Genomic DNA, 230,686 nt, shown 5'->3' with positions numbered 1-230,686 from the left:
ATCGTAGGCCGCGAACACCACCCCCATGCCGCCCGCGCCGAGGCGGTCGAGCACCACGTAGCGACCCACCAGATCGCCGCGGCGCAGCGCCGAGCCGGTGCGACCTCCGGGCGGCCCGCCCGCGGCCAGCGTCGCCTCGTCCCCGCGCGCCGCCAGCGTGTCCGCGACCCCCGAAGGCGCGTCCGAGCCGGCCAGCGTCGCCTCGTCCCCGGTCGGAGCGGGCGTGTCTTCGTCGCCCGCGGGCGAGGGCGAGCCGGGCAGCGTGGCCTCCGAGCTCGCATGCCCGTCGCGGTTCCGCGGATCGACGCTCTCGGGGATCACGCCGCCGCGAGCCTACCACAGCCGCTCGCCGCCCGTTTAGCGCGCCTGCGCGCACGACCGGCTCGCCGAGGGGCCCGCACTCGCGAGCCTCCGCCGGGGCCCATCTCCAACTTCAGGACATGCTCTCATAAACATGTTCTCATGGGCATGTCCACAAAGACATGTCCTTCGCGACGCACGCGACCGTGGCCCTGCACGACCGCACCGCGCCCGACCCGCCGTGGGTCTGCGGGCGAGCGCCCTCGAAGCGCAGTGACTCTTCACCTGCACCGATGGACATGCCCATCGAGACATGCCCTTTAAAACATGCTCGTTTCCCCGGCTCGACGCGACCCCGCTCGGCCCCCTCGCTCTCACGCTCGCTCCCTGCTCGACGCGGCCCCGCCCGGCGCCCTCGCGCTCGCGGTCGACCCCGGCTCGACGCGACCTCGCCCGGCGCCCTCGCGCTCGTGCGTTCGACGCGGCCCTGCGCTCTCGCGCCGCGGCCCTTTCGTTCAGCGCGGCAGCAGCCCCGCGTCGCGGCTCGCCAGCGCGAACGCTCGCCGGACCTGCGCCTCGCCGGCCTCGCGCGCCGCGGCGCGCGTGCGCAGCCCCGCCAGGCTGTCGTCGTCGAGGCGGTCGAGCACGGCCCTCGCCAGCCGCGCCGCCAGCCCGTTCTGCGCCCGGCGCAGCAGCTCGCGGCACGCGTCGGGCCGGTCGCGCAGGGCCAGCACGGCGCGCCACAGCCCGCGCTGGCGGGCGGTGCCCTGGGCGCCGTCGGCCTCCTCGCACATCGCCTCCGCCGCCGACGCCACCGTGCCCGCGTCGCTCCAGCTCCACGGCGCGCGCACCGGCCACTCGCGCGTCCCCTGCTCCGGCGGCGGCGGCTCGAGCTTGCGCGCCTCCGCGATCCTGCGCTCGAGCAGCGCCTGGAATTCGCCGAGGTCGCGTTGGCTCAGGATCGCCTGCAGCGACTCGATCACCGGCGCCAGCCCGAACGGCGCCGGCTGCTCGCCCGCGAGGAACAGCGCCCGCTGCAGCGCCAGCTCGACGAACCCGTGGTCGACCAGGCGATCGAGCTCGTTCGGCAGCGGCAGCAGGGCCTCGGGCGTCTGCGCCACCCCGCGCGACTTCAGCCGCTCCGCCACCCCGCTGCCCTGCAGGTAGCGGCGGGCCCGCTGGCGCTCGACCGCCAGCAGCGCGTCGTCGCCGGCGTGGGCCGTGCGCTCGACCGCCAGCATCACCCGCATCAGCTCGTCCTCGGTCGCCGCGAACAACTGCTCGAGCCCGGCCACGCGCCGCTGCCAGTACGTCTGGCAGAACCCGCGCCCGAAGTGCAGGAAGCGGCCGGCCAGCAGGCGCCCGAACGGCGGCAGCGGCTGCTCCGGCGGCAGCCCCAGCTGCGCCAGCGCCTCGCGATAGACCCGGGCCAGCAGCGCCGCCGCGCGGGTCCGCTGCTCGTGCGTCAGCCCGCTCGCCGTCTGGGCCCCGATCGCCCGCAGCACCCCGCCGAGCACCGCCTCGTCGATCGGGCTCACCACCGCGGTCACCGGATCGGGCGCCTCCGCCGGGTTCAGCGAGCCCGTCGCCGGGCGGTCGATCGCCGCCAGCCGGGCCAGGCCGGCCAGATCGGGCGCCGCCGCCAGCTTGGGCGCCAGCGCGGCCGCCTCGGCCGGGCTGCCCGCCTGCAGCAGCGCCGCCCGCAGCGCCGCCGGGCTGGCCTGCACCTCCGGACATGTCCAAACGAGCAGCACCGCGTCCTCGCCCGAGCCCGCGGCGGCGGCCGCCGCCAGCCCGGCGCAGTCGCCCTCCGCGCGCGCCGGCGTCGGCTCCCCGCCCGCGCTCGGCGCCCCCGCGCCCAGGTCGGCCTTCACCCCCGGCAGCACCTCGACCGCCGGCGGCCCGCAGCCGAGCGCCAGCGCGACTGCCCCCGAGCACATGCCCCATCGCACCTGCCCCAAAAGCCAGCCAGCGCCGCGCCCCGACCGCCGCGCTGCGCCGCGCTCCCCAGCTCCCGCCCGCTCGCCGGACTCCGCCGGCCCGCTCCACGTCTCCCCGCCGCTCGACCGCCGCGCCCCGCCGCCGTCCGCGGCTCCCGCCCGCTCGCCGGACTCCGCCGGCCCGCTCCGCGTCTCCACGCCGCTCGGCCGCCGCGCCCCGCCGCGCTCTGCTCCCGCCGCCCCGCCCGCGAGCGACCGCAGCCGCGCGAGGGCTGTCCCGAAGACCATGCGCGAACGGACCTGTCCCATCGGGCTCACTGGTCCACGAGGCGGCGGATGACCTCGCGGATCCGCGTCAGCCCGCCGGAGTTGCGGCGCAGGAACTCCACGCCGACGCCCTCGGGGCCCCGGGTGTTGCGCACGATCGACGTCAGCTCGAGCGGTCGAGCCCCGCCCGGGGTCGTGATCTCGATGATGATCTCCTCGCCGAGCGTGAGCCCCGCGTCGGTCAGGAGCAGCGCCCCCGCCTCGGAGATCTCCGAGATCGTCGCCGGCAGGAGGTCGCTGGCGTCGCTGCGGCGCCAGCGGATCTCGACCAGGACCGGCTGGCGCAGGTGCCGGCGGCGCGGCGCCATCGTCGCCTTCCCGAGGGCCACCTCGCGGAGAAACTGCAGCTTGCGCCACTCGCTCCCCGAGCAGCGCAGCACCCCCCCCGCGCGGACCCGGAGGCGCGGCCGCGCCATGTGCCACTTCTTGCCGATCGCGCGGATCAGCATCTTCCCGTTCATTCCGGTGAAGAACACCTCCGCGAGCACCTCTTCGCCGGGCTCGAAGCGCTCGGTCGTGAAGACCTGAAGCGCCTGCTCGTCCCCGGCCGCGCGCAGCGCCGCCGCGAAGGCCTCTCCGGACGCGTAATGGCAGCGGATCCGTCGCACCGTGGCAACCTGGGCGGGCGACACCATAGCAGTCCCGCGCGCGGCCTCGCAACCCTGCGCCGGCGCGAGGTACTCTGCGCCGGCCGCCTTCCCTGCCGCCCGCGCCTCCCGTGCCTTCGCCTCCCCGCCCTTGCTTGCCATGAGCGTCGCCGACAGTCGCCCACGCCCGCTCGTCCTGCTCCCCACCTACAACGAGCGGGACAACGTCGAACCGATCACCGCGGCGATCCTCGCCGCGCTGCCCGACGCGCGCGTGCTCATCATCGACGACGGCAGCCCTGACGGCACCGGTGAGCTCGCCGACGGCCTCGCCGCGGCCGACGCCCGCGTCCACGTCCTCCACCGCACCGCCAAGGAGGGCCTCGGCCGCGCGTACCTCGCGGGCATCGACTGGGCCCTGCAGCATCCGCACGACTTCACCCACATCATCACCATGGACGCCGACTTCTCGCACGACCCCGCGTATCTGCCGGGTCTGCTCGCCGCCGTCGGCGAGGGCGGCGCCGACTTCGCGATCGGCTCGCGCTACGTGGCGGGCGGCGGCACCCGCGGATGGAGCTTCGGGCGGCGCCTGCTGTCGCGCGGCGGCGGCCTCTACGCCCGCACCGTCCTCGGCCTCGGCCTGCGCGACCCGACCGCCGGGTTCGTCTGCTACGGCCGCGCCGCCCTCGCCGCCCTCGATCGCGGCGCCGTGGCCGCCAGCGGCTACGGCTTCCAGATCGAGATGAAGTACCGCCTCGTGCGCGCCGGTCGGCGCGCCCGCGAGCTGCCGATCGTGTTCCCCGACCGCGAGCGCGGCGCGTCGAAGATGACCCCCGCGATCGCCCTCGAGGCCGTCGGCCTGTGCCTCCGCCTCCGATTCCTCCGCCGGTCCTGAAGGACATGCCCGTTTCACCCTGTCCCATTCACCCTGTCTCAACCGACATGTTCTGAAATTATGCCCGCATCCCGCGTCTACCTGTCCACCATCGGCCGCCCCCTCGACCCCGCCGAGGCGGCCGTGCCCGTGCTCGACCGCGGGTTCTTGTTCGGCGACGCCGTGTTCGAGACCCTGCGGACCGCCGGCGGCCGCCCGGTCGCGTGGGGCGCCCACACCGCCCGTCTGCGCCGCAGCGCCGCCGGCATCGGCCTCGACCTGCCCTGGTCCGACGACGAGCTGCGCGCGTTCGTCGACCTCACCCACGGCGAGACCGGCAACGCCGACAGCGTCGTGCGGATCGTCGTCACCCGCGGCGTCGCCCCGCTGATGCTCGACCCGCGGAAGGCGCTCACGCCGACCCTCGCGGTGCTGGCCGTCCCGCTCGACCTGCCCGACGAGGCCGGCTACGCCCGCGGCCTGCGGGCCCGGATCGTCGACGTCACCCGCGCCCCCGCCAGCGCGCTCGACCCGACGTTCAAGACCGCCAACTACCTGCCCAACATCCAGGCCCTGCGCCAGGCGCTGGCCGCCGGCGACGACGAGGCCGTCCTCATCAACCCCGCCGGCCTCGTCGCCGAGGGCGCCACCAGCAACGTGTTCGCGGTCCTGAACGGCGTCCTGTTCACCCCGCCGGTCTCCGACGGCATCCTGCCCGGCATCACCCGCGCCGCCGTGCTCGACCTCGCCGGCGCGCTGGCGATCCCCGCCCACGAGTCGTCGCTCCACCCGTTCGACCTGCGCGCCGCCGACGAGGTGTTCTTGACCTCCTCCGTGCGCGGCCCGATCGCCGTCACCACCCTCGACGGCTTCCCGGTCGCCGCCGGCAACGAGGGTCCGCTGACGAACAAGCTCCGCAACGCCTACCAGGCCGCCCTCCCCGGCCTGTGAGCCGCCCCGAGCGCCTGTCCCCGGGGACATCCTCACGCCGGCCGACGCCGCTCGGCCCGGCGCGCCGGCTCGCTCGGGCGAGCCCCTGTCCCTGAGGACATCCCACGCGCCGGCCACCGCTGCTCGGCCTGGCGCCCGGAGACCCGGGTGCCGAGCTCCTGTCCCTGGGGACATCTCACGCGCCGGCCGGCGCCGCCCTGCCTGGACCGTCGGTTCCTCGTCGAGGACACCCCCCCGGGACGCGGCGCCGCTCGCCCCGGGTCGCCGTGTCCCGAGGAGCATGTCCCTTCGGACATGCTCCTTCGACCCCTACTCTTCAGGCCTGTTCGTTTCGACCTGTCCCGTGCAGCGGTCGCGGGCGATCACCTTCGGCTTCGCCGCCGGCGTCGCCGTGATCCGGGTCGTCGCGCCGCGGCGGGTCCGCAGCCAGCGGGAGTCGGTCGCCCCGGTGCGGCCGTCCTCGGCGGTCACGCGGAGCGGCCCCCCGCGGCGGCGGGGCGACGACGCGCACTCGCCGGGCACCAGCGCCGTGCCGCCGGCGCGGACCACCAGGGCCCGGTCGGGCTCGCCGCGCACGCAGATCCGCGGGGGATCGGCCGGGCGGCAGGCCCGCGCCTCGGTCCGCTCCCAGCCGGACCGGGCGGCGCACCCGAGCGTGAGGAGCGCCGCCGCCCACAGCAGCGCGCTGTGGCACACTGAGCGGCGATGGCCCGCCGTCCTCGCCGATCGTTCGCCCGCGGTCCCCAGCCGCTCGCCGACGCCGTGTGGAAGTTGGTCAAGACCATCGTGCCCGATCACATGATCCGGCTCGTCCACGTGCGCGCCGCGTGGGAGCGGATGGGCATGCCGTGGCTGCGCGGGCGCGCCTATCCGCTCGCGGTCGTGCGGGACGAGGTCATCGTCGTGGTCGAGGACAGTCAGTACCACCACGAACTGATGTACTCGCGGGACGACCTGCTCCACAAGCTCCAGCAGCTCGCCCCCGAGGCGCGCCTGACCGGCCTGCGCTTCCGCCTCGGCGCCGTCCCCCCGCCGGGCCCGCGCAACCCCGCGCAGCCCGCCAAGGCGCCCGGCCCGCCGCCCATGACCGCCGAGCCCAGCGAGGCCACCAGCCGCGCCCTCTCCAGCGTCGCCGATCCCGAGCTGCGCCAGGCCATCGCCGGCGCCCGCGTCATGCTCGGCCGCAGCTGACCGCCGCGGCGGCACCTGCCCCGACCCGTCCCGCAGCACAGCCGGCCGACCTGCTCCGAAGTTCAGCCTGTCCCGAAGTTCATCTCCGTATCCGACCTGTCCCGATGGTCATCTCCCCGCGCACCCCCGCCCTCGCCTGCCTCCTCGGCCTCGCCGCCTGCGGGGCCGGCGAAGCTCCGCCCGCGCCCGCGCCCGCGCCCGCCGTCCAGCCGACCGCCGCGCCGACCGGGTCCGGGCTCGCCGGCCTGTTCGGGCGCAAGCAGCCGGAGTGGCGCTTCGACTTCAAGGATCCCAGGCCGGGACCGCGGGCGCCGGTCACCGCCGCGATGCACGCCGAGGTCGGCCTGCATCGCGTCGCCGACGCCGAGGCCCTGGCCGCGCGCCTCGGCCTCACCTGCGGCGACACCTCGATCCGCGCCAGCATGGAAGGCCGCCGCAAGGCCGAGCGCAAGCGGATCGAGGAGGCTCGCGCGCGCGGCGAGGACGCCGTCACCGCCGCCTCGTGGCTCGATCGCAAGAGCAAGCGCGAGGCCAACCCGCAGGTCCGCTTCAGCTGCCCCAAGACCCGCAGCGAGCAGCTCACCGATCGCCCGCGGCCGCCCTCCGAGGGCCGGCTGCTGTTCGTGTTCGACAGCGCCGAGCACCCGCTGCGCCACGTCTCGTACCAGCGCACCGCCAAGGACCCCGCGCCGGCGCTCGCCGACTACCAGGACGCCGTCGCCCACTACACCCGCGTCTACGGCCCGCCCACCCGCGTCCCCGCGCGCGAGCTGCCCGCGCCCGCGCCCGACGGCACGATCGACATCCCCGTCGCCACCAACTTCGAGACCGAGTGGGCCTTCTCCGACTTGCTGGTGAAGGTCAGCCTGCTGCGCTACGCCAGCCTTATCACCGTCGGTGAGCGCGTCGAGGTGCCGCCCGGGATCCGTCCCGACGCCCCGCGTCTCGGCAAGCCCGCGCCCGCAGACGCTGACCCACCGGCGGCCCCCTCGCCTTCATCCGTGAGCCCGACCTCTCCGCCGCCGCTCGCCGCCGGCCAGTCCGCCGCCCCGAGCCGCCCCGCCGCGACCCCGCCGCCCGCGGCCCCGACCGCCGCGACTGCCGGCTAGCGCCGCGCCGCACCGCCCGCCCCGCCCTGTCTCCTTTAATAAAGATAATAAAGAGTCGACGGCCCGCGCGGGACATTGCGCCGCGCAAGCCGGGCCGCCATCATGCGGCCCTCGTTCGCTCGTGGAGATCTGGATCGCCCTCAACGACTGGCTGACGGCCATCAACGCGGTGTTGTGGCACGACAGCGTGCTCTACGCGGTGATGGCCACCGGCCTCCTCTTCACCGTGTGGAGCGGCTTCTGCCAGTACCACTCGCTCACCCACGGGGTGACGATCATCCGCGGCGCCTACGACAAGGCCGACTCGCCCGGCGCCATCAGTCACTTCCAGGCGCTGTCGGCCGCGCTGTCGGCCACCGTCGGCCTCGGCAACATCGGCGGCGTCTCCGTCGCCATCGCCCTCGGGGGCCCGGGCGCGGTGTTCTGGATGTGGATGGTCGGCCTCGCCGGCATGGCGCTCAAGACCACCGAGGTCACGCTGTCGATGCTCTACCGGCGCACCGACAAGCCCGACGAGCCGAGCGGCGGGCCGATGTGGGTCGCCGACGACGGCCTCGCCCAGCGCAGCCCCAGGCTCCGCGGCGTCGGTCGCGTCCTCGGCGTGCTGTTCTGCATCACCCTGCTCATCAGCACGATCACCGGCGGCAACATGTTCCAGGCGTGGAACGTCGGCGTCGTCACCGAGATGAGCTTCGGCGTGCCGCAGCAGGTCGTCGGCGTCGTCCTCGCGGTGCTGGTCGGCCTCGTCATCCTCGGCGGGATCAAGCGGATCGGGGCCGTCGCCGGCACGCTGGTCCCGGCGATGTGCTTCCTCTACCTCGCCGCCGCGCTGTACGTGCTCGCGGTCCACGTCGCCGACATCCCCGCGATGCTGCGGCTCATCGTCGCCTCCGCCTTCTCGCCGGCCGAGGCCACCGGCGCGTTCGTCGGCGGCACCTCGGGCGCGGCCTTCGTGTGGGGCATGAAGCGGGCCCTGTTCTCGAGCGAGGCCGGCCAGGGCACCTCGCCGATCGCCCACTGCGCCGCCAAGACCGACGAGCCGGTGCGCGAGGGCGTGGTCGCCGGGCTCGAGCCGTTCATCGACACTCTGGTCGTCTGCACCCTCACCTCGCTGGTCTTGCTGGCCAGCGGCGCCTGGTGCCGCGACGGCGAGACCACCCTGCGCGAGCCGCCGATCGCGGTGCAGATCGAACCTGGCTGTTGGGACCTGTCCGATACGCCATTGCCCGGGAAACATCCGAAGGCGCTGGCGATCACCGGCAGCGACTGGCAGCCCGAGGACCAGGTGTTCATGCTCGCGCGCTACGGCGCGATCGATCCGGCGACCGGCGGCGACCTGCAGCGGGTCAGCGGCGTCGTGACCGTCGGCGCGGGAGATCGCCTCTATGTAAATTGGACCCCGGTGGGCTCGCCGGACGCGCCGCTCGCCAGCGCGCCTGCGCTCGCAGGCCTCGACGTCTACAAGGACTACGTCGGCGCCGCGCTGACCAGCCACGCCTTCGATCGCGTGGCCCCCGGCCTCGGGAAGTGGCTGGTCGCGGTCGCCTCGTGGCTGTTCGCGGTGTCGACGATGATCTCGTACGCCTACTACGGCGAGCAGGGCATGGTCTACATGGCCGGACGGCGCTCGATCGTCCCGTACAAGATCGTCTATTGCCTGAGCATCCTGCTCGCCTGCGCAGGCTGGATCAGCACCGAGGCGGAGCTCGACAACATCACCTCGGTCGGCACCGGCGTGATGCTGTGGGTCAACATCCCGATCACGCTGCTCTTCGCGGGCGTGACGATGCGGGCCTACCGCGACTACTTCGCGCGTGTACGCGCGGCACGGCGGCGTTGAGCGTCACACGTGTCCGCGTCGCGCCGCGGCCGTGACTCCACGCGCATCGGCCCCCCGAGGTCGGCCAAAGCCCGCGAATTCGCGGCGCAGCGAGGTCCTGCGCGCGGGCGCGTCCACGCGCATGCGCGCTGGCGCCTGCGCAGCGGCCGGCGCGCCCCGCGAATCGTGGCGCATGGCCGAAAGAACAGCCCAGCAGCGGCTCCGGCCGCCCTCGCCGAACTCGGGTCCGAGCCGCAGCCCGACGGAAAAGCCTGGGCTGAGAAGGGCCCGCGGGCCTTTGTCGCAGCGTCGCCTCGCGATATAAAGGGCGAGCGAGACTGGAGCGCCGCGAATGACCGAGTCCCTGACGCGTTTTGAACTCCCCCAGAGCGCAATTCCGACACGTTGGTACAACATCCAGGCCGATCTTCCGCGCCCGCTCCCCGTGGTCCTGCACCCCGGCACCAAGAGCCCGGTCACTCCCGACGACCTGCTGCCGCTGTTCCCGCCCGAGATCATCAACCAGGAAGTCTCGCGTGAGCGCTTCATCGACATCCCGGAGGAGGTCCGGGAGATCTACAAGCTGTGGCGTCCTACCCCCCTGATGCGGGCCAGGCGCCTCGAGAAGGCGATCGGGACCACGGCGAAGATCTACTACAAGTACGAAGGCGTCTCGCCGAGCGGCAGCCACAAGCTCAACACCGCGATCCCGCAGGCCTACTACAACAAGCAAGCCGGCGTCGTCGGCCTGACCACCGAGACAGGCGCGGGTCAGTGGGGCACGGCGCTGTCGCAGGCCTGCAACTTCTTCAACCTCGAGTGCCACGTCTTCATGGTGAAGGTCAGCTTCCACCAGAAGCCGTACCGGCGGGCGATCATCCAGAGCTTCGGGGCCAACGTCACCGCCAGCCCGAGCGACAAGACCGAGGCCGGGCGGGCGATCCTCGCCCAGGACCCGGACAGCACCGGCAGCCTCGGCATCGCCATCAGCGAGGCCGTCGAGATGGCGGCCAAGAGCGGCGGCAAGTACAAGTACGCGCTCGGCTCGGTGCTCAACCACGTGCTGATGCACCAGTCGATCATCGGCCAGGAGGCGATGTTGCAGCTCGACCGCGCCGGCGACAGCCCCGACATCATCGTCGGCTGCGTCGGCGGCGGCAGCAACTTCGCCGGCATCGCCGTGCCCTACCTGCGCGACAAGATCGTCCACGGCCGCAACGTGCGGGTCGTCGCGGTCGAGCCCGCGGCCTGCCCGACCCTCACCCGCGGCGTCTACGCCTACGACTACGGCGACACCGCCGGCATGGCGCCGATGGTCAAGATGCACACCCTCGGCGCCAAGTTCATCCCGCCGCCGGTGCACGCGGGCGGCCTGCGCTACCACGGCGTCGGCAGCGTCGTCAGCGAGTTGCTCGACCAGAAGCTGATCGAGGCCTACTCGGTGCCGCAGCTCGAGGTCTTCAAGTCGGCGGTGACCTTCCTGCGGGCCGAGGGCATCGTCCCGGCGCCCGAGGCCGGCCACGCGGTCGCCCAGGTGATCCGCGAGGCCATCCGGGCCAAGGAAGAGGGCACCTCCCCGGTGATCCTGTTCAACCTCTGCGGCCACGGCCACTTCGACATGACGGCCTACGACGCCTACTTCCGCGGCGAGCTGACCGACTACGCCTACCCGCAAGCGGCGATCGAGGCGGCGCTGGCCGAGCTGCCCGAAGTCAACATCTGAGCGCGGTATCGTCCGCCCCGAGGTCGACGCGTCGCGGCGAGAGCCGCGCCGCATCGTCGTCGCGACGTCGGTGTGGGCCTGGGCGTGGGCATCCTCGGCGTGGAGATGCTGCGGTGACTCTTGTATTTGCGCCTCGGTTCTCCGACCATGGTGAACACTGTGCAGGCCGACGACGCAGCCAGCACCGCCACCCCGGGTCAAGCGGCCGGGCCTTCCGGGAGCGGACCCGATCCTTCGCCCCGTCCCGAACCGTCGAGCCCGCTGCTGTTGTGCTCGGCGGCCTTCGCCGGCTCGGCGACCGCGGCTGCGTGTCGGCCGGCCGGCGAGCTGCGGCCCGTCGCGCCGCGCGAGCTCGGCACCGCCGTCGCCACGCGCCGGGCCGGTCGTCCGTGCGTCGTGCTGCTCGACGAGCACCTCCTCTGCGACGACGGTCGTGTCGAGCTGCAGCCCGTCGGCCCGACGCGGATCATCAGCCTCCTGCCCGGCTCCGCGGCCGAGACCCTGCAGCAGCGGTTCGGCGACGCGCTCTCCTCGATCCTGTCCCCGGAGCCAGGTGCTCCCGCGCTGCTGGTCGCGATCCGCACCGCCCTGCGCGACGCCGCGGCCGACGATCGTTTGCTCAGCCTCGAGGCCGAGCGTCGCCGCCTCGCCGGCGAGATCACCAAGCTCAACCGGATCGGCATCGCCCTGTCGACCGAGCGTGATCAGGAGCGGCTGCTCAACTTCATCCTCACCACCGCCCGCGACTTCACCTGCTCCGACGCCGGCTCGCTCTACATCGTCGAGAAGGACGCCTCCGGCACCAAGCGGCTGCGCTTCAACAACTCGCAGAACGACTCGCTGCCGCACCTCGAGCTGGTCAAGTTCACCATCCCGGTGTCGAAGAGCACGCTCGCCGGCTACGTCGCCGTCACCGGCGAGCCCGTCAACATCCCCGACGCCTACCTGCTCGATCCGAAGGCCGAGTACAGCTTCAACCCCGCCTTCGATCAGCGCACCGGCTACCGCACGCGCAGCATGCTCGTGCTGCCGATGAAGAACCAGGACGACCAGGTCATCGGCGTCCTCCAGCTGATCAACCGCAAGATCTCGCGCACCGCCACGCTGACGGCCGCCGACATCGACAACGTCGTCCTCCCGTACGACGACGCCGCGCTCGAGCTGACGCTCTCGCTGGCGAGCCAGACCGCGATCTCGCTGACGAACAACCAGCTCTACGAGGGCCTCAAAGAGAGCCTCGTCGAGCTCAAGCAGACCCAGGCGCAGCTGGTCCAGGGCGAGAAGCTGGCCAGTCTCGGCCAGCTCACCGCCGGCGTCGCCCACGAGATCAACAACCCGCTGGCGTTCAGCCGCAACAACACGCACCTCGCCCACGAGCGCGTCACCAAGGTCGCGCGGCGGCTCGCGGTGCAGCGCTGGCTCGAGGCCGGGACGGGCGGCGACCCGCAGGCGCGCGTGGCCGCGGGCCGGGCGATCCTCGACAAGCTCAAGGAAGACAAGGAGCTCGGGCCCGACGCCAAGGACGTGATCGCCGACCTCGGCAGCATGCCGGCGCCGAAGCAGCTCGAGCTGCTGAAGATGTTCTTCAGCTACGTCAGCCAGAGCCGCGAGCAGAAGGAAGGCTCGATCGAGGAGGTCCTCGCGCGCACGCAGAAGGTGCTCGAGGAGTGCTTCATCGGCCTCGATCGCATGGCGGAGATCGTGCTGGGTCTCCGCAACTTCGCCCGCCTCGACGAGGCGCAGTTCCAGAACGCCGACATCGACGAGGGGATCCGGCAGACCCTGATGATCCTCTCGAACAACGCGCGGGACAAGGGCGTCAAGTTGACGTCCGATCTCACGCTGACGCGCCCCTACGCCTGCTTCCCCGCCAAGCTCAACCAAGTGGTACTCAACCTCGTGAACAACGCGATCGACGCCACCCCGCGCGGCGGCGAAGTTCACGTGCACACGCGGGTCAACGGCGCCTGGGTCGAGATATCGGTGAGGGACAACGGCGAGGGCATCTCGGACGCCAACATCTCGAAGATTTTCGACCCGTTCTTCACCACCAAGCCGGTCGGTAAGGGGACAGGTCTGGGCCTGTCGATCAGCTATCGGATCGTGATGGAGCACCAGGGGACGATCGCAGTGACGCGCAACGAAACGGCGGGGGTAACCTTCCTCATTCGGATCCCGACCGAGCCCAAGGACCCGGGCACGAGGACCGAAGGGGCCGCCAAGGCCGCGGAGAGCCCATGAGCAGAGCCAGACAGATCATCCCGTACAAGGCGAAGGTCGTCGAGCCGATCGCGCTGCTCCCTTATGAGGAGCGGGTCCGGCGGATCGAGGCGTGCGGCAACAACTTGTTCCGCCTCGCATCACAAGACGTGTACATCGATCTCTTGACCGACTCGGGCACCGGAGCCCTGTCGGCCGCGCAGCTCGGCCGAATGATGATCGGCGACGAGGCCTACGCGGGGTCGCGCTCCTTCTTCGAGATGGAGCGGCAGATCCGCGAGACGATGGGGTACCGCTACACCATCCCGGTGCACCAGGGCCGCGCCGCCGAGCGCGTGCTCGACTTCGTGCTGATCAAGAAGCACATGATCGTGCCGGGCAACTCGCACTTCGACACGACCAAGGCGCACATCGAGTTCGCCGGCGGCCGCGCGATCGATTGCACGATCGACGCCGGCCGCAGCTCGACGGGCTACCACCCGTTCAAGGGCGACGTCGACCTGGCGAAGCTCGAGAGCGTCATCCGCGAGTACGGCCCGCGCCACGTCGCCTACATCCTGATGACGGTGACGTGCAACTCGGGCGGCGGCCAGCCGGTGTCGATGGAGAACATCCGCGAGGTGCGGCGGATCGCCGACCAGTACGGCCTCCTCGTCATCCTCGACGCCGCGCGCTTCGCCGAGAACGCGTGGTTCATCAAGCACCGCGAGCCCGGCTACGCGACCAAGACGATCCACGAGATCGTCGCCGAGATGTGCAGCTACACCGACGCTGCGATCATGAGCGCGAAGAAGGACGCGCTGGTGCCGATGGGCGGGTTCATCGCCGTGCGCGACGACCTGCTGTACGAGCGCCTCAAGGCCCCGACGATCCTGTTCGAGGGCTACTACACCTACGGCGGCATGTCGGGCGCCGACATGGAGGCGCTGGCGCAGGGTCTGCGCGACGTCACCGAGGAGCCGTACCTCACCTACCGCATCGGCCAGGTCAAGCGCTTCGGCGAGCTGCTGCTGGCCTCCGGCATCCCGCTGGTCGAGCCGCTCGGCGGCCACGCGGTGTTCATCGACGCCCGGCGGTTCTTCGCCAACGTCCCCGAGGACGAGTTCCCGGCGCAGCTCCTGTGCGTCGAGCTCTACAAGGAGGGCGGTGTGCGCGCGGTAGAGGTCGGCAGCGTCCTCATCGGCCGCGACCCCGACACGGGCGAGAACATCCGTCCCAACCTCGACCTGTGCCGGATCACCATCCCGCGCCGCGTCTACACCATGGAGCACCTCGAGTACGTCGCCGACGTGGTGCGCACCGTGTACGAAGAGAAGGGCCAGCGCATGCGCCACGGCCTTCGCTTCGAGGTCGAAGCCCCCGGAATTCGCCACTTTGCGTCCACTTTCCGCTACGTGCGCGGCGCGGACGGTGGTACAGGAGATTTACCGTGACCACTCACGCGCGAAAAGGCCCTAGCTGGCCTCACGGGCCGCTTCCCAGGCCCTCCGGGCTCCACGGCCCCAGCGGCCCTGGCTCGCTCCACCGGCGCTCCAGCGAGCGGCTCCACGGAGCCCTTGCGAACCGGATGCGCCCCTGCCACCATGCGCGAACGGAGCAGACTCTCTCTCGCATCGAGGGTTCCCCGCGCTACGACCGGTTGCCCAGCGAGAAGCGAGGTATTGCATGAGTTGGAAGGAATTCCAGAAAACCGGCACGATCGGCCAAGAGGACAAGCAGGTCCTCTCGTTGCTCATCGTCGACGACGAGCGGGGCATCCTCAACACGCTGGAGGAGAGCTTCCGCGACATGTTCAAGGTCTACACCGCCAACTCGGGCACCGAGGCGCTGCAGATCTTCCGCGCCAACGAGATTCAGTTGGTGCTCAGCGACCAGCGCATGCCGGAGATGACGGGTGTCGAGCTGTTCGGCAAGCTCAAGGAAATCAACCCGACGCCGGTACGCATCCTGATCACCGGCTACTCCGACATCAACGTCGTAATCCGCGGTCTCAACGAGGGTTTGATGTGGCAGTACGTCACGAAGCCCTGGGACACCGAGGATCTCAAGGCGCTGCTGCGTCGAGCTGCGAAGCACTACCTCAAAGAGACGCAGCAAGACGCGCCGCCGCCGATCCGCGGTCTGAGCTTCTGAGGGCGCCGAACTGGGCTTTACAGCCCGGTGCGGCGCGCCGCAAAGCGTCCGTCAGGTGCGTTTGGACGAATGTCCGGATCGTGCAAAAAATGATAGATTGTCGCCCCGCGCCACGGCTACCATGACCTGGCCCCGACTGCACGGATCACGAAGGAACTCGAAATGAATCTCAAAGTCGTAAACCAACTGCTCGCTGAGGTCGAAGACGGTCTGATGGGCGGCCTGGCCGCTTCCGACGTCTTCAGCAAGTCATCCGGCATGTCGGTCGCCGGCATCCGCAGCAGCCCCAAGGCGTGCGCGCTCTTCAACATCCTTTGTGAGCGCATCATGGAGACGATCAAGAAGTCGGGTCTGCCCGTCCCCGACTATTTGAACGAGACCATGCTCCGCCTCGGCGACGAGGGCGTCGTCATGATCGTGGTGGTCGACCTCACCGACAAGTACCGCTGGGGTATGGCGGTCGACTGCAGCAAGGCGCAGCTCGGTATCCTCGTCAGCGTCGTGCTCCCCGACATCAAGCCGCGCCTGCGCGAAGCGTTGCGTTGAACGTCGCGGTCGCAAAAGCTGCCAGATCCGCGGAGCGCAGATGCGCCGCGACCGCCCCGGCGGCCGCGGCGCTTCGCGTTTGGTCCGTCGCCTCTGCAGGTTCGAGTCGCAGGCCCACTCACACATGTCCGTTCGGACAGCCGTGCGTCGTCCCGGTGCGCGAACCCGTCGGCTTGACACTAGCGGCAGGCGCCTAGAACCTTGAACGCGATGGACGATCGCAAACCGCGACTGCTCACTGGTGATCGGCCCACGGGGCCGCTCCACCTCGGTCACCTCGTCGGCACCCTGCAGAGCCGGGTCAAACTGCAGGACAGCCACGAGTGCTTCATCATCGTCGCCGACTTGCACTCGCTCACGACCCGCTCGCGGCGCGATGAGATTGCTCGCCTGCCGAACCACGTACGCGACGTGGTGCTCGACATGCTGAGCGTGGGGGTCGACCCCTCGCGCTCCACGATCTACCTCCAGTCGGGCGTCCCGGCGGTCTACGACATCGCCATCTTGCTGCAGATGCTCACCCCGGTGGCGCGGCTGTCGGGCCTGCAGTCGATCCAGGACATGGCGGTCAACGCCGGCCTCGGCGACGCCGACGTGCCGCTCGGCCTCCTCGGCTACCCGGTGCTCCAGGCCGCCGACATTCTCATGGCCAACGCCGAGCTCGTGCCGGTCGGGGCCGACAACGAGACCCATGTCACCCTCGCGCGCGACATCGCCGAGCACTTCAACGACGCCTACGGCCGCGTGTTCGCTGTCCCCCAGCCCACCGTCTCGGCCACCCCGTCGTTGCCCGGCGTCAACACCGTCGCCGGCGGCGCCGAGCGCAAGATGTCGAAGTCGGCCGGCAACGCGATCTGGCTCAAGGACACGCCCGAGGAGGTCGCCCGCAAGATCCGGACCCTGCCCGGCCCGGCCCCCGGCGAGTCGGACGGCGCGCCGCTGTTCCGCTTCGCCGAGGCGTTCCTGCGCGACGCCGACGAGCTCGCCAACCTCAAGGCCGAGTACGACCGCGGCGCGATCGGCTTCGCCGCCGTCCAGGACCGCGTCATCGAGGCGCTCGAGAAGATCCTCGTGCCGATCCGCGAGCGTCGGGCCGAGTTCGCGGCCGACAAGCACCGCACCGAGGAGATCATCGTCGACGGCACCATCACCGCCCGCAAGGTCGCCTACGAGACCCTCGGCAAGGTCCGCGACGCCATGGGCCTCGAGAACCTGTGGTCCGGCCTCGTGCACGCCACCCAGTCGCGCGCCGAGGAGCGCAAGAAGCCCTTCTACCACCAGAAGAGCTGAGCCCCGGCGCCCGCCGCCGCAGCGACCGCGCCGGGGCGGTCGCGTCGCGAGCGGCGACGCTTTGCCTGTCCCGAGAGACAGATCTCCGCACCCGCTCGGCCGGCCCGGCTCGTCCCCCCGACCTCGCCTCCCGCGTCGGCGCAGCATGTCCCGAAGGTCAGGCCAGCCTCGCCCGCGACCCCGCGACTTGCCGCGCTCCCGCGGCGGCTCGACATGACCCGAAGGACAGACCGCCCTCGCCCGCGGCTCCGGCCGGCGAGGCGTCAGCCCAGCCGGCCCGGCCCGGCCGGCCCGACCCACCGGTACATGACCTTCGCGCCATGTCCTTCGGGCAAGCGAGCCGCCAGCGCGAGGCGGTGGCGCGGCGTCGGGTCGTCGAGGAAGAACTCCCAGCCCGCGCGCGGATCGCCGAGCGACGCGTCGATCGCCAGGTCGATCGCCTGCCGCCCGCGCGACAGGTCGTACGCGAACGCGTCGAGCGGGATCGCCAGGCCCATCCCGCGGGCCTTGATGTACGCCTCCTTGAGCGTCCACAGGTCGAAGAAGCGGGCCCGCCGCTCGGCCTCCGGCAGCGCCATCAGGGCGGCGACCTCGGTCGGCGCGAAGAAGTGGTCGGCCACCTCCTCCGGCCGCGCGCGCCGATCGGCGTCCTCGACGTCGACCCCGATCTCGCCGGCGCGGGTCACCGCCAGCGCCGCCAGCCCGTCGGTGTGCGACAGGTTGAACTCGAGCTCGGCCGTCTGGACCAGCGCCGGGCGGCCGTACTGGTTGGCGACGAAGCGCAGCTCGGTCGCCGGGATCCCGGTGTAGCTCGCCAGGATCTGACGGACCAACACCCGCGCCACCGCGAACTGCCGGCGGTTGCGCTCGAACACGAAGCGGTCCTGGCGCGCCTGCTCCTCCGGGTTCAAAAGCCCGCGCGCCGCTGCCAGCCAGTCGCTGTCGACCTGCGTCTCGGCCGCGCACAGCCACACGTGGACCTCGCCGGGCGCCAGGCTCTGCCGCTCCGTCACCCCTGCACCGTGACGCGCGCGCCGGGCCCGCGTCAAGCCGGCGGCGCAGTTGCGGCCTCCGGCGAACCGCGCCACGATGCGCCCGCGCATGCGCCCCGAACCGAAGCTCGGCGTCCTCCTCGTCAACCTCGGCACGCCCGACGCCCCGCGCGCCCCCGAGGTGCGCCGCTACCTGCGCGAGTTCCTGTCCGACCCGCGCGTCCTCGACATCGGCGCCGTCGGCCGCTGGCTGCTCCTCAACCTCGTCATCCTCCCGTTCCGTCCGGCGCGCTCGGCGGCCGCCTACCGCACCGTCTGGGGCCCCGGCGGCTCCCCCCTGCTCTACCACTCGCGCCGCCTCACCGAGGCCCTGCGGGCCGCCATGCCCGACGTCGATGTCGAGCTCGCCATGCGCTACGGCGAGCCCTCCCTGCAGAAGGGCCTCGACGCCCTGCGCGTCCGCGGCTGCGACCGCATCGTCGCCGTCCCGCTCTACCCGCAGTACGCCGCCAGCTCGACCGGCTCGACCGTCGAGGCCCTCTACCGCGCCGCCGGCGAGCCGTGGAACACCCCGTTCCTCACCATCGTTCCGCCGTTCTACGACCACCCGGCCTTCATCGACGCCCTCGCGCGCGTCGGCGCACCTGTCCTCGAAGACTTCCGCCCCGACCACGTGTTGTTCAGCTTCCACGGCCTGCCCGAGCGCCAGGTCAAGAAGAGCGACCCCAGCGGCGCGCACTGCCTGGCGCGCCCCGACTGCTGCGACGCGATCGGCGTCAACAACCGCAACTGCTACCGCGCCCACTGCGTCGCCACCGCCGGCGCCCTGCGCGACCGCCTCGGCCTCTCCCGCGACGCCACCTCGATCGCCTTCCAGTCCCGCCTCGGCCGTACCCCGTGGATCAGGCCCTTCACCGACGTCGAGCTGGTCGAGCTGGCCCGCCGCGGCGTCCGCCGCCTCGCGGTGTTCTGCCCGGCGTTCGTCGCCGACTGCCTCGAGACCCTCGAGGAGATCGGGATCCGCGCCGCCGAGTCGTTCAAGGCCGCGGGCGGCGAGGACCTGCGCCTGGTCCCCTGCCTCAACGACCACCCGGTGTGGGTCGCCGCGCTCGCCACCATCATCCGCGAGTCCGCCCCCCAGCGCCGCGCCCTGCCTGTCCTCGCGGACAGCCCCGCCCCGCCGCTGTCCGCCTGACCCCGGCTGTCCTCCGGGACATGTCACCGCCCCGCGCCGGACGGCGAGCGCCTGCGCCTGTCCTGCTTCGACGCCCGCGCCGGTCGCCGCGCTCGCCATCGCCCCTGGCGAGCGCGCCGCGCCGCGCTTCAACATGCCCGGAAAGACAGCTGACCAGGCCGAGCCCACGCCCGGCCTGGCCCTGTCCTTCCGGACCTGTCATCGACCCCGCACCGCCGAACGAGCCGTCGACGCCGGCGGCGCCCGCGCCCTGCGTCACAGCCCCAGCAGGTCGGCGTACGCCACTGGCACGATGCTCGCGTCGGCCAGCCCCAGCGCCGCCTGCAGCGCGGCCACCCGCGCGTGGGCCTCGGCGTCGGTCTCGCCCGGCAGCATCACCGCCTCGAACTCGACGAACGACCCCAGCCCCTCGACCTCGTCGAGGTGGATCCGCACGTTGTGCCACATCCACAGCTCGCGCCGCTTCACCACCGCCCCGCGGATCCCGAGCGCCGCGCCGAGGGCCGCCACCAGCGCCTGCGGCTCGATCACCGGCACCACGTGGTAGCGGCTCTCGCGCGCGCCGCCCGTGTCGGAGCGCTCGTACGGGATCAGCTCCGCACCCGACCTGTCCTCTGCGTCCTGTCCCTCGCGCCATGTCCGTTCGCGCAGCTTCAGGCGCCCGGCGCGGGCGTGGAAGAACGTGTCGCGCTGGTGCTCGACGCGGACGAAGCGGGCCCCGTGGCGCTCGGCGGCCGCGCGGGCCGCGGCGAGGTCGGGGCAGCGGGCCTTGAGCTCGATGTTGCGGGCCGCGGTCACGCCGTCACCGCCTCTCCCTGCCGGCTGCCGGCCATCTTCAGCACGCGCACGAAGTGGCGCGGCTCGACCGCCTGCACGCTGAGCCGCTGGCCCTTCTGGACCACCAGCATGTCTTTGAGCCCCTTCTCGGCCTTGAGCGCGTGCAGCGGGACCATCGCCGGCCACTTCTCGACGAACTCGACGTCGACCAGGATCCACCGCGGCGCCTCGGGCGTCGACTTGGGGTCGTAGTACTCGCTCTTCGCGTCGAACTGGGTCGGATCGGGGTACGGCGCGCTGCACACTCGCGCCAGCCCGACCGCGCCGGCGGGGTCGACGCTCGAGTGGTAGAAGATCACGAGGTCGCCGATCTTCATGTCGTCGCGCATCGAGTTGCGGGCGGTGTAGTTGCGCACGCCCTCCCAGGCGGTCTTGCCGAGGCGCTGCAGGTCGTCGATCGAGAACACGTCCGGCTCGCTCTTCATCAGCCAGTAGCGGATCTTCGCGGACTTCTTGGTCATGCCGTCACTCGCATGGACTTCGCAGAGCGCGCGCGAGTTTGCAAGCGGCGCCGACGCGGCGATCGGCGAGGTCCGCCGGAGCGCCCGACGGCCGCGAGCGACGAGCTCGGCGCGGCTCCCCGCGTCCCCCCTTGGCAGCCCCGCGGGCCTGTGCCAGCGTCCGTGGGCCGTGCCTCCCCCCCCGGCCCTCGTCCGCCTGCTCGGCGCCCCGCTGCTCGACTCGCCGTGGGTGCAGCGCCTCGGTCGGGTCAGCTTCCTCGGCACCCTCGACTGGCACCCGCGCAGCCACGACCCCGCCACGCGCCTCGACCACTCGCTCGGCGTCGCCGCGCTCGGCCACCGCTTCGGCGCCGCCCTCGACCTCGCGCACGGCGACCTGCGCCACTTCGTCGCCGCCTGCCTGCTCCACGACATCGGCCACTTTCCGCTGTCGCACGCCGCCGAGCCGGGCTTCGAGCGCGCCCTCGGCGTCGCGCATCACGGCGTCAGCGAGTGGATCGTCCTCGGCAACGGCGCGATCCCCGAGGCGCTGTCGCTGCGCCCCGTCCTGCAGAGCGTCGACCTCGACCCCGAGCGCGTGTGGGCGATCATCGCCGGCGCGGACGACGGCCTCGCGCTCGACCTCTCCGCCCTGCTGCTCGCGCCGATCAACCTCGACACCCTCGACGGCATCGTCCGCACCGCCCGCACCTTCGGCCGCGCCGGCGTGCGCCTGCCGCGGGCCGTGTTCGTCCGCCGCGGCCGCGAGCTGCTGATCGACCCCGACGCCCTGCCGGTCATCGACCGCTTCTGGGCCCTGAAGGACCGGATCTACAGCGAGGTCATCAACCTGCCGTCGAACATCGTGTGCGAGGCCGAGCTGTCGCGCGCCGTCGCCGACTCGTTCGACCAGCGGGTGTTCGCCCGCTTCGCCGAGTTCGACGACGCCGCCCTGCGCGGCCTCGCCGACGCCCACGCGCGCCGCAGCGGCCTGTCCGAAGGGCAAGACGACCGCTTCCAGAGCACCCGCGTCCCCCCCGCCGGCGGCGACGACGTGGTCCCGCGCGTCCACAAGCGCTACTTCGTCGACCCAACCGTCGCCCCCGGCCCGCACGGCCTGTCCCGCCCGCAGTGGTCGCGCCGCTACCGCCACAGCCGCCAGCTCGCGTTCGTCAGCCCGCGCCACGCCGCCGCCCAGCTGTCGCTGCCGATCGCCCTCGACGACCATGTCCATGAGGACATGTCCCGCTGGACAGCCATACCGGGCGCCGAGGGGCCGGAGATCTGACATGCCCTGCGCCCCCCGCATGACCGTCATGACATGTTCTATCGGACAGGCACCCCGGCGGCCGAGGAGGACCTGACATGCGCGGCCCGGTCGACTATTCGCCGCTGTTGACCGAGCTCGGACTGTCCGCCGCCGACGCGGCTCACGTGCTCGCGGCGGCGGCCGGCTCGCACGCCCGCCTCGCCGAGCTGCGGCGCGCGCTCGTCGGCGCCGTCCCGGCCGGCTGCGCCGCCTTCGCGCTCGGCTCGCTCGGCCGTCACGAGTCGAGCGCCCTCAGCGACCTCGACCTGGCCGTCGTCTACCGCCGCGGCGCGCTCGACCCGGCCGACGCCCACCGCGCGCGCGACACCGTCGCCGCGGCCCTGCGCGCGCGCGGCCTCGACGTCGCCGACAAGACCTTCCACAGCGCCGTGGCCCTCGACGATCTGCTCGGCGACATCGGCGGCCGCGACGACTCCAACGACCACCTGACCTACCGCGCCCTCCTGCTCACCGAGGGCGCCTGGCTGGCCAACGCCGCCGACGCCGCCGCCATCGTCGAGCAGGTGTTCGGCGCCTACACGGCCGGCGCGATCACCCGCGGCCGCTACCTCACCTCCCTGAGCAACGACCTCCACCGCTACTACCGCACGATCTGCGTCGACTACCGGTTCAAGGTCGAGAACGCCGGCAAGCACTGGGCCGTCCGCTACTTCAAGCTCCGGCACTCGCGCAAGCTGTGGCACCTCGCCAACCTCGCCGTGTTCTGCCGCGCCGCCCTGCTCCCCGACGAGGCCCGCGACGGCTGGCTCGCCGAGCAGCTGCCCCGCCCGCCGCTCTTGCGCGTCGCCGACGCCCTGCGCCCGCTCGGCGGCCTCCACCTGTGCGCCGGCCTCGTCAACGCCTACGACGCCTTCCTGGCCGCCCTCGCCGAGCCCGACACGCGCCGCGCCCTCGACCTCCTCGCCTACGACCTCCGCGAGGCCTCGCCGGTGTTCCGCCGCCTGCGCGCCGGCGCCGAGCGCTTCGACGAGGCCGCCACCGCCGTCGTCGGCCACCTGTGGCAGCGGTCCCCCGATCACCTCGTCCGCTACGGCCTGCTCTGAAGCGCAGGTCTCCAAGTCCATGTCCTGAGGGACATGTCTTCACGCCCATGTCCGATTCGACACCCCCGCCCGACCTGCCGCTCGTCGCCTTCGACCTGATCGGCGTGCTCGCCGAGCCGTCCTGGCGGGAGATCGACGGCGCCCCCGACCGCGAGCGCTGGCACCGGCTGCGGGCCGGCGCCATCGAGGAGGCCGACTTCTGGGATCCCGCCGCCGCGGCCGCCTACCGCGCCTGCCTGCGCCTGCGGACAGACCGGCTCGCGCTCGTCTCGCGCCTGCGCGCGCGGGGCCACCGGATCGCCCTCGCCACCAACTTCGCCCGCGCCTGGCTGGCCGTCGTCCGCGAGCAGCTCGGCGGGTCCGGCCTCGTCGATCACTGGCTCTGCAGCGGCGAGCTCGGGGTCGCCAAGCCCGACCCGCGGTTCTGGTCGCACCTCCGCGGCCTCGCTCCGGCGGTCGTCGTCGTCGACGATCAGCTCGACAACGTCGTGGCCGCGCGTGCGGCGGGTCTCATCGGCGTGTGGGCCCTCCCGGGCGCCGATCTGGAGGCCCGTCTCTTCGCCGCCCTCGCCGGGGCCCGCGGGCCGCTGCCCTGACCGTTGACGGCACCCTCGCCCCCGTCGATCCTCCCCGCATGCACCGATCGCCCGGCTGGCTGCGCACCCTCCTCGGCCTCTCCATCGGCGCCTTGCTGAGCGCCACCTGCGGCCCCCCGGGCCCGCCCGGCGGCGACTGCCGCTTCGACCCCAACTGCCCCGGCGGGATCGGTGCCTTCTGCGACGACGACGACGAGTGCAGCTCGGGCCACTGCTGCGACAAGAAAGAGTGCGACGGCGGCATGTGTACCTTCGAGTGCGACTCCGACCCCGAGTGCCCCGCCGGCCTCCTGTGCGAGCACAACCGCTGCTTCTACGCCTGCAGCACCGCCGCCGACTGCGCCGCCGGCCAGAAGTGCAAGCACCGCGTGTGCGAGTGGGACTAGCGGCGCGGGACATGTCCTGAAGGACATCCAGAGGTGTCCGGAAGGACATGTCCTTGGGCACCTCCGCAGGGCGACGGCAGATCCTTCGCCTCGCCGCCGCGAGGCGCTGAGACCCAACCCGGTCCCAGCGCGAGCGCCGTCGTTTGAGCTGTCCTCGGGAACATGTCCCCTCGGTCAGCTCTCCGGAGCCGTCGCGCTCCCGCGCTCACGGCTCGCCGTGATCGCAGCGCGCGTGCTTCGGCGGCGCCGCCGTGCTCGCCTGCCCCTCCGCGGCCAGCCAGTACAGCGGCTGCGGCACGTACCCGAGCCCGCCGAGCTCGCGCATGGTCGCCGCCTCGAACACGCGGCCGCCGACGATCACGTGCGTCACCGAGTCGGTGTTGCGGATCTCCGCCAGCGGGTCCTTGGCCAGCACCGCCAGGTCGGCCAGCTTGCCGGGCTCGATCGAGCCGATGTCGGCGTCGAGGCCGAGGTAGCGGGCCCCGTTCAGCGTGCCCGCGCGCAGCGCCTCGTGCGGGGTCATCCCGCCCTGGGCCAGCATCCACACCTCCCAGTGCGCCGCCAGGCCCTCGCGCTGGCCGTGCGCGCCGATGTTCACGCCGACGCCGGCGTCGAGCAGCTTCTTGGCCGTCTGGGCCGCGCGCACGTGGTTCCAGTCGCCCTCCGACGCGGTCACCCGGCGGTAGGCAGCGCCGGCGAACGCGTGCTGCGGCACGAACCGGGTCAGCGCCGCGTTCTTCCACACGTCGGTGGTCGCGTACCAGTAGTTCTCGCCGCCGAGCCCGCCGTAGGCGACCCCGAGCGTCGGCGTGTAGCCGACCTTCGTCCCGCCCCACAGCTGCAGCGCGTCGGCGTAGAGCGTCGCCACCGGCACCGCGTGTTCGACCCCCGTATGGCCGTCGGCCACCATCGTCATGTTGTGGTGGTAGAGCGCGCCGCCCTCGGGCACCACCATCATCTCGAGCTCGCGCGCCGCCGCCAGCACCTGCTGCCGCTGCTCGCGGCGCGGCTGGTTGTAGCTCTTGACCGAGAACGCCCCGACCGCCTTCATCCGCCGCAGGTGCGAGCGGGCGTCGTCGAGCGAGTCGATCTGCGCCTTGAACGGCGCCAGCGCCCCGTAGAGGATCGTCCCGGTCGAGAAGATCCGCGGCGCGGCGATGAGCCCCGCCTTCTGCAGCTCGCTGGCGGCGAAGATCGTCGCCGTGTCGTTGCTCGGGTCGTGCAGCGTCGTCACCCCGAACGACAGCGCCGACAGGTGGTGCCAGTTCTGCTCCGGCACGATGCCCTGCTCGCCGGCCGAACCGTGCGCGTGCACGTCGACGAGCCCCGGGATCACCGTCGCCCCCTTGAGGTCGATCGTGCGCGCGCCGGCCGGGATCGCCACCTGTCCTTCGCGACCGACGGCCTGGATCCGGTCGTCCTGGATCACGATCGTCGCCGGCGCGATCACCTCGTCGCCCTTCATCGTGATCGCCTTCGCCCCGACCAGCGCCACCACCCCCCTGGGGCGCGCCGTCGCCTGCGTGAACCCGATGTCCACCCCCGGCGCGTCGGGCAGCGGCCCCTCGGGCAGCTTGCCGTCGGCGCGCACGAACGCGAACACCTCGTCGAGCGCCCGCGTGTAGAGCCGCGGCCCCAGCGACCAGTGCAGCCGCTTGCTGTCGCCCGACCAGTGCAGCTCGTTGCCCGCGTCCTTCGACACCTTGTACGACGGCACCGCCTCCATCTTCGGCGCCAGGTCGACCGCGCGCCCGGTCGCCGGGAACGGCGCCACGTGGGCCTGGAACCCCTCCTGCCAGGCGATCCACTGCCCGTCGGGCGACACCTCGAACGCCGTCGCCAGCTCGCTGCTCGCGTGGTGATACGGCTCGGTGCCGTCGAGCGCCACGCTCCACAGCTGGACCTTGTCGTCCTTGTCGAGCGCGTAGAACACCCGATCGCTGGCCGCCCCGAAGTGCGGCTGCTCGCCCTCGCGGACGATCCGCTTCGGCGTCCCCCCGCGCAGCGGCACCGCGTACAGCCCCAGCTCGGCCGACCACGCCGGCGAGCGCGTCCACCCGCCCGCGACCTTGCGGTAGACCACCGTCTGCCCGTCGGGCGACACCGTCGGCTCGACGTAATGCCCGGGCTCGGTCGTCAGCACCCGGCTCTTGCCGCCCTTGGCCGGCATCACGCGGACGCTGCCGAAGCCCTGGTCGTCCCACGTCGTGTAGACGATCGACTTGCCGTCGCGCGTGAACGTCGGGTAGAGCTCGACGTGTTCGTCCTGCGCGGTCAGCCGCTTGGGCTGTCCGTTCGGCAATGTCTTCACGTACAGCTTGCCGAGCGCCTGATAGACCACCGACTTGCCGTCGGGGCTGACCGTCGGCCAGCGCAGCATCTTCACCGCGAATTCCGGCGGCGCCACCTTGACCGGGTAGCGGATCGCCGGCTGGATCTTGCGCGTCGTCTTCACGTGAAACGCGATGTCGCTGACCTTGCCGCTGGCGACGTCGACGCGGTGCAGCTTGCCGGCGCTCCAGTACACGATCGCGCGGTCGTCGGGCGTGAACGCGATCGCCGGGTACACCCCGTGGATCGCCCACGTCTCCTGGTTGTCGCGCTCGAGCCCGCGGACGACCAGCCGCTCCTGCCCGCTCTTCACGTCGCGCACGTACAGCGCCGTCGAGCCGGGGTGCTGCGGCGTCGCCCCCACGCGACGGACGAACGCCAGCGACTTGCCGTCGTGCGACGGCGTCGGCCGGGCCGCGCCGCCTGTCCCTCCGACCAGGTCCTCGATGCGCCCGGTGGCCCGCTCGAGCCGGCGGATGGTGTAGATGCCGGCGTACGGGTCCTTGTTGTACTCGAAGTAAGGCCCCGGCGTGGTGTCCTGGCTGAAGTACACGTACTTGCCGTCGGGCGAGAACGCCGGCTCGTTCACGTCCTTCTGGTCGTTCGGCTTCTCGGTCATCGCCAGGCCCTTGCCGCCCGACACGTGGTACAGCCAGATCTCGCCGGTCCCGAGGCTGCGGTGCTTGGTGAAGTGCTTGCGCACCGCGATGAAGTTGCCGTCGGGCGACCAGACCGGCGAGTTGACCAGCCGGAAGTCCTCCTTCGTCACCTGCCGCGCCTCGCCGCCGGCCCGCGGGATCACCCACACGTTGTCGCCGCCGCCGCGATCGCTGGTGAACGCGATCCACTTGCCGTCGGGGCTGTAGCGCGGCTGCATGTCCCACGCCATGCCCGACGTCAGCGCCCGCGCCTCGCCGCCCGCGATCGGCAGCGCGTACAGGTCCCCGAGCAGGTCGAACACGATCTCGGTCCCGTCGGGGCTGACGTCGAGGCTCATCCACGTGCCCTCGGTGACGTCGATCGCGACCTCGGTCTCCTCGCCCGGCGGATCGTTCACGTCCCACTTCGGCGCCTCCTCCTTGCCGTCGGTCCCGACCTTGCCCGCCGTCGGCGGGGCCGCCGGCGGCGCGCCCGGGTGATGCGCCGGCGGCGGCGTGGGAGCCGCCGCGCGCGGGGTGCAGCCGGCGGCGGCGACGGAGGCCACGAGGGCGGGAGAGAGAGTAGTTGCGAGGAGCCGAACGACGCGCGAGCGGGGCATGCGAGAGGGCGCGGATGATACCTCGCGCGCCCACGCGCGTCACGCCCGCCGCAGCCGATGGCCCCGTGACCGCACGCGGTCTTCCTCGCGGGTGGAGCCTTCGCTCGCCTCACTCGCCGCCGCGGCGGTCGCCCGTCTCACCTGTCCCTTGTGACATCTCGCTCGTCACCCCTGCACCCGCAGCCGGAGCGCCGCCCGCCCCTCGCGCGGTCGCGGCGTCCCGCGCCTCACCTGTCCCTCGCGCCATCTCGTCCGCGCCGCCCCCTCGCGCGCCCCCGGCGTCCCGCGCCTCACCTGTCCCTCGCGCCATCTCGTCCGCGCCGCCCCCGGCGTCCTGCGCCTCACCTGTCCCTCGCGCCATCTCGTCCGCGCCGCCCCCTCGCGCGCCCCCGGCGTCCTGCGCCTCACCTGTCCCTCGCGCCAGCTCGTCCGCGCCCTCGCGCTCGGCCGCCCCTCGCCGCCTGTCGTTCGCGCCAGCCGCAGCGTCGGTGCCGTCACCGACCTCGGCTCCCGCGGCCCAGGCGTCGCCGGTCGCGCGGCCCCGCCGCTTGCGCCGGCTTCGCGCCCCGCCTTCCCCGCCCCGCCGCTCGCCACCTGTCTCTCGGGACAGCCGCCACATCTTCGGCGGCGGCACCTTCCGCGGCGGCGGTCCGCCGTCGGCCCGGCCCGCCAGCTCTTCGTCGAGCGTCCACACCCCGACTCGCCACGCCCGCGCCACCCCGGCTGCCAGCCGGCGCATAAACTCCGCCCGCTCGATCGGCGTCGCCCCGAAGCGGCGGAGGTGGGCCGTCTCGACCTGGCAGTCGATCAGCGAGAACTCCCAGCGCCGCAGCTGCTCGACCAGGGCCACGAACGCGATCTTCGACGCGTCGTCGGCGCGGGCGAACATGCTCTCGCCGCAGAACACCGACCCCAGCGCCAGCCCGTACAGCCCGCCGACCAGGCGGTCCCCGTCCCAGGCCTCGACGCTGTGCGCCAGCCCGCGGCGGTGCAGATCGGTGAACGCCGCGCGGATCCCCGGCGTGATCCACGTGCGGTCCTGGCCCGGGCGCGGCGTCTCGGCGCACGCCGCGATGACTGCCTCGAAGGACAGGTCGAGCGAGATCCGGTACGGCCGGCGGCGGATCGCCTTCGCCAGCGAGCGCGGCACCGCGATCTCGCCCGGCACCAGCACTGCCCGCGGCGCCGGCGACCACCACAACAGCGGCTCCTCCTCGCTGTTCCACGGGAAGATCCCGTGCGCGTAGGCCAGCAGCAGCCGCTCGGGTCGCAGGTCGCCGCCGAGCGCGAGCAGCCCGTCGGGCTCGGCCTGACTCGGATCGGGGAACACCAGCTCGTCCGTCAGCGCGAACACCGGCATGGTCATGGCCTACCACGGCGGCCGGTCCGCAGCGTATCCTGTCGCCGCATGAAGGTCGTCTTCTGCCACGGCCTCGAGGGCAGCCCGCAGGGCCGCAAGGCGCAGGCGCTGCGGGCCGCCGGGCTCGACCTCGTGGCGCCCGACTTCACCGGCATGAACCTCGCCGCGCGCGTCGCCGCCCTCATGCCCGAGCTCGCCGCGCACGACGGCTGCGTCCTGGTCGGCTCGAGCTACGGCGGCCTCACCGCCCTCTGCGGCGCGATCCTCCGCCATCGCGCCGGCGGTCGCGTCCGCGGCCTCGTCCTCGCCGCTCCGGCGCTGATCGTGCACGAGCCCCCGGCCGACGCCCTCGAGCTCGCGCCGCCGTGCCCGACGGTCGTCATCCACGGCCGCCACGACGAGCTCATCCCCGTCGCCGCGATCGAGGCCTGGGCCGCCGCCCACCCTGCCGTCCGCCTGGAGCTCGTCGACGACGCCCACGTCCTCGCCCGCTCGCTCGACCGGCTCGTCGCCGCGACCGCGGAGTTCGCCCGCGAGTGACATGTTCGAGGGGACATGCCGCGTAGAGCATGTCCCCTCGAACATACCTTATGGGACATGTCTGGAACGCCAGCGAGCCTCCCGCTCCGGCGCAGCGTCCGCCCGCTCGGCGGCCTCGCCCTCCCTGCCGCCGAGGATGCCTGGCCGGCCCGGCCCACCGAGCGGCCGACGCCGCGTCCCTTCCCGATTCATGGCTTGGACGCCGCTCGTCCGCCCCAGTCGACCTGCCGCTGGTGCCGGCCTCGGTCGAGGGCGCAGCGCGCGGTCCCGGGCGACCGACCGCTCCACGCATCAGCGCCAGCGCCGCTGCGCGGGGCCGTTCGCGTCGGCGGCGACCCCTCGCGCATGAAGCGACGCCCGCTCCGTCGCCGCGTCTCTCGCCTGCGCGGCCGGCACCCCCGGCGCGGACTCGTCGCGCTTCGGCTGCGGCCACCACCCGAGCGCCAGCAGCATCGTGAAGAACGCCACCACGTACGCGAGGACCACCGGCCAGCCCTCCTTCAAGTAACGCCAGGTGTGGCGCGCCTCGGGAAAGTCCTTCGAGATGGCGACGCCGGCCGACGAGCCGAACCAGATCATCGAACCGCCGAACCCGACGCTGAAGGCCACGATCCCCCAGTCATAGCCGCTCTGCTCGAGCGCCAGCTTCGTCAGCGGGATGTTGTCGAACACCGCGGACACGAAGCCGAGCCCGAACGCCGTCGACCACGACGCCGGAGGCAGCGCGCGCACCGGCATCAGCGACGCGCACCACACCAGCGACAGCAGGAACAGCGCGCCCTTGGCCGCGCCGGGCAGCTCGCCCCAGGTCGGCCGGCGCAGCAGCGAGCCGACCAGGATCGCCGCCCACACCCCGTACCACGGCCCGCCGGCGAAGAAGCCCGCCCACGGGCCCGTGAACAGGAAGTTGGCGACGATCGCCCCCGCCAGGATCAGCACCACGATCATCACCTGCACGCGGTCGATCGGCTTCGTCTCGCCGGTCGGGGGATCGATCGCCTGCACGCGCGTCTGCTGCACCGCGCCGAACAGGCCGCAGATCGCAAGCGCCACCGCGCTGGCGACCATCGCCCGCAGCACGGCGAGCGGCGACACTCCGTCGAGCCACATCATCGTCGTCGTCGTGTCGCCGAGCACGCTCCAGGCCCCGCCCGCGTTGCTCGCGGCGACCAGCGCCGCGACGTAGCCGACCGTCACCTTCTCGCGGAACGCCGAGCGCGCCATCACCCCGCCGATCATCGCCGCAGCGATGTTGTCGAGGAACGACGAGATGACCCACACCACCGCGAGCAGGGTGAACGCGCCGAGGAGCGGGCGCCGCGGCAGCAAACGCGAGAGGTTGTCGGGCACGCCCGAGTGCTCGAAGAATTTCGCGAGCAGCGAGAAGCCGAGGAGCAGCCCGCCGAGGTTCAGCAGCGTGTGCTCGCCCTCGTGGAGCAGGTGGCCCCACAGGCCCGGATGCGCCTGCTCGGTCGGCCAGGCGAACCCGGGGGCGAACACCGCCGTGTAGATCGTGATGACGAGCGCCCCGCCGAGCGCGACCTGCAACGTGTGCCCGTGGAACAGCGCCACCCCGAGGAGGACCAGCACGAACAGCACGAACGCGAACGGCACCGCGCCGAGCACCATGATCCCGTCGGGCACCTGGCTGCCGAACGCGCCGAGCGCCAGCGCCACGACCACCGCGGCCGCGAACACATAGCTTTTGGCGCGCCCCGCTGCCTCGGGGACGTCGGGGTCGCGCGCGTCCTCGCGGGTCTCGATGTGCGAATGTCGGCCCTCGTCCATTTTCGGCTCCTGGATCTCGCGTCGCGCCGCGAGCCGGCTCGACCCCGGAGTTAGGAGCCACAACTCCCTCGCTCGCAACACGTCCCCAGCGGAGCGTCGTCGCCGCGCCGCTCGTCGCGCGCGCGTGGCTGTCCGCAACGCTGCCGCTCGTACGGGCGCGCCAGCCGCCCCTGCGAGCCGAGCGGGCCCATCCGCAGCCGCTTCGCAGCGACACCGGGCCGACTTCGCCGCCCTCATCGAGGCGCGCGTCGTGCAACCTCGGAGGTCGCTCGCCTCGCCTTCATCACCCGAGTCTGGCGGCGACTCCGAGGTGACGCGCGCATCGCTGACGCCCGCCCCTGGCACCGAACTCGACGCCGCGCGCGCGCCTCACTCGCCGAGGACGATGCCGCGCTGCAGCAGCGCGATGGCGCGTTCGATCGCCTCGTGGCCGCCGGCCAGCGTCAGCGTGTCGCCGACTTGCAGCCGCTCGTGGGCCTCGGGCAGCACCACGCCCGCAGACGCGCGGTTGATCGACAGCACCGACGCGCCCGTGCGCGCGCGCAGGTTGAGCTCGGCCAGCGTCTGCCCGATCGCAGGGCTCGTCGCGGCCAGCGTCACCGGCGTCATGTCGGGGAAGCCCGGCAGCATCGGCGCCACCTCGACCAGCGACTGGTGCGCCGCCGGGCCGCTCGTGCCTCCCTGGCCCTGGCGGGCCAGCACCTCGACGATCAGCTCGGTGCCCGCGCGCACGTGGCCGTCGAGGTTGCCGACGCTGCGCCACACGTTGTAGCCGAGCGCCGCCACCACCAGCGCGAACACGGCGAAGCCCGAGCTGAGCGGCAGGAACGGCTGCAGCACCGCCACCAGCGGCAGGCCGATCACCAGCGACAGCGCCAGCTCGAGCGCCACCGTGAACGCGCGCCGCGGCGCCGAGCCGAGGTCGAGCTTGCCGTCGTCGCGGGTCGGCAGCACCACCGCCGCCAGCGCGCGGGCCAGCGCCGCCGCGCGCCGGAGCACGCCGACGAACAGCACGCCCGCGAGCGCCAGCGTCGCGCCGACGTAGCCGATCTCGATCACCGTCGGCGACAGGTGCGTCGCCTGGAACATCGCCTGGACCGCCTGCCAGTGGACCAGGCTCGACCCGGCGAGCAGCGCCACCAGCAGCGTCGCGTCGACGGTCAACATCAGCAGCGGCCCGCGGACGCGGCGGCCGACCGCCGCGCTGCGGGGCGCCGAGCGCAGCTGCTCGATCCACGCGTCGTAGAAGGTCACGAACGTCTGCAGGCGGTCGGGCAGCCAGCGATCGACCGCCTCGGCGCCGCGCTCGGAGCGGCGGACCATCACCGGCGTGGTGATCGAGGTCAGGATCGCCACCGCCACCATGATCGGCAGGATGTACTCCGGGATCGCGCCGGTCTGCAGGCCGAGGCCGGCGATGATGAACGAGAACTCGCCGATCTGGGCCAGGCTCATCCCGGCGCGGACCGAGCGGCGCAGCCCGTTGCCGGCCAGGAACGAGCCGAGCGACACGCCGACGACCTTGCCGGACACCACCACCGCCGTCAGCACGACCACCGGCAGCCAGTGCTGGACCACCAGCACCGGGTCGATGGTCATCCCGATCGAGATGAAGAACACCGCGGCGAACAGGTCGCGCAGCGGCTGGATCACGTGCTCGACCTTGGGCCCCTCGCCCGACTCCGACACCAGCATGCCGGCGAGGAACGCCCCGAGCGCGACCGAGTAGCCCGAGGCCGAGGCGAACGCCGCCATGCCGAAGCACACCGCGATCCCGGCGATCAGCGTCGTCTCGGCGCGGCCGATCCGGACCACCCCGCGGATGAAGCGCGGCACCACCAGGAGCCCCGCGGCCAGCATCGCCAGCAGGAACGCCAGCAGCTTGCCGACCGTCAGCGCGAAGTCGACCGGCGACAGACCTGTCCCCGAGGCCAGGCCGGTGAGGATCGCCAGCAGCAGGATGGCGATCATGTCCTCGAACACCAGCACCGCGAACACGACCTCGACGAAGCCGCCGCGCAGGCGCTGCTCCTCGAACGCCTTGGCCACCAGCATCGTCGACGAGATGCCGAGGCAGGCGCCGACGAACAGGCTCGCGGTCGAGTCCCAGCCGAAGATCCGCCCGACCATGTAGCCGAGCGAGATCATCAGCCCGACCTCGATCACGGCCGTGAGCGCCGCCGGCAGCCCGATCTTCACGATCTTGCGCAGGCTGAACTCGATGCCGATGGTGAACATCAGCAGGATGACGCCGAACTCGGACAGCGAGTGGGCCAGGTTCACGCTGCTCTCGCCGCCGATGATGATGCCCGGCACGTGCGGGCCGAGGATCATGCCGGCGACCAGGTAGCCGAGCACCGGCGGCTGGCGCAGCCGCTGCGACAGCAAGCTGGTCACCGCCGCGGTCCCGAGGATCGCGCCGACCTCTTGCACGTAGTGAGCCGCGCTCGCGCTCGCGCTCATGCGAGCGGACACGATAACGCAAAACCGCGGGCTCGCGCGGGCCCGGCCGCGGCTCGCCCGCGCCCGCTCACTCGCCGAGCGTCATCAGGCCCATCCCGGTGAGCCAGTGTCCGCCGTCGATCACCAGCGTCGCGCCGGTCGTGTAGGCGCTCGCGGACGAGGCCAGGAACACCGCGGCCTCGGCGATCTCGCGCGGCTGGCCGAAGCGCCGCAGCGGGATCGCGCGCTCGGCCCTGGTGCGCAGCTCCGGGGGAAGCAGGCGAGTGATCCCCTCGGTGTTGTCGATCGGCCCCGGCGCGATCGCGTTGACGCGGATCCCTGCCGGCCCCCACTCGACCGCCAGCGTGCGCGTGAGCGCGTCGATCCCCGCCTTCGCGCTGGCCGCGTGGACCTGCAGCGGCGTGCCGCCGTAGTGGAGCGTCGCCGAGATGTTGAGGATCGACCCGCCCGCGCGCGACAGCAGCGGCAGCGCCGCCTTGCAGGCGTTGAACGTGCCCTTGAGGTCGATGTCCACCACCGTGCCGAAGCCGTTGGGCGACAGGCTCGCGGCCGGGCACAGGAAGTTGCCCGCCGCCGAGTTGACCAGCACGTCGAGGCGGCCCCAGCGGGCCTCGATCGCCTGCATCGCCGCCTCGACCTGCTCGGGCTTCCGCACGTCGGCCGCCACCGCCAGCGCCTCGCCGCCGGTCGCCGCGATCGCCTCCGCCGTCGCGTCGAGCTTGGCCTGCGTCCGCCCGCACACCGCCACCCGGGCCCCGTGCTCGGCCAGCGTCGCTGCGATCGCGGCCCCGATCCCCGAGCCCCCGCCGGTGACGAGGGCGACCAGTCCCTGCAGCGCGTCCGCGCGAAAGATGCTCATGCCGCGACGATGCCCGGTTTCCGCCCGACGCGGCACCGCCGCCGCCGTGAGCCTGACCACAAGCCGCTCACGCATGTCCGATGCCGCATGCCCTCAGAGACATGCATGTTCGAACATGCCCGTTCGAACATGCCCGTCTGGACATGCCCTCAAGGCCACCCACACGGCCTCAGGCCACCGCCATCTCGACTGCGCGCTTGATGTTGACGCTGACGAGCTTGGACACCCCCCGGGTCTCCATCGTCACCCCGTAGAGGCGGTCGGCGATCTCCATCGTCCGCTTGTTGTGGGTGATGATGATGAACTGGGTGTTCTGCGCCATCTCCTGGACCATCGCGCCGAAGCGGCCGACGTTGGCCTCGTCGAGCGGCGCGTCGACCTCGTCGAGGAGGCAGAACGGGCTCGGCTTGATCAGGAAGATGGCGAAGATCAGGCTGACCGCGGTGAGCGCCTTCTCGCCGCCGGACAGCAGCTCGAGGCTGCGGACCTGCTTGCCGGGCGGCTGGGCCTGGATCTCGACGCCGGTGCCGAGCAGGTCGCTGGCGTCGGTCAGCTTGAGCTGGGCCTGGCCGCCGTTGAACAGGCGCGGGAACACCTGCTGGAACTTCTCGTTGATCTCGCGGAACGTCTCGAGGAAGCGCTCGCGCGTGGTCTTGTTGATCTTGTCGATCGCCTCCTGGAGCTGGGAGATCGCCGACTCGAGGTCGCGCTTCTGCGTCGACAGGTACTCGCAGCGGCTCGAGACCTCCTCGAACTCCTCGATCGCCGTCAGGTTGACCTCGCCCATGCGCGCCAGCACGCGCTTGAGCTCCTGCTGGCGCGCCGCCGAGTCGGGCCCGGCCAGCGGCCGGTCGTGGAAGTCGCACAGCGACAGCTCGAGCTCGGCGTCGAAGCGCTCGCGGATGTCGGCGCACAGGTGCTGCGCCTCCATGCGCTGCTCCTTGAGCACGCTCTCGACCTCGGCCAGGCGCTCGCGCTGCTCGTCGAGCCCGTTGCGCAGCTTGCGGACCGACAGGTCGAGCTCGTCCGTCGCCAGGCGGACCGCGTCGTGGGCCTCGCGCGCGGCCTGCAGCGTCGCGGTCGCGGCGCGGTGGGCCTCGAGCTGCTGCTCGCGCTCGGCCTCGGCGGCCTGCAGCGCCTCCTCGAGCGCCGCGATCTTGGCCTCGCCCTCGACTTGCGCCTGTCCGAGCCGCTGCAGGCGCTCGTCCTCGGCGGCGACCTGGCGCGACAGGCGGGCCTCGGCGGCGGTCAGCGCCCCGAGCTGCTGCTGGAAGCGCGCCAGCGCCACCTTCGCCTCGGTCAGCATCTCCGACACCTGCGCCTGCTGCTCGCGCAGCATCTCGATGCGCGCCTCGGCGTCGACGATCGTCTGCTGCAGCCCCGGCAGCTCCTCCCGCACCTGCGCCAGCTCCTCGGTCAGGCGCGCCCGCTCCTCCTCGCGGCCGCCGAGCGACGCCTGCAGCTTGCCCCGCTCGCGCGTCAGCTGCTCGATGCGCTGGCCGAGCTGCTGGATCTCCCGCTGCAGGCGGCTGACCTCCTGCACGCGCGACAGCCGGACCTTCTCCGACTCGAGCAGCTCCGCCTCGCTCATCTCGCGCTCGGCCTCGAGCTGGCTCTGGCGCTCGACCAGCACCTGGACCTGCTCGTACGCCGCCGCGACCTCGGCCTCGCGCGCGGTCACCTGCTCGTGCAGCTCGCGGATCTCCCGCTTCTGCTGCAGCAGCGCCGAGTCGAGCCCCTGGGCCGAGCCGCCGATCACCACCCCCGAGGGCTCGACGCGGTCGCCGGCCAGCGTCACCAGCGGCGCGGTCGCCCCGGCCTGCCACAGCTCGAGCGCCTGCGGCAGGTCTTCGACCACCACCGTGTCGCCGAGCAGCGCCCGCGCCAGCGGCCGCAGCTCGCCGGGCACCTCGATCGCGTCCACCAGGCGACCGACCACGCCTGGCCGTTGGAGCATGTCGTCGAGGCCAGGGCCGTAAGCGCCGGTCTCCTCGGACATGCCCTCGGAGCCATGCTCCGAGCGGCGCGGCCGGCACTCGCGCGGCAGGAACGAGGTGCGGCCCTCCTGCTTGGCCTTGAGCAGCGCGACCGCGGCCGCGCTGGCGCGCACGCCGTCGACGACCACGCCCTGCAGGCGGTCGCCGAGCACCGCCGACAGCGCCGCCTCGAACTTGGCGGGCGCGGCCAGGTGGTCGGCGAGGATGCCGAGGATCGCCCCGCCGGCCTCGGCGCCGATCGCCTCGCGGTTCTGGATGACCGTCTGCACGCCGCTGGCGCAGCCGCGGTAGCGCTTCTGGATCTCCTCGAGCGACTGCACCCGCGACTGCACGCGCTGCAGCTGGGCGCGGGCGGCGTCGTGGGCCTGCTCGGCGGCCTTGATCTGGCCCTTGAGCGCCTGCTTCTCGCGGTCGCCGGCGGCGCGGCGGTCCTGCAGCGCCGCGACCCGCTCGGCCGCGGCCTCGCGGGCGGCCTCGGCCACCTCGAGGTCGGCGCGGTCGCGCTCGAGCTGGATCCCGAGCAGCTCTGTCTCTTGGGTCAGGGCCGCGATCCGCTGCTCGAGGTCGGACAGGCCCTCGGCGCGGGCCTGCAGCTGGGCCGACGCGGTCGCCTCGCGCTGCTGCAGGCGGTTCAGCTGCGCGCGCCCGCGCTCGAACTCGGACACCTCGCCGCGCAGGCGCGCCGCCAGGCCGTCGTGCTCTTCTTGCAGGCGGGCCGCCACCTCGGCGTGGCCCTCGTCGGCGCCGGCGCGCAGCTCGGCGAGCTGGGTCGTGACCTGCTCGAGCTCGCCGCGCAGCGCCGTCAGCGAGCGCTCGGCCGCGGCCGCCTCGGCGCGCGCCTGCGTGACCGCCTGCCGCGCGCCCTCCTGCTCGCGCCGGCGGAACTGGCCCTCGCTCTCGGCCAGCTTGATGCGGTTGTCGAGGTCGAACACCGCTGTCTGGGCCGCGCGCAGCTCCTGCTCGCGCTGCAGCAGCTCGGTCCGCTGGGCCTCGCCGCGCGCGTCGGCGGCCGCCAGCGTCGCGCGCATGTCGTCGACCTGGACGCCGAGCTCGCTGCGCCGGGCCTCGAGCACGCGGCGCGTCGCCTCGAGCTCGAGGAAGCGGTGGCTGGCGATCCACAGGTCGAGGTCGCGCAGCTCGGCCCGGTAGCGCTTGTAGCGCTCGGCCTTCTGCGCCTGCCGCCGCAGGTTGCCGACCCGCGCCTCGAGCTCCGACAGCACGTCGGACACGCGCAGCAGGTTCTGCTGCGTCTGCTCGATCTTCTTCTCGGCGGCCTGCTTCTGCGCCTTGAAGCGGGTGATGCCGGCGGCCTCGTCGATGATGTAGCGCCGCTCCTCGGCCTTGGAGCTGACGATGCGGCCGACCTGGCCCTGCTCGATGATCGAGTAGCCGCGCGTGCCCGCGCCGGTGCCGGCCATCAGCTCCTGGATGTCGCGCAGGCGGCACGGCACCTTGTTGATGAGGTACTCGCTGGTGCCGTCGCGGAACAGCCGGCGCGTGACCGCGATCTCGGCGAAGTTGAGGTAGGCCGCCGGGACCTGCCCGTTGTTCTGGAAGGTCAGCGTCACCTCGGCCGCGTTGCCGGGGCCGCGCGTCGAGCAGCCGGCGAAGATCACGTCGGCCATCCCCTGACCGCGCAGGTGCTTGGCCCGCTGCTCGCCGAGGCACCAGCGCATCGCGTCGACGACGTTCGACTTGCCGCAGCCGTTGGGCCCCAGGATCGCCGTCACATGGTCATCGACGTGGATGACCTCGCGGTCGGCGAAGGACTTGAACCCGTTGACCTCGATCTTCTTGATTCGCATCGATCGGCGCGCGCAAAAAAACGCTGGCGTCCGCGAGATAGCACCACCCGCCGCCCCGGAAAAGCCCGCCGTGACGATCTCCCGCGGAGCCGATCCCGGGTCCGCTGACGCGGCCCGCCCCCGGCCCTCCGGCGCCCGCGGCCCGCGCCCCCGAGATCTCGCAGATCTCGCGGAGCTACGCCCGAACCCTTCAGGATCGGCCGCGGCTGTGCTACCGCTGCAGTGGCCGTCGCCGATGACCTCGACCGAGATCTACCTGCTCCTCGCCATCCTCGGCGCACTCGTCGTCACCGGCGGCGTCGTCGTCTACGCGCGTCGCCGCGCCCTCCCGCCGGGGAAGACGCCGCCCGAGCTGCCGGCGACCGAAGCGCCGCCGTCGGACCGCGCCCTCGCGCCCGGTGCCCCCGGACGCCGCGCCGAGGCCCCGGTCCGCCCGCTCACGCCGGAAGAGCTCGCCCGCGCCGCCGAACAGGAGCGCTACGTCGCCGGCCTCGCGCGCACCCGCGGCGGCTTCGTCGCCAAGCTCGCGCGCCTGTTCCGCGGCCGCCCGCGCGTCAGCGCCGAGCTGCGCGACGAGGTCGAGAGCGTCCTCTTCACCGCCGACATCGGCGCCAAGGCGGCGCAGAAGCTGCTCGACCAGGTCACCGACCTCCTCGACAAGAGCGACGTCGCCGACGCCGACAAGGTGTGGGCCGTCATCCGCACCGCGGCGCGGCAGATCCTCACCGTCCCGGCCGCTCCGCTCGACTACAGCCCGAACCCGCCGCCGTACGTGCTGCTGATGATCGGCGTCAACGGCGTCGGCAAGACCACCACGCTCGGCAAGCTGGCCGCCTTCCACAAGGCCGCCGGGCGCCGCGTCCTGTTGGTCGCGGGCGACACCTTCCGCGCCGCCGCCGGCGAGCAGCTCGAGATCTGGGCCCGCCGCGTCGGCTGCGAGATCCACCTCGGCAAGGAAGGCGCCGACCCGTCGAGCGTGATCCACGACGGCATCTTCCGCGGCGCCCGCGAGGGCTTCGACGTCGTCCTCTGCGACACCGCAGGCCGGCTCCACACCAAGAAGGAGCTGATGGACGAGTTGCAGAAGATCCGCCGCTCGTGCGCCAAGGCGCTGGCGCGGGCCCGCGGCGTCGGCGAGGCCGAGGTCCGCGGCCCGCACGACACCTTCCTCGTGCTCGACGCCACCATCGGCCAGAACGCGCTCGCCCAGGCGGTCCTGTTCAAGGAGACGATGGACTTCACCGGCCTCGTCCTGACCAAGCTCGACGGTACGGCCAAGGGCGGCGTGGTGCTCGGCGTGTGCGACGAGCTGCGGGTGCCGGTCCGCTTCATCGGCATCGGCGAGAAGATCGACGACCTGCGCCCGTTCGACGCCGACGCCTTCGTCGAGGCCATGTTCGGCGATCCCGACGACGCGAAGGCGTGACTGGCACTTTCTACGATGCCGCGCCGTGTTTGAAATTGAGCGCCGTAGAGGTCGCCAGGTCGTGACGGGTCGCCGACCCCCTGCCGCGGAGATCGTCTTCCGCAATCTCGCGGGACGGCCGGCAGCGGCGTGTCGGGGCCTCACCTGCGAATTCGGCGGCCTTGGGGCCTACGCACCGCCCTGCGTGCCTTTGCTCCAAACAGCGCCCGGCATCAAACAACGCTTGTCCTGTTGTGACCTAGTGGTTGGCTGTGATACCGTCCGACACCCCTAAACCGGTGTCTATCGCTTCGGTTGTCGGGTGCCCTCTGGGCCTGATGATTTCCTACCCCAGCTCTGCGATTCTGATTCCCACGGCCCTCGGGCCTGCTTGTTTCCCGGCCCTTCGGGCCGACTCACTTCCCGGCCCTCCGGGCCTGAGTCCCCAGTTCCCGGCCCTCCCGGCCACTTGAATTCCTGCCTCCCCCGGCCCTGCAGGGCCTCTCCACAGGCCCTCGGGCCTGACCTCCGAGATACCCACGTGCCAGTCGACCTTGAGGTGAGCATGCGACGTTCTTTGACCGGCTCGGCTGTTCTCCTGGCAGCCTGGGCCTTCACTGCTCCTGGAACCGCCGCCGCGGCCGTCGCGGCACCCGCACCCGCACCCGCTGCGACTCCCGCTCCCGCACCTGCGGCTCCGGCCGACGACGACACGATCGTCCTCGACGAGGCCGAGGGCGACACGCCGGCCAAGCCCGCGGGCGAGGCGAAGGCCGGCGGTGAAGCCGGAGCCTCGACCGACCTGTTCGGCGACGAGAACAAGGGCAAGGCACCCCCCACCGGCGAGGCCGGCAAGGTCAGCGCGACCTCCGAAGCCGACCAGTTGAAGCAGGACAAGGCGTTCATCACCGTGGTGCAGCGCCAGCGCTTCCTGAAGAAGAAGCGCTTCGAGCTGCAGCCGCAGGTCGGCATCACGGTCAACGACCCGTTCGTCCGCCACTACACCGTCGGCGCCGAGCTCAACTACTGGATCACCAACCGCATGGCGGTCGGTATCACGGGCACGGCCTTCTTCGGCAACAAGACCTCGCGGTACACCAACATCCGCTTCCAGGAGAGCGTGCTGCTGACCGCGAACAAGACGCTGTGGCAGGCCAGCGTCAACTTCCTGTACAACCCCTTCTACGGCAAGATCGCGGTGTTCAACCGCGCGCTGATGCACTGGGAGTCGTACATCCAGGTCGGCGGCGGCGCGATCCAGACCCAGGTGATTCCGCGGTACGAGGCCATCCACGAGCCGTTCCGCCACCTCACCGGCCAGGGCAACTTCGCCATCGGCGCCCGCTTCTACGGCCCGCGCGTCGACTGGCTCTCGGTGAACTTCGGCGTCCGCACCTGGATCTACCAGGACAAGCTCGAGCCGCCGGAGCGCGGTCCGGGCCCGAACCAGCTCGAGATGTACGACGACCCGGGCGTTGCCAAGGACAACGCGGTCAAGAAGCTCGCCTTCAACGTGGTCTTCTTCCTGGGGCTCAGCTTCTACTTCCCCACCACCTTCCAGTACACCACCCGCCGCTAAGAGCACCTCGACATGCACAGGATTCGATCGCTCACTGTTCTGGCGGCATCCCTGGTCGCCATCACGCTGCTTCCCGACACCGCGCAGGCCAAGCGGAAGAGCCCGCTCGAGGGCAAGCCGGTGGTCGTCCGCAAGCTCGAGCTGCGCAAGCTTCGCTTCGGCATCACGCCGTTCGTCGGCATGAGCCTGTCGCAGACCTTCGTCCACAAGGGCTACGTCGGCGGCAAGCTCCACTTCGACTTCACCGACTGGATCGGCATCCAGGCGAAGTTCGCGTACGGCGTGATCAACCGCGACGCGAAGCTGCTCAAGGCGCTCAACGACGAGGCCGGGGGCCTTCCCCGCGGCATCGACCCGAACTCGGCGGAGAACCCCGAGGCCGCGCCGAAGCGGACGCTGGCCGACTTCAACAGCCCCGCGCCGCTGCTCCACGACTTCCAGTCGGGCCTCACCCGCAACAACTGGCTGGCCAGCTTCGACGTCGTGTTCAAGCCCTTCAGCGGCAAGCTGGGCCTGTTCTCGGGCATCTTCACCGAGTACGACATGTACCTGTTCGCGGGCGTCGGCCTGGCGAACTTCGGGCGTCACTACCCGAACCAGAAGTCGACCAGCGAGCTGCTCGGCCTCGACACCAGCAACCCGAACGACCCCACGACCTACTGCCGTCAGGGCACCGAGACCAACCGCGAGTGTTACCTGCACCCGGTCAAGGCGGACACCGGCATCAAGGTCGGTCCGAGCTTCGGCGGCGGCGTCAACATCTTCCTCGCCGACTTCGCCTCGCTCAACCTCGATGTCCACGACATCATGACCTACAACAACGCGGCCGGTCTCAACGCGACCACGACGGACGTTCCGCCGAAGGTCGACCGGCAGGACGCCAACTGGAACCACAACGTGATGTTCTCGCTGGGCGTCACGTTCTACTTCCCGCCGAAGGCCAAGCGCTCGCAGCTCAAGGTCGGCGGCAAGCCGGTCAAGGCCCAGTAAGCCGCCCGCTCCGGTCGAGTCCTCGCAGGGCCCGTCAGCACGCTGACGGGCCTTCGTGCTTTCGGGCCCCGCCGCTTTCGCCTGCCCTTCCGGCCAGCCCGCACGCCGAACTGCGCGGCTCCTGGCGAGCGCCGGCGCAAGCCCATCTCTTGAGCCGACTTACCGCTTCGTCGCTCGCGCAGTCGTCACCGTCCGCCTCGCGCTCCGACCTGTCCCTTCGACCAGGCCGGTCGTCGCCAGTCCGCCCGCCGAGCCGCGACGCTCGGCGCGCCTCGCTCAGCACTCGTCGGTCTGCTCCATCGTCACCACCGACTTGTCGTCCTCGTCGATGTCGGCGACGTAGAAGCGGTGCTCGCTGACCTGTCCCTCGGGACCTGGCTCTTCGAACCACACCTCGAGGCAGTTGTCGGTGAGGTCGAGCTTGACCGCGTCGAACTCGAACTCGCCGTACGGGTCGGCGTAGACGAAGTACCCGCGGGCCCCGGAGCGGTCGTACAGGAACATCCGCGTGTCGGCCATGGGCGTCTCGACCTCGAGGTTGCCCTTCACGTCGACGTACTGCACCGGGGCCGCCTTGAGGCTCGGCGGAGGCACCGGGACCGAGATTCCGAACTGCCCGGTGAACGGCCGGTCGGTGCGCGTGGGCAGGTGCGTGTTGCAGGCGCTCAGGGCGACGAAGGCGACAACGAGGATGGCGCGGAAGATCATGGATCGAAGCTCCGAGCGGCTGCGACGCACGGCGGGCCCCGTGGGTCTGCGACCACGGTTGCATTTTTGCAAAACTTACACCAACGGGCCAAGTGCGAGATCGCTGGATAAAGCCCGGCTGCCTCGCAACGTCGATGGCGGCGACACAGCGATTTGCCAACCCGGTTGGCAGGCCCGGCGGCTCAGTCCTCGTCCTCGCCGCCGCTCTCGAGTCGGCGCAATTTCTTCTGCAGCCCGAAGCGCGACAGCCCGAGCAGCGTCGCCGCGCGGGTCTGGTTGCCGCCCGCCAGCTGCAGCGCACGGTCGATGAGCTCGCGCTCGAGTCGCTCGACGCGCGGCCGCAGGCGGAGGTCGTCCGGATCGGGCGCCCCGCTCGCCGGCGCCTCGCGGATCGCCGGCGACAGATCGTCGGGCTCGACGCGAGCCTCGCACAGCGCGACCCACCGCTGCACCTCGTTCTCGAGCTCGCGGATGTTGCCCGGCCACGCGTAGCGAGCGAGCAGCCGGACCGCCGCGGCGCTGACGGTGAGCCGGCGCCCGCGGTCGTACTTGCCCAAAAAGTGCTCGATGAGCAGCGGCAGATCCTCGGTCCGCGCGCGCAGCGGCGGCAGCTCAACCTTCACCACCCGCACCCGGTACAGCAGGTCCTTGCGGAACTGCCCGGCCGCGACCATCGCGTCGAGGTCGCGGTTGCTGGCCGCGATCACGCGCACGTCGATCTTGCGCACCGTGGTGTCGCCGACCCGCCGGACCTCGCCCTCCTGCAGCACGCGCAGCAGCTTGGTCTGCATCGCCGGGCTCATCTCGCCGATCTCGTCGAGGAACAGCGTGCCGCCGTCGGCCGCCTCGAACAGCCCCGGCGTGGCCCGCTGCGCCCCGGTGAACGCGCCCTTGGCGTGGCCGAACAGCACGCTCTCGAGCAGCGTCTCCGGGATCGCCCCGCAGTTCTCGGCGACGAACGGCCGCGCCCGCCGCGGCCCGCCGTCGTGGATCGCCCGCGCCACCAGCTCCTTGCCGGTCCCGCTCTCGCCGTAGATGACGACCGGCACGTCGCTGTCGGCCAGGCGGTCGACCAGCCGGAACACCGCCTGGATCGAACCTGTCCCTCCGACCATGCCGCGATAGCCACGTCGCTCCGGCGTGCGGGCCGCCTCGCGCAGGCCGCGGACCTCGAGCTCGCGCTCCTCGAGCAGCGCCGCCAGCTCGCGCCCGCGCTCGGCCAGCGCCGCCACCGCCCCGCGGTGCGCGATCGCCAGCGCCGCCAGCTCGGCGAACTCCTCGAGCCGCGCCAGGTCGGCCTCGCCCCAGGCCCCGCGGCGCAGCCGGTGATCGACGTAGAGCGCCCCGAGCAGCGCCCCGCGGTGCACCAGCGGCACCGCCAGCACGCTGCGCAGGTTGAGGTGGCTGATCGAGCGCGACTGGCCGAAGCGGTCGTCGGTGATCGCGTCGACGCTGAGGATCGCCGTGCCCTCGGCGAGCACGCGGTCGAGCACCGAGCGCGAGAAGGTCCCGCCGGCCCCGCCCGAGAGCTCGCGCGCCACCAGGGTCGGCGCCGCGGCCTCGCCGCTGCGGGCCGGCGTCGGCAACACCGCGATCGCCCCGCGCTCCGCGTCGCACAGCTCCATCGCCGCGTCGACCACCTGCGCCAGCAGGCGCTCGAGGTCGTCCTCGCGGACCAGCCGCCGGTACATCCGCAGCAGCTGGCCCGCGTCCCCGCCGCGCCGCGCCTCCGTCGGCGCGGCCTCCTCGGCGACCGGCTCGCCTGCACTTTCGGGCAGGTCGCTCACGAGCGCCGCGACGGCCGCCCGATCGCCCGACTCCGCGAGCAGGGCCGCGCGGGCGCTGGGCTTGTCGAGGTCGGGGATCTTGCTCATCAGAACCTCCCAGGTGTGCGCGGCGCGACGGGCGAGCGCCGGCCGGCGCGGGTCGCTCGGGCTCAGGATAGCGTGAAGGACATGGTCGTAGTGCCAGGCGAGCTCGAGGCGCCCGCGCGCCGCGAGCTCGCCGGGTCGCGGCAATTCGGCCAGGACACGGCACGCGCGGGCGACTTCGCCGTGCATCCCGCCGGCCGCGGCCGCCAGCACGCGCTCGAGCGCCGCCGCGACCTGCAGCTCCTCGTCGCCGTCGGCGAGGCCGTGCTCGGCCGCCGCCAGCAGCTCGGCCGCGCGCGCTGGTTGCCCGCTGCGCCGCGCCGCCGCGGCCGCCCGCAGCATCGCCTCGCCGGCGTCGCGCGTCGCCCCGGCGCGCTGCAGGGCCTCGGCCGCGGTCGCGAACGCGTGCGCCACCGCGGCGTCGCTGCCCTGGCCGCGCAGCCGCTCGCCCCACACGAGCTCCGCCTGCACCCGCTCGAGCCGCGCCTGCGCCAGCGACCCCGATGTCCCGCTCAGCGTCTGCGCCAGCAGCACGTGCAGGCGCACCGCCTCGGCCTGCGCGCCGGCCCGCACCAGCAGCTGCACGAGGTTCTCGGCCAGCTCCGGCAGCGCCTGCACGCGTCCGAGCGCCAGGTAGCCGCGGAGCGCCTGCCGCCCGTGCTCGAGCCCGCGACCGAGCTCGCCGCTGAGGATCGCCAGCGCCGCCAGGTTGGCCGCCAGCAGCGTGCGCCCGATCGCCTCGCCCGCGCGCTCGAACCCCGCGGCGGCCCGCTCGTAGGCCGCCTCCGCCTGCCCGAGCTGCCCGCGCAGGTGCGCCAGGTTGCCGCGGACCTGATCGATCCGGGCCTGCAGCCCCGCGTGCCCGGGCGCCGCCGCGAGCCGCGCCTCCGCGCGCGCCAGCCAGCCCTCCGCGCGGCCCTCGGCGCCGCCGTAGATCGCCGCCAGCGCCGCCCACAGCCAGGCCTCGGCCGCCCCCGGTCCGCTCGCCGCCAGCGCCGCGCGAAGCCTGTCCTCTGGGTCATACCCTGAAAGACATGTCCTTTGAGTCGAGTCACCGTCCTCGCTCGCGGCGCCCGCGGACGAGCTTCGCCCGACCCGATCTCCCGCTCCACGATGCGCGGTCGCTCCCGTGGCCCGGGCCGCCGCCGTCCGGCTCCGACCGGCGGCGCGGTCGGTCGACGCACCTGTCTCTTCGAACAGCTGCGCTATCTGTCCCTCAGGACCTGTCCCTCGCGCCAGCTCCGGCTCCACCAGCCGCAGCGCCTCCGCCACCGCCTCGCTCGCGCGGCCGAGGTCGGTCAGGGCGCGCCAGCGCAGCCCGAGCCCGGTCGCGCGCAGATCGTCCGGCAGCGTCGGCTCGGCGAGCAGCGCCTCGAGCCGCGCCAGCGCTTCCCCGGCGCGCCCCGTCTGCTCGAGCGCCCGCGCGGCCACCAGCGCGCAGCGCGGCCCCCCGCCGGCGGCCAGCGCCAGTGCCCGTCCGGCCTGCCCGGCGCGCAGCAGCGCCGCCGCTAGCTTGGCCCGGGACGCGTCGGGCAGCGCCGGGTCGAGGCGCTCGAGCAGGCGCGGCAACGCCGGGTCGCGCTCCCACGCCCCGCCGGTCTCCGGGCACGCGGCCAGCCAGCGCGACACCGCGGCCGGCGACTCGGCGTCGACCGCCAGCGCCAGCGTCACGCTTCGGGCTGTCCCTCCGGACATGCCCTCTTCGCCATGTCCTTCGCGCCCTGCAGCCTCCTCGGCCTCGGCGAGCCGCTCGCGCGCCAGCTCGCGCAGCCGCGGCCCGAACGTCCGCCGCGCCGCCGCCAGCGCCCAGCCGAGCGGCACCCCGCCCGGCGCGAACAGGTGCGCCGCCTGCAGCCCCGCCCCTGTGGCCACCGCCGCCTCGCGGCCCTCCGCCGTCCAGGCCGCCTCGAGCACCAGCCGGGCCCGACCCGCGTCGAGCGCCCCGCGAGCCGTCGCCGCGGCCCCGGCGATCCCCTCCGGCGTCGGCCTCACCAGCATCGCCCGCGCGCTGGCCTCGATCGCCTCGACCGTCGCCCCCGGCCAGCCGCCCGTGGCCGCGCGCAGGCCCTCGGCCCAGCCCTCGCGCTCCTCCGGCGGATCGAGCACCGGCTGCAGCGCCTGCAGCAGCTCTGCCTCGGTCCACGGCCGCAGCTCGAGCACCGCGATCGGCGGCTCGCCGCGGCCCGCGGCCTCCGCCCCCGCGCGGGCCAGCGCCGCCCCGAGCGCCGGCGACACCGGCACGATTAGCGTCGTCGTGGCCATCGCCGCCGCCGCCGCCAGCACCGCCGCCCTGCGCCTTGCAACATGTTCTTCGTCACCGGTCTCTTCGGCCAGATCACCCGGCCACGGCGGCGCCTCGGGCAGCCCGAACACCGCCTCCTCGGCCCCCGCGATCCAGGCCTCGATCCACCCCGCGGCCGGGACCTGCAGCGCCGCGCCCAGGCGCTCCGCCGGGCACAGCCGCGCCGGCGGCCCCTCGGCCTGGGCCTGCAGCGTGCCGACCAGCTCCTCGACCACGCGCCCGCGCCCCGCGCCCGGCGGCCCCGCCACCGCGACCAGCCGGGCCCGCGGCCCCGGCAGCAGCATCGCCAGCGCCGGCGCCAGCGGCGTGCCCGCGTACGGCCAGCGCGCCGGCAGCCACCAGGTCGGGCCCGCCTCCGAGGACATGCCCTCGGGGCCATGTCCCTGGCGACAGGTCGCGAGCAGCGCCTGCAGCCGCGCCTGCACCAGCCGCAGGTCGGCCAGGCGGCGCGCCCCGTCGAGCGCCAGCAGCCGGCGCAGCAAGGCCAGCAATTCCTCCGGCACCGCCGCGCCCGCCGCCAGCTCCGCCAGCCTGGCGTCGACCGCCCGCTCGCCGCGGCGCAGCGCGTCGACCAGCCCCTCCGGTCGGGCCCAGGGCGGGGCCCCGAACAGGCGGAAGCACAGCAGGCAGCCGAGCGCGAACACGTCCGCCGCCGGCCCGCCGCCGCCCGCCAGCGCCTCGGGCGCGAGGAAGCCGGGCGTCCCGCAGCCGAGGCAGCCAACATGGCCGAAGTCGGTGAGCACCACCCCACCCTCGCCGGCCAGCACGTTGCCGGGGCTGACGTCGCCGTGATGGGTGCCGGCCTCGTGGATCGCCCGCAGCGCGTGCGCCACCGCGATCGCCTCGGCCAGCGCCTCGGCCGGCGCGACCGGGCCGGCCTGCAGCGGCGCCCCGTCGATCCACCCGGTCACCAGCCACGCGCCGCCGCCTGTCTCATGGAGCAGCTCGAGCGCGGCCGGCAGGTGCGGCGAGCTGACGCGCCGCAGCACGCGGAAGGCCTGCCGGACCTGTCCGACGCGCTCCGGCGGCACCCGCTTGAGGGCGACGCGCCGGCCGCCCGCGTCGGCGTCGAGCGCCGTCCACGTCCCGCCCTCGGCGCCCTCGCCGAGCCGCGCGACCGCGACGAACCGAGGCGGGAGGCCGAAGGCGAGGTCGCGCTCCGCACCGCCCACGGCGCCCTCCATCACGGCCCGGTGAAGCGGTCCGACGCGTCGCTCTCGGCCGCGACGAAGCTGCCCGAGTCGGCCGCCACCCGCGACGCCTCGACCGACGTCGTCACCGACTGCATCGCGGGCACCACGTCGCCCGACGTGCTCGGCCCGTGGTGGTAGCGCGAGCGGCGGAACGCGAACAGGAACAGGGTCTGCAGCATGCTCGCCACCGGCGCCGCCAGCAGCGCCCCGGTTAGCCCGTACACGTGCTCACCGGCCAGCAGCGCGAAGATCACGACGACCGGGTGCATGTGCGCCGCGTCGCCGATGATCTTCGGGTTGAACACGTTGGCCTCGAGCAGGTGGATGCCGGCGATCCACGCCAGCATCAGCAGCGGCGGCCCGAACGCGACCCCGTTCTCGTTCGACACCAGCGCGACCAGCAGGATCGGGATCGACGAGATGATGGTGCCGAAGATCGGCACCAGGCTGAACGCCGCCGCCACCACCGCCAGCAGGAAGCTGTACTTGATGTCGAAGATGACGAGGCCGATGTAGGTCAGCACGCCGTTGACCAGGCAGATCAGCAGCTGGCCGCGGATGACCCCGGCGAGGCCGACGTCGAGCAGCCCCATGATCTCGTCGTAGGTGCGGCGGTACTGGATCGGCACCATCGCCCGCACGAACCCCATCACCCGCTGCGGGTTGACGAGGATGAAGGCCGCGAGCATCAGCGTGATCGTGAAGTTGGTCAGGAACGCCGTGACGCCGCTGACGAGGCTGCGGAGGAACCCGGCGATCTGGCCGGTGTACTCGCTGCCCTTCGTCATCACCAGCTTGCGCAGCGTGTCGGTCAGCTTCTTCTCTTCGGTCGAGCTCGGGGCCGCGATCGTGTAGCGGCCGTCGCCGGCCTCGGAGACGTGGAGGCGCGCGCCCTCGAGGCTGATCGACCAGGAGCCGTCCTTGTTCGGCTTCGCCAGCAGCTCCGACGGCTTCGGCGGCTCCTGGGCCGCGGTCGCCAGCGCCGCCTCGTCGAGCTGGTGGAGCGTGCCGAGCGAGCCGTCGACCCACCGCGACGCCTGCGGCAGCACGTTCTGGTCGAGGTACTCGATCGCCGCCGGCGCCGTGTCGCGCAGGCGCGAGAAGTCCGCCACCAGCGCCGGCAGGAACAGCGTCAGGAACGCCGTCATCAGCCCGAACAGCGACAGGTAGACGAGGATGACCGAAAGGACACGTCCGATCCGGACCTGCATCCGGTTGATCACCGGCGCCATCAGGTACGCCAGGGCGAACGCGAACACGAACGGGACCATCACCTCGCGGAAGATGATGGCCAGCAGCACCGGGAACAGCAGGAAGCCCCACAGCCGGAGGAACTGGCCGATCGACGCGAGCAGCTCGCGCCGGCGCGACGGGACTGGTTCGGTCATGCGCGGCTCCTGCTGGGGTCGTGGCCGCGGCGCGGCCCCAGGTCTTCGACCGCGACGGCGCTGTCCCAGGCCCCGCAGCTGCAGCGGAAGCCGAACCTGGCCATCGGCGCGGCGCACTGCCGGCACACGAGCGTGGGGGGCGTGGTGTCTTTCATCGCGGCGTCGCGGACCGAGGCGTCGAGGGTCGCGTCACGCGGCCCCTGAGCGAGGCGCAAGCGTATCAGTCCGAGCGCCGCCGCGGGGGAGCGAGACGCGACCCGGGCGAGCGCCAGGGCCGCCTGGTCCGGGTCGCGCCGGGCCACCCGCTCGGCCAGCGCCACCACCAGGCTGCTGGCGGTCGCCGTGCGCAAGCTCGCCTGCATGCGCTCGAGCAGCTCCTCCTGGGCGCCCTCCTCGATCGCCCACGACCACGCCTCGCCCGTCAGCGCCTGCGCGCCCGCGGGCGCCAGCTCCCAGGCGCGCTGCCAGGCCTCGAGCGCCTCCTCGCGGGCCCCTGCGGCCGCCGCGACGCGAGCCCGCGCGGTCCACACGTGGCCGCTGTCGGGCGCCAGCTCGAGCGCGCGCTCGACCAGCTTGCGCGCCTTGAAGGGATCGCCCTCGTGGAGGGCCGCGAGCGCCTGGCCGGCGACCGCGTGCCCGCGACCGATCCGCGATTGCCTGCGTCGGCGGGCCGGGGCCAGCTTTTCGTGGCGCTCCCACGCCGCCGCCGCGCGCTCCCAGGCCCCCGCTTGCTCGAGCGCCTGGGCCAGCGACTCGAGCGTCGCCACCGAGCGGGGCGCCAGGCTGATCGCCCGCGTCAGCGCCCCGACGGCCGCCTGCTCGTTGCCCTGAGCCAGCAGATCGCGCCCGAGCCCGACCAGGCCGGCGACCCGCAGCTCGGGCGCCAGCTCGGCCGACGCCAGGACCGTGCGGTGCAGCGCCTTGGCCCGCTCGACCCGGCCGCGGCGGCGATCGAGCGCGGCCAGGGCGAGGAACACGGTGGCGTCGTTGGGCTCGGCCTCGGCGATCCGCTCGAGCTCTTCGGCCACGTTCTCGACGTCGCCCTCGGCGAGCTCGTGGATCACGTGGCCGCGGCGGGCCAGGCGCTCGATCGCCTCGCGTCGCGGCGCCAGCCGCCACCACGCCAGGGCAGCCCCGACTCCGCCGCCTGCGAGCGCGGCGGCGACGATCGCCAGCAGCTCGCTCACCCGACGTCTCCTTCGCGCCTCGCCGGCGAGCCCGACCACGACCGCGTCGCCGCCATGCTCTGGGCCGACGCGCCCAGCATCACCGGCCGGCGCGTGTCGCTGAGATGGGCCTCGCGGGCCAGCAGTTCGTCCTCGTCCTCCTGTCGCAGGGGCAAGGTGCGGAGCTCAAGCACCTCGCGCTCGAGCTCGCGGGTACGCCGCTGCGCGATCGCCGCAGCACGGATGCGAAACGGCGCCCGGATGGCCGCCACGGCCAGGAGCGCCGCGGTGGCGACCCAGCCGGCCATCAGCGCCGCCGAGTGGACCTCGAAGCGGCGGCGGACGAGCGACGGTGAAAGATCGGCGGCCGGCAGGTAGAGCACCACCTCGACCCATCCGGTGTTCGCTCCCAGCGTGACGATCGTCCATACGAGGCCCAGCGCGAGCAGGATGAGGCTGACCAGGAGGTAGACTTTGCCCAGCAGGGACACTTTGATGCGGCGGATGATAACAGGCGGTGTATAGTCCCGGCCATGGGAAACCCCGCTGCGTCCTTTTTCGCCTTCGGCACAGGGATCCTCCGCCGCGGATGCCTCGCCGGGCTCGCGATCGGCGCCTTCGTCGGCGCCTGCGCCAATACCGACCAGAACCTCGAGCGGCAGAGGCTCCTCGACGAGCTCAACTCGGCCGGCAGCAAGCCCGCGCAGTGCAAGCCGAAGATCCTCGAGTCCTGCTACGACGGCCCGCAGGGCACCTCGGGCCGCGGCCTCTGCAAGGACGGCACGCGCACCTGCAGCGACGACGCGACGTGAGGCGCGTGCACCGGGCAGGTGACCCCGGTCAAGGAGCTCTGCAACCGCAAGGACGACGACTGCGACGGCATCGTCGACAACGACTTCGAGCGCGAGGGTGCGACCTGCACGATCGGCAAGGGCGAGTGCAAGACCTCGGGCGTGTGGAAGTGCAACGCCGACGGCAAGGGCGCCACCTGTGACGCCCCCGCCCCGGCGATCAAGGCCGAGGTGTGCGACGGCATCGACAACGACTGCGACGACAAGATCGACGAGGACGTCCCGGGCACCGGCGTCGCCTGCCAGACCGGCAAGGTCGGCGTGTGCGCCCCGGGCGTGATGCAGTGCCTCGGCGGCCGCGTCCAGTGCGTCGCCAACGTCCAGCCGAGCCAGGAGATCTGCAACAACCTCGACGACGACTGCAACAACGTCGTCGACGACCGCTGCCTCACCGCCGACGAGGCCGCCAAGCTCAAGAACAAGTAGACCGCCCCGCGGCCCCTGGCGGCGCGGCGCCCTCCGGGCCCGCGCCGTTCTTGTATGTACTTTCGAGCATGTCCCCGCGGGCAGGCGCTTCAGGACATGCCCCCGAGGGCCTGTCCCGCGGGACGGCGGCCTGCAGCGACCTGTCCGCAAGAACAGCCGAGGGCCCGCACGCGACGCACGCAGGCCCTCGCCGAGGGCCGGGCGCCTCGCCCGGCCCGAGCCGTCACTTCGCGTACTTGACCGTGCAGCCCCACGCCCGCGTGTCGGCCTGCTCGACCGGCTTGCCGGCCAGCACGGCCGCCAGCGCGTCCTCGAACAGCGCCACGCGGGTGCCGCCCTCGGGCTCGTTCATCGGCGCGTTGTCGAGGCCGCCGCGGTAGACGAGCGCGCCCTGGGCGTCGACGATGAACATGTGCGGCGTGTTGGTGGCCCCGTACGCGTGGCCGACCGCGCCTGTCTCGTCGAGCAGGATCGGGTGGGTCATCGACCAGTTCTTGGCCGCCGCCTGATTGGCCTCCGCGCCGTGGCCCTGCTTGCCCGGCGCGCCGGAGTTGATCGCCAGCCAGGTCACCGTCGGCGACGCCGCCGTCGTCTTCGCCGCCAGATCCTTGAGCGGGCCGGCGTCGTGCGCCGCCTTCACGAACGGGCACTCCGGGTTGAACCACTCGAGCACCACCGTCTTGCCGCGCAGGTCGGACAGCTTGACCGTCTTGCCGTCGGCCGTGGGCAGCGTGAAGTCGGGCGCGGGCTTGCCGATCGCCGCCACCGCGGCCGGCTCGGCGAGAGGATTCGCCGGCGGCGCCGGTGTCGGTGTGGCCGCCTTCGCCTCGCCGTCGGCGGGGGGCGTCTTGTTCGGCGTTCCGGAGGGCGCGGGCGGCTTGGCGCCGTCACAGGCGGTCAGAGCGAGGGCGAGGGCGAGCAAGGTTCGCGGGGTCACGGCAGGCTCCTGGGTGGCGCTTTTGCGTATCCTGGGCCGGTGTACCACCGATCGCTGGACCTGTCACACCCGCCGGTATGGACCGTCGACGACGTGCTCACGGCCAGCGAGTGCGCCGCGCTGATCGATCGCATCGAGTCGCTCGGCCCGGTGCGCGCCCCGGTCACCATGTTGCGGGCCCCGGTGCTGCGACCCGAGCTCCGCAACAACAAGCGCGTCACGATCGACGACCCCGACCTCGCCGCCCTGCTCTTCGAGCGCGCCCGGCCCGCGGTGCCGCCGCGGATCGGCGCCATGACCGTCCTCGGCGTCAGCGAACGCCTCCGCTGCTACCGCTACGACCCCGGCGAGCGCTACGCCCCGCACTTCGACGGCGCCTGCGTCCGCGCCGACGACGAGCGCAGCCTGCTCACCTTCATGATCTACCTCAACGAAGACTTCACCGGCGGCGAGACCCACTTCTTGCATCTCGAGCAGACCGTCATCCCGCGCACCGGCCTCGGCGTGTTGTTTCAACACCGGCTCCTGCACGAGGCCCGCGCCGTCGCGACCGGGCGCAAGTACGCGGTGCGCAGCGACATCCTCTACAAGGGACCTCGCGCACCCCGCGAGCGACCGTCCGCGTAGTCTTTCGCGGCGTCCGTCTCGACGTCACGATACCGACCGTTCGCTGCACGCGCCGGTGCGGCGGCGCACGCAGCCTCGGCGTGCTAGCTTCCCCGCCATGAGCAGCGCCGACGAGGATCTCCCGATCGTCAGCCGGATCGTCATCGAGGTCCGCTCCGACGGCACGCGCACGGTCGCGCGCGGCGCCGCCGAGGATCCCTCCGGCAAGGTCGGCCTCGAGGTCCGCGCCGACAGCCCCGTCGAGCTGGTCACCGCCCTGGTCAAGCTGCTCATGCAGGCACCTGCCCTTGCGACCACGTCCTTTCGGACAGGTCGCAAGCGCCAGGTCCAACCGGACAGCCTGCCCGCCGCCCCGCCGCCGCGCGCCCTGGGCCCCGCCGGCCGCGCCCGCGACCTCGCCGCTCGCGTCCGCCGCCGCCTCGGCCTCGGCGAGTGAGCAGCGCATTCGCGGCCCATCGCCACGCCGGCGACCGGACGCACGCGACTCGGTGCTTCGCTCGCGCTGCTGACGAACCCGGGCGTATGGGGCATCGTCCGGCGCGCAGCCCGGCGCCACTTCCCCGCCTCCGGCTCACGTCTGGGTGTCGAGCGAGCGCCAGAAGTACCACGCGGCGGCGCTGCGGTACGGCGAGAACGGCTCCCCCAGCGCGTCGAGCTCGCGCTGGGTCGGCGACTCGGGCAGGCCGAACGTCTGCGCGTAACCCTTGCGGACCGCGAAGTCGCCGACCGGCCACACGTCGGGGCGGCCGAGGCGGAAGATCAGCATCATCTCGACCGTCCAGCGGCCGATCCCGCGGACTTGCGTCAGGCGGTCGATGATCGTCTCGTCGTCCATCCGCGACAGCGCGCGCATCGTCGGGACCACGCCGTCGAGTGTCTTTTGGGCCAGGTCCTTGAGGGCAGCCTGCTTGCCCGCCGACAGCCCCGCGGCGCGCAGCCGCTCCGCCGGCAACGCCAGCAGCGCCGCCGGCTCGGGGAACTTGCCGCCGTCGCCGAGCTGGCAGGCGCGCCCGTAGATCGTCGACGCCGCCGCGCCCGCCAGCTGCTGGAACACGATCGATCGCGCCAGCGCCCCGTACGGGGTCGCCCCCGCGTCGCGCCGCAGCGTGATCGGCCCCAGCCGATCGATCAACTTCTTCATCGCCTTGTGACTGCGGCGCAGGTGCGCCGCCGCAGCGTCGGTGTCGTAAGGGAGCGGTCGCGTCTGCGCCATCGTCGCCTCGCCGGCCCGCAGCGCCCGGGCCTCATCCTCTTGTACGCGCAATCGCCCGCGCGATCCATGGCCCACGACGGGGCCTTGGCCCCGGCGCGCTTGCGACTCGGAGCCCGTCCCGCAAGCGCGGGCGCCTCGACGGCAGACCCCTCGGTCGGACGCGGTCCGCCCCGAGCTCGGCACGTCACGCGTCCGGCTGTCCACGCCGGCGCGCTCGGGCATCGCGGTACCTCGTCGATCGCGGCGCGTGACGCCAAGGCAACCTCACCGAGACGAAGTCGATCCACGCATCGCGCGCTACCCGAAGCGGCCGCGTTGCCGGTCGGCCCGAGTTCGACGCGGCGCTCGCGTCTCTCGGACCGGAGCGCCTCGTGCCCCCTGTCCCAAAGGGCAGCTCATCGCCTCAGCGGGTCGGTGAGCGGGAGCTCGTCCGCGACCTCGCCGAGCACCTCCTCGCGCAGCTGGCCCACCAGCATGTGCGAGCCGCACACCACCAGCTCCCCGCCGGCGGCCAGGTGCTCCTGCCACGCGGCGTGAAACGCCGGCCCGACGCCCGCGGAGAACACCCGCGTATCGCCGGCCTGCAGCGACGCCAGGTCGTAGCCGCCCGGCCCCGGCGACACCAGCCAGATCGGCGCCCTCAACCGCCGCAGCTGCGCCAGCATCCCCGGCGCGTCCTTGTCGGCCAGGCAGCCGAACACGAGCGCCCGCCGCGGATGCGGCTGTCCTTCGAGCCAGGTCACGAGCGCCGCGAGCCCGTGCGGGTTGTGCCCGGCGTCGAACACCACCGTCCCCCCACCGCTCGCCACCCGCTCGCACCGGCCCGGCCAGCGCACCCCGTCGAGGTCGGTCGTCGTCGTCTCGGGCTCGATGACCCGCGCGCCGGCCAGCGCCAGCGCCCCGTTGACCCGCTGATGCTCGCCCGGCAGGCCCTCGGGCGCGCGCGCCAGCGGCTCGACGAAGCCGAGCCGCACCCCGTGCTCGGCCGCCGCCGCGCGCAGCACCGCCGCCGCGGCCGGCTGCTGCGGCGCCGACCACACCGGCGCCCCATCGCGCATCACCGCCGCCTTCTCCGCCGCGATCGCCTCGATGGTGTCGCCGAGGTACGCCTGATGATCGAGGTCGATCGGCGTCATCAGCGTCACCGTCGCCGGCACCACCCCGGTCGCGTCGAGGCGCCCGCCCAGACCTGTCTCCAAGACCATGACCTCGACGCCAGCCTCGGCGAACGCCAGCAGCGCCGCCGCCGTCAGCACCTCGAAGAACGTCAGCGGCCGCGGCAGCGCCGGGCCCTCGAGCCGCAGCACGCGCTCGATCAGCAGCTCCATCGCCGTGTCGGCCAGCGGCACCCCGTCGATCCGGATCCGCTCGCCGACCCGGTGGAGGTGCGGGCTCGTGTACAGGCCGACCCGCCGGCCGCGGCGCCGCAGCGCGTGGGCCACCATCGCCGACGTCGAGCCCTTGCCGTTGGTGCCGACCACGTGGACCACCGGCAACCCGGCGCCCGGCTCGCCGAGCGCCACGTGGGCCGCCCGCACCGCCTCGAGCCCGCGGATCACCCCCAGCGAGCGCCTGGCGAACAGCGCCAGCTGCCAGGCCGGAGGTGTCTTCATGGACATGTCCGATCAGCCAGTCGGCGCCGCCGGCAGCGCGGCGGCCGCCTTGGCCGGCGCGCCGGCCAGCAAGCGCAGCATCAGGCCCAGCTGCGCGCGCAGCTCCAGGCGGCCGACGATGCGGTCGAGCATGCCGTGCTCGAGCAGGAACTCGGCCCGCTGGAACCCGGGGGGCAGCTCCTGGCCGATCGTCTGCTGGACCACGCGCGGCCCGGCGAACCCGACCAGGGCCCGCGGCTCGGCGATGATGACGTCGCCGAGCATGGCGAAGCTGGCCGCCACCCCGCCGGTGGTCGGGTGCAGGCAGACCGAGATGTACGGGATCCCGGCGCTGCGCAGGCGGCCGCGGGCGGCCGACGTCTTGGCCATCTGCATCAGCGACAGGATGCCCTCCTGCATGCGGGCGCCGCCGGACGCGCTGAAGATGACCGCCGGGATCTTGCGCTCGAGCGCCCGCTCGAACACGCGGGTGACCTTCTCGCCGACCACCGAGCCCATCGAGCCGCCCATGTACTCGAACACGAAGAAGCCCGCGCTGACGTCGAGGCCGTCGATGGTGCCGAAGCCGGCGGTGAACGCGTCGGTGGGGCCGACGCTGCGGTCGGCCTTGGCGACGCGGTCGCTGTAGGCCGCCTGGTCGCGGAAGCCGAGGGGATCTCCCGAGCGCAGCTCGAGGTCGAGCGGCTGCCACGAGTCCGGGTCGAGCATCGCCGCGATCCGCTCCTTCGTCGGCATCACGTGGTGGTGCCCGCACACCGGGCAGACGCGGAGGTTCTGCACGAACTCCGCGGTGTACGTGATCTCACCGCACGCGTCGCACTTGGTCCACAAGCCGCGCGGGACGGAGACCTTGTTGCTCTCGCTCGTCTGCTCGAGCGCCTGCTTTTTGCGTCGCCACCACGCCATGCGAAATCCGGCTCCCTTGCCGGGGCGAATCATCGCCGCGACCTGGCGCCTTTTCAAGGCCGTTGCCGCGAGGCCCGCGCCTTGGTACGCGTCATGCCCGTGCAGGAGCGCAAAGACCTTCTCACTTACAAGGGCGCGGGCGTCGACATCAGCGCGGGCAACGAGGCCGTGCGGCGGATCAAGCGCCTGGTCGCCGGCACGCGCCGGCCCGAGCAGATCGGCGACATCGGCGGCTTCGCCGGGCTCATGGGCTTGCCCGCGGGCGTCGGCGATCCCGTGCTGGTCGCCTGCACCGACGGCGTGGGCACGAAGTTGCTCGTGGCGATCGCGCTCGACCGCCACGACACCGTCGGCGTCGACCTCGTGGCGATGAACGTCAACGACCTGCTCGTCACCGGCGCGAGCACGCTCTTCGTGCTCGACTACATCGCCTGCGACCGGGTCGTGCCGGAGCGCATCGAGGCCCTGGTGAGCGGCATCGTCGACGGCTGCAAGCAGGCCCGCTGCGCCCTGCTCGGCGGCGAGACGGCCGAGCTCCCCGGCCTCTACGCCCGCGACCACTACGACCTCGCCGCCTTCGCCGTCGGCGTGGTCGAGCGCAGCAAGATGCTCGGGCCCACCCGCGTGAAGAGCGGCGACGTCGTCCTCGGCCTGCGCTCGAGCGGGCTCCACAGCAACGGCTACAGCCTCGCGCGCAAGGCCCTGCTCGACCCCGCCCACGCCGGCCTTGCGTTCGCCGACCGCCTGCCCGGCGATCCCGCCGGCCGCAGCGTCGGCGAGGCCCTGCTCGCGCCGACGCGGATCTACGAGCCCGCGTTCGCGGCCCTGCGAGGGCTCGAGCACGCCCCGCTGCACGGCGCCGCGCACATCACCGGCGGCGGCCTGCTCGAGAACCCGGCGCGCGCGCTGGCCGACGACCTCGCGCTCGAGCTCGACCTCTCGCCGCTCGAGCTCCCGCCGGTGATCGCCGCGATCGCCGCCCAGGGCGTCGGCGTGCGCGAGCTGCTGCGCACCTTTAACTGCGGCGTCGGCATGCTGCTGTACGTCGACCCCGCGCACGTCGACGTCGTCCGCGCCGCGCTCGCCGCGGTCGGCGAAGAGCCGTACGCGCTCGGCCGCGTGGTCGCCCGCGCCGCCGCCGACGCCCCCCAGGTCCGCCTGGCGGGCGCGAGCTGGATGGGCGGCGCCGTCGAGGTCGAGTAACCGGCTGTCCCTCGGGACGGTCGATGCTGTCCTTCGAGACATGCCCCCGGCGAGCGTGCGACGCCCCCTGTCTCTGGGGACATGTAAGACTCGCCTGCGCTGTCTCCCGGCCTCTGCGCGGGCCCCAACGCGACGTCGCGCTGTCTCGCCGGCTCTGTCTCCCGGCCTCCGCGCGGGCCTCAGAGTCGGCGCGACGTCAAGTTGTCTCCCGGGACAATTGCGACTCACCGGCGCGGCTCGCCGGGCCTCGCGCGACGCTCGGAGCGCGCGGCCGCGTCAGCCGGCCTTGCTGCCGCCGAGGCAGGGCGGGCTCTTGGCCGCCTGCCCGCCGCGAGCCTGCCACTGCTCGGGCGTCAGCGCCTCGATCGCCAGCGCGTGCAGCCCCGAGCGCAGCTCCTCCGCCGCGGCCGCGTTGACCTCGCGGTGACGGGCCACCAGCGACTTGCCGGCGAACCCGGCGCTGACGACGACCACGCGGAAGTGGCTCTCGGCGCCCTTCGGCACCGCGTGCATGTGGCTCTCGTCGCGCACCTCGAGGTGTTCGGGCGCGAACGCGGCCGTCAGCGCCTCCGTGAGCGCCCGCGCTCGCCTGCCCGAAGGGACAGCCTCGTTCACGCGCTCGCCTCCGGCCGCGGCGCCCCGGCGGGCAGCTGGGCGGCGACCACCACCGCGAGGTCCATGACCTCGACGGTCTCGTCCTTGCCGAGCGCCTTGAGGCCGTCGGACAGCATCGTGTGGCAGAACGGGCAGCCGACCGCGACCGCGTTGGCGCCGTTCTCGGCGACCTCCTTGGCGCGGTTGATGTTGACGCGCTTGGCCGGCTCCTCCTCCATCCACATGCGGCCGCCGCCGGCGCCGCAGCAGAACCCGTGCTCGCGGTTGCGCTGCAGCTCCTGGACCTTGCCCTTGCCGCGGGTCGCGTGCTCGAGGATCTCGCGCGGCGCGTCGTAGACCCCGTTCCAGCGGCCGAGGTAGCACGAGTCGTGGTACGTGAACGTGCGCTCGCTGGTGTGGTCGAGCTTGAGCTTGCCGGCCTGCAGCAGGTGCGTGATGAGCTGGCTGTGGTGGATGACCTCGTAGGTGCCGCCGAACTGCGGGTACTCGTTCTTGATCGTGTGGAAGCAGTGCGGGCACGAGGCGATCACCTTGGTGACCTTGGCCTCGTTCAGCGTGTCGACGTTCTCCTGCGCCAGCGTCTGGAACGCCATCTCGGCGCCGAGGCGGCGCAGCGTGTCGCCGGTGCACTTCTCCCGCTTGCCGAGCACCGCGAACTTCACGTTCGCGGCTTGCAGCACCTTGACCAGCGCGCGCGTGGTCTTCTTGGCGTTGTCGTCGTAGGCCCCGGCGCAGCCGACGAACAGCAGGTACTCGGCGTCGGGCGCGTCGTCGATGAGCGGCACCTCGAGCCCCTCGGCCCACTTCATGCGGTCGTCCTGCGGCAGGCTCCACGGGTTGCCGGCGCCCTCGATGTTGCCGAGCACGCGCGTGACCTCGCCGGGCGTGCGGCCCGACTCGTCGTTGAGCACGATGTGCTGGCGCATCTGCAGGATCTTCAGCGGATGCTCGATGAACACCGGGCACACCTCCTGGCACGCCCCGCAGGTCGTGCAGGCCCACAGCGTCGCGTCCTTGACGCGCCCGCCGACCAGCGGCGGCAGGGCCCCGAGGTCGGCCTTGATCTTGTCGATGATCGACTTGTTCGGCCCCTCCGGCGCGTCATCCTTCAGCGAGCCGCCGGCCTTCTGCAGCTTGACCAGCAGCTTGCCGCGCTCCTTCATCTCGTCCTTGAGGTCGTGGATGAGGTGCATCGGCGACAGCGGCTTCTCGGTCGCGAACGCCGGGCAGTACATCGTGCAGCGGGCGCACTCGGTGCAGGAGTAGTTGTCGAGCAGGCTCTTCCAGGTGAAGTCCTCGATCTTGCCGACGCCCCAGTTGTCGAACAGCGGCTCCGCATTGGGGTCGGTCGGCTCGCCGTCGAACAGCTTGGCCTTCGGCATCGCCCCGCGCTGGCCCTGGCGCCGCAGCAGGATGTTCGGCGCCGAGGTCAGCACGTGGATGTGCTTCGAGAACGGCAGGTAGTTGAGGAAGGCCAGGACGATGCCCATGTGGACCCACCAGCACACCTCCGAGGCGATGTGGGCGAAGCGCGGGTCCATGCCCGCGAACAGGCCGCTGAGCGCCGCCGACACCGGGGCCCCGCCCGCGTAGTGCCCGGACCCCGCGATCTCGAACGCATGGTGGCCGAAGTGACTGATGCACAGCAGGCTGATCGCCGACAGGATCAGCATCGCGTCGAGGCTCAGCGGCACGAACGGCGGGCGGATGAAGCGGCGCGTGATCGCGTAGGCGATCGCGGCGACGACGATCACGTTGGCGACGTCGACCACCGCCATGACGGCCCGGTACGCCGCGTCGGGCATCACCAGCGAGAGGTTCATGCCGGGCCCGAACAGGCCGGACAGGCCCATGTCGACGGTGGCGATCGTGAGGATGAGGAAGCCCCAGTAGATCGGCAGGTGGTGCCAGCTCCGCTTCTCCTCGACGACCTTGCCCTGGCCGAAGAAGAACGCCATCAGGCTGGCGATCCGCTGGCCCCAGGTCTCCTTGAGATCCGACGGACGGCCGAGCGCGACGGTGCGGATCAGCGCCGACACGTTGTAGGTAAAGAGGCCGAGCGAGAACGCAACGGCGGCGGCGAAGGCGATCTGCTTGAGCATGGCAGGGCGGGCTTTGGGCAAGCACGCTATACCACAGGGCCGAGGCCAGCGTTCGCATCTGCGCGCGAGACCGCGCTGGGCCGGAATCTCCCGCATTTTCCGTGATGGTCCCGTCCGATCAGCGCCCCGACCGCGAGCCGTCTCCCGGCCCCCGCTCCCGCGCGCCGGACCTGCTCCTCATCAGCGACCTTCACCTCGGATCCCACCTCAAGCCGCGGATGCGCGGCGAGTACGTCCACCTCGCCGTCGACATCGACCGCGGCCTGCCCCGCTTCCTCGACCACTACGCCCGCGGCCCCGGGCGCTGGCAGCTCGTCATCAACGGCGACTTCATCGACTTCTGGAACATCGAGGTCGGCCAGGAGAAGCGCCTCGTCGGCGAGGCCCTCGCGGTCCACCGCCTCCACGCCGTGCTCGACGCCTACCCGGGCGTCGAGGACGCGCTGGTCCGCTTCCTCGCGGCCGGCCACCACATCGTGTTCGTGGTCGGCAACCACGACGCCGAGTTCCTCTACCCCGGCGTCCGCCGCGCCCTCACCGAGCGCCTCTACGCCGGCCTGGGCGAGGCCTCGCTCACGATCACGCGCACCGGCAGTCCGCGCCTCGATCAGGTCGCACGGGTGCGGTTCGTGCCGTGGTTCCTGTGCGAGGCCGGCGGCGTTTGGATCGAGCACGGACACGTGTTCGACGCCGCCTGTCACACGGGACAGATGCTGGCCCCGACGCGCGGCGGCCGCCTGGTCCAGTCCCTCGCCGAGGTGGCGACGCGCAGCTTCACCAACGCCATGCCGGAGATCGACTACGACGCGGCCGACAAGTTCATCACCCCGTGGGACTACGTCCGCTGGGCCTGGGCCCGCGGCCTGCGCTTCATCCTCTACGCGATCACCCTGTACTTCCGCATGGCCTTCCGCCTGCTGGTGCTGTGGGCCCGCACCGGCCGGGTCGACCGCGCGGGCCAGGCGATGCACGCCGCGCGCCTCGAGCGGATCGCCGCCACCGCCGGCCTGCAGATGAGCACCCTGACCGCGCTGCAGTCGATGGCCCCGCCCCCCGCCTCGGCCACCGTCGCCGGTGTCCTCCGGATCACCGCCCTCGACGCGATCCTCAGCGTCCTCGCCTGCCTCGGGATCGGCGTCGGCCTCGCCGCCGCCCTCGGGGCCCCCACCCTCGCCGGCCTCGCCGCCGGCGCCCTGCTCGGCTGGCTGTCGATCCGCCGCCTCCGCAAGCGCCGCCGCCCCCGCGCCGTCGCCGACCACATGGCCCGCGTCGCCTGCGACGTCGGCCGCGCCACCGGCGTGCCCCTCGTCCTCATGGGCCACAGCCACTACGGCGTGATCGCCCGCAACGACGAGGTCGTCTACGCCAACAGCGGCTGCTTCCTCGACGGCTCGCACCTGGTGGTCCGCCGCGACCGCACCACCGGTCGCCTCGCCGAGGTCGAGCTCCGCGCCTGGCGCAACGACGCGGTCGCCGTCCTCGACGCCGCCACGCTGCCCCCGGCCCCGGCCGCGCGCCTCAGCGGCGAGGTCGTCGCCGAGCGTTCGCTCTCGGACATGTCCGTCCCTACAGGTACTTGAGAGCATGTCCTGCACGACATGCCCCGGAGCTCTGGGCCGCACCCGCCGCTTCGAGACGCCGACACGCAGGCCGCGCGCGAGACGCCGTTGCTGGCCCTGAGGACAGCCGCGCGGAGCCAGCCCGAGGAGCCCGAGGCGCCGCTCCGGGCATTCCATGAAGCGTTCTGCGCGCCGCGGCGCGTCGCGCGGTCGGCCCTGCTCAGTACGCGACCGCCGCGCCGCCGTCGCGGGCGACGTCGGCGACCGCGCGGTAGCCCTGCGTCTTCGGATCGACCTCGATCGAGTTGGCGTGGCCGATCGACGGCCACTCGGCCATCGTGTGGCCCTTGGCCTTGAGCCCCTCGACGGTGGCGGGGTCGAGCGTCGGCTCGGTGACGATCCGGTCCGGCATCCACTGGTGATGGACCCGCGGCGCCTTGACCGCCTGGTCGATGGTCGCCCCGTAATCGATGAGCGCGCGCACGATCTGGGTCACCGTCGTCGAGATCGTCGAGCCGCCGGGCGTGCCGACCACCGCGCGCAGCTTGCCGTCCTTGACCAGGATCGTCGGGCTCATGCTCGACAGCATGCGCTTGCCCGGCTCGACCTTGTTCTGCTCGCCCTGCACCAGCCCGAACGTGTTGGGCGAGCCCGGCTTGACCGAGAAGTCGTCCATCTCGTTGTTGAGCAGCACCCCCGTGCCCGGCACGACCACCTTGGCGCCGAAGCCGGTGTTGAGGGTGTAGGTGTTGGCGACCGCGTTGCCGAGCACGTCGACCACCGAGTAGTGGGTCGTCTGCGTCGAGGTCTTGGTGCCGATCCCCGCCGCGATCCTCGACGACGGGGTCGCCTTGTTCAAATCGATGTCCGCCAGCCGCGCCTGCAGGTAGGTCGGGTCGGTCAGCTGCTGCAGCGGGATCTTCACGAACGCCGGGTCGCCGAGCAGGAAGTTGCGGTCGGCGTAGGTGCGCCGCGCCGACTCGACGTACAGGTGCAGCTCGTCGACGCTGAGCCACGGCTTCTCGTAGATCTTCAAGATCTCGCGCGCCGCCAGCAGCTGCCGCAGCACCACCCCGCCGCCCGACGGCGGCGGCATCGTGATCACCTCGTGGTCGCGGTACTTGAAGGTGATCGGCTCGCGGGCGATCGCACGGTACGACTTGAGATCCTCCGCGGTCCAGATCCCACCCAGCGCCTTGACCTCGCGGGCCAGCGTGTCGGCCAGCGGCCCCTCGTAGAACGCCCGCGGTCCCTGGTCCGCGATCGTCTCGAGCGTCCGCGCCAGGTCGGGCTGCTTCCACACGTCGCCGGTCACGAACGGCTCGCCCGTCGGCCGGCGGTAGATCGCCGCCGCCTCCTTGAAGCCGAGCTTCAGCATTCGCTCGCTGCCGGTGGTGAGATCCTCGGCGTGGAAGCTGTCGAGTTCGTGCCCCTCGCGCGCCAGCGCCACCGCCGGCAGCACGAGATCTCGCCACGGCAGCGTGCCGAATTGTTCGTGGGCCAGCGCCAGCCCCGCGACCGTCCCCGGGATCCCCGCCGCCTTGGGACCCTCGACGCTCTCGCGCGTCGGGTTGCCCTTGGCGTCGAGGAACATGGTCGGCGTGGCTGCCGCCGGCGCCACCTCGCGGTAGTCGATCGCCGCGGTGCGCCCGTCGGCCATGCGGATGACCATGAACCCGCCGCCGCCGAGGTTGCCGGCGCTCGGGTGGGTCACCGCCAGGGCCAGGCCGACCGCGACCGCCGCGTCGACCGCGTTGCCGCCCTTCTTCAGGATCGCCACGCCGACCTCGCTGGCGTGGCGCTCGGCCGAGGTCACCGCGCCGTGGATGCCGACCGCCGTGGCGGGATCGCTCGGGTCCTTGGCGGGGAGCGATCTCCCGCTCGCCGGGCCCTGGGCGGGCGATTCTTGCGCATCTACCGCAGTCGACGGGCCGGGGGCCGGGGTCGCCGCAGGGGCGGCGGGCCTGCACGCCAGCGCCCCCACGACGAGCCAGAACGTCAGAGCCAGGGGTGCGGACGATTTTGGAGGCGCGAGCATGGCCGGAACCTTACATGGCCTCCCCCGGACTGTCGCGCCATTCGCACGCTCGGGTCGGCACGAATTCGTGCTTGACACCCGCCGGGCCTTGTCGCATCCTCCCCCCCACCTCGGACGCGCTCAGGGGGCGGCCCAAACCGCTCGGTTCGAGCCACCCAACACCCCCCTCGGCGCCTTGCCCTTCTTCGGGGATCGTCTAATGGTAGGACTGCGGATTCTGGTTCCGCCTATCGGGGTTCGAATCCCTGTCCCCGAACTACCACGTCCGAGAGTTTCTGGCCCTGTAGTCTAGCGGTTAGGACGTTGGCCTCTCACGCCGAAAGCTCGGGTTCAAGTCCCGACAGGGTCACTCACTCGAAAGCCCTCAGCACCCGCTGAGGGCTTTCCTCTTTTGGTCTCACGCACTTCCGCGGCCCAAAAAACGACGCCGCAGCGACTGCTCGCTGCGGCGTGATGGGCCACACGTTGAGGTCGGAGGACCAGCGGGCCGGCGGGTGACCCACCCGGGCACCGGCGAAGGTGCTCGGGGGCGCGCGGGTCGACGCGTCGGCCGTACTCCTTGGAACCCGCTTCGCGGCGATTTTCCGGGCGGCACGAACGGCGACGCGGGCGCGAAAAATTCGTCGGCCCGGACCACCTTGCTATCCTGCGGGCGTGGATCCCGTCGCCTACCGCATCACGTTTCCGCAGCCGGGGGCGCACCTCATCCACGTCCGCCTGGAACTGTTTGCGACCGGGGAGATCTGCCAGCTCTGGATGCCGGCCTGGAGCCCGGGCTCGTACGTGATCCGCGAGTACGCGCGCAACATCCGCACGATCGCCGCCCACGTCGCCGACAGCCCGCGAGAGATCCGCAAGCTCGCCAAGGACCGGTTCGAGCTCGCCACCCGCCCGGGTGAGCGGCTGGTCGTCGACTACACCGTTTACGCCCACGACCTCAGCGTCCGCACCGCCCACCACGACGCCAGCCACGCCTACCTTCATCCGCCGCAGCTGTTCCTGGTCCCCGAAGGCCACGCCGGCCCGTTCCGCGTCGCCGTCGAGCTGCTGCCCGGCTGGTCGGGGGTAAGCCTGGCCGCCGACCCCGCCCGCCAGGAGCGTCGCAGCCCGGGTCACTTCGAGGTCGATCTCCCCGACCTCGACGCCCTCTTCGACACCCCGATCGAGGCCGGCCAGCTCTCGGTCACCAACCTCCCGACGCCGTGCGAGCACGTGCGCCTGGCCGTCTGGGGCGAGCCCTTCCCCGACTTCGTCCTCCCGCGCCTCGCCCGCGTCGTCGACCAGGTCGAGCGCTTTTGGCCCGCGCGCCCCTACGACCACTACACCTTCCTCGTGCACGCCGCCGTCGGCGCTCGCGGCGGCCTCGAACACCTCGCCGGCAGCGTCCTCGGCGTCGAACCGGAGTCGTGGGCGCCGGCTGCGCGGCGCGTCCAGGCCGGCAACCTCGACCGCGACGACGACAGCGAGGGCGGCGTCTACGATCTGCTCGAGCTCGCCAGCCACGAGCTGTTCCACGCGTGGAACGTCAAGCGCTTGCGGCCCCGCGCCCTCGGTCCGTTCGACTACGGCCGCGAGAACTACACCCGCGAGCTGTGGATCGCCGAGGGCTTCACCAGCTACTACGACGGCCTTTTGGTCCTGCGCAGCGGCGAGATCAGCGTCAAGGCCCACCTGCAGCGGCTGGCCGAATCGATCGGCCGCCTGCGCGACACCCCCGGCCGCCTCGTCCAGTCGCTCGAGGAGTCCAGCTTCGACGCGTGGGTCAAGCTGTACCGTCCGCAGGACGACAGCCCCAACGCCTCGGTCAGCTACTACCTCAAGGGCAGCCTCGTCGCGCTGCTCCTCGACCTCTGGCTCCGCGAGCTGCGCCCGCGCGGCAGCGGCCTCGACGGCGTCCTCGCCGAGCTCTGGCGGCGCGGCCCGGGCAGCCGGGACACGCGCGGACCGGCCACTGAAAATACGTATTCCTGTCCAGGATTTACGGTCGAAGATCTCGAACAGGTATTAGGGGACCACAGCGGTCTCGGCGAGGTCCCGGGCGCCGTCCGCGCGCTCTGGTCGAAGCCCATCGACCTGGACTTCGCCCCGCTCGCGCAGCTCGGTCTTCGCCTGTCCGAAAAGCCAGTTCAGCCCGGCCTGATCGACCTCGGATTCACCGTCCAGGATCGAGCCGGCAGCGCCTGGGTCGAATTCGTGCGCACCGACTCCCCCGCCGAGCGCGCCGGCCTCGCCTCCGGCGACGAGCTGCTGGCCGCGCGCCGCATCGACGGCAACTGGCTGCGCCTGCGTTCAGCCCGCGCCGCCCGCGTGTGGGACCACCTGCAGCCCGGCGCGCCGGCCGAGCTCCTGATCAGTCGGCGCGAACGCGTGTTGACGCTCCCGATCGCCTTCGCCGCTGCGCGCGGCGCCCCGCAGATCGAGCGCATCGACGACGCCGACCCGGCCGCCCGCGCTCGCTTCGAAGCCTGGTCCGGCCGGCGCTGGAGCGATCCGTGATCGAACCCGCGCTCGAGCAGCTCACGGCCGAAGACGTCGGCCAGCCGTCGGGGACAGCGTTGCCCTTCCGGTTCATCCCGGCCGAGCACCTCACCCCGCTCGTCATCAGCCTGCCGCACGTCGGCCTCGCCTGGCCCGCCGACGCCTCGCGGGCGCGGCCCGCCGTGGAGTTCGCCCGCAACGCCGATTACGAGGTCCACCTGCTCTACAGCCGCGCCACGGCGCTCGGCGCTGCCGTCGTGCGCGCCGAGTACAGCCGGCTCCTCGTCGATCTCAACCGCGCGCCCGACGACGTGAGCCCCGAGATCGTCCCGGACCATCCCGCGCCGCGCCCCGATCGCCGCGGCTGGTGCGGCCCGCAGGCCAAGAACCGCGGCGTCGTGTGGGGCAACGCCGTCGGCAACATCCCCATCCTCGACCGCCCGCTGTCGTACGCCGAGTTCGCGCAGCGACTCAGCCGCTACTACCTGCCCTACCACCGCGCGCTCGCGGTGTTGCTCGCGCGCCGGCGGGCCCGCTTCGGCCACGCCATCCTGCTCGACGCCCACAGCATGCCGAGCAGCGTCCCCGGCGACCTGATCCTCGGCACTTACGAGGGCGGCGCGTGCAGTCCGGGGCTGCAGCAGCGGGCGCTCGCGGCGCTCCGCGCGTCTGCGGACGGTCGGCCCGCGCTCTCCGTGCGCCTGAACGACCCCTACCGCGGCGGCGAACTCGTGCGCTCGTTCGGCAGACCGGAGGCCGGACAGCACGCGTTGCAGCTCGAGGTGAATCGCGCGCTCTACATGGACGAGGCGAGATCCGCGGTGTGGCCGGAGCTCGCCGCGTTCGCGTCGACCTCCGGAGCCGCGCCCATCCGGTCCAGCCGCCCGCGTTTGGCAGCGTTGATCGACCGTGTGGAATCCCTCGTCCGCGCATTGGCGAGCGCGCAGACCGGCCTTGGCCTCACCAGCGAAAGCGCCGCGCGATGAACATCTTCGCCGATGCACTTCTGCAAACCCTTGTATCGCTCCTGCCCGAGAGGCTAACATCGACCAACCGCTCTCGGCTCCGTTGAAGGAGAGGCACCGTGGCTGCACCCAAGAAGACCACATCCGGCAACGCCGATGCGTTTGACGACCTGCTCGGTCAGCTCGTCGACGAGCTTGCAATGACTCCGACCATGGTGCCGGAGCCCGAGCCTCCGCCACCGCCTCCCCCGCCGGAGCCGCCCCCGCAGCCCGAGACCTTCGCTGCGCCTGTGCAGGAGGCCCCGCCGCCGCAGAAGCCGATCCTCGCGATGGCGCTCGGTGGCGGCGTCGCCGTCGCCGGCATCGCGGTCGCTCTGGCGATGATCTTCAAGCCCGATCCGCCGCCGCCGCCCGCACCTGCGCCCGCGCCCGCGAAGGTCGAGACCAAGGAGCCCACGCCTCCGGTCCAGCCCCCGCCGGTGGCCGCGCCCAATCAGCCGGGCCAGCTCGGCGCCCCCGGCCAGCCGAACGTCCCGGGCCAGCCGCTCCCCGGCCAGCCGAACGTCCCGGGCCAGCCCGGCGTCACCACGCCCGGCCAGCCCGATCCCAACGCGCCCCCGCAGCCCGGCGTCACGCCCGGCCAGCCCGACCCCAACGCCGCCGCCACGCCCGACGCGAAGAAGACGGTCAAGAAGACCAAAAAGCCCAGCGGAGGCGGCGGTGGTGGAGGCGGCGGCGCCAAGAAGGCCGAGCCCAAGAAGAAGAGCGAAGTCGCCGATCCGTTCGGCTGAGCCACCCCAGAGAAACGACCCGCCCATGTCGATCCTGCGCGCCTCGCTGTCTGCCCTCCTCTGCACCACTCTCGCGCTGCCCACCTCCGTCGCCTGGGCCGGTCCGCCGCCCCGCCCCCGCCGGGCGGCAACGGCGTCCAACCCGAGGCGCCGCCCGACCCGAGCACTCTGTCCCAGGAGGAGCGCCTCACCTGGGCCAAGAAGCTGTTCGGCGAGGCCAAGGCGGCCCACGACCGCGAGGACTACTACAACTCGGTCATCCGGTTCGAGCAGGCCTACGCGTTCGCGCCCGACAAGCACATCTTCGCCTTCAACATCGGCCAGGACGCGTGGGAGCTGAAGGACTGCGCCCGCGTCAAGCAGTACCTCGAGCTGTTCCTCGTCAAGGAGCAGAACAACGCCGACCTGCGCAAGAAGGCGCAGGACCTGCTGCAGAAGTCCGAGAACAACCCCGAGTGTGTCACCGGCGGTCCCGCGGCGGCGACCACGCCGACGACGACCAACAACAACACCTCCTCGCGTCCGGCGACCGACGAGGAGGACCCGCTGCTGCAGAAGCGCAAGAGCGGCGGCAGCAGCAGCGCTGAAGAGGACGACGCGCCGAAGAAGCGCGGCGTGTCCGGTCTCTTCATCGGAGGCGTCGTCCTCGCCGTGCTCGGCGTCGGCGCCGTCGGCGGCGGCATCGGCACCCTCGTGGGCGCCAAGAACCGGGCCAGCGGCATCGAAGAGGCCGCCGCTCCGGGCAGCGTCATCACGACCTTCCCGCAGGGTCAGTACACCAGCGACGTCGACGACGACTTCAACTCGCTGAAGACCCTCAACCTCGTCACGCCGATCCTCATCGCGGCGGGCGGCGCGCTGCTGGTCGGCGGCATCGCCATGATCGCCGTCGATCGCACCAACAAGAAGAAGGGCAAGGGCTTCTACGCCGGCAAGAAGCGGCTCGAGGTCACCGGCCTCGGCGCGGCGCCCCTGCCGGGTGGCGGCGCGGCCGGCTCCTTCGCGCTGCGCTTCTAGTCGGCGCGGCTAGACTTCACGCATGGCCGTGAGCGACGAGCGGGCCCTGCTGCGGGCCCGTCTGGACCGAGAGATCGGGACTCTGGGCGTGGGGCGACCTTCCGAGGTCGCCTTCGCCTATCCGAGTCCCTATCGCGCCGGCATGTCGAGCCTCGGCTACCAGACGCTCTACCGTCTGCTGCACGAGCTGCAGATCGGCGCGCACCGGGCCTTCTTGCCCGACGCGTGGGAGCCGATGGCGCTGCCCTGGCCGCAGCCGAAGCGGCCGATCCTCACCTACGAGGGCGAGCGCCCGCTGTCGTCGTACCGCGTCGTCGCCATCTCGGTCGCCTACGAGCTCGAGCTCGCCGGCCTCGTCCGCCTGCTCGAAGGGTCAGGTATTCCGGTGCTGGCCGCCGAGCGCCGCGAACACGACCCGATCCTCGTCTTCGGCGGTCCCCTCACCTTCTCCAACCCCAGCAGCCTGCTGCCCTTCGCCGATCTGCTGATCGCCGGCGAGGCCGAGGACGTGCTGCCCGACGCGATCGAGCGATTGCTCTCGCATCGTCGCCGCGAGCCGGCCATCGCCGCCGCTGCCGAGCTCCCGCACACCATCGTCGGCGAGCTCAGCCCCGGCCTGTGGCACGACTTGCCGGAGCCCGCGCGCGCTAGCAAGGAGCGCGTCCCGGCCTACTCGGCGATCCTCACCCCCGACACCGAGCTCGCCGACATGTTCCTCGTCGAGCCCGAGCGCGGCTGCTCGCGCCAGTGTGCCTTCTGCGTCATGCGGATCCAGCCGGGCGGCGGCATGCGCCTGGTCGAGATCGATCGCGTCCTCGACCTCGTGCCCGAGCAGGCGCGCAAGGTCGGCCTCGTCGGCGCCGCCGTCACCGACCACCCCGACCTCGAGCCGCTGGTCGCCAGCCTCGTCGAGTCCGGCCGCTCCGTCAGCATCTCCAGCCTGCGCGCCGATCGCCTCACTCCAACCTTCTTGCGCGACATGCAGCGCAGCGGTCACCGCACGATCACCGTCGCCTCCGACGGCATCAGCGAGCGCATGCGCCTCCTCCTCGATCGCAAGATCAAGGAAGAGCACCTCCTGCGCGCCGCCAAGCTCGTCCACGAGCACGGGTTCCACCGCCTCAAGGTCTACGAGATGATCGGCGCGCCCGGCGAGACCGACGCCGACGTCGACGAGCTCATCCGCTTCGCCCGCGAGCTGGCCGGCATCGGTCGCCTCGCGTTGACCTTCTCCACCTTCGTCGCCAAGCGGAACACCCCGCTCGACGGCCAGGCCTTCTTCGGCGTCAAGGCGGCCGAGGAGCGGCTGCGACGGATCCGCAGCGGACTCGGCGGCAAGGTCGAGATCCGGCCGCAGTCGCCGCGCTGGGCGCACATCGAGTACTTCCTGGCCCAGCGCGGTCCTGACGCCGGGCACGCCGCGATCCAGGCCGTGCGAGCCGGCGCGCGCTACGCCGACTGGATCCGTGCCTTCGAGACCACGCCGCCCGTCGACCGTCCGCTCAAGTTCGGCGACGAAGCCGCGTGGGCGCGGCGGCGCGGCAAGGCGGCGGAGCGGCGCAACAAGTTCCCGCTGCCTGTCCTTGGCGCCAGCTCCGGCTCCTGAGCCGGTGCGCCGGAATATCCGCCACCCCTCCGCGCGTGGACGACTTTGCGGACCGCGCGCGCGGCCGTGGTAGCGTCTCGCCGTGCAGCTCCTCGTCGCCTGGACCGTCCTCCGCACCTTCGCCGCGCTCGGCCGTCTCGAGCCCGTGGACGAGGCGCGCGAGGGCATCAAGGTCGACGCGGCGCCCGCCGCGATCGTCGAGACCCACTGGCCCGAGACCGGCATTCGCACGCGGCCGTGGTCGCCGAGCAAGCGGATCGCCACCATGGCCAAAGGGACACGTTTGCTCGTGCGCGGCCAGGTCGCCAGCCGCGACAACAACGGCTGCAAGGGCAAGCCGTGGTACGCCGTCTACCCGTTCGGCTACGTCTGCTCTGAGCACGTCAGGCCCGGGCGCGAGCAGCCGGCCGTCGGCCACGCCCTCGGCGAGCGCATGCGCGGCGATCGTCGCCTGCCCTTCGACTACGCCAAGGTCCGCGAAGAGGGCGCCCTCATGTACCGCGGCGTCGACGGCGTGCGCTCCGGCGTCGCCGCGCGCAGCCTCAGCGAGGGCATGAACCTCGCCGTCGCGCGCACGCTCGAGGTCGACGGCGCCGCCTACGTCGAGACCGTCGACGGCCAGCTCGTCAGCAAGTCCGCCGTCGGCTGGCTCGGCCAGGGCTCGGCGTGGCGCGGCGTCTTCATCGACAGCGCCGCCGCCATCGGCCCCGCCTTCGCCTGGTCCTCGCGCGACAAGGTGCCCGTGCTCGCCGAGCCCGACGTCAAGGCCGCCCAGGTCGGCGCCCTCGGCCTGCGCGAGCGCGTCGACCTGCTCGAAGAGACAGGCGAGGCCGACCCCGATCGCTGGTGGAAGATCGGCGAGGGCCGCTACGTCCAGGCCAAGAACCTCAACGAGGTCGTCTTCACCCCGATCCCCGAGGGCGCCCTGCGCGACAACCGGCTCGCCAGCGGCGACGATCAGTGGATCGACGTCGACCTCGGCGAGCAGGTCCTCGTCGCCTACCGCGGCGAGCGGCCCGTGTACGCCACCCTCGTCAGCTCGGGCAAGGGCTCGCCGACACCGAGGGGCAACTACCCGATCTGGGCCAAGGTCGCGAGCATGACCATGGCCAACCAGGACTACGAGGACAACCCGTACATGGTCGAACATGTCCCTTGGGTCATGCTCTTCCAGGGCCACAACGCGCTCCACGGCGCCTACTGGCACGACCAGTTCGGCAAGCGGCGCAGCCACGGCTGCGTCAACCTCGCCCCGCTCGACGCCCGCTGGTTGTTCGAGTGGGTCGCGCCCGCGCTGCCGGCCGGGTGGACCGGCTATCTGCCCGCCGATCTCGAGCGCAGCGTCGTCGTCCACGTCCGCGACTCCAGCCTCCCGCCCGATCAGGCCTTCGTTCAGGAGCGGCCGATCGGCCCGCCGGACCCCGAGGAGGAGAAGCGCAAGCAGGAGGAGGCCGACGAGCGCCGGGCCGAAGCTGCTGCCGCGGCGGCGGAGGCCGTCCCGGCCGCGGCCGCGGCCGGATAGCGCGTCGGATCGGCGCCGGTTGACCGTGCGACGCGCGCCCGCGTATGTTCCGGGCCATGGCCTCCGCCCCTCGCTGGCTCCTCGCCCTCCTCCTCTGTGCTGCTCCGTCGCTGTCCGGCTGCAACACCGGGCCCGGCCTCACCAAGGTCGAGGCGCCGGCCGAGGGCATCACGCTCCGCTACGACCTCACGCCCGGCCAGGTCTATCAGGGCAGCGTGCGGCGCAGCGCCACCATCCGCGCCGCCAGCAGCGCCACCAGCACCTCGCAGAGCTTCAGCTTCGACCTCACCCTGACCGTCCGCGGCCCTGACGAGACTCGCGGCGGCACCGCCGTCACCGCCCGCTTCAGCGGCGTCTCGGTCAAGTGGAGCCTCCCGCCGAGCTTCCCGGTCAGCGTCGCCGAGTTCAACCGCACCGCCAGCCAGCAGCTGCAGGGCCTCGAGGTCGACTTCAACGTCGACGACAGCGGCAAGATCCTCCACATGCCCGAGCTCCCGGACGACCTCTCGGCCGAGCTCCGCGTCGTCCTGCAGCAGGCCCTGGACGCGCTCGAGACCGCCTTCCTCACCGTCCCCGCGCGCCCGCTCAAGGCCGGCGACACCTGGAAGGACGACAAGAAGCGCGGCCGCAGGGGCAAGCTGGGCCGCTACAGCGAGGGCACCGTCACCAGCAAGCTCGACGGCTTCTACAAGACCGGCGAGCCGCCGATCACCGTCGCGCGCCTCGTCACCGACACCGACGAGACCGAGATCACCACCACCTCGGCCGGCAGCCACGAGGTCAAGAAGCAGTCGACGATCACCGCCCTGTTCGCCACCGAGCAGCAGTACCTCTACAGCTACGTCAACGAGGAGCAGATCTTCGACGCCGGCAACACCAACACCTTCGCCAAGACCGAGGTGAACTGGGCCAAACCGGCCAGCCAGACCGGCGGCGCCGCGGCGGCCAAGGTGCAGGACATCAGCGACCCCTGCCACCCCGACTACGTCGGCTCCGAGGAGTGCAACGCCGAGGCCGCCCCGCCCGCGCCCGCCGGCGGCGAGCCCCCGGCCAGCAGCCAGCCGCCGACCACCTCCGCCCCGCCGCCCTCCGGCAACTGAGGGCACCTGTCGGAAGGGACATGCTCGAGAGGGCATGTCCTTTCGTCGTTGTCCCCAGCGACATGCCCCTCAAAGCATGTCCCAAAGCACCTACCCGCGCCGCGGCACCCGCTTCGAGATCCCGCAGCAGATCTCGTACGGGATCACGTCGGCCCAGCGCGCCAGCTCGTAGACGTCGATGCGGTCGCGGCCCTGCGCCCCGAGCAGCGTCACGCGCTCGCCCTCGCGGGCGTCGGGCAGGTCGGTCACGTCGATCATCGACACGTCCATCGTGATGTTGCCGACCACCCGGCAGCGGTGCCCGCGGACCAGCACCTGCGCCTGCCCGCTCATCCGCCGCGGGTAGCCGTCGGCGTAGCCGACCGGCACGATGCCGAGCCGGGACGGCCGGGTCAGCTCCATCCGGTGCCCGTACGACACCCGCGCGCCGGCTGGCAGCTCGCGGATGCCGAGGATCCGCGAGTGGACGCTCATCGCCATCCTGAGGCCCGGCAGCTCGACCTCGCGGCTCGACGCGGCCCCGTAGATCGCCACCCCCGGGCGCACCATGTCGAAGTGCGCGTGCGGCAGACGGACCAGCCCGGCGCTGTTGCACACGTGACGGATCGGCGGGTGGAAGCCGCGGCTGGCCAGCACCGCCAAGCTGTCGCGGAACGACTCGAGCTGGCGCGGGCTCGTCACGTCGTCGGGCTCGTCGGCGCAGGCGAAGTGGGTCATCACCCCTTCGAGGCGGACGTGCTGCCCGTCTTCGCCCTCGAGCCAGTCGAGGAACTCGGGCAGCTGCCCCGGCAGCGCGCCGAGGCGCGACATCCCGGTGTCGATCTTCAAATGGATCGGCAGCGGCGGCGCCCCGCTGCGGCGGACCGCGGCGGTGAGCAGCTGCAGGTGCTCGCGGGCCCACACCACCGGCGTCAGCGAGCGGTGGACGATCACGTCCTCGGAGCCCGGATGGACCCCGCCGAGCACCAGCACCGGCGCGAGGATCTCGGCCTGGCGCAGCTCGACGCCCTCTTCGACCAGGCTGACCGCGCAGCCCCACGCGCCGGCGTCGACGAACGTGCGGGCCGCCTCGATCGCCCCGTGGCCGTAGCCGTCGGCCTTGACCACGGCGAGCACGCGGCAGCGCGGACCGACGGCGGCCTGCACGGTGCGCAGGTTGTGGACCATCGCGCCGGCGTCGACATACGCATAAGTCGGCCGGACTTCGACGATCGGAGCTTGCCTGCGGTCGGCGACCCGACGTTCAGGCCCGGAATAACGCACGGGCCCGAAGTTAGCACGAGGATTCGGGGAGCGTGGCATCGGACGCGTCCCCCAACGCGTCCGGCCCCGCCGACATTCCGCGGCTTCAGGTCGTCTCGTTGACGAGGCTGTCGTTGAGGATCATGCGCCGGCCGCTGCCGCTGACCAGGCCGTTGCGGGCCATCGCGCTGAGCGTGCGGGACACGGTCTCACGACAGGAGCCGACCATGCGCGCGAGCTCCGACTGCGTCGGCACCGGCGCGAGGATCCACCCGGCGCTGGCCGGGTTGCGGCGGCCCTGGCGGCGGGCCAGGCGGGCCAGCGTGCGGCGCAGCCGCTGCTCCACGTCGCACAGCGCCAGGCCGCTGGCCACGGCCTCGACCTCGCGGAGCTTCTCGTACTGCAGCCGCATCAAGCGGACCACGGTCTCGGGCTCGCGGCGGAGGTGCTCGCTGAGCGCCTCGCTGGGGATCCGGAGCATCTCGCTCTGGACCGCGGCGACGGCGGTCGTCGACATCACCATCCCGGGCATCGCGCAGTTCTCGCCGAACACTTCGCCGGGCCCGAGGCTCGACAGGATGAGGTCACGGTTGCCGTCGACGGCGCGGACCAGGTTGATGCGCCCGCGGAGCACGATATAGAGGCCGTCAGCGGGCTGCCCGTCGTGGCAGAGGATGCTGGCGGGCGTCTTTCGGACCCGCACCGCCGTGCGCCCCAGCACCTCCAGTTCGGCGGGGCGGGCAGCGGTGAAGGGCTCGACGCAGGACAAGATATCCTGGGCTTCCATGCGCTCCAGGGGGATGCTAGGGCGGCGGGATTCCGACTCAACGTGCATGCTTGTGGGGGTGAGCACAAAGCGGGCCAAACGCCGGCACGGCGCGTCAAACGCCTAACTCGTTGATTTTCCAATCGTCTTCCAAAAATACGGCGATCATCGCGCCCCTGGAGACCTGTTGCACGATCGCCACAGGTGAGTGAATTGGGCAACGCTGTGATCCATGTCGTGCCGGCGCACATGGCGCCAGCTCGTCCCACCACCGGTTCGGTGTACCTTTCCGCCCGTGCCGACCCTCGTGCTCAACGGTGAGCCCCACCCGTTCGCGCCCGGGACCACGGTCGGGGCGCTGGTCGCCTCGCTGGGCCTGGACCCGCGGCAGGTAGCGGTGGAACGCAACCGAGAGATCGTGCCGCGGGCCACCTACGACCGGACCGAGCTGGTCGACGGTGATCGGCTCGAGGTGGTCACCTTCGTCGGCGGAGGCTGAATTGAGCGACACACACGACACCTGGACCCTCGCCGGTCGCCCCCTTACCTCGCGGCTCATCATCGGCACCGGCAAGTACAAGGACGCCGACGAGACGCGCGCCTGCCTCGCCGCCAGCGGCGCCGAGATCGTGACCGTCGCCCTGCGGCGCGTCGACCTCAAGGTCAAGGACAACCTGCTGTCGTGGATCGACCGCGGCCGCTACACGCTGCTGCCGAACACGGCCGGCTGCTACACCGCCGACGAAGCCGTCCGCACCCTCCGCCTCGCGCGCGAGCTCGGCATCGCCGACCTCGTCAAGCTCGAGGTCATCGGCGACCCGCGCACGCTCCTGCCAGACAACGAGGAGACGCTCAAGGCCGCCAAGATCCTCCTCGACGAGGGCTTCGTCGTCCTTCCTTACTGCACCGACGACCCGATCGTCTGCCGCAAGCTCGAGGCGATGGGCTGCGCCGCCGTCATGCCGCTCGCGGCGCCGATCGGCAGCGGCCTCGGGATCCGCAACCCGCACAACATCCGCCTCATCGTCGAGCAAGCCAAGGTCCCGGTGATCGTCGACGCCGGCGTCGGCACCGCCAGCGACGCCGCGATCGCGATGGAGCTCGGCTGCACCGCCGTGCTCATGAACACCGCCGTCGCCCACGCCCAGGTCCCCGTGCTCATGGCCGAGGCCATGCGTGACGGCATCATCGCCGGGCGCAAGGCCTACCGCGCCGGCCGCATGCCCGCGCGCGTGATCGGCAGCGCCTCGAGCCCGACCACCGGCATGATCGAATGAGTCCTCCCGGGCGCGCTCTGCCGGTTCGCCCTCTCGCAAAATCGCTGGCGCGGCCTTCGCTCGCCGCGCCGGCGTTCGGAGAGCCGAACGCCGCGAGCAGGTCCTCGAGCCCCGCTGCGGCTTCGTCGTGGCCGCCGACCGACCTCGCGGGCTGGTGGCTTCGCCCGCAACGCTCCATCTCCGCACCACGTCCTCAGCGCGAGCGATTCGATCAGCCAGACGGGCGCCTGGAGCTCGCGGGCGCTCCGCTCCGCTTCCATCCACAAACTCGTGACCCCCCCGTTCCACCTGCTCGCCATCACCCCGCCGACCGGCCCCGTCGACCCCGAGCTGGTCGCCGGCTGGCGCGCCGGGGCGGGCGACCTCGCGCTCGCCGTCCTGCTGCGCGAGCCCGGCGCCGCGCCCGAGGCCCTGCTCGACCCCCAGGGACGCCTGGCCCCGCTGATCCGCCGCTGCCGCGACCGCGCCATCCCGCTCCTCCTCGCCGTCGATCCCGAGCACGCCGGGCGCGCTGCCGCGCTCCCCGGCGTCGACGGCCTCCACCTGCGCGGCGACCCCTCGCTCGCCCGCCTGGCCGACCTCCGTCCGCGCCTCCCCGGTTTGCTCGGGCGGGCCGTCCACGGCGAGCCGCAGGCCGGCCACCACCTCGTCGACTACACCCTCGTCGCCCCGATCTTCGCGCCGACCACCGCCCAGCCCGGCGCCCCGCTCGGCAGCAAGCGACCGATCGGCCTCGCCGGGCTGCGCGCCTGGACCGCGGATCCGGCCGCCTGCGTCGTCGCGCTCGGCGGCGTCGGCCCGGCGACCGCCGCCGACTGCCTGGCCGCGGGCGCGCGAGCCCTCGCCGGGATCGGCGTCTTCTTTGGTCCGCCCGCGCGGGTCGAGCAAGATGTCGCCGCGCTGAGCGAGCAGCTCCGCGCCTTGCATGTTCTTTCGCCGCGAGCCAGAGCCTGACGACTACCCCGCGCCGCCGGACCGCACCTGGCCGACGCGGCTCGCCTGGTGCGTCCTCGTCGGCGGCGCCGCGCTGCTGGTCCTGCGCTGCAGCTTCGCCACCGTCGTCGAGATCCACGGCGACGGCATGGCGCCCAACCTCCGCAGCGGCGACCACGTCCTGTTCGTGCGCGGCACGTGGGGCCTCGACCGCGGCGACCTCGTCGTCTACGACCCCACGCCGCCGCCGCCGCCGCCCGAGCCGGCGCCGCTTCAAGAACCTCCCGGCGACAAAGCTGCACCCGAGGCTCGCCCCCGCGTCCCGGGCAGCCGCGATCGCCTGCGCAACACCGCCGTCGTCGACCCCAAGGAGCTCGGCCTCGACGACGAGTGGGAGAAGGTCCAGCGGCGCAGCGGCGTCGCCGGGCAACCCCCGCCGCGCAGCTTGAGGGTCGCGCGGATCCTCGCCGTCCCCGGCGACGCCGTCACCTTCGGCGACGCCCGCGGCGCGCTCGGCCTCGCCATCAACGGCGAGCCGCTCGCGCACAAGCCCGGCGACGGCCCCGGCGAGCCCGGCGCGCGCCCGACCTCCTTCGAGATCATCGGCGATCGCCGCTACCAGGTCCTCGCCAGCACCGCCGGCCCCGACGCCTGGCCCGGCATGGACATCCCGGCCGACGGCGGCCCTTACGAGGTGCCGGCCGACGGCTACCTCCTCGTCGCCGACAACCGCGACGAGGGCGCCTGCTGTGACTCGCGGGCGATCGGCTGGGTCGAGACCGACCAGATCCGCGGCGAGATCGTCCTCCGCCTCGGCGGCGCCCCCGAGGCCGCGCCGGCCGACAAGCGCTGAAGGACATGCCCGACGGGGCCTGCGCATGAGCACATGCCTTATCAGGCATGTCTCTTTCGACATGTCTTTCCCGTCATAAAGGGCGGCGGCACGACCGCTGCAGTCCCTCGCCGAGCACCGCGCGCTCGTCACGGTCGACCGCGCGGGCAGAGCGCGACCCGACGCGCCAGCGTGCGCCCGAGGGCGTGCGCCGAGATCGCCGGCCCCCGCTCCAGCGTCATCGCAGCGGCCGGTCGCCGCGGCGCTGCAGCATCACCAGTACATCACGCGAATCATCAGCGTCGCCCTCCGTGGGGGGACGCCACGTGGCGCAGTCCCTCCTTCTCTCACCTTCCCCCCTCGCCCCGCGCGAAGCCTGCCGCGAGCGCGTTCGAGTTCGATCCCGTCCTCGCCTCGGGCACCCCACCTCGCTCGGCTCGATCGCCGCATCCGGCACGCTGCGGCGGCGCAACCTCGAGTCCCCGCGCGCGGAGGAGTCCGCTCCATTGCGACAGACGCCGCACCTCGCGGCTCGACGCCGAGCTCGCCCCGCGGGCGCTCCGACCGCCCCGACGACGAATCCGGCCCTCCGGCGCGGTGGCGCGTCAACGAGCGCAGGCGCTATCATTCGCGTCCGGCATGACCGCCTCGACCAAGCCCGACCTCGATCGTCCGCTGCGGATCGGAACCCGCGCCTCCGAGCTGGCGCTGTGGCAAGCGCATCACATCCGTGACCGGCTGCGCGCCGAGTGGGGCGACGGGCTGGTCGTCGAGCTCGTCCACATCACCACCGAGGGCGACCGGATCCAGGACCGTCCGCTCAACCAGATCGGCGGCAAGGGCCTGTTCGTCAACGCCATCGAGGAGCAGCTCGCCGCCGGCGCCGTCGACCTCGCCGTCCACAGCATGAAGGACCTGCCGGGGCGCCTGCACCCCGGCCTCGCCATCGTCTGCACCCCGCCCCGCGAGGACGCCCGCGACGCCCTCGTCCTCGGCCCTGCCCTCCGCGCCAGGCTCTGTCCCGAAGGACATGCTCCGAGCGACCTGTCTATTCAGTCATTGCCGGCCGGCGCCACCCTCGGCACCACCAGCCTGCGCCGCGGCGCGCTCGCCCTGCGCCTGAACCCCGGCTTGCAGATCCGCCCGCTGCGCGGCAACGTGCCCACGCGTCTGCGCAAGCTCGACGCCGGCGACTACGACGCCATCCTGCTCGCCACCGCCGGCCTCGTCCGCCTCGGGCTGGCCGACCGGATCGACGCGCGCCTCGACCCCGAGCAGTTCTGCCCTGCCGCCTGTCAGGGCATCCTCGCGCTCGAGAGCCGCGCCGACGACGACCGCGTGCGTGCCCTCGTCGCCCCGCTGGCCGACGCCCACGCCGCCACCGTGGCTGCGGCCGAGCGCGCCTTCCTCGCCCGCCTCGACGGCGGCTGCCAGGTGCCGATGGGCTGCCACGCCGAGCTGCGCGACGATCTCCTGCACGTCCGCGGCGTCATCACCGACCCGGGCGGTCGCCCCTGCTTCACCGCCGCCCGCGTCGGCCCGCCCGCCGAGGCCGCCGAGCTCGGCACCGCCGTGGCCGAGCTCCTGCTCCGCCTCGGCGCCGACGCCGTGCTCGCCGCGCTCGCGCACAAGACCTGAGGGGCATGCTCTCGCAGGCATGTCGTAACAGACATGTCTGTTCAAACATGCCCTCCCCGACATGTCCCCTCGACGCGCCTCTGGCGATGCGAGAGCCCGACCCATGACGAGCTCGCCAGCGCCGGTCCCCGCGCTCTCACTGGCTGAAAGAGCCATCTCCTCTGCTCCTTCGGAGGCGCCGGCCCCTCGCGCTCGCCTTCGCTAGCGCTGTTGGAGCCCCCTCCGCGTCAGCGCAGCTCGCTCGCGCTGCGAGAGCCGGGCGCGTCAGCGCAGCTCGCTCGCGCTGCGAGAGCGCCCCTTGCCCCCTCGGCAACACGTCCGCGCCCGGTCACTCGCGCACGAGCTCGGGCTTCACCAGCGCCGCCGCCTCGGCGACGGCCGCCGCCGACGGCACCTCGAGCCCGAACAGCTGCTGCACCGCGCCGGCCAGGTCCGCCTCGGCGCCCTCGCCGACGGCCGCCTGGCGCAGCGCCGTCATCGGCTTGTGCAGCAGCTTCTGCACGATCCCGTTGGCCAGCGCCTCCACGGCCTTCTGCTGCTCCGGCGCCAGGCCCTGCAGCTTGCCGCGGATCCGGCCGAGCTCCGCCTCGGCGATCGCGCGCGCGTGCTGCTGCAGCGCCTGCACGATCGGCCCGATGCTGCGGGCCCGCTGCCAGGCCACGAACTCGGCGACCTCCTCCTCCACCAGCGACCCGGCGCGCTCCGCCTCGGCCGCGCGGGCGCGCATGTTGTCGTGGACGATCCCCTGCAGGTCGTCGATGTTGTAGAGGAACACCTGCTCGAGGCGGGCCACCTCCGGCTCGACGTCGCGAGGCACCGCGATGTCGACGAAGAAGATCGGCTTGCCGCGGCGGACCTTCATCACCGGCCGCAGCAGCGCGCGGTCGATCACCGGCCGCTGCGCCCCGGTGCTGGTCACGACGATGTCGGCGCGCCGCAGCTCGGCGTCGAGGCTGTCCCACGGCGCGAAGCGGGCCGACAGCTCGTCGGCCAGCGCCCGCCCGCGGGCCTCGCTGCGGTTGACCACCGCGATCTCGGCCACGCCCGCGGCCTTGAGGTGGACGCCGGCCTGCGACGCCATCTCGCCGGCGCCGACGAGCAGCGCGCCGCTGCCGGTGAGCTCGCCGAAGATCGATCGCGCCAGGTCGACCGCGACCGACGGCACGCTGGCCGCGCCGCGGGCCACGTCGGTCTCGCTGCGGACCCGCTTGGCCGCGCGGAAGGCCGTGCCGAGGCAGCGGTCGAGCACCCCACCGACCGTGCCCTCGCGCTGCGCCAGCTCGAACGCGTCCTTCACCTGCCCGAGGATCTGCGGCTCGCCGACGACCATGCTCTCGAGGCTGGCCGCGACGCGGCAGATGTGGCTCGCCGCGGCCCGTTCGCCGCGCACGAACGTGTGCGCCACCAGCTCGGGCAGCGGCACCGCGCGCGTGTCGGCGAGCGCCTGCAGCACGCGCTCGCCGGCGCGGGCCCAGTGGGGCGCGACCGCGTAGACCTCGACGCGGTTGCAGGTCGACACGATCATCACCTCGCCGAGGCCCGCGCGCTCGCGCAGGGTCGACAGCGCGGCGGCGACGTCACCTGCCCCGAAGGCCAGGCGCTCGCGGAGCTCGACCGGCGCCGTCTTGTGGTTGAGGCCGACCGCGACGAGCTCCGTCATGCCCGCACCCCGTACCATACGAGCACGAGCAGCGTGCAGGCGAAGGCCGCGAGGGTGAGCAGCGCCGACTTGCGGCCGCGGACCCCGAGCGCCGCGCGCATCACCAGGATCGCCGCGCTGCACAGCCACGCGGCGGCCGCCATCACCACCTCGATCCAGCGCCCGCCGATCGCCGCCACCCCGCCCGACTTCACCGTCCACAGCACCCCGGTGACGATGGTCAGGGTCAGCACCGGCACGACCAGCATCACCGCATGGTAGTGCAGGCGCTCCAGTCCGGTCAGCGACAGCCCGCCCGGCTGCGGCTTCCAGCGTTTCAGCCGCAGCCGCCGGTCCATCGTCAGGTAGAGCGCGGCGATGCCCGCGGCGATCGTGAACCCGCCGAGGCCCGCCGTCGCCAGGCCGATGTGCGCCTTCGCCAGCGCGCTCGTCGGCGCCGGGAGTGGGTCGTGGACGCTCGCGGCGCCGAACATCACCCCGATCGACAGGCCGAGCAGACCGACCGGCGCCACGATCGCGCCGAGCGTCGCCGCCCGGCGGATCCGTCCGACCACCAGGCCGCCGACCACCGCGATGAGCGCGCCGAAGCTGGTAGCGAGGAACACCGAGCTGAACGGGTGCTCGCCGCCGACGCACTGCGCCCCGATGCAGGCCACGTGCAGCGCCGCCGCGAGCGCCAGCAAGATGCTGGCGCGCGTCTCGCGGGACTGGGCGTCCGCGCGCGCCTCGCTCGCGGGCGGGTCGAGCGCGTACGCGAAGATCGCGGCTCCGTAGGCGAGCGAGGCGAGGATGAAAAGGATCAGCATGCGACGCTAGTTGTCGGACGACGTGCCGAGGGCCTCGATCTGTTGCATGAGGCGGCCCCACGTCGGTCCATCGAGGCGGACCTCGGCGCCGCGCGCGTCGACCACCGTGGCGATGAAGCCGGGCTTCACGGTGTACGCGTAGTCGCCCATCACGACCGAGCTCTCGTAATGGTCGGCGCCCATCTGCGCCAGCTCTTGCGACGTCTTCACCCGGCCGACGACGTCATGAGGATCGGCCTCGCCGCCGTCGATGCGCTCGAACCACACCGCGGGGTTGATGAAGAGATCGACCGACGGTGGACCCGACACGCGGAGGAGGTCTTGCTCGAGGGACACGGTCCCGGTCGAGAGCCAGGTGTCGACGAGGGTCTGAGCGACGAAGATCCGCGGCATGCCCGGCCAGGGTAGCCGCGCGCGCGCGGCCTCACAACCCTTGCGCTGCCGCGAGCCCGGCACCATGCTCTGGCCCGGCGCCGACGCCGGGAGCGCCGCGCGCCACCGCCGCGAGCGGCCCCACTTCCACTGCTGCAAGCCCGTCCAAGCCTGACTGCTTCACGGCCCTCTGGCCTGCACCTCACCCGCCCCAACCACCATGGCATCCGACAAGATCACCAACACCTCGGACCAAACCTTCAAGAACGACGTCCTCGACTCGCAGACCCCGGTCCTGGTCGATTTCTGGGCCACTTGGTGCGGTCCGTGCCGCGCGATCGCGCCCCACCTCGACGCCCTCGCGGGCGAGCTCGACGGCCAGATCAAGATCGTCAAGCTCGACGTCGACCGCAACCAGAACACCGCCGTCGAGTACGGCGTCACCAACATCCCCACCCTGCTGCTGTTCAAGGGCGGTGAGCTGAAGAACCGCATGGTCGGCGGCGGCTCGCGCGGCAAGATCGCCGAGTTCATCAAGACGGTCCTCTGAGCCGTCCCGCTCGCAACAGTCCAGAAGGACAGGTCCCTCGGGACCTGTCCTTCTGTTTTACGCGAGCCGGTCGCTCACGGCTTGACGAACTTGAGCGTCATGCGGTCGCTCTCGCCGATCGCCGCGTACTTGTCGCGGTCCTTGTCGCCGAGCTCGAAGCTCGGCGGCAGGGTCCACACGCCCTTCTCGTAGTCCTTGGTGTCCTTCGGGTTGGCGTTGATCTCCGAGCGGGCCTGCAGCTTGAAGCCGAACGACTCGATGCGAGCGACCACCCAGTCCTCGGGCAGGTAGCCGGTCGCGGCGATCTTCTTCGGGTCGTCGACCGGCTGCGGCTTGGCGCGGTGGGCCTCGACGCCGAGGACGCCGCCGGGCTTGAGCGCCTTGAAGGCCGCGCCGTAGATCGCCGCGTCGATGCCGTCCTCGACCCACCCGTGGGTGTTGCGGAACGTGACGACCAGGTCGACCGAGTTCTCGGGCGCGAGCACCAGCGCCGACGGGTCGGTCACCGTCACGACCTCGACCTTGTCGTAGACCTCGGGCGCGCCGGCCAGCTTCTCCTTGAACTTGTTGCCGCTGCGGGTCTGGTAGGCGTCCGGCGGGCCGCTGGTGTCGAAGTTGGTGACGATGAGCTTGCCGCTGTCGCGCAGCGTCGGCGCCAGGATCTCGGTGAACCAGCCGCCGCCGCCGGGCCACAGCTCGACCACGGTCATGTCCTTCTTGAGGCCGAAGAACAGCAGCGTCTCGAGCGGGTGGCGGTACTGATCGCGGGCCCGGTTCTCGGCCGAGCGCTGCGGGCCGGCGATGGCCGCCTTGAGCGCCTCCACCGTCGCGGGGTCGGCGTCGCGGACCGCCGCGGCTGCGGGATCCTCGCCGCCAGGAGCCGGCGTCTCGGCCGGGGCTGCCGGCTTGGAGGCGCAACCAGGGAGGACTGTCGTCGTGACCAGCGCGGTCAGCGAGAGGGAGCGAAGGGCCGTGCGCAAGAACATGCGCCGCGAACATACTCCACCGCACCGGGCCGGCCATCCGGCGGAGCACCGGTGAGCTGAGCCACGTCATCCTGCCCGGCCGGTCCCCGTCTTTACCTTTCGAAGCCTGCGCACGGGTGTTAAACCGAACATCGCATGAAGCTTCGCGGCAGGATCCTCTGGCTCACCGACGACCCGCAGGGCATCGCGCAGCAGCTGACGGGCACGGATCTCGACGCCCGCGCAGACGCCGCCCCGGCGCTCCACTACGGCGTCAACACCGACCTGATGATCAGCGGCGCCGCCTGCACGCTCGGCTACACCGGCGACATCCTCGGGCCCTACTTCCTCGAGAACTTCAAGGAGCAGGTCCAAAAGGACAGCATCAAGGACGGCGGCTTCCAGGTCGTCGTCGGCGGCGACGCCTACGGCTCCGGCTCGAGCCGCGAGGTCGCGGTGGTCGCCCACCAGGGCGCCGGTATCGAGCTCGTGGTGGCCCGCAGCTTCCAGCGGATCTTCCAGGAGAACATGGTCTACAGCGGCCTGCCGTTCACCACCGACTTCGGGGTGATCGATCGCCTGCAGGCCGGCGAGGACGTCGACCTCGGCGAGCTCGCGGCCGAGCTGCCGCCGTTCTTCCGCGCCGTCGTGCAGAACGGCGGCCTCCTGCGCTACGGCACCCGCCTGCTCGCCGGCGAGATCGAGCCCGAGTACCGCACCGACGCCCCGGCCCGCCCGCTCAATTGCGTCGAGAAGATCATCGCCGCGCGCACCTGGGCCGGCGGCGAGCGCTTCGGCGTCGCCGCCGTGGGGCCCGGCGACCAGGTGCTGTGCGAGGTCGGCTTCCGCGGCGTGCACGAGTACACCGGCGGCATGGTGATGGCGCTCTACGAGCAGGAGTGGGGCAACACGCCGGTCAAGAACCCCGAGCTCGCCGCCGCCTTCGAGGACCACTTCGTCCTCATCGACCAGCCGACGGTCCCGCTGCGCGTCAAGAAGCAGCGGCTCGACTCGGCGAGGCAGCTGCGCGACGAGATGGTCAGCGCCAGCCTCAAGAACGGCATCCGGATCCACGGGCCCGGCCAGAAGTACGACGCCGGCGTGTGCCACCGGATCGTCGTCGAGCAGTACGGCAACCCCGGCACGATCATCATCCTCACCGACTCGCACACCCCGACCGCCGGCGTGCTCAACGCCTTCGCGTTCGGCGTCGGCTCGACGGCGATGGCGTTCGCGCTGCGCACCGGCCTGGTCCCCGTCACCGTGCCGAAGACCGTGCGGATCTGGGTCACCGGCGACGCGCGCGGCGTCGTCTCGCCGAAGGACCTCATCCTCCACATCATCGGCGACCCGTACTTCCGCGAGGAGCAGTGGCGCACCTCGGCCACCGACACCTGCGTGATCCAGATCGGCGGCCCCGGCCTCGATCAGTGGAACGTCGACGAGCTCAGCGTCCTCACCAACATGACCGTCGAGGGCGGCCTCATGACCGGCATCGTCGAGCCGTGCGCGCCGGTGCGGGAGTTCCTGCGCACCCGCCGGCCCGGCGTCGACACCGACGCCCTGTTCGTCGAGCCCGACGAGGGCGCCGAGTACGTGCGCACCATCAACATCGACCTCGCCAAGGTCCCGCTGACGGTCGCCACCCCCGGCGACTCGCGCAACCGCGCCGCCCTGGCCGACGTCGGCGACGTCCCGATCCACAACGTCGTCATCGCCTCCTGCACCGGCGGCTCGCTCGCCGACGCGCGCGACGTCCTCCGCGGCCGCAAGCTCGCGCCCAAGGTCCGCGTCACCGTCACGCCCTCGAGCGCCGAGGTCAGCGCCTCGGCCGAGCGCGAGGGCCTGCTCGGCCTGTTCCGCGAGCTCGGGGCCGTGGTCACCGCGCCGGGCTGCGGCTCGTGCATCGGCAACGGCCCGGGGATCCCGCTCGAGGGCGAGACCACCGCGAGCACGACCAACCGCAACTTCGACCGCCGCATGGGCGCGCCCGGTCCGGTCTACCTCGTGTCGCCCGCGGTCGCGGCGGCCTCGGCCGTCACCGGTCACCTCACCGACCCCCGCAGCCTCACGGGCACACAGGCGTGACCGTGCGCGACGGCGCCGCCCCTCGGCTCCGCGCACGCGACGGGTGACGCGGGCGCGTCACGAACCCGAGTCCGTCCCGTCGCGTCGTTGACATGGAGCGCCGGCCGCTCGCCTCGCTGCCGGCGTTCGCTCCACCCGGCGGACGCGCCGTCACGGCCGTTCCTCCGGTCTCGTCCGGCATGGCTCGCCTCACTCGCGCGCAGGCGTGATCGAACGCGCCGCTCGCCGGCTTGTCGGTCGGGCGCGGCTCGGCGTACCGTCTGCGCCTCTATGCGCGTGATCGAGAGCTTCCTGAACGGCGCCTGGCAGTCCGCGGACGGCCCGAAGACCATGCTCGTCAACCCCGCGACCGAAGAGGTCCTGGCCGAAGCAGCCTCGGCGCGCGGCCTCGGCGACGCCGTCCGCCACGCCCGCGAGGTCGGCGGACCTGCGCTTCGGGCCATGTCCTTCCGGCAACGCGGCGCCCTCCTGCAGGCGATCGCCAAGCTCCTGCACGCCCACCGCGAGGAGCTGCTCGACCTCGCCGTCGTCAGCGGCGGCAACACCCGCGGCGACGCCAAGTTCGACGTCGACGGCGGCCTCGGGGTCCTCGCCGCCTACGCCGAGCTGGCCGAGAGCCTGCCGGAGTCGCCGTGGCTGGTCGAGGGCGAGCCCGCGGTGGTCGTGCGGACCAGCAAGGTCCGCGTGCAGCACCTGCTGCAGCCGCGCCACGGCGTCGCCGTGCACATCAACGCCTTCAACTTCCCGGCCTGGGGCATGCTCGGCAAGGCCGCGGTCGCCTGGCTCGCCGGCATGCCGGTGGTGTCGAAGCCGGCCACCAGCACCAGCCTGCTCGCCCACCGGATCGCCGAGCTCGTCCTCGCCGCGAACATCCTCCCGCCGGGCGCCTTCCAGATCCTGATCGGCTCGGTCGGCGACCTGCTCGACCACCTCGGCCCGCAGGACGTCGTCGCCTTCACCGGCTCGGCCGACACCGGCGCCAAGATCCGCGGCCACCGCAACGTCCTCGCCCACGGCGTGCGCGTCAACGTCGAGGCCGACAGCCTCAACTCGGTCGTCCTCGGCCCCGACGTGCAGGAGGGCAGCGAGCTGTGGGACCTGGTCGTCCGCGACGCCGTCACCGAGCTGACCCAAAAGACAGGTCAGAAGTGCACCGCCACGCGGCGGATCCTCGTCCCCGAGGCCGCCCTGCCCGCGCTGCGCGACGCCCTCGAGGCGCGCCTCGGCGAGCGGGCTGCGCAGACCGGCAACCCGCTGAGCAAGAGCGTCAAGATGGGCCCGCTGTCGACCGCGCAGCAGCTCGCCGACGCCCGCGCCGGCGTCGCCGCCCTGCGCGAGCGCGCCCGCATCGTCCGCGGCGACCCGCAGCGCGGCGAGTTCGTCGACGTGCCCGCGGGCAAGGGCTTCTTCCTCGAGCCGATCCTGCTCGAGGCCGACGCCGCCGCCGTGCTCGATCGCAGCGCCGTCTTCCACCGCGTCGAGGTGTTCGCCCCGGTCGCCACCCTCCTGCCCTACGACGGCAGCGTCGCCCAGGCCGCGGCCATCGTCGGCTTCGGCGGCGGCAGCCTGGTGAGCACCGTCTACAGCGACGACCGCGAGTACGTCGCCCGCGCCGTCGCCGAGCTCGGGCCGCAGCTCGGGCGCCTCGTGCTGTCCGACGAGAAGGGCGCCGGCGGCTCGTTCAGCCCCGGCGGCGTGTTCCCGCAGGCGCAGCACGGCGGCCCCGGCCGCGCCGGCGGCGGCGCCGAGCTCGGCGGTCGCCTCGGCCTCGAGCTCTACATGCAGCGCACGGCCGTCCAGGGCGGCGCGAGCCAGCTCGCGCGCCTGTTCGGCGGCTGACGTCCGCCGGCCGGCGCGCTATCCTCGGCCGGCATGCCGATCCTGGTCGCGCTGGTCGTGCTCGTCGCGGTGCTCGGGGGCGTCGCCTACGCCGGCTTCGCCCGCTTCCTCGAGCACCGCGAGCGCATGGCCGCGCTCGAGGCCCAGCGCCCGCGTGTGATCCTCGCCCTCCCCCCGGGCGACAACCGCGACACCGACCAGCTCACCGAGGAGATCCTCGCCGCCTGCCGCCAGAAGGGCGTCGACGTCGACCTCGACCTGCGCTGACCCGACCTCGTCGCGTCGCCTTCGTGCTCGGGACATGTGCGCCCGGACATGCTCTTCCAGGCATGTCCCATCGGACCTGTCCGGAAGTACACGCATCGCACGAGCTCCTGCCCTGACCCCCGCGGAGGTACGTCGGCGCCGCTGGCCTACCGAGCGCCGGAGCGGACGCGGCCTGGTGAGCGCCCTGTCGCCCGGACACCACGAGCCCCCGTGAGATCGACCGGCACGGTGGGTTCGATCTTCCTCCGATGGCGCTCCCTGGCAGCGCTCTTGCTGCGCGGGAGCGCCTCCTCGCTCGCGGCTTGCCCGGGCGCGCCGGCGAATCGCTTCGCTCGACCGGAGCACGAGTGGCAAGCCATACTGGCCGATCCCGCCGAGGTCTGGCCGCGCATGCCGGACGGCGCGTGCTCGAAGGCCCGGGCGTGCATCGACGGCCGATGTCTGCCCTGCACGCGGGACGCGGAGCGCCGCGCCGTCGAGCGCTGCGTGTTCGGCCACTGCGTGCTCAGCGACCGCATCCAGTAACGCTCCCGACGCGACTGCGACGATCCGGAAGCGCTCTGTCTGTTGTCCGGATACACGCCTCTCGATCCGCGGAGCCACCGGGACATGCACGCATATTGCCGATCGCCCCGCGGAGGGGTCAGAAAGTCCGCGGAGTGAGCAGCGCGCTGCGGCCCTCGCGAACCGCCCGTCGCGTCGCAGGGGGCCACCGAGGCCCGGCGCTCACGAGGTCCAGCCACCCTGCTCCAGTCGCCGAGGGTACCCTCGGCGACACCGCGCACGGCGACGCCCGAGCCCGAACGCCCAGCTCGTCACCGAACCGAACCCATCGCCCGGCCGTCGGCTTCGCTCGCGCAGCGGCTTCACAGTCCCGCGAAGATCTGCATCGGCACCCCGACGCGGGCCGCCCACTCGGCCTCGTTGTGCATCGCGCCCGGCGCGTGGACGTAGAACAGGTCGACCTCGGGCGTGTAGCCGATCGACTGCAGGATCGCGTCGAACTGCGCGTTCTCGCAGTAGTTGTCGAACGAGTCGGGCGCGTCGTCCTCGATCCCGTCGGCGTCCGCGTCGACGCACGAGCCCTCGCCGCCGCTGTCGATGTAGATCGTGAACTCGCGCTTCCCCGCCGCCTCGTACGTCTCGAGGATCGTCTCGTTGTGCAGCTCGAGCGAGCCCCAGCCGACCGTGCCCGACAGGCTGATCGCCATGTCGTAGCGGTGCGGGTACAGGTCGGCGATCGCCAGGCTGATGAGCCCGCCGAGCGACGAGCCCATCGTCCCCACCTTCTGGGGCACGCCGTACGCCGCCTCCATGCGCGGGCGGATCACCGAGTCGACCAGCTCCGCGTACACCGCTCCGTCGCCGCCGACCGGCTGGCCGTCGAGCTCGTCGGGCACCTGCGTGTACTCGTCCATGCGCGCCGGCGTGTTCGTGATCCCGACGACGAGCGTGTTCGGCGGCGCGCTCGTCGTCAGCTGCCAGCCGCCGAAGAAGGCCGTCGGGTCGAACAAGTTCTGCCCGTCGTGGACGTACAGCGCGTGGGTGAACGCGCCGTCCTGCGGCACCAGCACCTCGAGGTCGCGCGGCAAGAGCCCGAGGTCCGGATCCTCGATCGCGTACCAGCGCTCGAGGTGAGCCGCGCTCGCGCGCACCAGCGAGTACACGCCGAAGTCGTCGTAGCCGTGGCGGCGCCCGTACGGGTCGGCGATCCACTGCATCGAGCCCGGCTCGTGGAACTTGTAGAGGCTGCCGTCGGGCGCGGCGATCGGCTCCTCGATCCACCACAGCGGACCGGCCTGGCTCATCGGCGCCGGCGCCCAGTCGTTGTGGTCGCCGGCCAGCCCCCACGCGCCCTGTCCGCAGAGACAGGCGAACAGGAACCCGCCCGAGGCCGTCGCGACCGGGAAGCCGCCGCGATCGGCGATCGTGCGCATCGCCTCCTCCGCGTCGACCTCGCCGGCGATCGCCTGGCGCAGCAGCGCCTCGTCCTCCGACTGCTCGGGCCCGCCGCTGGTCGCGTCGGTCTCGGACGTCTCCGACGTCTCCGCGCCCGACGTCGCGGTCGCCGCGCCCGTCGAGGTCGCCTCGCCCGTCTCGCTCGTCGTCGGCGTCGGCTCGGTGCCGGGAAAGCTCTCGCCGAACGACGTCGCCGGGTTCACCGTCGTCGCCTCGCTGTCGGTCTCGGCGCCCGCGTCGGGCCGACAGGCGAGGACGAACGCGACGAGCGGAGAGCAGCGAGGGGAAGCGCGCATGCCCGCGAAACATACGCCAACGGCGTCCGGCGTGCGACGGCCTCCCCGGGGGCGCTTCGGAACGATGATTCCCCGTCGCGTGCACGCGCGACGACGCCCTGCGCTGCCGACCGGGTCGCCCCCCCCCCCCGCAGGCGTCCTGCCCTGCCGCAAAGAGGACCGCCTATCCTGTCCTCGAGGACAGATCACAGAGATCTGGAGACATGCTTCCAAGGACATGTCTCATCATTCTCTTTCGCCGAGCACCCTCGGCGCACGAGCACCCCGTCAGCTCGCCGGCGCGTCCTTGCGGGCCGCCTCGGCCTCGGCGGCCAGCGCCTCGCGCAGCTCGAGCGCGGCCGCGTCGTACGCCTTCACCTCCGGCCCGCGGTACACCAGGGCCGTCAGCGGCGGCAGGTCCAGCGTCGCCGCGCAGGGCAGCGCCCCGCCGGCCGAGTGGTCGGCGATCAGCCGCTCCGGCCCGTCATGGCCTGCCCCGCCGAATTGCGCCTCGTCCGAAGACAGCATGCGGATCCACTCTCCCGGCGCCTCGAACGGCACCGTGTAGTTCGTCCACGTCATCGGCGTGAAATTGAGGATCACCAGGATCACCGCGCCGTGGCGCGGGCGGCGGAGGAACGCCAGCGTGCTGCGCTTGTAGTCGTCGACCACCGCCCAGCGGAACCCGATCGGGTCGTGGTCGAGCTCGTACAGGGCCGGCTCGGCGCGCAGCAGGTGGCCGAGGCGGCCGACCCACTTCATCAGCCCCGCGTGTTCGGCCTCGGCCAGGAGGCCCCAGTCGAGCTGCCCGTCGTGGTTCCACTCGCGCACCTGGGCGAACTCGTCGCCCATGAACAGCAGCTTCTTGCCCGGCAGCCCGAACATGTAGGCGTAGAGCAGGCGCAGGTTGGCCAGCCGGGCCGACGCTCCGCCTGTCCCCGGGGACATCTTGCGGACCAGCGAGCCCTTGCCGTGGACGACCTCGTCGTGCGACAGCGGCAGCATGAACCGCTCCGAGTAGGCGTACATCATGCGGAACGTGACGTCGCGGTGGTGATGCGAGCGCGTCACCGGGTCGCGCCCGAAGTAGCGCAGCGTGTCGTGCATCCAGCCCATGTCCCACTTGAAGTCGAACCCGAGCCCGCCGTCCTCGACCTTGTGCGACACCCCCGGCCAGGCCGTCGACTCCTCGGCGATCACGATCGCCCCCGGCACCTCGCGGTGGATCGCCTGGTTGAGCGCGCGCAGGAACTCGATCGCCTCGAGGTTCTCGCGCCCGCCGAGGTGGTTCGGCAGCCACTGGCCCTCCTTGCGCGAGTAGTCGAGGTACAGCATCGACGCCACCGCGTCGACCCGCAGCCCGTCGACGTGGAACGCCTGCAGCCACATCAGCGCCGAGCTGAGCAGGAAGCTGCGGACCTCGTGGCGCGCGAGGTTGAAGATCATCGTGTTCCAGTCGGGGTGGACCCCGCGGCGCGGATCGGCGTGCTCGTACAGGTGCGTGCCGTCGAAGTGGACCAGCCCGTGCCCGTCGTTCGGGAAGTGGGCCGGGACCCAGTCGAGGATCACGCCGATGTTCGCCTGGTGCAGCGCGTCGATCAGCGCCATCAGCTCCTGCGGCTCGCCGTAGCGGCGCGTCGGCGCGAAGTAGCCGGTCGCCTGGTAGCCCCACGAGCCGTAGAACGGGTGCTCCGTCAGCGGCATCAGCTCGACGTGGGTGAACCCGAGCGCGCGCACGTGGGCGATCAGCTTCGGCGCGATTGCCCGATAGGACAGGTGCTCGCCGCCCGGCCCGCGCAGCCACGAGCCGAGGTGGACCTCGTAGATCGCCATCGGCGCCGCCGGCCCCTGCCGCTCGGCCCGGCGCGCCAGCCAGCTCGCGTCGCCCCAGTCGTACGCGTGGTCCCAGACCACCGAGGCCGTCGCCGGCGGCGCCTCGCTCATCAGCGCGTACGGGTCGGCCTTGTCGTACGCCTCGCCGCTCGCGCCGACGACGCGGAACTTGTAGAGCATGCCGCGCCGGGCCGTCGGCACCAAGCCGGTCCACACCCCGCCGCGCGTCGCGTGCAGCGGGTCGCGCGCGGGGTCCCACGCGTTCCACTCGCCGATCACGCTGACCGCCCGGGCGTTCGGGGCCCACACCGAGAAGTGGGCCCCCTCGCCGCCCGCGACCAGCTGCGCCCCCATGCGCTCCCACAGCCGCAGGTGCGTGCCCTCGCCGAACAAGTGGTAGTCGAAGTCGCCCAGCGGGCTCGCCGGCTCGACCGGCAGGGCGGTCTCTTGGGACATGTCCTGAAGCGCCTGACCTTCCGTACCGGATCGATCGAGCATGTCCTCGAGTTCTGCCGCGGGCCCCGGGATCGTCGCGCTCGCCAGCGCCTCGCGCTCGAGGATGGCCGCCTCCACGGACACCGCGTCGGCGACGGCCTCGGCCGCCTCGACCTCCTGCACGCTCGACTCCCCCAGCCCGCCGGCCTGGGTCGGCGGGCTCGCCGACGCGGCCTCACGCGCCTCGGTCCCCTCGCGCGCGGGCGCGACCGGCTCCACGGGAGCGCCCGCCTCGACCGTCGAGCCCGTGTCGTCCTTGCGCTCGTTCGGCGTCGGCGACTCGCTCGCGTCGGTCGCCGGCGGCCTCGCCTCCGCGGGCGCGCCGGCGTCGACCGTCGCGCCGCCGTCGTCCGCGCTCGTGCCCGGCGTCGGCGACTCGCTCGCGTCGGTCTCCGGCGGCCTCGCCTGCGCGGCCGGCGGCGCGCCGGTCTCGTCCGCTTCACGCGGGGCTGCTGCGGCCTGTTTCGCGCTGCCGCGCTCGGGCGCGCGGGTCTCGTCGCGGCGGCTCGGGGTGGGTTTGCGCGGCGCGGAGCGTTCGGGTTTGCGAGGGCGAGGCATCCTGGCCGGCGGCTTTTACCGAGGAACGCGCGCCGTGCAAACCGCCCGCGGCCGCGGGACCGGAAGGCCGCGCGTGACCTTGCCGGGGCGCGGATCCGTGGGTCTCCGCGCCCCCGTGCGTGCGTCGACTCGCATCCTCGTTCAGCCCGACGACGCCGTCCCACGCGCGCGGCGCAGCTTGCACCTCGGACCGCCGCGACGTCCGACGCGCGTGCCGACGGCCCGTGCGGTCGAGGTCGGCACCGGCCGGATCGCCGTTCACGTCGCGCTCGTCACCGTCCCGTCACGCCCGCGACCCGTCCGCGCCGCCCTCAGCTCGCGCTGCGCGGCTCGTCCGCGTGGGGGACCAGCACCAGCACGGCCATCGCCGCCGACGGCAGCTCGTGGCTGTCCGCCGAGGCCGGCAGGATCTCCTCCTCCGCCGTCGGCCACGCCGTGTCGACCACCCGCTGCCAGCGGCCCATCTCGCGGCACGGCAGCGCGAACCGGGTCGGCACCTCGTCCGCGTTGAGCAGCACCAGCAGCGTCGCGCCCGTCACCGGCTCGCCGCGGGCGTCGTGGATCCCCGTCGCATCGCCGCCGAGCAGCAGCGCCAGCGCGCGGGTCGACGGCGACACCCAGTCGCCGTGGCCCATCGGCCGGCCGTCGGGGCGCAGCCACGAGATGTCGCGCAGGCGGCTGTGCGGCCCGCTCGTGCCGGAGAAGAACCGCGACCGGCGGAGCACCGCGAAGCGCGAGCGCAGGGCCAGCGCCCGGCGGGCGAACGCCAGCAGCGCCTGTCCTTCGGGACCTGTCTCCCAGCACAGCCACGACGTCGGGTTGTCCTGGCAGTAGGCGTTGTTGTTGCCGCGCTGGGTGCGGCCGAACTCGTCGCCGGCGCACAGCATCGGCACGCCCTGCGACACCGCCAGCGTGGTCAGGAAGTTGCGGATCGTGCGGGTGCGGATCGCCACCAGCCGCGGCTCTTCGCTCGGCCCCTCGACGCCCCAGTTGCTGCTGTGCTCGTGGTTGTTGCCGTCGCGGTTGTCTTCGCCGTTGGCGTGGTTGTGCTTCACGCTGTAGGCCGTCAGGTCGGCCAGCGTGAAGCCGTCGTGGCAGGCCACGTAGTTGACGCTCGCCGTCGGCCCGCGGTCGGTCGCCGAGAACAGGTCCGACGAGCCGGTCAGGCGATAGCCCAGCTCGCCGGCCAGGCCGAGGTCGCCGCGCCAGTAGCGGCGCACCGCGTCGCGGTAGCGGCCGTTCCACTCGGCCCACGGGTGCGGCGACCCGCCGAGCTGATAGCCGTGCGGGCCCACGTCCCACGGCTCCGCGATCAGCTTCAAGCGCGACAGCAGTGGGTCCTGCCCGATGGCCGCGAGGAACGGGCTGTGGCGGTCGACCTCGGCCCCGCGGCGCGACAGCGCCGGCGCCAGGTCGAAGCGGAACCCGTCGACGTGCATGTGCTCGGCCCAGTAGCGCAGGCTGTCGAGCACCAGCTTCAGCGTCTGCGCGTGGCGCAGGTTGAGCGTGTTGCCGCACCCGGTGTAGTCGGCGTAGTAACGCGGCGCCGCGGCGTCGAGCAGGTAGTACGCGCGGTTGTCGATCCCGCGCAGCGACAGCGTCGGCCCGAGGTGCCCGCCCTCGCAGGTGTGGTTGAACACCACGTCGAGGATCACCTCGATGCCGGCCGCGTGCAGCGCCTTGACCATCGCCTTGAACTCGGCGATCTGCCCGCCGGGCCGCGGGTCGGCGGCGTAGCGGGCCGCCGGCGCGAAGAACCCAAGCGTGCTGTAGCCCCAGTAGTTCACGAGGCCGCGGCGGCGCACCTCCGGCTCGTCGTAGATCTCGTGGACCGGCAGCAGCTCGACCGCCGTCACGCCGAGCGACTTCAGGTGTTCGATGACCGGCGGCGACGCCAGCCCCGCGTACGTCCCGCGCAGGTTGGGCGGCACCTGCGGGTGAAGCCGCGACACCCCCTTCACGTGAAGCTCGTAGATCAGCGTCTCGGTCCACGGCGTCGCCGGCCGGCGGTCGTCGCCCCACTCGAACGCGTCGTCGGCCACCACCCCCTTGGGCGCGTCGGCGGCGTTGTCTTCGCGGTCGAACGCCAGGTCGCCCGCGGCGTCCCCGAGGCGGTACGCGAACAGCTCGGCCGCGTTGCCGCTCCACGCCACCGCGCGCGCGTACGGGTCGAGCATCAGCTTGTGCGGGTTGTGGCGCAGCCCCGCGTGCGGCTCGTAGGGGCCGTCGACGCGGTAGCCGTACAGCTGCCCCGGGCGCAGCCCCGGCACGTAGCCGTGGAAGATCCGACCTGTCCGTTCGGGCAGCTCGATCGTCTCGCGCGGAGGTCGGTGCGGCGCGTCGAACAGGCACAGGAACACGCGCGTCGCGGTCTCGGAGAACAGGGCGAAGTTCACGCCGTCGTCGTCGGCGTACGCCCCGAGCGGGTCCGGTCGGCCGGGCCAGATCACGGAAGACACCCCGTGAACGCTACAACACCCGCCCCAGCGCGCGGGCAACGGACGCGCTCGCTCGGGCCGGCGAGATCGGCGCCCTCGGCGTTCAGCGCGGCCGATCCGCGCGCGGGTTCCGCTGTTGGGACTTCGCAGCGCACGCGCGGCCTGCTACTTGGAAGGTGACGCTCGGCCTCGCCCGGGCGCGCCGCAGCCATGCACCAAACCACCTCCTCGTCCGCCGGGCGCGTCGCCGGCGTCACCGTCCCGCTGTTCTCGCTGCGCTCGGAGCAGTCGTGGGGGATCGGCGAGATCGGCGATCTGCCCGCCTTCGCGGCCTTCCTCGCCAAGGCCGGGATCTCCCTGATCCAGGTCCTTCCGCTCAACGAGATCTCCATCGGCAACACCTCGCCGTACGCCGCGCTGTCGGCGTTCGGCATCGATCCGATGTTCATCTCGCTGGCGCCGGTGGCCGACCTGCAGCACCTGAGCACCCGCGACGTCCTCGGCTCCGCCGGCGTCCATGCGCTCGCCGCCGCCAAGAAGCGCGCCACCATCGACTACGACACCGTCCGCGAGCTCAAGGGCAAGGCGCTGGTCGCCGGCATGAAGCGCTTCGTCGACCACGAGCTCGCGGCCGGCACCGCCAAGTCGCCGCGGGCTCGCGCCTTCCTCGAGTTCTGCGACGCCCAGCGCCACTGGCTGCCCGACTACGCCCTGTACCGCGCGATCAAGGACGCCCACGAGGGCGCCGCCTGGTGGCAGTGGGAAGGCCCGCTGCGCGAGCGCGACCGCGGGGCCCTGCGCGCCGCCCAGGCCCGCCACGCCGAGGCCATCCTCTACTACGAGTACGTGCAGTGGCTCGCCCACGCCCAGTGGGCCGCCGCGCGCGGCGAGCTCGCGCGGCTGGGCGTCGAGCTCATGGGTGACCTCCCGTTCATGGTCGATCGCGACAGCGCCGACGTATGGGTCCACCGCGGCGAGTTCCGCATGGACATGTCGGTCGGCGTCCCGGCCGATCAGTTCGACGAGGACGGCCAGGACTGGGGGCTCCCGCCCTACCACTGGCGGGTCATGGCCGCCGGCGACCCCGACTTCGCCTGGCTGCGGCGGCGGGCCGCCTACAGCGCCACCCTCTACGACCGCTTCCGCATCGATCACCTGGTCGGCTTCTACCGCACGTACATGCGGCCCTACGAGCGGCGGCGCGACGACAAGGGCAAGCTCGTGCCCGGAACCTTCGACCCGCCGACCGAGCCGGAGCAGCTCGCCCACGGCGAGAGGGTCATCGGCGCCATCATGGCCAGCGCCGGCGAGCGCGGGGCCAAGCTCATCGCCGAGGATCTCGGCTCGATCCCCGCCTACGTCGGGCCCTCGCTGCAGAAGCTCGGCGCCCCCGGCTACAAGGTCCTGATCTGGGAGAAGGAGGGCGACGCCTTCCGCGACCCCGCGGGCTACCCTGCCCTCTCCGTCGCCACCTTCGGCACCCACGACACCGCCCCCGTCGCCGTGTGGTGGGACGAGCTGTCCGAGGCCGAGCGGGCCGAGGTCGTGAAGCTCCCTGTCCTGAAGGACATGCCCGACATCGGCAAGGAGTTCACCCCGGCCGTCCACGCCGCCCTGCTCCACCTCATCCTCGGGGCCGGCAGCGACCTCGTCCTGCTCCTCTTGCAGGACCTGCTCGGCGTGCGCGACCGGATCAACAAGCCGGCCACCCTGGGCGACCACAACTGGACCTGGCGGCTCCCGAGCCCGCTGGAGAAGCTGCGGAACGACCCCCAGGTCACCGCGGCGCTGTCCCGGGTGCGTGCCGCCGTGACGGCCAGCGGTCGGCGCATGCCCGCCGCGCCTTGATCGAACCGCGCTCGCCTTCCTCGCGGGCCGCACCGTCGACATACGCGCTGTGGTAGCCTCGCCGCGCATGTCGCTCCGCCCCCGTCTCCGCGCCCTCTGTGTCCCGCTCGCCGCCGCTGCGCTGCACCTCTTCGGCTGTCAGCCGGAAGGCAGCAAGACCGACGCCAAACCGGCCGCCAAGACCGAGGCCGCGCCGACCAAGACCGACGCACCGCCGCCCGCGCCCGTCGCCGCCGCGCCCGCCGCCGAGCCGGCGACCCCGGCCGTCGCGCCCGACGCTGCCGCCACCGCCGGCAATGGTTCGGTCGTCACCCTGATCGAGGCCGGCGCCGAGCCGCGCGAGCCGCTGCGGCTCAAGCTCACCGCCGGGCAGGAGCAGGCCATGGTCATGACCATGCGCATGGGCATGGCCATGCAGGTCGGCCCCAACGCCATGCCGAAGACCGACATCCCGCCGCTGCAGATGACCATGAACCTCAAGGTCGCCGAGATCACCGGCGAGGGCGACATCCGCAGCGAATTCAGCCTCGCCAAGATCGAGGTCCTGCCCGACCCCAAGGTCCCGGCGGCCATGGTCGACCAGCTCAAGACCGTGCTCGGCACCATGAACAAGATGTCGGGCACCTCGCTCATGACCCCGCGCGGGATCGTCAAATCGGCCGACTTCGACCTGCCGGCCGACGTGAACCCGCAGCTCAAGCAGACCGTCGAGAGCATGCGGCAGCAGATCAACCAGATGTCGGTGCCCTTCCCCGAGGAGGCGCTCGGCGTCGGCGCCAAGTGGACCGTCACCCAGCAGCTCGAGCAGCAGGGCATGAAGCTCGAGCAGGTCGCCACCTGGGAGCTCAAGGGCCGCGAGGGCAGCGTCGTCAAGCTCGCCAGCACCATCGTCCAGACGGCCGCCCCGCAGACGATCACCGCCCCCGGCATGCCCCCCGGCGCCACGGTCAGCCTCGACCGCCTCGACTCCAGCGGCACCGGCACCACCGAGGTCGACCTCACCCACGTCGCCCCGATCAAGGGCGACATGAGCCTCAAGTCCTCGCTCGCCATGACCACCGACGCCAACGGCATGAAGATGCCGATGACCATGGACATGGACATGAACCTGCAGATCAGCGGCAAGTAACCCCAGCTCGCGCTCCCCGACGAACGGCGCCCCCCGCGGGCGCCGTTTTTCGTTGGGTCCCGCCGTCGCACCGCCAGCGCGATTTCACCCGAGCGCAAAAGACGCGAGTCCGGTCCCGGCGCTGGCGTCCGCCCGCTGACCGGGTAAACCCAACAATCGACACCATCAAACTTAAATTCCTTGCGTTGGTTTCGGAGGTTGCATAAGATTTGTTGCAAGGATTAACTGTTTTGCAGCTTTATCACATGCCTACCTCGCTTTGCGGACGCCTGCACCTGCGCAGGCGCGCGGGGGCGAGCAGGCGGCTGCCGGCGGGAGATCCAAAGAACATGTCGCAACGTGCATGTCCATAAGGACATGTCGCTGCTCAACCGGCTCTACCGACGCGAGGAAGGTGCGAAATGAAGCGAGTATGGACGACCCTCACCGCCGCCCTGGTTTTGATGGCGTGCGAGAACGGCAAGGACCCGAAGGACCCGACCGCGGGCGTCAACACCACCTCGTCGGGCGGCGAGGACAGCGAGAGCGAGAGCGAGAGCGAGAGCTCGACCGCCGGCGCCATGACCGAGCCGCCGCCGGCGACCAGCGAGACCCACGCCACCAGCGAGGCGGAGACCGAGACCTCCGGCGACACCGGCGACACCACGTGCACCTTCATCGCCTGCGAGACCACCGGCGACGGGCCGATCGCCCCGCAGTGCGACAACTGGTCCCAGGACTGCCCTGACGACCAGAAATGTGCCGCCTACGCCGACGACGGCGGCAGCTCGTGGAACAACCTCAAGTGCGTCCCGGTGGAGGAGAACAGCGGCGCGCCGGGCGACCCGTGCACCGTCGAGGGCAACGGCGTCAGCGGGGTCGACTCGTGCAGCTTCGGCTCGATGTGCTGGAACGTCGACGGCGACACCGGCCAGGGCACCTGCGTCGCCCTCTGCACCGGCTCGCCCGAGGCCCCCGACTGCGCCGACCCTGCGACCACCTGCGTGATCGCCAACGAGGGCGTGCTCAACCTGTGCCTGCCCTCGTGCGACCCGCTGCTGCAGGACTGCGCCGGCACCGACCTGTGCCTGCCGAACCCCGACGACGAGGGCTTCGTGTGCATCCTCGACGCCTCCGGCGAGACCGGCGTCGCCTTCGACCCGTGCGAGTACGCCAACGCCTGCGACAAGGGCCTCGTCTGCCAGGACCCCGGCTTCGCCACCGAGTGCGACCCCGCGGCGCTCGGCTGCTGCCTGCCGTACTGCGACACCACCGCGCCCGACTGCCCCGGCGCCGGCCAGGAGTGCATCGCCTGGTACGACCCCGGCACCGCCCCGCCCGGGCTCGAGAACCTCGGCCTGTGCGGCATCCCGATGGGTTGATCGCTTCGCTTGACCTTACCGCGGGGACATGTCCGAGCGGACATGTCCCCGCGGTCCGTTCACACCGCCGCCGCCGCGCCGAGCGCCCGCGCGACGAGGACGCCCATCCACACCAGGCAGACGACCTGCACCGCGAACGCCGTGAAGCGGAGGTTTATCGCCGCGCCGGAGCCCGACGCGACGTGGATCACCGTCTGGGCCACGCGGGCCGCCAGGTAGGTGATCGCCAGCGTGTCCATGCGCGGCGAGCCGGCGTGGACGACCGCGCCGGTCAGCACCACCGCCGCGAACAGCGGCAGGTTCTCGACGCAGTTGAGGTGGGCGCGCATGGTCCGGCGGTAGCGGTCGGAGCCGTGGGGCACGTCGGCCGGGAAGCCGCCTTCGGGCGCGGTCCCCATGGCGATGGCCAGCACGCGGGGTGTCACGATCCCGAGGACGGCGACGAGGAGGGTCCACGCCCCGAACCCGAGCAAGCAGAGCAGCGGTGTATGCATCGTCGCGATGATATCGACTCCCGGCCGTGACCTGGAGCGACGCGCGCGAGCACCGCCTGGAGCGTCGAATCGACGAAGTGAGCAGCGTTCGGCCCGCGGCGCTCCCCCGGGGGGCGGCGCCCGCGGGCATGACCTGGACCACGCCCGCCGCCACCCGGGCCCGGATTGCGCGAACGCGCGGGGCCTGTTACCTCTCGCCGGGACCCGTGCGGAACTCGCGTCTATCGATCGCCCTCGGCCTGCTCGCGAGCCTGTCGCTCGGCTCGTGTCTTTACGACTCCAACCCGCCCGACCTCACCGGTCAGGACGTCCGCCTCACGATCCTCCACACCTCGGACGTGCACTCGCGGATCTTGCCGTACGACCACGATCCTCTTTACACCGAGCAACAGCTCGGGCTCGCGCAGGGCCGCGGACCGTACGGCGGCGTGGCGAAGATGGCCTACATCGTCAAGCGCGAGCGGGAGAAGGCCGGTCGCTCGCTCTGGCTCGACTCCGGCGACCTGTTCCAGGGCGCCCCGATCTTCAACATCTTCGGCGGCGAGGCCGAGGTGCGGGCGATGTCGATGGCCGGCCTCGACGCCATGGCGCTCGGCAACCACGAGTTCGACCACGGCCCGGAGAACGTGCTCGAGCAGTTCTCGAGCTTCGGCGACTTCGACCTTTTGGCCGCCAACTACGAGTTCGAGGACGACGCCAAGCCGTTCGCCACCAAGTTCGACATCATCGTCAAGCCGTTCGTCGTCTACAACGTCGACGGCCTCAAGCTCGGCATCATCGGCATGGGCAACCTGAGCTCGATGAACAGCCTCGAGGACGGCACCAACAACATCGGGGTCCTGCCGAAGGAGACCCTGCAGACCGTCCAGTTCTACACCAACTTCCTGCGCGACTCGGTCGACCTGGTGGTCCTGCTCGACCACCTCGGCCTGACCGAGGACGAGGTGCTGGCGCGCAACATCTGCGGCCTCGACCTGATCCTCGGCGGCCACCACCACATCGCCCTCAGCCCGCCCAAGCTGATCGACTACAACCCCGACGCCAAGTACATCTCGGCCCGTCCCGACATGGACGCCGAGGTCGTCACCGTCGACAGCGAGGGCGTGGACGAGGACCCGGAGGTCGGCGGCGAGCCCGACGGCACCGACCCGCCGCGCGGGATCGGCGAGTGCAAGCCGGAGCACCGCCGCCAGACCCTGCTGGCCCACCCGAACGCCTTCGCCAAGTTCGTCTCGCGGCTCGACATCGTCGTCCGCGACAAGCGGATCGTCTCGCACAAGTTCAAGCTGTTCCCGATCGACGCCACCGTCCCCGAGGACCCCGAGACCCGCGAGGTCCTGCAGGAGTACCTCAACGAGATGCAGCAGACGCTGCTGCTCGACCGCGTGATCACCACCGCGACCGAGCCGCTGCGGCGCTTCGGCAACACCGGCGGCGACAGCATGCTCGGCAACCTGGTCGCCGAGGCGATGCAGTACCGCCGCTACATCGAGACCGAGTTCTGCGTCACCAACTCGCTCGGCATCCGCACCGACATCCTCGCGGGGCCCATCACGTACGAGCAGATGTACAACGTGATGCCGTTCGAGAACACGATCACGACGATGATCCTGAGCGGCCTCGAGGTCCAGGAGCTGCTCGACTTCGCCACCCGCTCGAGCGCCGAGCGCGGCTGCAACTCGCAGATCCAGGTCTCGGGCATCAGCTTCACGATGAACTGTCGCACCGGCAAGGCCGAGGACATCCACGTCAACGGCGAGCCGCTCGAGCCCGCCCGCGCCTACGACATGTGCACCAACGACTACATGGCGTGGGGCGGCAGCGGCTTCCGCATGCTCAAGCGCAACACCACCAAGGTCAACACGGGCATCCCGATCCGCGAGGCGATGATCCAGTACATGCGCGACATCCCGCAGCTGCCCGCCTGCTACGACGCGAACACCCCGCTCGACCTGTGCAAGGCCGGGTACGCCGTGCCCGACGGCCGGATCGTCACCAAGTACTAGGAACGAGGCTGCGTCATGAACTCGAAGCACCCCGTCCTCGCCCTCGCCCTGCTCGTCGCCGGCGGCTCCGCCTGCGTGCAGGAGATCGACAAGAGCTCCGGCAAGGTCGCGCCGCTGACCTTCAAGGTCGACATCGTCGGCGAGGTCGGCAGCGAGAAGAACCCGCTGCCGTACAGCAGCACCGGCCGGCAGTTCGTCCTCGACATCCGCGCCGTCGACGACGCCGGCGAGCCGGCGACCTGGTTTTCGGGACAGGTCCAGCTCGACGTCGCCCCGCGCGGCCGGCTCGCGCCGAACCAGCCCGGCACCGTCACGATCCAGGACGGTCAGGCGCTCGGCGTCCCGGTCGAGATCGTGCGGGCCCACGGCGCCACCAACATCTGGGTCGAGGACCGCGGCAGCGACGAAGCCCCGGGCAGCTACGCCACCGGCCTGTCGCCGACGATCCACGTCGCCCACCCGACCCTGCGGGAGATCAACGAGACCGACATCCCCGCCAGTTCGCCGCTCGACGGCGACTTCGTCAAGGTCAACGCCGAGGGCCGCACCCTGGTGGTCACCGGCATCGCCGTCGACGGCTTCTACCTGACCGACCTGTCCGATATGACAGCCGGCTTCAACGCGATCTTCGCCCATACCCACTCGCGGCCGAAGGGCATCGAGCAGGGCTCGGTGATCGAGGAGATCATCGGCACCGTGGTCGAGTTCTACGGCTTTACCGAGCTCGGCTTCCCGACCTATCGGGTCGGCGGCAAGGTGTCCAACCTGGTGCCGTTCCAGATCACCGGCGATCTCGTCGAGGACGACCAGGCGATGGAGACGCTGGAGAGTCGTCTGGTCGAGGTGCGAGACGTCACGGTTTGCCCGCTCGGTGACGGCTACGCGACGTTCGGCCAGTGGGTGGTGCTCGTCGACCCTGCCGGCAACTGCAACACCGGTCAGGGCGGCGTCAACGTCGTCAGCGCCCTCAGCGCGACCGGCTTCGACCCGGCCGACCACGTCGGCGGCAAGCTGCACATCGTCGGCGACCTGCGTTACCACGCCGCCGCGCGACCGTCCTGGCTGCTCTACACCCGCAGCGACGACGACATCCAGGTCGTCTCCGACTAGCGCCGCGACTCGCTCCTCGCGGGCGTCGTGCCGCCGTGGCGCCGCCGCCGATGATGGGACGCGCGCTGCGCCGACATCGGCCCGTCGCGCGTGGTTGACGGCCGCGTCACAGCGTTCGCTGGGGGATCGCCTCACAGAGACGGCCCCGGGACCGAACCTCGCTTGCTGCGATCACGGGCGCCCGGCTTGACATCGCGCATGGCCGCAAAGTAAGTGTCCGGGCGCACGGAACGCCTCTCTGGCGGCACGCGCCGCGAATCACTGCACGGCCTTGCGAGGCCTCGAGATGCGAAGGAGCTGGATCATGCGTCGACTCGTCCCCTGCACCGCGCTGTGTCTGTTCGCCTGCAACGCGTTCAACAACACCACCGCCGGCGACGACGCCACCGCCACCGAGGGCACCGCCGGCACGACCGACACGCCGCCGACCACCACCAACCAGCCCACCGACGGCGGCGGCTTGCAGGACACGACCATCTACGACCTCCAGCAGGACAAGGTCACCCCGAACACGCTGGTGCGCGTCAAGGACGTCGTCGTCGTCTCGCCGACGAAGTTCAGCGGCAGCGGGGCCGGCACCGTGTTCATCCAGGAGCTCGACGGCGGCGAGTACTCCGGCATCCAGCTCTACATCTACCCGGACACGGCCACCGAGCTGATGGCCCAGGGCAAGGTGCCGAAGCCGGGCGACAAGCTCACCGTGATCGGTGAGTACGTCGAGTACAAGGCGATGGACGACACCGGCACCGAGACGTTCAGCGAGATCAACATCTCGCTCCCGGACGACATCATGATCACCGGCACGGCCGACGCCCCGACCCCGCCGGTCGTCTCGCCGCCCGACATCGCCAACGGCGGCGCGCTCACCGAGGTGTGGGAGAGCGTCGTCGTCACCGTCGAGAACGTCGACGTCACCAACGCCGACCTCGGCTTCGGCGAGTTCGAGGTCACCGGCGGCCTGCGCATCGACGACCTGTTCTTCCTGCCCGAGGGCGGGCCCAAGCCGCCGATGGGCACCACGCTGACCCTCACCGGCCCGCTGCTCTACAACTTCGGCAACTTCAAGCTGGCGCCGCGCAGCTGCGACGACTACGTCGGCTTCGAGTGCGAGGGCGGCAGCACCACCGACACCGACACCGAGACCACCGGGCCGATGGGCGCGGTCACGATCTTCGACATCCAGCAGGGCATGGTCCCCGAGGGCAACGTCGTCACCGTCGAGAACGTGGTCGTCACCAGCCCGCTGACGTTCAAGAAGGACGGCTTCTTCGTCCAGGACCCGGCCGGCGGCGAGTACTCGGGCATCTACGTCTACATCAACCAGAACCCCGACATGCTCGCGGTCCAGCCCGGCGACGTCGTCACCATCAACGGGCTCTACACCGAGTTCTACGACATGTCCCAGATCACCGCCGGCCAGGCCGGCGACGTGATCGTCACCGGCACCGACGCCGTGCCCTCGCCGATCGTCGTCGCTCCGGCCGACATCGCCACCGGCGGCGCGATGGCCGAGAACTACGAGTCGGTCCTCGTCTCGGTCGAGAACGTCACCGTCGCCGCCGAGGCCGACATGTTCGGCGAGTGGACCATCGACGACGGCCTCCGCCTCGACGACCTGTTCTTCGCCACCGCCGACTGGCCCAAGCCGATGGTGGGCGACACCTTCACGTCGATCACCGGCCCGCTGGTGTTCAGCTTCGAGAACTTCAAGCTGGCCCCCCGCACCGCCGAAGACCTGGCCCCGTAGCCCTTGCCCGCCACCTCGCCGAAGCCCGCAGCCCTGGCCCCGAAGCCGAGAGCGACCACGTACCCCATGCAGTGGCCCCTTCCCGCCGCCGTCCTCGCCGTCGCCTGGCTCGCGCCCGGCCTCGCCCTCGCGCTCCAGCCCAGCTCCGGCACCGAAGGGCCGCCGCCGGGCTCGAGCCAACCGCCGCCCACCGCGACGCAGGCGCCCACGCTCGAGCCGCCGGCCCCCTCGGCCGCCCCGCCGCCCGCGACCACGGAGGCCGGCAGTCCCGAAGGACCTGTCCCTCCGACCAGCACCCAGGCCGTCGACGTCGAGGCGCTGCAGAAGGAGCTCCGGGCCCTGCGCACGCGGGTCGACCGGGCCGAGAAGCGCCTCGAGATCCAGGAGCAGCGCCGCGGCGTCGACGCGCTGCGGGCCATGCCGTCGTCCGGCTACAACCAGTGGACCGCCGGCAACGCGATGGCGACGCGCATCACGTTCGCCATCTCCGACGACAACCTGCTCGCCGGCGCCAAGGACCGCTCGCCGGCGGCCGGCTTCAAGCTGGCGGCCGACCGCCTGTTCTACGACGCCATCGAGCAGGAGAAGCGCGGCTTCGAGACCGAGACGCAGCTGGTCGTCTACAAGCGCATGCCGACGTTCTTCAAGCGGATGGACGCGGAGGCGGCGTTCGTCACCGAGATCGAGCAGTGGCACGACGGCAAGACGTTCCAGAACTACACGACGCTCAGCGACGACGGCTCGTACGGCAAGCTCAACTTCTACACCAAGCGCAACGACTACACCGGCGACAACATCTCGCTGACGATGTTCCCGGTCGACTCGCAGCGCTTCCTGCTCGGGTACACGTACGCGGTCACGTGGGGCGGCGAGCGCATGTTCCCCAACAACACCGGCCAGACGCCGGGCCTCCGCCTGCGCTACGACTGGAACGTCGGCACCGGCAAGGACAGCTACGTGTTCCTCGGCGCCAAGTCGGCGCGCCTGCTCAACGAGAAGCTCAACGAGCCCCAGACCTACTACGCGGCGCTCGGCGGCTTCGGCATCGGCTTCACCCCCTGGCTCGCCTGGGAGGTCAACGGCGGCTACTACCAGTCCGGCGCGTTCCCGATGTTCTCGCCGAACTCGCGGATCGGCGGCAAGACGGTCCAGACCTTCGGCGGCTCGACCCGCCTCACCGCGCACTGGGGCGTCCCGATCGGCACCTCGATCGACTTCCAGCTGTTCCGCTATAGCCCCGACGCCAGCTTCCTGCTGACGCAGAACCAGATCTACGACAACCGGATCGCCGGCTCGGCCGCGATCGAGTTCACCACGGTCGGCCAGACGCTGCAGAAGTTCGAGGAGCCCGACACCACGCGGATCCAGCCGGCCAAGGCGGCCGCGTTCCTCGGCAAGCTGCGGATCAAGAAGCTGCGCCTGTTCGCCAACGCCATCTACCGCGACCTGGCCTTCGTGGTCCTGTCGATCCCGGGCGTGTTCCCCTACCAGACCTTCCCGAAGGAGGCGCAGGTCTCCCCGGAGCTGTGGGGCTCGATCGGCTTCGACTACTACTTCGAGCGCTCCAAGCTGACGCCCGGCGCGGTGCTGGCCTACAAGTCGCCGGCGTCGATCAAGGTCGGCGACACGACGAACGTGTACCGCGAGTACTGGGACCAGGAGGTCCTCCCCGCCGGCGAGAACCCGTTCGACATCCTGTCGGGCAAGCTGACGCTGAAGTGGGACATCGCGCCGTTCTTCGTGGTCGTGTCCGAGCTCCGCTACACGCTCGACAACAACCGTACGAAGTTCGTCAAGGCGAGCAACGAGTCGGGCCGGATCCGCGTGTTCGAGGACCCGAACGTGACGAACCGCCTCGGCTTCTTCCTGCTGGCGCAGGCCCGCTGGTAAGCGGCGCTCGGCGACTTCCGGGCCGCGCGGCGCTCGCCGTGCGGCCCTCGTCGTTGGGTCGTCAGGGCGCGCTCGGGTCGAGCACGCGACCGAACCACAAGAGCGTGTCGGTGCCGCGGTCGCGGATCGCGAACAGGAACGGCCGGTCGGCCGTGAAGCTCACCTCGGCGCCGCCGCTCGCCTCGGTGTCCTGGAGCACGATCGCGGTGGCGGCGGCCGCCTCGACGCCCTTCTCGTCCACGCCGAGGAAGGTGTTGTGATAGACGTCGTGGATCGCCATGTCGACGTTCGACATGCCCAAGAAGTCGCCGCCGCCGAGCTCGAACGAGTTCGTCATCCCGAGCGCCTGCAGGGGCTTCCTGAGCGCGAATGCGTTGGCGAACGTGAAGCGGGGGACGCCGAGCTCGAGGTTCTGCGGGCTCAGGCCGGCGAGCACCTCGCCCAGCCCGGCGCCGTCGAGGCCCTCGACGTAGGCGTCGAACGTGCCCGCTTCGGGCAGGATGAAGACCATCGACAGCTCGCTGCCCCGCAGCGGCAGTTCGGCCGCCTCGACGCCCGCCCCCTTGAAGTAGGAGGTCGTGTCGAACACGCCGCGCATCATCGCCACCTCGACCTCGCCGGCGTCGTTGCGCGTGAACTTCGCCCCCTCCTCCACGGACTCGAAGGGCTGCTCCCAGGGCGCCTTGAGGTAGAGGGCGTTGACGAGGACGGCGGTGACCGTGGAGAAGATCGAACCCGGCGGCAAGAGCTCATCGATCCGGCCGGCGGTCTCGCCTGCGACCCATGCGTTGATCGCCACGCGCGACCCCTCGGGATCGCCGCGGAAGTCGAGCGCATGCACGGCGCTCCCGTAGTGAACGGCGAGCACGTCGAGGAAGGGCGCATGCCACTGCATGTCCAGGCGCCCGAACATCTGATTGACGAGCCTCAGCTGCACCGAATCGTCGCCCTCGACCTCGCCGGACTTCGGCAGCTCGCGCGCCGCGAGCTCGAGGTCGATGTGGTTCATCGCCGCGTGCAGGCGCGGCTTGGCGAGCGTGAAGTGGAGCGCGTCGGCGACCTCGGCCTCGCTGACGGTGCGCGCGCCCTCGTAGAGCATGCCGAACGCGACCCGCAAGCTCGTCGGCGAGATCGCACGGTTGCCCTCGGAGGCCGGCAGGGCCTTGAACAGCTCGAGGGCGAAGTCCCGCTCCTCGGCCGCCAGCGTGGCGAGCTCCTGCGCGGTGACATCCGGCGCCAGCTCTCGCGGCTCGTCCGAGCCCACCGCCTCGCCCGGCGGTGGATTCCCTTCGCCAGCAGTCCCCGTCGTGGTGCTCGTCGGGTCGTCGGTGGTGCCCTCGGTCTCACTCGCGCCCTCGGTCTCGGCCGGGTTCGTCGTGGTGCAGGCGGCCATTCCCAGGAGCAGGACCAGAGTGGGCAGGGCGGAGAAACGGTTGCGTGGCATGGACGGCATGTTCGAGAAGTCGGAGGAGCAAGACGCATGCCAACCCGAGGGGTGAGACGCGTCGAGACGCGCCCGGCTCCCCGTGACGCCGAGGCCATGTGACCGTGACACGGGGGTCGTGGCAGCGTCCTTCGCAGCACCGCGAATGCCGCCGCATGCGCGGCTCCGACGAATTCGGCTGCGCTCGTGCAACGGCGCATCGACGAGCGGCCTCTGCTCGATCGTCGCGCTCCGCGACGGCCTCGTCGTCGCCGACGTCGCGCGCTCCGTGGCACTCACTTCGGGAGTCGCGGCAGCGTGCGGGCCCGCTTGACCTGCTGCGCGTGCGCGGCGACAGCACGAGCCGCGCGGGTCACGGCGAGGCTGCCTGTCCCGAGGGACAGCCTCGCCTTCACCTCCGGCCCGTGTCCGCCAGCGCGGCGCAGCCGCCCTCACGGCAGCTCGTGGAGCAGCGCCGTCAGGGCCTCGGGCGCCGAGGCGAACGGCGAGTGGCTGGTCTTCAGGGTCTTGCGATCGAAGCGGTTGTCGGGCGTCCAGGCGTCGGCCTCGCGGATCATGAGGTCCTGCAGCGCGATCGGCAGGGCGCGATCCTCCGTGAGTCGGATGTACGTCCGCGGCACCCGGCCCCAGCGCTCCTTCGTCGCGCCGACCTCGGTGGTCCAGTAGCCGAGCGGCAGGTCGGGCGTCAGCGCCAGCGCGAAGGCGAGGAACTCTTCCGCCGGCACGTCGTGGTAGAAGGCCGCGTGGAGGGTGTCGCGGTACCTGGCGTCGCCGCGCGGATCGATGCGGACGACGCCGGTTTTGGCCGGATCGCCGAGCATCAAGCCGTCGAAGTGTAGCTGCTTCGCCTCGGGCAGTTGGCCGTAGGCGCTCGGCGGGCCGCGGCGCACCGGGCAGTAGGCGCTGAGGTAGACGAGCCGGCCGACCAGCTCCGGGGCGCGCTCCCCCACCCGCGTGATGACGGTGCCGCCCATGCTGTGACCGACGACGATCGGCCGCGACTCGCCCTGCAGCTCGCGCAGGGCGGCGAGCACGACGTCGGCGCCGTCGTCGAGGCGGATGTCCTTCTGCGGCGAAACCTCGGCGGCGAACGCCGCGCGATCACCGGTGAGGTAGGCGCGCGGGAACCGGGCCGACAGGCCGTGCCCCGGCAGATCGATCGCCACCACGCGATGACCCCGGGCGCTGAGCAGCCGGACGACGCGCGCCCAGTGCAGCGAGCTGTGCCACGCGCCGTGGATCAGCAGGTACGTGCGCCGCGTGCGGGACGGGGCCGCGCCGGCCCGCGCCTGGTCGTTCATGGTTAGCGCCGCCGCGCCGGCGGCGAGCCCGAGGTTGGTTCGCAAAAAGTGTCTCCGTCTCATGGTCCAGTCGCCTCCTGGTTGCGACTCGCGGTCCTCGCCGCCTCGGCGCTCTGCTGCGCCGCGGCCTTGAGGGTCGCGAGCAGGCGATCACGACGCTCCTCCAGCTCCGCGATCAGCGTCTCGATCTCCTCGAGCTTGTCGCGGTGCGCCTGCATGGCGACGGGACAGATCACGGCGGCGCCGCCGGTGAACATGCAGGCCGGAAAGGTCGCGATCTCTTCGAGCGAGAAGCCGAGCCGGATCATGCGCACGACGTGCTTCACCTCGGCCACCGCCTCGTCGCCGAAGTCGCGATAGCCATTGAGGAGACGGCCGGCGCTGAGCAGCCCGGCCTTCTCGTAATGGCGGATCGCGCGGGGGCTGACCCCCGTCCGCGCTGCGAGCTCTCCGATCTTCATCGACTCCTCCCGGACGGCACCCTAAACCTTGACGTCGGTGTCAAGGTCAAGCGGGAAGCGTGGCGCCCGGCGATCCGGCTCGCCCGGCCCGACCGCGACCGCAGAGGTCGCCGCGGCGCGCGCGTCCACGAGGCCCTCGCCGCGACGGCGCGGCGGCGAGAGCAGCCGCGCCGCCGAAGTCGCGCGTCAGTGCTCGTCGAGCCCGCTGACGCCGCCGATCCGGCGCGGGTCGGCGGCGCCGTATTGCTGACCGCCGCCCGGGTAGGTGACGATCGCCTGCACCGCGCCGATCGAGCTGGTCGAGTCGAAGTCGTAGCCCATCTTCTCCAGGCTCGAGCGCACCTGCGAGCTGAAGCCGGACTCGATCTCGGTGTCCGTCCCGCTGCCGCCGCCGTCGAGCGACAGCCGCGGCCGCAGCACCGCCGTCCGCAGGCTCATGTCGTGATCGATGAGGTTGAGCGTCACCTGCAGGATCGCGTTGATGATCCCCGTGCCGCCGGGCGAGCCGTAGGCGGCGACGAGCTCGTCGCCGAGGAACACCAGGGTCGGGGCGATCGTCGTGCGCGGGCTCTTGCCGCCCTCGACGTCGTTGGCCGCCGGGTCGGCCGCGGTGCCCTGGGGGTCGTCGTTGAAGTTGGGCAGCTGATTGTTGAGCATGAACCCGCGGCCGCGCACCATCAGGCCGCTGCCCCACAGGTCGCTGATCGTGCTGGTGACGCTGACGACGTTGCCGGCCTCGTCGATGACGGTGAAGTGGGTGGTGTCGACGCCCTCGCGCTCCTTCGCCGACCCGTTGCCGGGCTTCTTCTGGGCGATCGGCCCGCTCGGCGGGCTGCCGGCGGAGAAGCTCGAGCGCCGCTTCCCCGGCGTGATCAGGTTGGCGCGGGTCTGGATGTAGCTCGGCGCGAGCAGGCCGGCGACCGGGACCGGATAGAAGTCGGGATCGCCGAGCCAGCGCCCGCGATCGGCGAACGCGGCGCGCATCACCTCCTGCATGACGTTGAGGGTCCCGACCTCGCCGAACTCGTAGTTGCCGCTGCCGATCGAGAAGCCCCACTGCGCCTGGAGCCGCTCGAGCAGGTCGAGCATCTGCACGAGGAAGACGCCGGACGACGGCGGCGGGGCGGTCACGATCGTGTGGCCGTGATAGCTGCCGATGACCGGCGCGTGGTTGAAGTCGGGGTTGGCGTGGTCCGGATCGAACACGCCGAGCCGGTAGTTGGCCAGGTCGGCGCAGGTCATGCGCCCGCGACCGCCGGAGTTGCTGCTGCGGGTCGCGGTCTGGGTCTCGACGATCGCCGCCGCGATCCCCGACGGGTCGGCGCAGCTGTAGAACGCGGTGGCGCCGCGCGCCGCGATCGCCTGCAGCGTCGTCGCCAGCCTGGGCTGCCTGAGCAAGGCGCCGGTGGGCAAGCTGTTGCCGCCCGGGCGGAACACCGCGCGGGCCTCGGCGTAGTAGCCCTTGTTGAGCGCGTTGGCGGTGGTCTCGAGGCGCAGCTGCGACGACCCGGTGTCCCCGGCCAGGCGCGAGCTGATGTTGAAGCCGTCGCCGGCCGCCGCGATCGCGGGGGCCAGCACGGCCGCGCGCGACATCGTGCCGTACTGCTCGAGCGCGTAGAGCATGCCCTTCACGGTGCCCGGCACGCCCACCGCGTAGCCGCTCGAGCCCTTGACGTCGGACGAGTGCGAGGTGTCGAACATCCCGATCGTGGCGTTCGCGGGCGCGACGTCGCGGAAGTCGACCACGATGGTCTCCTCCGGCAGCGCGTCCGCGAGGTGGATCAGCATGAAGCCGCCGCCGCCGATGCCCGAGGACTGCGGCTCCACGACGCTGAGCATGAACTGCACGGCGACCGCGGCGTCGACGGCGTTCCCGCCCTGCGCGAGGATGTCGCGGCCGGCGGCGGCGGCCAGCGGCTCGGTGGTCGTGACGACTCCGCCGTAGAAGGCCGGTCCGGGCCCGATCTGATTCGGCGACGTGGGTAGCCGGGCGTCGGGCAAGGCGCGGAACTCGACCTCCTCGGCGTCGGCGGCCGCGGCCTCGTCCGCGTCGATACACGCCGTCTGGCCGACGAGCGCGGCGGCGAGCAACACCCACGCGCCCCATGACACTGTCCATCGATCTGGTAACGACATCAGAACCTCCTGCGGAAGCGGAGCACCCGGACACACGACCGATCGCGGTCCGACACCGGCGCTCCGCGTCGACCGAGAAAGCTAGCGCGTGATGATCGGGGCGTTCGCGGGGCGTGTGACGAACGGCTCGACGTCGCGGGCGGCTCTCGCTGCCGCGGCCAGGCCGTGTCATTCACGACACACGGCCCGCGTGATCCACGGCCGCTCGCAAGCCGTGTCGCGGCCATGAGATCGTGATCTCCGCGGCACGGTCCTACTCTTCTCGCGAATGTCCGCGATGTGGTCGCGACTGCCGCGTCCGAGCGAACGCCGTCGTGCGCGGAGCGGGCTGCCGGGGCGAGCAACCGGCGCCGACCGGCGGGGTACGACAGGACATGCTCGATCGAACATGTCCATGCCGGCATGCCTCATCGGGCATGTCTCATCGGTCATCCGCGGACGGGTCCCACCACTTCGACAGCTTCGCCCCCGGGCGCGCGGGGTGGGCCGCGTAGTGCGACACGTCGTTATAGAGCATCAGGCGGGCGCGCACGACGTCCTTGAACTCGAGGATGTTGAGGCACGCGGGCGCCTGGTCGAGGCGGTCGCGGTAGCCGCGGGCGTCGATGCCGAGGAGGCTCGACAGGACCAGGCGGATGGTCGCCTTGTGCGAGACGACGGCGACGGTCTGGTCGGGGTGCTGCAGCACGATCCGGCGGATGACGGGCAGCGCGCGGGCCATCACCGCGAGGCCCGGCTCGCCGCCCTCGGGGGCGAAGGTGTACGGGTCCTCTTCCCACGCGGCGTACTCCTCGGGGAAGCGCGCCTCGACCTCCGCGCGCGTGCGGCCCTCCCAGCGGCCGTGGTCGATCTCTCGCAGGCCGGCGTCGGCGATCGGCTCGCGCCGGCAGGCGGTAGCCACCAGCGTGGCCGTCTCGAACGCGCGGCGCAGCGGGCTCGCGTACACGGCCGCCAGCGCCTGATCGGCGAGGCGCTCGCCCAGGCATCGGGCCTGGCGCCGCCCCTCGTCGGACAGCTCGACGTCGGTCGAACCGGCGAAGCGGTCCTCGGCGGACAGCACGGTGGCGCCGTGGCGGATGAGCAAGATCCGGGTGGACATGGGCTCCGAGGGTCGCCGGTTCCGCGCGAAGTGCAAGTCGTCGGCCGCCTCCGACGTCGTGTGCGGGCGCGGAGCGGGACGGTAGCCCGGTCGCTCGGATCGCTGCCGACGCGCCGTCGAAGTCACCCGGCGATCGGCGGTGACCGCTCGGAGCGTCGCTCACAGATCGATGCCGCCGTCGAACTCCTGCAGCTCGGGCTCCTTCGCGGCCTTCGGCTCCGGCGCCCGGGTCGGCGCGCGCGGGCGGCGAGCGGCGGGCGGGGGCGTGGTCGCGGGCTTCTCGCCGCGCTCGATCCGCGGCGCCGGGTCCAGCTCGCCCTTGAGCATCGGCCCCGGGTCCAGCTCGTCCTCGACGGTCGACGGCGGAGTCGGAGGCTCGATCGCGTGGGGCGCGTCGACCCCGCCCTCGGCCGGGCGCATCAGGATCTCGTCCTCGCTCGCCAGCTTCTCCGAGCCCTTCACCGGCCCGCGCGGCGTGCAGGCGCTGAGGACCGCGGCCACGCCGGCCGCTGCCGCCGCCTCGGGCAGCCAGCGCCGGCGCAGGCGCGTCACCGGGACCAGCGCGGGCGGGCGCGGGCGCGCCGGCGAGTCGGCGTACTGCAGCTCTCCATCGGCGTCGCGCCGCAACGAGACGCACACCGAGCGGCCGCGGTTGGCGGCCAGGAACGCCTCGGCCTCGGCGCGGGGCCAGTTGGCGAGGACGTGGACGTCCTTCTGACAGTGGTGACAAAAGAATTGCCGCCCGCTGCGGTCGGCGTCGAGGTCGATGGGGCAAGGCCGGGAGATCTTCAGGGTACGCGTGTCCATCGTCGCTCCCCGAAACGCCGCCCCGGCGCTCGCGACTTACACCGGATCGCGAGCCCGCCCCCGCAAGTGCGGGCGGAGGCCGCCCCGCTCCCGCGCGCCCGCGGCGGACCTCTCATGTGTCTCATCGGACATGTTCATTCGGGCACATCAGTACCCGACGGGCTCGCGCCGCCGGCAGCGCGAGCCCTCCCCTCGCTTCGCCTCGCCGGGGACGAAGCCGGCGAAGAACCTGTCGAGCTCGGCCCGCTCGACGGCCGAGTGCTTCGAGCGCTGCGGCTTCGGGAACCAGACGCGCGAGCCCTGACCCACACCTTCGACGTGCATGCGCTCGCGGCTCGTCGGCGCGATCTCGTGCCATTGGCAGGCGCGTCCGCATCCACGACACTCCCGCCATGCCGGCCCTGCCCCCTGGACCACGCTCGACCTTGCTGACCAGCTTCGCGGTGATGCGCGAGCCCATCGGGGCGATGACGCGGGCTCGCGACAAATACGGCGACCCCTTCACGCTCCCGCTGGCCCACGGGAAATTGGTCCTCACCGCCGATCCGCGGCTCGCCCGCGAGATCTTCGGCATCCAGGACGTCGAGCTGTTCGACACCTTCGGGGCCACGACGCTGATCCCGCTGTTCGGCCAGCACTCGCTGCTGCTGATGGCCGGCGAGCCGCACCGGCGCGAGCGCAAGCTGCTGCTGCCGCCGTTCCACGGCGAGCGCATGCGGGCCTTCGGCGACACGATGGTCTCGGCGACGCGGCGGGCGCTCGCCGGCGTCGCCCCGGGGCAGGAGTTCAACGCGCTCGACCTGGGCCTGCAGATCTCGCTCGAGGTCATCGTCCGCGCGGTCTACGGCGTCGAGGAGCGCGCGCTGGTCGAGCGCCACACGCAGGCGATCGTCGCCATGCTCGACGCGGCGCTGCCGATCTTCATGGCCGCCGAGGCCTTCCAGCGGGCCCCGTTCGGGCTCGGCCCGTGGGCGCGGTTCCTGCGGCGCTCGGACGACGTCGATCGCCTCCTCTACGAGCAGATCGACCGGATCCGCGACCGCGCGAGCGAGCGCGACGACATCCTGTCGATGATGCTGAGCGCGCGCTACGAGGACGGCTCGAGGCTGACCGATCGCGACGTCCGCGACGAGCTGCGCACCCTGCTGATCGCCGGCCACGAGACCACCGCGACGACCTTCGCCGCCGCGCTCGAGGAGCTGCACCGGCCCGAGAACGCCCACGTCCGCGCCCGCCTGCTGGACGAGCTCGCGGCGGCCCCGGCCGCGCCGGAGGAGCTGGCCAAGCTGCCGTTCCTCGGCGCGGTGATCGACGAGACGCTGCGCCTGCACCCGGTCGTCGAGATGGTGCTGCGGCGGCTGCGACGGCCGTGGCGCCTCGGCGACTACGAGCTGCCCGCCGGCACCTCGATCGGCGTCGCCCTGCCGCTGGTCCACCAGCGCGCCGACCTCTACCCCGACCCGACGCGCTTCGACCCGCAGCGGATGCTCGACCGCAAGCCGAGCGCGTCCGAATTCGTGCCGTTCGGCGGCGGCATCCGCCGCTGCCTGGGCGCCGCGCTGTCGCTCTACGAGCTGCGGATCGCGCTGGCGGTGCTGCTGCGGGAGGCCACGCTGGCGCTGCGCGAGCCCCGGCCGGTGCCGATCGTGCGGCGCCGGATCACCCTCGGACCGCAGACCGGCGTGCGCATGCAACGGGTCGCCTGAAGCTCGCCGCGAGTTTGCTATCGTCCCGCCGTCATGTCCGCGGACCTGCCTCGCACCCTCGCCGTCTCCGTCTTGCTCGCCGCCTCGGGCTGTCGCTCCGGCGAGACGACCCCGCCCTCCTCGCCGTCGCAGGACCAGGCCCCGCCGGTGCTGGTCGGTCCGCTCGAGCGCGCCGAGGTCGAGCGCCAGGTGCCGGGCTGGATCAGCGACGCGGAGATCGACGGCGAGGCCGCCGCGAAGCTGGCGAGCGTGCCGCCCGGCGCCGAGGTGACGGTCATCTTCGGCACCTGGTGCGGCGATTCGCGGCGCGAGGTCCCCCGGCTGTGGAAGGCCCTCGACGTCGCCGGCCCCGACCTGCCGTTCACGCTGAAGTACGTCGGCGTCGACCGCCAGAAGACCGCGCCCGGGTTCGACAAGGAGGGGCTCGATCTGCGCTACGTCCCGACGGTGATCGTCGTGCGCGACGGTCGCGAGGTCGGCCGGATCGTCGAGAGCGCGCCGAACGGCATCGAGCGCGAGCTGCTCGCGCTGCTCGACGGCAGCAAGACCGGGCTCGTCACCGGGCGCACCGACCTCGGTCCCTCGTCCTGACGCGACGCTCGGCCGCGAGCGCACCGACGCATGCGACGGCCCGCGCGCGCAGGCGTATCCTCGGCGGCGATGCCTGGGACCGCGAGCGCCGAGCGCGACTTCATGGCCGAGATCGTCGCCGCCCCGCGGGACGACGCGCCGCGGCTGGCCTTCGCCGACTGGCTGACGCAGCGCGGCGACCCGCGCGGTGAATTCATCCGGCTGCAGTGTGCCTCGGCGTCCGCGACCCCGAGCGCCGCGCAGGACCCCTGGCAGCGGGCGGACGCGCTGCTGCGGCGGCACGAGGCCGCGTGGGTCGGCGAGCTCCGCGAGCTCCTCGGCGCCGCCGGTCAAGCCAACTACCGGCCCTACACCTTCCATCGCGGCTTCGTCGAGGAGCTCCACGTCCCCGCCGACGTGTTCGCCGCGGCCGCCGATCGGCTGCTGGCCCTCGCGCCGCTGCTGCGCTCCGTCTGCTTCATGCGCCCCCCGCGAGGCGGCGCGTTCGACGGCGCTCTCGCCCGCGCGGTGGCGAGTCGCCCCGAGCTCGCGGTCCTGCGGCGGCTCCGGCTGTGTCACCTCGAGCTCGGCGACGAGGCATGTACCGGCTTGTTGCGGTCGCCGCATTTGCATGCACCGCTCGAGCTCGACCTCGCCAACAACGCGCTCGGTCCGGCGTCGGTCGCCGCGTTGCTCGCGGCGCCCTTCACCGCCGGGCACGAGGCGATCGATCTGTGGAAGAACGACATCGGCGACGAGGGAGCCGCGCTGATCGCCGCCTCGGCGCCACCGCGGCTGCGCCGGCTTCGCTTGACGTACAACCGGATCGGTCCCCGCGGCGCCATCGCGCTGGCGAGCTCGCCCCGCCTCGGCGCCCTCGAGGCGCTCGACCTGGCGTACGATCCGATCGGCGACGACGGCGTCTGCGCCCTCGTCGGCAGCGAAACGCTCACCGCCCTCCGCGGCCTCCAGCTCTACGCGGTGGGCCTGAGTTTCGCGGGCGTATCGCGGCTCGCGGCCGAGCCGCTGCTCGCGCGGATCGAGGACCTCAACCTCGGCGGCAACGAGCTCGGCGATCGGGGGCTGGCGCTCCTCGCGGCCTCGCCCCACACGCGCGGGCTCGTGCACCTCGACCTCGAGTGCTCGTCGGTCGGCGACGCCGGCATCGAGGCCCTCGCGCAGGCCCGCGACCTCGGCCGCCTCGAATCGCTCGAGCTCCGCTACAACCGGATCGGCGACGCCGGCGCCCGCGCGCTCGCGACCTCGGCCCGCCTGCCCCGCCTGCAAGAGCTCGACCTCGCCTACAACGACATCCTCCACGAGGCCGAGCTCCTCGCCCGCTTCCCCTGCGCGAACATCGTCGGCCAGAGCATGCGCGAGGAGCTGCGCTAGGTCTGCCGAGCTGCCCGCGGGGCAAGCGCGGGCCCTGTTCCGCCTGGACGCCGAGCAGCGCGCCGCGGGTCTCCCTGCATCCAAGGAAATGACCGTGAGGACAGCTCGGTGCGAGCGATCGCTCTCGCGACCGGGCCGAATCACCATGTCTCCGAAGACATGTCCGAACGGACATGCCGCTGCGAAGCCTCGCCCGCGGCCGAGGTGCTCCGTTACCCGGTCGTATCGTCGGTGGTCGCCGTCGAGCCCGCGCCGGTCGTCGGCGCCGTCGTGCCTGTCGCGTCCGTCGTCGTTGCGTCCGTCGTCGACGCGTCCGTCGTCGTCGCGTCCGTCGTCGACGCGTCCGTCGTCGACGCGTCCGTCGTCGTCGCGTCCGTCGTCGTCGCGTCCGTGTCGGTCACCTCCGTGCCCTCCGAATCGGTATCGGGGCTGCCGTATTCGGGCTGCGGAGTGCCGCAGGCGGCGACCGCGAAGGCGGCGGCCAGCGCGGTCAACGGGCCCGAGCGCTCCGATCGGGACCGCGATACCCCGCAGTGGGGGCAGACCGGATCGGCGACGCGCACCAGCTCGTCGCACCGGGCGCAGGGGAACAAGTGAGTCTCGGGGACCAGAGCCATGCGCGATCCTTCGCCCCCTCCGCGGGCCGTGTCAATGAGCGCCATTGCCGGCATGGCTTGGAGGGCATGTCCGATCGGACATATCCCGCTCGAGGCGACCGGCCCATCCGTACCGCGATCGACCGCTCTGGGACAGGGAAGGCTCGCGGACTCCGCGTCCGTAGCCCGGCTGCGACGAGTCGGGCCAATCTCGCCGATCGTGGTCGGTGACCGCAGCGGCGCTCCCGATGCGCGAGAGGCCTGATCCGCGCCCGGTGGCCCAGCGAGCGCGAGACAGACGCGCGGCTCTCCGACAGGCCGCGCGCGCTCCTCGGGCGACCTCGGCGACGCCTCGCGAACACGCCCTCGGTCGCTCCTGCCCGCGGGTCGCGACCTCGGCGACGCCTCCCGAACACGCCCTCGCCCTCGCTCGCCTGCGCATGGGCGGCACCACGCATTCGCCTCTTATGCGGATGAAGCGAGCGTCCTTGGCGTTCGCCGCTCGCTCGACCGGCCTGCCCCGGAGCGGAGGCCCGCGCGACGATGGAGGCCGGCGGACAGCGCCCGGCCTGGCCCGACGGGCCGGCGGGCGGCGTAGAATGGGCGCGTGCTCCTGGCGCTCGCAGGCCTGCTCATCGCGTTCGCGTCGCCTCCGGAGGCGCCGCGGGTCGAGCTGACCTGGCGGGCCGCAGCCGGGTGCCCGGACGCCGGCGCCATCCATCGGCGGCTGCGCGAGCTCGTGCCTGCGCCCGCTCCCGGACCGGTCGTGCGCGTCGAGGCCGACGCGAAGCGCTCCGGCGCCGGCTGGCGCATGCGGCTGGTGTTGCGCGGGCCGCAGCTCGACGACCGCCGCGCGATCGAGGCCCGCGACTGCCACAGCCTCGCGGACGTCACGGCGCTGTTGATCGCCCTCGCCGTCGCCCCGGCGGACGTCGTCGCGCGGATCGCTTCCGGCACCGACGCCGCGCCGCGGGGCCCGCCGGCTCGCCGGCCCCCGCCCCTTCGGCCGGCCTCCCGGGACCCTCGACCGCGCCCGACGCCTCGGCCCGCCCGACCTCCGCGGCCGACGTACCCGGCCTGCCCGTTCCTTCGGTCGACGCGCCCGGATCCCCCGCCGCGTCCGGAGATGCCTCGACGCGCGCCGGCCCGCCTCCCCCCGGCGCGCCTGGCTTCCCCGCCATGCCCGCCGACACCCCGACGCGCGCTGGCGCCCCTCCCACCGGCGCGCCTGGCTTCCCCGCCGCGCCCGCCGACGCCCCGACGCGCGCCGGCGCCCCTCCCACCGGCGCCCCTGGCTTCCCCGCCACGCCCGCCGACACCCCGACGCGCGCCGGCGCCCCTCCCACCGGCGCCCCTGGCTTCCCTACCACGCCCGCCGACACCCCGACGCGCGCCGGCGCCCCTCCCACCGGCGCCCCTGCCACGCCCGCCGACACCCCGACGCGCGCCGGCGCCCCTCCCAAGGGCGCCCCTGGCTTGCCCGCCTCTCTTGCGGACGATCCCGCCCTCGACGCCCCCGCCTCCACCTCGGCAGCGCGCCCCGCCGCTCCGGTGCCGCCCCTTCGGGCGGCAGTCCGACTGGCCGGGGGCGCCGAAATTGGCGGCATCCCTGCCTACAGCCCGGTCGCCGGCCTCGTCCTCGGCCTCTTCCGCGGCGCCTGGCGGGTCGAGCTGGCAGGCACCTACGCCGCGCGGGCGGTCACCTACCCCGAGCCGGCGGCGATCGGCGCGCGCATGCTCGTCGCGGCCGGGGCCGTGCGCGGGTGCGGCGTCCCGCGCTGGCGGCGGCTGGAGTTTCCGGTCTGCGGCGGCCTCGAGCTCGGCTACGTGCGCGCCGTCGCCTGCGGCGTCGCCGATCCGCGGCCCGCCGGCGACCTGTGGATCGCCGCCCAGCTCAGCCCCGGCCTCGCCTGGGCGCCCACGCGCGTCCTCGCCGTCAGCCTCGGCCTCGACATCCTCCTCGCCCTGCGGCGCCCCGGCTTCCACGTCGCCGGCCTCGGCGAACTCGCCCGCGCTCAGCCCGTCGGTCTGCGGCCCATGCTCGGGATCGAAGCCCGATTTCCGTGATGGGGCGACCGGCATGCGGGCACCCAGGAGCACCGTGAGCGGCCCTTCCTTCCCCGAGCTCTACCAGGACCACTTCGAGTACGCCTGGGCCTGCCTGCGCCGCCTCGGCGTCCCGCCGGAGGTTCAGGAGGACGCGCTGCAGGACCTGTGGAGATTGCGCAGACCCTCGGCGTCAATGTCAACACCGTGTATTCGCGGATCCGCCTGGTCCGCGAGCAGTTCGATCGCACCTTCGCCGCCGCCGCTCCGGCCGCGCTGCGGGTCGCCAGGGCTCCCGACCGCCCGCCGCCGGGCGTCCAGGCGCGCGTCTGGGCCGGCCTCTTGCTCGCCCTCGGCAGCGGCGCCGCGGCGGCGGCTCCGGGCGCCGCGCTGGCCCATGGCACCGCCGCCGCCGGGCATCACGCCCTCGCCTAGGCCTTCGGCCTCGCCGTCTCCGGCGCCCTCGTGGTCCTCGCGGCCGCGCCGCGGACCGGACCCGCCTCGCCCGCCGTCGCTGCGGAGCACCCGACCGCCGCGGCCCGACCACGGCTCGCAGGCGGGCCCGCATCCCTGGCGACCACCGTCGAGCCTGCGCCGCCTGTCGACACCCGCGAGTCTGCTCCTGGCGTCACCGTCGAGCCTGCGCCCTCGGTCGTCACCCGCGAGCACGCGCCACCGGTCGTCACCGGCGAGCCTGTCGGCGCCGAGCGTGCTTCGCCCCTCGCCACCGCCGAACCCGCGGCTCTCCTCACCACCGCCGAGCCTGTCTCGCCCGTCGCCACCGTTGAGCCCGCGGCGCCCGTCGCCCGGCCGCGCGACGGAGGGACCGTCGGCGAGCCCGCGTCGAGCCCCGCCGCCGACCCGCTCGCCCGCGAGGCCGAGCTGATCGCCGGGGTGCGGGCCGCGATCGACGCCGGCCGCACCGACGACGCCCTCGCCGGCTTGCGCCGTCACCAGCGCGACTTTCCGGCCGGCGTCCTGCTGCGCGAGCGGCTCGGCCTGCGGGCGCTCGCCCTGTGCCGCTCCGAGCGCGCGTCCGAGGGCCGGAGCGAGGCCGAGGCCTTCTTGCGCGCGCATGCGGACAGCGCGCTCGCGGCCCGCGTGCGGCTCGACTGCCACCTCCCCGCGCCGGCGGAACCTCGCCCGCAAAAAAATTCGTCGGCCCCGTGATGGGCCCCCGAGCACCCGGGCACTCAGGGGCAAACGAGCTTTCACCATGCACTTCCGATCCCTTCTCTTGCCTTGCCTCGCCCTCTCCACCCTCGTTTACGCCTGCACCCCAGACTCGAAGAACATCGGCGACACCCTCGAGACCGACAGCGACTCGACCGCCACCTCGGGGGACGAGACCGGCGACCCGCCCGTCACCGCCAGCACCCCGAGCACCTCGGACGGCACCAGCGGCGCCAGCTCCACCGGCGACGACGACAGCGCCAGCGATCCCTCCGTCAGCGGCACCAGCGGCGCCAGCTCCACCGGCGACGACGACAGCGCCAGCGACCCCTCCGTCAGCGGCACCAGCGGCCCCGACGAGACCACCGGCGCCAGCGAGGGGTTCGAGCGCTTCACCCTGCGCTCGGTCTCCGGCCTGTGCCCGCCCGAGTCGGACTGCGACGGCTTCGTCGAGCTGCTGTCGACGGGGCTCTTGCGGGTCGAGAAGGTCGGCGACCTCGGCAACCCGGTGACCGAGGTCGAGATCGACACGGAGGACTTCGCCCTCGCGCTCGAGGTGTTCACCGACCCCGCGCTGATCGAGGTGCTCGACAGCCCCGATCCGTTGTGCGACCCGCCGACCGACATGTTCGAGGAGATGGAGCTCGAGCTCGACGGCACGCTCCACGAGGCGACCACCACGGTATGCCCGCAGGCGCCGCTGCAGGCCGCGCGCGAGGCGGCGGAAGAGCTTCGCCTGAAGTACGTGCCCTGAGCGCGCCGCGGGTCTCGCCGACGCGCGCATGCAGTCGTCGCCACCGAATGCCTCGCGGGCAGGAGCGACGAGACCATGCCCCACGGCGACGCGAATCGTCGCAGGGCAGAACCCGACGCCCGCGAGACACGGTGCATCCGCGACGTCGCCGCGGGTGCACCGCTGCGACCGCGGCTCGCCTCACACGAATGGTGAGCCGTCCGCGCAATCACGTCTTTTATAACACTGCAGCCGGGCCTCGCCCCGACGACGGCGAGTCGACCGCGCCGGGAAGCCGTCCGAATCACGGCCGCCGCCCTCGTCGTGCGAATGGCGGGTCGTCGGCCACGTCCTCGGGCCGGGGTGAGCACGCCGCTCTCTCATGAGAGCGGGGCGTCGACAACGTCGACGTGCTCGCGGCCAAGCTGCACGGCTGAGTCGCGACGGCCGCGGGTCGCCGGCGATCGCCCTCGCTCGCGCGACATGCCGCGCCGCATGAGCGGGTACAGCCGCTCCCGGTCGCGGACCTTGCGCCCGCACGCGGCGCCTCGCGCGACGAGCGACGGCTGCGGGCGCCTACGCGAGCGGAACCACTTCGATCGCCGCCACCCCGAGCCGCAGCAGCCGCGTCCCGGGCCTGCGCTCGATCAGCGCCGCCGCGTCGGCCACGCCGGCGCGGGCCAGCTGCGCGCGTGCGCCGTGGATCAACACGCCGAGCCGATCTTCCTTCATCCCCAGCATCGCCAGCAGCTCGCCCTGGCGCAGCCAGCCCTGCTCGCCCGCCGGCACTCCGGCGGCAACATCGGCCACGCGCCGGCGCGCCAGCAGCAGCAGCAGCGGGTAGTGTGGCGCGCGCGCCTGCAGGTCGAGGCGGCGCTCGCCGCTGCAGGCGACCAGCTCGACCTCCTCCTCGTCGTCGCTCACCGCGAACCGCAGGCGCAGCTGCGCCACCGTCCGTAGCGACGCACCGTCCTCCCGCGGCCCCGCCGCCCTCGCGGGCAGGCACACCCGCCACAGCCCGTCGGCGTCGATCACCGTGCGGTCCTCGACCTCCCGCGTCGCGCCGTCCTGTTCGAGCCACCAGCGGCCGTCACCGGTCTGGTAGATCGCCGCGCGCGGCTCCGACTCGTGCGGCAGCGCCAGGTAGCCCCCCTCCGCGGCCCGCCGCGTCCCGTCGACCAGGGCCACCGCCAGCGCCCGCGGCGCGCCGGCGTCGATGAGCTGCCACGTCCCCGACTCGTGCCCGAACTGCAGCGTCGCGCCGGCCGCCAGCGTCGCCCGTCCCCCGGGCGTCAGCCGCACCTCGCCGACGTACGAGCCGTTGCGGCTGCCGAGGTCGCGCAGCTCCCAGTGCGTCGCCGACCACTGAAGCACCGCGTGCTCGCCGGACACGTCGCGCGCGGCGAGCACCAGGTCACAGCCGCGCGACCGCCCGATCAGGCAGCGCTCCGGCAGCTCGACGTCCCCCTCGGGCCCGCGCAGAACACCCATCAGCCGCCCCCTCGCCCCTTTCGCACGCGCCCGCGAGACTAACACGCCCGCGCCCCGCCGTCGCCGACGAAGGGCTCGGCACCCGGGCGCGGGGCTCCATCGCGCGCGCAGGACGCACCGGTTGCGTGCTCGATGCGTACCCGCGAGCGCGTGCGGCGGCGCTCGCGTCCTGACCTGCAGGACATATCTTCTTGGACATGTCCATAAAAACACATCAAGCTCGCTCGCGCTGCGTCCGCACGCGATGTCCGGGAGGACATATCTTTTCCGACATGCCCTCCAAGACACACGCATGCCCGCCGTCCATCGTCTGCTAGACACGGCTCACGACCGCTTCGCCCATCCTCCCGGCATACCGCGGCCCCGCGGCGAGCGAGCCGCAGTGCCAGCATTCCCCCCGGCGCCGCCCCTCCTGCATCGGCCAGCCCGCGGCGCCCTCGCGGGCGCGACGCCGCCGCGGCCCACCTCGACGCCCGCCCGCCTGCACGTCCACCGCGTCGCGCCGGCCGCGCCGTCGTCTCCCACGGGTCGCAGCGACGGCGCGTGCGTGAATTGCCGCGAGCGCTTCACTCCGGCTGCTGCTCGAAGCAATACAGCCGCCGCTTGCTCGCGCAGCTCGACGCGTTCGCGGCCCCCGTATCGACCCACTTCGCGTCCGTCGCCGTCGTCCTGCCGACGCGGCCCGTCGTCGTCGGCATCGTCCAGCCGGCGCAGTTCTCCGCCGCCGGGGACAGGTTCGCGTTCATGCCCGTCCACACCGCGAACTGGCCGAGCGTGTGCCCCCATTCGTCCACCACGATCGGCGCGTCGATCGTCCCGTCGAACAGGCCCCCGAGGCTCGCCCCGATCTCCACCCCGTCGACGCGCGCGTAGCCGTACCACGAATCGTCGATGTGCAGCCACACCGGCGACGTGGGGGTGGCGATCCACGCGCGCCAGATCCCGCCGAGGCCGGCCGCCTCGGCGCGCTCCTGGCACTTCGCCGCCGCGCCCTCGACCCCGCCGAGATCGCCGGTGTAGGTCGCGCTCGTCACGAACACCCGCAGCGGCACCGTGCAGTCGGCGTTGCAGAGGTCCCCGTCGAGGGTGTTGCCGTCGTCGCACGCCTCCTCCCCGACCCACAGCAGACCGTCGCCGCACGCCGCGACATGGCACGACTTGGTGCATTCATACCAGTCGGCGTTGCTCGGGCCCCCGTCGCACTCCTCGCCGGCTTGCTCGATGCCGTCGCCGCACATGGGGAAGCGGCAGCTGTCGGTACACCCGTCGTCGTTGTCGTCGTTGGCGTCGTCGCACTCCTCCAGCGGATCGATCTCCCCGTTGCCGCACAGCGGCAGCGTGCAGTCGCTGTCGCAGGCCCCCTCGGGCCCGTTGTTCACGCCCTCGTCGCACGCCTCGACCCCGGCCCACAGGTAGCCGTCGCCGCACCAGGCCATCTGGCACGCCGGGGTGCAGGGGCCGAGCTCCTCGTTGTTGGGCCCGGGGTCGCAGGCCTCGCCGAGCGCCCAGTGCGCCAGCCCGTCGCCGCAGGTCGGGCCCGTACACCAGTCGGTGCATTCGTCGAACCAATCGCCGTCCTTGCCGTCGTCGCACTGCTCCCCGGCGTCGATCACCCCGTTGCCGCAGGTCTCCATCGTGCAATCGGCGACGCAGCCGTCGCCGTCGAGCGTATTGCCGTCGTCGCACGCCTCGCCGCCGCCGACGTACCCGTCGCCGCACACGTCGAGCGTGCAAGCGCCGCTGCAGTCCGAACCCGTACCGTTCGCCGGCCCGAGGTCGCACGCCTCCGCGCCGCTGCCCGCGGTGTGCAGCAGCCCGTCGCCGCAGGTCGCCGGCTCGCAGGACAGCGTGCAGTCGCCGTCGTCGGCGTTGTCGTCGCCGTCGTCGCAGCCCTCGCCGTTGTCGGGCTGGACGAACCCGTCGCCGCACGCCGCCGCCAGGCACGCCGAGGTACACAGGTCGGAGTCGTCGGAGTCGCCGTCGTCGCACGCCTCCGGGGCCTGGACCACCCCGTCGCCGCAGCTCGCCGCCACGCACTCGTTGTTGCACGCGTCGTCGTCGACCTCGTTGGCGTCGTCGCAGCCCTCCATCGGCCCGACCAGGCCGTCGCCGCAGACGTTGAACGTGCAGTCGAGCTTGCACGCGGCGGTGTCGCCGTTGCCCGCGCCGTCGTCGCACTCCTCCTCGGGCCCGACATCGCCGTCGCCGCAGACATTGAGCATACAGTCGGCGAGACAGCGAGCGCCCGGGCCGTTGTCGATGTCGTCATCGCATTCCTCGCCGGGCTGCAGCGCCCCGTCGCCGCACACGCCGGGCGCCGCCGGCACCTCGACGTGGACCGTGATCTCGACGGCGGCGTCGCAGGCCGGGCCCAGCATCACCGTGGCCAGCGCGAGCGAGGAAATGGTGAGAGGAGGAGGAACGATCTTCAATTGCATGTGCTCGTGGCTCCGATCGCCGCAGGCGATCGAACATGGCCGCCTCACCGCGGACGCACGCGGCGCGACGACCGGACCGGACAATCGACAGCGTCGACGATCCAACCGCCGCTCCGCGGAATGATTCCTCCGCCCGCGTCGCCGGTCGCGAGCCCCGTTTCACCGACCGATCGACCCCGTGCTCGTCCGCCAAGCCGGCGTCACCGCGGGCACTTCTCGCCGCGGGCCCATGACATGCAAGCAGCGCGGCGCCGCGGTCGACGACGAAATCGCGCCGACGAATTCTTCCTCGCCGCTGGCTCGCCGACGTCGCCGGCGCCCGCCGATCTCGATCCACCGTCAGAAGCGAACGCCCACGATCGCTCGCACGCGGAACAGCAGCCACGGCCGCGGCACCGACGCGTCGAACGCCGGCTCGACGCCGAGGAGCAGCCGCCGGTGCTTGCCGAGCGCGCCCTGGAGACCGGCGCCGACCTCGGTGACGAACATCTGCGCGAGGTTCGCCTCCGGCGTGCCGACCACCAGGTCGAGGCCCACGCGCAGGAGGCCGTAGCCGAACACGCGCTCGTTGCTGGCGCCGACCCGCAGCTCGGGCCCGAAGCGCACGAAGTTGAACGTCGCGCCGGCCCAGCTGTCCTTGTAGGGGTTGACCCACAAGAGGTGCTCGAAGAACCCGCCGAAGGCGAGCGCCAGGCGCTTGCGCAGCGTCCAGTAGCGCCCCGCGCCGAGCCCCCAGCCCCACGTCTGGAAGCCCGGCGACCGCACGTCGAGGCCGAACAGCGCCGGCGAGACGTGCAGGTACACGCCGGTCGCGCGCAGGCCCTGCGGCTTGACGAGGAACGGGTCGACGAACGTGCCGACCGGCGAGACCCCGTCGCCGGCCAGCGCCGGCGCGCTCTCCAGCGCCGCGCGCAACAACGCCGCAGCGGGCAGCAGGGCGAGCGAGCGGCGTCGTGGCGTCACGCGCCCTTCTTGGCACGGGTCGGCCCCCGACGCCGCGCCGCCCCCCTGCAGCGCCCCGGCTCCTGGCCCACGAGCGCGCCCGTCCGCCGCCTACGCGCCCGTTCGCGCCAGTCCCGCGCCGACCGGCAGCGCGTCGCGGACGTCCGCCCGCAACCGTGACGATTCCTTTTTGAAAGAAAGAGACATGCCCGAACCGGCATGTCTCTCGGAGCATCTGCATCGACGCGGCCGTCCGCCCCGGTCCCGCCGGCGGGCAGACGTCCCGGGCGATCGTCCTCGACATGCTCTTCAAACCATGCCCGAAGAGCCATGTCCCTCAAGACATCGACGCGCCAGCCCGCGGCGGCCGGCCGCCCATCCCGGACGGCCGCCGCGATCACCACATGTCTTTAAAGACATGCCCGAACCGGCATGCCCTCTGCAAAAAGTTCGCGGCTACAGCGAGACCTTCGAGATCCGGTCGCGGTGCAGGTGGCCGAGGTAGAGCGCCCCGTCGCGCTCGTGCACGCTCGTCACCTGGTGGACCGAATCGCCCGACGGGTCGTGCAGGCTCTGCAGCACCTTGCCCTCCTCGTCGATCTCGATCACGAGCCCGTACGGCGCCGGCTTCGGCCACAGCGCGCGCGGCAGGTTGGCGACCATCCGCTTGAGCAGCGGCCGCGGGGCCAGGAAGTCGCCGGCCGCGTTGCGCACGGTGAACATGGCGATCCAAAACGTCCCGCGGCCGCTCTGGGCCACCCCGTCGGGGAAGCCGGGCAGGCCCTCGACGAGCACGTCCGTGGCGCCCGCCTTGGGCCCCTTCAGCCAGTGGCGGGAGATCCGGTAGCGGTACGTCTCGTTGACGGCGACGTACGACTCGTCGCGGCTCAGGGCCACGCCGTTGGCGAAGTACAGGTCCCTGGCCAGCACCGTCGACGTCTTGGTCTGCGGATCGTACTTGATCAGGCGCCCGTGCGGTCGGCCTTCGAGCAGGTCGAGCATGTGGTCGCCGAACCCGAACTTGTCGCTCGCGTCCGTAAAGTAGATCGTCCCGTCGGCCGCGACCGCGACGTCGTCGGTGAAGCCGAGCCGCACCCCGTCGACCGTGTCGACCAGCGTCGACACCTCGCCCGCGGGGCTCACCGACAGCAGGCCCTTCTTGGCGTCGGCGACGATCAGCGCCCCCGACGGCGCGAAGTCGAGGCCCAGCGGCCGGCCGCCGGTGTTGGCGAACACCTCGAGCGCCTCGCCGTCGACGCGCAGCACCTCGCCGGCGTTCGTCCCCCCGTACACCCGGCCCTGCGCGTCGGTCTCCACGTCCTCGGGCCCGTCGATCTTGCCCGCGGCCAGCAGCGTCGCCCCCACCATCCGCTCGTTCGGCGCCAGCGGCCCCGTCATCTCCGGCACCGGCGGCGGCTCCCACGCCACCGGGTCGATCGGCGCCGGCGTCACCACCAGGTACGCCGCGAACAGCCCGAGCCCCAGGACCAACAGCAACACCAGGCGCAGCAGCAGCTTCATGGAGATCGCCATCGTAGGCCATCTTCGCCGGCCCCGCGACGCGCGTCGACGCACGTCGCGGGCCGGTGCGACACCCCGCGCCGCCACTCCTGCCCCGCCCGTCTCATCGCGTAGGCTGAGGCCGGGCTCCCGCGGCCCCCTCGGGGGGCTGCGGCGTCCGGTGACGCATGGCCGCCTCTCCCCTGCTGCTCGCCCTCCTCGGCGGCCTCCTCATCGGCGCCGCCGCGCTCCCGTGGCCCGTCGCTGCCGGAAGGATCGCCGGCGCCCGCGGCATCTGCAGCGCGCTTCGCCGCCGCGCGGGCGCTCGCGCGAGGCGGCTCGAATTCGTCCTCACCGGAGCTGTCCTTCGAATCCTGTCCCCCGAGACATGGCCCAAGAGACTCCCGCAATCCGCCCCCGCGGTCGCCCCCGCCGGCCTGCTCCTCGGCCGCGGCGTCGTCGCCTGGTACGTCGCCGGCAGGTCCCTGTCCCCTCGCATCGAGGCACCCTCGCCATGAAGATCGAGCACTTCTACGACGCGCGCACCAACACCCTGTCGTACCTCGTCTACGACGAGCGCACGCGCGACGCCCTCGTCATCGACCCCGTCCTCGACTACGAGCCCGTCGGCTCGAAGGTGTGGGAGGAGTCGGTCGGCGCGATCGCGGCCCGGATCGGCGCCCTCGATCTGCGCCTCGGCCTCCTGCTCGAGACGCACGCCCACGCCGACCACCTGTCGGGCTCGCAGGTGCTCAAGCGGCGGTTCCCCGGCGTCCCCCTGGCCATCGGCGCGGCCATCACCGAGGTCCAGGCCGTCTTCCGCGACATCTACGACCTCGGCCCCGAGTTCCGGGTCGACGGCAGCCAGTTCGACCGCCTGCTGCACGACGGCGAGCGCTTCGCCGTCGGCGCCCTGCACGTCGAGGCCATCGCCACCCCCGGCCACACCCCTGCCTGCATGAGCTACCGGATCGGCGACGCCGTGTTCGTCGGCGACGCCATGTTCATGCCCGACTACGGCGCCGGCCGCTGCGACTTCCCGGCCGGCAGCGCGCGCGCCCTGTGGCGCTCGATTACCCGGCGCCTCTACACCCTCCCCGACGACACGCGGATGTTCGTCTGCCACGACTACCAGCCCGGCGGCCGCCCGCTCGCCTGGCAGACCACCATCGGCGAGCAGAAGGCCGACAACGTCCAGCTGCCCGCCGGCCGCGAGGAGGACGACTTCGTCGCCTTCCGCACCGCCCGCGACGCCACCCTCGACGCCCCCAAGCTGCTCTACCCGAGCGTCCAGGTCAACATCGACGGCGGCCGCCTGCCCCGCCCCGCCCCCAACGGCCGCAGCTACCTCAAGATCCCGCTGGACATCCGCGAGTCCTGATGGTTGAACGGACATGTCGTTTCGAGCATGTCTCGTAAAACATGCTCGTTCGAACATGCCCCGAAGATCCGCTCCGGCGGACGCCGCGCTCGGGCCGTGATCCCCTGACCGGAGCGCGGCGACGCCGACACCCGCCGAGCCGCGCTGCCCGCTCGCGCGCGCTCGGGAAGCGTCAGCAACATGATCGATCCGACCTGTCCTCACCGGCACGTCGATTCAGCCGCCCGTCGGCGCGTCCGGCCCGGCGAACTGCTCGCCCCACTGCAGCCGCGGCTCGGTCGCGGCCTCGGCCGTCGCCTCGCGCAGCTCGGCCAGGCGGGCCAGCGCCCCCGGGCGCGAGGGGCCGAGGAAGCGCAGGAGCGCGCGCGTGATCAGCCCCGTGCGGTGTAGCCCCGCCGAGCAGTGAATATAGATCCTCGCCCCGCCGGCGAGCAGCGCCTGCAGCTCCGCGAACAGGGCCCGGATCTCCGGGCTGCGCCCTGCCGGCGGCGGCTCGGCGGTGGCCAGCGGCAGGCGCAGCGGCGTCCCGATCGCCGCGCTCGCGCCCTCGTGCTCGGCCAGGAGGCTCAGCACGTGCGTGCACCCCGACTCTGCCAGCGCCGCTCGCAGGTCGCGTCCGGGCTTGTGGCCGATGGCGAGGTGCCCGCCCGCGAGCGCGCGCCAGGTCAGGCGATAGCTACCCATGTGTCGTGCCAGCGTAGCAAGCCTCGCCGCGCCCTGCTCTGCCTCTGCCGGCGCGCTCCTGCGCGCCATCGCCCCGCGGCCTGGCCTACCATGCCGGCATGAAGCGCCGCGCCTCCTCGCTCGCCCTGCTCGTCGTGCTCGCCGCCGGCTGTTCGGTCGGCTCCTTGCTGGACCAGATGGACGCCGAAAACCAGAAGGCGATCGACACCGTGTGCGACTGCACCAACGTGTTCCCCGACCGGGCCGCCTGCGAGGCGCAGTTCAACTCCTTCTTCAGCGCGCTCGACCGCGACTGCCTCGAAGACGCGCTGAAGGTCGACAAGAAGGCCTCCAAGAAGAGCCTCGAGTGCCTCGTCGACCGCCAGAAGGACTACAACGACTGCCTCGAGGACATGCTCGACTGCAACGACCCGAACTCGTTGCAGGGATGCCAGCCGCTGCTCTCCTTCGACGATTGCCCCCAGCTGCCCGAGAATGTGCAGACCCGGGTCAACGCCTGCGGCGGCGGCGGCGACGACTGAGCGACCGCGACCGCCGTCAGCCACGGTCGTCGGACAGGCGCACCCGCGCGCCCCAGCGCGCCTGCAGGGCCGTCTGCAGCGCCGGCGCCAGCGAGTTGCCGACCAGCCACAGCTCGCGCAGGTTCGGCCAGTCCGCCGTCAGCAGCGCGCCCCAGCCGGCCGCGCTCGGCTTCCCGTCGCAGAACGACAGCTCGATCGACTCGAGCCGCGACAGCTTCCCCGTCGCCAGCGCGGCGAGCCCGCGTCGCCGAACAGGCCGCAGCGGAGCGCGAGCTCGGTCAGCCCCGCGAGCCCCGGCGCGTTCGCCAGCGCCGCCAGCCCGCGGTCGCCGATCGCGTTGAGCCCCAAAATCGAGGTGTAACAGCCGCCGCGTGTGCGGCGAGACCGCCAGCGCCGCGGCCTCGTCCTCGCCGAGCAGCTCGTCCGCCCCGTCGTAAGCGTAGCGGCCGCGGACCCCGAGCATCGTCACCCACTCGAGCAGCGGGCACGCCGTGAGCCGCTGCCAGTCGCCCGGCGCGAGCTGGGCCGACCACACGGAGATGTCGATGAAGCGGATCCCCGGCGAGCCCGCCAGCAGCTCGGCGTGGGCCAGGAACTTGCTCACCGTCGTGTCGACGCCGAGCAGCCCGCGCCACCAGGTGAAGCCGTCGATCGCCGGCCGCAGCGGCGCCAGCTACTCCTGCTCGTGCGCCGCTCGCAGCGTCGCCTCGCGCGCGACCAGCTCGGCCTGGGCGTCGCCCCCGCGCGCGCCGACCGCCAGCGCGCACTGGACCCGGATGAACTCGCCCAGCGGATCGCCCTGGCCCTCGAGCCATGTCGCATAGGCCAGCAGCTCGTCCTCGTCGCCGGGCGCGTCCCGGATCGCGCAAAGGTGCTCCCGCGCCTGCATCGCCGACCCGGTCATCGGGCCCTGCGAGCGCGCGCACGACTCCGACATGTTGGTTCGGAGGTGGTGGAGTCGCGGCGCATGGCGGATCGCAGGACATGTCCCGGAGGACAGCTCGTCGCCTCACCGGCGGGCCGGCCTCACACGCCCGCGAACAGGCGCGCGCCGAAGCTGTCGGACAGCCGGGCGTCGTTGAAGATCTTCCGCGCCGCCGCGCCGACATCGTACTCGACGCGCTTGAACTCGAACTTGCCGCGGCCGGAGTCGTAAATCGTGTAGCTGGCGCGCGGGTCGTGGTCGCGGGGCTGGCCGACCGAGCCGACCGAGACGATGTAGCGGAACTCGGGGTGGATCTCGAATTCCTTCGTCACCACCTCGTACACGCGCTCGCGGCCGATCGCGAACGCCTTGCACAGGTGCGAGTGGCCGATGAACGTGATCTGGCCGAGGCTGTCCCAGATCGGGATGCAGGTCGCCGCCTGCTCGACGCTGAAGATGTACTCGAACTCCTCGAGGTCGACCGGCGAGCCGTGGCAGAAGTGGGTCGCCCCGTCGCGCTCGAAGTAGTTGAGCTTGCGCAGCCAGTTCATGTTCTCGGACGTCAGCTGGCGGGAGTGCCAGTCGAGCGCCTCGCGGGCCGCGTCGTAGTAGTAGCTGTAGTCCATGCGGCCGGCGACGGCCGCGTCGTGGTTGCCGAGGATCGTGTATCGGGTGACGCGCTTGACGATGTCGCAGCAGTCGTTGGGCTGGGCGCCGTAGCCGACGGTGTCGCCGAGGCACACGAGCGCGTCGATCTTCTCGCGTTCGAACGCGCGGAGGACCGCCTCGAGGGCGTCCAGGTTGGCGTGCACATCACTGAAGATCCCGTAGCGCATCAGTCCCCGACTTCCACTTCGACTTCGTCGATCTCGTCGTCCTCGGCGGCGTCGAGCTCGGGCGCGATCGCGTCCGACGCCAGGCGAGAGAAACGGCGTGCCGCTTCGGCTTCGTCGCCATCGACCTCGTCCCGCACGGCGCCCAGTGTAGCAAGCGCGCGCCTGGCCGCGGAGGATACCGAGAGGTCGCCGACCTCCAGCAAATTCTCGACCGCCACCCGGGCCGAGCCGCCCGGCCCCGCGCCCTCGGCCCTGATGAGCTCCGCGAGCGCGCGGGCGACCCGCGCCCCCACCAGCTCCTTGCGGCCGGTCGGGGCGCTCCGGAGCAAGTTGCACAGCGGCCCGACCACCCGCGGCCCGAGGTTGCCGAGCGCGCGGGCCGCGTCGACCCACGCGGCGGTTGGTTCGTCGCCGAGCATCGTCACCAGCGGGCCCTCCGCTTTGCGTTCGCCGAGGTGGCCGAGCAGGATGGCCGCGGCCTGGCGCACATGTCGCTGGGGGGCGCGGAGGCAAGCGAGCAGCTCCGGTCCGACCCGCGCTCCGAGCTCTGCCAGCGCCGGCAGCAGACTGGCGACGTCCGCTTCGGATAGTTCGGGCAGGTTGCCGACCACGGCCCGGATGTCGCCGTCGCCGGGCGCGCCGCGGAGGCGGCCCGTCAGCTCGCGCAGACGCGCCTGGGACCGCGCCTCCTGCACCGGCGAGGTCACCTCCGCGGCCGCCTTGACCTGCGGCTGGCTGGCGCGGCGGCCGGTCGTGACCTTGCCGAGCCCGAGCGCCTTCGACAGCTCCGGCGGCGGGGTCAGGTTCTTGTGCTGGCAGAGGTCGAGGATCCCGCGCCAGGCGGCCTCGGCCTGTTCGGCGCTGAGGTCCTCGCCGCGGGCGATCGACGCGGTGCGCGCCGCGATGAGCTTCTGCACGAAGGGACCCACCTCGCGCGCCTGGTCGGAGCCGAGCCAGCGGCGCCAGAAGCGGGCCGGGGCCGGCAGCCCGAATTCGATCGCCGCCGCCAGCACCGCCGAGCGGATCTTCTCGTACGTGTCGACGCTGAGCCCGTCGACCTCGAGCAGGCGCGCCAGGTTCTCCTTGCGCGATCCCTGGTCGAGGCGCTCGAGCGCCACCCAGGCCGCCCCCGCGGAGTCGCGGCAGGTCTCCGCCAGCGACTCGCCGATCGGCGTGCGCGCCGGCTCGAGCCGCTGGGCCGCGTTGCGCCCCGACAGCAGCTCGCGGGCCGTGCGGTAGGCGTCGGGCGGGAACTCGCCGGTGCCGAGCTGGGCCTGCGCGCTCTCGAGGCACGCCGCCGCGTTGCGCTGCAGCTCCGGCGCCGCCAGCTCGCGCTGGTACCCGGGCAGCGCCAGGCGGATCTTGAACTCGCGGGTCAGCTGCTTGAAGAGGTCGAGCGTGATCGGCTCGCCGACGTCGACCACCGCGTCGATCACCAGCGCCTCGCCCCCGGCGTCGGCGACCACGCGCACCCCGACCAGCGGGTAGCCGAGCCCCCGCAGGTGGATCGGCCGGACCTTGAGCGGCGCCGTCGCCCACACGCGGGCGGTCGCCTCGTTGACGTTGGCCGTCACCTGCACCACCGCGCCCTCGCGGCCGAGGCTGGCCAGCGCCGCGCGCTGGACCTCGCTGCCGAGGCGCACCGGCGGCGCCGGCGCGCGGCCCGGTCGATGGCTGCGCGGCGGCTCCTCCTGCGGCCGCGGCCAGCCGGGCCCGCTGTCGCCCGGCCCGTCGAAGATCTGGCGCTTGGGCCAGGTCCCGGTCACCGCCGCGTCGCTGACCTGGCGGCTGTCCGCGCCCTCGAGCTGGCGCCGGGCCGCCGCGTCGGCCGCCTCGACCTGGCGCCGCGACCACGTCCCGCTGCTGTCGGCCGCGCTCGCCTCGGCCGTCGGGCCCGGCAGCACCGCCGCGGGCCGCGGGGTCTCCGGCGCGGTCGGCGTCAACGCCCGGGCCACCGCCGCCCGCAGGGCCGAGCGCTCGGGATCGGCGTCGTTCGCCTCGACCGCCGGCGCCCGCCGGCTCGCGTCGTCGCGACGGCCTGTCCCGAGGGACATGGCCCCTGAATCCTGTCGATTCGGACCTGTCCCTTCGAGCACCGCCCCCGGCCGCCGCGGCCCGTCCGCCCCTTCGAGCGCCGCCCCGGCCGCCGCAGCCCGTCCGTCCCCTCGAGCACCGCCCCGGGCCGCCGCGACGACGCTCCATCCGGGCCGCCCTCGAGCGCCGCCCCCGGCCGCCGCGGTCCGTCCGTCCCTTCGAGCGCCGCCCCCGGCCGCCGCGGTCCGTCCGTCCCTTCGAGCGCCGCCCCCGGCCGCCGCGGTCCGTCCGTCCCTTCGAGCGCCGCCCCGGCCGCCGCGGTCCGTCCGTCCCTTCGAGCGCCGCCCCCGGCCGCCGCGGTCCGTCCGCCCCTTCGAGCGCCGCCCCCGGCCGCCGCGCCGACGCGGCGTCGGTGCCTTCGAGCACCGCCGACGGCCGCCGCCCGGACTCGTCTGATCCTCCGGCGCCCTCGTTCACGGCCCCGGGCCGCCGCGCCCCGTCGCCCGGCGCGTCCGCCCGCCGACCTGCCCCTGCGGACATGCCCGAAGCGTCCTGTCCGTTCGCACCTGTCCCTTCGAGCACTGCGCCCGGCCGCCGCGCGTCACCGGCCCCGTCCGCCCGCCGACCTGCTCCGGCGGACATGCCCGAAGCGTCCTGTCCGTTCGCACCTGCCCCTTCGAGCACCGCGCCCGGCCGCCGCCCGGCCGGCTCGTCGCGCCGGCCCGCCGCCTGGGCGCTGGCCTCGAACGAGCGCCGCGCCGCCGACACCAGGCTGCCCGGCTCCTCGAGCCCGACGTCCTCGGCCGAGCGCCCGCGCCGGCGGCCCGGGAACGTGTCCTGCAGCGCCGACTCGCCGGCTCCCGCGCCGCGCCCCGAGCGGGCCGGGCTCTTCGCCTCGGCCTCGTTCGGCCCCGAACCCTCGCGCCCCCGGCCCACGGCCGCCTCGACCGGACCCGACCCCTCGCGCCCCCGCTTCGCCGCGCCGTCGCTCGGCGCCGAGCCCTCGCGCCCGCGCGCCAGGGCCGCCGCCCCCGGCCCCGAGCCCTCGCGGCGCCGCGTCTGGGCCGCCTCGCTCGGCCCCGACCCCTCGCGCCGGCGACCGTCGGCCCCGCCCGCGCTCCTGGCCGCCGGAACATGCCCCTTCGACCCTGCCTCTTCGGCCCTGGCCGGGGGGACATGCCCCTTCGAACCTGCCTCTTCGGCCCTGGCCGTCGCGCCAGGCCCCGGCTCGTCGTGGCCGCGGCCCGGCTCGCTGGCTCGCACGCCGGAGTCCTGGGCCCGCGACCCGAGCGCCGGGCCCGGCCACGGCGACAGCTCGACCGCCGCCTCGCCGTCCTCCTCGGCCCACGGGGGCGGCACCGGCACGAACGCCACCGCCGGCTGCAGCAGCCACGGCGCCGCCAGCTCCGGCCGGGCCTGCAGGGTGGCGAGGTGGGCCTGCAGGGCCGCGATCAGATCTCCGCGCCGGTCGGCGCTCAGCACCAGCGTCGCGGCGCCGCGGTCCGGATCGACCTCGAGCCACGCCCCGCCGCCGGTCACCGGGCGCCGGCAGCGCGAACACGCGCCCACGAGGGGTCCGCCGCCCCGCAGCGTCGCCACCAGCTCGGGCCGCGCCTGACGATCGAGCCAGCGCCACCTTCGGGCCGCCACCAGCGAGCCGCACGGGCACGCATAGAGGGCCTCCTCGGACCAGCTCCAGTCGCCTTGATTCGACACGCGCGCGACCATAGCGTCGGCGCGCGGACGGTGTAAAGCTGCCGCGCCGATGACCGACACGCCCCCGACCCCACCGGTTGCGACCCCCCGGACCTCCGGCCCCGACGCCGCCGCGCTCGACGCCGCCGTGGGCGATCTCGACCGACAGCTCCGCGAGCAGGTGAAGCGCGCCCTCGGCGTCGAGCTCGACGGCTCGGTCACCTCGCTGGCCTTCCTCGACCACTACCTCGGCCTCGCCCGCAGCGAGACGCGCGCGCCGATCCTCGACCTCCTGGCCGCCTCGGCCGGGGCCTACTTCGGCGAGCTCGTGCGGCGCGAGTTCGGCGGCACCTGGGTGGGCCGCGCCGGCGAGCCGCGAGGGTATCGCCTCCTGCTGGGCGCCGCGTACCTCCACTTCACGCCGGTCGCGCTCGCGCTGTCCGCGATCCTCGGCCGCGAGCCGGACGACGAGGACGTCGACTGCGGCCTGCACCTCGACATCCGGAGCGGCTCCGAGCCCGACGGGGCCAGCGACGCCGCTTTCATCGAGGAGCGGCTGATGGCCGTCCCGCCGGTCCCCGAGGATCAATTCTACACGCTGACCACGCGCTACGAGACGATCGCCCTCATCGTCGATCTCCTGGCGCAGCGGCGAGCGCAGGGCGGGTCTGAGCCTCACACCTACACCCTCGACGATTATTCCCACGCCCTGTCCTAGGTATTCCGGCCGCGCGCCCCGGTGTAGACTGCGCCCGAGCGATGCCCGAAACCGCCGAGATGCCCCTGCTCGAGATGCTGCAGGTGCTGTCGCGGACTCCGACCAGCGAGCCGCAACTCCGGGCCGTGGTCGCCGTCACGTGTGCGCGTTGGTGTGTGGTGCGCGGCGAGGACGGCGAGGCCCAGCGACTGCTCGCCCACGCCTTGGAGCTGGTGCCGGACCTGCGGCCGGCGATGCGCCTCCTCTACCGGATCTTTCTCCGGCGCGGCGACATCCGCAACTCCGTTCGCTACCTCGATCTCGAGATCCGGGCCACTCGCCACCCGCGCGAGGCGGCCGCGCTCTACCGCGAGCGAGGTCAGCTCGTCGAGACCCACTTCAAGGATCGCGCCGCCGCATTGCAGTGTTATCAGGCGGCCCTGCGCGCGACCCCGAAGGACCTCGCGGTGCTGCGCTCGGTCGAGGCCGTCACCCTCGTGCAGGGCAATCTCATGGCGCTGGTCGCCAACCTCGAGGCGCAGCTCGAGGTCCTGCACGACCCGCGGGCCGTCGCCGCCGTCGCGCGCGACCTCGCGGTGCTCGAGACCCGCCAGGGCGGCGACCTCAACCTCGCCGCCGCCCTCCTGATCGCCGCCAGCGAGGAGCAGCCGGGCAACCTCCTCCTCATTCAAGACCTGTTCCGCGTCGCCGAGGCCGCCGGCAACGCCGAGCTGATGCTGCGCGCGCTCGAGGCCGAGGCCGACGCGCGCCCGCCCGAGCAGCGCGCCGGCCCGCTGGCCCGCGCCAGCCTGGTCCTGCGCGAGGTCCGCGAGCGCGCCGCCGCCGTCTCGCTGCTGCACGCGGCCGCCAAGCTGCAGCCCGACAACTTCAGCCTGTGGCGCAACCTCGAGGAGCTGGCGATGGCGACCGCGCGCTACGACGTCGCCGTCGAGGCCTGCGCCGGCCAGCTCAAGGCCATCGGCGGCTCGGACCCCGGCACCGAGGCCGAGCTGTTCTACCGCCTCGGCAAGCTGGCGATGATCCGCCTCGACCGCGTCAGCGAGGGCCTCGGCGCCATGCGCCGCGCGCTCAAGCTGTTCCCCGGCCACACCCCGGCGCTCGAGGACGCCGGCCGCTACCTCATCGCCAACGAGTCGTGGCACCAGCTGCTCGAGCTGCTGAAGCTCCAGGTCGCGACCGCCGAGGCCGCCGGCCTCAGCCCCGAGGAGCGGGCCCAGGCCCAGCTGCGCGCCGGCCAGGTGCTCGAGGAGAACCTCAAGGAGCTCGAGGGCGCCCGTCAGCTCTACGAAGAGGCCGTCGCCTCCTCGCCCACCTATCGCCCCGCGCTCGATCGCCTCGAGCGGGTGCTCCTCCAGCTCGGCCGCTTCGACGGCCTGCGCGAGCTCTACAGCGGCGAGCTGCAGCGCGGCGTCGGCGGCCCGCGGCGGGTCTTCCTGCTGTCGATCCTCGCCCGCCTGCACGAGCGCCAGGGCGATCCGTCGGCCGCGATCAAGTGCCTCGTCGCCCTGCTCAAGGAGTTCCCGGAGCACCTGCCGTCGCTGCAGCAGCTGGCCCGTCTGCTCGCCAAGGCCGGCCGCGCGCGCGAGCTGCTGCAGGTCACCGAGCAGGAGATCAAGCTGACCATCAGCCCGCTGCGGCGCGCCAAGCTGCTGTTCCGCAGCGCCGAGCTGGCGCTGCAGATGGGCGACACGGGCCACGCCGAGGCCAGCCTGCAGGAGTCGCTCGAGGAGGTCCCCGACCACCCGCCGACGCTCGCGCTGCTCGAGCGGATCCTCCGCGACCGCGGCGACGACGTCGGCATCATCGACCTGCTGCGCCGCCGCCTGCAGCGCGCCGTCGATCCGGCGCAGCGGCTGTCGCTGCACCTCGAGATCATCCACCGCCTGCTCGCGCTCGGCGAGCTGCCGCAGGCGCTCGACGAGGTCGACCTGGTCCTTCAGACCTGGCCCGACCACCTCTCGACGCTGCACACCGGCGAGCGCCTGGCCGCCGCGCTCGGGCGCACCGAGGCGCTGCTCGGCTACCTCGCGCGGCACTTCGATCTGTCGCGCGGCCAGCGGGCCCGCGCCCTGCTGATCTACCGCGCCGCGCTGGTGCGGGCCTCCGATCCCGCCGGGATCTGGGCCGACCCCGGCCAGGCCGAGCAGGCCACCGGCGAGCTGCGCCGCGCCCTCGCCCAGTGGCCGAGCCTCGGCGGCGGCTGGACGACGCTGCTCGAGCACTGCGCCGCCAACGGCGACGGCGCCGAGCTCCGCGTGGCCGCCCGCGGCGCCCTGGCCCACGAGCGCGGCCTCGGCAACCGCCAGGCCGCCGCGCTGCTCCTGGCCGAGATGTCCGACTCGCCCGCGCTCGGCGTGCAGTACCTCGAGGCCGCCGCCGAGGCCCGCCCGCGCGACCTCAACACCCAGCTCCGGCTCGCCCGCGCCGCCCGCTTCAGCCGCCGCCCCGACCTCGTGCGCGCCGGCATGACCGCGGCCCTGGCGATCACCGCCGCCGAGGAGTCGGGCGATCCCACGTTCACCCACAGCCTGCGCTACCGGGCCGCCCGGGCCGCCGAGTCGGCCGGCGACCTCGACGCCGCCGACGCCGGCTACGCCGAGATCCTGGCCAAGGACGCGCGCTACGAGCCGGCCCGCCGGGGCCAGGCCCGGATCGCCGCGCGCCGCAACCTCGCGCCGACCCGCCGCGCCGCCGCCGACCTCAACACCGCCGCCGCCGCCGAGAAGGACTACGTCGAGCGGGCCGCCCTGCTGTGCGGCAGCGCCGACCTCTACGTCCGCGTCGGCGACCTCGACGAGGCCCTGTCGCGCCTCAACGCCGCCCTCGTCACCTGGCCCAAGTACCTCCCGGCCCTGCACGCCAAGGCCTGCTTGATGGAGCAGCGCGGCGCCCCGGCCGACCTCGTGGTCGCCGCCGACCTGCTGGCCCAGATCGCCATGCTCGTCGGCGATCCCGCCCACCAGCTCGCGCTGTGCGTGCGCGCCGGCCTGCTCGCGGTGCGGGCCCGCGACCCGGCCCGGGCCTGGCGCGCCCTGGCCCGCGCCCTCGACATCGAGCCCGCCTCCGATCCGGCCTTCTCCGCGCTGTGGCGGACCCGCGAGCAGCACGGCCGCGAGGGCGCCCTCCCGCTGCTCGGCCCGCTGACCCGCCGGTTCGACGCCCTGCAGGCCGCCAGGTCGCTCACCCCCGAGGCCGCCCGCGCGATCGCCCGCATCGTCGAGGTCAGCGACGGCAACGCCAGCGCCGCCGGTTTGCTCGAGCGGGCCGTCGGCTCGTTCCCCGAGCACGTCGCCCTCCGCGTCGACCTCGCCCGCCTCTACGCCCGCGCCGGCCGCGGCGGCGAGGCCGTGGCCCAGCTGCAGCAGGCCCTCCAGCGCGAGACCTCGCCCGAGCTGCGGGCCGTGCTCGAGTTCCTGCTGGCCGACGCGCACGAGCGCAACGGGGCCCCCGACGCCGCCTTCGAGCACTACCTCGCCGCCAGCCGCGGCGGCTTCCAGGCGTTCGTCGCCCTGCGGGCCGCCGATCGGATCGCCTCCGCGATCGGCACCGTCGACCAGCGCGTCGAGGTGCTGCAGCGCCTGCTCGAGCTCGGCGACGCCGACGAGCGCGTGCGCAGCCTGCGGGCCCTCGCCGACATCGATCGCCGGGTCCGCGGCCGCCCCGAGGAGGCCGCCGGCCTGCTCCGCGAGCTGCTGCGCCTGCGCCCCGCCAACACCGACGTCATCCTCGAGCTGCACGCCCTGCTCATCGAGCTCGGCCGCGCCGACGAGGCCCGCGTCGCTTTGCAGGCCGGCATCGCCGCCCAGCGGGCCCTCCTGCGCGACCGCGGCCTCGTGCGCCCGCACAAGGCCGGCCGCCCCGAGACCGAGGTCGTCGTCGACGCCGACCCGATCGCCGGCCTCCTGCGCCTGTTCGACGCCGCCGAGGAGTCGGGCGGCGTCTACGTGTGCGCCGCCGTGCTCGAGACCGTCGACCCCGACCTCGTCCCCGCCGGCCGGCGCTGCGAGGTCCTGCAGCCCGCCCCGTGGCCGCTGCCGACCGCCCCCGACAAGCCGCAGCCGTTCTTCACCGTCGACGACCCCGCCTGCGCCGCCGCGGTGCACCTCCTGCAAGCCGGCGTCAAGTACATGTCCGGCATACCCGGGGCTCCGCCGCCGCCGGTCAACCTGGCGCAGCGCCACAGCTTGCCGGCCGCCAGCTCGGTCGCCGTCGTCACCCGCGCGCTGGCCCGCACCCTCGGCGTCGGCGAGCCGCTGCTGTTCCTCAACCCGAGCGACGACAACGGCGTCGTCGCCCACGTCGGCACCGCACCGGTGCTGCTGATCGGCCGCAAGATCAACAGCGCCCCGTTCTCGCCGACCTCGCGCGAGGCGATCGGGCGGGCGCTGTTCCGCCTGTCGACCGGCGGCGACCACCTCCACCACGCGATGGACGACGTCGGCGTCATGGCCGTCCTGCACGGCCTGGCCAGCTGCGCCGGCGTCGAGCTCGACGACATCCACCCGCGCGACGAGAGCGTGTCGGACGCGATCATCGAGGGCCTCGCCGGCGCCGGCGTGGCGGTCGACTTCGGCGACGACGCCGAGGTCCTGGCGCGCAACCTCCAACAATTCTCCATGCCTGTCCTTCGGGACACCTTGCGTCAGGGCGAGGACCGGGCCGGCGCGATCGCCTGCGGCGACCCGCGGGTGCCGCTGCGCCGCCTGTCTGCCCGGCCCGCCGGCTCCGAGGCCGCCGCGCCGCCCAGCCTCGCCGTCCCCCGCGCCGCCGCGCTGGTCGCCTACCTCGTGTCCGAGGAGCACCTCGCGCTGCGCCGCGCCCTCGGTTACAACGTCGAGCTCGAGCTCGAGCTGAGCGACGTCGAGGAGCTCCCCGCATGACCGGCCCGCGCAAGCCCCTCCCTCTCGACGAGTGCGGTCGCCCGCTCGACCTCGGCGCCGCCCCGGCCGAGCGCGTCACCGGCAGCGGCCCGCCGCCGTCGCTGCTCGACCTGCCCGACGCCTTCTGGCCGCTCGACCTCCCGCTCGCCCCCGGCGCGCTGGCCCTGCCCGCGGTCGACTGGTGGCTGCTCGCCGACGTCCTGGCCGCCGAGGCCGCGCGCGAGCAGAGCCCCGACCTGCGCGCCGCCCTGACCGGAGAGACAGGTCGAGTCCAGCGCGAGCGCCTCGGCCTGGTCGAGGGCGACGAGGCGCTGGCCGCCGGCAGCGCCGCGGTGCGCCAGGTCGCCGCGGCCGTACAGGCGGTCCGGGCCGACCTCGCCGCCGAGCTCGCCGAGCTGTTCCGCGAGGCCAGCGAGGAGACTCAGCCGCCGGCCGTGCGGGCCGCCGCGTGGATCGAGCACGGCCAGCGGATCGAGGACGCCACCGGCGACGTCGGCCGCGCCTACGCCAGCTATCAAGCCGCGCTGGTCGCCGTGCCCGACCACCCGATCGCCCTCGCCCTCGCGGTCGACGCCGCGATCCTGCTCAAGCGCCACAGCGACGCCCAGCGGCTGCTCTCGACCAACGTGCGCAAGATCGACATGGCGAGCCTGCGCGCCGCCCGGCGCCTCGACCTCGCCCACGTCACCGACGACCCGCGCCAGCGCCGGAGCTACCTCGAGCTCGCGCACACCGACGACCCGACCAACGCCACCGCCCTGCGCCGCTTGATCCGCACGATCCGCCACGACGGCGGCGGCACCCCCTCGGCGCTGTCGGAGCTGTACCGCCGCCTCGCCGGCCTCGCCGAAGATCCGATCACCGCCGCCACCGCGCTGCAGCTCGCCGTCGTCGTCCTCGGCAGCGAGCCCGTGCCCGCGCCGCTGCTCGCCGACGTGCGCGCGTGGCTGGACCGCAGCGCCGACGAGTCGGCCGCGCAGGGCCTGCTCGACGCCCTCGCCTACGCCCTCGCCGGCCAGGCGCTGGCGCGGCACGGCGGCGAGCCAGACCCCAACTACATCGAGATCCTGGCCCGCCTCGCCCCGCTGCTCGACGACACCCGCGAGCAGGCGATCGTGCGCGAGCAGATCGCCCGCATGCGCTGGAGCGCCACCCCGCTGGCCGCCCGTCAGAGCGCCATGAGCGACGACGGGACTCTGCGCCGCCTGCAGGACAGCGGCGACGACGACATCCAACCCGACCCGCTGACCGACGACGAGGCCGCCGCCTACCGCCGCCTCGAGGTCGACCTCCGGTTCGTGCGCACGCACCTGCCCGAGCAGCGGTGGGTCTGGCAGGCGCTGGCCGACATCCTGCGGGCCACCGGCGACATCCCGGCCCTCGTCTCGCACCTCACCGAGTGGGCCCAGCACCAGCCGCACGGCGCCGAGCGGGCCGCGATCCTCGTCCGCCTCGGCTTCGTCCACGAGGAGCTCGAGCGCAACCTCCCGCGCGCCGCCGAGGTCTACGAGCTCGCCGTCGCCGAGGACCCGCGCAGCGCCCACTGCCTGCGCGCGCTCGGCAGCGTCTACGAGAAGATGCGGCGCTGGGCCCAGGCCGCGGCCACCTTGCAGCGGCAGGCGCGGGAGTCGACCGAGGGCAGCGAGCGGCTGGCCGCGCTGCGCCGGATCGCCGCCATCGCCGAGAACGAGCTCCACGACGTCGACCTCGCGATCGCCACCTTGCAGGAGATCGCCCAGCTCGATCAGGACGACGTGCTCGCGCTCTACCAGCTCGCCGGCCTGTGCCGCACGCACGGCCGCACCCCGGTGCTGATCGCCACCCTGCAGCTGCTCGTCGATCGCCTCGAGGAGAACACCGCCCGCACCGCGATCCTCGTCGAGCTCGGCGAGGCCCAGGAGTTCCACCTCAAGCACCGCGCCGCGGCCCGCGAGGCCTACGAGCGGGCGCTGGCGATGACGCCCGGCTACACCCCGGCGCTGCGGGCTCTGGCCCGGATCTACCGCGACAGCGGCGACCTCGACGACCTCCTGCGCCTGCACGAGCCCGAGCTCGACCCGACCAGCGACCCCGCCGTGCTCGCGCTCAAGGCCGGCCGGATCTGCTTCGAGGAGGTCGGCGACATGGACCGGGCGATCGACTACCTCACCCGCGCCTACCGCCTGAACCCCGACCTCGTGCCGGCGCGCGAGGCCCTGCTGCAGCTGCTCTCGGCCAACGGCCGGATCCGCGAGGCCTACGACCTGCTGCGCGCCCAGGATCTGCCGCACAGCCCGGCGCTGCTGGCCGACTACCACTACCGCCTCGGCCTGCTCGCCGAGACGCTCGCGCGCAAGGACGCCCGGCCCGACCCCGACACCGCCCTCGTCGACGAGGATCGGGCCCTGCAGCACTACCGGGCCGCGCTCGCCGTCCAGCCGCTGCACGGCCTCGCCAGCGAGCGGGCGCGCCGGCTGCTGGTCGCCAACCGCGACATCGGCAACCTCATCCGCCTGCTCGAGGATCAGAGCCAGCACCTGAGCGGTCCGGCCAAGGCCGGCGTGCTGGTCCACCTCGCCCGCCTGCACCTCGCCGAGCGCAACCTCGACGAGGCGCGGCGGACCTACGAGGAGGCGATCGAGCACACCCCCGACGACGCGATCCTCCTGCGCGAGTACAAGAACCTGCTGCGCAAGGTCGGCGACACCGAGTCGTTGCCGAATCAACGGCTCCGGCTCGCGCGCGTCAGCGAGGACACCCACTACAAGGCGACCCTGCTGGTCGAGTCGGCCGAGGTGCTCCTGCGCTCCGCCGCCCCCGAAGATCGCGAGTTCGCCGCCAACGCGATCCTCGGCGCCCTGCGCGAGGACCCCGGCAACCCCTACGCCGTGCGCCTGCTCGAGGGCCTGCTGTCCGACCCGAACAACCCGCTGGCCATGACCGACGCCGTCGGCGCCCGCGCGGTGCGGGCCCAGAGCGACGGCGAGCGGGCCATCTTCTACCTCGAGAGCGCCGAGCTGCTCGAGCAGGCCGGCGCCGTCAACGAGGCCCAGCGGGCCTACCGCGCCGCGCTGCGGGCCATGCCCTCGCTGGCGCCGGCCGAGCTCGGCCTGCAGCGCGTCTCCTCCGGCGCCGCGCGCGAGTCGGCCGCGCCGAAGACCAAGGCCGTCAGCGTCCACACCCTCATGGCCGAAGCTCGTGACGCGGCCGTGCGGGCCGGCAACACCGGCAAGCCGGCCGACGCCGAGGTCGCGCTCGGGCTCCTCGGCCAGATCTTGGGCCGCGACCCGCACTACCGCGACGCCATCGGCCTCGCCCGCGCGCTCGCCAGCCAGCTGCCCGAGCCCAAGCCCGCCCTCGACCTCCTGCGCACCGTGTTCGGCCGGATCAGCGACGCCGGCCTGCGCTACGAGCTCGGCGTCTACCTCGGCGAGCAGAGCACCCGCGACGAGGACGCGCTCGCCTACTTCACCGTCGCCGCCCAGGCGAGGCCCGACGGCAAGCAGGCCCTCCGCGGCCTCGTGCGCTGCTACCAGCAGCTCGGCAAGGAGGCCGAGTCGGCCCGCGTCATGGAGCAGCTGCTCGCGCTCTACGACCCCGCCGATCCGTCGGCCGTCGACCTGCGCCTGATCCTCGCCGGCTACCTCGCGCGGTCGCCCGAGACTCTGGCCCGCGCGCTCGACCACGGCCGGATCGTCCTCGCCTCGCGCGGCGACGACCCGCGGGCGATCACCCTCATGGCCGGCCTGCTCGAACGGACAGGTCAGCCCGCCGAGGCCGCCGAGCTGCTCGATCGCCTGTGCGCCCGCGAGCGCGACCCCGATCGCCTGCACGAGCTCTACTTCCGCCGCGCCAGCCTGCTGGCCGAAGTGCCAGGTCGCGAGGCGCAGGCGCTGGCCGCCGTCGAGCGGGCCGCCGAGCTCGGGCCCGGCAACCGCACCACGATCCTCCTGCTCACCCGCCTGCTCGAGCGGCTCGGCCAGACCGAGCGCGTCTCGACCTTCCTCGAGCCGATCCGCCTGGCCATGCTCGGCGGCATCGGCCGCGGCGCGCTCAACCCGAGCGACATCCGCCTGCTCGCCGAGGTCGCCAACCGGCCCAACCCGGCGCTGGCGCAGATGGCCCGCCTCCTCGTCCACGCGCTCGAGCCCGCCGAGTCGACCAGCCTGCCCGACGGCTTCATGCGCCCCGCCTCGGCCCAGGGCCTGCAGGCCGCGTTCGCCACGCCGGCCCTGCGCCAGCTCTTGTTCGCCCCCGGCGAGCTGCCCGACATCAACGACCTGCTGACGTGCGTCGAGACGGCGATGGACCGGATGTTCCCCGAGTTCACCGGCCTCAACGGCGACGAGACGGTGCCCGTCCCGCCCAACGTCGACACCGGCGCGATCCGCAACAACCTGCAGCAGTGGTGTCGCCTGCTCGGCATCGAGGACATGGCGATGCGCGCCACCTCGATCAACAACACCGTCGCCGTCCTCGACGAGGGCGAGGAGCCGACGCTGCGGCTCGGCGTCAACCTGTGGCTGCGCGGCGACCCGATCAGCTGGCGCGGCCTCGGGGCGCTGGCCCTGGCCCGCCGCGCCCTCGGCGGCGGCCGCGTGCGCTCGCTGGTCCCGGTCGAGCTCGACCTGATGATCGCCGCCAGCTTCGAGGTCACGAAGGTCTTCAACGCCATCACCGCCGACCCCGACGCCCGCCGCCTCCGCGACGTCGCCAACAACCTCGGCAAGAACCTGCCCCGCCGCCAGCGCCGCCCGCTGCTGCGCGTCTGCCAGGCCCTCTCGAGCCACCACTTCGAGCCGGCCGCGACCGCCCGCGCGACCCTCACCACCGACCTGCGCATGGCCCTGCTGCTGTCCGGCGACGTCGCCGGCGTCCTGTCCGCGGCCTGCCTCCTCGACGGCTTCGCCAACGGCAACATCAAGCAGCGCATCGTCCTCAGCCGCAACGCCCAGGACCTGTGCGTGTGGATGCTGAGCGACGCCTACCTCGCGCTGCGCAAGGCGGTCGCCTGACGGTCGCCTGACGCCCGGGGACATGCCGGTCCGGGCATGTTTGTCGAGACATGTCCGTGCGAACATGCTCCCGGGGACCGGTAGGTTGAACGGGCGCATCGAGCGCGGCGAGGGCCGCGGAGCCAGCGTGCCCAGGGCCCGGAGGGCCCGTTCACCCGTCATCCGAACCTCCAGGCCGCGGACGGGTGCCGTTCGCTGCCATGACAGTGCCGGCGACCGCCCACGCCGCGCCGCCCGTGGCACCGAGCAGGACGAGTGCCAGGCCGCGCCGATGGCATCGAGGCGCGCACGCGCGGTGTCGGCGGGGGTGTAATGCTCCTGGGGGTCCAGCGTCTTGCTGCAGCCCCCGTGCATCTGGACCACATCTTCGAGGAACCCGACGTGCGACCGCTCCACCCATCATCCTGCACTTGCCGCGAGCACCCGCTGCCGGCGCCGATGCGCGTCCGCGACGCCCGAGACGCTTACCTGGCCGAGAACGGATTTACGACCGGGTCCTACGACGCGCCGACGACGGCAGGTTCGTTGTTCGGCCTGAGGTTCTCCGTGCCCAATCCGCCGGCGCATCGACGGGCGATCCGCCTGCACGACCTGCACCACGTCGCGACCGGCTTCGGTACGGATCACGCCGGCGAGGCCGAGCTCTCGGCGTGGCAGGCACGGCGCGGCCTGCTGTCGGCGGGCGCGTACGTGACGGCGATCGTCCTCACCAACGTGGCCATGGGGGCCGTCGTCGCGCCGCGGCGCACGTGGGCCGTGCTGCGGGCGCCGAGCACGGGTCCGTCGCTTTTCAGCGTCGAGGTCGACTACGACGCGCTGCTCGAGCGGACCGTCGGTGAGCTGCGCGCGCTGCTCGACGTCCCCACGGACGGCCTGGCAACGCATCGGCGCGAGCTCCACCCACACGCGCCGCGCTCGGCGTGACTCTGCTCCGCGCCCTGCGCGTCGGACGCCCGCTCGGGCGCGTCAGCGGCTCCCACGTTCGACCGTCATGCTCTGCAAGCTGGTGCTTGCGTGCAACCTCGGCCACCGCCTCGACCGTCGCACTTCGCCCTGCCCGCCTCGCTCCATCCGCCGCTTCACGGCAGGGCGGGCCGGGCGCTCAGCGGCGCGCCAGCAGCTCGGCGTGGTGGCGCAGGTGGTCGCCGATCATCGTCGCCACGAAGAAGTACCCGTGGTCGTACCCCGCGTGGCGATGCATCGCCACCGCCTGCCCGGCCCGCGCGCAAGCGGCCGCGAACACCTCCGGGCGCAGCTGCTCGCCGAGGAATTTGTCGGCCTCGCCCTGATCGATGCGAATGAGGTCCGCGCGGCGGCGGCCGTCCTCGACCAGCGCCGTCGCGTCGTACGGGCGCCAGCGCCGCTCGTCGGGCCCGAGGTAGGCCGAGAACGCCTTGATCCCCCACGGCACCTGCGACGGCGTGGCGATGGGCGCCAGCGCCGACACCGAGGCGAACGTCGCCTGTTCGCGCAGCCCGAGGACCAGCGCCCCGTGGCCGCCCATCGAGTGGCCCATGATCCCGAGCGCCCCGGCCCGCAGCGGGAAGTGGCCCGCGATCAGGGCCGGCAGCTCCTCGGCCACGTACGAGTACATGCGGAAGTGCCGCGCCCACGGCGACTCGGTCGCGTCGACGTAGAAGCCTGCCCCCTGGCCGAGGTCGTAAGCTGGGTCGTCGGCCACGCCGGGCCCGCGGGGGCTCGTGTCGGGCGCGATCACGATGAGGCCGAGCTCGGCCGCGTAGCGCTGGGCGCCGGCCTTGACCGTGAAGTTCTCCTCCGTGCAGGACAGCCCCGACAGATAGATGACCGCCGGCAGCGCGCGGGAGCGGCCCTGTTCGGGCACGAACACCGACAGTCGCATCTCCGTCCCGGTCGTCGTCGACGCGTGGCTGTAGGTCCCCTGTACGCCGCCGAAGCAGCGGCTCTCGCCGATCGTCCGCAGTTCCATCGCCTGCGAAGCTAGCACCGGGCGCCGCCGCGTGAAAGCCTGCCGGCGGCCTCGGCCGCGGCGCGCCGGGGGGGCCGCCTGGAGGCGCCTGCCCGCCCGCCCGCGAACACCGACGCCCGGGTCCGCGAGCACGGGCGACCTACGCCTCGGCGCACGAGCTCCGGCCGCGACGCCAGGATCATCTGTCCGCAAAGACAGGCCCGCGGCCGCGCTCGTCGGCCCACGCATCGGCCCGCGAGGTTCCTCCGCGACCACAGGCTGACCTATCCGGAAGGACAGATCCTCGCACCTGCTCGCGCGAAGGCGGCTCGCCGACGGGCTCGCCTATCCACAAAGACAGCTCTCGAGCGCCCGTCCCGAGCCGGCCTGCGCTGCGGAGCGAGCCGGGCCGCCGGCCCCGCGCGTACGCACCTGTCCTCGCAGACAGCTCTACCCGCCCGCGGGGCGAGCCCGGCCGCCGCCGGGTTCGAGCGCACCTGTCCTCGCAGACAGCTCTACCCGCCCGCGAGGGCGAGCCCGGCCGCCGGCCCAGGTTCGAGCGCACCTGTCCTCGCAGACAGCCTACCTGTCCTTCAGGACAGGCGTCAGAACCGGCCGCTGAGGCCGAGCCCGCCGCCGCCGGGCGTGAGGGCCGGGAACACCGACAGCACCGACGCGCGCTCGCGGTTGATCCGGCGGTGCTTGGCCAGCTTGACCGAGCCGAGGATGATCAGGCCGAGGCCGGCGGCCGCCAGGAACACGCCGGCGGCCAGCGCGATGTCGGCGCGGACCTTGGACGACAGCTCGATCTGCGTCGCCGCCGTGCCGGTCGTGCCGGTGTCGGTCCCCATATCGCCGGTGTCGGTCCCGGTGTCGCCGGTGTCGCCGGTGTCGCCCTCGTCGCGGAAGCCGATCAGGGCCGATTCGGCGGCCCCCTCGGCGGCGAGCTCGCTCGAGCTCTTCTTGAACTCGTGGGTGCGGGACCAGTAGATGAGCGCCGCGCCGCCGCCGCCCGCCACCACGCCGACCGCGAACGCGGCTCCGATCCAGGCCGGCGCCGCGGGTTGGGTGATCTCGCGGTTGTAGGGGCGGCCGCCCGGGGCCGTATCGATCTCGGGCGGGATCTTCTTGATCTTCGGCTGCGCCTCGTCGATCCGCTTCATCACCTCTTCGAGGCGCTTGCGGGCGTCCATCGTCTCCGGGTAGCGGTCGCAGGCGCTGCCGTAGCGCTTCTTGCAGGCCTTCAGGTAGTCGGCGATGATGAGCTGCCCGCGCTTGAGCATGTCGACCTCGCCGGTCTCGACGTAGAGCTGCTCGTAGGCGGTGACCGCGTTGAGCAGCATGGCCGAGCGGATGGCGTGGTTGGTCTCGTTCTCGGACAGGGCGTCGAGCGCCTTGACCCACAGGCGGGCGGCCTCGCGGTAGTTGCCCTCGTCGAAGCGGGCCGACGCCTCGGCGTCGAACTGCAGCGCGAGCGTGTCGCTGCCGACGTTGGGCTTGCGCGACATCGTGATCCCCGAGCTGTTCTTCGGGCCAGATCCGGAAGTCGCCCGGGCGCCGGGGGCGACCTGCCCCTCCTCGAGCGGGGCGTCGGGGATCGCCTCGTCGCCGGCGTCCGGCATGTCGGGGTCGATCGGCCGGCTCGTGCTGGCGGTGCCGGCCGGCGCCGCCTGTTTCTTCGCCGGCTTGGCGGCCACGGGCGGCGCGATCAGCGAGGCTGCGAGCACGACGCACAGGCCGTGGAGCGGACGACGCGAGAGCTGCATGGACGTCCGTGAGGATGACGCGACCCCCCCGGCTCGCGCAAGGCCTCGTGTTCAGCGTCAAAAAGCCCTTCCAGGCCCGCCCCGGCGCCATTTGGGCACGACCGGAGGTCAAGTTGACACGCCACCCTGTCAACCTGGCGCTGCGCACCTGCGCACCCCCCCGGTTTGCGCCGAAAACTCGCCTCGCGCGCGCACATGTGCGAGGGGCTGGGCGTGACCCCGAGCGAGACCGCGGCCCCGGACCCGGGAGGCGACCTCGTCGCCGAGCCCGCGGAGGGTTCGCCGTCGCCCGTCGCGGACGAGGGCGAGGAGCGGCGGGCCATGGACCCCTGGCTGTTCTTCGCCGCCATGTCGCTGGCCTGCCTCGGCCTCGTCATGGTCTACAGCGCCAGCGTCTACACCGCGCGCGTGCGCTACCACGACTGGGAGTACTTCCTCGGCCGCCAGAGCGTGCTGTTCGCGCTCGGCACCGGCGTCATGGTGCTCACGTCGCGGCTCGACTACCGGATCTTCCGCCGCTTCGCCCCGCACCTGATGGGCATCGGCCTCATGGGCCTGCTGCTCGTGCTCGCCGTCGGCGACGAGGTCAACGGCGCCCGCCGGTGGATCCGCGCGCCCGGCATCAACATCCAGCCGAGCGAGCTCGCCAAGGTGTTCCTGGCGATGTTCCTCTCGGCCATGCTGGCCCGCCAGGGCGAGCGCGTGCGCCGCTTCAAGGCCGGCTTCCTCCCGCCGCTGCTGGTCGCCTCGCTGACCATGGTCCTGGTCCTGCTCGAGAAGGACCTCGGCACCACCATCCTCCTCGGCGCCGTGACGCTGACCGCGTTGTTCGTCGCCGGCACGCGGATCACCTACGTCGTCGCCGCGATGATGCTGGCCGCGCCGCTCGCCTGGTCGCAGATCGTCGGCGTCGGCTTCCGCAAGGGCCGCCTGCTCGACTTCCTCTCGGGCGAGCAGTCGTACCAGATCCAGCAGTCGCTGATCGCCGTCGGCTCGGGCGGCACGTGGGGCCTCGGCCTCGGCGCGGGCCGGCAGAAGCTCGGGTTTTTGCCCGAGAACCACACCGACTTCATCCTCGCCAGCATCGCCGAGGAGCTCGGCCTCGTCGGCGTGTGGACCGTGATCGGCCTGTTCTGCCTGCTGGTCTGGCGCGGGCTCGTGGCCGCGCGCGGCGCCCCGGACCGCTTCGGCACCTACCTCGCCGTCGCCCTCTCGGCCCTGTTCGGCTTCCAGGCCTTGATCAACATCTCGGTGGTCCTCGACGTGATCCCGGCCAAGGGCATCACCCTGCCGTTCCTGTCGTACGGCGGCTCCTCGCTGCTCGTCAGCATGGGCGCCACCGGGGTCCTGCTCTCGATCTCCCGCCGCCCGCGTCCGTGGCGGATCAGCGACCAGCGCAACCGCGCCCCCGCCCCCGAGCGGCCCGCGCGGACCGACCGCCGCCAGCGCTCCGCCGAGCCGCCGCGCAAGTCGTGGTGGCCGTGGAAGCGCACCCCGGCCGCGCCCGCCGGCCCGCGCCGCAACGCCCGGATCGCGCGCGGCTGAGCGCCGGCCTCGCGCGCGGCGAGACGCGAGGCGCAGGCGAGCCGCGCGACGGTCTCGCCCGCCTGGGCACCGTCGCCGCGCCGCTGAAGCCGCGCGGCGCCTGGGACATGGAAGGCCCGCTGAACTCGCCGTCGGTCGCCCATACGGGCCGCGACGGACTGGTTCAACCTCGGCGCGAGCGGAGCCCCGCGCGAGGGCACAGGCGAGCCCGCGACGGATCCGCCCGCCAAAGCCCGACGCCGCGCCTGGCGGCGTGCGGTCGTCCGCACGCCCGGGCCGCCGCGCTCCGCATCGCTGCCGAGCCCCGGGCGCCCGGCCGCGAGGTCGTGCCCACGCCCGGCATTTCGCGCCCCGGCGCCGGGCGGGTGGCGAGCGCCGGAGAAATCGCCAATACTCCCGCGCAAGTGCCCCTGCGCGCCCTGCCCGAAGCGCTCACCTACCGCGTCGACCTCGCGCCCGCCGAGGTCCTGGCGCGGCTCCGTGGCGACGCCGACATCCAGATCGTCGAGGGCTTTCCGGCCCGCAGCCGAACCCGGCGCCGGTTCCTCGCCGAGCTCGGTGCGCGCAAGTTCCGCGTCTGTCAGAACCAAACCGCCGGCGTGGTCGACACCGGGCCCGCCGTCATGCGCCGCATGACCCTCGAGGCCGAGCTCGTCCCCATGCCCCAGGGGACAGCCGTGCAGGTCCGCTTCACCCGCGGCCCGTTCGCCCGCCAGGCCAGCTTTTGGATCATGTGGGCCACGAGTTTTGCCTGGCTCGGCCTCACCGGCATCACCGGCGCCAAGCTGGGCCTCGTCGCCGTGTTCATGGCGCTCACCGTCCCCGCCTTCATCTACGACCTCGCCCGCGCCCGCGGCACCGACGAGGAGCGCATCGAGCTGCTCAACCTGATGGAGCACCTCCTCGGCCCCTCGCTGGTCGGCGACAACCCGCTGGAGAACACCCCCTACCGCCGCCCCCGCCGCCTCCCCCAGGCCACGAGCTGAAGCCGGCAGCCCCATCGACTGCGCCCCGGCATGGAGCCCCCTCGCCCGGCGACGACGACTCGTGAACCCGCTGGAGTGCCCGCGCCCGTCCGCGACGACCCGTGGCACCGCAGGCCTCCGCTGAAGTCGACTGTGCCACCGCATGGGGCATCCCTCGCCGATCCGCGACCACCCGCGGAAGCGCCCCCGCTGAAGTCGACTGTGCCACCGGATGCAGCACCCCTCGCCCGTCCGCGACCACCCGCGGAAGCCCCCCGCTGAAGTCGACTGTGCCACCGGATGCAGCACCCCCTCGCCGGTCCGCGACTGCCCGCAGAAGCCTCCCCGCCGCCCGCAGGCCGCCCAGTGAAGTCGGCGGCCCTTCGAGGGGCTCCAGCCATGGAGCACCGCCCTTCGCGTGGCCGCGGTCGATCGCCGGGTCGACCTCTCATCGCCGCGCAGGCCCCCGTCGCAGATCGGGAATTTACCGTCCGCAGCGCGCCGGCGCGCCGTCGGCGGGGCGGTCGCCTTTATTCCCGGGGACCCCGACCCGTCGTCTCACGTCGCGCGTGATGCATGCACGCAGCGGCGTCGGCCGACGCGCCGGGCCGCGCCTCGACACTCGAGGCGCGCGCGGCTAGGTTTGCCGGGCCATGCTCCGCGTCGTCGTCGCGTCGTTCGTCCTCGCCGTCTCCGGCTGCATCTTCTTCCCGCCTGCGGGCGAGACCGACAGCGACAGCGGCACCGGCGGTCAGACCGGCGGCGACCTCTTCATCGCCGTGGGTGACGCCGGCGCCATCGTGCGTTCGACCAATGGCGCCGAATGGGTCATCTCGACCTCCGGCATCACCACCGCCCTCAACGACGTCGCTTACGGCGGCGAGATGTACGTCGCCGTCGGCCAGGCCGGCAAGATCCTCCACTCCGAGGACGGCGTCGAGTGGAGCGCCTCCTCGAGCCCGTCCACGCGCGACCTCTACGCCGTGCGCTGGCACGGCACCCGCTTCATCGCCGTCGGCGGGGACTACAGCGCCGGCGCCGAGACCCTCGAATCGGAGGACGGCATCACCTGGACCCGGCCCGACCTCCCGGCGCCCAAGCACATGCTGATCGACCTCGCGGGCGACGGCGTCACTCTGGTGGCGATCGGCAACTACCAGGCCGACGCCATGAACTTCGGCGCCTTCAACTGGCAGGACGGCGTCGGCTGGGTCCAGCGCGTCGACGGCAGCCCGACCGGCGACCGCTACAGCGCGCTCGGCCACGGCGCCCCCAACTTCGCCATGCTCGGCCCGATCAAGAGCGCCTACTCGGGCGACGGCCTGACCTGGAATTACGCCCCGCTGTTCAACCTCGCCGCCGACCCGCGCGGCCTCACCTACGGCCCCGGCGGCTGGATCGCCGTCGGCGGCGGCGGCCAGATCCTCGCCAGCGCCGACGCCATCACCTGGCTCGTGCGGGCCTCCCCGTTCATGACCACCCTGAACGACGTCGCCAGCGACGGCCAGCGCCACGTCGCCGTCGGCGTCGGCGGCAACATCGCCTACAGCCCCGACGGCCTGACCTGGACCGCCGTCACCCCGCCGCTGACCGCCGAGCTGCGAGGCATCGCCCACACCCGGCAATAACGGCAGTCGTCCGCGCCGGAGCAGGCTGGCTCTCGGGACAGGAGAGCCGGACCCGTCCGCGCGTCACTGGCACGGCCCCTCGCGCGGCTCGCGGAGGTGGAACTCGACGATCTTCGCCGGCGCGGTCGCAGACAGCCTCAGCCGCAGCGTCGGCGCCCCGGTCTCGCACTTCAGGGCGAAGGTCGCCTCGAGCGGGCCCTGCACGCGCGGCGGACCGACCTCGCAGCGTCCCCACCGCCGCGCCGCCTCGGCGAAGTCGACGCGCGTGCCTGCGGTCGCGAACGGCTCGGCGTACAGGCGGCCGAACTCGCGCTCGTCCCAGCGCCGGAGCAGCCGCAGCGTGCGCTCGGCGGCGTCGACCAGCGCCGGCGCGGCCGCGAGACCGGTCGCCTCCGCGGTGAAGCTCGAGACCGGCGCGCCGGCCCACGGCGCGACGCGGAGCTCGAGGCGGAGCACCCCGCGCGCGCACGTGCTCTCGAAGCTGCCGGCGCGCGGGTCCTCGATCGCCAGCGGACGCGGCTCGCCGCAGGCGCCGACGAGCGCGTGCCACCCGGCGAACTTCGCCGCGAGCGCCGCGGGCGGGTTGCTGTCGCGGAAGTCGGGCGAGAACAGGCGCGCGTGGGCGGCGTCGTCCCAGCGACCGACCAGGCCGGCGAGCTCGGCGGCCGCGGCCGTCAGCGCGGGCGCGGGCGCGTGCCGGCGCGGCTCGAGCGCGCCCGTGTCGGCCAGCAGCTCGAGCACCCGGGCCCCGTCCTTCGGCAGCACCGTGCTCGGGATCGACGATTGATTGGTCAGCAGGATCACCGCGACCCCGCGGCTCGGCAGCAGGTGCAGCGAGGCGCGGTAGTTCAGGGTCTTGCCGACGAGGACGACCACCTGGTCGAAGCGACAGGTCGCCTGCACCCCGAAGCCGAGCCCGCTGCCGGAGATGTTCAGGCGGGCCGGCGCGGCCGGGACCGACGCCGCCGAATAGCTCGACAACGCCGCCAGCGCGTGCGCCTCGCGGACCGTCGCGCGGCGCAGCGGCCCGGCCTCGGCCTCGTCGCGGGCCGGCCACGCCGCCAGGTTGAAGGCCGCGTAGCGGGTCAGGTCCTCCACGCTCGAGTACAGCCCGCCGGCCGCGTCCGCCGCCCCCGGTCGCCAGTGCGGCCGCGGACGCGACGCCTGCTCGGGCGTGCGCTCGTGGCCGATGGCCAGCCTGTCCCCGGGGACATCCTCGGGCGTCCACACCGTCGAGGTCATCCCGAGCGGCGCGAGCAGCTCCTCGCGCACGTAGCGGCGATGATCGACGCCGGCGACCGCCTCGACGAGCGGCCCCAGGAGCTGGAACCCGAGGTTGGAGTACACCCGGCGCTCGCCCGGCGGGCGGTCGAGCCCGACCCCCGCGAGCGTCGCCAGGAACTCGGCGCGGCTCGGCGGCGTCTCGGGGTACTCGGCGAAGTTGCCCATGCGCGGCAGCCCGGCCGTGTGCGTGAGGATCTGGCGGACCGTGAAGCGCGGGCTGTCGGCGGTCGGATAGGCGATGTCGTCGAGCGCGGGCAGATAGGTCGCGGCCGGGCGATCGAGGTCGAGCCGGCCCTCGTCGCGCAGCTTGAGGATCGCGAGCGCCGTGAAGCTCTTGGTGATCGAGCCGATCCCGAACACGCTGTCGCGCTCGACCGGCAACCCGCGCGCCGGGTCGCGCTGGCCGTACCCGCGGAACCACGCCAGCTCCCCGTCGATGACCACCCCTGCCGCCAGCCCGACCAGCCGGTCGCGCGCCACGGTCTGCTGCAGATACGCGTCGATCGCCGGGAACGCCGCCTCGAGCTTCGCGCGCCGCGCCGGATCGAGGAACACCGGCGGCGGATCGGTCGGCTGCGTCCGCCGCGGCTCGCGTGGTCGCGGCGACACGGCGACGGGCGGCCCAGCCGTCACCGGCGGGGTCGCAGGACGTGGCGGCGGCGCGTTGGCGCAGCCGAACAGCAAGGCGAGGACGACCACGACCGAACGCATCGCCGGATCTTACTGTCCTTTCCCGGCGCAAGGGAAGCGCGGAACGAAGGAGACGCACGATCTGGCTTCACCCCTGCACCTCATCTTCGCGCCTCGCCGCGTCACCGCCTCCAGGTCCGTCCGCGTCCCCGCGCCCCTCCAACGTCACGTCCTCGCGCTCGCTCCGATGTACCGCCGACGACGAACGCCGCTACGGGCAGTTCTGCGACGTCACCTTCTCGCCCGTCAGCGGCACCCCGTCGTCGCCGACGTCGGCGAACCGCAGCGCATCGACGGGCACTGCGACAGCCCGCAGTCCGCCTGACGGGCCACGTGCGCGTGCGGCCCCGCGGCGACGCCGGTCGCCCCGGACAGCCCGATCGCGGCCCTGCGCGGCACCCCCTGCCCGGCCTCGACCATCACCGCGTTCAGGTGGCGGTAGTGCGTCGCCGTCCCGTCCTCGTGGCGAGGCGTGACGAAGTTCGCCTTGTTGGCGCACTCCGGCCCGCCGCCGGTCCAGCACGGCTCGCCGCTCCTGGTGTTGGCGAACAGGTGCGTCACCGTGCCAGCGTCGGTGGCCACGAGCGGCGTGTCGACCGGCACCGCGAAGTCGAACGCGAACGCTGCCGCGTCCGTGTGCTCGCCCTCGCCGTTGCCCAGGCTCACCGCCACGCGAGGACATGTCCCTTCGGACATCTGACTCCCGACCCTTCGCCATGCGCGCATCGTTCCGACGGATCGACATCGTGACCGCCGACCGATGACGCGAGCCGCGCTCCTCCGCGGCGTCGGCCCGCAATCCCCGGCTCAGCCCCCGCGCACGGCGGCCCGGCTGCGCGCCGCCCAGTCGAGCAGATCCTCGCGACAAGCCTGCGCCCGCTCCGGCAGCTCGCGCGAAAGATCGCGGCGCTCGCCCGGGTCGCGCGACAGATCGAACAGCCGCACGCGCCCCGACTCGGCCTCGACGATGCACTTCCAGCTCCCCGTGCGCAGCCCCAGCAGCACGCCGTTGTAGTCGCTGAAGAAGCGAGCCGTCCCGGGGACGGGCGTCAGCAGCGAGCGCCCCGTCCACGACGGCGGCGCCGGCACCTCGAGCAGCGCCGCGATCGTCGGCGCCACGTCGACCGCCCCCGCCACCTGCGGCGCGCGCACCGGCGTCGCGAACGCCCGCGGCGGTACGATGATGAGCGGCACGTGGACGTTCTCCTCGTACACGAACAGCGAGTGGGCGAAGTTGCCGGCGTGCTCGTGGAACGCCTCCCCGTGATCGCCCTCGATCACCCACAGCACCTCGTCGAGCCGGCCGCGCGCCGCCAGCCCGTCGATGAGCGCTCCCAGCGCCTCGTCGCCGGAATAGAGATCGTTGCGGTAATGCTCGAGCTCCGACGAGGCCGCGAACGGCCGGCTCCCGCGGCCCGGGCTGCGGTACGGGTGATGACCCGCGATCGGCATGTACAGCGCGAAGAACGGCCGCTCCGGCGCCTCGTCGATCCATTGCAACAACCGCCTCGCCGTCGACGCGTCGTCGGTGCCGAAGCTGACCGCGAACTCGCCGCCGATCGTCTGCGCGTCGTGCAGCGCCTCGAAGCCGCGCCCCTCGACCAGCGCGCGCATCCCCAGGTACACGAAGCGCCCCGAGTGGAACAGCCCCGTGCGGTAGCCACGGCCGCGCAGCAGCTCCGGCAGCGCCTCGCACTCGGCCCGGCCGGCCGCGTAATCGGCCGCGCCGGTGTTTGGCGCCGGCGGTCGCCCGCACAGCAGCGCGTACAGGCTCTTGATGCTCTCCGGGTAGCTCGTGTACGCCGATTCGAACACCACCCCGCCGCGGGCCAATGTCGACAGTCGCGGCGTCGCCTCGACCTCCGCCCCGTACGCCGACAAGTGGCGGGCCCCCGTCGACTCGAGCAGCACCCAGATCACGTCGCGCCCGCGGCCGGCCCCGTTCAGGTGCGTCAGGTCGATCGCCGGCCCCTCCGCGGCCACCGCCGCCGCCTGTCCCTGCGGACCTGGCCGATCGGTCATTCGTGCCAGGCGCGTGGCCACCAGCGCCGCGATCGCGTTGCGGTGCAGGCCCAGCGTCTCGCAGCGGCGCACCCCGATCGGCCCGAGCGCCAGCAGCAGCGCCGGCAGGGCCGCCCACGCGAGCCGCGGCGGCCGCCGCACCAGGCGCGGCAGCGCGGCCACCCAGAGCAGCACCAGCCCCACCGGCGCCGCGTTGCCCGGCGTCACGTGGGCCGCGATCGAGTCCCACAGCGCCCCGCCGGTCGCCTCGACGAACGCCCACGTCAGCGGCGTCCCGAACTGGCGGGCGATCGGCACGTTCGCCGCCGTGTACAGCCCGGCGAGCGCGTAGCCGGCCCAGGCCGTCCTGCGCGCGCCCACGCGGACCAGCCCCCCGCCAGCGCGAGCGCGGCGAGGGCCGCCCACACCTCCTGATACAGCATCGCCGACAGCGCCCACGGCGTCGCCAGGCCCGCGGCCGCTCCATCCAGCGCGCGCAGCCCCACCAGCACCAGCTTCGCCCCGGCCCCCGCGAGCAGCAGGCACAGCGCGATCCGGACGGGCTCCACGGCGCTCGACCCTAACACGGCGGCCGCGCGCGCGACCACGCCCTCCGGCCGTCCTCTGACGGGGCCCTCGCGCTCCTCCTGCCGCGCGGGCATCCTCGATGTTCGGGGGTGAGGGCGATGCGAGGCGAGGCCGCGGCGTACGGCATCATCATCACGGCGCTCGCCGGCGCCTGTCTGTTCCACGACGATCCGACCGGCCCGGCCACCGACACCGCCACGAGCGGCTCGACCGGCTCGACCACCGACGCCGTCCCGACCGCCGGCGAGGATCAGTGCCCGAACAGTTGCCCCGCCCCGGGCCCGTGCAAGCAGGTCACCTGCGAGGGCGGCGTCTGCGGCGTCGCCGACCTGCCCGAAGGGACAGTTTGGCCGAGCACCCCCGGCGACTGCCGCCACGACGTGTGCGACGGCCAGGGCGGCCTCGAGAGCGAGCTCGCCGACGACCCGCCGAGCCAGGTCGCCGGCGACTGCCGGCGGTTCGTGTGCGAGGCCGGCGACGCCGTCGTCATGCTCGACGCCTCCGACGTCCCCGACGACGCCAACGATTGCACCGACGACACCTGCGAGGACGGCACCCCGACCCATACCGTCAAGGCCATGCACACCGCCTGCGGCCCCGGCGGCGACCAGTATTGCCACACCGACGGCGCCTGCCGCCCGTGCAAGCAGGTCACCGACGCCTGCGAGGATTACGGCCAGGAGCCGCACGACAACCAGGAGACCGCGCAGAACCTCGGCAAGATCAGCGACGCCGACGGCGACGGCTCGTTCGTGTGCGCCACCATCAAGGGGGCCAACGACGTCGACTGGTACACCTTCGCCGGCGACGACGCCTTCCTCAACTACGTCGACCCGGTGCGCAGCCTCGTGCAGCAGGACGGCAGCGGCGGCCGGGTCTGCGTCTACCTGCAGTGCGACGGCGGCGGCACCAGCATCGACTGCAACGGCGCCGCGCCGGACACCGCCCCGCTGGGCCAGAAGGGCTGCTGCAGCGCCACCACCGTCGCGCCCAAGCTCGACTGCGACGGCCTCGACGACAGCGCGAAGGTGTGGATCCGCGTCGACCCCCCCGACAACCTCGCCTGCGTGCCGTACCAGCTCGACTATCATTTTTGAAATGGGGTCACCGGTCGCGCGAGGGCCTCGCGACCCTCCTCGAGGCTCGCCATTTGCAGCCAGCCGCTTGCCGCAGGCGCCGCTCCGCCTTGCAGCCAGCCGCCTGCCGCACGCGCCGCCCGCGAGCTACGCTGGCTCGCATGCCTACCCTTAGCCTCACTCGGCTCGCGCTCGCGGGCGCCGCCCCTGCTCGCCTGCGGCCCGACCTCCGACGAGACCACCGCCGCCACCGGCGGCACCGCCTCGACGACCGCCGTCACGAGCGAGCCAGACCCGTCGACCGGCGCGACGACCGACCTCACCACCACCGACCTCACCACCACCGCGCCCCCCCCCCCGGCACGACCCTCGTCTCGACGGGGACCACCGATCACGAAGCGACGAGCACGACCGGCAGCCCCGGCCCCGGGTGCGGCGAGGGCTGGTGTACGGCCAAAGACCTCCTCAACGTCCTCATCCAGGACAATTACGATTCGCCGCACGAGCTCGTGATCCCGGCCGTCGACGTGGCCGCCTGCGAGGCCCGCACCTACGAGTTCACCGGCCTCGCCGTTCACACGCACACGGTCACGCTGACCCCGGAGCACATCGCCACGATCGACCAGGGCGGCTCGGTCGAGATCGAGTCGAGCGAGGCCCAGGGTCACATCCACACGGTCTGGAGCGACTGCGGGTAGCCGAAGCCGCCCTGTCCCGAGCGCCAGCCCCCGCCCCCGCCCGCGCGCCTGTCCGGGAGCCAGCTCCCCGCGCCCGCGGTCGTTCTCGCCTGTCCCGAAAGCCAGCTCCCCGCGCCCGCGGTCGTTCTCGCCTGTCCCGAGAGCCAGCTCCCCGCGCCCGCGGTCGTTCTCGCCTGTCCCGAGAGCCAGCTCCCCCGCGGTCGTTCGCGCCTGTCCGAGAGCCAGCTCCCCCGCGCCCGCGAGCCTCGCCCACCGCCTGCCCCGAGGGACAGCCTCGTCCGCGCCGCGCGCACGCCTGCTTTCATGTGTCCCAAGAGACATCTCGGGACGACGAGGTCCTCGCGACGCGATCACGCAGATCGGCTCGCCGCAGCGGCGCGCGGGCGCCGGGTACGCGCGCGCAAAAGCGGCCATCGTGGCCGTAAGCCCCCACGATATCGAGCCGCGTGCGGCTGAGCCCGGTCGATCCGGCACCTCGGAGCCGAGCCCTGGGCGCGCGGCCCCCCGCGACGACGTCGGCAGGCGACAGCGCCTCGCGGGCGCGCTCGTGCGCGGCGATCTGCGGCACCATGCCTCCAGGAGCGAGTTCATGCAGCGAGTCCCCCGCACCTTCGTCGTCTGCGTCGCGCTGGTCGGCTGCGACGCCGCGGCGACGAAATCGGAGCCCGCCCCGATCGCCACGATCGCCGCCCCGGCCGCCATCCCCACCGCCCCGCCGACGCCCACCCACGCCTCGATCGACAAGGCCGCCCCCGCGGCCGAGGCCAGGCCCGCCGAGGCCAGGGCCCCCGAGCCGAGCAAGCCCGCGCCGCCGGCCGGCAAGGGCACCAGCGAGCTCAAGCAGGCGCTCGGCCGCAGCATCAACGACTTCACCATCGACCTCCAGCGCAAGCTCGCCAAGCAGCCCGGCAACCTGCTCGTCTCGGGCATGAGCGTCTCGGTCGCGCTGGCGATGCTGCACGCCGGCAGCAGCGGCGCCACCGAGCGCGAGCTGGCCGAGGTCCTGCACCTCGACGGCCTGACCGGCGACGTCCACGCCGCCCTCGCCCACCTCGCGGCCCGCTGGAACCACCCGAGCGACCACGTCACCCTCGTGACCGCCGGCCGCGTGTACGGCGATCGCAAGTACGAGTTCAAGCCCGAGTACCTCGACCTCACGCGCAAGGTCTTCGGCGCCGAGCTCGGGGCGCTCGACTTCGCCGGCGACCTCGGCGGCGCGCGCGACCTCATCAACGGCTGGGTGCGCGAGCAGACCCGCGCCGAGATCGGCGAGATCGTGGCCGCCGAGACCCTCGACGCCGCCACGCGCCTGCTCGTCACCGACGCCGCCACCTTCAAGGCCGACTGGCTCGAGCCGTTCGACCCCGCCGCCACCCAGCCGGTGATGTTCTACGGCCACGAGCACCGCCAGCCGGTGCCGATGATGCGCAGCGTCCAGCGCGTGTCCACCACCCTCGGCCTGGCCGGCAAGCTGCGCCTGGTCGAGCTGCCGTACCGGGGCGGCGAGTACAGCATGGTGATCCTGCTGCCCGCGACCCGCGGCGGGCTCGAGGACGTCGAGAAGGGCTTCGACTTCGAGCGGCTGCAGAGCTGGCTCGACGCCGCCAAGCCGGCCCCGGTCGACCTCCAGATCCCGCGCTTCAGCCTCGACAGCAACCTCGACCTCGCGCCGTTCGTCTCCAGGCTCGGCGCCGCCCGGGTGTTCGACGCCCGCCGCGCCGAGCTCGGCGAGATGGCCAGCGAGAAGAAGCTCGCCCTGTCGGCCGTGCGCCACCGGGCCCGCCTCAGCGTCGAAGAGCGCGGCGCCGACGCCCCGGCCGCCCCCGCCATCGAGATCTCGGTCGGCAACGCGGCCACCGACCCGCTCCCGTTCATCGTCGACCGCCCGTTCATCTTCTACGTCCGCGACGTCCGCAGCGGCGTGCTCCTGTTCTACGGGCGCGTCGTCGATCCGGCGTGAGCATGAGGGCATGTCCTCTCGGACATGCTCGCCAGCCCATGTCGTTTCAAGCATGTTTATCAAGACATGTCCATGGGGCCACGGGCGGCCGGCGTCGCTTCCGTCGACAGCGGCGACCTCGCCCGCGGGCGCGAGTGCGCGGCGGATCGCTCGGGGTCGCGCCGGCTCGCTCCGTGCCGCCGACGCGAGCGCCCGTGGTGTTCGCTCGCCTGCGCGCGCCTCGACCTCGCGCGTTGCGAGCGGCCGGCGGCGCGGGCTATAGGGGGGCGCATGCGCAGCTTCCGATACGTCCTCGTCCCCGCGCTCGTGGCCGCCTGCCAGGGCTCGTCGGGGGACAGCACCGCCAGCGAGGCGACCGCCGCGACCGAGACCGCCACCGCCGCGACCACCGACGACGCGACGGCCACGGACACGCCGACGACCGCCGGTCCGAGCACCGACAGCGAGGGTGAGACGCTCACGACCGTCGGCCCGACCACGGTCGAACCGACCACCGCCGGCCCGGGCACGGACACCACCGACGCCACCACCGAGACCACCGACGTCACCACGAGCACCACCGACGCCGCCACCGACGCCACCACCGAGACCACCGCCGTCGGTCCCGGCACCGACACCGACACGACGACCACCGGTCGACCGGGCGAGTGCGTCGCCGGCGAGGTGCAGGACTGCTACGGCGGCCCGCCGGGCACCCAGGGCGTCGGCCTGTGCCAGGCCGGCCAGCAGACCTGCGGCGACGACGAGATCTGGGGCCCGTGCGAGGGCGAGGTGTTGCCGGCGGCCGAGGACTGCCGGTCGCCCGGCGACGAGGACTGCGACGGCGTCGACCCGTGCAGCGGCAAGGGCGCGTACGCGTGGAGCCGCTACGCCGGCGGCAGCTCGTACGACGAGGGCGTGCGCGTCGCGTTCGACGGCGCCGGCAACCTCGTCCTCGCCGCCCGCGGGATCAGCGACCTCGACCTCGGCGGCGGCCTGCTCGACAACCAGGGCGGCTACGACGTCTACCTCGCCAAGTACTCGCCCACCGGCGTCCACCTGTGGAGCAAGCGCTTCGGCGCCGGGCAGGACCAGGCCAACGACGTCCTGCGCCTCGCCGTCAGCCCCGACGGCGACATCGCCATCGCCGGCGACTTCAAGTCCACCATCGACTTCGGCGGCGGCGTCCTGACCTGTGAGGGCTCCGATGACGCGTTTTTGGCTCGCTTCGATCCCGACGCCGGGCACCTGTGGAGCAAGTCGTTCCACTCGGTACAGTACGTCTACCCGCACGAGGTCGCCTTCGACGCCGACGACAACGTCCTGCTCGCCGGCCTGTTCGTCACCAACCTCGACCTCGGCGGCGGCGTCCTGACCGGCGCCGGCCTGGCCGACGCCTTCCTCGGCAAGTTCGACCCCGACGGCGAGCACCTGTGGAGCCTGCGCTTCGGCGACCCGAACGGCCAGTACATCCTCGGCATGAAGCCCGACGCGGCCGGCAACGTGTACGTCACCGGCGGCTTCCAGGGCACGATCAACCCGGGCAACGGCCAGCTCACGAGCGCCGGCGCCGAGGACGTGTTCCTCGTCCGCTACGACCCCGACGGCAACGCCACCTGGGCCGAGCGCTTCGGCGCCGCCGGGCAGCAGATCGCCCGCGCCATGGCGATCGACGGCGCCGGCCGGGTGACGATCGTCGGCGAGATGGACGGCGCGGTCGACTTCGGCGGCGGCCCCGTGGTCGCGCCCGAGACGGTCGGCTTCGCCGCCCAGTTCGAGAGCGACGGCACCCACCGGTGGAGCAAGCTGCTCGGCGACGGCGACACCCAGCCGGCCGCGGTCGCCACCGACGGCTTCGCCAACGTCCTCGTCGCCGGCAACTTCTACGAGACCGCCGACTTCGGCGGCGGCCCGCTGACCTCCGAGGGCGGCGCCGACGTCTTCCTGCTCAAGCTCGCCCCGTCCGGCGCGCACGTGTGGAGCAAGCGGTTCGGCGACTTCCAGAACCAGTACGGCATGGGCGTCGCCGGGGCCGCGAACGGCCGCGTCGGCGTGTCCGGCAGCTTCGAGGGCGGCATCAACCTCGGCGGCGGCCCGAAGACCAGCCAGGGCGTCAAAGACCTGTTCGTCGGCTCGTTCGGGCCGTGAGGCGCGAGATCTTCGCATCGCATGGCGTAAAGGGCACGCCCGCTCGGGCATGCCCTTTTGCACATGCCCGTTCAAACATGTCCTTTCGCGCGACCGCCTCCGCATGGGAGACAGCACGGCGACGGCCCGGCCAGGCGCGGGCGGTCGAGGTGGCGCTCGCGCTCACTCCGGCGCGGCGATCCACGGCTCCACGTTGCGCTGATCGGGCCCGGTCCCGCGGCCGTCGTTCTCCCAGCCGGACGTGGAGTCGGCGACCGCGAGCGTGCGGCCGAGCTCGGCCAGCGGGTCGTCGTCGGTGATCATGTCGAGCGCGCGGGCCTGGATCGTCAGCGCCCCGTTGTCCTGGTCCCACACCTCGATCACGCGCATCTGCGACGGGAAGTCGTTGAGCGACGGCGTCACCATCTCCCAGTACGCGTGGCCGCCGACCGGCTGCAGCGGCTCGACCATCAGCCGGTGCGTGTGCGCGGCCAGGTGCAGGATCACGTTGTCGTAGCCGCCGAGGAACTCCTGCCATTGCGCCGTCGTCAGCGCGTCGTCGTACTGGGTGCCGATCCCGAACTCCTGCCCGTCTCCGAGGCTGCCCGAGCGGTGGTGCGACGTCACGATCACCCACTTGTCCGCCGCCAGCGCCTCGTCGAGCTGCGGGCCGATGACCGTCTCGAGATCGACCGGCCGGATCAGCCCCTGGCTCGAGCCGGTCAGCGACGACGTGTTCATCACCAGGAACCGCAGCGGCGTGCCCGCGACGTCGAAGGTGTAAAACGCCCGTCCGAGCGCGACCGCGGCCGCATCGAGCCCGTGGCCGTCGCCGTCGCCGGCCACGATCGCCACCTGCTCCGGCTCGGTGAGGAACGCCCGCGCCGGGTCGGCCGGCACCATCCCCTTGACGATGGGCGCCGTGCTCGCATTGCGTTCTTCCTCCGTCGCACAGCAAGAGCGGCACGAGCAGCTCGCACGCTCCGCAGGGCGGGACCGTCGCGCCGTGCTTGAACTTATGCCGTCTCACTGCGGCCCGTCGGTGGGCCGCGTGCCGAACAGCTGGAAGCTCGGGATCGGCGGGCGCTTCGGCGGGCTGCGGATCTGCGTCGGCGGCTCCGGATCCGCGTCGTCGCCGCTGAACGTGATCACTTGCGCCGTCGGGTCCTGCTTCGCGGGCCTCGCCGGAGGCTCGGCCTCGACCTCGCCCTCCTCCGGCCCCGCCTGCCGCGATCCCGCTGGCTCCGGCGCCTGGGCCACTTCGGGGGCCCCCGTCGTGTAGCGACAAGCGGGCAGAACAAGGGCGAGGAGGAGCGCGGCGCGGACGGCGGGCATGCCCGGGTGCGAACGCGCCGACGCGGCCGAAGGTTCGACCCGGCCGGGCCGGCCGCGCGGGCCGCCCTCCGCTCCCCTGCGCCCGGCCCGCCGGCCCGTCCATCCTCGTACGACAAGTACGAAAGGACATGCCCATGAAGCCATGTCCTTTGCTGCATGTACGCAATTCATGCGACAAGTACGAAAAGACATGCCCACGAGGCCATGTCCTTCGCTCCATGGACAAAGAATCAACCCGCCTGGCGATGCTGGTGGAACCGCGCCACGCGCTCGAGGATCGCCTCGAACCCCAGGTGCTGCGACGGCGCCGCCGGCACGTAGTGCAGCATCCCCGTGGTCGGGTCGTGCTCGAGCGCGAGCAGGTTGACCTCGCCGTGCTCGTTGAGCAAAAACGCCGCCCCCGCGGCGAGGTCGTGGTAGAGCTCCATCCCCTCGGCCCGCATCGGCCGGGTCGGCGCCGCGTGCTCGACGTTGGCCAGCGGGAACGCCCGGCGCGGCGGCTCCGCGGGCATCTCCGGGTAGCTGGCCCCCGGCGCCCCGCGCAGCGGCTGCCGGGCGACCTGGTGCCCGGTGAAGAAGCCGCGCAGGTACTCGTTGGTGAACGTCGCGCCGTCCGGGTCGATGCGGTCGCGCACCGCCAGGAATTGCTCGAGGCGGTTCGCTCCTGCCCCTCGCTTCGCCGTCAGCAGCGAATGCACGTATTCGTCGATGCCCGGCACGCTGTCGAGGTACTTGCCCCAATTCGGCAGCCCGCCCCACTTCTTCCACCCGAGCCCGTGCTCCGGCGCATAGAACTCGCGATTGAACGCCAGGTACGTGTCCGTCAGCTCGCCGTGCGAGTAGCTGAGGTACTCGAAATAGCAGGTGTGCTGCGACGAGCCCGCCGGCGCGTAGGCGGGCGACAGCGTCGCCTGGCTGTTGCGGACGAACCGGGCGTGGGCGTTGAGGTTCACCGGGTACGGCGTGTCGCCCTCGCTGCCGCTGCGCCACGCCTCCATGCGGTCGACCAATTGATAGAACGCGGCGACCACGTCCGCGAAGCCCTGCGCGCCGTCCATCGGCATCGTGAACTCGAGGTCGAGGAAGCCGCGGAAGTAGTGCTTCTGATAGAGGAACGCGTCGGGAGGGGTGAGCACGACCGGGTCGCTGAAGTGGTTCTTCCACTTCATCGTGTGCAGCGCGAAGTTCGACATCGCCGGCACCACCCGCGGCAGGCGGTCGACGAGGGGGCCGATCGCCCCGCCCGCCAGCGCCAGCACCCCGAACGCGTCGTTCCACAGCTCGACGAAGGTCGCGTCGCCGCTGACCGGATCGCTCGTCCGATCGAACATCATCACCCACAGGGTGTCGTGCTCCGGCCCCTCCGGCACCGGGACCAGCCCCTTCATCTTGTAGGCGTTGTACGGGAACCAGAAGATCTCGACGTAATCGTGGCCCTCGATCAAACGCTGCAGCTTGCCCGGGTCGGCGCGGTCGAACACGTCGGTGACCGGCACGAACGCGTTCGACACCCGCAGGTTGAACGGCTCGGCCGGCAGCTGGAACACGATCCGCGCCAGCACGCCGAGCGCGCCCTGATTCACGCGCACCACGTTCATCAGCTCGGCCGGGCTCAGCCCGAGGTCCTCGAAGCCGGGCGGGCTGGCGTCGGCGGTGAACGTCAGCACCGAGCCGTCGGGTGCCACCAATTCGAGGCCGTAGACCAGCTCGGCGACCGTCGGCTCGGACCAGCCGGTGCCGTGGCAGCCGTTGGCGACGAAGCCGCTGAGGGTGATGTCGGGCGCGGGCCCCTGGGTCGGCAGCGGCGCGCCGAGCTGCTGCGCCAGCCTGGCGAAGTCGCCCTGGCACATCCCGGCGGGGACGCTGATTCGCCGGTAGGTGCGGCCGTCGGCGCCGGTCACGGTCGCGTGCGTGACCTCCATGCAATTGCCCTGCCCCGCGGGCGCGGCGCCGATGACGTCGCACACGCAGGCGTGCTTGCCCTCGGGCGTGAGCCGGCTGGTGTTCACCGAGCAATCGGCGGTGGCGATGGCCGGGTTCCACGAGTGGCCGCTGCCGCGCGCGCGCACCTGCTTGCGCGCGGCGTGGGCCAGGCGGACGACCTCGCGCAGCTCGGCGAGGCAGCGCGGCGACGCGGCGGTCGCGGGCGTGAACGTGAGGGTCTCCGACCAGTTGGTCTGGGTCGAGGGCGACGAGGCGGCCTCGGGCGCGGCATCGAGGGTGTCGGCGGTGCGATCGTCGGTCATGGCATGGTCTCTCTTTTCGCTCGACTCACAGCAGCTCTCACGCTTGTTGAGCGAACGACGCCACCGCGGTGTTGAACCAGCCGGCAGCGTCGGCGCGCGTAGGTTCGGATCCTCGGCAGCTCCGGAGGGACGCTGGCCGATTCAGTCGCGCGCGAACTCCAGCAATTCGCCGAGCGAATCCACGATCCGTCGAGCCGTCTCGTGGTCGCCGTCGAGGCCGTAGATGTCGGTGACCATGGCCATGTCGACCTCGATGCCGACGTAGCCCTCGATCGGCGGCAGGTCGCCCGCGAACGCCTGCACCGGAAAGTACTTGTCCCAGTACGGATCCGTCTGCAGATCCTGCGGCGTCAATCTCTTCCGCAGGAAATCGCGGGTCGCCAGGGCACGGACGATCCGCGGGTCTGCGCTGCCGAGGGCAGCGATCGGGCGGACGGCGAACTCGCAGCGCGAATGGCCCTCGGTCTGCTCGAGATCGCCGTTCTCGTGGACCCGCAGCCAGATGTGCCCGCAGCGGGCGTCGTGGGACGAGCGCAGGCGCAGCGCCAGGGGGCTGCCCTGGCGCGAGGTCGCGGCGAGTCGGTGAAAGGGCGGCGGAAACACCGGAGGATGCGCGCGACGGGACCACGTCGTCGTCGTCACGCGCGGGCCCGACGGGACTTCGAGGGCGCCCTGGTCGCGTTCGGCCCCACGCCCGACGCGCGCTGGATCGTGGTGAGTCTTGAGATTGTCGAGAACGAAGAGATGGCGACGCGCCTCGAGCGCCTGCGCGGCCGCCTCGGCGGTGCGCGACATCCCGCGCTCGCGCGCCTGCCGCAGCACGACCAAGAGGTCGGCGGCCGGAGCGGGTGACGCGGCGATCATGTCGACGAGCGCCGCCCAGAAGCGCATCCAGAGGGGCTCGGGGTCGTCGCCCTCTCCAGCGCGCTCGGCGATCCCGCCGAGCGCTCGCACCCACTCGGGCGTGGTGCTGGTGGCCCAGCCGGCGACCGTCGCGGCCTCGTCGAGCGCCGCGGCGCGCGGATCGTGCAGCGAGACGTGGCGAAACGCGCCGCTTCCGCCGAACAGCGGCCCGCGCTCGCGCAGCGCCGGCTCGAGCACCGCGAGCGCCTCCTGGACACGTCCGGCGCGGAGGAGGGCCGCGCCCCGCTGTCGCGTTGCGACCATGCTGCGCGCTCGATCGCCGAGCTGCTGCGCGAGCGCTTCGGCCTCGTCCGCGGTCGCCAGCGCCTCGTCAATTTCACCGTCCTCGAGGGCCCGGCGCACCAGCAGGACGAGCGCGTCGATGTGCAGGCGGCTCCCGGGCTGGGCGCGCCAGAGGTCGCCGGCGAGCGCGCGCGCCCCGAGGAGCGCGTCGTCGCTGGTATCGCGCAACGCCGACTCGTAGCGCGCGCGCAGCACCGAATCGTCGCCTGCCGGAGGAACCGTCGCTGACACGCGCGACCGTGCGGGCCCCAGCGGCGCCCTCGGACGCTCGCCGGCGAGTTCCCACAAAGCGGCGAGACGCCGCCCCGCGTATGCGTCCTCCCAGGCGATCCTGGCGGCGCGCGCGATCCACCCGCCGTCCGCGGAGCGCTCGACGAGCTCGGGGGTCAGCGCCGCGAAGAAGAGGGTGACCGCGTCCATGTGCGGGATCCCGCTGTCGTCGTCCAGGTACGGATCGTCGTGCTCGCTGTTGACCAGCAGCTGATCGATCTTGCGGACGAGTGCGCGGTGCTCGGTCTCGAGGAGGTCCTGCGGCGCCGCGAGCTCTTGCAGCCGGCGGAGGCGATTCGCCTGGTTCAAGACGCGGCGGTACTGGTCGTGGAGCTTGCGCGGAGAGAGCCAGCCCTCGTCGTCGCGTCGCAGGGCCTCCTCCTGGTCCTTCGCCCGAAGCCCGGGGGCGATGACCGGGAGCGACCACCACACGAGCTGTCGCGGTCGCCAGCCCTGAATCGTCCGTCCGTCCGCCTCGGCGCGCTCGACTCGCGCGACCAGGCCGTCCGGATCGGCGATCGAGAGGTCGATGAGCTCGTCGTCGGACGAGCCCAGGAGCGCGGTGAGGAGCGGGCGAGCCGGCCGCGGGACCACCGGCGAAGGCAGCGCGACATGGCCGGCGCGGCCCAGGTCCTCGCCGAAGATCGAGGCGCAGAGCAGGCCGGCAGGGCGCGGCGCGCCGGTCCGATAATCGATCGTCTCCGGCACCATCACCTGGCCCGAAGACCAGGACGGCGAGCGCTCCGCGGCCGCGGCCTCGGGGCCCAGCACGAGCGCGCCGTCGTCGACGACGATGCCGAGCCCGAGCAAGCGAGCGACGGCCCGCAGACGCAGGAACAGGAGCGCTGACGGGGGATCGACGGAGGCGATCGCGTTCACGGCCATGGCCTCCGTTGTGCGCGAACGGGCGAGGCCCGTCAACACGGGCGCTCGCCGAGTCGACGCCGCGCGGCCTCCGGACGTCCAGGCGCTGCTGCGGGTCGGCGATCCGATCGGCCTGTCCGTGGAGCCAGGCGGCCCGCCTCCCCTCCCCGCCGACCGCGTTCGTCCGAAGGGCAAGGGAAGGGTCGAGGGACAGCTCCGCGCACGACAGGCCCGGCCGTCCGGCGCAGGGCGGAGCGTGAGACCCCGAGCGCGCTTCCGTGTTCATGTCGCCCGGCCCGGCGTCCAGCGGCACACGGATGGCACAGTCGAGGTCGTACGTGTCGCAGGGGTCGGCTCCCCCTCAGAAGCCCGGCCGCCACACGGCGCGCGGTTCGTTGCTGATCGCCCGCGCGGCCAGCATGCCCGAGGTGGTCGCGGCCTCGACGCAGCCGCAGTTCAGATCGGTGCGGGTCCAGTCGCCGCACAACAGCAGGCCCTTGACCCCCGACTCGGCCTGCCCGAGGCGCAGCGCGGTCGAGCCCGGCTGGCTCAGCACGTAGAGGTTCGAGGGCTCGACGTCGGCGATCAAATGCTGCCACTCGAGCCGCGCCGGGCCGGTGATCGATTCGCCCTCGACCACGAGGTCGTCGAGGAAGCCGGCGAAGGTGCGCGGCGCGGCGCCGCCGTCGTAGAACTTCGCGTAATTCTCGCCGAGCCACTGCGTGACCTTGGCGACCCACTGGGCCTGGATCCGCTGCGGATAATCGGGCCCGCAGTCGGACGGCAGCGGCGGCTTGCCGGCCACCGAGGCGCCGGTGAAGTACGACAGCAGGTGCGGCCCCGGCGGCTGCCACTCCTCGTGGGCGACGAGCGGGGTGAAATCGCCGTAGCTCGGCTCGGGCTGGGCGAAGCAGGTCAGAAGGCCGCGCTGCGCCCCGGCGATCAGCGCCCCGGCGTTCGGCTTCAGCCACAGCTGGAACGACATCGTCTGCGTCAGCGCGATGCCGTCGATCATCCGCTTCCACACCGGGTCGGCGTCGGGCCGCGACGGCTGCGTCAGCGGCGACTCGATCAGCGGCAGCGCCCCGAGCGGGACGCCGAGCACGCACAGGTCGAAGTCCTGCCCGTGCTCGAGCCGGACCGGCTGGGCCTTCGTGTTCTCGCCGGCGCGCCAGCTGTCGAAGAAGTCGATGTGGTGATCGCGGTACCAGTCGCCGTCGACGAGCTGCGACCAGTCCGGGTCGAGCGGCCAGTCGTGCAGCTCGGGCGGGTTGTTGGCGAGGTCGGGGACGACGAGCGGTTGATAGTTGCCCGGGCCGCCCTTGACCTCGGCCTGTCGTTGCAATTGCACGCCCACGAGCCGGCGGTGCTCGCCGGCGCCGGCGAGCTCGAGGCCGGTGACGGTGTGGAAGAAGTTGACCTGGGCGCCGAGCCGCTTCAGCGCCAGGTAGTACGGCGTCATCATCGTCTGCGCGCAGCTGTACTCGAAGCGGTAGGCCGGCGCGCCGCGGTAGCCGAGGCTCTCGAGCAGGAACCACCGCGTCGCCACGCCGGCGGCCAGGTTGGCCGGGCGCACGTCGGTGTCGAGCAGCTTGCACGCGTCCTTGCTCGGGTCGGCGTTCTGATGGGAGAACAGGGTCTCGTAGACCTGGTCGATGACCTCCCACGACTCGCCGGCGGGCTCGTGCAGGCCGTTGGCCTTGAGCCACGCGCGGAAGTCCCAGCCGTCGAGCTCGGACAGGCTCGAGACCGGGTTCTTGAGCAGGCCGAAGAAGATCGTCAGCATCGTGTCGGCGCCGGTCCACAAGAACCACAAGTACGTCGACAGCGAGGTGTCGGCCTGCACCCGCGCGGCGAGGCTGTCGCGCACCTTCTCGACCTCGCCGGCGAAGCACCCGTCGATGCCGCCGAACCCGGTCTTGTAGACATCCTCCGCGGCGTCGACGACGAGCCCGACGATCGCGCTGCGCAGCCGCTGCAGCACCGAGGCATGCGCGTCCATCCCGTCGGCCAGGCCGGGGTGCGCGTCGGCCATCGCCTTGAAGTGATCGAGCACGCGCCGCGCCAGCGCCTCGACGGCCATCAGCAGCGCGTGCCCGCCGGTCGCCGACGCCGTCGACGATGGCATCGGCGCCGCGGCCGACAGGCTCGGGAGCGGGCAGTACGACCATTCACCGTTGTGACGGACCATCAGCCCGTTGTACTTCTCCGGGTAGAACGCGTGCTGGTACAGCGCCTCGCCGATCTCCGGCGTGGCAAAACCGTCGTGATAGGCGTCCTGCACCGCGGTGAAGGCGTTGTGATAGAAGCCGAGGAACGCGTGCAGGCCGTGCTCCTCGACCCGCCAGGCCTTGGCCGGGTTGCGCCACGACTGGCACTTGCCGCCGAGGCGATAGCCGGTGGTGTAGAGCGAGACCTCGTAGCGATCGGTCTGGCGCGCCAGGTACAGCGCGGTCGCGCAGGCCGACGGCCCGCCGCCGAGCACCGCGACCTTGAGCTTGCGCGTGGCCGGCGGGCGCGGATAGTCGGCGTGGGCGCACGAGCCCGGCAGCGAGATGGCCTGCGGGCAGCGGATCCGGAACGCGCCGAGCTCGGCGTCGACCAGGCTCGGCACGCGGTAGGTGCCCGGCGGGATGCCCGGCGGCGTCAGCCCGCCGTGGATGGTGATCGTCGCCGCGAGCGGCTGGATCGTCGCGCCCGGCTGATCGGCCTCGAGGATGTTGTTGGCGGCCAGGAACGGCCCGGGGATCGGCGAGTTGAACGCGTTGGGATCGACGATGTGCAGCGCCTGCGAGATCGTCGGCTGCTCGAACAACTGGCGGACGATGAGGAAGTTCCTGACGTCGGCCGACGACTGCGGCCCCACCCCGGGGAGCTCGGTGAACTCGCCCGTGACCGCCGGCGCGCCTGCCCCCTTGGGGGTGACGGTGAATTGCACCGTCGGGGAGCCGTCGCCGACGACGTTGATCGTCCCCATCTGCTTCTCCCACCCGTACATGTGCACGCCGAGCTCCATCGGCACCGCCTCGTTGAGGTACAGCCGCGGCATGTAGACGAACGGCCCGGGATAGGCGGCCTTCGGATCTTTGATCTGCACCCACGGCACGCCGATCAGCAATTCCTCGTAGTCCATGGTGCCGAACCACGCGCGGAAGATCTCGTGCGAGAAGAACAGATAGACCGGGTGATACTCGGCCGGCACGACCGGCTGCGGCGCCAGCTCGAGCCCCGCGGGCAACAATCGCCGCACCGTCGCGGCCGGCAATACGAGCACCGCGACGCGCGCGTCGAGGTCGCCCTTGGCCTCGTATCCGGCGGCCTTCGGCCCCGCGCTGCCGGCCGGGTGATTGAACAGCGACGCCAGCTCGCCGGTGAGGGCGGCCGCACGCGCGTGGGCGCCGGCGCCGCCCGGGTTACGAGAAAGCGCAATTGCGATTTCACGCGCTCGCGAGAGGTCCTTCATCGCACTCCTCCAGATTGTCGGTGGTGGTCTACGTCTGCCGGTCGAAGCCCGGCGCGATCATGTCGGTGAACCGATCGGGGCGCAGGATGTCCTGCGCGGCGAACCAGGCGTCGGCCTGCTGCTGCTGCCCGCGCCCCTCGTCGCCGCCGAGCAGCGCGGCCAGCCGCCGGCGACTCGCCGCGAGGTCGCTGCCCATGGCCAGGCGCTCGAAGATGGCGACGGCGCGGCGCAGCTCGGAGACCGCGACGTCCTGCACGCCCTCGAGCGCGGCCGCGCTGGCGAGCGTGAGGCGGCCGTAGGCGTCCGACATCGGCAGCGGCACGCGGAAGCACTGCTTGGCGGCCGCGCGGGCGATCTTGAGCAAGGGCGCCGGGTCGCGCGACCTCGCGGCCAGGGCGAGGGCGTTGGCGGCGCGCGAGCGGTAGAACTCGGCCTTCACGAACGGCACGCGGAAGAACGGGAATTTCTCGACGATCGCCGAGTCGGCCTGGTTCTGTTGCCACGCCGCCTCGGCCTCGCCGCGGTAGCGCAGCAGCTCGGTCTGCTTCGACGCGCAATTGAAGAAGTGCGCCTCGAACCGCTTGGGCGCGTGGCGCCGGTACAGCTCGAGCTGCTCGTGGGCGGCGTCGACCTGGTCCTGCGCGAGGTAGACGTGATTGCCGAGCACCCCGCGGGCGAAGCCCTCGACGTACGGATTGGGCCGCTCCGCACATTCGCGCAGCAGGCGGAACGCGACGTCGCCGAGCTCGCCGATCCGGCCGAGGTACAGCAGGACCATCATGCGATGGGCGTCCATCTGCGCGACCTCGTCCATCACGCCGGTGCACTGCTCGCGCAGGATGGCGATGCCGCGCTCGTAGGAGGCCATGGCCGGCTCGAACCGGCACAGCATGTGGTGCGCGCCGGCGCGGTACTGGGCCAGCATGCCGCGGACGTACGGGCTCGCCTGGATCTCGGCCGAGGCCTCGAGGCTGTCGAAGATCGCGGTCGCGGCGGCGTCGGCGGCGCCGCCCTCCATCAACGCGCGCACGTAGGCCTCGTAGCCGATCGCCCGCGCGGCCCGCAGCGGGTCGCCGCTCGACAGCGCGAGCCGCAGGTGACGGGCGTGGAACAGCGCCGAGCTGATGCCGTCGCTGTAGAGGAGGCCGCGCGTCGCCGTCCAGCAGACGTCGAGGCGCTGGGCGTCGAGCTCCGACAGGCGCGGCCCGCCGGGCGGCGGCAGCACCAGCTTGCGGGTGGCGAGCAGCGCCCGCTGGCCGAGCAGCGCGACGATCGTCGAGGCGGTGCCGCGCGGCAGCGACAGGCCGACGCGCGGCAGCAGCTCCTCGAGCACCGCGCGGCCCTCGTCGTGGTGCCCCGTCGACAGGAAGTGCGCGGTCGCCAGGCGCAGCCACTCGGTCCGCTGGGCCTCGCTGGCGGAGGTGTCGTCGGCGTGCGCGGCGTCGGTGTAGACGCGCGCCGCGGCGTGCAGGCGGCCGGCGTTGGCCAGCGCCGCCGCCAGGTGCGCGCGCGTGTGCGTGGCCGTGGCGGCGTCGATGCCCCCGATCGACAGCGCGGCCCGGAACAGCTCGGCGGCCTGATCGAAGGCCAGCGCGCGCGCGGCTTCGAGGGCGGCCGCGAGGGTGAACTGCGTGGCCCGTTCGGTGTCGCCGGCCGCGCGGAAGTGGTGCGCCAGCGTGGCCGCGTCGGTCGAGCCGGTGCGCAGCAGCGCCTCGCCGATCGCCCGGTGGATCGCCGCCAGCTCGGACCCGTGCGACTCGGCGGCCTCCTGCGCCGCGGCCTCCCGCACGCGATCGTGGTAGGTCTCGAGCACGTCGTCCTGCGACGCGTCGGCGATCCGGATCAGGTGCTCGGCGCGCAGGCGGGCCAGCGTGCCGCGATCGACCGGACCGGCCGCGGCGGCGACGATGTCGACCGCGAGGTCGCGCGGCAGCCGACCGCCGGCGACCGCGAGCACCTCGACGAGCCGCTTGGCCGACAGCGGCAGGCGCTGCAGGTGCGCGCGCAGCAGGTTGTCGAGGCTGAGGCCGGCGTCGTCGAGGCCGCCGTGGGCGAGCGCGTGGCGGGCCAGCTCGCCGATGAAGAACGGGCTGCCGCCGGCCTCGCGGGCGATCCGCGTGACCACCGGATCGTCGACCGGTCCGCCGAGCAGGCGCGCCGCCAGGGCCACCGACTGCTCGTCCGACAGCGGCCCGACCAGCACGCGGCGCAGGCCGATGTGCTCGGCCGCCTCGAGGCTCTTCCACAGGTGCGCCAGCGGGGCCCGCGTCGCCTCGGTGCCCTCGCGGTGGCTGCCGAGCAGCGTGACCGGCGGCGGGTGCTTGCGCAGCAGCACCGACTCGAGCAGGAGCACGCTGTCGAGGTCGGCCCACTGCAGGTCGTCGAGCGCCAGCACCACCGGCCGGCGGGCGGCGATCCGCGTCAGCACCTCGGCCAGCGAATCGGCGGCGCGGCGGCGGATCTCGATCGGGTCGAGGCCGTCGAGCCGCGCGTCGTCGACCGCGCGGATCGCCGGCACCGTGCGCAGGATCGGGAACAGCCGGGCCAGCGCCGCGAGGTCGTCGGGGCGACTGATCGCGGTCGCGTCGGCGTCGGTGTTGCAGAGGTAGAGGCTCAGCGCGTCGATCGCCGAGTCGAGGGCCTTGAACGGGATCGACTCGCGCTCGGAGCAGCTGCCCGAGAACGCGACCACGCTGTCCTCGCGGCGGACGACGTCGAGCACGTGCTCGACCAGCGTGGTCTTGCCGAAGCCCGACGGCCCGCTGACGAACACCGCGCCGGTGCGGCCGGTCTGGACCAGCTGGTCGCGCAGCAGCCGGGCCTCGTGTTCGCGGCCCAGCAGGCCCTGGACCGTGAGCTCGATCGCCACCAGGTCGCCGCGACCGAGGCGCACCAGCACGTCGCCGGCGCTCGGCCGCGCGGCGGGCTCGCGCGCCAGCAGGTCGACGCACAATTGATCGAGGTGGGGCGGCACGCCCGGGCGCCGGCGCGACGGCGGCTCCGGCGGCTCCATCAGCTTGCGCTCGAACACCTCGACCAGCGGGCGCCCGGCGTGGCGCGACTCGCCGCCGAGGCACTCCCACAGCACCTCGCCGACGGCGTACCAGTCGGCGGGCGGGCCGGCGTCGTCGGAGCGGATGACCTGCTCCGGGGCCATGTAGAGCGGCGTGCCGAGCAGCGGCGCGTTCTCGCCGAGGCTGTCGAACGAGGCGACCCGGCTCTCGCGCACCAGCCCGAGGTCGAGCACCACCACGCGGCCGGTCGCGGTGATCATCACGTTCGACGGCTTGATGTCGCGGTGGACCAGGCCGTGGCGGTGGACGCACGACAGGCCGCACGCGAGGCCGACCAGGCCGTCCTGCAATCGTCGCAGGCCGGCCTCGTCGAGCGCGGCGTCGTCTGCGGTCTCGTCGCGCACCGCCGCGACGAAGTGGGCGCCGCGCAGCAGCTCCATCGTGAAGAAGGCCAGGCCCGGGCCGCCGCTCTCGTCGACGTGGACGAGGTCGTAGAGTGCGACGATATTCGGGTGGACCACCGCCGACAGCGCGCGGAACTCCCGCTTGAAGCGATACAGCCGCTCCGGGCTGGTGCCGCGAATGATCTTGAGCGCGACGGTGGTGCCGTCGGGCGCGCGCGCCTCGAACACCTGGCCCATGCCGCCCATCCCGAGCGGGCGCACGAGCACGTGGCGGCCGATGTTCATCGGCATCGACCGCGCCTCGAACACGCTCGAGTCCTGCGACGACGTCGAGTCGAGGTGCGGGGGCAGCCGGGCCCGCCCGGTCGAGCCGCCGCCGGTCATGCCCGCGCTGGGGCCGTCGACGGTGTCGGAGTCGACCGTGGCCGCGAAGCCGAAGTCGCCGCGCTCCGGCGCGCCTCCGGCGACCTCGCCCGCCTTGGCCCCGGGCGATCCGCCGCCGTGGACTGCCATGCGACCTATCCGTACCCCAAGGCCCCCGGGCCCGTCAACGGCCGCCCAGGGGCAAATCCCCGCTGGCGCTGGCGAACGCAGGCGTCCGCCGCCATGCCGCGCGGCTGAAGCATTTCGGGCCGCGACGACGGGCGCGATCCGCCGACCGGCGAACTCGACGACGCGCCCGCACGCCTGCCCGCGCGACTGTCCGCGCGAACCCCTGCGCGAGCGGGGCGCGCTCGATCGTGCGCGCCGCGGGCCGCGGGCCGCGGGCGCCTTCCCGACGAATCACCACAGTGCGGACGGCGGCTGCAGTCATCATTGCGCTGCTGCAATTCGCCCGAGGGCCGCCCGTACGATTTATGCGATGGTTCGCTTGACGGCGGGACACGCCCATGATACATCGTCCGCATGTTCCCTCGTCGCAGCGACCGGACCCGGAGTCCTCGATCCGTCAGCGGATTCGGGCGCTCCAGTTCGCCGTCACGCTAGCGTGAGCGCCCGCCCGGCGCTCACGCGTCAGCGGCTCGAAAGGCGGCACAGAGCTCCTCCGCGGGCGTTTCTCGCGGTCTTCGACCGTCGCTCGTGCGTCCGCGCGTGAGCGAGCGGCGAGGCCGCGCGAAGGCTCGTCCGACCCCGGCACACGTGCGATTGGCGAATCGCTCGTGAGCCGGCGTCCGCGGGGACTCGTGCGAATATGGAAGGATGGCCGAGAGGCAAGGCTCCGGGGTGCTAACCCGTGGACGGGCCTGAAAACCCGCGCGCGTTCGATCCGCGCTCCTTCCGTCGATTCCACGCCCACGAGCCGCGAACCACATTGTCCATTCGGAGCGGTCGTCCAGCGGTCGAGGACACCAGCTTGGAAAGCTGGCGGGCGCACGCCTGCGAGGGTTCGAATCCCTCCCGCTCCGCACATTTGGGAGAGAGGCCATTTGGTCTGGCAACCGGTCCCGAAAACCGTCGCGGGTAACACCGTAGCAGGTTCGATTCCTGTCTCTTCCGTCGATTGTGCCGCTCGGCCTCGCCGCCGGGCGTCCCGCTTCGCGCCACCGGACGCGTCGCCACGGCCGCGCGACCGAGCCGCCCGGCGGCGGCCTCGCAATGTCGGTCCTCGATGCTCGTGAACGTGGTCGCGGCCTCGCCGAGTGACGTCGGCCGCGCGGCGAACCGGTGTGATCACTGGCTCGCCTCGAACAGCTCCTGCACGAACGCCGGCGGCGCCGGCTCCGCCTTCCAGTCGACCTGCTTGCGCCCGCGCGTCCAGTCCCAGCGGTACAGCCACGACACCCCCGAGTTGCCGGTGAAGCGGTCGGCCTCGCGGTAGGCCGGGTCGGTCAACGCCTCGTCCAGCGTGATGAAGCGATAGCCGCGGCGCTTGTAGATGGCGACCACCTCGTCGAAGTGCGCGGCGTTGATCTCGTTGGCGTGGAGCAGCAGCACGTGGCGGATCGGCCGGCCGAACAGGGCCTCGGTCGCGCGCTCGTGAAACACCAGGGCCGCCTCCATCGAGGCCACGAACGCCTCGCCCACCCGGCGCATCGTCTCCTCGTCGCCGCGCGACTTCGCGTCGGTGTAGACGAAGTTGTAGAGCCAGTCGGAGTTGTCGACCGTCACCGGCGCGACCGTGTAACCGCGCGCGGCGAGGAAGCGGTCCACCTCCGCGCGGACCTCGAGCGACGTGCCCGTGTGCAGGTACGGGTGGCGGAACCACCGCAGCCCCAGCCCGAGCTTCGCGTTGAGCGCCCGGATGTCCGGCTCGCCGCGGACGATGTCGGCCTCGTACTCGGCCACCGGCGTCGCGTGCAGCGACGGGTGCGAGAACGTGTGGTTGCCGAGCTCGATGCCCGCCTCGGTCCAGAGCTGCAGGATCTGCAGGCGCTCCGGCTTCGCCGGCCCGTCCGCCAGCTTGGCCGCGTTGACGAACCCCAACACCGGCACCGCGCCGTCGCGGATGTGCCCGAGCAGCGCGCGCGTCATCGCCTCGGTGCGCGCGGGCTCGAGGTCGCGGCCGCCGACGATCAGGTCGTCGAACGTCACCGCCACCGCGGGCGTGTCCGCCGGCGCGTCCGTGGGTGTCGTCACCGGCGCCGGCTTCGGCGTGCATGCGATCACGAGGGTGAGCAGGACGGCGACACGGGATCCGGCAAACACGTCCGCACCATACCAGCCCGTGGCGCCGCCGGTGAGACGCCGTGCACGTCGGGCACGTGCCGTCCGCGCCATCGGCGATAAGAACAGCTCATGCAGCTTCGCCTCGCCTCGCGGGTCCTGTCGCTCTCCTCGCTCCTGTGCGCCTGCGTGGGCGACGACGACGGCGGCGGAGCCAGCGCGACCGTCACCGTCGGGATCACCACCGTCATGCCCGGCAGCGGCAACAGCACCGTGCAGGACTTGCTGCCGACCGAAGGCGACGGGGGGAGCGACGGCAGCGGCAGCACCGACGACGGCGTCGGCGGGACCACCGAGGCCGTCAAGCTCGACCTCGGCAGCTCGGCCGACTTCGGCAGCACATTCGATGCCGGCTGCGAGTACATCGACGTCCTGTTCGTCGTCGACATCTCGGCCTCGATGAACGAGGAGAAGGCCAACCTCGACGCCAACTTCCCCGGCTTCGTCAGCGTCCTCGACGCCTACATCGCCGACCCCAACACCGAGGCCGTCGGCTATCGCCTCGGCGTCACCAACTCCTCGATCGTCGCCAACAAGGACGGCAAGTCGAGCATGGGCCTCGACGGCGCCCTGTTCGACGGCAACAACCTGTTCGACGACGACTGCGAGCTCGGCGGCAAGCTGTGGATCGACGGGCCCGACCCGGCGGTCGCCTCGACCTTCAGCTGCCTCGCGCCCGACCCGAAGTCGAGCTGCAACCTCTGCACCGACCTCGGGCGCGAGCGGCCGCTCGACGCGATCGAGATGTTCTTGGCGAAGATGGCCCCCGGCGGCGTCAACGAGGGCTTTTATCGCGGCGACGCCTCGCTGCTCGTGATCGTCCTGTTGACCGACGAGGACGACGACGTGGGCAACACCACCACGACCCCGGCCGCCACCAAGGCCGCGCTCGACGAGTTCACCGGCGGCGAGCAGCGCTACGTCGTCGTCACCATCGCCGGCCCGCAGGCCGCCCCCTGCGACTCCGCCTTCGGCAGCGCCGACGCGGCCCCCACCCTGCACGCCTTCACCTCCATGGTGCCGAACGGCCTGATGGGCGACATCTGCCAGGGCGACCTGGCCCAGGCGCTCGACCAGGCGCTCACCCTGATCCAGCTGTCGTGCGACACCCTCCCGCCCCCGGTCGGCTGACGGCCAGCATGGCCTGGAGGACATGCCTGCTTGAACATGTCCTTCGGTTTCATCCCGAGAGCCGCTCGCGCGCTCCTGCCCCGCGGACCTACCCCGGCCGAAAGCGCGTCGTCGGGCGACGACCGCCGGCGGTCGCGTCCCTTCGCATCCTCCAGGGATCCACCCGACCCTGGCCCAGCCGTTTCCCGATCTCCCTGCCTGCTTCCCACGAGGTCCTCCGCTCCAGGCTCGTGGGTGCTTCGCCGGGAGATCGCCGGCCCGCCCCGTCGACGACCGCGAGCTTTCCGGCGCGCGAGCCGCAGGGCCTGCGAGCGGAGGTGCTCTTCGGGACACGATCCGCATATCCGGCCCCAAGAGACAGGTCTACCCGCCGGCCTGCGGGCCACCTCCCGCGGCCGCGCGCGCTCGCGGCCGCGCCCCGGGGTTGCCCTCGCTCGCACCTGCGCGCACGGGTGGTTCTTTCGCCTTCAGGATAGAGAGGATCCACTCACGACCGAGCGCGAGAAACCACGGGTTCGGCGCTGCCGGATCGCCGGGTCTTTCGCACAATCGCCGCATGACTTCGAAGTACAAGCGGTGGTTCGCCCTCCCCGTGGCGGTGGGGCTCGCGGGGTGCGGTGATTCCGGCAACGTCACGGCCAGCGACTCCGGGACGATGACGCAGGGCACGGTGGACCCGACCGTGAGCCCGACCGGCACCACGGCGACCACCGCGGGCACCGCGAGCGACAGCGACGGCAGCGACGGGTCGATGTCGAACGGCATGACGATGTCGACCACGGTCGCGCCGACGACGACGATCGGGCCGACGACCTCGACCACCACCGACGCGACGACCTCGACGACGGACACGACGACGACCACCACCGCGACCACCGACACGACCACCGTGCCGGGCACGGACAGCACCGGCATGACCACCGGCGGCGTGTGCCGGCCGGGCGACACCGACGGCATGGGCATGGCGGAGAAGAGCTACATCTTCATCCCCAGCCAGGACCTCGACGACGTCGCCAAGGTCAACACCCAGACCTTGATCGAGGAGGCGCGCTACAAGATCGGCCCCGGAGGCGAGAGCGCCTCGCGCACGGCCGTCAGCGCCGACGGCCGGTACGTCGTCGTCAACAACCGCCAGACCGGGCGCAGCACCATGCTCGCGGCCAACGTCGAGGACTGCGTCGACGTCAACGGCAACGGCATGATCGACACCTCGCAGAACTCCGGCGACGTGCGCCCGTGGGGCCAGGACGAGTGCATCCTGTGGCACATCCAGTGGCCGTACGGCGGCGCCTGGGACGACGGCCCGCGCGGCGTGACCTGGACGCCCGGCACCTGGGATCCGGTCCAGTGCAAGTACGTCGACCCCAAGGTGTGGATCGGCTACATGGCCCAGGACCAGAGCAGCGTGCACCTCGTGCGCGTCGCCGTCGACGGCACGGTCGAGGAGACGATCGTCGTGCCCGGCTGGAACGGCAGCGGCTTCGCGCCCTACGGCGCCGCGCTCGACCCCGACTTCAAGCCGTGGTTCTCCTCGCTCCGCGGCGAGTTCGTGCGCGTCAACACCGACCAGAACCCGATCACCGTCGACCGCTTCACCCCGCCGGGCAACGTGCAGTCGTACGGCTTCACCGTCGACCCCGACGGCGACCCGTGGTTCGGCGGCAACTGCGGCCCGATCACCCGCTTCGACCCCGACACGCAGACCTACACCGCGATCGCAGGGACCGAGGGCGGCTGCTGGCGCGGCGTCACGGCCGACGAGAACTTCACCTGGGTCGCCAACAACTCGCCCTGCGCGCTGGCCCAGGTCGACCGCGCGACCAACACCCTCGTCGCCCAGCACAACACCAACCCGTGCAGCACCGCGATCGGCCTCAGCGTCGACATCGAGAAGTTCGTGTGGCTGGTCGACCAGGGCGGCTGGGCGTGGAAGATCGACCCCGACAACGTCCCGGCGATGCAGCAGGTCATCGTGCCCGGCAGCCACTACGTGTATTCGGACATGACGGGCGGCCAGCTGAAGAGCATCCTCCCGCAGTGACGCGGCGAGGGCCGCCCGCAGCGACGCCGCGTCACTCCTCGTCGGCTTGCTCGCGCGGTCGGTCGCAGCGGTCGCGCGGCGCCGACGAGATCGAAAATTGCTGGAGTCGTCCGTCGCCGTCGAGCTTCCCGGCGACGAGCCGCAGCTCGCGGCTGCCGCAGCGGAGCTTGAACGTGGCGCTCGCCGGGCGCACGGCCTCCACCTCGCCGAGCGAGCAGCTCGCGCGCTCGGGGTTGGCGCGGGCCAGGAACTGGCGGAAGCCCTCGCGCGCGTATTGCCTGGAGAACAGGGCGGCGAACCGCTCCGGGTCCCAATTCGTCAGCAGCTCGACGCTCTGGCGGGCGGCCGCGGCGATCCGCGGATCGGCCGGCACCCCCCGCGCCGCCACGTCGATGCCGGCGAGCCCCGGCGACCGCGAGGTGGTCACCCTGATTTCGAGCGCCAGCTGGCCGCGCTCGCAGGTCGCGGCGTAGCCCGCGTGATCGGGCGCCGTCGTGCGCGTGCGGGACCAGTCGCCGCACGTGCCGACGGTCGCCCGCGCCCACGCCAGCTCCTGCTCGAGCTGCTTCAGCCCGCCGCTCCGCTCGAAGTGCAGCGACGCGAGCGGCCGGGCTCGCTCGGCGTCCCACGCCGTCACCAGCCCCGTGACCCGCTCGACGGCGGCGGCGAGCGCGGGCGACGGGACCGCCTCGCGCCGCGCCAGCGCGCCGGTATCGTCGAGCACCGCCAGCAGATCGGCCGCCAGCCGGTCGATCGGCGCGGCGGTGCGATTGGCGAGCAGGACCACGCCGACGCCGCGCTGCGGCAGCAGCCGGAGCGCCGAGCGATAGCCGTCCGTGCCGCCGGTGTGCGCGAGCACGTGCTCGAACCGGCAGTCCTGCGTCACGCTCCAGCTCAACCCCTGGGCGCCCAGCTCGACCCGCGGCTCCGTCGTCGGCGTGTGGACCTGGAAGCCCATCACGTGGCCCGCCCGGGCCATCTCGCGCAGGCTCGAGCGGCGCACCGGGCCGGTCTCGAGCCCGTCGCGCGCGGGCCAGGCGTCGAGGTGGAACGCGGCGAAGCGCGCCAGGTCGGCGGTGTCGAGGTAGAGCCCGCCGGCCCCGGCGCTGGCGCCGTGGTTCCAGTGCTCCTGGCGGACGAAGCCGACCGGCTTGCGGGTGTAGCCGGTGGCCAGGCGCGGGCCGGCGCCGGCGGGCGACCAGGCCGCGTGCTCGAGCCCCAGCGGCTGCAGCAGCGTCCGGTCGATCACCCGCGGGTACGCGTCGCCGGCCACGCCCTCGATCACCAGGCCGAGGAGCGAGAACCCGAGGTTGGAGTACGAGTGGGACGCGGCGGGATCGCTGCGCAGGCCGAACTGCTCGAGCGAGTCGACGATCTCGGCGCGGTCCGGCGGATCGTGCGGGTCGGTGTAGATGAAGTCGCCGAGGCGCGGCAAGCCGGAGGTGTGGAGCAGCAGGTCGCGGATCGTGATCCTGCGGGCGTCCGCGGTGGGATAGACCAGGCGCTCGAGCTCGGGCAGGTGGCGGCTCGCCGGATCGTCGAGGGACAGCCGGCCCTGATCGCGGAGCGCCAGGATGGCGGTCGCCGTGAACACCTTCGTGATCGAGGCGACCCGGAACACGGTGTGCTCGGTGACCGGGGCGCCGCTGTCGAGGTCGGCCACGCCCGCGCCGACGAACAGCGCGAGTTCGCCGTCGATGACGACGCCCGCGGCCAGCCCCGGCAGCTCCTCGTCGGCCGCGAACGCCTCGACCCGGCGCCGCAGCTCGGGGAAGGCGGCCGCGAGCCGCTCGCGTCGTCGCGGGTCGGCGAACACGGGCGGCGCGTCGTGGCGCACCCGCATCGCCGCCTCCGGCGCGGGCGAAGGCGCCTGCGCGGCCGCGCTCGCGGGGCTCGGCGGGGCCGTCGGCGCCGGCTTGCAGGCCGCGGCGAGCAGGGCCGTCAGCGCGAGCGCCCGGCGTGCAGCGCCTCGCGGTTCATTCATGGGAGCCATGACGTCAAGCGAGACCATTGGTAGATCCTTTCTTATCAAGCGCGGTCTCCCGCGCGGAGATTGACAGGACCCCCGTTCAAACCGTGCGTGCCGATCTCCCGCACACGGCTTACGGGTGGTCTCTCGGGCCGTCGCATTACGCGGCCTCCGGGTACTTCACGGTGCCACGCAGGCGGTGGAGACCGTGGTTGTGGAAGAAGGTGCGAGTCCAGACTTCGGCTTCACCCGCGTGAAGATGCCGGCCCTTACGCTTCACCATGAAGCTGTGGAGCCGCTGCCACACGGAGGTGTCGATTTGGTTGAACTTCGCATATGCATTCCCTGTGCGGAAGTAGTTGCCCCAGCCGCGCAGCACCGGGTCGATGTCGCGGATGATCACCCGCACATCCTTGACTCCGTTGCGGTTACGACCGGTCAGTTCCTTCACGCGCTGCCGCACCCGCGTCATGCTGCGCGCCGAGGGCCAGCGCTGGAGGAAGTACACCCTGCGGTGTTCTCTCTCCCAGATCGGCCCAGACATGCGCTTGCGCAGGTGACAGCCGAGGAAGTCGAAGCCTTGCCGTCCCCAGCGCAGCTCGACTCGCCTCGTCTTCTCGGGATGCAGCTCCAGCCGTCGCAGGATCTCGCGGACCCTGCTCTCGGCTCCCTCGCACGCCTTCCTGGTCCTGCACAGGATCACGAAGTCGTCGCAGTCGCGCACGAGCTCGCCCAGGTGGGCGTGCCGTCGTCGCCACAGCTTGTCGAGGACAGCGAGGTCGATGTTCGACAGCAGCGGCGAGATCACGCCGCCCTGGGGTGTCCCCGAGAGCATCGCCGTCACTTCGCCGTCTTCCATCACGCCGGCTTCGAGCCACTGCCGCACCAGCTCGAGGACCCTTCGATCCGAGATCCGCATCTCGACGAGCTTTATCAGTCGCTCGTGATCGATGCTGCCGAAGTAGTCGCGGATGTCGGCGTCGAGCACGTGGTTTCCACCGCGTGCTCCCAGGACGCGCAGGCGCTCGAGCGCCTGCGTCGCGCTGCGCTTCGGCCGAAAGCCGTACGAGCACGGAAGGAAGTCCGCCTCGAAGATCGGCTCCAGCACCAGCTTCGCCGCCATCTGCACCACTCGGTCCCGGACTGTCGGGATCCCCAGCGGCCGCTCCTTCCCGTCCGCCTTCGGGATGTACCGCCGCATGACCGCGCTCGGTCGGTATGTCCCCGCCTTGAGGTCGTCGGCGATCGCTTCGAGGAAGCGATCGACGCCGAGCTCTTCCACCTCGGCCAGCGTCTGGGTATCGACGCCCGCTGACCCCCTGTTCCTCTTCACCCGCTTCCACGCTTCTTCCAGGACGTCACGCCTGAAGATGCGGTCGTACAGCGCATGGAAGCGTCTACCCGGTTGCCGCTTGGCTGCGGCCCACAGTCGGCGTCGAAGTTCTCGCACTTTGTCACGCGGCCTGCGCCGCATGGGGTTGTTGGGACCTGTCCTGCAGGCCATGCCCTCGCGCTTACCTTCTTCTCCGACACGACCACCCCAGGGGCCCTTCCCTCCGACGGCGTTGTTCTGCGCCGCCATCGCCGGTACTACGACCCCCTCGGACTCCCGCTGCACAGCGCTCGACTTCGCCTTCGGCTGATACGAGCCGCCTTGCCCCGACATGGGCCGTGCAGACGGGCCTCTCCTGTTCCGCATCGCTCCTTGAACGCGTGCTGCGCCCCGTACCCCGGGAGGATCCACCGCGCTTTCTGATCCGGATGACTGCGCGGTGGACGTGGCCTTCACCGTGACATGAGCGGCTCGGCTCCTCCATTGTTTCTCTGTCGAGGCTGCAGGCTTCACTTGATGTTGCGGCCCGCGTTCTTGCTCCCTCCGTAGAGGCTCTTGACGCCCCGCTCGGGCCGCGAGGATCTCTCCTCGCACCTGGGGCCTGCTACCGGGCGCTCCGGCGCCTACCCGGGCGGGACTCTCACCCGCTGGAACGGTGCAGCATGACGCGGCCGAGCCGCCCCCTTCGGGGTCGCGCTCGTCCGCGTCGTCAGGACGCACCATGCCGGCAGGGTATCAGAGCCGCGGCCGGACGGCGCCCGAACCCGGCGCCCGGCTCGTCGTCCCGAAGCTCGTGCCGGGCAGCGGGCCCCGAGGCCGACAGGCTCACGGCCGGCGACGCCGCGGGCCGCCGCGCAGCGCGAGCGGCAGCCCTTCGTCCAAGGGCTGCCCCGGGCCTCCCGGCTCGCCGGAGTCCCGTCGCCTCGCTCCCGCATGGACATGTCTTCAAGAACATGCTTTGAAGGACATGCTCTTCGAGACCGGACGCACCGCGACGGCGACTGCGCTCATGGACATGTCTCATCGGACATATCATCTAGAACATGATCAATAGGACATGTTTCCCGCTCAGGCCGAACGCGTGCGCGTCGCGCCCCCGCGCGGCGCCACTGCCCCCCTGGACGTGCCGCGCACCTCCAGCGGGCGCTCGCTCCGGGGCCGGCCGTCCGGCGCCGCGGATCGCGGCAGGCCGTCGAGCAACTCGCGCGACGACCGTCGTCTGCTCCTGCACCCCCGGCGGGACCTGCCCGTGCCCCGGCGGCGCGGTGGAGCGAGGCGTGCGACGACTCCGGCGGGACCGGCGGTCGGCGAAGGGCGTTCCGCAGGGCCGGCTCCTCGGGCTCGCCCGCGCCGGCCCCGCTCGCGCGGGCGCGGAAGCGAGCCCGACGTCCGCCTGCCGATCGCCGGCGCGGCGAGGCACACTGAGGCCCGCATGGCCGCCGGCGACTACGAGCTCGCGGAGCAGCTGCACGACGGACGCACGTCGCAGGTGTTCCGCGGCTTCCGCCGCCGCGACGGCGCGCCGGTGATCCTCAAGGCCCTGCGGCGCGAGTACAGCGACGCCGCCGGGACCGCGCGGCTGCAGCGGGAGGCCGAGCTGCTGCGGCGCTGCGCCGGGCCGGCGGTGCCCGAGGTCTTCGGGGTCGAGCGCTGGGACGGCTGCCCCGTGCTGGTGCTGCGCGACATCGGCGGGCTCTCGCTGCACCGGTTCCGCCAGGGCCGCCGGCTCTCGCTGGTGGCCCGCCTCGACCTCGCGCTCGAGATCTGCGGCGCGCTCGCGCGGGTCCACGCCGCCGGCGTCGTCCACCGCGACCTCAAGCCGGCCAACATCGTCGTCCACGGCGACGGCGAGCGCGTGCAGCTGATCGACTTCGCCGGCGCGGCGGCCGGCGAGGGCACGCTGCAGTACATGTCGCCGGAGCAGACCGGCCGGACCGGCCGCGACGTCGACCCGCGCAGCGACTACTACGCGCTCGGCGTCACCCTCTACGAGCTGTTCACCGGCCGCCTGCCGTTCGCCAGCGACGACCCGCTCGAGCTGGTCCACGCCCACCTCGCGCGCGTGCCCGCGGCCCCGGTCGCGCTCGCACCTGACCTCGGGGACACGTTGTCGCGCGTCGTCCTGCACCTGCTCGAGAAGAGCCCCGAGGCCCGCTACCAGAGCCTCGACGGCCTGCGCCACGACCTCGCCCGCTGCCGCGACGCGTTCGCCCGCGGCGAGCTGCCGCGCTTCGACCCGGCCGCGCGCGACCGTCCGCCGGGCCTGCAGCTCCCGGCGACCCTGTTCGGCCGCGAGCGCGAGCTCGCCGAATTGCTGTCCGTTTGGACAGCCGTTCGCGCCGGCGCCCGCGCGCTCGCCCTCGTCGCCGGCCCCTCGGGCGCCGGCAAGTCGGCGCTCGTGCGGGCGCTCGCCGGGGCGGTGCGCGAGGCCGGCGGCGTGTTCGTCAGCGGCCGCTTCGAGCAGGGCGAGAAAGCCACCCCGTACGCCGGCCTGCTCGCGGCCCTCGACCAGCTGCTGCGCCGCGCCCTGGCCGAGCCCGACGAGCGCCTCGCGGCCGTGCGCGCCGCCCTCGACGCCGCCCTCGGCGACGGCGCGGCCGGCCTCGCCGACGTCCTGCCCGCCCTGGCCCTGGTGATCGGCGCCCGCCCGCGCCCGACCGCCGCCGTGCCCGCCGAGGCCGCCGGCCGCTTCCACGCCGCCGTCACCCGCCTCGTGCGCGTGTTCGCCGGCCCGCACGCCCCGCTCGTGATCGCCGTCGACGACCTGCAGTGGGCCGACCCGGCCAGCCTGCGCCTCTACGACGAGCTCGCGCGCGAGCCCAGCCTCGACCACCTGCTGCTGGTCGGCAGCTACCGCGACGACGAGCTCGCCCCCGGCCACCCGCTGCGCGGCCTCGCCGCCGACGTCCGCGTCGTCCTCGGCCCGCTCGCCGGGGCCGACGTCCAGCGGCTGATCGGCGAGACGCTCGCCTGGCCCGAAGGACAGGCTGCCGAGCTGGCCGCGGTCGTCGCCGCCAACACCGACAACAACCCGCTGTTCGTGCGCGCCTACCTGCGCTGGCTGTTCGACCAGGGCCTGCTCGTGTGGTCGCCCGAGCGCGACGGCTGGGCCTGGGACGCCGCCGCCACCGCCCGCGCCGCCCCCGGGGCCGACATCGTCGCGCTCATGACCCGCCGCCTCGCCGCCCTCGACGCCGACGTGCGCGCCGCCCTGCAGGCCGCCGCCTGCGTCGGCGCCCGCTTCGACCGCGACCGCCTGGCCGGCCTGCTCGGCTGCGACCCCGCGCGCGTCGACGCCGCGCTCGCCCAGGCCATCGACCGCGGCCTCGTCCTCGCCGTCGACGTCGGCGTCTACGAGTTCGTCCACGACCGCGTGCAGCAGGCCGCCTACGCCGGCCTGCCCGCCGGCGAGCGCCAGCGCCTCCACCTCGAGCTCGGCCGCGGCCTGCTCCGCGGCGCCGATCCGGCTGTCCTCGAGGACATGCTCTTCGAGATCGTCGGCCACCTCAACCTCGCGGCCGCCAGGATCGTCGCGCCCGCCGAGCGCCTGCGCCTGGCCGAGCTCGACCTCGCGGCCGGCCGCAAGGCCATGCGCGCCGCCGCCTTCGCCACCGCCGTCCAGCTGCTGCGCCAGGGCCTGGCCCTGCTGCCCGACCGCGCCTGGTCGGAGCACTACGACCTCGCCTTCGCCCTGGCCCGCGACTGCATGGAGTGCGAGCACTTCGCCGGCGACCCCGACGCCGCCGCCGCCCGCTTCGCCCCGCTCCTCGCCCGCGCCCGCGACGACGTCGACCGCGCCGCCGTCCACGACCTCAAGGTCGCGCTCGAGACCGACCGCGCCAGCATCCACGCCGCGCTCGCGGCCGGGCGCGCCGGCCTGGCCCTGCTCGGCGTCCACGTCCCCGCCAGCGCCTCGCGCCTGTCGATCCTGCGCGAGCTCGCGGCCGTCCGCTGGCTGCGCGGCCGCACCTCGCTGCACGACCTGGCCGCGCTGCCGGCCGTCCGCGACCCCGGGATCGCCTGCGCCTTGCGCATCCTCTGCACGATCTGCGTCTCCGCCTACCACCACCAGCCCGACCTCTCCCTGCTCTACGGCCTGCGCGCCCTGGCCCTCGCCCTGCGCCACGGCGTCATCGGCGAGTCGGCGATCGCCGTCGCCCTCTACGCCTTCGTGCACGTGCACATGTTCGGCGACGTCGCCGGCGCGCGGGCCCTGCAGGACGTCGCCTACGCGCTCGCCGACCGCTTCGCCGACCCGCGCCTCGGCCCCCAGCTCGCCAACTACTGCGGCGTCTACGTCGCCGCCTGGCTCGAGCCGACCGCCGCCACCGTCGCCCGGCTCGAGCGCGAGCTCGACCGCGCCACCCGGCTCGGCGCCACCTCGATGGCGCTCTACATCTCGGTCGGCATCATCCACGCCCGCTGGCTCGGCCTCGGCGACGTCGACCAGCTCCTCGTCAGCGCCCGCGCCCACGCCTCGATCGGCGTCGGCATGCCCGGCTTCGATCAGCGCCACTGGCACCTCCTGTTCGTGCGCCTGTGCCTGGCCCTGCGCGGCGAGACCGACGGCCCCACCTCGCTCGCCGGCCCCGACTTCGACGAGGACGGCCTCGTCGACGAGCTCGGCCCGCACAGCCGCGCGCTCGCCTCGGTCTACCACCTCGCCAAGCTCGCGCTCCTCTACCACCACGGCGCCATCGATCAGGCGCTCGCGCTGTCGAAGCGGCTGCGCTGGGCCCGCGCCGAGGGCACCCTCCTGCTGATCGACCAGATCACCCTCCCGCTGCTCGTGCTCACCGCCCGCGGCCAGCCGCTCGCGCCCCAGGCCCGGCGGCGCGCCCGGGGCTGGCTCGGCCACCTGCGCCGCTGGGCCGCGCTGTGCCCCGACAACATCGAGGGCCGGCTCTTCCTCGTCGAGGCCGAGCTGGCCCGCTGCCGCGGCGACCACGACCAGGCGGCCCTGCTCTACCCGCGCGCCGTCGAGGCCGCCCGTCGCGCCGGTCACCTGCGGATCGAGGCCCTCGCGCTCGAGCGGGCCGGTCGGCACGCCGCCGACCGCGAGTCACATGTCCTCTCGCACATGTACCTCGGGGCAGCCGTCGCCGCCTACGACCGCTGGGGCGCGCCGGCCCTTTCGGCCCGGCTGCGCGCCGAGTTCCCCGGGCTCGCCGCGCCCGCGCCCGTCGCCGTCCCCGTCGCCGCGCCGGGCCCCATCCCCGCGCCGACGAGCTCCGGCGCCGAGGCGATCGACGTCGCCGCCCTCTTGCGCAGCACCCGGGCGATCACCGGCGAGCTCGTGCTCGACAAGTTGCTGCGCGCGCTGGTCCGCACCGTGCTCGAGGTCGCCGGCGCCCGCCGCTGCTTCGTCCTCCTGGCCGGCGACGGCGGCCTGCAGATCGCCGCGGCCGCCGACGTCGCGCGCGAGCGGCTCGACGTCTTGCAATCTCGGGCCATGTCCGAAGAGCCAGGTATCCCGCAGTCATTGGTCCACTTCGTCGCCCGCACCCGCCGCGACGTCGTCCTCGGCGACGCCGCCGTCGACCACGACTTCGCCGGCGACCCCGCGCTGGTCGGCGTGCGCTCGGTCCTGTGCGCGCCGATCCTCGGCCACGGCGAGCTGCTCGGCGTCCTCTACCTCGACAACGACCTGGCCCCGCACACCTTCGGCAGCGGCCGGCTCGCGCTGCTGCGCCACCTCGCCGCCCAGATCGCCACCTCGATCGACAACGCCCGCCTCTACGAGGACCTCGCCCGCGCCCGCGACGCCGCCGTGCGCGCCGACCGGCTCAAGACCCGCTTCCTGCTCAACATGAGCCACGAGCTGCGGACCCCGCTCAACGCCGTGCTCGGCTACGCCGAGCTGATCCGCGAGTCGGCCGCCGAGGGCGACCTGGCGGCGATCGACGGCGACACGGAGAAGATCCGCCGCGCCGCCGCGCGCCTGGTCCGCACCCTCACCAACATCCTCGAGCTCTCGCGGGTCGAGGCCGACGTCGTCCGCCCCGCGCGCGTCGCCGTCGACGTCGCCGCGCTGGTGGGCGAGGCGGTGGCCGCTTGCGAGGCCGAGGCGCGGGCGCGCGGCGACGCGCTCGCGGTCGAGCTCGACCCGGCCCCCTTCGTGTGCCTGACCGATCCCGGCATGCTCGCCCACTGCATCTCCACTCTGGTCGACAACGCGGTCCGCTTCACCGACCGCGGCCGCGTCGACATCCGCCTCGCGGCCGTCGCCCGCGGCGACGACCCGTGGCTCGAGCTGCGGGTCGCCGACACCGGCGTCGGCATCGCCGCGGCCGACCTCTCGCGCCTGTTCGTCGCCTTTCAGCCGCTCGACGACGCGCCCACGCGGGCCCAGGAGGGCAGCGGCGTCAGCCTCGCGCTGGCCGACCGGTTCGCCCGACTCCTGGGCGGCGACATCGACGTCGTCAGCGCCCCCGGCCGCGGCTCGACCTTCGTCCTGCGACTCCCCGCGCCGCGCGAGTGATGCCCGCCCACGCCCTGCCCCCGGCTCGACCTTCGTCCTGCGACTCCCGGCGCCGCGCGAGTGATGCCCGCGCCCACGCCCTGCCACCCCGGCCCCGGCATCCCGGCGCTCGACAACCCGAGGCGCCTCCGGCATCCTCGGCCGGCATGGTCTCGCGCGGTCGTCTGCGGCCTCCGGACGGCGCCGGCGGCCGGCCCCGCGAACACGCGCGGCCGCGCGCCTGGGCGCTCGTCGGCCTCCTCGCCGCGACCGGCCTCGGCTGTCGACCCGAGCAGCCGGTGCCCGACCAGCCTGTCCCTGCGAACATCCCCGCGTCGAACCTCACCGTCTACAAGTTCGCCCGCGTCATCACCGCCCCGCACCAGGTCGTCGAGGGCGGCGCCGTGGTCGTCGACGGCAAGCGCTTCCACAGCGTGCTCGCGGCCGGCGAGCCGCTGCCGGCCGGGGCCCGAATCGTCGATCGCGGCCGCTACACCGCGATCCCCGGCCTCATCGACGCCCACACCCACATCACCTTCTGCTGGGACCCGGCGTGGGGTTACCGGGCGCCGACCGACCCGTTCCAGATCGCCCAGTCGAAGGCCCAGCTCGAGCCGCTGGTCGAGGCCAACGGGCGGACCCTGCTGTCGCTCGGCGTCACCACGATCCGCGACCTCGGCTCCGACAACCAGCTCGACCTCGAGACCGCCGCGCGGATCGAGGCCGGCGAGCTGGTCGGCCCCCGGATCTTCGGCGCCGGCGACGGCGTGTGGTCGTCGCGGCTCGCGCCCAAGGAGTCGACCCGGCCCGGCCAGGCCGACGGCCCCGAGCAGGTCGCCGCCACCGTGCGGCGCGAGATCGAGGCCGGCGTCAAGGTCGTCAAGCTGTGGGCCACGACCGGCAGCGACGACGACCTCAGCGGCGAGCGCACCTACTCGTACGAAGAGATCAAGGCCGCCGTCGACATCGCCCACGCCCACGGGATCCCCGTCGCCGTCCACGACACGCTCGGCACCGTCACCGACGACATCGTCCGCGCCGGCGCCGACAGCGTCGAGCACCCGCGCAAGCTGTCCCCCGACACGCTCGCCGCCATGCGCGAGCGCGGCGTCGTCTACGTGCCGACCATCCATCACAACCGCTACTACCGCGACAACATCGACCGCTTCGGCTTCTCGCCCGACAAGCGCGCCGCCTTCGACGCCTTCATCGCCGACAACATCGCCACCGCCAAGGCCGCCCGCGCGGCCGGGGTCACCATCGTCATGGGCTCCGACGCCGTCTACACCGGCTTCGGCGAGAGCACCCGCGAGCTCGACGTGTTCGTCCACGACGTCGGCATGACGCCGATGGAGGCCCTCGCGACCGCCACCACCGACGCCGCCAAGCTGCTGCGCGCCGACGACCGGATCGGCGCGATCCGCCCCCACTACCTCGCCGACTTCGTGGTGATCGACGGCGACCTGTCGCAGATCGAGCACATCCACAACGTGGTCGAGGTGGTCAAGGAAGGCGCCGTGGTGTTCCAGGCCGCGGCGGCCGGCAACTAGCCCCGCGAGCGCGCCGCGGGCCTGGAGCGCCGCCCCATCACTGGAGCAGCGGCGGCGGCTTGACCGTCTTGGTGTCCGTCAGCGTCTTGAGGTACGCCACGAGCGCCGCCTCCTCCGCGAGCGTCAGGTCGAGGTCGCCGAACTGGACGCCGATCGCGAGCGTCCCGGTCTCCTCCGGCTCGGGCCAGCAGTTCGCCGCCAGCGCCTCCGCCTCGGTCCAGTCCGGCTTGCTCGGGTCGCACCGCGTGACCCCGAACTTCGCCGCGGTCGCGCCGGCGCTGCTCACGTCCGCGGTGTTGTAGAAGTGGACCAGGCTCTCGAGGCTCTTGAACCATCCGTTGTGGGTGTACGCCTTGACGAAGCCCTTGTACGGGCGCTTGTCCACGTTGCGCAGGGTCGGGGTCTTGTGGAGCCCGAGCTGGTCCGGGTCGCCGGTGCGAGCGCCGAAGCCCGGGCTGCCGGGCGGACCGGGGATCGAGGGATTACGCGGCACGCCGATGTTGTGATAGGCGGCGTCGGTGTAGAGCTCGCCCGGATCCAGCCCCTCCTTGTTGGGATCTTCGGCGCCGAGCACCGGCGTATTGCTGTGACACGCCGCGCAGCCCGCCTTGCCGTAGAACAGCTCGTGCCCGAGGTTCTCCTGGGCCGTCAGACCCTCGAGCGGAAACGCCACGTTCTCCCCCTCCAGCCCGATCTCGGCGGCCAGGGCCTTGTCCCGCTTCGAGCTGAACGAGTTGACCTCGTCCGACGATTGCCAGGCCGAGAGCGCCACCGCGATTCGCTTGAAGCTGAGCATGAAGCCGCCGTCGGTGCAGTCGATCTTCTCGCCCCAGGCCAGCCGGTACAGCAGCGAATAGGGCGCCTTGGCCACGTGGGCACAGACCTGCTTCGGGCTGATGTTCTGCTCGACCGGGTTCGGGAACGGCTGCAGCGCCTGATCGGCCACCGGCCCGAGGAACTGGGCGAACAGGCCCTCCAGGACCGCGCTGCCCTCGAAGACCTCGACGCCGGCGTGCGTCGTCGCCCCCGCGATCACCGGATCCACGTTGCCCTCGGCGCGGCCGTCCCAGAAGGCCCCGCCGCAGGGCAAGCCGGACGGGTCACACTGCTCCTGCAGCGGCAGGTTGCGGACATACGCATTGGTCGGGGCCTTGATACTCCCCACCGCGCCCGGCACCGCCCCCGGGGCCGCCACCTGCAATTGGTTGACCTTGTCGTCGGGGAACGTGAAACCGGCCGCCGGATCATGACAGCTGACGCAGCCCTGCTTGCCCTTCGGGACCGAGATCTTGTCGAAGAAGACGAACTTGCCGAGCTGCTTCAGGCTCAGCTCCTGCTGCTTGAAGGACCGGGCCGCCGGGACCTCGCCGTCGAACAACGACTCCAGAGCAATTATTCCTTCCGCGTCGGCGTCGGCGTCGGCGACCCATCCCGGCTCGTCGCTCGGCTCGACGCTGTCGCACTGTAAAAACCCTGCGATCGGGCTCGTCAGCAACGAACCGATCATGATGGTGTGCATGGAAATGTTCATGCGTAGATCTTCCTCCGTACAACTCTGACCGGGTCTACCTACCGACGATGCAGGGACTCCATACCGCGAGCAAGCAGCGACGGTGCTGGCTATCACCCGCAGGGCCCCGCGTGGAGCGCCCCGAAACGCCGCGGATGCAGGGCTCGCGCCTCCGTTCACGCGACCCCCGGAACACGGCGTCACACACCTGTGCGATCGCCCGTCACTTCTCGGGCCCGATCGCAGTGGCACCAGATCCGCCTCGGCGTCGAGCGATGATTGGACGATCGCCCGCTCCTCGGCGTGTCACAAAGGTCCGTGGCCTCCTCGGCGCGCCCCTCGTCGCCCGCGGCGAGACAGCAGCGGCTCGAGCCGGTGGTAGACCGCGAACGACGACGGCGCTGACACGTCCGCGCCGTCCGAATCGGCGCACCCGCCCTCCGCGGCGCCGGCCCGTCCGCCTGTCGTCCGCGACCGCGACGAGGCGGATGGGACACCGGCTCGAAGGCCGCAGGTCGAGAGAAAACACCGCGACGTGTCCGCCCACGCTTGCATCATTATGGCAACTGCCGCAAATCCGCCCCATTTCGCTGTTCTGAGCGGCGTCCAACCCGCACCCGGGGAAGTCCCGATTTAACGAGGGTCGACAAAGGTTGTCGGGCTCCCACCCCCGAGCCCTGTGTGAGCCAATCCTCCAAATCGCGGATCACGCGACGAAACAATGTTCGATCGCCGCATCGGCGAGTTCCCCGCCGATCGGTGGACCACGACCGGGGCCAGGTGCGGCGAGTCCACCCATTTCGCGGACCGTCGGTCGAATCAGCGTTTCACCGGCAGGGAGGCGCGTATTGGGGTCCGTGGACCGACTGTGATCGGGGACAAGGCCGCGTCGTGCTCGCCCCGCGGTTCCCCTCAGACTTGCCCTCGCCGACGCTCGCGCCGTAGCGCCCGCGTCCACGAGCTGAAGAAGAGCCGAACTCCCCATGCTATTCAATCACACCAGTATCCTCCTCACCGCTATCACCCTGGGCTTCGCCATCCCCTGGACGGAGCCGACGTGCGATTGTAATCCGCACCCCGATCCCGAGCCCGAGTGCAAGTACAACGAGGATTGTTCCGGCGACGAGATTTGCGTCAATTATGAATGCGTCTCCCCGCCGGAGTGCCAGGTCGACGCCGACTGCGACCCCGGCGAGATCTGCAAGGACTACGTCTGCGTCACTCCTCCGGAGTGCCAGGTCGACGCCGACTGCGACCCCGGCGAGATCTGCAAGGACTACGTCTGCGTCACTCCTCCGGAGTGCCAGGTCGACGCCGACTGCGACCCCGGCGAGATCTGCAAGGACTACGTCTGCGTCACTCCTCCGGAGTGCCAGGTCGACGCCGACTGCGACCCCGGCGAGATCTGCAAGGACTACGTCTGCGTCACTCCTCCGGAGTGCCAGGTCGACGCCGACTGCGACCCCGGCGAGATCTGCAAGGACTACGTCTGCGTCACTCCTCCGGAGTGCCAGGTCGACGCCGACTGCGACCCCGGCGAGATCTGCAAGGACTACGTCTGCGTCACTCCTCCGGAGTGCCAGGTCGACGCCGACTGCGACCCCGGCGAGATCTGCAAGGACTACGTCTGCGTCACTCCTCCGGAGTGCCAGGTCGACGCCGACTGCGACCCCGGCGAGATCTGCAAGGACTACGTCTGCGTCACTCCTCCGGAGTGCCAGGTCGACGCCGACTGCGACCCCGGCGAGATCTGCAAGGACTACGTCTGCGTCGATCCCCGGCCTACGTGCAAGTACGACTCCGACTGCCCCGACCATCACGTCTGCAAGTACGGCAAGTGCAAGGAAATCTGCAAGCGCTTCGTGGATTCCCAGTGCGAGTGACGGTCGCCCCACCGATATCGCAGCGCGAGCACCCGTCCCGACGTACCCGAGGGGAGCGACACGACCTGCGCGTATCGAGCCCAGGGGGCATCAGGAGCGGTCGAGCCGGCGGAGAGCGCCGCGACCACCGAGCTGGAGCTCCCGGCGGTCATGGACACGCACCCTGACCGGGCGTGCTGACGAGCGAGCCTCGCCCGCGGAGCATCTCCGCGGGCGATGCTCCGCGCCGGCGCGCCCGGCGTCGATGATGACCGCCGCCAGCTTTGCCCCGCGGCGGCACAGGGCCCCGGCAGCACCGGGCCCCGGCATCGCTCGGAACCTTTGCGTCTCGAGCGGACCGAGGCCGCGCAGCGAGCCCCGGTCGCGCATGCTTCTCTGGACATGTCTCTTCATGCATGTCCCCTGGGCCATGGCAGCTCGGCGCCGTCACGCCCCGCCCGCCGGCGAAGCGACGAGCGCCTACTCGGCCGCTGCGTCTTCACCGAGGGTGAAGTCCGGCGGCGGGGTCCACACGAACTCTCGCCCGTCCGGATACTTGACGCGATACGGCGCCGTGCCGTCCTTGCCGAGGGCTTCGATGACATCGCCCTCCTCGCCTGAAGGGGTCGTAACACGAGTGCCTACCGGTACTTTCATGGCGTCGTCCTTCCAGAGTCGGCGACGGTCCAGCGCGCGAACCGTGCTCCTCATGTGTTTTGCGGTCCCCGCCATCGGCAAGCCCGCACGCCCGGGGGGATCGGCGCCGGCCCCGGAGCGCTCTCTGCCGCTGTACCGGCGCGCTGCTGAGGCCGCCGCGACGGACCGGCGCGGAGCGCGAGGCAGGCCCTCGCCCGCACCTCGCGCACCGCGGGTCGTCCGGGCGGGGGGACGCCTACGCGTCCTCCCTCGCTCGCGGCATCAACCGCCGCAGCGCCTCGTCGTCGAGCTCCTCGAGCGCGAGCACGGCGAGGTACGGATCGTCGCCCGGCAGTCGCAGCCAGCGCGCGAACGCCGGCTCGGTCTTCATACCCTCGCGCTTCCACTGCGTGATCGTCGCGACCGCCGCCTCGCCCGCCAGCGCCAGCACCCGCGCCTCGATCTGCAGGTGCCGCCAGCCGTGCTGCTGCGCCACCGGCTGCGGCTGCCCGAACAGCTCGACCGCGAACTCGTCGGCGGCGAACCGCACGATCGTCGACGGCACCCCGCGCACCGGGGCCTGCTCCGTCGTGAACCCGGGCCGCGTCGCGTACGGCGAGCACGCCGCGACGAACGCCGCCGGGTCATGCACCTCGCACAGCACGTCGAGGTCGCTCGCCTCGGTGTGGATCGGCAGCGGCAACGTCCCTGCCAGCGCCGGCCGGAACGCGGCGAGCCGCTCGAAGATCGCCAGCGACTGCAGCACCGCGTACGCCCGCCGCTGCCGCGGCGCGCCCGTCCGCAGCGCCTCGAGATCGGTCGTCGCGCCCCGCATCGACGCCAAAGCCTAGCCGAACCGCCGCGACTTCGCGCCGCGAGCGCGGGCACCACCTCACCCCGCCGCGCGCCGGCCCAGCGCCTGCGTCACGAACGCCACGAACGTCCGCTCGAGCCGGCTCGGCACCCGGTCGAGCAGGCGGACCAGCGAGATCCGGTTCGTCAGCGCCCGCTTGCGCGTCGTCACCGCCACCAGCTCGCCGGCCGCCAGCGCCCGCGCCACCGTGTGCGCCGGCACCACCCCGAAGCCCATCCCGTGGCTCGTCGCCGCGATCACGGCCTGCACGCTCTCGACCGCCAGCGCCGGCTCGAGCCGCGGCGGCACCCGGCCGAAGTGGTGGCGGAACCACCCGCGCACCGCCGGCGCGCTCGCGTGGTAGTCGACGAAGCGCTGCCGCGACAGCCGCGCGAACGCCCGGCTGCCCGCGAGCGTCGCCGCCTCGTGGCCCGCCGCCGCCACCAGCACCAGCGCCTCCTCCATCACCTCGGCGACCTCGAAGCCCGCCAGCCGGCGCGCCGCCGCACCTGGCCCTTCGAACAGGTCGGCGAACCCGAGGTCGAGCCGGCCCTCCTCGAGCAGCGGCACGATCTCCGACGGGTGTCCCAGGCGCAGCGAGAAGCGCACGCCCGGGTGCACGCGGGCGAACGCCGCCAGCACCTCGGGCAGGCGGTGCGCCCCGAACTCGACCGGCGCGCCGATCTGCAGCGTCCCGGCCAGCTCGTGGCGCGCGCGGTGGATCTGCCCGACCCGCTCCTGCAGCCCGGCGACGAACGGCGCGACCACGGCGAACAGGGCCTCGCCTGCCGCCGTCGGCACCACCTCGCGGTGGCGGCGGACGAACAGCTGCGCCTTCAGCTCGTCCTCGAGCTTGGCCAGGCTCTGGCTCACCGCCGACTGCGTCACGTGCAGCGCCGCCGCGGCCGCGCTGACGCTGCGCGCCTCGTGGACGTGGAAGAACACCCGCAGGCGGTTGAAGTCCGGCAGCATTAGTCTCACTTATACCACGGCATAGAAACACGAACGTGACTGATGCGTCGCCCTCCCGCATCTTCGCCGGCGGGAGGCCCCGCGAGGCGGGGAACGTGTCCATGACCACCACGACGAGAGACATCAGCGACGAGACTCTGGCCCCGCGCGGGCGCGACAAGATCGAGTGGGCCGAGCGGGCCATGCCGGTGCTCGCGGCCATCCGCGAGCGATTCTCCCGCGACCGCCCGCTCGCCGGCGTGCGCGTGGCCGCCTGCCTGCACGTCACCGCCGAGACCGCCGCGCTCGTGCGCACCCTGCGAGCCGGCGGCGCCGACGTGCGCCTGTGCGCCAGCAACCCGCTCAGCACCCAGGACGACGTCGCCGCCTCGCTGGCCGTCCACGACGGCGTCGCCGTGTTCGCGCGCGCCGGCGAGGACCGGCCGACCTACTTCGCCCACCTGGCCGCCGCCCTGTCACACCGGCCGCAGCTCGTCATGGACGACGGCGCCGACCTGGCCACCCTCGTCCACACCCGCCACCCCGCGCTCGGCGACGCGATCGTCGGCGGCACCGAGGAGACCACCAGCGGCGTCACCCGCCTGCGCGCCATGGCCCGCGACGGCGCCCTGCGCTACCCCGTGATCGCCGTCAACGACGCCGTCGCCAAGCACATGTTCGACAACCGCTACGGCACCGGCCAGAGCACCATCGACGGCATCCTGCGGGCCACCAACCGCCTGCTCGCCGGCGCCTGCTTCGTCGTCTGCGGCTACGGCTGGTGCGGCCGCGGCCTGGCCGCCCGCGCCGCCGGCATGGGCGCGCGCGTCGTCGTCACCGAGGTCGACCCGCTGCGCGCGCTCGAGGCCACCATGGACGGCTACCAGGTGCTGCCGATCGCCCGCGCCGCCGCGATCGGCGACGTCTTCTGCACCGTCGCCGGCAACCGCGGCGTGATCGGCGGCCCCGAGTTCGCGCTGATGAAGGACGGCGCCGTGGTCGCCAACGCCGGCCACTTCGACGTCGAGCTCGACCTCGCCGCCCTCGCCGCCCTCGCCCCGCAGCGGCGGCGGATCCGGCCCGCCCTCGACGAGTTCGTGCGCCCCGACGGCCGCCGGATCTACCTCCTCGCCGAGGGCCGCCTCGTCAACCTCGCCGCCGCCGAGGGCCACCCCGCCGCCGTCATGGACCTCAGCTTCGCCGACCAGGCGCTCGCCGTCGAATTCGTGCTCGCCTCCGGACGCGAGCTCGCGGCCGACGTCCACGCCCTGCCGCGCGCCCTCGACGAGGAGGTCGCCCGCCTCAAGCTGCGCGCGCTCGGGGTCGAGATCGACGTCCTGAGCCGCGAGCAACGCGACTACCTCGCCGGCTGGCGCGCCGGCACCTGATCACGATGTGTGGAGCGCGAGCGCTGCGGCCGACGCCTCGAACCGGGGTCGACGGATCGAAGTCTGCCGCGCTCCGCCCATTCGCCGCGCCGCGGTACGAACCGAGGGCCTGCCCCTATTCGCCCGACTCTCGCGGCCCCGCGGCCGTGCGCACCGAGTATTCGGTCCCGGCGCGGATCGGCATCGTCATCGATTGGAAGCCGTTCCGCGGCTCTCGCAAGTACGCGACGTATTCGCGGTAGTTGCCGCGGAAGTGGCCGACGTTGTCGGTCAGCACCACCGCGCCCCGGCGCATGTGCGGCGCGACGAGCTTGAGGATGTCCAGCGCGAGCATCGGGAACCCGTCGTTGAGGAAGAAGTCGACCTCACCGTCGATCGACCGCAACGTCTCGCGCGCGTCGCCCTCGCGGATCTCGACGTAATCGCCGAGCCCCGCCTCGTCGACGTGCTCCCGGGCCCGCCGCGCCTTCGCCGGCACGAACTCGGTGCCGATGACCTTGCCCCCGCCGTTGTCGCGCACCGCGGCCGCCAACCAGATCGTCGAGATCCCGAACGACGTCCCGAACTCGACGACCTGGCGGGCCCGCAGCGCCCGCGCGGTCAGATAGCAGAAAGCCGCCTGCTCGCGCCCGAGGGCGATGTACTTGTCGGCGTAGAACTCGCGGGCCTCGTCCTTGAAGTCGATCCGCTGGCCCAGGAGCAGCCGCGGAAGCAGCGGCAAGTACTTCAACAGCAGCCGCGGCATCTGGCGATCCGCCTCGGCGTGCAGCCGCCGGAGGACGCGCGCGGCCCGGCCGTCGAGCAAGTCGAAGGATGCTTGGCTCATGCAATGGCCTCTCTCGTTCGCATGATAAAATGATAACGATTTTCAATATCACCGTCAAGCCGCGAATTCCGCCCCCAATCTCGACTCTGAAGCTTCACCCCGACCCGCTCGCGACGAGCGGCCGCGCGTGCGGTCCGCCGCGCCTCGAGCCGCGCGGCCCGGATGCCTGTCGACCACGCGACCCCCGAACCGCGCCTGCCCGTCCGGGGATCGCGGCACGTTCGCCGCCGCCGGCGTTCTTCGTGAACTTCCAGTCGGTCGCCGCGGCGTCGACCTCGCAGGCGAGCCCGTCCTCGCACGGATCGCAGTGCTCGCCGGCGCAGTCGACATCCGTCTCGTCGCCGTTCTTCGCCCCGTCGTCGCACAGCGGAATGGCGCACAGGCCTCGGTCGCACACCCCGCTCTGACAGCCCATCGCGACCTCGCAGCCGAGCGCGTCGCCGCAGGGGCCGCACATGGGCCCGCCGCAGTCGACCGCGGTCTCCTCGCCGTTCTCGACGCCGTCGTCGCACGGGCGCTGCGCAGGCCCCCGTCGACGCAGCTCTGCGACGCGCAATCGACCGCGTCCACACACGCTTGCGACTCGCCGCAGGCCGGGCAGTCGGCGCCGCCGCAGTCGACGTCGCTCTCCGTGCCGTTCTGGACCGCGTCGTCGCAGCTCGCCGGCGGCAATCCGCAGACCTCGCCCACGCAGCTCGTCCCCTCGCAGTCGCCGTCCGCGACGCAGGCCGAGTTGTCGGCGCAGCCCGGACAGGCCGGGCCGCTGCAATCGACGTTTGTCTCGCTCCCGCTCTGCTCGCCGTCCTCACACGATTCGACGACCCCGGTGGTCGTGTCGCTCGTGGTGCTCGCGTCCGTCGTCGACGAGCTCGTGGTCCTTCGCGCCGAGACGTCCTCGTGACGCGACCGTGACCTGCTCCGCGGTTTGTGTCGCTCGGCGCAATGTCCATTGCGGATCGGAGCCGGCTCGCAGCATCGACCCCGCCGTCGGGGGTTCGCCCGCGCGGCCCGGCTCGCCCGCCCGTCGCTCAGATCCACGGCGGGTTGACGCGGCAGGCGCCGCAGATCCGGTGATCCCCGCGGCGATCGTGCAGATGCAGCGCGCGCAGCGCCGCGTAGCCCGGCCCGTGGTAGATCTGCCGCAGGGTCTGCACATTCGTGTCGCCGAGGATCAGCTGGCGCAGCGCCGCGTCCTCGCAGCACGGCGACACGCGGCCGTCGGCGTACACGTACATCTTGCGCCACGGCGCCGGGCACGGCGTCTGCGGCTGCGAATCGTCCATCACCCGCAGGCGTCCGCGCACCGGCACCGCGCGGTCGGTCTTCCTGAGCTCGCCGAGCCAGTCGGTGCGGTCGGCGATGCTCACGCGATCGACCCGGGGCCGCCAGAAGCGCACGAACTCGGGCAGCTCGTGGACGTTCTCGGCCAGGGTCACGCACGACACCGTCACCCTCGGCACCTCGCCCTCGTGGGCCCGGCGCAGCTCGAGGAACCGCTCGATGTTGGCGTACACCCGGTCGCGCGACAGCGGCGGCATCACGGCCTCGTAGACCGGCTTCGAGAAGCCGTTGACGCTGAAGTTGACCTCCGTCCAGCCGCCGAGCTCGAGCATCGCCGCCGCCAGCTCGGGCGTCAGTATGCTCGCGTTCGAGAAGAAGCTGTACGTCATCCCCGCCATGCACACGTACTGCAGCCGCTCGAGCCAGCGCTTGTCGACCATCGGCTCGCCGTAGATGCTGAGGCACACCGAGTCGACGCCCCACGCCGACGCCTCGTCGACCAGCCGGCGGAACAGGTCCATCGACATCACCCCCACCATCTTGCGCTCGCTGTGGACGCACATCGAGCAGCGGGCGTTGCACGTCAACACCGTCTCGAGCCACAGCTGCGGCGGCGCCCCGGCCTGCACCGCCGCCTCGGCCCCGGCCGCGCGGCTGCGGACGAACCGGCGGAACGCCGCCGTCTGCTGCAGACGCGGCGAGCGGTAGACCCGCTTGGCCAGCGCCACCGCGGCCGGCGAGCGCGCCACCAGCCGCCGCGCCCGCGACAACAGCGTCCCCGGCACCGTCGCGCCGCTCATGACCTCGCCTCCTCGCAGAGGCCGCGAATGCGTTTACATGTCCCTTGAGACATACTGAAAGCTCCTCCGCGACGCGCGTCGCCGGCCCGCAGCAGGCCCGCGCTCGCGTCTCTGATCGTTGCAGTGGCCGGCCCTCGCGACGTCCGTCTCCACCGCGGCGCGCCCTGCCGGCCAGCGATCGCAACCGTCTCGCCTGGCCAGCGGGCCCGCCCTCCGTCTCCGCCGCGACGCACCCGCGGCTGCCGCATCCGAATTCGCGTCGGTGGCCGGTCGACGCGCCATCCGTCATTGCCACCGCAGCGGTACGGCCCGACCCCGCGGCTCGCGCCGCCGCGGAGCTCAGGCCTCCGCCCCGCTCACAGCGCCGGGCAATCGAGCGACGGGTTCGGCGACACCTCGCAGGTCGCCTCGAACGTCGCGCCGCTCGGCACCGGCGTGCTGCGCACCACCACGAACTCGAGGTTGAAGCCCTCGGCGACGCACACGGGCGACATGTCGTCGATCGCGCTCGGCGTCTGCCCGCCCTGGTCGACCAACTCGGCGAAGCACATCGTCGAGCCGGCGGGGATGATCCAGTTGCCGCCGACCTCCTCGCACTTCGGCAGCGGCACGCGGGTCTGGGCGCCCGGATCGACCTCGAACACCTCGCAGTTCGGATCGACCACGGGGGACTCCGGCGCGACGTCGGCGACGCACAGCGGCATGCAGGCCGGGCGGAGCTGGTCGGCGATCCGCGACGCGATCGCGGCCATCGTCGCGCTGTAGTCGTCGTCGCAGATCGAGAAGATGTCGCGGTCCTCGCCGACCGCGAACGCCTCGGCGACCTCGCGCTCGCGCACCGGCGGGACCGCGCCGAGCGACTCGGCGTCGATGCAGCCGTGGCCGATGCCGAAGTCGTTCTGGACCTGCGGGTCGAACGAGTCCTCGTACACGATCTCGGCCTGGTGCGACTCGTAGCCCCGCGGCACGCCGGCGATCATCATCACCCGCACCTCGGCGAACGGGTCGAACTTCCGCTTCTCGTCCTCGATCGCCTGCAGGAACGCGGTGTAGTGCGACACCGGCCGCAGCACCGCCTTCTCGTCGCTCACGCCCGGGTTGCCCTCGAGGTCGTGGTTCTCGGCCGAGCAGCCGGCGTACGTCGGCCCGGCGCCCTCGCAGCGCACGCCCGCGTTCCAGCACAGCGCGCTGGTCGGCGCCGGCGCGTCCGGGTCCTCCCAGAACACCTTGTTGGTCGTGAAGATCTCCTCGAAGTCGGGCTGCGGCGAGCAGTCGGTCTCGTCGCTGAACAGCACCACCGACAGGCTGGCCTGCGGGCGCAGGAACCCGAAGTTGCTCGCCGAGGCCTCGTCGGCCGTGCGCGCGATCGCCCTGAACATCGACTCGAGGTGCGACTCGAAGCCGCAGCCGGTCACGCCCTGCGGCATGAAGCACTGCAGCGCCTGCGCCGGCGAGACGCCCTCGGGCAGGTTGCTCGCGCCGCCGCCGTTGCCCTCGACCTCGACCCACTTGCGCGGCGCCAGCTCGCCGTTCGACGCGTGCGTCGCCGTCGGCTTGATCGGCAGGTCGGCGTCGCTCAGCGAACACGTCGCCGTGCACGCGGCCGACACGTCGTCGAGGATCCCCGGCACCTCGAACTCGCCCGCGGCCACGCGCTCGAGGCAGCTCGTCAGCACCAGCTCGCCGCGCTCCGGCGTGGTGTCCATCGGGCAGCGCGGGTTGCCGTTGTCGGTGGTGGTGATGCCGATCCGGTAGCTGAGGCCGCCGAGCGCCTCGACGAACGCGGGCATCGCCGCCGCCAGCTTCGCCTGCCGGGTCGCCATCGACAGCGAGTTGTCGACCACGAACAGGATGTCCGCCTCGAGGCTCGAGCCGATCGGCACCGTCGGATTCGGCTCCGGCCCCTCGGTGTCCGACATCGGCCCGTCGGTCGGATCGGTGGTCGTCGGCGGGTCCGTCGTCGGCCCCTCGGTCACCGGCCCTTCGGTCATCGACCCGTCGGTCGCCGGCCCGTCGGTCGTCGTGTCGCTGTCGGTCTCGTCGCCCGGGTCTCGCTCGGTACACCCGGAGGCCGCGACGAGCGCTGTCAGGAGGCCGAGGTTACGCGCCCAAAAAACCCAAGGATAAGCCTGCATCCCTCCGTTATAGCGCAGGCCGCGGCCGGCCACCGGCTCGCCCCCGACGCGCGACCGCACGACGCGGACGCCCGGCACCCACACGACACGCGAGGACCGCTGCGACAGCCGCGTCGCAGTCCGGGCGGTCTCGCCCGGCCCAGCAATAATATGTCCGGAAGGACATGTCCATCTCGCCATGCGCCCGCCGCGGACGGACCCATGTCGCCGGCACGGCGTTCAGCGCGAGCGGGCGAGGCGGAACCCGAGGTCGTCGACGCGGAAGGTCGGGTGACTGCGGCGGCGGCACGCCGCCCGCAGGCCGCGCGGCCGATCGTTCCACCCGCCGCCGCGGAACACGCGATACGGCCCGTAGACCTTCGCGTCGTAGACGTCCCAGCACCACTCCCACGCGTTGCCGATCGTGTCATAGAAGCCCCACGCGTTGGGCTCGCGGGTCGCCACGTCGTGCGGCGCGCCGCCGGAGTTGCCGTGGTGCCACGCGATCGCGTCGAGGTCGCCGTAGCGCTCGCCGGTCGTCCCGGCCCGGCACGCGTACTCCCACTCCGCCTCGGACGGCAGGCGGTAGCCGTCGGCCTCCCAGTCGCACGTCACGTCGCGCGCCTCGGGATCGTCTCCGAACGCGTAGCACGGCCGCAGCCCCGCCTGCAGCGACAGCTCGTTGCAGAACCGGATCGCGTCGTTCCACGACACCTCCGTCACCGGCGTCCGCGGCCCCGCCGACGACGGCGGCGCCGTCCCTCGCACCGCGGCATAAAGCTCGCGCGTCACCGGCACCGCCGCCAGGCGAAACGGCGCCAGCGCCACCGTCCAGTTCGTCTTGGTGCCCTCGTCGCGGAGGATCACCTCCGCCGCCGGCAGCGCGATCATGCGCGCGTCCAGTTCGTGGAGCAGTGTCTTGTCGAGGGTCATCGCGGCCGCGCCTGGTCGAGGACGGGTTTCCTACCGACCGCGCCGGCGGGTGTCAACGCGACCTCGCGCCGCAAGCCAGCATGGCCGCGGTCTCGCCACCGAGCGCGCGCCTCCCTGGCGCGACGCGCCTCGGCGTGTGCTTCACCCGCTCACGTCACGTGGATCACCACCTTGCCGGTCGTCTTTCGCGCCGCCATCGCCGCGTGGGCCTCGCCGACGGCAGCGAGCGCGAACGTCTGCCCGACCACCGCGTCGACGCGTCCGCGGACCACGAGCGCGATCACTTCGGCGAGGGCCGCCTGTCGCTCGGCGAGCGGCAGCGTGAACGTCGCGAAGCCGACGATCGCTTGATTGCGGATCATCAGCCCCGCCGTCTGCTCGCGGCTCCACTGCGTCGTGCCCAGCGTGTCGGCGCCGAACAGCACCAGTCGACCGCGGGGCGCGAGCGCCTCGAGGCTGCGGGCCGCGGCCTCCCCGTCGCCGGCCACGAACACGACGTCCGCCCCCTGCCCTGCGGTCGCCTCGCGCACGCGCGCGGGCCACTCGGGGTCGGCGGGATCGATCGTCGCCGCCCCGAGGCGCCGCACCAGCTCGCGCTTGCTCGCGCTGCTCGCCGCCCCGATCACGCGCCCCGCACCCATCTCGCGGGCGAGCTGCACGAGCAGCGTGCCGACGCCGCCCGCGGCCGACGGCACGAACACCGACTCGCCGCCGCGGAGCTGCGCGGCCCGTCGCAGCCCGAGCAGGGCCGTGGGCGCCTGGGCCGGCAGGGCCACCGCCTGCGCGAACGACATGGCCTCGGGGATCGCCAGCACCGTCGTCGCCGGCGCGACCGCGAACTCGGCGAGACCGCCCTGGTTCGGCAGCAGCGCGACCGCGCGGTCGCCGGGCGCGAACCCTCGCACCGCCGGCCCCACCGCGTCGACGACCCCCGCCGCCTCGAACCCGGGGATGAACGGCAGCGGCGGCGCGCCCGAGAGGCGTCCCGCTCGCAGCCCGAGGTCGGTGTAGCTCAGGCCCGCCGTGTGGACCCGCAGCCGGATCTCGCCCTCGCCCGGCGTCGGCGTGGCCACCTCCTCGCAGCGGAGCACCTCGGGCCCGCCGAAACCGTGAATTCGTACCGCTTTCACCGCAACACTCCTCTCGCGCCCCGGCCCCGGCGAACCCGCTCGCCGCCGGCCGCGTCGCCGCGATCGGTCTATAGTCCGGGGCGACGGGACGAACATGCGCCAAAAGTCCGGTTCTCTGGTCCAATCGTCCGATCGCCGGCCGGGTCTCGACGTCCTCGCCGACGTCCTGCGCGGCGTTCGCCTGCAGAGCCGCGTGCATGCGCGCTACGAGCTGACCGCGCCGTGGGGCATGCGCGTCGACGGCTCGCCGCACCCGCTGTTTTATGCCGTCATGCGCGGCAGCTGCCTGCTGGCCGCCGACGACCACGAGCTCGCGCTGGCGCCCGGCGACTTCGTGTTCATCCCCGCCGGCACGCGGTTCAGCCTGCGCGACCGGCGGGGCACCCGGGCCCTGCCGATCGCCGAGGTCTACGCCACGCGGGTGCCGTTCCGCTGCGGCGGCGTGCTCCACTACGGCGGCGGCGGGGTCGAGGTCACCCTCGTGGTCGGCTCGTTCACCTTCGCCGGCGAGGCCCTGAGCCCGCTGGTCGAGGCGCTGCCGACCCTGCTGCACGTGCGGAGCGATGCGCCCGACTCGCCGCGCTGGCTCGAGGCGACGCTGCGCTTCCTCGCCGCCGAGATCGAGGCCGAGCAGCCGGGCCACGAGACGGTCGTCAGCCGCCTCGCCGACGTCCTGTTCGTCCAGGCGCTGCGGGCCCACATGACCTCACGGACAGGCGAGAGCGGCTGGCTGGGCGCGCTCGTCCACCCGCGGATCGGCGCCGTGCTGCAGCGCATGCACGAGAGGCCGCAGGCCCCGTGGACGCTGGCGAAGCTGGCGCGCCTGGCCGGCATGTCGCGCTCGGTGTTCGCCGCGCGCTTCAAGGCGCTGGTCGGCGAGGCGCCGCTGGCCTACCTCACCCGCTGGCGCATGCATCGAGCCATGGCCTTGCTGCGCGACCGTGACGCCTCGCTCGCGGACATCGCCCGCGCCGTCGGCTACGAGACCGACAGCGCCTTCGGCAAGGCGTTCAAGCGCCGCGTCGGCGTGACGCCCGGCGAGTTCCGGCGCAGCGGCCCGCCCCCGGCCCATTGACCGCGCCGCGCCTCACCCCACCGGCTCGGTGACCGGCCCCGTCGCGTCGCCGCAGTGCCACTGGAAGTTGTCGACCAGCACGAAGCTGTCCCAGTTGACGTCGTCGAGGTCGAAGATCGCCAGCACCAGCTCGATCGTCTCGCCCGGCACCACGTCGGCCGTGGTCGTCAGCCACTTCGTGCCGGCGCTGTAGCGCATGCACGTCCCGGCGAACTCGGGCAGGTCGCCGCCGTCGTCGTACAGCTCGAGGAACGCCGCGTTGAGCGACAGCGCCTTGCCCTGATCGTCGAACGAGATGTTGCCGGTCCAGTTCGTCGACTCGAGCCAGCCGATGAACATGTCGTTATACGGCTGGTCCTGCCAGATCGGGTACTCCTTGGTGAAGAACGCCAGATCGAAGCTGAACGACTCCGCCCCGGGCGGGACCACCGCGGTGAAGCGCAGCTCCTGGTAGTCGTACTTGAAGCCGCTCTGGTCGAACTGGTCCTCGATCGTCTTCGAGCAGTCGCCGGTGCCGACCAGCGACGGGTCGACCAGGCAATCGCCCGCGACCGGCTGCTTCGTGATCGGCGGCGGGAACTGGGTCGTGTCCATGCCGTCGCCGGGCGTAAACCACGAGTTGCAGTGAGAGGCGACGTCGCCCTCGTCGGCCGGCACGTCGTGCATCTCCGCCAGGTCGCCGGTGCTCAGCACGAGGAAGCTGCTCCCCTCGCGCGGCGTGAACGTGTCGGCCTGGCCCCACTGCGAGAGGACCCGCAGCCCGGCCGGGTTGCCGTCGAAGCCGCCGGTGACCGTCCACTCGCCCGGGCAGTTGAGGCCGATCGCCTGCAGCGGATCGCCGTCGACCGCGTCGCAGGCCGCGTGCTGCTCCGCCGCGCACTCGCTCGGCCCGCCGAAGTCGGGCATGCCGACGTCGAGCGCCGGCCCGCCCGTCACCGCGCCCGTCGACGTCGGCGCCGCGGTGCTGTCCTCGCTGCTCGTCGTGCTCGCCTCGCCCGTCGTCGCCGCGCCGGAGGTCGGCGCCGCGGTCGTCGACGTCGTCGCGAGCGACGTCGCCCCCGTGACGCCCGTCGCGCTCGTCCCCGAGCCGCCCCCGTCGTCGCCGCACCCCGGCGCCAGCACCGAGACCGACGCCACCAGGAGACCAGGCCAGGACAAAGATCGCACCATGCCGCACCGTATCACGCCGCGTCAGTCCCTCGCGCCTCCGAGCTCTCCCCGCGGAGATGCCTGAAGTCACTGCCTCTCGCCCGCGACCTGCAGCGACCCGCGGATGCCCGCAGCCACGGTCCTCGCCGGGGATCTCCGCGGCCCGTGGCACCCGCCGCGGAGCGGGCGAGATTCACGGCCCTCGCCCGTGCCCCGCCGCGGTCTGCCTTCCGCTCGCCCGCGGGACGCAGGTCCGCTCTACCTGCGTGACGGCGTGTGGGACGGCGCGCGGATCCTCCCCGAAGGCTGGGTCGAGTACAGCCGCACGCCCACCCGCACCGGCCCCGGCGACTACGCCGCCCACTTCTGGGCCAACGCCCCCGACCCCGCCGACCGAACAAGCGCCGCCTGCCCCACGTGCCCCCCGACGCCTACCAGGCGTCCGGCTTCCAGGGCCAGGCCGTCCTCGTCGTGCCCTCGCGCGACGCCGCGATCGTCCGCCTCCGCATGACCCACGACCGCGCCGCCTGGGACCTCGACGCCTTCGCCGCCGCCGTGCTCGCCGCCCTGCCGCCCGCGTGAGCGCCGCGCCTGCGCTCTTCGACATGCTCTCGCGGTCATGTTCGTCCGATCATGTTCATGACGACATGCTCTCACCGACATGCCCATCCGGACATCCTCGTCGATGCCGCCGGCCTCCGCCCCTCAGGGCAAGTTGCGCTCCTGCTCGAGCGCCCAGCGCCCGTCGCGGCACCACAGCGCCTCGCTGTACCCGCCCGGCTCGCCCCACGACAGCACGCAATAGCCGTCGTCCGCGCGGCACGGATCGCCCGCCTTCGGCGTCGGCTCGCAGCCGCCGTCGGCGCCGCGCCGCACCTCCGGCGTCACGACAGCCTCGGCCTGCTCCGCGCCCGCGGCCTCCGCTCCTGCGCCCGCGGCCTCCGCTCCTGCGCCCGCGGCCTCCGCTCCTGCGCCCGCGGCCTCCGCTCCTGCGCCCGCGTCCTGGGCCGGCGCCGCTGCGCTCGCCGTCTCTGTCGGGTTCACCACCGCCGGCGACACGCTCGCCGGCTCGCCGCGCACGCAGCCGCCCAGCAGCGCCGCGATCACGATCGCCGGTCTCGCTGTCACAGGTCCTCCAGCGCCTCGCTCGTGCACGCCGGCGGCGCCGTCACCGGGTTGCAGCGAGCCGGGTTGCCGTCGGGGAAGTCGAGGAAGTAGCGCATCCCGTCGACCGGCGCCGGGAAGTCGTCCTTGAGCATGTGGATCCCGGCAGCCTTCGCCGCCTCCGCCTTCGCCTCGCACGCGGCGTCGTCCTCGCCCGCCCCGCACACGTTGGTGGCGATCAGCAGGTTGGCCGCGTGGGCCTGCGCGATCGCCTCGTCGTCGTCGATCCCGAGCTTGGCGAGCGCCGCCCACGGCGCCGAGAACTGGCCCGGCGTCGCCCGGGCGAACATCGCCCGCCCGGCCAGCGACGTGTACCCCGCCGTGTAGTCGTCCGCGTGCCCCTCCTCGACGTTGAGCAGCACCAGCAGGATCTGCCCGCGCAGCTGCGCCAGCGTCGGCCAGCCCTCGGCCTCGAGCGCCGCGCGCACGCTCGGATGCCCGGCCTGCAGGTCGTCGGGCGTGAACAGCTGCTCGGGCGGCAGCACCTCGCGGATCGCGTCGTCGAGCGCGTCGAGGTCGGACGCCCCGATCGGCAGCCCGCCGGTCGAGTCCTTGATCTCGACCCACACCACGATCGGCAGGTGATCCGGGTGCGCCAGCGACCAGTCGCGGATGAGGCCCAGGCAGTCGGGCACGTTCGTGCAGGTCGCGGACGCATCGATCACGGTGATGTGATAGACCTCGAACTCGCTGACGCCCTTGTGGACGTCGAGCTCGAACGCCCGCACGCCCTGCTCGCCGAGCTGCACGTCGAGCGGCGCGTGGCTGTACTCGTGGCTCGGGTCGAACGGCAGCAGCGGCTCGACGTGATAGCTGTTGTGCGTCCCCTTGACCTGCACGTGCTGCAGCGTGAGCACCTCGTCGAGCGAACCGCCGCCGGTCGTGTCGGTCTCGCCGGCGGTGGTGTCGCCGGTGGTCGACGTCGACGTCGAAGTCGTCGTGGTCGTCGACGTCACCGCCTCGGTGGTCGAGCTCGACACCTCCGACGTCGAACTCGTCGAGCCGGTCGTCGTCGTCTCCCCGCCCGATCCCGAGCCGGCCGTCGGCGACTCCGTCGTCGTCGGCGCCCCCGCCGTCGTCCCCGTGTCGTCCGCCGAATCGCTGCCCGAGCTCGTGCTCGCGGAGACCTCCGTCGCGCTCGTCGACCCGCCCGGCCCCGGCGCTCCGCACCCCGCCATCGCCAGCGCCCCGCACAGCAACCCGCGGATGAGCCCGTTCGCGCGCATGCGAACATCCTCGCACGCACCCCGCGTCGCTGTCACGATCGGTCGCCCGACGATCCGCGATCCGATGCACTCGCGCCGGATCGACCCGAACCTCCTCGTGCCGTCGCCTCCGGCAGCTCGCTCCGGTCCACGAGCGCCCTCGTGCCGCCCCGCCGGCAGTTGAACCCGCCCCGCGAGCGCCTTCGTGCCGCCCCCGCGGACCTCGGTCCGCCCGCCCGGCCCGCACCACCGCGCCGGTGCGGCCGCGTGCCTCGCACCCGCTCGTCCCACACGGTCCCCGTCGCGCGTGCCATCCTCCTGACACCGGCCCGCATGACCCCGCAGCCCTTCCCCGTGGTCCGAGAGTTCGTCCGCGACCGCGACCCGGCCTTCTTCGGCCGCTATCGCCTGTGGTTCCAGCAGGTCGCGCCCTGGTTCGACGACTATCGCGCCCTGATCCCCGTGCGGCCCGGGGCCACCGCGGAGCTCGACGCCGCCATCGCGGCCCTGCCGGACCAGCACTGGCCGCTGCACCGGATCGACCGTGATCGTCACGCCCGGGGCTGGTCGCTCGATCGCGGCGAGCCCGGCCAGGACCTGCTCTCGCTCGAGCAGCTGTCCGACGTCTGCTACATCGACGCCCGCAACCTGCACTGGGCCCTCGACCGGCTCGCCGTCTTCCTCGCCGACGCGCGCCTGTTCGTGCGGTCGACCGGCGACGCCGACGACCGCTGGCTCGACGAGTACACCCTCGCCGAGGGCTGCGCCGAGGTCCGCCGCTGGCACCTCCCCGAGCCCGGCTGGCCGGGCGTGTTCGCCGTCTACGAGGCCCTGGTGCGCGAGCGGCCGGCCGACCGCGAGCTCCGCCGCTTCGTCGCATACGCCCACCGCGAGCGGGCCGCCCCCCTCGACCCGGCCGACCGCCTCGCCCGCGAGCACCTCGCCCGCGCCGCCGAGCTCGAAGAGGCATGACCCCCGCGACATGCCCTCCAGGACATGCCGAGGACGACATGCCCGATGGAGCATGTCCTGACATTCACGCCCGCCCGCGCGAGCGCCAGATCACCGCGTCGACGACGTAATGGTGGAAGTTGACCGTCTGGTGACAGACCAGCACCCACGGCAGCACCTCCCACGCCATCCGCCCGGTCGCCTGCCCGAGCGCGAAGTAGAACGCGGACGACAGCGCCAGGCACACCAGAGCGTAGCGCAGCGCCTGGTCCGGCTGGCACAGGCGCGACAGGAACGGCCGGCGCGGGTCGACGCCGCCGCGGAACCGGCGGACGTTCATCGCCCACACGAACAGCAGGTACTGCGCGTTGTGCCAGATGTTGATGAACAGCCAGCCGAGCGTGATCTCCGGGACCACGAGGTAGCTGACCGCCGTGATCACCACGTGCGACAGCACGAACAGCGCGTGCCCCGGGCCGCGCGGCCGCCCCGAGCCGAGCGCTCGCAGGTGCCGCGCCGTCCACAGCGCCAGCGCCCCGAGGGCCACCGCCCCGGCCGCCACCACCAGCGCCTTCGGCACCGACGGCAGCCAGATCGGCCCGCCGTAGAACCGGCCCGGCTGCTGGTGCGCGCGGTGCAGCAGCCCCCACAGCGGCCAGGCGAACACCACCAGATCGCTGAGGCGGTCGCCGGCCGGATCGATCCCCGCGCTGCGGTGATAGGCGCGGGCGATCCCGTAGCTCTGGCGGGTGTAGTGCCACGACTGCCACAAGAAGTAGATCGTATGGAGCGCCAGCACCCCGCCGAGCGCCGCCGCCCCGGCCGTGGCCGCGAACACCAGCGGCGGCAGCCCGAACAGCAGGAACGCGTGGGCCCGCGCGCCCTCGCGGTCGAACGCGATCCGCGTGAACGTCGACGCCGCGTGCGGATAGGCCAGGAGCCAGAAGTCGACCGCGAGGACCGCGGCGAACAGCGCCGGCGAGGCCATCGCCGCCCCGCCGAGCACCAGCGCCAGCGCCAGCACGCCGACGATCAGCGACAGATCGAAGCGCGGCCCGCGGAGCCAGTCGACGGACCCCGCGCCCACGGACTCGACGCCCGCCACCGTCACGCTCCCTCGCGGCCCCCCTCAGGTCGGCGGCGGCAGATGCGGCCGCGGCTCCGGCTGCGGGTCGGGGGTCTTCGGCTGCGGCTCCGGCCGCGGCTCCGGCTTCGCCGTGGGATCGGGCTGCAGCTTCACGTCGGGGGGTGGCGGCGCGTACGGCTGGTTCTCCGGCGTCTGCGGGGGCGGCGGCTGCTTCGGCGCCGCCTCCTTCTCACCGGTCTTGGCGGCAGGCGCCCCGCCGGTGCAGCCGCTCAGGGCCACCGGCGCGAGCGACAGCCACGCGGCCGTCCACGACGCGGCGAACCGCGCGCGGCCGGACGGGGGAGCAGAGGAGCGCGATTCGGGCGGCATCGACATGGGCCCACGCTACCACGCCGGCGCGCCGCCACACCCGGGCCGCCGCGCGCCCGCGCCCGACGCACCGCCGCGCCCTGCTGTCCTTTCGGACCTGCCCGACCAATCATGCCCTCTGCGACATGTCCCTACGAGCATGTACTTCATCCCATGCTCGATCGGGCATGTTCTCGCGGACGCCCGTCGCCGCTCAGGTCACCGGCGGCGCCAGCTCGGGCGGTCGCTGCACCGGCTCCGGCTCCGGCTGCGGCTGCGGCTGCGGCTTCGCGTCCGGCGCCGGGTCGGCCTCGGGTCCAGCGCGGGCTTCGGCTCGGCCGCCTGGATCGGCTTGCTGCTGCCGCTCTGGGCGCAGCTCTCGAGGCCGAGGAGCGCCGCGCCGCCGAGGAGGACCGTCACGGCGGCCGCGGCGACGCCCCGCGAGGCCAGCCGCTGCATCGAGTCGGAGTCGGGCATTGGTAGATCCTATGACTTTCTGGGCGTTGCACCGCCCTGAGGTTGCCCAGGACCCCCTGTCAAACCGTGCGTGCGGTTTTCCCGCACACGGCTTACCGACGGTCTTGGAGGAGTGGCGTGCGCCGGATAGCGCACGGATGTGCGGAGTTGGTGGAGGCCCATCTCGTAGAGGCGCTCGTGGGTCCACTTGCTCGGCCGACAGCGCGGGCGTTGTCCGCCACGTCGCCATACCCAGCGCGCGATTCGGGCGCGCACGTAGTGGTCGACCTGGTTGAACTTCGCGTCCGCGTTGCCTGTCCTGAAGTATTCGGCCCAGCCACGAAGCACAGGGTTCAAGGCCGCGATGATCTGCTTCACGTCCTTGGCCTGGTTGCCTCGCACCGAGGTCAGCGTGTGGACCTTCTCGCGGATCCGCTTCATCGCGCGCGGCGAAGGCCACCGCTGCATGAAGTGGAACTTCGGCGCACGTTGGATGCTGCGCCGCTTGCGAAAGGTGCAGCCGAGGAAGTCGAAGCTCCCGCGGCCGTACCGCATGTCCACCAGGCGCGTCTTGTCCGGGTGCAGCTCGAGTCGCAGTCGCGCGAGGAGCTCCCGCGCCTTCTGCATCGCCGCCTTCGCCGCCGACTGTCTGCGACACATGATCACCAGATCGTCGGCGTAACGCACGAGCAGGCCCAGGTGCGAGCCCTCGGCCTCCCACGCACGGTCGAAGGCGTGCAGGTAGATGTTGGCCAGCAGCGGCGAGATTACGCCGCCCTGGGGCGTTCCCGCGAGCGTCTCGCGGATCCTCCAGTTCTCCATCACACCCGCTTCGAGCCATTTGCGGATCCGCTTCAACACCCGCCGATCCGATACACGCTCCTTCACCAGCTCGATCAGGATCTCTTGGTCGATGTTGTCGAAGAAGCTCCGGATGTCCGCGTCGACGACGAAGACGTGGCTCTGGTTGCCGGCCTCGCGGACGACCTCCATGGCCTGCTGCGCGCACCTCTTCGGACGGAACCCGTGGCTGCACGCCAGGAAGTCCGCCTCGAAGATCGGCTCCAGCACGATCTTCGTCGCTGCCTGCACCACTCGGTCCCGTACAGTCGGAATCCCGAGCGGCCGCTGCCCCCCGTCGCCCTTCGGGATGTACTGCCGCCGCACCGGCTGCGGGCGGTAGCGTCCCTCACGCAGATCGACCGCGAGCTCGCCGAGCCACTTCGTGACCCCCGTCTGCTCGATCGCCTCGATGGTCACCCCATCGACGCCGGCCGCCCCGCGGTTCCTCCGCACACACTTCCACGCCTCCAGCAGGACGTCATCCCTGTGGATCCGGTCGTACAACGCGTGGAAGCGCCGTGTCTTGCTCGACTTGGCACACTCCCCAAGCTTGCGCTGAAGTTCTCGTACTTTGAACGCGGGGTCGTTGGGCCTCGCGGCCATGCCCTCGCACTTACCCTCAGCGTCAAGCGCGACCGAAGCAGGGGCCCTTCCCTCCACGGCGTTGTCCGCCGCTTCGCAGGTACTACGGCCCCCTCGGACTCCCTCCTGGCGCGACAGGACTTCACGCTCCGCGCTTATACCTGCCGCTTCACCCGACGCAGGCCGCCAGGGAGGGTCTCTCCTGTTCCGCACGGTTCCTTCGCTACGTGCCGCCGCCACTACCCCGGGGAGGTCCAGCGCACTTTCCGGAACTGACACGCTGTCCGTCGCCTTCGCCCTGTCATGACGGGCTCGGCCCTCCCGATCACCTTTCGGCTGAGAATCTGACGAGGCTTGCTCGGCGTTCACTGCGCGTTGCGGCCCGCAGCTTCGCTCCCTGTCTCCAAGGACAGGCTTTCGACACCCCGCTCGGGCCGCAAGGATCTCTCCCTGGACCTGGGGTCTGCTTCCGGGTGCTCCGGCGCTTACCCGGGCGGGACTCTCACCCGCTGAAACCGTGCGACATGATGACGAGTCCTCGCCCCCTGCGGGGGTCCGATCCTCGTCGTCGTCAGGACGCACCATGTTCGTCACGCTAACACGCCCGCGGCCCCCGGGGCGCGCGCCGGGCGGCCCCCGGCGCCGCGCGATCCCGGGCGCCCGTCCCCGATCTGCGGGGGGCCTCCTGCCGCGGCCCGGCCGGGCGTATAGTGTCCCGCCTCGATGCTCCTGTCCGAGCTCACCCCGCGCGTCACGGCCCAGGTCCGCATGCTCGCGGCCGGACTCGCGCTCGACCCGGCGACGCTGGCCGTGCGCCACGTGCCGGAGCGAGGCGACAGCGCGCGGGCCTCGTTCACGATCGCCGACGCCCGCGCCCGCTACGACCTGGAGCTCGCCGCCGACGCGGCCGGTCACGCCGCGCTGCGTCGCTGGCACGACCTCGGCGCGCCGCTGGTCGCCCGCTACCACGCGCCGCGGATCTGCGGCTGGCTCGAGATCGTCGACACCCCGTTCGCCGGCCTGGTGCTCGAGCACATCGACGGCGTCGTCGTGCGCGACCTGTCCGAAGCGCCAGATCTGGCCCGCGCCCTCACCACCCTCGTCGGCCGCCTGCACGCCGACCGCGACCTCGCCGCGCGCCTGCCCGGGCCGCCGCACACCTGCTGCGACGCCTACCTCGCCGATCGGTTCACCCGCTGCACCGCCGCCTTGCGGGCCGCTCGCGCCGCCCTCCCGCCGTTCGTCGAACCCGCCACGCTCGCCTGGCTCGCCGGCGAGGTCGATCGCGTCACCGCCCTCGTGCGCAGCTCGCCCGCCTTCGCCGTGCCGGCCGACCTCCCCGTCCACGGCGCCCTGCAGCGACCCGGCAACCTGCGCGTCACCCCGGCGGGCGCCTGGTACGTGCTCGGCTGGGACGCGCTCCGCCTCGGCGACCCCGCGCTCGACCTCGCCGCCCTGCCGCCCGTCACCCCCACCATCGATCCGAGCGCCGACACCATGCAGGCCACGCGGTCGATCCGCGAGCCGTGGCTGTCGCAGCGGATCGCCTTGCTGCGCCGCGCCAGCGCCCTCGCCGGCGCCATCGAGCCGCTGGCCGACTGGATCGCCGCCGCCGGCTGGGCCGAGCACCGCGAGCGCGCCCAGGCTCGGGGCCAGCGCGCGCACGAGTCGGCGCTGGCGACGTACCGCCAGGACCACGCGTGAGCCGACCGCGCCCCGCCCCGCCGGCCGCCAGCGACCTGCCCGCGATCGACAGCCTGCGCTGCTTCGTCGCCGCCGCCGAGCACCTGAACTTCAGGACAGCCGCGCGCGCCCTCGCCCTCACCCCCGCCGCCGTCGGCCAGCGGATCCGCCTGCTCGAGCAGCAGCTCGGCGCCGCCCTGTTCGTCCGCACCACCCGCTCCGTGCGGCTCACCGACGCCGGCCTGTCCTTGCTCCCGCGCGCGCGCGCCTGCCTCGGCGAGGCCGCCGCGTGCGTCCGGGTCGTCCGCGGCGAGGACGACCCGCCGCCGGTCGAGCTCACGCTCGGCACCCGCTTCGAGCTCGGCATGTCGTGGCTCGTCCCCACCTTGCCGCGCCTGCGGGCCGCCCTGCCGCGGGTCACCATGCACCTGTTCTTCGGGTCAGGTCAGGAGATCGTCGACCGCCTGCGCAGCGGCCTCGTCGACTGCGCCGTCACCTCCGCGCGCATCGACGACAACCGGCTGCTCGCCGAGCGCCTGCACGAGGAGCGCTACGCCTTCGTCGCCGCGCCCGAGCTGCTCGACCGCCTCCCGCTGGCGCGCCCCGAGGACGTCGCCCGCCACGTCCTGCTCGACATCGACGCCCGCACCCCTCTCTTCAACTACTTCAGCGGCGCCCCCACGGCCCCGGCCCTGCCGCGGTTCGGCGGCCATCGCTGGCTCGGCCTCGGCGCCGCCGTCAAGGTCCAGGCGCTCGCCGGCGAGGGCGTCGCCGTCCTGCCCCTCTACATGATCGAGGCCGAGCTGCGCGCCGGTCGCCTGCGCCGGGTCTTCCCCACCGTCGCCCTGCTCATCGACTACTTCCGCCTCCTCTACCGCGACCACGACCCCCGCCAGGCCGTCTACCGCGCCCTCGCGGCCGAGCTCGCCCGCACCCCGATCGCCTGACGGCGCCGCGGCCTCACGGCCGTGGAATGTCGCAAAAAACATGCTCGAAAGAGCATGTCCTGAGATACAGCAATCCCCGCGCGCGAGCACCCCTCGCCGGAGCAGCGCCCCGATCGCTCGAGCGCGCCGCGGCCGAGCTATCGTAAAATGTTCCGAAGGACATGCCCGAAAGACCATATCCCGCCCCCGGCAGCTCGCGCAGCAGCCTCGGCCCAGCTCCGGCCGGTCCGACGCGCCGACGGACCGACCGGCGATCGAGCGCGAGCTACCGCGCGCCCGCCATCGCGCCGGCCCAGGTGCCGGTCGCCTGCGCCGCCCGCCAGGCCGACAGCGCCGGCAGCCCCGACGCCTGCAGCCCCGGCACGATCACCTCGTGGACCGTGGCGAAGAACAGCCGGCGCGCCGCGTGCCCGTCGCACACCCCGACCGCCTCCGCCGCCGTCGACGGGCTCGCGCGCGCCGGCAGGTGCGACAGCTCGTGCGTCGCCAGCTCGTCGAGCGCGATCACCAGGTAGTCGCCCAGCCGCTCGCGCAGCGCCGGGGACAGCGACGGCGCCAGCTCCTCGAGCAGCCGCCAGCCGAACCGCGCGTGTCCGACCTCGTCGGCGAGGATCTCCGCCAACAATCGCTGCAGCGCCGGCGGCCCCGCCGACCGGCGCTCGGCGTCGATCAGCGCCACCGCCACCGTCTCGCTCAGGCACGACACGCTGATCACGTTGCGCAGCACCGCCTCGAGCGGGTCCGCGTCCTCGTGCTCGGGCACCGGCGGCAGCGACGGCAATTCGATCACCGGCTCGCCGCCGAGCACCTCGACCACCGCCGCGCAGCGATCGGCGTGGCGCCACTCCTCCGCCACCATCGCCGCCACCCGCGCGCGCCGATCGCCGCGGATCCCGGCGCGCTCGAGCTGTCGGGCCAGCGCCGAGAACACGCGCGCCGACACGTGCTCGTTGAGCATGCGCCCGCGCCACGTCAGGATCGCCGACCTCCGGTCGACCTCGTCGAGCTCCGCCAGCGCGCGCGCGTCGAGGCGCAGGTCGGCGCGATCGGCCGCCCCGCGCAGATCGAGGCTGCTCATACCCACCTCCCGCGGGCCGCCCGGGCCTGCTGCAGCCGCTCGCGCAGCGCCGCCGGCGGCGCCGGCGGGCCCCACGGCGTGCATTGCGGCGACGGCTGCCACATCTGCCGCTCGCAGCAGGCCCAGTCGACCTCGCCGGTGCGCATGTCGACGCAATCGTCGAGCCCGCCGGTGCTGCTGTCCGTGCCCGTCCCGGTGTCCGTCGCCTCACCCGTCCCGGTCTCGCCCGAGGTCGTCGTCGTCGAGCTCGCGAACGTCGTCGCGTCGGTCAGCAGCGTGTCCTCGCCGCCGGTCGACGTGCTCGCCTCGCCGCTGCCGGTCGTCCCCGTCGTCAGCGCCCCGCCCGTCCCCGTCGCCCCGCCGGTCTCGTCCGCGCCGCCGCTCGTCGTCAGCGCCGGCGTCGTCGCCTCTGCGGCCGTCGACCCGGTCGACCCCTCGCCAGGCGCCTCCGTCTCCCCCTCGCTCGGCCCCGGCCCGCACGCCGCGACCAGCGTCAACATCAGCCCGAACCGCAGCCGCGGCCGCCCCACGAGCCCCGCCGCGGCCGCCAGCGCGCGCTCGTGATGAGATGTCTTAAGAGTCATATCCAATCATCCTCCCACCAGACGATGAACCATTCGCCGCGCGGGCGGAAGCGATCTTGCGTTGGCTGCGCTGTCAACGGCCGCTTTACAATCGCCGCGCGGCCCGCGAGCGCGGCCGGTGCCCCGCCACCTCCCGCCGCGACGGCGAAGTGGACGTGGTCCCGGTGCGTGGCGAGCGTCATGTCATCGTATTCGTGCCTGGCGCCGAGCTCGTCGTTCCCTCCCTTGCGATCGGCCTCCCCGGCGACGCTCGCGTCGAAGATGCTCTCATCGATCGCCCGGGCCGGCTCCCGCCGTCGCTGCTGCAGTCCTCGAGCAGGCGCCGACGATTCGCAAGCCGGCACAGGGTCGGGCAACCCGCATTCGCCGGACCGCGACCATCGGCTCCGAAGCCTCGCGCGCGCCCTGTCCACGATCGTGCTCCGCAGCCCCAACCGTGGCAGTGAAGCACGGTCGAGCCAGCACGAACGACGTCGTCGCCGAGACAGTCCACCGCACACCGCCACGGCGCGACGCCGCCCGCGTCGGATCCCAATTCAGGCGCGCGCGGCCACGGGTGGTGCACCGGCGCGGGAGTCTGCGGGAGCTCTCGCGCTTCTGGCCTCGCCCCCGCGGGTCCGACGCGAAGACGTGCCGGACCACAACGGTCCCGCTTCGGACCCCGCCCGAGAGTGACAGCGGGCGCGACGAATACGACGCCGAACTGCCGACACCCGCGGCAGCGATCGCACTATCCATAGAATAAGCAGCTGCTCGCCGGCCCGGCCTCGCCGCGCCCTGGCGCAGGCGTCGACCCCCGCGCTCGCCCTCGCACGTCCGCGCGACTCCGACCGTTCGGCAGCGCGGCGCTGCGGTCCGAACTCACATGGCTCGAAGTTCAGGTCGACCGATTTCGGCGCCGGCCCTCGGCGAATATCGCCCCGGCGAACGAATCGCTATCGGCCGGAGACCCGCTCGCGGCCGAAGCTGTCATGCCGGTCCTCTCGCTCGCGCCGCGCCTGATCGTCGCGGCGAGGGTCGGCCCTTGTCCAACCAATCGATCGGAGTAGAAAAAGCATGGAGAACACGAAGTCCCGCGAGGCTCGTCGCACGTACACGTGTGTACTTGCGACGGCGCTGCACCTCCTGGCCGCCGGCTGCGACGGCAGCGTGGAGGTCTCGATCCACATCACCGACCCCACGCCCGAGCAACCGTGCGGCGACGGCCAGCTCGACCCCGGCGAGGAATGCGACGACGGCGCGGCCAACGGCAACGCCGCCGCCTGCAAGCTCGATTGCACCCTGAACGTCTGCGGCGACGGCCACGTCGGCCCCGGCGAGGCGTGCGACGACGGCGACGACGTCGACAGCTGCGCGTCGGGCCCCGTCTGCGGCGACGGCCACGTCGACCCCGGGGAGGTCTGCGACGACGGCAACGACGTCGACGACGACGCGTGCAGCAACGAATGCGCGCTCCCGGCCTGCGGCGACGGCGTCGTCCAGCTCGGCGAGGCCTGCGACGACGGCAACGACGTCGACGGCGACGCCTGCACCAACGCCTGCGTCCTCGCCTCCTGCGGCGACGGCATCGCCCAGCCGCCCGAGACCTGCGACGACGCCAACGCCGTCGACGACGACGCCTGCAGCAACCTGTGCGTGGCCGCCACCTGCGGCGACAGCGTCCTTCAGGCCGCCGTCGGCGAGCAGTGCGACCACGGCCCCGCCAACGGTCCCGGCGGGGCCTGCCGCGCCAACTGCCTGCTCAACGTCTGCGGCGACGGCGATCTCGGCCCCGGCGAGCAGTGCGACCACGGCCCGAACAACGCCGACCACGCCGTGTGCACCCTCGATTGCACGATAGGCGTCTGCGGCGACGGTCACGTCGGGCCCGGCGAGGCCTGCGACGACGGCGACGGCGTCGACGACGACGAATGCACCAACGCATGCACCGTCCCGACCTGCGGCGACGGCATCGTCCAGGCCACCGAGGCCTGCGACGACGGCAACGCGATCGACACCGACGCCTGCACCACCGCCTGCACCGCCGCCGCCTGCGGCGACCACTTCGTCCAGGCCGGCGAGGCCTGCGACGCCGGCGCGGGCAACAGCGACGGCGGCGACTGTACGCTGGCCTGCAAGCACGCCATCTGCGGCGATGGCCTCGTCCACGACCAGGGCAGCGGCAGCGAGGAGTGCGACAACGGCCCGGACAACGGCCCCCAGAAGGGCTGCCTCGCCGGCTGCCACCTCAACGTCTGCGGCGACGGCGATCGCGGCCCCGGCGAGGGCTGCGACGACGGCAACCTCGTCGGCAACGACGGCTGCAGCCCGCTGTGCGCGCTCGAGGAGTGCGGCAACGGCGTCGTCGACCCCGGCGAGCAATGCGACGACGGCACGAATCACGACCAGGACGACGGCTGCACCGACCTGTGCCGCCTCCCCGCGTGCGGCGACGGCTTCATCCAGCCGAGCCTCGGCGAGCAGTGCGACGTCAGCAACCTCAACAGCAACAGCGGCGCCTGCACCCTGAGCTGCAAGCACGCCGTGTGCGGCGACGGCCTCCTGTGGCTGTCCGTCGAGCAGTGCGACGGCGGCGAGGACAACGGCGAGGACCAGCCCTGCAAGCCCGACTGCACCGGCGCCATCTGCGGCGACGGCTACACCGGCCCCGGCGAGGCCTGCGACGACGCCAACCTCGTCGACGACGACGGCTGCACCAACGCCTGCAAGCTGCCGAGCTGCGGCGACGGCTTCGTCCAACCCGGCGAGCAGTGCGACGAGGGCGCCGGCAACGCCAACAACGGCACCTGCACCCTCGCGTGCAAGCTGCCGGCCTGCGGCGACGGCTTCGTCCAGGCGGGCGAGGGCTGCGACGACAAGAACCTCACGCAGACCGACGGCTGCCTCAACCACTGCCAGCTCCCCACGTGCGGCGACGGTTACGTCTGGGCCGGGCAGGAGGGGTGCGACGACGGCAACAACGTCGAGGGCGACGGTTGCTTCGCGTGCATGCCCGGCAAGCGGGTGTTCGTCACCAGCACGACGTACAACGGCAACCTCGGCGGCATCAGCGGCGCCGCGACGAAGTGCCAGGACCGGGCCAACGCGGTCGGCCTCGGCGGCACCTGGGACGTGTGGCTCAGCACCGACGCCAGCGCCCCGTCGACGCGCTTCGTGTCCCCCATCTCCGGCTATCGGCGAATCGACGGGGCGCTCATCGCCAACACCTTCGCCGATCTGACCGACGGCGCGATCGCCACCCCCATCAACCTCACCGAAACCGGCACCACGGTCTCGGCGGACGTATGGACCAGCACCAGCGAGGCCGGCCTGGTCTCCCTCCCCAACTGCAGCAACTGGACCTCGAGCAGCTCCGTGGTCAGCGCGATCTTCGGACGCAGCAATTTGGCCACGAGCGCCTGGACCTTCAACCCCACCGCCACGTGCAACGGTGCGCGTCGCCTCTATTGCTTCGAGATCTAGCCGTTGATTCCGGTCGCGCCCCCGAGCTCGTTGGCGGGCTCGGGGGCGCGTCCCTGTCTCTGTCCGAGTGACCGCCTCGCCGGCGCGCGTCACGGCGCATCGGCGAGCGCGGGCGACGCTCCACCTTCATCGCAACGCGCCGGCTCTGCCTTCACCTTCCCCGGCCGGACCGACGCTCACGGTTCGCTCATGCTGCCGCACAAACGATCGGAGGGCCGAACGAGCCGCCCTCGACGCGGCAGCGGCGGCGGAACGCGCCCGGGGCCTCGCCCGTGTGGCGCTTGAACGCGCGGCTGAACGCGAACTCCGAGTCGTACCCCACCTCGGCCGCGATGGCTGCCAGCGAGTCGTCGCTCTCGACCAGCCGCCTGGCCGCGCGCTGCATGCGGACCGCCGTCAGATGGCGCAGCGGCGGGACGCCCTGCTCGGCGAGGAAGCGCCGGGCGAACGCCGCGCGGGACAGCCCCGCCGCGCTCGCGAGCGCCGCGACCGTCCAGCGCTCGGTCGGCTTCGCCTGCATGAGCTGGAGCGCCCGGGCGATGCGCCGATCGACCGTGCCTGCCCCTGCGTGCGCGCGGCGGTGGCAGTGCAGCGTGTAGGCGAGCAGCGGCGGCAACAAGGAGCGCGCCAGCGCCTCCTGCCCCGCACCCGGATCCGCGAGCGCGGCGCGCAGCAGGTTCACGATCGCCGAGAGGCCCGCCGAGCGTCGCACCTCCGCGGCCGGCAGGTGAACCACGGACCCCGGCAGCTCCGCGGGCACCCCGGCGTACCGCGCCGACAGCAGCTCGGCCTGCGGCGCACGGGCCCCGGGCGGCGGCGGGAGGCACCGCAAGCGCGGCTCGCGGGGCGCTGCGCCGGGCGGTCCGGCGCCGACGAGCACGACGTCGCCGGGCGCGAGCTCGAGGACCCGCTGCTCGCCGTGCACGAGCCGAAAAAAGCCCTCCACGACCACGTGCAGGCTCGGCAGCTCGCCCGCGTCCACCTGCCAGGGCGGCGCCCCATGACGCCGGGACACCGTCACGCCGCGAGGGACCTGCTCGTCGATCTCGTCCGCCATGGCTCGATGGTGACTCGCGCCGGGCCCGCCTGTCCAGCACGCGCCCTCAAATCGAGACGCCCGGGCATGACGACGCGCCTCATGGACATGGCGAGCAGGCCGCGGCCGCCGGATGCTCGGATCGTGCTGGACCCCGATCCCGACCCGAGCGAGCCCCACGAGGACCGGCCGCGCGTCCCCGCGTTGACCGACGAATTGCGCCGAAGCCTGCTGAAGAGCCGCACGGTGCTGATCTTCGGCGAGATCACCAGCGAGCTCGCGCAGGCGACCACGGCGCAGCTGCTCGCGCTCGCCGGCGAGAGCGAGCAGCCGATCCGGGTCGTCATCCACTCGCCCGGCGGCCACGTCGAGTCGGGCGACACGATCCACGACGTAATTCGCTTCATCCGACCCGAGGTCAAGATGATCGGCACCGGCTGGGTCGCCAGCGCGGGCGCGCTGATCTTCGTCGCCGCCCGGCGAGAGAACCGATTCGCGCTGCCGAACACGCGTTTTCTCCTCCACCAGCCGAGCGGCGGCCTGCGCGGGCCCGCGGCGGACATCGAGATCGAGGCCGTGCAGATCGCCGCCATGCGCGAGCGCCTCAACCGGATCTTCGCCGCCGCGACCGGCCAGGACCTCGCCACGCTCGCGCGGGAGACCGAGCGCAACCTGTGGATGAACGCCCGCCAGGCCCAGGCGTACGGCCTCGTGCATCGCGTGATCGAGCGCGGGGAGGAGGTCTGAGCCGCCGGTCCGCGGAGGATCGCCCTGGCGCTCGCGCCGGACGCCCGTTCACGGCCGGATCGCGCGCAACGCCGGCAGCTCGTGCGGGGCAGCCGCCGCCAGCATCGCGTCGATCAGCGTCCGCGGCTCGCCGAACCCCGCCGCCCCGCTCTTGCGAATGGCGGGTGACCGACTGATCGACCACAGCAGCGACGCCAGCAGCCGGATCGGCATTCGGCTGAACAGAACCATCAGCGCCGGCGTGATGACGTTGCCGAGCCGGCGCACCAGGCCGAAGCCCTCCGCGGTCGCCCGCGCGAACGTCATCGCCTCCGCCCACGACACCCCTGCCTGCCGCGAATGGCTCCTCCCCCGCGAGCACCATCACCGGCGTCACGACGGCCGCGTGCGTGCGCAGCCAGCTCTCCATGTCGCTGTGGACCACGCTGGGGATCCCCGCCGCCGAGAAAACCTCCGCCCAGCGCGGGTCGGTCACCGTCGTACGCAGCGGTCCGGCGAAGATCTCGGTCGCCAACACCCCGTCGTCGACGCTCGCC

173 protein-coding genes, 5 tRNA genes and 1 pseudogene (2 of these 179 cut by a window edge) are annotated in these 230,686 nt (G+C 72.8%); 92 read left to right on the top strand and 87 right to left on the bottom strand.

Features of this window, described 5'->3' with window-relative positions; translation table 11 throughout:
* The 3 genes from NAEX_RS54110 to NAEX_RS40395 form a co-directional block, all read right to left on the bottom strand.
* Nucleotides 1–321, bottom strand: partial view of a serine/threonine-protein kinase gene (locus NAEX_RS54110; RefSeq protein ID WP_096332789.1) — the start only. 2,751 nt of this gene lie to the left of the window's left edge; the window shows 321 of its 3,072 coding nt (coding positions 1–321); its start codon is at nucleotides 319–321; its stop codon lies off the left edge, out of view.
* Nucleotides 322–815: 494 nt separating this feature from the next.
* Entirely contained in the window at nucleotides 816–2,240 is a 1,425-nt protein-coding gene (locus tag NAEX_RS40400) for a hypothetical protein (RefSeq protein WP_096332788.1), read from the bottom strand.
* Nucleotides 2,241–2,554: 314 nt separating this feature from the next.
* A complete protein-coding gene (locus NAEX_RS40395) occupies nucleotides 2,555–3,175 on the bottom strand; it encodes a PilZ domain-containing protein (protein ID WP_170136422.1) in 621 nt (206 codons plus the stop codon).
* A 139-nt stretch (nucleotides 3,176–3,314) separates the two neighbouring features.
* On the opposite strand from NAEX_RS40395, the gene NAEX_RS40390 reads away from it, so the two are divergent.
* A complete protein-coding gene (locus NAEX_RS40390; RefSeq protein WP_096332786.1) occupies nucleotides 3,315–4,052 on the top strand; it encodes a polyprenol monophosphomannose synthase in 738 nt (245 codons plus the stop codon).
* Nucleotides 4,053–4,112: 60 nt separating this feature from the next.
* Nucleotides 4,113–4,982 carry an aminotransferase class IV gene (locus NAEX_RS40385; RefSeq protein ID WP_096332785.1) on the top strand — a complete coding sequence of 290 codons (870 nt, stop codon included), beginning with the start codon at nucleotides 4,113–4,115 and terminating at the stop codon, nucleotides 4,980–4,982.
* A gap of 309 nt (nucleotides 4,983–5,291) precedes the next feature.
* On the opposite strand, the gene NAEX_RS40380 is transcribed toward NAEX_RS40385, so the two are convergent.
* Nucleotides 5,292–5,678: a hypothetical protein gene (locus tag NAEX_RS40380; protein WP_096332784.1), complete on the bottom strand. Its 387-nt coding sequence runs from the start codon at nucleotides 5,676–5,678 to the stop codon at nucleotides 5,292–5,294.
* 9 nt (nucleotides 5,679–5,687) lie between these two features.
* Here NAEX_RS40380 and NAEX_RS40375 point away from each other — a divergent pair, with 9 nt between their 5' ends.
* The 9 genes from NAEX_RS40375 (at nucleotide 5,688) to trpS (ending at nucleotide 17,013) form a co-directional block, all read left to right on the top strand.
* Complete coding sequence (locus NAEX_RS40375) at nucleotides 5,688–6,173, top strand: DciA family protein (protein WP_096332783.1); 486 nt, start codon at nucleotides 5,688–5,690, stop codon at nucleotides 6,171–6,173.
* Between the two features lie 104 nt (nucleotides 6,174–6,277).
* Entirely contained in the window at nucleotides 6,278–7,282 is a 1,005-nt protein-coding gene (locus NAEX_RS40370; protein ID WP_096332782.1) for a hypothetical protein, read from the top strand.
* Nucleotides 7,283–7,403: 121 nt separating this feature from the next.
* Nucleotides 7,404–9,122 carry an alanine/glycine:cation symporter family protein gene (locus NAEX_RS40365; RefSeq protein WP_096332781.1) on the top strand — a complete coding sequence of 573 codons (1,719 nt, stop codon included), beginning with the start codon at nucleotides 7,404–7,406 and terminating at the stop codon, nucleotides 9,120–9,122.
* Between the two features lie 331 nt (nucleotides 9,123–9,453).
* On the top strand, nucleotides 9,454–10,824 hold the full coding sequence (locus tag NAEX_RS40360) for a TrpB-like pyridoxal phosphate-dependent enzyme (RefSeq protein ID WP_096332780.1): 1,371 nt from the start codon (nucleotides 9,454–9,456) through the stop codon (nucleotides 10,822–10,824).
* A 147-nt stretch (nucleotides 10,825–10,971) separates the two neighbouring features.
* The gene (locus tag NAEX_RS54105; protein WP_096332779.1) at nucleotides 10,972–13,065 is read left to right on the top strand and encodes a GAF domain-containing sensor histidine kinase; all 2,094 of its coding nucleotides are present in this window, start codon (nucleotides 10,972–10,974) and stop codon (nucleotides 13,063–13,065) included.
* Nucleotides 13,062–14,477 carry a tryptophanase gene (locus NAEX_RS40350; RefSeq protein ID WP_096332778.1) on the top strand — a complete coding sequence of 472 codons (1,416 nt, stop codon included), beginning with the start codon at nucleotides 13,062–13,064 and terminating at the stop codon, nucleotides 14,475–14,477. The genes NAEX_RS54105 and NAEX_RS40350 overlap by 4 nt, the downstream gene beginning before the upstream one ends.
* Nucleotides 14,478–14,709: 232 nt before the next feature.
* Nucleotides 14,710–15,177, top strand: a complete 468-nt coding sequence (locus NAEX_RS40345) for a response regulator (protein WP_096332777.1) — start codon at nucleotides 14,710–14,712, stop codon at nucleotides 15,175–15,177.
* Nucleotides 15,178–15,339: 162 nt separating this feature from the next.
* Nucleotides 15,340–15,723, top strand: coding sequence for a hypothetical protein (locus NAEX_RS40340; RefSeq protein ID WP_143140639.1), 384 nt, complete (start codon nucleotides 15,340–15,342; stop codon nucleotides 15,721–15,723).
* Between the two features lie 210 nt (nucleotides 15,724–15,933).
* Nucleotides 15,934–17,013, top strand: a complete 1,080-nt coding sequence (trpS, locus tag NAEX_RS40335; RefSeq protein ID WP_096332775.1) for a tryptophan--tRNA ligase — start codon at nucleotides 15,934–15,936, stop codon at nucleotides 17,011–17,013.
* A 263-nt stretch (nucleotides 17,014–17,276) separates the two neighbouring features.
* Here trpS and NAEX_RS40330 read toward each other — a convergent pair whose 3' ends face one another.
* On the bottom strand, nucleotides 17,277–18,026 hold the full coding sequence (locus NAEX_RS40330) for a 4'-phosphopantetheinyl transferase family protein (RefSeq protein WP_170136421.1): 750 nt from the start codon (nucleotides 18,024–18,026) through the stop codon (nucleotides 17,277–17,279).
* An 88-nt stretch (nucleotides 18,027–18,114) separates the two neighbouring features.
* Between NAEX_RS40330 and hemH the strand changes: the two genes are divergently transcribed.
* The gene (gene hemH, locus NAEX_RS40325; RefSeq protein WP_096333890.1) at nucleotides 18,115–19,200 is read left to right on the top strand and encodes a ferrochelatase; all 1,086 of its coding nucleotides are present in this window, start codon (nucleotides 18,115–18,117) and stop codon (nucleotides 19,198–19,200) included.
* 255 nt (nucleotides 19,201–19,455) lie between these two features.
* On the opposite strand, the gene NAEX_RS40320 is transcribed toward hemH, so the two are convergent.
* Nucleotides 19,456–19,998, bottom strand: coding sequence for a class IV adenylate cyclase (locus NAEX_RS40320; RefSeq protein ID WP_096332773.1), 543 nt, complete (start codon nucleotides 19,996–19,998; stop codon nucleotides 19,456–19,458).
* Nucleotides 19,995–20,498, bottom strand: coding sequence for an EVE domain-containing protein (locus NAEX_RS40315; protein WP_096332772.1), 504 nt, complete (start codon nucleotides 20,496–20,498; stop codon nucleotides 19,995–19,997). The genes NAEX_RS40320 and NAEX_RS40315 overlap by 4 nt, the downstream gene beginning before the upstream one ends.
* 169 nt (nucleotides 20,499–20,667) lie before the next feature.
* Between NAEX_RS40315 and NAEX_RS40310 the strand changes: the two genes are divergently transcribed.
* From NAEX_RS40310 to NAEX_RS40295, 4 genes are all read left to right on the top strand, one after another.
* Entirely contained in the window at nucleotides 20,668–21,765 is a 1,098-nt protein-coding gene (locus NAEX_RS40310; protein WP_170136420.1) for an HD domain-containing protein, read from the top strand.
* A 77-nt stretch (nucleotides 21,766–21,842) separates the two neighbouring features.
* Nucleotides 21,843–22,850: a DUF294 nucleotidyltransferase-like domain-containing protein gene (locus NAEX_RS40305; protein ID WP_096332770.1), complete on the top strand. Its 1,008-nt coding sequence runs from the start codon at nucleotides 21,843–21,845 to the stop codon at nucleotides 22,848–22,850.
* 47 nt (nucleotides 22,851–22,897) lie between these two features.
* On the top strand, nucleotides 22,898–23,446 hold the full coding sequence (locus tag NAEX_RS40300; protein ID WP_096332769.1) for an HAD-IA family hydrolase: 549 nt from the start codon (nucleotides 22,898–22,900) through the stop codon (nucleotides 23,444–23,446).
* 38 nt (nucleotides 23,447–23,484) lie between these two features.
* Entirely contained in the window at nucleotides 23,485–23,832 is a 348-nt protein-coding gene (locus NAEX_RS40295) for a hypothetical protein (RefSeq protein WP_096332768.1), read from the top strand.
* Nucleotides 23,833–24,037: 205 nt separating this feature from the next.
* Here the strand turns inward: NAEX_RS40295 and NAEX_RS40290 are convergent, their stop codons facing one another.
* Nucleotides 24,038–27,421, bottom strand: a complete 3,384-nt coding sequence (locus NAEX_RS40290) for an amidohydrolase family protein (protein WP_096332767.1) — start codon at nucleotides 27,419–27,421, stop codon at nucleotides 24,038–24,040.
* Nucleotides 27,422–28,100: 679 nt separating this feature from the next.
* A pseudogene (gene aat, locus NAEX_RS54820) lies at nucleotides 28,101–28,781 on the bottom strand (leucyl/phenylalanyl-tRNA--protein transferase); the annotation flags it as partial.
* 48 nt (nucleotides 28,782–28,829) lie between these two features.
* On the opposite strand from aat, the gene NAEX_RS40280 reads away from it, so the two are divergent.
* Nucleotides 28,830–29,321: an alpha/beta fold hydrolase gene (locus NAEX_RS40280; protein WP_096332766.1), complete on the top strand. Its 492-nt coding sequence runs from the start codon at nucleotides 28,830–28,832 to the stop codon at nucleotides 29,319–29,321.
* 291 nt (nucleotides 29,322–29,612) lie between these two features.
* Here the strand turns inward: NAEX_RS40280 and NAEX_RS40275 are convergent, their stop codons facing one another.
* The 4 genes from NAEX_RS40275 to smc all read right to left on the bottom strand — a co-directional run bounded on the left by NAEX_RS40275 (nucleotide 29,613) and on the right by smc (nucleotide 38,233).
* Nucleotides 29,613–31,109 (bottom strand): citrate transporter, encoded by a 1,497-nt coding sequence (locus NAEX_RS40275; RefSeq protein ID WP_177325927.1) that lies wholly within the window; start codon nucleotides 31,107–31,109, stop codon nucleotides 29,613–29,615.
* Between the two features lie 369 nt (nucleotides 31,110–31,478).
* On the bottom strand, nucleotides 31,479–33,572 hold the full coding sequence (locus NAEX_RS40270; protein WP_096332765.1) for a monovalent cation:proton antiporter family protein: 2,094 nt from the start codon (nucleotides 33,570–33,572) through the stop codon (nucleotides 31,479–31,481).
* 67 nt (nucleotides 33,573–33,639) lie between these two features.
* Complete coding sequence (locus NAEX_RS40265; RefSeq protein ID WP_096332764.1) at nucleotides 33,640–34,431, bottom strand: SDR family oxidoreductase; 792 nt, start codon at nucleotides 34,429–34,431, stop codon at nucleotides 33,640–33,642.
* Nucleotides 34,432–34,600: 169 nt separating this feature from the next.
* Entirely contained in the window at nucleotides 34,601–38,233 is a 3,633-nt protein-coding gene (gene smc / locus NAEX_RS40260) for a chromosome segregation protein SMC (RefSeq protein WP_096332763.1), read from the bottom strand.
* 235 nt (nucleotides 38,234–38,468) lie between these two features.
* Between smc and ftsY the strand changes: the two genes are divergently transcribed.
* The 3 genes from ftsY to NAEX_RS40245 all read left to right on the top strand — a co-directional run bounded on the left by ftsY (nucleotide 38,469) and on the right by NAEX_RS40245 (nucleotide 42,207).
* Nucleotides 38,469–39,659 carry a signal recognition particle-docking protein FtsY gene (gene ftsY / locus NAEX_RS40255; RefSeq protein ID WP_096332762.1) on the top strand — a complete coding sequence of 397 codons (1,191 nt, stop codon included), beginning with the start codon at nucleotides 38,469–38,471 and terminating at the stop codon, nucleotides 39,657–39,659.
* A gap of 544 nt (nucleotides 39,660–40,203) precedes the next feature.
* Nucleotides 40,204–41,217, top strand: coding sequence for an outer membrane beta-barrel domain-containing protein (locus NAEX_RS40250; protein ID WP_143140640.1), 1,014 nt, complete (start codon nucleotides 40,204–40,206; stop codon nucleotides 41,215–41,217).
* A gap of 12 nt (nucleotides 41,218–41,229) precedes the next feature.
* The gene (locus NAEX_RS40245) at nucleotides 41,230–42,207 is read left to right on the top strand and encodes an outer membrane beta-barrel domain-containing protein (protein WP_096332760.1); all 978 of its coding nucleotides are present in this window, start codon (nucleotides 41,230–41,232) and stop codon (nucleotides 42,205–42,207) included.
* Between the two features lie 276 nt (nucleotides 42,208–42,483).
* Here the strand turns inward: NAEX_RS40245 and NAEX_RS40240 are convergent, their stop codons facing one another.
* The 5 genes from NAEX_RS40240 to NAEX_RS40220 form a co-directional block, all read right to left on the bottom strand.
* Nucleotides 42,484–42,915 (bottom strand): hypothetical protein, encoded by a 432-nt coding sequence (locus tag NAEX_RS40240; RefSeq protein ID WP_096332759.1) that lies wholly within the window; start codon nucleotides 42,913–42,915, stop codon nucleotides 42,484–42,486.
* 182 nt (nucleotides 42,916–43,097) lie between these two features.
* Entirely contained in the window at nucleotides 43,098–48,260 is a 5,163-nt protein-coding gene (locus NAEX_RS40235) for a sigma 54-interacting transcriptional regulator (protein ID WP_170136419.1), read from the bottom strand.
* An 11-nt stretch (nucleotides 48,261–48,271) separates the two neighbouring features.
* Complete coding sequence (locus tag NAEX_RS40230) at nucleotides 48,272–49,669, bottom strand: AI-2E family transporter (RefSeq protein ID WP_096332757.1); 1,398 nt, start codon at nucleotides 49,667–49,669, stop codon at nucleotides 48,272–48,274.
* Complete coding sequence (locus NAEX_RS40225; protein WP_096332756.1) at nucleotides 49,666–50,856, bottom strand: tetratricopeptide repeat protein; 1,191 nt, start codon at nucleotides 50,854–50,856, stop codon at nucleotides 49,666–49,668. Before NAEX_RS40225 ends, NAEX_RS40230 begins: the two co-directional genes overlap by 4 nt.
* Nucleotides 50,853–51,326 (bottom strand): hypothetical protein, encoded by a 474-nt coding sequence (locus NAEX_RS40220; RefSeq protein ID WP_096332755.1) that lies wholly within the window; start codon nucleotides 51,324–51,326, stop codon nucleotides 50,853–50,855. Before NAEX_RS40220 ends, NAEX_RS40225 begins: the two co-directional genes overlap by 4 nt.
* A gap of 42 nt (nucleotides 51,327–51,368) precedes the next feature.
* Here NAEX_RS40220 and NAEX_RS40215 point away from each other — a divergent pair, with 42 nt between their 5' ends.
* Nucleotides 51,369–51,647 carry a hypothetical protein gene (locus NAEX_RS40215; RefSeq protein ID WP_096332754.1) on the top strand — a complete coding sequence of 93 codons (279 nt, stop codon included), beginning with the start codon at nucleotides 51,369–51,371 and terminating at the stop codon, nucleotides 51,645–51,647.
* An 18-nt stretch (nucleotides 51,648–51,665) separates the two neighbouring features.
* Nucleotides 51,666–52,112, top strand: coding sequence for a MopE-related protein (locus NAEX_RS52500; protein WP_100793016.1), 447 nt, complete (start codon nucleotides 51,666–51,668; stop codon nucleotides 52,110–52,112).
* A gap of 223 nt (nucleotides 52,113–52,335) precedes the next feature.
* Here the strand turns inward: NAEX_RS52500 and NAEX_RS40200 are convergent, their stop codons facing one another.
* Complete coding sequence (locus NAEX_RS40200; RefSeq protein ID WP_096332753.1) at nucleotides 52,336–53,049, bottom strand: redoxin family protein; 714 nt, start codon at nucleotides 53,047–53,049, stop codon at nucleotides 52,336–52,338.
* Between the two features lie 39 nt (nucleotides 53,050–53,088).
* Between NAEX_RS40200 and NAEX_RS40195 the strand changes: the two genes are divergently transcribed.
* Nucleotides 53,089–53,676 carry a prolyl hydroxylase family protein gene (locus NAEX_RS40195; RefSeq protein ID WP_100793017.1) on the top strand — a complete coding sequence of 196 codons (588 nt, stop codon included), beginning with the start codon at nucleotides 53,089–53,091 and terminating at the stop codon, nucleotides 53,674–53,676.
* A gap of 97 nt (nucleotides 53,677–53,773) precedes the next feature.
* Nucleotides 53,774–54,112 (top strand): hypothetical protein, encoded by a 339-nt coding sequence (locus NAEX_RS40190; RefSeq protein ID WP_096332751.1) that lies wholly within the window; start codon nucleotides 53,774–53,776, stop codon nucleotides 54,110–54,112.
* A 135-nt stretch (nucleotides 54,113–54,247) separates the two neighbouring features.
* Here NAEX_RS40190 and NAEX_RS40185 read toward each other — a convergent pair whose 3' ends face one another.
* The 3 genes from NAEX_RS40185 to accD all read right to left on the bottom strand — a co-directional run bounded on the left by NAEX_RS40185 (nucleotide 54,248) and on the right by accD (nucleotide 57,408).
* The gene (locus NAEX_RS40185; protein ID WP_096333887.1) at nucleotides 54,248–54,889 is read right to left on the bottom strand and encodes a DNA-3-methyladenine glycosylase family protein; all 642 of its coding nucleotides are present in this window, start codon (nucleotides 54,887–54,889) and stop codon (nucleotides 54,248–54,250) included.
* Nucleotides 54,890–55,284: 395 nt separating this feature from the next.
* Nucleotides 55,285–56,502, bottom strand: coding sequence for a bifunctional folylpolyglutamate synthase/dihydrofolate synthase (locus NAEX_RS40180; RefSeq protein ID WP_170136418.1), 1,218 nt, complete (start codon nucleotides 56,500–56,502; stop codon nucleotides 55,285–55,287).
* Nucleotides 56,503–56,514: 12 nt separating this feature from the next.
* Entirely contained in the window at nucleotides 56,515–57,408 is an 894-nt protein-coding gene (gene accD, locus NAEX_RS40175; RefSeq protein ID WP_096332749.1) for an acetyl-CoA carboxylase, carboxyltransferase subunit beta, read from the bottom strand.
* A 93-nt stretch (nucleotides 57,409–57,501) separates the two neighbouring features.
* Between accD and purM the strand changes: the two genes are divergently transcribed.
* Nucleotides 57,502–58,611 carry a phosphoribosylformylglycinamidine cyclo-ligase gene (purM, locus tag NAEX_RS40170; RefSeq protein ID WP_096332748.1) on the top strand — a complete coding sequence of 370 codons (1,110 nt, stop codon included), beginning with the start codon at nucleotides 57,502–57,504 and terminating at the stop codon, nucleotides 58,609–58,611.
* 276 nt (nucleotides 58,612–58,887) lie between these two features.
* Here the strand turns inward: purM and NAEX_RS40165 are convergent, their stop codons facing one another.
* Both NAEX_RS40165 and NAEX_RS40160 read right to left on the bottom strand, forming a co-directional pair.
* The gene (locus NAEX_RS40165; RefSeq protein ID WP_170136417.1) at nucleotides 58,888–59,226 is read right to left on the bottom strand and encodes a BolA family protein; all 339 of its coding nucleotides are present in this window, start codon (nucleotides 59,224–59,226) and stop codon (nucleotides 58,888–58,890) included.
* Nucleotides 59,223–61,328, bottom strand: a complete 2,106-nt coding sequence (locus NAEX_RS40160) for a (Fe-S)-binding protein (protein ID WP_170136416.1) — start codon at nucleotides 61,326–61,328, stop codon at nucleotides 59,223–59,225. The genes NAEX_RS40165 and NAEX_RS40160 overlap by 4 nt, the downstream gene beginning before the upstream one ends.
* Before the next feature lie 104 nt (nucleotides 61,329–61,432).
* On the opposite strand from NAEX_RS40160, the gene NAEX_RS40155 reads away from it, so the two are divergent.
* Nucleotides 61,433–62,908, top strand: coding sequence for a metallophosphoesterase (locus tag NAEX_RS40155; RefSeq protein ID WP_096332746.1), 1,476 nt, complete (start codon nucleotides 61,433–61,435; stop codon nucleotides 62,906–62,908).
* A 199-nt stretch (nucleotides 62,909–63,107) separates the two neighbouring features.
* Here NAEX_RS40155 and ggt (NAEX_RS40150) read toward each other — a convergent pair whose 3' ends face one another.
* Nucleotides 63,108–64,703, bottom strand: a complete 1,596-nt coding sequence (ggt, locus tag NAEX_RS40150) for a gamma-glutamyltransferase (protein ID WP_245913906.1) — start codon at nucleotides 64,701–64,703, stop codon at nucleotides 63,108–63,110.
* Between the two features lie 407 nt (nucleotides 64,704–65,110).
* Here ggt (NAEX_RS40150) and NAEX_RS40145 point away from each other — a divergent pair.
* From NAEX_RS40145 to NAEX_RS40100, 9 genes are all read left to right on the top strand, one after another.
* A tRNA-Gln gene (locus NAEX_RS40145) sits at nucleotides 65,111–65,181 on the top strand.
* A 21-nt stretch (nucleotides 65,182–65,202) separates the two neighbouring features.
* Nucleotides 65,203–65,274, top strand: a tRNA-Glu gene (locus NAEX_RS40140).
* 305 nt (nucleotides 65,275–65,579) lie between these two features.
* The gene (locus NAEX_RS40135; RefSeq protein WP_096332744.1) at nucleotides 65,580–67,421 is read left to right on the top strand and encodes a M61 family metallopeptidase; all 1,842 of its coding nucleotides are present in this window, start codon (nucleotides 65,580–65,582) and stop codon (nucleotides 67,419–67,421) included.
* A complete protein-coding gene (locus tag NAEX_RS51495; RefSeq protein ID WP_170136415.1) occupies nucleotides 67,418–68,389 on the top strand; it encodes an N-formylglutamate amidohydrolase in 972 nt (323 codons plus the stop codon). Before NAEX_RS40135 ends, NAEX_RS51495 begins: the two co-directional genes overlap by 4 nt.
* Nucleotides 68,390–68,487: 98 nt before the next feature.
* Complete coding sequence (locus NAEX_RS40125; RefSeq protein ID WP_143140641.1) at nucleotides 68,488–69,159, top strand: hypothetical protein; 672 nt, start codon at nucleotides 68,488–68,490, stop codon at nucleotides 69,157–69,159.
* Between the two features lie 615 nt (nucleotides 69,160–69,774).
* Nucleotides 69,775–70,176 carry a hypothetical protein gene (locus tag NAEX_RS40115; protein ID WP_096332740.1) on the top strand — a complete coding sequence of 134 codons (402 nt, stop codon included), beginning with the start codon at nucleotides 69,775–69,777 and terminating at the stop codon, nucleotides 70,174–70,176.
* Nucleotides 70,177–70,198: 22 nt separating this feature from the next.
* Entirely contained in the window at nucleotides 70,199–71,782 is a 1,584-nt protein-coding gene (locus tag NAEX_RS40110) for a B12-binding domain-containing radical SAM protein (protein ID WP_096332739.1), read from the top strand.
* Nucleotides 71,783–71,864: 82 nt separating this feature from the next.
* Entirely contained in the window at nucleotides 71,865–73,304 is a 1,440-nt protein-coding gene (locus NAEX_RS40105; protein WP_096332738.1) for a L,D-transpeptidase, read from the top strand.
* Between the two features lie 56 nt (nucleotides 73,305–73,360).
* The gene (locus NAEX_RS40100; RefSeq protein ID WP_143140642.1) at nucleotides 73,361–74,404 is read left to right on the top strand and encodes a hypothetical protein; all 1,044 of its coding nucleotides are present in this window, start codon (nucleotides 73,361–73,363) and stop codon (nucleotides 74,402–74,404) included.
* 90 nt (nucleotides 74,405–74,494) lie between these two features.
* Here the strand turns inward: NAEX_RS40100 and alr are convergent, their stop codons facing one another.
* Together alr and NAEX_RS40090 are read right to left on the bottom strand one after the other, a co-directional pair.
* Nucleotides 74,495–75,706 (bottom strand): alanine racemase, encoded by a 1,212-nt coding sequence (alr, locus tag NAEX_RS40095; RefSeq protein ID WP_096332736.1) that lies wholly within the window; start codon nucleotides 75,704–75,706, stop codon nucleotides 74,495–74,497.
* Between the two features lie 46 nt (nucleotides 75,707–75,752).
* Nucleotides 75,753–76,433, bottom strand: coding sequence for a Crp/Fnr family transcriptional regulator (locus NAEX_RS40090; protein ID WP_170136413.1), 681 nt, complete (start codon nucleotides 76,431–76,433; stop codon nucleotides 75,753–75,755).
* A gap of 274 nt (nucleotides 76,434–76,707) precedes the next feature.
* On the opposite strand from NAEX_RS40090, the gene thiS reads away from it, so the two are divergent.
* The 5 genes from thiS to hemC all read left to right on the top strand — a co-directional run bounded on the left by thiS (nucleotide 76,708) and on the right by hemC (nucleotide 81,092).
* Entirely contained in the window at nucleotides 76,708–76,911 is a 204-nt protein-coding gene (gene thiS / locus NAEX_RS40085; RefSeq protein ID WP_256254053.1) for a sulfur carrier protein ThiS, read from the top strand.
* A gap of 1 nt (nucleotide 76,912) precedes the next feature.
* Nucleotides 76,913–77,689 carry a thiazole synthase gene (locus NAEX_RS40080; RefSeq protein WP_096332733.1) on the top strand — a complete coding sequence of 259 codons (777 nt, stop codon included), beginning with the start codon at nucleotides 76,913–76,915 and terminating at the stop codon, nucleotides 77,687–77,689.
* Nucleotides 77,690–77,959: 270 nt separating this feature from the next.
* Nucleotides 77,960–78,643: a thiamine phosphate synthase gene (locus NAEX_RS40075; RefSeq protein ID WP_170136412.1), complete on the top strand. Its 684-nt coding sequence runs from the start codon at nucleotides 77,960–77,962 to the stop codon at nucleotides 78,641–78,643.
* Complete coding sequence (locus tag NAEX_RS40070) at nucleotides 78,615–79,475, top strand: S26 family signal peptidase (protein WP_096332731.1); 861 nt, start codon at nucleotides 78,615–78,617, stop codon at nucleotides 79,473–79,475. The genes NAEX_RS40075 and NAEX_RS40070 overlap by 29 nt, the downstream gene beginning before the upstream one ends.
* Nucleotides 79,476–80,093: 618 nt before the next feature.
* On the top strand, nucleotides 80,094–81,092 hold the full coding sequence (gene hemC / locus NAEX_RS40065; RefSeq protein WP_096332730.1) for a hydroxymethylbilane synthase: 999 nt from the start codon (nucleotides 80,094–80,096) through the stop codon (nucleotides 81,090–81,092).
* A 328-nt stretch (nucleotides 81,093–81,420) separates the two neighbouring features.
* On the opposite strand, the gene hemA is transcribed toward hemC, so the two are convergent.
* The 3 genes from hemA to NAEX_RS40050 are packed head-to-tail and all read right to left on the bottom strand — an operon-like array spanning nucleotide 81,421 to nucleotide 83,951.
* On the bottom strand, nucleotides 81,421–82,752 hold the full coding sequence (gene hemA, locus NAEX_RS40060) for a glutamyl-tRNA reductase (RefSeq protein ID WP_170136411.1): 1,332 nt from the start codon (nucleotides 82,750–82,752) through the stop codon (nucleotides 81,421–81,423).
* Nucleotides 82,749–83,558, bottom strand: coding sequence for a cytochrome c biogenesis protein CcsA (gene ccsA / locus NAEX_RS40055; protein WP_096332728.1), 810 nt, complete (start codon nucleotides 83,556–83,558; stop codon nucleotides 82,749–82,751). Before ccsA ends, hemA begins: the two co-directional genes overlap by 4 nt.
* Before the next feature lie 6 nt (nucleotides 83,559–83,564).
* Nucleotides 83,565–83,951 carry a hypothetical protein gene (locus tag NAEX_RS40050; protein WP_096332727.1) on the bottom strand — a complete coding sequence of 129 codons (387 nt, stop codon included), beginning with the start codon at nucleotides 83,949–83,951 and terminating at the stop codon, nucleotides 83,565–83,567.
* A 199-nt stretch (nucleotides 83,952–84,150) separates the two neighbouring features.
* On the opposite strand from NAEX_RS40050, the gene trxA reads away from it, so the two are divergent.
* On the top strand, nucleotides 84,151–84,480 hold the full coding sequence (gene trxA, locus NAEX_RS40045) for a thioredoxin (protein WP_096332726.1): 330 nt from the start codon (nucleotides 84,151–84,153) through the stop codon (nucleotides 84,478–84,480).
* A gap of 74 nt (nucleotides 84,481–84,554) precedes the next feature.
* Here trxA and NAEX_RS40040 read toward each other — a convergent pair whose 3' ends face one another.
* The gene (locus NAEX_RS40040; RefSeq protein WP_096332725.1) at nucleotides 84,555–85,466 is read right to left on the bottom strand and encodes a class I SAM-dependent methyltransferase; all 912 of its coding nucleotides are present in this window, start codon (nucleotides 85,464–85,466) and stop codon (nucleotides 84,555–84,557) included.
* Between the two features lie 135 nt (nucleotides 85,467–85,601).
* Here NAEX_RS40040 and NAEX_RS40035 point away from each other — a divergent pair, with 135 nt between their 5' ends.
* The 3 genes from NAEX_RS40035 (at nucleotide 85,602) to NAEX_RS40025 (ending at nucleotide 89,639) form a co-directional block, all read left to right on the top strand.
* Nucleotides 85,602–87,533, top strand: a complete 1,932-nt coding sequence (locus tag NAEX_RS40035; protein WP_096332724.1) for an aconitase family protein — start codon at nucleotides 85,602–85,604, stop codon at nucleotides 87,531–87,533.
* Between the two features lie 270 nt (nucleotides 87,534–87,803).
* The gene (locus NAEX_RS40030) at nucleotides 87,804–89,372 is read left to right on the top strand and encodes a 3,4-dehydroadipyl-CoA semialdehyde dehydrogenase (protein ID WP_096332723.1); all 1,569 of its coding nucleotides are present in this window, start codon (nucleotides 87,804–87,806) and stop codon (nucleotides 89,370–89,372) included.
* A 33-nt stretch (nucleotides 89,373–89,405) separates the two neighbouring features.
* On the top strand, nucleotides 89,406–89,639 hold the full coding sequence (locus tag NAEX_RS40025) for a hypothetical protein (protein ID WP_096332722.1): 234 nt from the start codon (nucleotides 89,406–89,408) through the stop codon (nucleotides 89,637–89,639).
* An 866-nt stretch (nucleotides 89,640–90,505) separates the two neighbouring features.
* On the opposite strand, the gene NAEX_RS40015 is transcribed toward NAEX_RS40025, so the two are convergent.
* From NAEX_RS40015 to glgX, 3 genes are all read right to left on the bottom strand, one after another.
* Entirely contained in the window at nucleotides 90,506–91,894 is a 1,389-nt protein-coding gene (locus NAEX_RS40015; RefSeq protein ID WP_096332720.1) for an alpha/beta hydrolase, read from the bottom strand.
* A gap of 267 nt (nucleotides 91,895–92,161) precedes the next feature.
* Nucleotides 92,162–94,759, bottom strand: coding sequence for a 1,4-alpha-glucan branching protein GlgB (gene glgB / locus NAEX_RS40010; RefSeq protein ID WP_096332719.1), 2,598 nt, complete (start codon nucleotides 94,757–94,759; stop codon nucleotides 92,162–92,164).
* A gap of 311 nt (nucleotides 94,760–95,070) precedes the next feature.
* The gene (gene glgX / locus NAEX_RS40005; protein WP_096332718.1) at nucleotides 95,071–97,218 is read right to left on the bottom strand and encodes a glycogen debranching protein GlgX; all 2,148 of its coding nucleotides are present in this window, start codon (nucleotides 97,216–97,218) and stop codon (nucleotides 95,071–95,073) included.
* Between the two features lie 189 nt (nucleotides 97,219–97,407).
* Here glgX and malQ point away from each other — a divergent pair, with 189 nt between their 5' ends.
* The 3 genes from malQ to NAEX_RS39985 all read left to right on the top strand — a co-directional run bounded on the left by malQ (nucleotide 97,408) and on the right by NAEX_RS39985 (nucleotide 101,535).
* Entirely contained in the window at nucleotides 97,408–99,045 is a 1,638-nt protein-coding gene (gene malQ / locus NAEX_RS40000; protein WP_096332717.1) for a 4-alpha-glucanotransferase, read from the top strand.
* 67 nt (nucleotides 99,046–99,112) lie between these two features.
* Nucleotides 99,113–100,174 (top strand): DUF6263 family protein, encoded by a 1,062-nt coding sequence (locus NAEX_RS39990; RefSeq protein WP_170136410.1) that lies wholly within the window; start codon nucleotides 99,113–99,115, stop codon nucleotides 100,172–100,174.
* Between the two features lie 401 nt (nucleotides 100,175–100,575).
* The gene (locus NAEX_RS39985) at nucleotides 100,576–101,535 is read left to right on the top strand and encodes a ribulose phosphate epimerase (RefSeq protein WP_143140643.1); all 960 of its coding nucleotides are present in this window, start codon (nucleotides 100,576–100,578) and stop codon (nucleotides 101,533–101,535) included.
* Between the two features lie 59 nt (nucleotides 101,536–101,594).
* Here NAEX_RS39985 and NAEX_RS39980 read toward each other — a convergent pair whose 3' ends face one another.
* On the bottom strand, nucleotides 101,595–102,029 hold the full coding sequence (locus NAEX_RS39980; protein WP_096332713.1) for an MAPEG family protein: 435 nt from the start codon (nucleotides 102,027–102,029) through the stop codon (nucleotides 101,595–101,597).
* A gap of 206 nt (nucleotides 102,030–102,235) precedes the next feature.
* On the opposite strand from NAEX_RS39980, the gene NAEX_RS39975 reads away from it, so the two are divergent.
* From NAEX_RS39975 to NAEX_RS39960, 4 genes are all read left to right on the top strand, one after another.
* Nucleotides 102,236–104,035 carry a bifunctional metallophosphatase/5'-nucleotidase gene (locus tag NAEX_RS39975; protein WP_170136409.1) on the top strand — a complete coding sequence of 600 codons (1,800 nt, stop codon included), beginning with the start codon at nucleotides 102,236–102,238 and terminating at the stop codon, nucleotides 104,033–104,035.
* A gap of 15 nt (nucleotides 104,036–104,050) precedes the next feature.
* A complete protein-coding gene (locus tag NAEX_RS39970; RefSeq protein WP_096332711.1) occupies nucleotides 104,051–105,145 on the top strand; it encodes a hypothetical protein in 1,095 nt (364 codons plus the stop codon).
* Nucleotides 105,146–105,449: 304 nt separating this feature from the next.
* Entirely contained in the window at nucleotides 105,450–106,892 is a 1,443-nt protein-coding gene (locus NAEX_RS39965) for a hypothetical protein (protein WP_096332710.1), read from the top strand.
* A 66-nt stretch (nucleotides 106,893–106,958) separates the two neighbouring features.
* On the top strand, nucleotides 106,959–108,782 hold the full coding sequence (locus NAEX_RS39960; RefSeq protein WP_096332709.1) for a hypothetical protein: 1,824 nt from the start codon (nucleotides 106,959–106,961) through the stop codon (nucleotides 108,780–108,782).
* A gap of 61 nt (nucleotides 108,783–108,843) precedes the next feature.
* Here NAEX_RS39960 and NAEX_RS39955 read toward each other — a convergent pair whose 3' ends face one another.
* From NAEX_RS39955 to NAEX_RS51490, 7 genes are all read right to left on the bottom strand, one after another.
* A complete protein-coding gene (locus tag NAEX_RS39955; RefSeq protein WP_170136408.1) occupies nucleotides 108,844–110,226 on the bottom strand; it encodes a serpin family protein in 1,383 nt (460 codons plus the stop codon).
* A 431-nt stretch (nucleotides 110,227–110,657) separates the two neighbouring features.
* Nucleotides 110,658–111,590, bottom strand: coding sequence for an alpha/beta fold hydrolase (locus tag NAEX_RS39950; RefSeq protein WP_096332707.1), 933 nt, complete (start codon nucleotides 111,588–111,590; stop codon nucleotides 110,658–110,660).
* The gene (locus NAEX_RS39945; RefSeq protein ID WP_096332706.1) at nucleotides 111,587–111,988 is read right to left on the bottom strand and encodes a MerR family transcriptional regulator; all 402 of its coding nucleotides are present in this window, start codon (nucleotides 111,986–111,988) and stop codon (nucleotides 111,587–111,589) included. Before NAEX_RS39945 ends, NAEX_RS39950 begins: the two co-directional genes overlap by 4 nt.
* 186 nt (nucleotides 111,989–112,174) lie before the next feature.
* Nucleotides 112,175–114,082, bottom strand: a complete 1,908-nt coding sequence (gene ggt, locus NAEX_RS39940) for a gamma-glutamyltransferase (RefSeq protein ID WP_170136407.1) — start codon at nucleotides 114,080–114,082, stop codon at nucleotides 112,175–112,177.
* A gap of 463 nt (nucleotides 114,083–114,545) precedes the next feature.
* Nucleotides 114,546–115,223, bottom strand: coding sequence for a histidine phosphatase family protein (locus NAEX_RS39935; protein WP_096332704.1), 678 nt, complete (start codon nucleotides 115,221–115,223; stop codon nucleotides 114,546–114,548).
* A 159-nt stretch (nucleotides 115,224–115,382) separates the two neighbouring features.
* Nucleotides 115,383–116,030 carry a hypothetical protein gene (locus NAEX_RS39930; protein ID WP_096332703.1) on the bottom strand — a complete coding sequence of 216 codons (648 nt, stop codon included), beginning with the start codon at nucleotides 116,028–116,030 and terminating at the stop codon, nucleotides 115,383–115,385.
* Between the two features lie 147 nt (nucleotides 116,031–116,177).
* Nucleotides 116,178–116,354 carry a hypothetical protein gene (locus NAEX_RS51490; protein WP_170136406.1) on the bottom strand — a complete coding sequence of 59 codons (177 nt, stop codon included), beginning with the start codon at nucleotides 116,352–116,354 and terminating at the stop codon, nucleotides 116,178–116,180.
* A 68-nt stretch (nucleotides 116,355–116,422) separates the two neighbouring features.
* Between NAEX_RS51490 and NAEX_RS39925 the strand changes: the two genes are divergently transcribed.
* From NAEX_RS39925 to NAEX_RS39890, 8 genes are all read left to right on the top strand, one after another.
* Complete coding sequence (locus NAEX_RS39925; RefSeq protein ID WP_096332702.1) at nucleotides 116,423–117,736, top strand: cytochrome P450; 1,314 nt, start codon at nucleotides 116,423–116,425, stop codon at nucleotides 117,734–117,736.
* Between the two features lie 33 nt (nucleotides 117,737–117,769).
* Nucleotides 117,770–118,327, top strand: coding sequence for a TlpA family protein disulfide reductase (locus tag NAEX_RS39920; protein WP_096332701.1), 558 nt, complete (start codon nucleotides 117,770–117,772; stop codon nucleotides 118,325–118,327).
* 69 nt (nucleotides 118,328–118,396) lie between these two features.
* The gene (locus NAEX_RS39915) at nucleotides 118,397–119,698 is read left to right on the top strand and encodes a TIGR02996 domain-containing protein (protein WP_170136405.1); all 1,302 of its coding nucleotides are present in this window, start codon (nucleotides 118,397–118,399) and stop codon (nucleotides 119,696–119,698) included.
* Between the two features lie 159 nt (nucleotides 119,699–119,857).
* On the top strand, nucleotides 119,858–120,295 hold the full coding sequence (locus NAEX_RS39910; RefSeq protein WP_096332699.1) for a hypothetical protein: 438 nt from the start codon (nucleotides 119,858–119,860) through the stop codon (nucleotides 120,293–120,295).
* A 1,550-nt stretch (nucleotides 120,296–121,845) separates the two neighbouring features.
* Entirely contained in the window at nucleotides 121,846–122,361 is a 516-nt protein-coding gene (locus NAEX_RS39905) for a hypothetical protein (protein ID WP_096332698.1), read from the top strand.
* A 147-nt stretch (nucleotides 122,362–122,508) separates the two neighbouring features.
* Nucleotides 122,509–122,775 (top strand): hypothetical protein, encoded by a 267-nt coding sequence (locus tag NAEX_RS39900; protein WP_096332697.1) that lies wholly within the window; start codon nucleotides 122,509–122,511, stop codon nucleotides 122,773–122,775.
* A gap of 30 nt (nucleotides 122,776–122,805) precedes the next feature.
* Nucleotides 122,806–123,510: a hypothetical protein gene (locus tag NAEX_RS39895; protein ID WP_096332696.1), complete on the top strand. Its 705-nt coding sequence runs from the start codon at nucleotides 122,806–122,808 to the stop codon at nucleotides 123,508–123,510.
* Between the two features lie 46 nt (nucleotides 123,511–123,556).
* Nucleotides 123,557–124,267: a hypothetical protein gene (locus NAEX_RS39890; RefSeq protein WP_143140644.1), complete on the top strand. Its 711-nt coding sequence runs from the start codon at nucleotides 123,557–123,559 to the stop codon at nucleotides 124,265–124,267.
* Nucleotides 124,268–124,822: 555 nt separating this feature from the next.
* Here NAEX_RS39890 and NAEX_RS39885 read toward each other — a convergent pair.
* The 4 genes from NAEX_RS39885 to NAEX_RS39870 all read right to left on the bottom strand — a co-directional run bounded on the left by NAEX_RS39885 (nucleotide 124,823) and on the right by NAEX_RS39870 (nucleotide 130,638).
* Nucleotides 124,823–125,737 (bottom strand): FHA domain-containing protein, encoded by a 915-nt coding sequence (locus NAEX_RS39885; RefSeq protein ID WP_170136404.1) that lies wholly within the window; start codon nucleotides 125,735–125,737, stop codon nucleotides 124,823–124,825.
* Nucleotides 125,738–126,303: 566 nt separating this feature from the next.
* Nucleotides 126,304–128,175, bottom strand: a complete 1,872-nt coding sequence (locus NAEX_RS39880; RefSeq protein WP_096332693.1) for a DUF4215 domain-containing protein — start codon at nucleotides 128,173–128,175, stop codon at nucleotides 126,304–126,306.
* Nucleotides 128,176–128,514: 339 nt separating this feature from the next.
* Nucleotides 128,515–129,138 (bottom strand): hypothetical protein, encoded by a 624-nt coding sequence (locus NAEX_RS39875; RefSeq protein WP_143140645.1) that lies wholly within the window; start codon nucleotides 129,136–129,138, stop codon nucleotides 128,515–128,517.
* A 435-nt stretch (nucleotides 129,139–129,573) separates the two neighbouring features.
* Entirely contained in the window at nucleotides 129,574–130,638 is a 1,065-nt protein-coding gene (locus NAEX_RS39870; protein WP_096333885.1) for an SMP-30/gluconolactonase/LRE family protein, read from the bottom strand.
* A gap of 167 nt (nucleotides 130,639–130,805) precedes the next feature.
* Here NAEX_RS39870 and NAEX_RS39865 point away from each other — a divergent pair, with 167 nt between their 5' ends.
* Nucleotides 130,806–131,135 carry a hypothetical protein gene (locus NAEX_RS39865; RefSeq protein ID WP_096332691.1) on the top strand — a complete coding sequence of 110 codons (330 nt, stop codon included), beginning with the start codon at nucleotides 130,806–130,808 and terminating at the stop codon, nucleotides 131,133–131,135.
* Nucleotides 131,132–131,998: an MBL fold metallo-hydrolase gene (locus NAEX_RS39860; RefSeq protein WP_096332690.1), complete on the top strand. Its 867-nt coding sequence runs from the start codon at nucleotides 131,132–131,134 to the stop codon at nucleotides 131,996–131,998. Before NAEX_RS39865 ends, NAEX_RS39860 begins: the two co-directional genes overlap by 4 nt.
* Before the next feature lie 216 nt (nucleotides 131,999–132,214).
* On the opposite strand, the gene NAEX_RS39855 is transcribed toward NAEX_RS39860, so the two are convergent.
* On the bottom strand, nucleotides 132,215–132,682 hold the full coding sequence (locus tag NAEX_RS39855; protein WP_096332689.1) for a protein-tyrosine phosphatase family protein: 468 nt from the start codon (nucleotides 132,680–132,682) through the stop codon (nucleotides 132,215–132,217).
* A 98-nt stretch (nucleotides 132,683–132,780) separates the two neighbouring features.
* On the opposite strand from NAEX_RS39855, the gene NAEX_RS39850 reads away from it, so the two are divergent.
* Entirely contained in the window at nucleotides 132,781–133,203 is a 423-nt protein-coding gene (locus NAEX_RS39850) for a hypothetical protein (protein WP_096332688.1), read from the top strand.
* Nucleotides 133,204–133,219: 16 nt separating this feature from the next.
* Here NAEX_RS39850 and NAEX_RS39845 read toward each other — a convergent pair whose 3' ends face one another.
* From NAEX_RS39845 to NAEX_RS39830, 4 genes are all read right to left on the bottom strand, one after another.
* The gene (locus tag NAEX_RS39845; protein ID WP_096332687.1) at nucleotides 133,220–133,807 is read right to left on the bottom strand and encodes a hypothetical protein; all 588 of its coding nucleotides are present in this window, start codon (nucleotides 133,805–133,807) and stop codon (nucleotides 133,220–133,222) included.
* Nucleotides 133,808–133,876: 69 nt separating this feature from the next.
* Nucleotides 133,877–134,140 carry a TIGR02996 domain-containing protein gene (locus tag NAEX_RS39840; RefSeq protein WP_211302555.1) on the bottom strand — a complete coding sequence of 88 codons (264 nt, stop codon included), beginning with the start codon at nucleotides 134,138–134,140 and terminating at the stop codon, nucleotides 133,877–133,879.
* 89 nt (nucleotides 134,141–134,229) lie between these two features.
* On the bottom strand, nucleotides 134,230–134,964 hold the full coding sequence (locus tag NAEX_RS39835) for a metallophosphoesterase family protein (protein ID WP_096332686.1): 735 nt from the start codon (nucleotides 134,962–134,964) through the stop codon (nucleotides 134,230–134,232).
* Nucleotides 134,964–137,018 carry a HEAT repeat domain-containing protein gene (locus NAEX_RS39830; protein ID WP_096332685.1) on the bottom strand — a complete coding sequence of 685 codons (2,055 nt, stop codon included), beginning with the start codon at nucleotides 137,016–137,018 and terminating at the stop codon, nucleotides 134,964–134,966. The genes NAEX_RS39835 and NAEX_RS39830 overlap by 1 nt, the downstream gene beginning before the upstream one ends.
* A gap of 1,745 nt (nucleotides 137,019–138,763) precedes the next feature.
* Here NAEX_RS39830 and NAEX_RS39820 point away from each other — a divergent pair.
* The 4 genes from NAEX_RS39820 to NAEX_RS39805 all read left to right on the top strand — a co-directional run bounded on the left by NAEX_RS39820 (nucleotide 138,764) and on the right by NAEX_RS39805 (nucleotide 150,209).
* The gene (locus NAEX_RS39820; RefSeq protein WP_096332683.1) at nucleotides 138,764–139,411 is read left to right on the top strand and encodes a hypothetical protein; all 648 of its coding nucleotides are present in this window, start codon (nucleotides 138,764–138,766) and stop codon (nucleotides 139,409–139,411) included.
* Nucleotides 139,412–139,452: 41 nt separating this feature from the next.
* A complete protein-coding gene (locus tag NAEX_RS39815; RefSeq protein WP_096332682.1) occupies nucleotides 139,453–144,291 on the top strand; it encodes a tetratricopeptide repeat protein in 4,839 nt (1,612 codons plus the stop codon).
* Nucleotides 144,288–149,285, top strand: a complete 4,998-nt coding sequence (locus tag NAEX_RS39810) for a tetratricopeptide repeat protein (RefSeq protein ID WP_096332681.1) — start codon at nucleotides 144,288–144,290, stop codon at nucleotides 149,283–149,285. Before NAEX_RS39815 ends, NAEX_RS39810 begins: the two co-directional genes overlap by 4 nt.
* 255 nt (nucleotides 149,286–149,540) lie before the next feature.
* Complete coding sequence (locus NAEX_RS39805; protein ID WP_143140646.1) at nucleotides 149,541–150,209, top strand: hypothetical protein; 669 nt, start codon at nucleotides 149,541–149,543, stop codon at nucleotides 150,207–150,209.
* A gap of 178 nt (nucleotides 150,210–150,387) precedes the next feature.
* Here NAEX_RS39805 and fghA read toward each other — a convergent pair whose 3' ends face one another.
* On the bottom strand, nucleotides 150,388–151,233 hold the full coding sequence (gene fghA / locus NAEX_RS39800) for an S-formylglutathione hydrolase (protein ID WP_096332679.1): 846 nt from the start codon (nucleotides 151,231–151,233) through the stop codon (nucleotides 150,388–150,390).
* Nucleotides 151,234–151,817: 584 nt separating this feature from the next.
* The gene (locus NAEX_RS39795) at nucleotides 151,818–152,978 is read right to left on the bottom strand and encodes a hypothetical protein (RefSeq protein ID WP_096332678.1); all 1,161 of its coding nucleotides are present in this window, start codon (nucleotides 152,976–152,978) and stop codon (nucleotides 151,818–151,820) included.
* A gap of 213 nt (nucleotides 152,979–153,191) precedes the next feature.
* On the opposite strand from NAEX_RS39795, the gene ftsW reads away from it, so the two are divergent.
* From ftsW to NAEX_RS39780, 3 genes are all read left to right on the top strand, one after another.
* Entirely contained in the window at nucleotides 153,192–154,523 is a 1,332-nt protein-coding gene (gene ftsW, locus NAEX_RS39790) for a putative lipid II flippase FtsW (protein ID WP_170136402.1), read from the top strand.
* A 404-nt stretch (nucleotides 154,524–154,927) separates the two neighbouring features.
* Complete coding sequence (locus NAEX_RS48970) at nucleotides 154,928–155,509, top strand: hypothetical protein (RefSeq protein ID WP_143140648.1); 582 nt, start codon at nucleotides 154,928–154,930, stop codon at nucleotides 155,507–155,509.
* Nucleotides 155,510–156,141: 632 nt separating this feature from the next.
* Entirely contained in the window at nucleotides 156,142–157,116 is a 975-nt protein-coding gene (locus NAEX_RS39780) for a beta propeller repeat protein (protein ID WP_096332675.1), read from the top strand.
* Between the two features lie 63 nt (nucleotides 157,117–157,179).
* Here the strand turns inward: NAEX_RS39780 and NAEX_RS39775 are convergent, their stop codons facing one another.
* The 3 genes from NAEX_RS39775 to NAEX_RS39765 all read right to left on the bottom strand — a co-directional run bounded on the left by NAEX_RS39775 (nucleotide 157,180) and on the right by NAEX_RS39765 (nucleotide 161,472).
* Entirely contained in the window at nucleotides 157,180–159,111 is a 1,932-nt protein-coding gene (locus tag NAEX_RS39775) for a serine hydrolase domain-containing protein (protein ID WP_096332674.1), read from the bottom strand.
* Between the two features lie 225 nt (nucleotides 159,112–159,336).
* Nucleotides 159,337–159,786: a M23 family metallopeptidase gene (locus tag NAEX_RS39770; protein WP_170136401.1), complete on the bottom strand. Its 450-nt coding sequence runs from the start codon at nucleotides 159,784–159,786 to the stop codon at nucleotides 159,337–159,339.
* Between the two features lie 111 nt (nucleotides 159,787–159,897).
* On the bottom strand, nucleotides 159,898–161,472 hold the full coding sequence (locus NAEX_RS39765) for a sulfatase family protein (protein WP_096332672.1): 1,575 nt from the start codon (nucleotides 161,470–161,472) through the stop codon (nucleotides 159,898–159,900).
* A 305-nt stretch (nucleotides 161,473–161,777) separates the two neighbouring features.
* Between NAEX_RS39765 and NAEX_RS39760 the strand changes: the two genes are divergently transcribed.
* Nucleotides 161,778–162,776: a hypothetical protein gene (locus NAEX_RS39760; RefSeq protein ID WP_096332671.1), complete on the top strand. Its 999-nt coding sequence runs from the start codon at nucleotides 161,778–161,780 to the stop codon at nucleotides 162,774–162,776.
* Between the two features lie 140 nt (nucleotides 162,777–162,916).
* Nucleotides 162,917–163,453 (top strand): hypothetical protein, encoded by a 537-nt coding sequence (locus NAEX_RS39755; protein ID WP_096332670.1) that lies wholly within the window; start codon nucleotides 162,917–162,919, stop codon nucleotides 163,451–163,453.
* Between the two features lie 301 nt (nucleotides 163,454–163,754).
* On the opposite strand, the gene NAEX_RS52495 is transcribed toward NAEX_RS39755, so the two are convergent.
* Nucleotides 163,755–164,024, bottom strand: coding sequence for a hypothetical protein (locus tag NAEX_RS52495; RefSeq protein ID WP_143140649.1), 270 nt, complete (start codon nucleotides 164,022–164,024; stop codon nucleotides 163,755–163,757).
* Nucleotides 164,025–164,042: 18 nt separating this feature from the next.
* Here NAEX_RS52495 and NAEX_RS39750 point away from each other — a divergent pair, with 18 nt between their 5' ends.
* Nucleotides 164,043–165,413 carry a serpin family protein gene (locus tag NAEX_RS39750; protein WP_096332669.1) on the top strand — a complete coding sequence of 457 codons (1,371 nt, stop codon included), beginning with the start codon at nucleotides 164,043–164,045 and terminating at the stop codon, nucleotides 165,411–165,413.
* A gap of 270 nt (nucleotides 165,414–165,683) precedes the next feature.
* Nucleotides 165,684–167,540, top strand: coding sequence for an NHL repeat-containing protein (locus NAEX_RS39745; RefSeq protein WP_096332668.1), 1,857 nt, complete (start codon nucleotides 165,684–165,686; stop codon nucleotides 167,538–167,540).
* A gap of 162 nt (nucleotides 167,541–167,702) precedes the next feature.
* Here the strand turns inward: NAEX_RS39745 and NAEX_RS39740 are convergent, their stop codons facing one another.
* The 6 genes from NAEX_RS39740 to NAEX_RS39715 form a co-directional block, all read right to left on the bottom strand.
* Nucleotides 167,703–168,422 (bottom strand): metallophosphoesterase family protein, encoded by a 720-nt coding sequence (locus NAEX_RS39740; RefSeq protein ID WP_096332667.1) that lies wholly within the window; start codon nucleotides 168,420–168,422, stop codon nucleotides 167,703–167,705.
* A 123-nt stretch (nucleotides 168,423–168,545) separates the two neighbouring features.
* Nucleotides 168,546–168,854 carry a hypothetical protein gene (locus NAEX_RS39735; RefSeq protein ID WP_143140650.1) on the bottom strand — a complete coding sequence of 103 codons (309 nt, stop codon included), beginning with the start codon at nucleotides 168,852–168,854 and terminating at the stop codon, nucleotides 168,546–168,548.
* A gap of 230 nt (nucleotides 168,855–169,084) precedes the next feature.
* Nucleotides 169,085–171,100: a D-arabinono-1,4-lactone oxidase gene (locus tag NAEX_RS39730; RefSeq protein ID WP_096332665.1), complete on the bottom strand. Its 2,016-nt coding sequence runs from the start codon at nucleotides 171,098–171,100 to the stop codon at nucleotides 169,085–169,087.
* A 141-nt stretch (nucleotides 171,101–171,241) separates the two neighbouring features.
* Complete coding sequence (locus NAEX_RS39725) at nucleotides 171,242–173,461, bottom strand: hypothetical protein (protein ID WP_096332664.1); 2,220 nt, start codon at nucleotides 173,459–173,461, stop codon at nucleotides 171,242–171,244.
* A 340-nt stretch (nucleotides 173,462–173,801) separates the two neighbouring features.
* On the bottom strand, nucleotides 173,802–176,903 hold the full coding sequence (locus tag NAEX_RS39720; RefSeq protein ID WP_096332663.1) for an NAD(P)-binding protein: 3,102 nt from the start codon (nucleotides 176,901–176,903) through the stop codon (nucleotides 173,802–173,804).
* A gap of 28 nt (nucleotides 176,904–176,931) precedes the next feature.
* Nucleotides 176,932–180,834, bottom strand: coding sequence for a serine/threonine-protein kinase (locus tag NAEX_RS39715; RefSeq protein WP_096332662.1), 3,903 nt, complete (start codon nucleotides 180,832–180,834; stop codon nucleotides 176,932–176,934).
* A gap of 681 nt (nucleotides 180,835–181,515) precedes the next feature.
* Here NAEX_RS39715 and NAEX_RS51485 point away from each other — a divergent pair.
* From NAEX_RS51485 to NAEX_RS51480, 3 genes are all read left to right on the top strand, one after another.
* Nucleotides 181,516–181,602 (top strand) — tRNA-Ser (locus NAEX_RS51485).
* Nucleotides 181,603–181,643: 41 nt separating this feature from the next.
* Nucleotides 181,644–181,727, top strand: a tRNA-Ser gene (locus NAEX_RS39710).
* 7 nt (nucleotides 181,728–181,734) lie between these two features.
* Nucleotides 181,735–181,818 (top strand) — tRNA-Ser (locus NAEX_RS51480).
* Nucleotides 181,819–181,992: 174 nt separating this feature from the next.
* Here NAEX_RS51480 and NAEX_RS51475 read toward each other — a convergent pair.
* Entirely contained in the window at nucleotides 181,993–182,967 is a 975-nt protein-coding gene (locus NAEX_RS51475) for a polysaccharide deacetylase family protein (RefSeq protein WP_170136400.1), read from the bottom strand.
* A gap of 90 nt (nucleotides 182,968–183,057) precedes the next feature.
* On the opposite strand from NAEX_RS51475, the gene NAEX_RS51470 reads away from it, so the two are divergent.
* Together NAEX_RS51470 and NAEX_RS39700 are read left to right on the top strand one after the other, a co-directional pair.
* Nucleotides 183,058–184,116, top strand: a complete 1,059-nt coding sequence (locus NAEX_RS51470; protein ID WP_100793027.1) for a hypothetical protein — start codon at nucleotides 183,058–183,060, stop codon at nucleotides 184,114–184,116.
* Between the two features lie 556 nt (nucleotides 184,117–184,672).
* The gene (locus NAEX_RS39700) at nucleotides 184,673–186,157 is read left to right on the top strand and encodes an NHL repeat-containing protein (protein WP_096332661.1); all 1,485 of its coding nucleotides are present in this window, start codon (nucleotides 184,673–184,675) and stop codon (nucleotides 186,155–186,157) included.
* Nucleotides 186,158–186,188: 31 nt separating this feature from the next.
* On the opposite strand, the gene NAEX_RS39695 is transcribed toward NAEX_RS39700, so the two are convergent.
* Both NAEX_RS39695 and ltrA (NAEX_RS39690) read right to left on the bottom strand, forming a co-directional pair.
* Entirely contained in the window at nucleotides 186,189–188,141 is a 1,953-nt protein-coding gene (locus NAEX_RS39695) for a serine hydrolase domain-containing protein (RefSeq protein WP_170136399.1), read from the bottom strand.
* Nucleotides 188,142–188,286: 145 nt separating this feature from the next.
* A complete protein-coding gene (ltrA, locus tag NAEX_RS39690) occupies nucleotides 188,287–189,708 on the bottom strand; it encodes a group II intron reverse transcriptase/maturase (RefSeq protein WP_211302405.1) in 1,422 nt (473 codons plus the stop codon).
* Between the two features lie 1,183 nt (nucleotides 189,709–190,891).
* Between ltrA (NAEX_RS39690) and NAEX_RS39685 the strand changes: the two genes are divergently transcribed.
* Together NAEX_RS39685 and NAEX_RS39680 are read left to right on the top strand one after the other, a co-directional pair.
* Nucleotides 190,892–195,940, top strand: a complete 5,049-nt coding sequence (locus tag NAEX_RS39685) for a sensor histidine kinase (RefSeq protein ID WP_170136398.1) — start codon at nucleotides 190,892–190,894, stop codon at nucleotides 195,938–195,940.
* A gap of 146 nt (nucleotides 195,941–196,086) precedes the next feature.
* Nucleotides 196,087–197,469 carry an amidohydrolase family protein gene (locus NAEX_RS39680; RefSeq protein ID WP_143141549.1) on the top strand — a complete coding sequence of 461 codons (1,383 nt, stop codon included), beginning with the start codon at nucleotides 196,087–196,089 and terminating at the stop codon, nucleotides 197,467–197,469.
* Between the two features lie 37 nt (nucleotides 197,470–197,506).
* On the opposite strand, the gene NAEX_RS39675 is transcribed toward NAEX_RS39680, so the two are convergent.
* A complete protein-coding gene (locus tag NAEX_RS39675; RefSeq protein ID WP_096332657.1) occupies nucleotides 197,507–199,000 on the bottom strand; it encodes a cytochrome-c peroxidase in 1,494 nt (497 codons plus the stop codon).
* A 962-nt stretch (nucleotides 199,001–199,962) separates the two neighbouring features.
* Between NAEX_RS39675 and NAEX_RS39670 the strand changes: the two genes are divergently transcribed.
* A complete protein-coding gene (locus NAEX_RS39670) occupies nucleotides 199,963–200,862 on the top strand; it encodes a DUF7107 domain-containing protein (RefSeq protein WP_096332656.1) in 900 nt (299 codons plus the stop codon).
* Between the two features lie 459 nt (nucleotides 200,863–201,321).
* Here NAEX_RS39670 and NAEX_RS39665 read toward each other — a convergent pair whose 3' ends face one another.
* The 3 genes from NAEX_RS39665 to NAEX_RS39655 all read right to left on the bottom strand — a co-directional run bounded on the left by NAEX_RS39665 (nucleotide 201,322) and on the right by NAEX_RS39655 (nucleotide 203,302).
* Nucleotides 201,322–201,498 (bottom strand): DUF1918 domain-containing protein, encoded by a 177-nt coding sequence (locus tag NAEX_RS39665; RefSeq protein ID WP_100793562.1) that lies wholly within the window; start codon nucleotides 201,496–201,498, stop codon nucleotides 201,322–201,324.
* 235 nt (nucleotides 201,499–201,733) lie between these two features.
* A complete protein-coding gene (locus tag NAEX_RS39660; protein WP_096333882.1) occupies nucleotides 201,734–202,312 on the bottom strand; it encodes a DUF4269 domain-containing protein in 579 nt (192 codons plus the stop codon).
* 57 nt (nucleotides 202,313–202,369) lie between these two features.
* Nucleotides 202,370–203,302 carry a LysR family transcriptional regulator gene (locus tag NAEX_RS39655; protein ID WP_096332654.1) on the bottom strand — a complete coding sequence of 311 codons (933 nt, stop codon included), beginning with the start codon at nucleotides 203,300–203,302 and terminating at the stop codon, nucleotides 202,370–202,372.
* 101 nt (nucleotides 203,303–203,403) lie between these two features.
* On the opposite strand from NAEX_RS39655, the gene ahcY reads away from it, so the two are divergent.
* Nucleotides 203,404–204,669, top strand: coding sequence for an adenosylhomocysteinase (gene ahcY / locus NAEX_RS39650; protein WP_096332653.1), 1,266 nt, complete (start codon nucleotides 203,404–203,406; stop codon nucleotides 204,667–204,669).
* A 115-nt stretch (nucleotides 204,670–204,784) separates the two neighbouring features.
* On the opposite strand, the gene NAEX_RS39645 is transcribed toward ahcY, so the two are convergent.
* Nucleotides 204,785–205,495, bottom strand: coding sequence for an O-methyltransferase (locus NAEX_RS39645; protein WP_096332652.1), 711 nt, complete (start codon nucleotides 205,493–205,495; stop codon nucleotides 204,785–204,787).
* Nucleotides 205,496–205,802: 307 nt separating this feature from the next.
* Between NAEX_RS39645 and NAEX_RS48960 the strand changes: the two genes are divergently transcribed.
* Nucleotides 205,803–206,396: a hypothetical protein gene (locus tag NAEX_RS48960; RefSeq protein ID WP_143141511.1), complete on the top strand. Its 594-nt coding sequence runs from the start codon at nucleotides 205,803–205,805 to the stop codon at nucleotides 206,394–206,396.
* A 127-nt stretch (nucleotides 206,397–206,523) separates the two neighbouring features.
* Here NAEX_RS48960 and NAEX_RS39630 read toward each other — a convergent pair whose 3' ends face one another.
* The 4 genes from NAEX_RS39630 to NAEX_RS39615 form a co-directional block, all read right to left on the bottom strand.
* On the bottom strand, nucleotides 206,524–207,576 hold the full coding sequence (locus NAEX_RS39630; RefSeq protein ID WP_096332649.1) for a radical SAM/SPASM domain-containing protein: 1,053 nt from the start codon (nucleotides 207,574–207,576) through the stop codon (nucleotides 206,524–206,526).
* Between the two features lie 356 nt (nucleotides 207,577–207,932).
* Entirely contained in the window at nucleotides 207,933–209,711 is a 1,779-nt protein-coding gene (locus NAEX_RS39625; RefSeq protein WP_143141512.1) for a VWA domain-containing protein, read from the bottom strand.
* 219 nt (nucleotides 209,712–209,930) lie between these two features.
* On the bottom strand, nucleotides 209,931–210,581 hold the full coding sequence (locus NAEX_RS39620; protein WP_096333881.1) for a formylglycine-generating enzyme family protein: 651 nt from the start codon (nucleotides 210,579–210,581) through the stop codon (nucleotides 209,931–209,933).
* A gap of 191 nt (nucleotides 210,582–210,772) precedes the next feature.
* Nucleotides 210,773–211,753, bottom strand: a complete 981-nt coding sequence (locus NAEX_RS39615; protein ID WP_170136397.1) for a quinone oxidoreductase family protein — start codon at nucleotides 211,751–211,753, stop codon at nucleotides 210,773–210,775.
* A 94-nt stretch (nucleotides 211,754–211,847) separates the two neighbouring features.
* On the opposite strand from NAEX_RS39615, the gene NAEX_RS39610 reads away from it, so the two are divergent.
* Nucleotides 211,848–212,828: a cupin domain-containing protein gene (locus tag NAEX_RS39610; protein WP_096332646.1), complete on the top strand. Its 981-nt coding sequence runs from the start codon at nucleotides 211,848–211,850 to the stop codon at nucleotides 212,826–212,828.
* 12 nt (nucleotides 212,829–212,840) lie between these two features.
* On the opposite strand, the gene NAEX_RS39605 is transcribed toward NAEX_RS39610, so the two are convergent.
* Nucleotides 212,841–213,998, bottom strand: coding sequence for a choice-of-anchor L domain-containing protein (locus NAEX_RS39605; RefSeq protein WP_143141513.1), 1,158 nt, complete (start codon nucleotides 213,996–213,998; stop codon nucleotides 212,841–212,843).
* A 396-nt stretch (nucleotides 213,999–214,394) separates the two neighbouring features.
* Between NAEX_RS39605 and NAEX_RS51465 the strand changes: the two genes are divergently transcribed.
* Nucleotides 214,395–214,559, top strand: coding sequence for a hypothetical protein (locus tag NAEX_RS51465; RefSeq protein ID WP_170136396.1), 165 nt, complete (start codon nucleotides 214,395–214,397; stop codon nucleotides 214,557–214,559).
* A gap of 123 nt (nucleotides 214,560–214,682) precedes the next feature.
* Here NAEX_RS51465 and NAEX_RS48955 read toward each other — a convergent pair whose 3' ends face one another.
* Nucleotides 214,683–215,105 carry a hypothetical protein gene (locus tag NAEX_RS48955; protein WP_143141514.1) on the bottom strand — a complete coding sequence of 141 codons (423 nt, stop codon included), beginning with the start codon at nucleotides 215,103–215,105 and terminating at the stop codon, nucleotides 214,683–214,685.
* On the bottom strand, nucleotides 215,102–216,097 hold the full coding sequence (locus tag NAEX_RS39590; protein WP_170136395.1) for a phosphatidylinositol-specific phospholipase C domain-containing protein: 996 nt from the start codon (nucleotides 216,095–216,097) through the stop codon (nucleotides 215,102–215,104). The genes NAEX_RS48955 and NAEX_RS39590 overlap by 4 nt, the downstream gene beginning before the upstream one ends.
* Between NAEX_RS39590 and NAEX_RS51460 the strand changes: the two genes are divergently transcribed.
* Nucleotides 216,054–216,530, top strand: a complete 477-nt coding sequence (locus tag NAEX_RS51460; protein ID WP_100793561.1) for a hypothetical protein — start codon at nucleotides 216,054–216,056, stop codon at nucleotides 216,528–216,530. The genes NAEX_RS39590 and NAEX_RS51460 overlap by 44 nt on opposite strands.
* Nucleotides 216,531–216,679: 149 nt before the next feature.
* The gene (locus tag NAEX_RS39585; protein ID WP_096332642.1) at nucleotides 216,680–217,318 is read left to right on the top strand and encodes a hypothetical protein; all 639 of its coding nucleotides are present in this window, start codon (nucleotides 216,680–216,682) and stop codon (nucleotides 217,316–217,318) included.
* Between the two features lie 64 nt (nucleotides 217,319–217,382).
* Here NAEX_RS39585 and NAEX_RS39580 read toward each other — a convergent pair whose 3' ends face one another.
* The 4 genes from NAEX_RS39580 to ltrA (NAEX_RS39565) form a co-directional block, all read right to left on the bottom strand.
* Nucleotides 217,383–218,402: a hypothetical protein gene (locus NAEX_RS39580; protein ID WP_143141515.1), complete on the bottom strand. Its 1,020-nt coding sequence runs from the start codon at nucleotides 218,400–218,402 to the stop codon at nucleotides 217,383–217,385.
* A 24-nt stretch (nucleotides 218,403–218,426) separates the two neighbouring features.
* On the bottom strand, nucleotides 218,427–218,759 hold the full coding sequence (locus tag NAEX_RS39575; RefSeq protein WP_096332640.1) for a hypothetical protein: 333 nt from the start codon (nucleotides 218,757–218,759) through the stop codon (nucleotides 218,427–218,429).
* A gap of 192 nt (nucleotides 218,760–218,951) precedes the next feature.
* A complete protein-coding gene (locus NAEX_RS39570) occupies nucleotides 218,952–219,209 on the bottom strand; it encodes a hypothetical protein (protein WP_096332639.1) in 258 nt (85 codons plus the stop codon).
* A gap of 9 nt (nucleotides 219,210–219,218) precedes the next feature.
* Nucleotides 219,219–220,634, bottom strand: coding sequence for a group II intron reverse transcriptase/maturase (ltrA, locus tag NAEX_RS39565; protein WP_096330026.1), 1,416 nt, complete (start codon nucleotides 220,632–220,634; stop codon nucleotides 219,219–219,221).
* A 702-nt stretch (nucleotides 220,635–221,336) separates the two neighbouring features.
* On the opposite strand from ltrA (NAEX_RS39565), the gene NAEX_RS39560 reads away from it, so the two are divergent.
* Entirely contained in the window at nucleotides 221,337–222,317 is a 981-nt protein-coding gene (locus tag NAEX_RS39560) for a hypothetical protein (protein ID WP_096332638.1), read from the top strand.
* A complete protein-coding gene (locus tag NAEX_RS39555) occupies nucleotides 222,314–223,243 on the top strand; it encodes a LysR family transcriptional regulator (protein WP_275937616.1) in 930 nt (309 codons plus the stop codon). The genes NAEX_RS39560 and NAEX_RS39555 overlap by 4 nt, the downstream gene beginning before the upstream one ends.
* Nucleotides 223,244–223,508: 265 nt before the next feature.
* On the opposite strand, the gene NAEX_RS39550 is transcribed toward NAEX_RS39555, so the two are convergent.
* The 3 genes from NAEX_RS39550 to NAEX_RS39540 are packed head-to-tail and all read right to left on the bottom strand — an operon-like array spanning nucleotide 223,509 to nucleotide 225,261.
* Nucleotides 223,509–224,321 carry a ferritin-like domain-containing protein gene (locus NAEX_RS39550; RefSeq protein ID WP_177326079.1) on the bottom strand — a complete coding sequence of 271 codons (813 nt, stop codon included), beginning with the start codon at nucleotides 224,319–224,321 and terminating at the stop codon, nucleotides 223,509–223,511.
* The gene (locus NAEX_RS48950) at nucleotides 224,318–224,905 is read right to left on the bottom strand and encodes a hypothetical protein (RefSeq protein WP_143141534.1); all 588 of its coding nucleotides are present in this window, start codon (nucleotides 224,903–224,905) and stop codon (nucleotides 224,318–224,320) included. The genes NAEX_RS39550 and NAEX_RS48950 overlap by 4 nt, the downstream gene beginning before the upstream one ends.
* Nucleotides 224,902–225,261: a hypothetical protein gene (locus tag NAEX_RS39540; protein ID WP_143141535.1), complete on the bottom strand. Its 360-nt coding sequence runs from the start codon at nucleotides 225,259–225,261 to the stop codon at nucleotides 224,902–224,904. The genes NAEX_RS48950 and NAEX_RS39540 overlap by 4 nt, the downstream gene beginning before the upstream one ends.
* Nucleotides 225,262–225,961: 700 nt before the next feature.
* On the opposite strand from NAEX_RS39540, the gene NAEX_RS39535 reads away from it, so the two are divergent.
* On the top strand, nucleotides 225,962–228,367 hold the full coding sequence (locus NAEX_RS39535) for a DUF4215 domain-containing protein (protein WP_096332635.1): 2,406 nt from the start codon (nucleotides 225,962–225,964) through the stop codon (nucleotides 228,365–228,367).
* Between the two features lie 187 nt (nucleotides 228,368–228,554).
* Here NAEX_RS39535 and NAEX_RS39530 read toward each other — a convergent pair whose 3' ends face one another.
* Nucleotides 228,555–229,424 carry an AraC family transcriptional regulator gene (locus NAEX_RS39530; RefSeq protein ID WP_096332634.1) on the bottom strand — a complete coding sequence of 290 codons (870 nt, stop codon included), beginning with the start codon at nucleotides 229,422–229,424 and terminating at the stop codon, nucleotides 228,555–228,557.
* 81 nt (nucleotides 229,425–229,505) lie between these two features.
* On the opposite strand from NAEX_RS39530, the gene NAEX_RS39525 reads away from it, so the two are divergent.
* Nucleotides 229,506–230,150 carry an ATP-dependent Clp protease proteolytic subunit gene (locus tag NAEX_RS39525; protein ID WP_420814178.1) on the top strand — a complete coding sequence of 215 codons (645 nt, stop codon included), beginning with the start codon at nucleotides 229,506–229,508 and terminating at the stop codon, nucleotides 230,148–230,150.
* 48 nt (nucleotides 230,151–230,198) lie between these two features.
* Here the strand turns inward: NAEX_RS39525 and NAEX_RS39520 are convergent, their stop codons facing one another.
* Nucleotides 230,199–230,456: a hypothetical protein gene (locus NAEX_RS39520; protein ID WP_143141536.1), complete on the bottom strand. Its 258-nt coding sequence runs from the start codon at nucleotides 230,454–230,456 to the stop codon at nucleotides 230,199–230,201.
* An 83-nt stretch (nucleotides 230,457–230,539) separates the two neighbouring features.
* Here NAEX_RS39520 and NAEX_RS39515 point away from each other — a divergent pair, with 83 nt between their 5' ends.
* Nucleotides 230,540–230,686 carry the 5' end (the start) of a hypothetical protein gene (locus NAEX_RS39515; RefSeq protein WP_096332631.1) on the top strand. Its footprint extends 198 nt past the window's final position, so the window shows 147 of its 345 coding nt (coding positions 1–147); its start codon is at nucleotides 230,540–230,542; the stop codon falls past the right edge of the window.

Source organism: Nannocystis exedens (genome assembly GCF_002343915.1).
Taxonomy (GTDB): Bacteria; Myxococcota_A; Polyangia; order Nannocystales; family Nannocystaceae; genus Nannocystis; species Nannocystis exedens.
Note: the sequence above shows the minus strand (reverse complement) of the source record. Positions and strands in the feature narration are given on the sequence as shown.

Excerpts from the sequence above, each read along its gene's own strand:
- NAEX_RS39955 (WP_170136408.1), bottom strand. The coding sequence starts at position 110,226 with ATGCCACGCAACCGTTTCTCCGCCCTGCCCACTCTGGTCCTGCTCCTG.
- NAEX_RS39605 (WP_143141513.1), bottom strand. The coding sequence starts at position 213,998 with ATGGTGCGATCTTTGTCCTGGCCTGGTCTCCTGGTGGCGTCGGTCTCG.
- NAEX_RS39760 (WP_096332671.1), top strand. The coding sequence starts at position 161,778 with ATGCGAGGCGAGGCCGCGGCGTACGGCATCATCATCACGGCGCTCGCC.
- NAEX_RS39770 (WP_170136401.1), bottom strand. The coding sequence starts at position 159,786 with ATGTCCGAAGGGACATGTCCTCGCGTGGCGGTGAGCCTGGGCAACGGC.
- NAEX_RS40385 (WP_096332785.1), top strand. The coding sequence starts at position 4,113 with ATGCCCGCATCCCGCGTCTACCTGTCCACCATCGGCCGCCCCCTCGAC.
- NAEX_RS40400 (WP_096332788.1), bottom strand. The coding sequence starts at position 2,240 with ATGTGCTCGGGGGCAGTCGCGCTGGCGCTCGGCTGCGGGCCGCCGGCG.
- NAEX_RS39910 (WP_096332699.1), top strand. The coding sequence starts at position 119,858 with ATGTCCGAACGGACATGCCGCTGCGAAGCCTCGCCCGCGGCCGAGGTG.
- NAEX_RS39665 (WP_100793562.1), bottom strand. The coding sequence starts at position 201,498 with ATGAAAGTACCGGTAGGCACTCGTGTTACGACCCCTTCAGGCGAGGAG.
- NAEX_RS40185 (WP_096333887.1), bottom strand. The coding sequence starts at position 54,889 with ATGGCGCAGACGCGACCGCTCCCTTACGACACCGACGCTGCGGCGGCG.
- ltrA (WP_096330026.1), bottom strand. The coding sequence starts at position 220,634 with ATGGCCGCGAGGCCCAACGACCCCGCGTTCAAAGTACGAGAACTTCAG.
- NAEX_RS39860 (WP_096332690.1), top strand. The coding sequence starts at position 131,132 with ATGAAGATCGAGCACTTCTACGACGCGCGCACCAACACCCTGTCGTAC.
- NAEX_RS39675 (WP_096332657.1), bottom strand. The coding sequence starts at position 199,000 with ATGAACATTTCCATGCACACCATCATGATCGGTTCGTTGCTGACGAGC.
- ltrA (WP_211302405.1), bottom strand. The coding sequence starts at position 189,708 with ATGGCGGCGCAGAACAACGCCGTCGGAGGGAAGGGCCCCTGGGGTGGT.
- NAEX_RS39645 (WP_096332652.1), bottom strand. The coding sequence starts at position 205,495 with ATGAGCCAAGCATCCTTCGACTTGCTCGACGGCCGGGCCGCGCGCGTC.
- NAEX_RS39850 (WP_096332688.1), top strand. The coding sequence starts at position 132,781 with ATGAAGCGCCGCGCCTCCTCGCTCGCCCTGCTCGTCGTGCTCGCCGCC.
- NAEX_RS40265 (WP_096332764.1), bottom strand. The coding sequence starts at position 34,431 with ATGAGCATCTTTCGCGCGGACGCGCTGCAGGGACTGGTCGCCCTCGTC.
- fghA (WP_096332679.1), bottom strand. The coding sequence starts at position 151,233 with ATGGAACTGCGGACGATCGGCGAGAGCCGCTGCTTCGGCGGCGTACAG.
- NAEX_RS39530 (WP_096332634.1), bottom strand. The coding sequence starts at position 229,424 with ATGGCGGACGAGATCGACGAGCAGGTCCCTCGCGGCGTGACGGTGTCC.
- NAEX_RS39745 (WP_096332668.1), top strand. The coding sequence starts at position 165,684 with ATGCGCAGCTTCCGATACGTCCTCGTCCCCGCGCTCGTGGCCGCCTGC.
- NAEX_RS40025 (WP_096332722.1), top strand. The coding sequence starts at position 89,406 with ATGCCGATCCTGGTCGCGCTGGTCGTGCTCGTCGCGGTGCTCGGGGGC.
- NAEX_RS40245 (WP_096332760.1), top strand. The coding sequence starts at position 41,230 with ATGCACAGGATTCGATCGCTCACTGTTCTGGCGGCATCCCTGGTCGCC.
- NAEX_RS39695 (WP_170136399.1), bottom strand. The coding sequence starts at position 188,141 with ATGAATGAACCGCGAGGCGCTGCACGCCGGGCGCTCGCGCTGACGGCC.
- NAEX_RS39970 (WP_096332711.1), top strand. The coding sequence starts at position 104,051 with ATGAACTCGAAGCACCCCGTCCTCGCCCTCGCCCTGCTCGTCGCCGGC.
- glgB (WP_096332719.1), bottom strand. The coding sequence starts at position 94,759 with ATGCCTCGCCCTCGCAAACCCGAACGCTCCGCGCCGCGCAAACCCACC.
- NAEX_RS39585 (WP_096332642.1), top strand. The coding sequence starts at position 216,680 with ATGACCCCGCAGCCCTTCCCCGTGGTCCGAGAGTTCGTCCGCGACCGC.
- NAEX_RS40390 (WP_096332786.1), top strand. The coding sequence starts at position 3,315 with ATGAGCGTCGCCGACAGTCGCCCACGCCCGCTCGTCCTGCTCCCCACC.
- NAEX_RS39680 (WP_143141549.1), top strand. The coding sequence starts at position 196,087 with ATGGTCTCGCGCGGTCGTCTGCGGCCTCCGGACGGCGCCGGCGGCCGG.
- alr (WP_096332736.1), bottom strand. The coding sequence starts at position 75,706 with ATGCCACGCTCCCCGAATCCTCGTGCTAACTTCGGGCCCGTGCGTTAT.
- NAEX_RS40345 (WP_096332777.1), top strand. The coding sequence starts at position 14,710 with ATGAGTTGGAAGGAATTCCAGAAAACCGGCACGATCGGCCAAGAGGAC.
- NAEX_RS39725 (WP_096332664.1), bottom strand. The coding sequence starts at position 173,461 with ATGGCCGTGAACGCGATCGCCTCCGTCGATCCCCCGTCAGCGCTCCTG.
- NAEX_RS39935 (WP_096332704.1), bottom strand. The coding sequence starts at position 115,223 with ATGTCCACCCGGATCTTGCTCATCCGCCACGGCGCCACCGTGCTGTCC.
- NAEX_RS40230 (WP_096332757.1), bottom strand. The coding sequence starts at position 49,669 with ATGACCGAACCAGTCCCGTCGCGCCGGCGCGAGCTGCTCGCGTCGATC.
- NAEX_RS39925 (WP_096332702.1), top strand. The coding sequence starts at position 116,423 with ATGCCGGCCCTGCCCCCTGGACCACGCTCGACCTTGCTGACCAGCTTC.
- NAEX_RS40250 (WP_143140640.1), top strand. The coding sequence starts at position 40,204 with ATGCGACGTTCTTTGACCGGCTCGGCTGTTCTCCTGGCAGCCTGGGCC.
- NAEX_RS40350 (WP_096332778.1), top strand. The coding sequence starts at position 13,062 with ATGAGCAGAGCCAGACAGATCATCCCGTACAAGGCGAAGGTCGTCGAG.
- malQ (WP_096332717.1), top strand. The coding sequence starts at position 97,408 with ATGCACCAAACCACCTCCTCGTCCGCCGGGCGCGTCGCCGGCGTCACC.
- NAEX_RS39735 (WP_143140650.1), bottom strand. The coding sequence starts at position 168,854 with ATGCCCGCCGTCCGCGCCGCGCTCCTCCTCGCCCTTGTTCTGCCCGCT.
- NAEX_RS39550 (WP_177326079.1), bottom strand. The coding sequence starts at position 224,321 with ATGAGCAGCCTCGATCTGCGCGGGGCGGCCGATCGCGCCGACCTGCGC.
- NAEX_RS40100 (WP_143140642.1), top strand. The coding sequence starts at position 73,361 with ATGGCCTCCGCCCCTCGCTGGCTCCTCGCCCTCCTCCTCTGTGCTGCT.
- NAEX_RS40240 (WP_096332759.1), bottom strand. The coding sequence starts at position 42,915 with ATGATCTTCCGCGCCATCCTCGTTGTCGCCTTCGTCGCCCTGAGCGCC.
- NAEX_RS39915 (WP_170136405.1), top strand. The coding sequence starts at position 118,397 with ATGCCTGGGACCGCGAGCGCCGAGCGCGACTTCATGGCCGAGATCGTC.
- NAEX_RS39945 (WP_096332706.1), bottom strand. The coding sequence starts at position 111,988 with ATGAAGATCGGAGAGCTCGCAGCGCGGACGGGGGTCAGCCCCCGCGCG.
- NAEX_RS39855 (WP_096332689.1), bottom strand. The coding sequence starts at position 132,682 with ATGGGTAGCTATCGCCTGACCTGGCGCGCGCTCGCGGGCGGGCACCTC.
- NAEX_RS39840 (WP_211302555.1), bottom strand. The coding sequence starts at position 134,140 with ATGTCGGAGTCGTGCGCGCGCTCGCAGGGCCCGATGACCGGGTCGGCG.
- NAEX_RS39870 (WP_096333885.1), bottom strand. The coding sequence starts at position 130,638 with ATGAAGCTGCTGCTGCGCCTGGTGTTGCTGTTGGTCCTGGGGCTCGGG.
- NAEX_RS54105 (WP_096332779.1), top strand. The coding sequence starts at position 10,972 with ATGGTGAACACTGTGCAGGCCGACGACGCAGCCAGCACCGCCACCCCG.
- NAEX_RS39610 (WP_096332646.1), top strand. The coding sequence starts at position 211,848 with ATGCGCCAAAAGTCCGGTTCTCTGGTCCAATCGTCCGATCGCCGGCCG.
- NAEX_RS39750 (WP_096332669.1), top strand. The coding sequence starts at position 164,043 with ATGCAGCGAGTCCCCCGCACCTTCGTCGTCTGCGTCGCGCTGGTCGGC.
- NAEX_RS51490 (WP_170136406.1), bottom strand. The coding sequence starts at position 116,354 with ATGCACGTCGAAGGTGTGGGTCAGGGCTCGCGCGTCTGGTTCCCGAAG.
- NAEX_RS39980 (WP_096332713.1), bottom strand. The coding sequence starts at position 102,029 with ATGCATACACCGCTGCTCTGCTTGCTCGGGTTCGGGGCGTGGACCCTC.
- NAEX_RS39960 (WP_096332709.1), top strand. The coding sequence starts at position 106,959 with ATGCAGTGGCCCCTTCCCGCCGCCGTCCTCGCCGTCGCCTGGCTCGCG.
- NAEX_RS40180 (WP_170136418.1), bottom strand. The coding sequence starts at position 56,502 with ATGAAGACACCTCCGGCCTGGCAGCTGGCGCTGTTCGCCAGGCGCTCG.
- NAEX_RS39625 (WP_143141512.1), bottom strand. The coding sequence starts at position 209,711 with ATGCAGGCTTATCCTTGGGTTTTTTGGGCGCGTAACCTCGGCCTCCTG.
- NAEX_RS39990 (WP_170136410.1), top strand. The coding sequence starts at position 99,113 with ATGTCGCTCCGCCCCCGTCTCCGCGCCCTCTGTGTCCCGCTCGCCGCC.
- NAEX_RS39920 (WP_096332701.1), top strand. The coding sequence starts at position 117,770 with ATGTCCGCGGACCTGCCTCGCACCCTCGCCGTCTCCGTCTTGCTCGCC.
- ahcY (WP_096332653.1), top strand. The coding sequence starts at position 203,404 with ATGACCACCACGACGAGAGACATCAGCGACGAGACTCTGGCCCCGCGC.
- NAEX_RS39655 (WP_096332654.1), bottom strand. The coding sequence starts at position 203,302 with ATGCTGCCGGACTTCAACCGCCTGCGGGTGTTCTTCCACGTCCACGAG.
- NAEX_RS40315 (WP_096332772.1), bottom strand. The coding sequence starts at position 20,498 with ATGACCAAGAAGTCCGCGAAGATCCGCTACTGGCTGATGAAGAGCGAG.
- NAEX_RS39830 (WP_096332685.1), bottom strand. The coding sequence starts at position 137,018 with ATGTCCCTCGGGACAGGCCGTCGCGACGACGCGAGCCGGCGGGCGCCG.
- NAEX_RS48950 (WP_143141534.1), bottom strand. The coding sequence starts at position 224,905 with ATGACTCTTAAGACATCTCATCACGAGCGCGCGCTGGCGGCCGCGGCG.
- NAEX_RS39810 (WP_096332681.1), top strand. The coding sequence starts at position 144,288 with ATGACCGGCCCGCGCAAGCCCCTCCCTCTCGACGAGTGCGGTCGCCCG.
- NAEX_RS40360 (WP_096332780.1), top strand. The coding sequence starts at position 9,454 with ATGACCGAGTCCCTGACGCGTTTTGAACTCCCCCAGAGCGCAATTCCG.
- NAEX_RS39885 (WP_170136404.1), bottom strand. The coding sequence starts at position 125,737 with ATGGGTGTTCTGCGCGGGCCCGAGGGGGACGTCGAGCTGCCGGAGCGC.
- NAEX_RS40340 (WP_143140639.1), top strand. The coding sequence starts at position 15,340 with ATGAATCTCAAAGTCGTAAACCAACTGCTCGCTGAGGTCGAAGACGGT.
- NAEX_RS39755 (WP_096332670.1), top strand. The coding sequence starts at position 162,917 with ATGCCTACCCTTAGCCTCACTCGGCTCGCGCTCGCGGGCGCCGCCCCT.
- NAEX_RS39890 (WP_143140644.1), top strand. The coding sequence starts at position 123,557 with ATGCACTTCCGATCCCTTCTCTTGCCTTGCCTCGCCCTCTCCACCCTC.
- accD (WP_096332749.1), bottom strand. The coding sequence starts at position 57,408 with ATGGCGTGGTGGCGACGCAAAAAGCAGGCGCTCGAGCAGACGAGCGAG.
- NAEX_RS39835 (WP_096332686.1), bottom strand. The coding sequence starts at position 134,964 with ATGCGCTACGGGATCTTCAGTGATGTGCACGCCAACCTGGACGCCCTC.
- NAEX_RS39630 (WP_096332649.1), bottom strand. The coding sequence starts at position 207,576 with ATGAGCGGCGCGACGGTGCCGGGGACGCTGTTGTCGCGGGCGCGGCGG.
- NAEX_RS39740 (WP_096332667.1), bottom strand. The coding sequence starts at position 168,422 with ATGGTGCCGGCCGACCCGGCGCGGGCGTTCCTCACCGAGCCGGAGCAG.
- trpS (WP_096332775.1), top strand. The coding sequence starts at position 15,934 with ATGGACGATCGCAAACCGCGACTGCTCACTGGTGATCGGCCCACGGGG.
- NAEX_RS40070 (WP_096332731.1), top strand. The coding sequence starts at position 78,615 with ATGTTCTTTCGCCGCGAGCCAGAGCCTGACGACTACCCCGCGCCGCCG.
- purM (WP_096332748.1), top strand. The coding sequence starts at position 57,502 with ATGCCCGTGCAGGAGCGCAAAGACCTTCTCACTTACAAGGGCGCGGGC.
- smc (WP_096332763.1), bottom strand. The coding sequence starts at position 38,233 with ATGCGAATCAAGAAGATCGAGGTCAACGGGTTCAAGTCCTTCGCCGAC.
- NAEX_RS39660 (WP_096333882.1), bottom strand. The coding sequence starts at position 202,312 with ATGCGGGGCGCGACGACCGATCTCGAGGCGCTGCGGACGGGCGCGCCG.
- NAEX_RS39780 (WP_096332675.1), top strand. The coding sequence starts at position 156,142 with ATGCTCCGCGTCGTCGTCGCGTCGTTCGTCCTCGCCGTCTCCGGCTGC.
- NAEX_RS40035 (WP_096332724.1), top strand. The coding sequence starts at position 85,602 with ATGAAGCTTCGCGGCAGGATCCTCTGGCTCACCGACGACCCGCAGGGC.
- NAEX_RS40040 (WP_096332725.1), bottom strand. The coding sequence starts at position 85,466 with ATGTTCTTGCGCACGGCCCTTCGCTCCCTCTCGCTGACCGCGCTGGTC.
- NAEX_RS39815 (WP_096332682.1), top strand. The coding sequence starts at position 139,453 with ATGCCCGAAACCGCCGAGATGCCCCTGCTCGAGATGCTGCAGGTGCTG.
- NAEX_RS40290 (WP_096332767.1), bottom strand. The coding sequence starts at position 27,421 with ATGCCCCGCTCGCGCGTCGTTCGGCTCCTCGCAACTACTCTCTCTCCC.
- NAEX_RS40030 (WP_096332723.1), top strand. The coding sequence starts at position 87,804 with ATGCGCGTGATCGAGAGCTTCCTGAACGGCGCCTGGCAGTCCGCGGAC.
- NAEX_RS39965 (WP_096332710.1), top strand. The coding sequence starts at position 105,450 with ATGCGTCGACTCGTCCCCTGCACCGCGCTGTGTCTGTTCGCCTGCAAC.
- NAEX_RS39620 (WP_096333881.1), bottom strand. The coding sequence starts at position 210,581 with ATGATCGCGCTGCCGGCGGCGGAGGTGATCCTCCGCGACGAGGGCACC.
- NAEX_RS40190 (WP_096332751.1), top strand. The coding sequence starts at position 53,774 with ATGAGCAGCGCCGACGAGGATCTCCCGATCGTCAGCCGGATCGTCATC.
- NAEX_RS40280 (WP_096332766.1), top strand. The coding sequence starts at position 28,830 with ATGAAGGTCGTCTTCTGCCACGGCCTCGAGGGCAGCCCGCAGGGCCGC.
- trxA (WP_096332726.1), top strand. The coding sequence starts at position 84,151 with ATGGCATCCGACAAGATCACCAACACCTCGGACCAAACCTTCAAGAAC.
- NAEX_RS39700 (WP_096332661.1), top strand. The coding sequence starts at position 184,673 with ATGACTTCGAAGTACAAGCGGTGGTTCGCCCTCCCCGTGGCGGTGGGG.
- NAEX_RS40155 (WP_096332746.1), top strand. The coding sequence starts at position 61,433 with ATGGTCCCGTCCGATCAGCGCCCCGACCGCGAGCCGTCTCCCGGCCCC.
- NAEX_RS40160 (WP_170136416.1), bottom strand. The coding sequence starts at position 61,328 with ATGCTCAAGCAGATCGCCTTCGCCGCCGCCGTTGCGTTCTCGCTCGGC.
- NAEX_RS40270 (WP_096332765.1), bottom strand. The coding sequence starts at position 33,572 with ATGAGCGCGAGCGCGAGCGCGGCTCACTACGTGCAAGAGGTCGGCGCG.
- NAEX_RS39795 (WP_096332678.1), bottom strand. The coding sequence starts at position 152,978 with ATGCAGCTCTCGCGTCGTCCGCTCCACGGCCTGTGCGTCGTGCTCGCA.
- NAEX_RS39575 (WP_096332640.1), bottom strand. The coding sequence starts at position 218,759 with ATGTCGATGCCGCCCGAATCGCGCTCCTCTGCTCCCCCGTCCGGCCGC.
- hemA (WP_170136411.1), bottom strand. The coding sequence starts at position 82,752 with ATGACGGAGCTCGTCGCGGTCGGCCTCAACCACAAGACGGCGCCGGTC.
- NAEX_RS40375 (WP_096332783.1), top strand. The coding sequence starts at position 5,688 with ATGGCCCGCCGTCCTCGCCGATCGTTCGCCCGCGGTCCCCAGCCGCTC.
- NAEX_RS39880 (WP_096332693.1), bottom strand. The coding sequence starts at position 128,175 with ATGCAATTGAAGATCGTTCCTCCTCCTCTCACCATTTCCTCGCTCGCG.
- hemH (WP_096333890.1), top strand. The coding sequence starts at position 18,115 with ATGCGCCCCGAACCGAAGCTCGGCGTCCTCCTCGTCAACCTCGGCACG.
- NAEX_RS39525 (WP_420814178.1), top strand. The coding sequence starts at position 229,506 with ATGGACATGGCGAGCAGGCCGCGGCCGCCGGATGCTCGGATCGTGCTG.
- NAEX_RS39930 (WP_096332703.1), bottom strand. The coding sequence starts at position 116,030 with ATGGACACGCGTACCCTGAAGATCTCCCGGCCTTGCCCCATCGACCTC.
- NAEX_RS40370 (WP_096332782.1), top strand. The coding sequence starts at position 6,278 with ATGGTCATCTCCCCGCGCACCCCCGCCCTCGCCTGCCTCCTCGGCCTC.
- NAEX_RS39520 (WP_143141536.1), bottom strand. The coding sequence starts at position 230,456 with ATGACGTTCGCGCGGGCGACCGCGGAGGGCTTCGGCCTGGTGCGCCGG.
- NAEX_RS39865 (WP_096332691.1), top strand. The coding sequence starts at position 130,806 with ATGGCCGCCTCTCCCCTGCTGCTCGCCCTCCTCGGCGGCCTCCTCATC.
- ftsY (WP_096332762.1), top strand. The coding sequence starts at position 38,469 with ATGACCTCGACCGAGATCTACCTGCTCCTCGCCATCCTCGGCGCACTC.
- NAEX_RS39775 (WP_096332674.1), bottom strand. The coding sequence starts at position 159,111 with ATGCGTTCGGTCGTGGTCGTCCTCGCCTTGCTGTTCGGCTGCGCCAAC.
- NAEX_RS40300 (WP_096332769.1), top strand. The coding sequence starts at position 22,898 with ATGTCCGATTCGACACCCCCGCCCGACCTGCCGCTCGTCGCCTTCGAC.
- NAEX_RS39570 (WP_096332639.1), bottom strand. The coding sequence starts at position 219,209 with ATGCCCGACTCCGACTCGATGCAGCGGCTGGCCTCGCGGGGCGTCGCC.
- NAEX_RS40015 (WP_096332720.1), bottom strand. The coding sequence starts at position 91,894 with ATGCGCGCTTCCCCTCGCTGCTCTCCGCTCGTCGCGTTCGTCCTCGCC.
- NAEX_RS39985 (WP_143140643.1), top strand. The coding sequence starts at position 100,576 with ATGAAGCGAGTATGGACGACCCTCACCGCCGCCCTGGTTTTGATGGCG.
- NAEX_RS39730 (WP_096332665.1), bottom strand. The coding sequence starts at position 171,100 with ATGACCGACGATCGCACCGCCGACACCCTCGATGCCGCGCCCGAGGCC.
- NAEX_RS39950 (WP_096332707.1), bottom strand. The coding sequence starts at position 111,590 with ATGAGACGGAGACACTTTTTGCGAACCAACCTCGGGCTCGCCGCCGGC.
- NAEX_RS52495 (WP_143140649.1), bottom strand. The coding sequence starts at position 164,024 with ATGGTGCCGCAGATCGCCGCGCACGAGCGCGCCCGCGAGGCGCTGTCG.
- NAEX_RS40050 (WP_096332727.1), bottom strand. The coding sequence starts at position 83,951 with ATGCCGCGGATCTTCGTCGCTCAGACCCTCGTCGACACCTGGCTCTCG.
- hemC (WP_096332730.1), top strand. The coding sequence starts at position 80,094 with ATGACCGCCTCGACCAAGCCCGACCTCGATCGTCCGCTGCGGATCGGA.
- NAEX_RS39535 (WP_096332635.1), top strand. The coding sequence starts at position 225,962 with ATGGAGAACACGAAGTCCCGCGAGGCTCGTCGCACGTACACGTGTGTA.
- NAEX_RS40110 (WP_096332739.1), top strand. The coding sequence starts at position 70,199 with ATGGCCGTGAGCGACGAGCGGGCCCTGCTGCGGGCCCGTCTGGACCGA.
- ccsA (WP_096332728.1), bottom strand. The coding sequence starts at position 83,558 with ATGCTGATCCTTTTCATCCTCGCCTCGCTCGCCTACGGAGCCGCGATC.
- NAEX_RS40090 (WP_170136413.1), bottom strand. The coding sequence starts at position 76,433 with ATGGAAGCCCAGGATATCTTGTCCTGCGTCGAGCCCTTCACCGCTGCC.
- NAEX_RS39715 (WP_096332662.1), bottom strand. The coding sequence starts at position 180,834 with ATGGCAGTCCACGGCGGCGGATCGCCCGGGGCCAAGGCGGGCGAGGTC.
- NAEX_RS39560 (WP_096332638.1), top strand. The coding sequence starts at position 221,337 with ATGCTCCTGTCCGAGCTCACCCCGCGCGTCACGGCCCAGGTCCGCATG.
- NAEX_RS40275 (WP_177325927.1), bottom strand. The coding sequence starts at position 31,109 with ATGGACGAGGGCCGACATTCGCACATCGAGACCCGCGAGGACGCGCGC.
- NAEX_RS40215 (WP_096332754.1), top strand. The coding sequence starts at position 51,369 with ATGGGAAACCCCGCTGCGTCCTTTTTCGCCTTCGGCACAGGGATCCTC.
- NAEX_RS40295 (WP_096332768.1), top strand. The coding sequence starts at position 23,485 with ATGCACCGATCGCCCGGCTGGCTGCGCACCCTCCTCGGCCTCTCCATC.
- NAEX_RS39685 (WP_170136398.1), top strand. The coding sequence starts at position 190,892 with ATGGCCGCCGGCGACTACGAGCTCGCGGAGCAGCTGCACGACGGACGC.
- NAEX_RS39820 (WP_096332683.1), top strand. The coding sequence starts at position 138,764 with ATGACCGACACGCCCCCGACCCCACCGGTTGCGACCCCCCGGACCTCC.
- NAEX_RS39670 (WP_096332656.1), top strand. The coding sequence starts at position 199,963 with ATGCTATTCAATCACACCAGTATCCTCCTCACCGCTATCACCCTGGGC.
- NAEX_RS40305 (WP_096332770.1), top strand. The coding sequence starts at position 21,843 with ATGCGCGGCCCGGTCGACTATTCGCCGCTGTTGACCGAGCTCGGACTG.
- NAEX_RS51470 (WP_100793027.1), top strand. The coding sequence starts at position 183,058 with ATGCAGCTTCGCCTCGCCTCGCGGGTCCTGTCGCTCTCCTCGCTCCTG.
- NAEX_RS39720 (WP_096332663.1), bottom strand. The coding sequence starts at position 176,903 with ATGAAGGACCTCTCGCGAGCGCGTGAAATCGCAATTGCGCTTTCTCGT.